154 protein-coding genes and 1 tRNA gene (1 of these 155 cut by a window edge) are annotated in these 169,782 nt (G+C 39.8%); 88 read left to right on the top strand and 67 right to left on the bottom strand.

Going from position 1 to position 169,782, the window contains the following annotated elements; genetic code table 11:
* Nucleotides 1-52: 52 nt before the first annotated feature.
* Entirely contained in the window at nt 53-1,543 is a 1,491-nt protein-coding gene (gene hutH / locus KTV93_RS03795; RefSeq protein ID WP_218249997.1) for a histidine ammonia-lyase, read from the bottom strand.
* Nucleotides 1,544-1,729: 186 nt separating this feature from the next.
* On the opposite strand from hutH, the gene KTV93_RS03790 reads away from it, so the two are divergent.
* Nucleotides 1,730-3,544, top strand: coding sequence for a hypothetical protein (locus KTV93_RS03790; protein ID WP_218249996.1), 1,815 nt, complete (start codon nt 1,730-1,732; stop codon nt 3,542-3,544).
* Nucleotides 3,545-3,598: 54 nt separating this feature from the next.
* On the opposite strand, the gene KTV93_RS03785 is transcribed toward KTV93_RS03790, so the two are convergent.
* On the bottom strand, nt 3,599-4,150 hold the full coding sequence (locus KTV93_RS03785; protein WP_218249995.1) for a hypothetical protein: 552 nt from the start codon (nt 4,148-4,150) through the stop codon (nt 3,599-3,601).
* A gap of 198 nt (nt 4,151-4,348) precedes the next feature.
* On the opposite strand from KTV93_RS03785, the gene uvrC reads away from it, so the two are divergent.
* Entirely contained in the window at nt 4,349-6,142 is a 1,794-nt protein-coding gene (gene uvrC, locus KTV93_RS03780) for an excinuclease ABC subunit UvrC (protein WP_218249994.1), read from the top strand.
* Here the strand turns inward: uvrC and KTV93_RS03775 are convergent.
* The 4 genes from KTV93_RS03775 to KTV93_RS03760 are packed head-to-tail and all read right to left on the bottom strand — an operon-like array spanning nt 6,129 to nt 11,773.
* Nucleotides 6,129-6,917, bottom strand: coding sequence for a hypothetical protein (locus tag KTV93_RS03775; protein WP_218249993.1), 789 nt, complete (start codon nt 6,915-6,917; stop codon nt 6,129-6,131). The two genes, uvrC and KTV93_RS03775, sit on opposite strands and share 14 nt — an antisense overlap.
* A 33-nt stretch (nt 6,918-6,950) precedes the next feature.
* Nucleotides 6,951-9,788: a T9SS type A sorting domain-containing protein gene (locus KTV93_RS03770; protein ID WP_218249992.1), complete on the bottom strand. Its 2,838-nt coding sequence runs from the start codon at nt 9,786-9,788 to the stop codon at nt 6,951-6,953.
* Nucleotides 9,789-9,800: 12 nt separating this feature from the next.
* Nucleotides 9,801-10,880 (bottom strand): putative type IX sorting system protein PorV2, encoded by a 1,080-nt coding sequence (locus KTV93_RS03765; RefSeq protein WP_218249991.1) that lies wholly within the window; start codon nt 10,878-10,880, stop codon nt 9,801-9,803.
* Nucleotides 10,880-11,773 (bottom strand): DMT family transporter, encoded by an 894-nt coding sequence (locus KTV93_RS03760; RefSeq protein ID WP_218249990.1) that lies wholly within the window; start codon nt 11,771-11,773, stop codon nt 10,880-10,882. Before KTV93_RS03760 ends, KTV93_RS03765 begins: the two co-directional genes overlap by 1 nt.
* A gap of 361 nt (nt 11,774-12,134) precedes the next feature.
* Here KTV93_RS03760 and KTV93_RS03755 point away from each other — a divergent pair, with 361 nt between their 5' ends.
* Both KTV93_RS03755 and KTV93_RS03750 read left to right on the top strand, forming a co-directional pair.
* Nucleotides 12,135-13,763 carry an acyl-CoA carboxylase subunit beta gene (locus tag KTV93_RS03755; RefSeq protein WP_218249989.1) on the top strand — a complete coding sequence of 543 codons (1,629 nt, stop codon included), beginning with the start codon at nt 12,135-12,137 and terminating at the stop codon, nt 13,761-13,763.
* 21 nt (nt 13,764-13,784) lie between these two features.
* Nucleotides 13,785-14,393 carry a hypothetical protein gene (locus KTV93_RS03750; protein WP_218249988.1) on the top strand — a complete coding sequence of 203 codons (609 nt, stop codon included), beginning with the start codon at nt 13,785-13,787 and terminating at the stop codon, nt 14,391-14,393.
* Between the two features lie 58 nt (nt 14,394-14,451).
* Here the strand turns inward: KTV93_RS03750 and ygiD are convergent, their stop codons facing one another.
* Both ygiD and KTV93_RS03740 read right to left on the bottom strand, forming a co-directional pair.
* On the bottom strand, nt 14,452-15,279 hold the full coding sequence (ygiD, locus tag KTV93_RS03745; protein ID WP_218249987.1) for a 4,5-DOPA-extradiol-dioxygenase: 828 nt from the start codon (nt 15,277-15,279) through the stop codon (nt 14,452-14,454).
* An 81-nt stretch (nt 15,280-15,360) separates the two neighbouring features.
* Nucleotides 15,361-15,870 carry a YceI family protein gene (locus KTV93_RS03740; RefSeq protein ID WP_218249986.1) on the bottom strand — a complete coding sequence of 170 codons (510 nt, stop codon included), beginning with the start codon at nt 15,868-15,870 and terminating at the stop codon, nt 15,361-15,363.
* A 212-nt stretch (nt 15,871-16,082) separates the two neighbouring features.
* On the opposite strand from KTV93_RS03740, the gene KTV93_RS03735 reads away from it, so the two are divergent.
* Together KTV93_RS03735 and KTV93_RS03730 are read left to right on the top strand one after the other, a co-directional pair.
* On the top strand, nt 16,083-16,790 hold the full coding sequence (locus tag KTV93_RS03735; RefSeq protein WP_230259198.1) for a phosphatase PAP2 family protein: 708 nt from the start codon (nt 16,083-16,085) through the stop codon (nt 16,788-16,790).
* Between the two features lie 56 nt (nt 16,791-16,846).
* Nucleotides 16,847-18,988: a S9 family peptidase gene (locus tag KTV93_RS03730; RefSeq protein ID WP_218249985.1), complete on the top strand. Its 2,142-nt coding sequence runs from the start codon at nt 16,847-16,849 to the stop codon at nt 18,986-18,988.
* A 56-nt stretch (nt 18,989-19,044) separates the two neighbouring features.
* Here KTV93_RS03730 and KTV93_RS03725 read toward each other — a convergent pair whose 3' ends face one another.
* Together KTV93_RS03725 and KTV93_RS03720 are read right to left on the bottom strand one after the other, a co-directional pair.
* Nucleotides 19,045-20,595: an alpha/beta hydrolase family protein gene (locus tag KTV93_RS03725; RefSeq protein WP_218249984.1), complete on the bottom strand. Its 1,551-nt coding sequence runs from the start codon at nt 20,593-20,595 to the stop codon at nt 19,045-19,047.
* A gap of 24 nt (nt 20,596-20,619) precedes the next feature.
* The gene (locus tag KTV93_RS03720) at nt 20,620-21,081 is read right to left on the bottom strand and encodes a TolB family protein (protein ID WP_218249983.1); all 462 of its coding nucleotides are present in this window, start codon (nt 21,079-21,081) and stop codon (nt 20,620-20,622) included.
* A gap of 273 nt (nt 21,082-21,354) precedes the next feature.
* On the opposite strand from KTV93_RS03720, the gene KTV93_RS03715 reads away from it, so the two are divergent.
* A complete protein-coding gene (locus tag KTV93_RS03715; protein ID WP_218249982.1) occupies nt 21,355-21,816 on the top strand; it encodes a DUF1801 domain-containing protein in 462 nt (153 codons plus the stop codon).
* On the opposite strand, the gene KTV93_RS03710 is transcribed toward KTV93_RS03715, so the two are convergent.
* The 4 genes from KTV93_RS03710 to KTV93_RS03695 form a co-directional block, all read right to left on the bottom strand.
* The gene (locus KTV93_RS03710; protein ID WP_218249981.1) at nt 21,817-22,365 is read right to left on the bottom strand and encodes an L-threonylcarbamoyladenylate synthase; all 549 of its coding nucleotides are present in this window, start codon (nt 22,363-22,365) and stop codon (nt 21,817-21,819) included. It lies immediately after the preceding gene.
* A gap of 206 nt (nt 22,366-22,571) precedes the next feature.
* Nucleotides 22,572-23,009 (bottom strand): IS200/IS605 family transposase, encoded by a 438-nt coding sequence (tnpA, locus tag KTV93_RS03705; RefSeq protein ID WP_218249980.1) that lies wholly within the window; start codon nt 23,007-23,009, stop codon nt 22,572-22,574.
* A gap of 115 nt (nt 23,010-23,124) precedes the next feature.
* Nucleotides 23,125-26,163, bottom strand: a complete 3,039-nt coding sequence (locus KTV93_RS03700; RefSeq protein ID WP_218249979.1) for a sbcc family protein — start codon at nt 26,161-26,163, stop codon at nt 23,125-23,127.
* Nucleotides 26,164-26,166: 3 nt separating this feature from the next.
* Nucleotides 26,167-27,372 carry a metallophosphoesterase family protein gene (locus tag KTV93_RS03695; RefSeq protein WP_218249978.1) on the bottom strand — a complete coding sequence of 402 codons (1,206 nt, stop codon included), beginning with the start codon at nt 27,370-27,372 and terminating at the stop codon, nt 26,167-26,169.
* 125 nt (nt 27,373-27,497) lie between these two features.
* Between KTV93_RS03695 and KTV93_RS03690 the strand changes: the two genes are divergently transcribed.
* Nucleotides 27,498-27,746 carry a VF530 family protein gene (locus tag KTV93_RS03690; RefSeq protein WP_218249977.1) on the top strand — a complete coding sequence of 83 codons (249 nt, stop codon included), beginning with the start codon at nt 27,498-27,500 and terminating at the stop codon, nt 27,744-27,746.
* A gap of 1 nt (nt 27,747) precedes the next feature.
* Here KTV93_RS03690 and KTV93_RS03685 read toward each other — a convergent pair whose 3' ends face one another.
* The 5 genes from KTV93_RS03685 to gldB form a co-directional block, all read right to left on the bottom strand.
* Complete coding sequence (locus tag KTV93_RS03685; protein ID WP_218249976.1) at nt 27,748-28,125, bottom strand: YchJ family protein; 378 nt, start codon at nt 28,123-28,125, stop codon at nt 27,748-27,750.
* Nucleotides 28,126-28,227: 102 nt separating this feature from the next.
* Nucleotides 28,228-28,779, bottom strand: a complete 552-nt coding sequence (locus tag KTV93_RS03680; RefSeq protein ID WP_230259196.1) for a DinB family protein — start codon at nt 28,777-28,779, stop codon at nt 28,228-28,230.
* Between the two features lie 56 nt (nt 28,780-28,835).
* Nucleotides 28,836-29,981 (bottom strand): cystathionine gamma-synthase, encoded by a 1,146-nt coding sequence (locus KTV93_RS03675; RefSeq protein WP_256119086.1) that lies wholly within the window; start codon nt 29,979-29,981, stop codon nt 28,836-28,838.
* 43 nt (nt 29,982-30,024) lie between these two features.
* A complete protein-coding gene (gene gldC, locus KTV93_RS03670; RefSeq protein WP_218249974.1) occupies nt 30,025-30,351 on the bottom strand; it encodes a gliding motility protein GldC in 327 nt (108 codons plus the stop codon).
* Between the two features lie 42 nt (nt 30,352-30,393).
* Nucleotides 30,394-31,374, bottom strand: coding sequence for a gliding motility lipoprotein GldB (gene gldB / locus KTV93_RS03665; protein ID WP_218249973.1), 981 nt, complete (start codon nt 31,372-31,374; stop codon nt 30,394-30,396).
* An 86-nt stretch (nt 31,375-31,460) separates the two neighbouring features.
* Between gldB and nadE the strand changes: the two genes are divergently transcribed.
* Genes nadE through KTV93_RS03650 form a run of 3 tightly spaced genes read left to right on the top strand, consistent with a single transcriptional unit; the run spans nt 31,461 to nt 33,209 of the window.
* On the top strand, nt 31,461-32,249 hold the full coding sequence (nadE, locus tag KTV93_RS03660) for an NAD(+) synthase (RefSeq protein WP_218249972.1): 789 nt from the start codon (nt 31,461-31,463) through the stop codon (nt 32,247-32,249).
* 50 nt (nt 32,250-32,299) lie between these two features.
* Complete coding sequence (locus KTV93_RS03655; protein WP_218249971.1) at nt 32,300-32,860, top strand: ribonuclease domain-containing protein; 561 nt, start codon at nt 32,300-32,302, stop codon at nt 32,858-32,860.
* A gap of 31 nt (nt 32,861-32,891) precedes the next feature.
* Nucleotides 32,892-33,209, top strand: a complete 318-nt coding sequence (locus tag KTV93_RS03650) for a barstar family protein (RefSeq protein ID WP_218249970.1) — start codon at nt 32,892-32,894, stop codon at nt 33,207-33,209.
* Nucleotides 33,210-33,271: 62 nt separating this feature from the next.
* Here the strand turns inward: KTV93_RS03650 and KTV93_RS03645 are convergent, their stop codons facing one another.
* Together KTV93_RS03645 and KTV93_RS03640 are read right to left on the bottom strand one after the other, a co-directional pair.
* Nucleotides 33,272-34,492, bottom strand: coding sequence for a hypothetical protein (locus KTV93_RS03645; protein WP_218249969.1), 1,221 nt, complete (start codon nt 34,490-34,492; stop codon nt 33,272-33,274).
* A gap of 29 nt (nt 34,493-34,521) precedes the next feature.
* Nucleotides 34,522-37,128: a TonB-dependent receptor plug domain-containing protein gene (locus tag KTV93_RS03640; protein ID WP_218249968.1), complete on the bottom strand. Its 2,607-nt coding sequence runs from the start codon at nt 37,126-37,128 to the stop codon at nt 34,522-34,524.
* Between the two features lie 185 nt (nt 37,129-37,313).
* Between KTV93_RS03640 and KTV93_RS03635 the strand changes: the two genes are divergently transcribed.
* From KTV93_RS03635 to KTV93_RS03595, 9 genes are all read left to right on the top strand, one after another.
* A complete protein-coding gene (locus KTV93_RS03635; RefSeq protein ID WP_218249967.1) occupies nt 37,314-37,991 on the top strand; it encodes a response regulator transcription factor in 678 nt (225 codons plus the stop codon).
* A 9-nt stretch (nt 37,992-38,000) separates the two neighbouring features.
* Entirely contained in the window at nt 38,001-39,035 is a 1,035-nt protein-coding gene (locus tag KTV93_RS03630; protein WP_218249966.1) for a sensor histidine kinase, read from the top strand.
* Between the two features lie 125 nt (nt 39,036-39,160).
* Nucleotides 39,161-39,742, top strand: coding sequence for an IS1096 element passenger TnpR family protein (locus KTV93_RS03625; RefSeq protein WP_218249965.1), 582 nt, complete (start codon nt 39,161-39,163; stop codon nt 39,740-39,742).
* Between the two features lie 124 nt (nt 39,743-39,866).
* The gene (locus KTV93_RS03620) at nt 39,867-41,219 is read left to right on the top strand and encodes an alpha-amylase family glycosyl hydrolase (RefSeq protein WP_218249964.1); all 1,353 of its coding nucleotides are present in this window, start codon (nt 39,867-39,869) and stop codon (nt 41,217-41,219) included.
* Nucleotides 41,220-41,226: 7 nt separating this feature from the next.
* Complete coding sequence (locus KTV93_RS03615; protein ID WP_218249963.1) at nt 41,227-41,667, top strand: hypothetical protein; 441 nt, start codon at nt 41,227-41,229, stop codon at nt 41,665-41,667.
* 11 nt (nt 41,668-41,678) lie between these two features.
* Nucleotides 41,679-42,374, top strand: coding sequence for a hypothetical protein (locus tag KTV93_RS03610; protein ID WP_218249962.1), 696 nt, complete (start codon nt 41,679-41,681; stop codon nt 42,372-42,374).
* A gap of 57 nt (nt 42,375-42,431) precedes the next feature.
* The gene (locus tag KTV93_RS03605; RefSeq protein ID WP_218249961.1) at nt 42,432-43,226 is read left to right on the top strand and encodes a thymidylate synthase; all 795 of its coding nucleotides are present in this window, start codon (nt 42,432-42,434) and stop codon (nt 43,224-43,226) included.
* Between the two features lie 78 nt (nt 43,227-43,304).
* On the top strand, nt 43,305-44,624 hold the full coding sequence (locus tag KTV93_RS03600; RefSeq protein ID WP_218249960.1) for a serine hydrolase domain-containing protein: 1,320 nt from the start codon (nt 43,305-43,307) through the stop codon (nt 44,622-44,624).
* A 68-nt stretch (nt 44,625-44,692) separates the two neighbouring features.
* A complete protein-coding gene (locus KTV93_RS03595) occupies nt 44,693-47,200 on the top strand; it encodes a M1 family metallopeptidase (protein WP_218249959.1) in 2,508 nt (835 codons plus the stop codon).
* Nucleotides 47,201-47,288: 88 nt separating this feature from the next.
* Here KTV93_RS03595 and KTV93_RS03590 read toward each other — a convergent pair whose 3' ends face one another.
* From KTV93_RS03590 to KTV93_RS03580, 3 genes are read right to left on the bottom strand one after another with little or no spacing between them, the layout of a single operon-like run.
* Nucleotides 47,289-48,518, bottom strand: a complete 1,230-nt coding sequence (locus tag KTV93_RS03590) for a dicarboxylate/amino acid:cation symporter (RefSeq protein ID WP_218249958.1) — start codon at nt 48,516-48,518, stop codon at nt 47,289-47,291.
* 45 nt (nt 48,519-48,563) lie between these two features.
* Entirely contained in the window at nt 48,564-49,208 is a 645-nt protein-coding gene (locus KTV93_RS03585) for a hypothetical protein (protein WP_218249957.1), read from the bottom strand.
* A gap of 2 nt (nt 49,209-49,210) precedes the next feature.
* Nucleotides 49,211-51,250 carry a TonB-dependent receptor gene (locus KTV93_RS03580; protein ID WP_230259195.1) on the bottom strand — a complete coding sequence of 680 codons (2,040 nt, stop codon included), beginning with the start codon at nt 51,248-51,250 and terminating at the stop codon, nt 49,211-49,213.
* Nucleotides 51,251-51,355: 105 nt separating this feature from the next.
* On the opposite strand from KTV93_RS03580, the gene KTV93_RS03575 reads away from it, so the two are divergent.
* The 11 genes from KTV93_RS03575 (at nt 51,356) to KTV93_RS03525 (ending at nt 62,337) form a co-directional block, all read left to right on the top strand.
* The gene (locus tag KTV93_RS03575) at nt 51,356-52,276 is read left to right on the top strand and encodes a DnaJ C-terminal domain-containing protein (RefSeq protein ID WP_218249955.1); all 921 of its coding nucleotides are present in this window, start codon (nt 51,356-51,358) and stop codon (nt 52,274-52,276) included.
* Nucleotides 52,273-52,551, top strand: coding sequence for a chaperone modulator CbpM (locus KTV93_RS03570; protein ID WP_218249954.1), 279 nt, complete (start codon nt 52,273-52,275; stop codon nt 52,549-52,551). Before KTV93_RS03575 ends, KTV93_RS03570 begins: the two co-directional genes overlap by 4 nt.
* A gap of 177 nt (nt 52,552-52,728) precedes the next feature.
* The gene (locus KTV93_RS03565; RefSeq protein ID WP_218249953.1) at nt 52,729-54,162 is read left to right on the top strand and encodes a T9SS-dependent choice-of-anchor J family protein; all 1,434 of its coding nucleotides are present in this window, start codon (nt 52,729-52,731) and stop codon (nt 54,160-54,162) included.
* Between the two features lie 186 nt (nt 54,163-54,348).
* Nucleotides 54,349-56,706: a GEVED domain-containing protein gene (locus KTV93_RS03560; RefSeq protein ID WP_218249952.1), complete on the top strand. Its 2,358-nt coding sequence runs from the start codon at nt 54,349-54,351 to the stop codon at nt 56,704-56,706.
* 285 nt (nt 56,707-56,991) lie between these two features.
* Nucleotides 56,992-57,363: a PadR family transcriptional regulator gene (locus tag KTV93_RS03555; RefSeq protein ID WP_218249951.1), complete on the top strand. Its 372-nt coding sequence runs from the start codon at nt 56,992-56,994 to the stop codon at nt 57,361-57,363.
* Nucleotides 57,364-57,367: 4 nt separating this feature from the next.
* Nucleotides 57,368-59,074: a PspC domain-containing protein gene (locus KTV93_RS03550; protein WP_218249950.1), complete on the top strand. Its 1,707-nt coding sequence runs from the start codon at nt 57,368-57,370 to the stop codon at nt 59,072-59,074.
* 343 nt (nt 59,075-59,417) lie between these two features.
* Entirely contained in the window at nt 59,418-59,984 is a 567-nt protein-coding gene (locus tag KTV93_RS03545) for a 1-acyl-sn-glycerol-3-phosphate acyltransferase (RefSeq protein WP_218249949.1), read from the top strand.
* 10 nt (nt 59,985-59,994) lie between these two features.
* Nucleotides 59,995-60,423: a PaaI family thioesterase gene (locus tag KTV93_RS03540; RefSeq protein ID WP_218249948.1), complete on the top strand. Its 429-nt coding sequence runs from the start codon at nt 59,995-59,997 to the stop codon at nt 60,421-60,423.
* A gap of 3 nt (nt 60,424-60,426) precedes the next feature.
* A complete protein-coding gene (locus tag KTV93_RS03535) occupies nt 60,427-61,398 on the top strand; it encodes a chorismate-binding protein (protein WP_218249947.1) in 972 nt (323 codons plus the stop codon).
* A gap of 9 nt (nt 61,399-61,407) precedes the next feature.
* Nucleotides 61,408-61,785, top strand: a complete 378-nt coding sequence (gloA2, locus tag KTV93_RS03530; protein ID WP_218249946.1) for an SMU1112c/YaeR family gloxylase I-like metalloprotein — start codon at nt 61,408-61,410, stop codon at nt 61,783-61,785.
* Between the two features lie 3 nt (nt 61,786-61,788).
* Nucleotides 61,789-62,337, top strand: a complete 549-nt coding sequence (locus KTV93_RS03525) for a DUF1543 domain-containing protein (protein ID WP_218249945.1) — start codon at nt 61,789-61,791, stop codon at nt 62,335-62,337.
* A gap of 7 nt (nt 62,338-62,344) precedes the next feature.
* On the opposite strand, the gene KTV93_RS03520 is transcribed toward KTV93_RS03525, so the two are convergent.
* The gene (locus KTV93_RS03520; protein WP_218249944.1) at nt 62,345-63,430 is read right to left on the bottom strand and encodes an endonuclease/exonuclease/phosphatase family protein; all 1,086 of its coding nucleotides are present in this window, start codon (nt 63,428-63,430) and stop codon (nt 62,345-62,347) included.
* A gap of 167 nt (nt 63,431-63,597) precedes the next feature.
* Between KTV93_RS03520 and KTV93_RS03515 the strand changes: the two genes are divergently transcribed.
* Nucleotides 63,598-64,710, top strand: coding sequence for a 5-(carboxyamino)imidazole ribonucleotide synthase (locus KTV93_RS03515; protein WP_218249943.1), 1,113 nt, complete (start codon nt 63,598-63,600; stop codon nt 64,708-64,710).
* A gap of 64 nt (nt 64,711-64,774) precedes the next feature.
* Entirely contained in the window at nt 64,775-65,206 is a 432-nt protein-coding gene (locus KTV93_RS03510) for a CBS domain-containing protein (protein ID WP_218249942.1), read from the top strand.
* A gap of 8 nt (nt 65,207-65,214) precedes the next feature.
* Here KTV93_RS03510 and KTV93_RS03505 read toward each other — a convergent pair whose 3' ends face one another.
* Together KTV93_RS03505 and KTV93_RS03500 are read right to left on the bottom strand one after the other, a co-directional pair.
* The gene (locus KTV93_RS03505) at nt 65,215-66,111 is read right to left on the bottom strand and encodes a DMT family transporter (RefSeq protein WP_218250486.1); all 897 of its coding nucleotides are present in this window, start codon (nt 66,109-66,111) and stop codon (nt 65,215-65,217) included.
* 4 nt (nt 66,112-66,115) lie between these two features.
* Nucleotides 66,116-67,327 carry an MFS transporter gene (locus KTV93_RS03500; protein ID WP_218249941.1) on the bottom strand — a complete coding sequence of 404 codons (1,212 nt, stop codon included), beginning with the start codon at nt 67,325-67,327 and terminating at the stop codon, nt 66,116-66,118.
* 154 nt (nt 67,328-67,481) lie between these two features.
* On the opposite strand from KTV93_RS03500, the gene purE reads away from it, so the two are divergent.
* The gene (gene purE / locus KTV93_RS03495) at nt 67,482-67,982 is read left to right on the top strand and encodes a 5-(carboxyamino)imidazole ribonucleotide mutase (protein ID WP_218249940.1); all 501 of its coding nucleotides are present in this window, start codon (nt 67,482-67,484) and stop codon (nt 67,980-67,982) included.
* Nucleotides 67,983-67,991: 9 nt separating this feature from the next.
* Here the strand turns inward: purE and KTV93_RS03490 are convergent, their stop codons facing one another.
* The 5 genes from KTV93_RS03490 to KTV93_RS03470 form a co-directional block, all read right to left on the bottom strand.
* Entirely contained in the window at nt 67,992-69,119 is a 1,128-nt protein-coding gene (locus KTV93_RS03490; protein WP_218249939.1) for an alpha/beta hydrolase-fold protein, read from the bottom strand.
* A 55-nt stretch (nt 69,120-69,174) separates the two neighbouring features.
* Nucleotides 69,175-69,813 (bottom strand): alpha/beta hydrolase, encoded by a 639-nt coding sequence (locus tag KTV93_RS03485; RefSeq protein ID WP_218249938.1) that lies wholly within the window; start codon nt 69,811-69,813, stop codon nt 69,175-69,177.
* 556 nt (nt 69,814-70,369) lie between these two features.
* A complete protein-coding gene (locus KTV93_RS03480) occupies nt 70,370-71,122 on the bottom strand; it encodes an acyl-CoA desaturase (protein WP_218249937.1) in 753 nt (250 codons plus the stop codon).
* Nucleotides 71,123-71,245: 123 nt separating this feature from the next.
* The gene (gene tyrS / locus KTV93_RS03475) at nt 71,246-72,541 is read right to left on the bottom strand and encodes a tyrosine--tRNA ligase (protein WP_218249936.1); all 1,296 of its coding nucleotides are present in this window, start codon (nt 72,539-72,541) and stop codon (nt 71,246-71,248) included.
* A 102-nt stretch (nt 72,542-72,643) separates the two neighbouring features.
* Nucleotides 72,644-74,095 carry an FAD-dependent oxidoreductase gene (locus tag KTV93_RS03470; RefSeq protein WP_230259194.1) on the bottom strand — a complete coding sequence of 484 codons (1,452 nt, stop codon included), beginning with the start codon at nt 74,093-74,095 and terminating at the stop codon, nt 72,644-72,646.
* A gap of 242 nt (nt 74,096-74,337) precedes the next feature.
* Between KTV93_RS03470 and KTV93_RS03465 the strand changes: the two genes are divergently transcribed.
* Nucleotides 74,338-74,784 carry a KTSC domain-containing protein gene (locus KTV93_RS03465; RefSeq protein ID WP_218249935.1) on the top strand — a complete coding sequence of 149 codons (447 nt, stop codon included), beginning with the start codon at nt 74,338-74,340 and terminating at the stop codon, nt 74,782-74,784.
* Between the two features lie 52 nt (nt 74,785-74,836).
* Here the strand turns inward: KTV93_RS03465 and rlmF are convergent, their stop codons facing one another.
* Nucleotides 74,837-75,817: a 23S rRNA (adenine(1618)-N(6))-methyltransferase RlmF gene (gene rlmF / locus KTV93_RS03460; RefSeq protein ID WP_218249934.1), complete on the bottom strand. Its 981-nt coding sequence runs from the start codon at nt 75,815-75,817 to the stop codon at nt 74,837-74,839.
* An 88-nt stretch (nt 75,818-75,905) separates the two neighbouring features.
* Nucleotides 75,906-77,282, bottom strand: a complete 1,377-nt coding sequence (locus KTV93_RS03455; RefSeq protein ID WP_218249933.1) for an alpha-amylase family glycosyl hydrolase — start codon at nt 77,280-77,282, stop codon at nt 75,906-75,908.
* 132 nt (nt 77,283-77,414) lie between these two features.
* On the opposite strand from KTV93_RS03455, the gene KTV93_RS03450 reads away from it, so the two are divergent.
* Nucleotides 77,415-78,191, top strand: a complete 777-nt coding sequence (locus tag KTV93_RS03450; protein WP_218249932.1) for a glycosyltransferase family 32 protein — start codon at nt 77,415-77,417, stop codon at nt 78,189-78,191.
* A gap of 12 nt (nt 78,192-78,203) precedes the next feature.
* Here the strand turns inward: KTV93_RS03450 and KTV93_RS03445 are convergent, their stop codons facing one another.
* From KTV93_RS03445 to KTV93_RS03405, 9 genes are all read right to left on the bottom strand, one after another.
* Complete coding sequence (locus KTV93_RS03445; protein ID WP_218249931.1) at nt 78,204-79,658, bottom strand: sigma 54-interacting transcriptional regulator; 1,455 nt, start codon at nt 79,656-79,658, stop codon at nt 78,204-78,206.
* A 55-nt stretch (nt 79,659-79,713) separates the two neighbouring features.
* Nucleotides 79,714-80,853 (bottom strand): vWA domain-containing protein, encoded by a 1,140-nt coding sequence (locus KTV93_RS03440; RefSeq protein WP_425256098.1) that lies wholly within the window; start codon nt 80,851-80,853, stop codon nt 79,714-79,716.
* A gap of 120 nt (nt 80,854-80,973) precedes the next feature.
* Nucleotides 80,974-81,336: a response regulator gene (locus KTV93_RS03435; RefSeq protein ID WP_218249929.1), complete on the bottom strand. Its 363-nt coding sequence runs from the start codon at nt 81,334-81,336 to the stop codon at nt 80,974-80,976.
* Nucleotides 81,337-81,349: 13 nt separating this feature from the next.
* Entirely contained in the window at nt 81,350-81,913 is a 564-nt protein-coding gene (locus tag KTV93_RS03430; RefSeq protein WP_218249928.1) for a chemotaxis protein CheB, read from the bottom strand.
* Nucleotide 81,914: 1 nt separating this feature from the next.
* Entirely contained in the window at nt 81,915-82,736 is an 822-nt protein-coding gene (locus KTV93_RS03425; RefSeq protein ID WP_317206443.1) for a CheR family methyltransferase, read from the bottom strand.
* A 2-nt stretch (nt 82,737-82,738) separates the two neighbouring features.
* Nucleotides 82,739-83,113, bottom strand: coding sequence for a response regulator (locus tag KTV93_RS03420; protein ID WP_218249927.1), 375 nt, complete (start codon nt 83,111-83,113; stop codon nt 82,739-82,741).
* 11 nt (nt 83,114-83,124) lie between these two features.
* Nucleotides 83,125-86,706: a response regulator gene (locus tag KTV93_RS03415; RefSeq protein ID WP_218249926.1), complete on the bottom strand. Its 3,582-nt coding sequence runs from the start codon at nt 86,704-86,706 to the stop codon at nt 83,125-83,127.
* 5 nt (nt 86,707-86,711) lie between these two features.
* Nucleotides 86,712-87,842 (bottom strand): ATP-binding response regulator, encoded by a 1,131-nt coding sequence (locus KTV93_RS03410; RefSeq protein WP_218249925.1) that lies wholly within the window; start codon nt 87,840-87,842, stop codon nt 86,712-86,714.
* 96 nt (nt 87,843-87,938) lie between these two features.
* Entirely contained in the window at nt 87,939-88,400 is a 462-nt protein-coding gene (locus KTV93_RS03405) for a hypothetical protein (RefSeq protein WP_218249924.1), read from the bottom strand.
* A 264-nt stretch (nt 88,401-88,664) separates the two neighbouring features.
* On the opposite strand from KTV93_RS03405, the gene KTV93_RS03400 reads away from it, so the two are divergent.
* The 10 genes from KTV93_RS03400 to KTV93_RS12570 all read left to right on the top strand — a co-directional run bounded on the left by KTV93_RS03400 (nt 88,665) and on the right by KTV93_RS12570 (nt 96,988).
* Nucleotides 88,665-88,994 (top strand): single-stranded DNA-binding protein, encoded by a 330-nt coding sequence (locus tag KTV93_RS03400; protein WP_218249923.1) that lies wholly within the window; start codon nt 88,665-88,667, stop codon nt 88,992-88,994.
* Between the two features lie 78 nt (nt 88,995-89,072).
* Entirely contained in the window at nt 89,073-89,522 is a 450-nt protein-coding gene (locus KTV93_RS03395) for an HRDC domain-containing protein (protein WP_218249922.1), read from the top strand.
* Nucleotides 89,523-89,654: 132 nt separating this feature from the next.
* Nucleotides 89,655-91,010 (top strand): histidine--tRNA ligase, encoded by a 1,356-nt coding sequence (gene hisS / locus KTV93_RS03390; protein ID WP_218249921.1) that lies wholly within the window; start codon nt 89,655-89,657, stop codon nt 91,008-91,010.
* A gap of 127 nt (nt 91,011-91,137) precedes the next feature.
* On the top strand, nt 91,138-91,302 hold the full coding sequence (locus KTV93_RS03385) for a hypothetical protein (RefSeq protein WP_218249920.1): 165 nt from the start codon (nt 91,138-91,140) through the stop codon (nt 91,300-91,302).
* A gap of 26 nt (nt 91,303-91,328) precedes the next feature.
* The gene (locus tag KTV93_RS03380) at nt 91,329-91,745 is read left to right on the top strand and encodes an EamA family transporter (protein WP_218249919.1); all 417 of its coding nucleotides are present in this window, start codon (nt 91,329-91,331) and stop codon (nt 91,743-91,745) included.
* A gap of 49 nt (nt 91,746-91,794) precedes the next feature.
* Nucleotides 91,795-92,592, top strand: coding sequence for a class I SAM-dependent methyltransferase (locus tag KTV93_RS03375; RefSeq protein ID WP_218249918.1), 798 nt, complete (start codon nt 91,795-91,797; stop codon nt 92,590-92,592).
* 108 nt (nt 92,593-92,700) lie between these two features.
* Nucleotides 92,701-92,777, top strand: a tRNA-Ala gene (locus KTV93_RS03370).
* A gap of 196 nt (nt 92,778-92,973) precedes the next feature.
* On the top strand, nt 92,974-95,805 hold the full coding sequence (uvrA, locus tag KTV93_RS03365; protein WP_218249917.1) for an excinuclease ABC subunit UvrA: 2,832 nt from the start codon (nt 92,974-92,976) through the stop codon (nt 95,803-95,805).
* Between the two features lie 92 nt (nt 95,806-95,897).
* Nucleotides 95,898-96,395, top strand: coding sequence for a GNAT family N-acetyltransferase (locus KTV93_RS03360; protein WP_218249916.1), 498 nt, complete (start codon nt 95,898-95,900; stop codon nt 96,393-96,395).
* 83 nt (nt 96,396-96,478) lie between these two features.
* Complete coding sequence (locus KTV93_RS12570) at nt 96,479-96,988, top strand: LptM family lipoprotein (RefSeq protein WP_230259193.1); 510 nt, start codon at nt 96,479-96,481, stop codon at nt 96,986-96,988.
* Between the two features lie 59 nt (nt 96,989-97,047).
* Here KTV93_RS12570 and KTV93_RS03350 read toward each other — a convergent pair whose 3' ends face one another.
* The 3 genes from KTV93_RS03350 to KTV93_RS03340 are packed head-to-tail and all read right to left on the bottom strand — an operon-like array spanning nt 97,048 to nt 98,258.
* The gene (locus tag KTV93_RS03350) at nt 97,048-97,296 is read right to left on the bottom strand and encodes a DUF6952 family protein (protein WP_218249915.1); all 249 of its coding nucleotides are present in this window, start codon (nt 97,294-97,296) and stop codon (nt 97,048-97,050) included.
* On the bottom strand, nt 97,296-97,604 hold the full coding sequence (locus KTV93_RS03345) for a thioredoxin family protein (RefSeq protein WP_218249914.1): 309 nt from the start codon (nt 97,602-97,604) through the stop codon (nt 97,296-97,298). The genes KTV93_RS03350 and KTV93_RS03345 overlap by 1 nt, the downstream gene beginning before the upstream one ends.
* A gap of 15 nt (nt 97,605-97,619) precedes the next feature.
* Nucleotides 97,620-98,258, bottom strand: a complete 639-nt coding sequence (locus KTV93_RS03340) for a peroxiredoxin (RefSeq protein ID WP_218249913.1) — start codon at nt 98,256-98,258, stop codon at nt 97,620-97,622.
* Between the two features lie 190 nt (nt 98,259-98,448).
* Here KTV93_RS03340 and KTV93_RS03335 point away from each other — a divergent pair, with 190 nt between their 5' ends.
* On the top strand, nt 98,449-98,931 hold the full coding sequence (locus KTV93_RS03335) for a heme-binding domain-containing protein (RefSeq protein ID WP_218249912.1): 483 nt from the start codon (nt 98,449-98,451) through the stop codon (nt 98,929-98,931).
* Nucleotides 98,928-99,332, top strand: coding sequence for a thiol-disulfide oxidoreductase DCC family protein (locus tag KTV93_RS03330; protein ID WP_218249911.1), 405 nt, complete (start codon nt 98,928-98,930; stop codon nt 99,330-99,332). The genes KTV93_RS03335 and KTV93_RS03330 overlap by 4 nt, the downstream gene beginning before the upstream one ends.
* A gap of 66 nt (nt 99,333-99,398) precedes the next feature.
* On the opposite strand, the gene KTV93_RS03325 is transcribed toward KTV93_RS03330, so the two are convergent.
* The gene (locus KTV93_RS03325) at nt 99,399-101,081 is read right to left on the bottom strand and encodes a CotH family protein (protein ID WP_218249910.1); all 1,683 of its coding nucleotides are present in this window, start codon (nt 101,079-101,081) and stop codon (nt 99,399-99,401) included.
* Nucleotides 101,082-101,283: 202 nt separating this feature from the next.
* Here KTV93_RS03325 and KTV93_RS03320 point away from each other — a divergent pair, with 202 nt between their 5' ends.
* The 4 genes from KTV93_RS03320 (at nt 101,284) to upp (ending at nt 105,582) form a co-directional block, all read left to right on the top strand.
* A complete protein-coding gene (locus tag KTV93_RS03320) occupies nt 101,284-101,937 on the top strand; it encodes a DUF4290 domain-containing protein (protein ID WP_218249909.1) in 654 nt (217 codons plus the stop codon).
* 3 nt (nt 101,938-101,940) lie between these two features.
* Nucleotides 101,941-103,248 (top strand): UDP-N-acetylglucosamine 1-carboxyvinyltransferase, encoded by a 1,308-nt coding sequence (murA, locus tag KTV93_RS03315; protein ID WP_218249908.1) that lies wholly within the window; start codon nt 101,941-101,943, stop codon nt 103,246-103,248.
* 291 nt (nt 103,249-103,539) lie between these two features.
* Nucleotides 103,540-104,850 carry a ribosome biogenesis GTPase Der gene (gene der / locus KTV93_RS03310; RefSeq protein WP_218249907.1) on the top strand — a complete coding sequence of 437 codons (1,311 nt, stop codon included), beginning with the start codon at nt 103,540-103,542 and terminating at the stop codon, nt 104,848-104,850.
* An 81-nt stretch (nt 104,851-104,931) separates the two neighbouring features.
* On the top strand, nt 104,932-105,582 hold the full coding sequence (upp, locus tag KTV93_RS03305; RefSeq protein ID WP_218249906.1) for a uracil phosphoribosyltransferase: 651 nt from the start codon (nt 104,932-104,934) through the stop codon (nt 105,580-105,582).
* 20 nt (nt 105,583-105,602) lie between these two features.
* Here upp and KTV93_RS03300 read toward each other — a convergent pair whose 3' ends face one another.
* Nucleotides 105,603-106,253, bottom strand: a complete 651-nt coding sequence (locus tag KTV93_RS03300) for a ComF family protein (protein WP_218249905.1) — start codon at nt 106,251-106,253, stop codon at nt 105,603-105,605.
* 49 nt (nt 106,254-106,302) lie between these two features.
* Nucleotides 106,303-107,772, bottom strand: a complete 1,470-nt coding sequence (locus tag KTV93_RS03295; protein ID WP_218249904.1) for a helix-turn-helix domain-containing protein — start codon at nt 107,770-107,772, stop codon at nt 106,303-106,305.
* 178 nt (nt 107,773-107,950) lie between these two features.
* Between KTV93_RS03295 and aceB the strand changes: the two genes are divergently transcribed.
* The 8 genes from aceB (at nt 107,951) to KTV93_RS03255 (ending at nt 117,605) form a co-directional block, all read left to right on the top strand.
* Nucleotides 107,951-109,528: a malate synthase A gene (aceB, locus tag KTV93_RS03290; RefSeq protein WP_218249903.1), complete on the top strand. Its 1,578-nt coding sequence runs from the start codon at nt 107,951-107,953 to the stop codon at nt 109,526-109,528.
* A 32-nt stretch (nt 109,529-109,560) separates the two neighbouring features.
* Entirely contained in the window at nt 109,561-110,847 is a 1,287-nt protein-coding gene (aceA, locus tag KTV93_RS03285) for an isocitrate lyase (RefSeq protein ID WP_425256091.1), read from the top strand.
* 150 nt (nt 110,848-110,997) lie between these two features.
* Nucleotides 110,998-111,441: a 6-pyruvoyl trahydropterin synthase family protein gene (locus KTV93_RS03280; protein WP_218249902.1), complete on the top strand. Its 444-nt coding sequence runs from the start codon at nt 110,998-111,000 to the stop codon at nt 111,439-111,441.
* A gap of 28 nt (nt 111,442-111,469) precedes the next feature.
* Nucleotides 111,470-112,252 (top strand): UDP-2,3-diacylglucosamine diphosphatase, encoded by a 783-nt coding sequence (locus KTV93_RS03275; protein ID WP_218249901.1) that lies wholly within the window; start codon nt 111,470-111,472, stop codon nt 112,250-112,252.
* Between the two features lie 4 nt (nt 112,253-112,256).
* On the top strand, nt 112,257-113,243 hold the full coding sequence (locus tag KTV93_RS03270) for a LuxE/PaaK family acyltransferase (RefSeq protein ID WP_218249900.1): 987 nt from the start codon (nt 112,257-112,259) through the stop codon (nt 113,241-113,243).
* 14 nt (nt 113,244-113,257) lie between these two features.
* Nucleotides 113,258-113,797 (top strand): hypothetical protein, encoded by a 540-nt coding sequence (locus tag KTV93_RS03265; RefSeq protein WP_218249899.1) that lies wholly within the window; start codon nt 113,258-113,260, stop codon nt 113,795-113,797.
* An 81-nt stretch (nt 113,798-113,878) separates the two neighbouring features.
* A complete protein-coding gene (locus tag KTV93_RS03260) occupies nt 113,879-114,607 on the top strand; it encodes a DUF4230 domain-containing protein (RefSeq protein WP_218249898.1) in 729 nt (242 codons plus the stop codon).
* A 127-nt stretch (nt 114,608-114,734) separates the two neighbouring features.
* The gene (locus KTV93_RS03255) at nt 114,735-117,605 is read left to right on the top strand and encodes an alpha-amylase family glycosyl hydrolase (protein ID WP_218249897.1); all 2,871 of its coding nucleotides are present in this window, start codon (nt 114,735-114,737) and stop codon (nt 117,603-117,605) included.
* A gap of 54 nt (nt 117,606-117,659) precedes the next feature.
* Here KTV93_RS03255 and KTV93_RS03250 read toward each other — a convergent pair whose 3' ends face one another.
* The gene (locus KTV93_RS03250; RefSeq protein ID WP_218249896.1) at nt 117,660-118,865 is read right to left on the bottom strand and encodes an oxygenase MpaB family protein; all 1,206 of its coding nucleotides are present in this window, start codon (nt 118,863-118,865) and stop codon (nt 117,660-117,662) included.
* A gap of 115 nt (nt 118,866-118,980) precedes the next feature.
* Between KTV93_RS03250 and KTV93_RS03245 the strand changes: the two genes are divergently transcribed.
* The gene (locus KTV93_RS03245) at nt 118,981-120,168 is read left to right on the top strand and encodes a DEAD/DEAH box helicase (protein WP_317206442.1); all 1,188 of its coding nucleotides are present in this window, start codon (nt 118,981-118,983) and stop codon (nt 120,166-120,168) included.
* Nucleotides 120,169-120,235: 67 nt separating this feature from the next.
* Here KTV93_RS03245 and gap read toward each other — a convergent pair whose 3' ends face one another.
* Nucleotides 120,236-121,240 (bottom strand): type I glyceraldehyde-3-phosphate dehydrogenase, encoded by a 1,005-nt coding sequence (gene gap / locus KTV93_RS03240; RefSeq protein WP_088469970.1) that lies wholly within the window; start codon nt 121,238-121,240, stop codon nt 120,236-120,238.
* 56 nt (nt 121,241-121,296) lie between these two features.
* Nucleotides 121,297-122,283 carry a 6-phosphofructokinase gene (pfkA, locus tag KTV93_RS03235; RefSeq protein ID WP_218249895.1) on the bottom strand — a complete coding sequence of 329 codons (987 nt, stop codon included), beginning with the start codon at nt 122,281-122,283 and terminating at the stop codon, nt 121,297-121,299.
* 158 nt (nt 122,284-122,441) lie between these two features.
* Here pfkA and KTV93_RS03230 point away from each other — a divergent pair, with 158 nt between their 5' ends.
* The 5 genes from KTV93_RS03230 (at nt 122,442) to KTV93_RS03210 (ending at nt 128,792) form a co-directional block, all read left to right on the top strand.
* Entirely contained in the window at nt 122,442-122,798 is a 357-nt protein-coding gene (locus KTV93_RS03230; RefSeq protein ID WP_218249894.1) for a hypothetical protein, read from the top strand.
* Between the two features lie 91 nt (nt 122,799-122,889).
* Entirely contained in the window at nt 122,890-125,271 is a 2,382-nt protein-coding gene (locus KTV93_RS03225) for a TonB-dependent receptor (protein ID WP_218249893.1), read from the top strand.
* Between the two features lie 56 nt (nt 125,272-125,327).
* Entirely contained in the window at nt 125,328-125,888 is a 561-nt protein-coding gene (locus tag KTV93_RS03220) for a hypothetical protein (RefSeq protein ID WP_218249892.1), read from the top strand.
* 180 nt (nt 125,889-126,068) lie between these two features.
* Nucleotides 126,069-127,403 carry a trigger factor gene (locus tag KTV93_RS03215; protein WP_218249891.1) on the top strand — a complete coding sequence of 445 codons (1,335 nt, stop codon included), beginning with the start codon at nt 126,069-126,071 and terminating at the stop codon, nt 127,401-127,403.
* A 189-nt stretch (nt 127,404-127,592) separates the two neighbouring features.
* Entirely contained in the window at nt 127,593-128,792 is a 1,200-nt protein-coding gene (locus KTV93_RS03210) for a fibronectin type III domain-containing protein (RefSeq protein ID WP_218249890.1), read from the top strand.
* A gap of 89 nt (nt 128,793-128,881) precedes the next feature.
* Here the strand turns inward: KTV93_RS03210 and KTV93_RS03205 are convergent, their stop codons facing one another.
* The 3 genes from KTV93_RS03205 to KTV93_RS03195 are packed head-to-tail and all read right to left on the bottom strand — an operon-like array spanning nt 128,882 to nt 131,053.
* On the bottom strand, nt 128,882-129,529 hold the full coding sequence (locus KTV93_RS03205) for an MgtC/SapB family protein (RefSeq protein ID WP_218249889.1): 648 nt from the start codon (nt 129,527-129,529) through the stop codon (nt 128,882-128,884).
* Nucleotides 129,530-129,553: 24 nt separating this feature from the next.
* Nucleotides 129,554-130,138 (bottom strand): DUF3109 family protein, encoded by a 585-nt coding sequence (locus KTV93_RS03200; protein ID WP_218249888.1) that lies wholly within the window; start codon nt 130,136-130,138, stop codon nt 129,554-129,556.
* Between the two features lie 6 nt (nt 130,139-130,144).
* The gene (locus KTV93_RS03195; RefSeq protein WP_218249887.1) at nt 130,145-131,053 is read right to left on the bottom strand and encodes a DUF6427 family protein; all 909 of its coding nucleotides are present in this window, start codon (nt 131,051-131,053) and stop codon (nt 130,145-130,147) included.
* Nucleotides 131,054-131,095: 42 nt separating this feature from the next.
* Between KTV93_RS03195 and KTV93_RS03190 the strand changes: the two genes are divergently transcribed.
* Nucleotides 131,096-131,326, top strand: coding sequence for a hypothetical protein (locus tag KTV93_RS03190; protein ID WP_218249886.1), 231 nt, complete (start codon nt 131,096-131,098; stop codon nt 131,324-131,326).
* A gap of 78 nt (nt 131,327-131,404) precedes the next feature.
* Here KTV93_RS03190 and KTV93_RS03185 read toward each other — a convergent pair whose 3' ends face one another.
* From KTV93_RS03185 to KTV93_RS03165, 5 genes are all read right to left on the bottom strand, one after another.
* Complete coding sequence (locus tag KTV93_RS03185; RefSeq protein WP_218249885.1) at nt 131,405-131,839, bottom strand: universal stress protein; 435 nt, start codon at nt 131,837-131,839, stop codon at nt 131,405-131,407.
* Nucleotides 131,840-131,894: 55 nt separating this feature from the next.
* A complete protein-coding gene (locus tag KTV93_RS03180; protein WP_218249884.1) occupies nt 131,895-132,503 on the bottom strand; it encodes a fumarylacetoacetate hydrolase family protein in 609 nt (202 codons plus the stop codon).
* A gap of 491 nt (nt 132,504-132,994) precedes the next feature.
* Entirely contained in the window at nt 132,995-133,198 is a 204-nt protein-coding gene (locus tag KTV93_RS03175; RefSeq protein WP_218249883.1) for a hypothetical protein, read from the bottom strand.
* A gap of 121 nt (nt 133,199-133,319) precedes the next feature.
* On the bottom strand, nt 133,320-134,084 hold the full coding sequence (locus tag KTV93_RS03170) for a 3'-5' exonuclease (RefSeq protein ID WP_218249882.1): 765 nt from the start codon (nt 134,082-134,084) through the stop codon (nt 133,320-133,322).
* Between the two features lie 43 nt (nt 134,085-134,127).
* Nucleotides 134,128-134,841: a CDP-alcohol phosphatidyltransferase family protein gene (locus KTV93_RS03165; RefSeq protein WP_218249881.1), complete on the bottom strand. Its 714-nt coding sequence runs from the start codon at nt 134,839-134,841 to the stop codon at nt 134,128-134,130.
* A gap of 115 nt (nt 134,842-134,956) precedes the next feature.
* On the opposite strand from KTV93_RS03165, the gene KTV93_RS03160 reads away from it, so the two are divergent.
* The 9 genes from KTV93_RS03160 (at nt 134,957) to KTV93_RS03120 (ending at nt 145,742) form a co-directional block, all read left to right on the top strand.
* Nucleotides 134,957-136,879 (top strand): LTA synthase family protein, encoded by a 1,923-nt coding sequence (locus KTV93_RS03160; RefSeq protein WP_218249880.1) that lies wholly within the window; start codon nt 134,957-134,959, stop codon nt 136,877-136,879.
* Between the two features lie 129 nt (nt 136,880-137,008).
* Nucleotides 137,009-137,428: a DUF2147 domain-containing protein gene (locus KTV93_RS03155; protein WP_218249879.1), complete on the top strand. Its 420-nt coding sequence runs from the start codon at nt 137,009-137,011 to the stop codon at nt 137,426-137,428.
* A 116-nt stretch (nt 137,429-137,544) separates the two neighbouring features.
* Nucleotides 137,545-138,528, top strand: a complete 984-nt coding sequence (locus KTV93_RS03150; RefSeq protein WP_218249878.1) for a pyruvate dehydrogenase complex E1 component subunit beta — start codon at nt 137,545-137,547, stop codon at nt 138,526-138,528.
* Nucleotides 138,529-138,638: 110 nt separating this feature from the next.
* Complete coding sequence (locus KTV93_RS03145) at nt 138,639-140,630, top strand: KUP/HAK/KT family potassium transporter (RefSeq protein WP_218249877.1); 1,992 nt, start codon at nt 138,639-138,641, stop codon at nt 140,628-140,630.
* Between the two features lie 90 nt (nt 140,631-140,720).
* The gene (locus KTV93_RS03140) at nt 140,721-141,194 is read left to right on the top strand and encodes a Fur family transcriptional regulator (protein WP_218249876.1); all 474 of its coding nucleotides are present in this window, start codon (nt 140,721-140,723) and stop codon (nt 141,192-141,194) included.
* Complete coding sequence (locus tag KTV93_RS03135) at nt 141,194-142,930, top strand: OstA-like protein (RefSeq protein WP_218249875.1); 1,737 nt, start codon at nt 141,194-141,196, stop codon at nt 142,928-142,930. Before KTV93_RS03140 ends, KTV93_RS03135 begins: the two co-directional genes overlap by 1 nt.
* A gap of 121 nt (nt 142,931-143,051) precedes the next feature.
* On the top strand, nt 143,052-144,227 hold the full coding sequence (locus tag KTV93_RS03130; protein WP_218249874.1) for an aspartate aminotransferase family protein: 1,176 nt from the start codon (nt 143,052-143,054) through the stop codon (nt 144,225-144,227).
* A 249-nt stretch (nt 144,228-144,476) separates the two neighbouring features.
* On the top strand, nt 144,477-144,863 hold the full coding sequence (locus tag KTV93_RS03125) for an START-like domain-containing protein (RefSeq protein ID WP_218249873.1): 387 nt from the start codon (nt 144,477-144,479) through the stop codon (nt 144,861-144,863).
* A gap of 72 nt (nt 144,864-144,935) precedes the next feature.
* Entirely contained in the window at nt 144,936-145,742 is an 807-nt protein-coding gene (locus KTV93_RS03120; RefSeq protein ID WP_230259191.1) for an aminotransferase class IV, read from the top strand.
* Between the two features lie 148 nt (nt 145,743-145,890).
* Here the strand turns inward: KTV93_RS03120 and KTV93_RS03115 are convergent, their stop codons facing one another.
* Nucleotides 145,891-146,439, bottom strand: coding sequence for a YqgE/AlgH family protein (locus tag KTV93_RS03115; protein WP_218249872.1), 549 nt, complete (start codon nt 146,437-146,439; stop codon nt 145,891-145,893).
* A gap of 53 nt (nt 146,440-146,492) precedes the next feature.
* Here KTV93_RS03115 and pdxH point away from each other — a divergent pair, with 53 nt between their 5' ends.
* Nucleotides 146,493-147,137 (top strand): pyridoxamine 5'-phosphate oxidase, encoded by a 645-nt coding sequence (pdxH, locus tag KTV93_RS03110; protein WP_218249871.1) that lies wholly within the window; start codon nt 146,493-146,495, stop codon nt 147,135-147,137.
* An 83-nt stretch (nt 147,138-147,220) separates the two neighbouring features.
* On the opposite strand, the gene KTV93_RS03105 is transcribed toward pdxH, so the two are convergent.
* A complete protein-coding gene (locus tag KTV93_RS03105) occupies nt 147,221-147,511 on the bottom strand; it encodes an HU family DNA-binding protein (protein ID WP_218249870.1) in 291 nt (96 codons plus the stop codon).
* 399 nt (nt 147,512-147,910) lie between these two features.
* Between KTV93_RS03105 and panD the strand changes: the two genes are divergently transcribed.
* The 3 genes from panD to KTV93_RS03090 all read left to right on the top strand — a co-directional run bounded on the left by panD (nt 147,911) and on the right by KTV93_RS03090 (nt 150,219).
* Entirely contained in the window at nt 147,911-148,261 is a 351-nt protein-coding gene (panD, locus tag KTV93_RS03100; RefSeq protein WP_218249869.1) for an aspartate 1-decarboxylase, read from the top strand.
* An 89-nt stretch (nt 148,262-148,350) separates the two neighbouring features.
* Nucleotides 148,351-149,334, top strand: a complete 984-nt coding sequence (locus KTV93_RS03095) for a lysylphosphatidylglycerol synthase transmembrane domain-containing protein (RefSeq protein ID WP_218250480.1) — start codon at nt 148,351-148,353, stop codon at nt 149,332-149,334.
* Nucleotides 149,335-149,499: 165 nt separating this feature from the next.
* Complete coding sequence (locus KTV93_RS03090; RefSeq protein WP_218249868.1) at nt 149,500-150,219, top strand: hypothetical protein; 720 nt, start codon at nt 149,500-149,502, stop codon at nt 150,217-150,219.
* A gap of 80 nt (nt 150,220-150,299) precedes the next feature.
* On the opposite strand, the gene KTV93_RS03085 is transcribed toward KTV93_RS03090, so the two are convergent.
* The gene (locus KTV93_RS03085; RefSeq protein WP_218249867.1) at nt 150,300-152,315 is read right to left on the bottom strand and encodes a M3 family metallopeptidase; all 2,016 of its coding nucleotides are present in this window, start codon (nt 152,313-152,315) and stop codon (nt 150,300-150,302) included.
* A 119-nt stretch (nt 152,316-152,434) separates the two neighbouring features.
* Here KTV93_RS03085 and KTV93_RS03080 point away from each other — a divergent pair, with 119 nt between their 5' ends.
* The 5 genes from KTV93_RS03080 (at nt 152,435) to KTV93_RS03060 (ending at nt 158,357) form a co-directional block, all read left to right on the top strand.
* Complete coding sequence (locus KTV93_RS03080) at nt 152,435-152,953, top strand: SRPBCC family protein (protein WP_230259190.1); 519 nt, start codon at nt 152,435-152,437, stop codon at nt 152,951-152,953.
* Nucleotides 152,954-153,108: 155 nt separating this feature from the next.
* Nucleotides 153,109-154,164: a DUF6263 family protein gene (locus tag KTV93_RS03075; RefSeq protein WP_218249866.1), complete on the top strand. Its 1,056-nt coding sequence runs from the start codon at nt 153,109-153,111 to the stop codon at nt 154,162-154,164.
* A 38-nt stretch (nt 154,165-154,202) separates the two neighbouring features.
* Entirely contained in the window at nt 154,203-154,427 is a 225-nt protein-coding gene (locus KTV93_RS03070; RefSeq protein WP_218249865.1) for a hypothetical protein, read from the top strand.
* A 54-nt stretch (nt 154,428-154,481) separates the two neighbouring features.
* Entirely contained in the window at nt 154,482-157,046 is a 2,565-nt protein-coding gene (locus KTV93_RS03065; protein ID WP_425256097.1) for a YfhO family protein, read from the top strand.
* 6 nt (nt 157,047-157,052) lie between these two features.
* Nucleotides 157,053-158,357, top strand: coding sequence for a glycosyltransferase (locus KTV93_RS03060; protein ID WP_218249863.1), 1,305 nt, complete (start codon nt 157,053-157,055; stop codon nt 158,355-158,357).
* 138 nt (nt 158,358-158,495) lie between these two features.
* Here the strand turns inward: KTV93_RS03060 and KTV93_RS03055 are convergent, their stop codons facing one another.
* Both KTV93_RS03055 and KTV93_RS03050 read right to left on the bottom strand, forming a co-directional pair.
* The gene (locus KTV93_RS03055; protein ID WP_218249862.1) at nt 158,496-159,476 is read right to left on the bottom strand and encodes a PLP-dependent cysteine synthase family protein; all 981 of its coding nucleotides are present in this window, start codon (nt 159,474-159,476) and stop codon (nt 158,496-158,498) included.
* Nucleotides 159,477-159,493: 17 nt separating this feature from the next.
* A complete protein-coding gene (locus KTV93_RS03050) occupies nt 159,494-160,723 on the bottom strand; it encodes an ABC transporter permease (protein ID WP_230259189.1) in 1,230 nt (409 codons plus the stop codon).
* Between the two features lie 4 nt (nt 160,724-160,727).
* On the opposite strand from KTV93_RS03050, the gene KTV93_RS03045 reads away from it, so the two are divergent.
* The gene (locus KTV93_RS03045; protein ID WP_230259222.1) at nt 160,728-161,924 is read left to right on the top strand and encodes an exo-beta-N-acetylmuramidase NamZ family protein; all 1,197 of its coding nucleotides are present in this window, start codon (nt 160,728-160,730) and stop codon (nt 161,922-161,924) included.
* An 87-nt stretch (nt 161,925-162,011) separates the two neighbouring features.
* Here the strand turns inward: KTV93_RS03045 and KTV93_RS03040 are convergent, their stop codons facing one another.
* Nucleotides 162,012-165,245, bottom strand: a complete 3,234-nt coding sequence (locus tag KTV93_RS03040) for a hypothetical protein (RefSeq protein WP_230259188.1) — start codon at nt 165,243-165,245, stop codon at nt 162,012-162,014.
* A 152-nt stretch (nt 165,246-165,397) separates the two neighbouring features.
* On the opposite strand from KTV93_RS03040, the gene KTV93_RS03035 reads away from it, so the two are divergent.
* Entirely contained in the window at nt 165,398-166,147 is a 750-nt protein-coding gene (locus tag KTV93_RS03035; RefSeq protein WP_230259187.1) for a T9SS type A sorting domain-containing protein, read from the top strand.
* 102 nt (nt 166,148-166,249) lie between these two features.
* A complete protein-coding gene (locus KTV93_RS03030; protein WP_218249859.1) occupies nt 166,250-167,041 on the top strand; it encodes a T9SS type A sorting domain-containing protein in 792 nt (263 codons plus the stop codon).
* 134 nt (nt 167,042-167,175) lie between these two features.
* Here KTV93_RS03030 and KTV93_RS03025 read toward each other — a convergent pair whose 3' ends face one another.
* Nucleotides 167,176-169,782, bottom strand: the 3' portion of a protein-coding gene (locus KTV93_RS03025) for a gluzincin family metallopeptidase (RefSeq protein ID WP_218249858.1). The gene runs 210 nt beyond the window's last position; only the last 2,607 of its 2,817 coding nucleotides appear in the window; its start codon lies off the right edge, out of view; its stop codon occupies nt 167,176-167,178.

The raw sequence follows: 169,782 nt of genomic DNA, 5'->3' as shown, positions 1-169,782 counted from the left end.
ATAAAAAAAGCCCAGCTGAAAGCAGGGCTGATAATTATTTAAAAATGAATATCTAATTCACCTCAAATTTTCTTTCTCTGATTAGGTCCGAAATTGATAGAATATCTTCACCTATTAACCTGTCATCTTCTAATTTCGCTACTTTTGTGCGGATGAGAGCATAAGCCTTTTCTACATATTTGGAACATTTTGCAGGTCTTCGAAATTCTAATCCCTGAGCGCCGAACATGAGTTCAACCGCTAAGATATTTTCTAAATTTCCTAAAACCTGGTTAAATTTGCGGCCTGATATACTTCCCATTGAGACATGATCTTCCTGCCCTAAACTCGTAGGAATTGAATCCGCTGAAGCTGGGAAACATAAAGTTTTGTTTTCGGTAACTAATGCTGCAGAAGTATATTGCGGAATCATAAAGCCGGAGTTTAAACCTGAACTCTCCGTCAAAAACCTTGGTAAGCCAAATTTCCCTTCCAGTAAAAGATAACTTCTCCGGTCCGAAATATTCCCCAGTTCAGCCGCCGCCAAGGTACAGTAATCTAATGGTAAGGCTAGTAGCTGGCCGTGGAAATTACCGCCTGATATAGACTCTTCTGAACTTAAAACAATCGGATTGTCTGTAACCGAATTCAATTCTGTTTCTGCAAGGATCTTTAAATGTTCAAAGGCATTTCTGCTTGCACCATGTACCTGAGGAACGCAACGCATCGAATACGGATCCTGAACACGGTCACAGAATTCGTGTTCCTTAAGATTTTCCGAATTCTCCAGAAACTTCAGCATTCTTGCTGCTACTTTTTTACTTCCTTCGAACGGTCGGATTTCATGTAATTCTTTCTTAAACGGGCTTGAGGAGCCGCGGTACGCCTCCAGAGATAGTGCAGCAGTTAAATCGGCAAGATTTAAAATATAGTCAAATTTATAAAGTCCCAGAATTGCGTGAGCCAGAATGAACTGCGTTCCGTTAATTAATCCTAAGCCTTCTTTCGGTCCCAAGATTAGCGGTTCTAAGCTATGTTTCTCCAGCACCTCAGAAGTTGCTACCGGAGTATCGTTTTCCCATACTTTTCCGAGACCTAAAAGCGGCAGAACCAAATGGGCCAAAGGGGCGAGATCGCCTGAAGCGCCAACGGAACCCTGTTCCGGAACGACAGGAATAATATCTTTTTCCAACATGAGGATAAGCCTTTCAATAACTTCTAGAGATACGCCCGAAAACCCTTTTGACAAAGCATGAATTTTAGCAATCATCATTACTTTCGATAAATCTTTGGCAATGGGTTTTCCTACACCCACAGCGTGCGAAATAATGAGGTTGTGCTGGAGCTGTGCTGTTTCCTCCTCAGAAATTTTAACATCGCATAGCGGGCCGAAACCAGTATTAATTCCGTAAACGGTGCGGTCGGATTCTACAATCTGCTGTACATTTTGCTGGGATTTAAGAATCTTCTGTTTCGCTTCCTTATTAAGTTTTGCTTTTGATGGGTTATTCAGGACTGTTATTACATCGGTAATGGTAAGGTGGTCTATGCCGTAAATTTTCATTGATAAGAATTTGCTTAAAATTACACTTTTTTAGCAGTTTAGGAAAACGAGCCCTATTTATATAATTACTGACAAAAGTCATGCTTTTGGAAATCATTTTTAATATCGTATTCTATGCATAGTCAATAATAATAATCTATTTTTGATAGTTTTCTAAATTATAATATCACCAATAACCCCAAATGCATGAAAGAAAAGACACCTGTCCACAATTTTCACATCCCGGTAATGGGACTTGCCTATACCATCGATAGTCCTATAAAAGTAGCACAGTACGGTATTTCATCAGTAATTTCAATCATTGACGATGAAATTATTGAGAGAATGAACCGCCTCTATCACCAGAAAAATAATTTCAGTTATACCGAAATCACGAATAAAATTGAAGATTACCGCGCAAAAAGAATCACAGCGTACCTGGATATGGTGGATGATGTGGTAAATTTGAAATTCGAAAATTTAAAGCAGGAACTCAGCAAAAGTAAAGATTCGCTTAATCACTACATCTCGATGCTACCCAACAAATCAGATGTAAAAAATGGCCTGAAAAATCTTGCCGAGCAGAAGGATAATTTCACAGAAAACGTCAGAAAATTCTTAGACGCGCATCTTTCTCCGGGAAGTATTGATGTGAATATCATGACCAAAGTTGACAAGGATAATTTTGATAAAAACATTCAATTACCTGTAATTTATAATGATGCGCACGTATCGCTGCGCGGTTTTGCGAACAGTAAACTTTCTTCATCTGTGGTACTTTCTGCAGGAATGAATCCCAGACTTTACAGTTATTTTGAGTCATTTCCGGATTTTTTTCCAAATAACGATGGAGAACTGAAAAAGAAAATTATTCTTAAAGTAAGCGACTTCCGTTCTGCGATGATTCAGGGGAATTTTCTGGCGAAAAAAGGACTTTGGGTTTCGGAATACCGTGTTGAATCTGGATTAAATTGCGGCGGACATGCTTTTGCAACCGACGGATTGCTTTTGGGACCTATCATGGAAGAATTTAAGCAAAAAAAAGACGAGTTAATCGCTTCCGCACACGATTTGATGGTAAAAGCTTTAACGCAGAAAGAGTTGCCTTGTCCGCCGCAACCGCTGGAAATGAAGATTACGGTGCAGGGCGGCGTAGGAACCGCAGAAGAGCATGAATTTTTACTCGAAAATTATCAGCTTGACAGTGTCGGCTGGGGTTCACCTTTCCTGCTCGTTCCGGAAGCAACTTCTGTAGACAAAGAAACGCGTCAGTTATTATCAAAATCTAAAGAAGACGATTTTTATCTCAGCAATATTTCGCCGCTTGGAATTCCTTTCAATACCGTTAAAGGAACAACTAATGAATTCCTGAAACAACAGAAAGTTCTTCAGAATAAAGCCGGAAGTTCATGCCCTAAAAAGTTTTTGGCGCTGAGTAAAGAATTTTCGCCCGAGGGAATCTGTACTGCATCCCGAAAATATCAAACGATTAAACTGAATGACCTCGAACTCCAGAAAAATGAGATCAGCGATCGCGAATACGATAGAGCAAAGGCAAAAATTACTGAAAAATCATGTCTTTGCGTCGGTTTGGTAAACTCATCTTATCTCGAAAATGAACTTCCAATCAAAGGAGAAAAACAAGGTGTGGTGGTTTGTCCGGGACCAAATCTCGCTTATTTTGACAAAGAAGTTTCTTTGGCAGACATGGTGCAGCATATTTACGGAGAGAAAAATGTAATGCCTCAGAATGACCGCCCGAATCTTTTCGTGAACGAATTGAAGATGTATGTTGATTACCTAAAAAATGAAATTGAAGATTTCTCAGAAAATTTCACCAATGCACAGGTTAAGAAGTGGAAAACCTTTAGGACCAATCTCACCGAGGGTGTAGAATATTATGAAAGATTGTTTTCAGAAACTACGTTTTTCATTGATAATATGAAAACAATTCAGACCCAATTGGCAGATTATAAAAGTAAAATCACAGGTCTTGTAATTCCTGAAAATAGGGCGTTATAGAAATTGCCTGCTATTATAAACGTCAGCCTGTCAAAAGACAGGGTGACGTTTTTTTTATTCCCAGATCACAGGAATATTTTCAAATACCACGGGTTTTGGGCTCGTAAGATTATCTAGAGGATAAGCGTAGACCAACAGCGCCTTGATTACCGGAAAATAAGCTGTGCTTTTTTTGAAAACCATTGCACCCTGATATGGAATTTTGGCAAGCACATCGTTCGCCAGGATTCTCCCCCCATTTGGCGATAGATATACTTGGTTAGTTTGATGCTGATTCCCCTGTGTATCTACGATGACCGCTTTTTCACACTGCAGGATTTTCCGAGGGTGATCATTAAGATTCCGGTAGGTGAAGCGCACAAGAATAGTTCCGTCTTTTTTAGAACCGGTTACCTGATTGATGGTATACTGTACATCCTCAAAAGCGGATGAGCGGACTGCTTTTGATAAGTTCAGCAGGTTTTTGTAATAATTTACCTGCCTGCTGAGTTCCTTAATTTCAAGTTGATGATTGTCAATTTTTGCGATAGCTTCCCCACAGTCGGAAAGTTGAGCACAGTAGTATTGAGCCAATGCAAGCATCAGAAGCGTGATTTTGATTTTCATGTCTAAAGTTTTTATTGATTATCAACCGATGAGACATCGGCGGTAAAAAATTGTTCCAAATGTATTGCTATTAAATGGTTGGCTGTCAGTATTTTCACGCTAAAATAATAGCAGAAAACAATGATTTGTATTTTCATGGTTTTTTGTTAAACGTATCATAAAAACCTTTAGCTATTACTTTTTACCTATTTTTGTTACATGAATTCCGACCTCGAACTTCAGCTTAAAACATTGCCATCCGAACCCGGCGTTTACCGTTATTATGATAAAAACGGGCAGCTGCTCTATGTTGGTAAAGCGAAGCATCTGAAAAAAAGAGTACTTTCTTATTTCAATAAGAATCTTTCCGGATACCGAACCAGAATTATGGTCGGTAAGATTTACCGACTCGAAACGACCATTGTTCCAAGCGAGTACGACGCACTTTTGCTCGAGAATAACCTGATCAAAGAGCACCAACCGTTCTATAATGTAATGTTGAAGGATGACAAATCGTATCCGTGGATCTGCATCAAAAACGAAAATTTCCCGCGCATTTTTTTAACCCGAACCATGATCAAAGACGGTTCCGAGTATTACGGACCTTACGCGAAAGTGCGTCCCGCAAAAGTATTGCTCGACACTATTAAACATATTTACAAAATCAGGACCTGTAATCTGAATCTTGCGCCCGCAAAAATTGCCGAGGGAAAATATAAAGTTTGCCTGGAGTATCATATTAAAAATTGCGAAGGTCCGTGCGAAATGCTGGAAAGCAAAGATGATTATGATCAGAAAATTGATGCAATACGGGGTATAATTAAAGGCGATTTCCGGCATGCAAAAGATTATCTGGTGAAGCAGATGATGAAATTTGCCGAGAATCTGGAATTTGAGAATGCCCATATCATCAAGGAGAGAATTGATCTGTTGGAGAATTACCAGCACAAACACACCGTCGTGAACCCGAACATTGATGATGTGGATGTTTTCGGGATGACGAGCGACGAAACTGCGGCTTATATCAATTATTTTAAAATACAAAATGGAAATATCATACAGAGTTTTACGACAGAAATAAAAAAAATTCTCGAAGAAAGCGACGAAGATATGCTTGAGGAAGCGATGATTGAAATCCGGCAGAAATTCAATTCAAACTCAAAGGAAATTCTGTTGCCATTCCATCTTACCGTCGAAATTCCAAACGTAAAATTGATTGTGCCCAAAGTTGGCGACAAAAAGAGAATTGTAGAACTTTCGGAGAAAAACGCCAAAGAATACCGCATCGAAAAATTAAAACAGGTACAGATTGTAGATCCCGAAAGACATACAAACCGAATCATGGCAGAAATGCAGAAACTGCTGCGGATGCCTACTGAACCACGACATATTGAAGGATTTGATAACTCGAATATCCAGGGAAGCAATCCGGTTTCGGCGTGCGTTGTATTTAAAAACGGAAAACCGAGTAAAGCAGATTACCGGATTTTTCACCCGAAAACAGTAGTGGGTCCTGATGATTTTAAAACCATGGAAGAAGTGATTTACCGCCGGTATAAAAGACTTTTGGATGAAAATGAACCGTTGCCTCAGTTGATTTTGATCGATGGAGGAAAAGGCCAGCTTTCGTCTGCCGTGAAAAGCCTGAAGCTTCTTGGCCTTTATGGAAAAATTACCATCATCGGCATTGCGAAACGGCTGGAAGAAATTTATTTTCCTGAAGATTCCATCCCTTTATATCTCGATAAAAAATCTGAAACGCTGAAAATTTTGCAGCGTGTTCGGGACGAATCTCACCGTTTTGGGGTAAAACATCACCGGACAAGGCGAAAAAATTCTACCATTAAATCAGAACTTGAAGAAATCCCGGGAATTGGGGAAAAAGCCATCGAACTTCTGCTTTCAAAACTGAAATCGGTAAAAAGAGTAAAAGAATCTTCCAGGGAAACTTTGGAGGAAATCCTTGGTAAAAGCCGTGGCGGATTGGTTTGGGAGTATTTCAATACGCCATAATAACAGTCTCTTCAAAAATTTCTTTCCTGTAACTTCCGTCAGCATTGGGCAATTCAATCACGATATTTCCGTGTTCGATATATCCTAAAGTTTGCGATCCATCCTGAAGCTGAACTCTGTACACCTCTTTTTTAGTAGTCGCTTTAAAGATGGCGTAAGGTGTAGAATTATTCGGGCTGGCGAGGATAAACTGGCTGTCGGAAATAAAAATCCGGTTTAAATTTAAGGTTCCGTTACTGAAAGTTTCTGCTTTATTTTCAGTTTTTGCACCGCTGTTCGGAGTTTGGTTTGATGTTGATTTTACAGGTTCGGTTGCAATTGCCACGGGCTGTTTTGGAGTTTCAGTAATTACGGCCAATTTCTCAGGATTTGAAGCAGGCAGATTTCTTAATGCCACATTTAAAGCATCTTTAAATCCGGGCTCATATTCTTTGATGTTTGATTTTCCTTCAAACGAAGCCACAGTTTTTCCGCTGCAGTCTTTGAAGTTTACCTGTATTTTGTTTTTTAGGAAGGTGCTGGTATCCTCAATTTCTGCTTTCAGAACACCGCAAGGATTATTTTTTGCAGCTTCAGGCCAGGAATCATTGCTCTCACTCACAACTTCGTATTTCCCCGCCTTAAGTTTTGAGCTTAAAATCCCACTCAAACCGTATTTGGCGGATTCGAACTTCCCCGTTTTCGCTGCTATAGAAACATATTCGTAATTGGAAATATTCTGACTGTAAGCCGCGGCAAATAGAATGAAAAATGATAAGTGCAGAATTTTTTTCATGATAATTTATGTTTGACTTAAACTGACGAATGTTTATTTTTTAATAAATTTTTGAGAAAATCGGCTTCCGTTTTTAGTTGTGATTTCGATGATGTAATTTCCTGTGAGCAATCGCGAAATATCGATGGATTGATGCTGACCGGCGTATTTTCCACTCAGGATTTGTTTTCCCGTTGTGTCAAATATTTTGTATGTCTCGATTTGCGGGGTTTGGTTTTCTTTGATATTAATAAATGATGTTGCTGGATTTGGGTATAAGATTAATTTGATCTTTTCGCCTCCCGTCGCTGCATTTCCCGTACTGAGATAAACTGGTAATTCGGTTTTCACAATATAAAGTTCTGTGCCTGAACTTTTGGTTTTTGCCACAAAATAAATATAGTCATCATAAGAATGTAATTTTAAAATTTGATCATCAGAAGCGATCTGTTCGTCGTTTAAAACGTTGATCGGCAGAGAAATTATGCTTTCAGCGGTTCCGTTTGTCCGCCAAACCTGTGTGTTGTTTTCCCGGAGAAAATATAGATAATTTTTCGCACATGTTAAATTCGAAATCGAAGCGTCAGCATTATAGTTGATGATTTCTTTAGCCGAAGAGGTCGCGGTATTAATGCTCCAAAGCACGCGCAGCTTATCGTCATATGTTCCGTTTCCGACATAAATCTGATTTCCACATTTTTTAAAGGAAGTCTGGGTCCCAAAAAAGTTAGCACTGAGCAGATTGGTGGGCTCCGACTGCAGATCATTAAATCTGAAAACACTTCCATAACCGAGCTGAGACAAAATATATAATTTCCCCTCATCGATTAACGTATTGTCGGCAACATTCCAGTCGCCGTATCCCCAGTCATTTGTGGGGAAAGGAATTTCTTTTATCTGCTCGGTATCTCCATTAAAGGCCCAGAGTTTCGTGTTTTTAGCCACTAATAGATGATTGTCAAAGACTTGTAAAAGTCGTGGAACATTGCTGTAGTAATCATTATCCGGAATGTCGAAAGCGATTTTTGTTCCGGTCGCGGTGCCGTCGGTTTTCCAGATCTGTGTTTGGTAATCTGCCGTATACACCGTGAAATATACATTGCCTTTGTACGAAATACTTTTGGCGTTTTGAACTGTGGAACCAGTCGGGATTTCTTTGATGAGTTCTACGGTATTACTCTCTACATTGTTTTTCCAGACGCGAATGTTTCTTTCCGGATTGGAGCTGTAGGTCGTCACGATGAGCGCTTCATCATTGAGATTTCCAAAAGAAGCAGAACTGTCAAAAGTTTGAGGAAGCGATAAAAACTGCGTCTGCGTTTCCTCACCGTTTGTTTTTGCCAAAGCGCTCGTATATTCCGAAGGTTTTACGTAATAATATGTGCCTACTTTAAAAAGATCGCCCGTTGGCACGCTGTTCCAGCTCGGACTTTGCTTAATGACTTTTGGGATGTCACCTTTAGTGGTAATGCTGTAAAACTGGTTTCCAAACTCACCATCATTAGCGGTGAAAATGAGAGAGTTTTGTGCCGTGGTCTGCAGGTTCGACGGGAAACTTCCTATTTCATGTTGACTGTCTTTAAAAAGTAAAATTTCTGCAGTAGCCGGATCGAACTGAGATAACTCCAGACCAAATTTTTTGGTGTACAGATTAAAGATCAGTTTGTTGTCCTTTTCAACCGCATCGTGCAGTCGTGTTTCGTTGAGGGCGGTTACATTTAGATTTTCATCAAGCAGATAAAATAAGTTATGGGAGGCATTTTCAAGGAGCAGAAGTTTATTTTCCGGAAAATATTTCAGAAAATTCGGGCGAGCATAATCCGGGATTATGATATTTGTCGAAACCGTTCCCGCCATGGTACCGTCTGTTTTCCACAGCCTGTTCCGTTCGTTTATATTCGCGAAAAAGTAAACCGAATCTCCCAAAATCTGCAAACCTGTCCCTTCATTAACCGAGCTTGCAAAATGCATGGTAGCGTTTAAAGCCTTCGTGTTTTCGGCAGTTCCATCGGTGGCAAAAAGATTATTACCGTCAGTTGAGGTGTTACCAAAGAAAATAAGCTTATTGTTCAGAACCTTGCCGGAATTCACTCCATTGGTCTTAAAAATAAACTTTGCTTTTTTTGTGGCATTATCCAGGGCCCACAAACCATTTCTAGTTCCACTTGAGTCCTGGCCGTAGAAAAACAGTTGACCATTTAAAATATAACAGTCCAGATCTACATGTACGGTCAGCTGGTCATTTGTATCTAAAGATTTTATTTTAAAGGTGCCCGAAGTACCGCCGTCGGTCATCCAAAGTTCATTTTTATACGATGCATCTTTTGCGGCAAACACAAAATAAGACTGGTAAGGAAACGGTTTTTTCTCTAGTTCACCTGCCGTGTGCATAAGTAGTTGAGTTCCTGCCGTTGAACCATCAGAAATATAAACTGTTTTATTTCCGGTAATGATGATTTTTTCCGTATTTGAAGTCATTTGCATGACATAATTATCGGGAAATCCGAAAACCTTCCGGGTACCGTCCGTAGTTCCATTAGTTTCCCAAAGTTCATATTTGGAGTTTATTTCTGCGAGGAAGTAGGTTTTTCCTTTAAATAAAAGAAATTGGGGATCGTGCCCGAAAGGTGAGCTCGCATACGGCACAAGCTCTTTCAGAAGCGTTGTTTTTTTTGTGGTGAAATTGTAAGACCAAAGTTCGTAATTCATATTCCAATACCCTGGCGACATATCGTTTTTGGCACCGGCGAAAAGAATTTGATCGTTATATTTAAATAAATTCCGGGCATCTAAGCCACTTTGGTAATTGATTTCGTACAATTCAGCATCGAGCTGTTGAGAAAAACCGAGTGTATAAAATACAGAAAGGACGAGGATGTAGATTTTTTTCATAGGAAAGTGGAATTAGTTCCGGAAATCTCCCATATCGAGTTTTAAGGAGAAAAAGTTGGAGTAAAAATTAGAGCCGCCAATCCCGGAATTGGTAATGGCGTAATCAAGTGTGAGGCCCTGATATTTAATGCCGATTCCCGCACTGGGCTGAAAAGAAACTTTGCGTTTTAAACTTTCGATATCGGTAATATTCTGAAATCTGTTCACGCCTACACGCACGAAAATCATGTCCTGAAATTTCAGTTCCGCGCCTGCGTAAGGGGTGATACTGGCAAAATCTGTTGAAATCACGGCGGCTGTTTTTGCAAAATCAACATTCAAACCGGCTTCCGGGAGTAGTTCCAGATCACGGTTGATCTCAAAATTCTTGCTGATTCCCAAATTCAGTTTCGGCATCGTGATTTCCATTTTATCTTTTGGCGCAGGATTGAATTCCTCGCCATTAACTACTGCCGAAAGTTCATCCTGGTTCACGGTCCAGAAGTTCACTGTCGTAGTAGCATCCCGCAGGATGGCACCGTAATTTAGTCCATTGTCAGCATTATAAAGCACGCCCAGATCAAAACCGAAGCCATAACCGCTGGCGAATTTTCCCACATTTCTGTAAACCATTTTTGCATTTACCCCGACGGAAATCCTGTGACTTCCAGGTCGAAATGCATAGGAAAGCAAAGCTGCATAGTCGGATTGAGAAAAACTGGTGATTTTGTCGTAATCGATATTTCCTTCAGTATCAATTAACTGTGTGGTGTTAAGAATATTATCAACACCAAGGCGAACAATTGAAATGGCGAAAACACCGCCGTTATTGTCTAAAGGTTTTGCAAAAGCGAGATAATCATATTTAGCAATAGATTCGAAATATTCAGCGTGCATTGCAGCACCTTGCCAGTCGCGGTCGATGCCGATTAAGCCGGCCGGATTCCACATCGGTGAGTATACATCGTTCTGATTCGAAATTACCGCACCGCCCATCGCAAGCCCGCGGGCTCCGGCACCAATATTTAGAAATTCGTTAGAGTATTTCCTGATGATTTGCGCATCAGAAAAAAATCCTGAAAAAATAAGGAGTCCAAAGAATATTTTTTTCATCAAATTTCTACTTTTTTTGTGTTTGCCGTTTTCCGGGATTTTATTATTCCATTGGCAACAATGGCTAAAATCATGATTAATGAGGCAATGTAAAATACAGGGCTCATCTGTTCCGATTCACCAAAGATAAAAAAAGCGAGGATAATCCCGTAAACCGGCTCTAAATTAATCGTTAAAATTAAAGTAAAGGGCGAGATATACTTCATCAGTTTTATGGATTCCAGCATCGGGAACGCTGTAAAAACACTTGCCAATAATAAGATTAACGATAAATCACGGTAACTTATTTCGTTGAGTTGAGTAATTTGTCCCGTCAGCAGATAAAATACAGTTAAGATCAGAAATCCCGCAAAAATTTCGTAGAAGATGATATTTCCTGAGCTTGTTTTTCCGTAGATTTTTCCGTTAAATACGGAGAATATTGTTCCGAACAGTGCGGTAAGGATACCGTAAAAAATTCCTTCTTTGTAGTGAAACTCTGTTTTGAAAATCAGACCCATACAGATTACGATGACGATTCCCATGATCACCTCCGAAATATCAATTTTCCTCTTAAAGATTATGGGTTCTAAAATTGCGGCGAAAAGCGTTGACAGCGAAAGGCAGCTCAGCGCGATAGATACATTGGAAACTTTGATCGAATAGAAGAAAAACAACCAGTGAAAAGCCATAAAACCACCGATCACCGACAGCTGTACCAAGAGTTTTCGCGACACCTTTAAACTTTCACGTCTTATGACGCGAATGAAAAGGAACAGGAAAAACGCTGCAAAAAACATCCGGTAAAAGACCAGAATCTGTGCGTTCGCGTGAATGAGTTTTCCTAAAATTGCAGTAAATCCCCATAGAAAAACAATGAGATGCAACCTGAAAAGAGCGGATTTTTGTAACACTGGGGTTTATTTTTTCAATTCATGCAAAGCTACAAATCTGTTTGAGATTGACCCGTAAAATATTGATAATGATTACTCAGAAATTTAAACAAAAACCCCAAAAGCTTCATCAACTTTTGGGGCCTTCAAATAATAAACTATTAAAAAAATAAACTAGGAACTGAATTCTGAGAATTCATGAAACTATTTTAGGTTTTGTATATCATTAACGCTAAAACTAGCCTAAATATTTTATGAGAGAACGTTATATAATGTTAATTTTTGATAATTAAATTTCTGTGGCTCAAATAATTACTTCAAAGCATTATCAATAAAGGAATTATAATTAAAAATCTTACCTTTAGACAAATTTTTTTTACGGATGGATATAGAATTTAATAAGAGAGAAGATCAAAATAAATTAAAACTTGCGGAAATAAACAGGTTATTTGCAGAGATAAAAAAAGGCGGCGGCGAAAAACGCCTGCAAAAGCAGCGCGATGAAGGAAAATTAACCGCCCGCGAAAGAATTGAGTATCTTCTCGATAAAAATTCAGAATCTATCGAAATTGGCGGATTTGCCGGCTACGAAATGTACGTAGAGCAGGGCGGCTGTCCCAGTGCGGGAGTGGTTGTGGTGATGGGCTATGTTTCCGGAAAACAATGTCTTGTTGTTGCTAATGATGCTTCAGTAAAAGCTGGTGCCTGGTTCCCGATTACTGCCAAAAAGAATCTCCGGGCCCAGGAAATTTCCATTGAGAACAGATTACCTATCATTTACCTCGTAGATTCTGCCGGAGTTTATCTGCCTATGCAGGACGAAATTTTCCCCGATAAAGAACATTTCGGAAGAATTTTCCGCAATAATGCGAAGATGAGTTCGATGGGAATTGTGCAGATTTCTGCGGTGATGGGAAGCTGTGTCGCTGGCGGTGCTTATCTCCCGATTATGAGCGATGAAGCGATGATTGTAGATAAAACAGGTTCCATATTTTTGGCCGGAAGCTATCTCGTAAAAGCCGCGATAGGCGAAAACATCGACAATGAAACTTTAGGAGGAGCAACCACACACTGCGAGATTTCCGGAGTGACGGATTACAAAGCGAAGGATGATAAAGATGCTTTGGACCGGATTAAAAATATTATGAAAACCATCGGAAGCTACGAGAAAGCAGGCTTTGATAGGACTGAAAGTTTTCCACCCAAAGAAGATATAGCAAATATTTTCGGTCATATGCCGGCTTCCAGAGCAGATCAGTACGATACTTTTAATATCATTAAATGTTTGGTAGATAATTCCGAATACGAAGAATACAAACCGGATTACGGTAAAACAATCATCTGTGCAACCGCAAGAATCGATGGCTGGAGTGTGGGTATTGTTGCCAACCAAAGAAAACTTGTTAAAAGCGGAAAAGGAGAAATGCAGTTCGGCGGCGTAATCTATTCTGATTCTGCCGACAAAGCAACCCGTTTTATCGCCAACTGCAACCAAAGAAAAATCCCGTTGATATTCCTTCAAGATGTAACAGGATTCATGGTCGGTTCAAAATCCGAACACGGAGGAATCATTAAAGACGGAGCGAAAATGGTGAATGCAGTAGCGAATTCTGTAGTTCCAAAATTCACGGTGATCACAGGGAATTCTTACGGTGCTGGAAATTACGCCATGTGCGGAAAAGCCTACGATCCCAGATTAATTGTCGCTTGGCCATGGAGCGAACTCGCTGTAATGGGAGGAAGCCAGGCCGCAAAAGTTCTTGCTCAGATCCAGGAATCGACTTTAAAAAAACAGGGAAAGGAAATCAGCGAAGAAGAACACCAGGAAATTCTCGATACAATTTCGAAAAGATATCAGAAACAAACCGAGCCGACATATGCAGCAGCAAGATTGTGGACCGACGCCATTATTAATCCTGTAGATACCAGAACCTGGATATCGATGGGGATTGAAGCTGCCAACCATGCGCCGATTACGGAGAAATTTAATTTAGGCGTTATTCAGGTTTAAAAATAAAATATCCAAAACATCATGAAAAAAATTCTATTCTTGCTCACATTATTGAGTTTCACATTTGTTTATTCGCAATGTTTTATTGAGGGAAATTCTCAGATCAAAGCCGGCGAATCCGAAATTTATACCATTAAAAACAATACTGCGCAGTGTGCTGACTGTCATCAGTGGAGTTCTTTCGGAGGAAATGTTTCTCTGGAAGGCGATGTAAAACAACATACAATAAAGGTAAAAGGTAATGCTGGGGGAAAAACAATTCTTTCTTTGGAAATGCTTTCAGATAAAGGAATTTTACGCTGCAGCAAAAACATCGATGTCGTCAATCCTGTGTCACAGGAAAATCACAGTTTGACCTCGGCGTGCGATGTTAGTTTAGACAGTTTTAGAGAGGTGAAAGTCAGCGATGGCGTAGTTTCTTTTGTTCCTGCAAAATCAGAATCCGGTGTAAAATACGAATGGACTGCAGAATACGAAAACGGTGACAAAAAAGCTTCCTCCGAACCAACTGCACAATTCGGATATTCAAGCGGTAACGGAATTAAAATACTGATGCTTAGGGTAACATCATCCAAATGTATGCGGAATTTCACCAAAACTTACGATGCCAACTACTGGAGATTTTATTAAAATTTCAGTATTCAAAAAAAAGATTCAGGAATATTTCTGAATCTTTTTTTATCTAAAGTTACCCTATTCTAACACTGGTCATACTCAGACTTCCACCGATGAGTTCATCATTGAAAAGCGACAGTTGGTCGGAGTTTTCCTTCAAGCCTAAAGAATATATCAGGGGAAGGTAATGGTCCGGACTTGGTACGGCAGTCTGCAAAGCGATTCCCTGATTCTGATAATCGATCAGATTCCGGAAATTTCCGTCCAACAACCAGTTATTGGTTTTTTCTCTGGCTTCAACAGCCCAATCCCAGCCTGCGCCAACGGTGTTGATGTTTTTCCAGTCGACCATGCGGAGGTTGTGTACAATATTTCCGCTTCCGATGATCAGAATCCCTTTTTCTCTTAACTTCTGGAGTCTTTTAGCCAAATCAAAATGATATTCCGGCGGTTTTGTATAGTCGATACTTAGCTGTATCACAGGAATTTCTGCGTTTGGGTAAAGGTGTTTAATGACGCTCCAAGCTCCATGATCGAGTCCCCAGCTGTGATCTTCTTCCACGATTTCGGGCAACAGCAGTTCTGCAGTTTCTTTGGCCAGTTGCGGGCTACCCGGGGCAGGATAATCTACCGCGAAAAGTTCTTTCGGGAAACCGTAAAAATCATGAATCGTTTTGGGATTCTGCATTGCTGTAACAAAAGTGCCGTTCGTAAACCAATGCGCCGAAATACAAAGAATGGCGTTCGGTTTCGGGATTTCGCGGGAAATATTCCGGAAACCCCGCACGAACTGGTTTTCTTCAATCGCATTCATCGGCGAACCGTGCCCCAGAAAGAGAACCGGCATTTTTTCGGTGGTGTTGAACTGTTGGGAAATATTGTCTAAATCGGTAAGATTCATATTCTGAATTATTAAAATTAAAAAGAGTTCACTAAAGTCATGCGACCCCGGTGAACTCTAAAAAATAAACTATGAATTATTTTATGCTTTTACGAACTGCAGTTCACCTGCGATTTTCACTTCGTCAGAAACCATTACGCCACCGGCTTCCAGGGCTGCGTTCCAGTTTAAACCGAAGTCGCTTCTCTTGATTTTTCCTTCGAAAGAGAAACCTGCCTTCGTCTGTCCCCAAGGGTCAACGTTGATTCCGCCAAAGTCTACATCAAGTTTTACGGGTTTTGTAACCCCGTTAATGGTAAGATTTCCGGTAACGTCATCATTTAAAGAATCAGTTTCGAAGGTAATCTGTGGATGAGCCTCAGCGTTGAAAAATTCCGCAGATTTCAAGTGGTTGTCTCTGTCTGTATTATTGGTGCTGATAGATGACGTATCAATCGTCGCGTTAGCTTTTACATTTTTGAAATTTTCGTCTTCACTTTCCAGATCTACGTTGAAGTTTTTGAATTCACCTTTTACGTTAGAAATCATCATGTGTCTTACTTTGAAGGTAATTTCACTGTGCGTTGGGTCTAAGTTCCATTTTGTTGACATAATATTTTATTTTTTGGTTTAATAACTGATTTTGATATTGCAAAGGTAGCTTCACAACATTTCCTGCACATTGATGTAGGTTAAGAAAATATTTCCATGTCTTCGGACTAATTCTATTATAAAATTATCCAATATAAATGATTGTTGATAGAAATTTAATACTCTTTAACGCATCACCGTTTCTTTTAAGTAATTTTGAACAAACTTAGATCATGAAAAAAGTCCTTTCAATACTGTTGTTTTTCAGTTTTTTTTTCCTGAATTATGCTCAGAAGAAAGACAGTTCGAATGTTGAAAACAGACCTTTAAGTTTTAAATATAACAAGGTATATATTCCTGTGGGGTTAATGACATCGGGAATAATTTTTGACGGGAACGGCCGCGAATCCCTGAAAAATGAGGTTGTAGAAGAACGGAATGAGCATCTTTTCGGATTTACCAATCATTTTGATGATTATGCACAGTTTGCGCCGATGTTAGCGGTTTATGGATTTGAGTGGGCTGGCATGAAACCCAGAACCGACTGGCAGAACCGGACAGCCATTCTCATCAAAGGGCAGGTTCTGAATCTTGGAATGGTGTATATCCTGAAAACCACCCTGAAAAAAACACGTCCGGACGGTACCGCTTTTTCGTTTCCTTCCGGACATACCGCTAATGCGTTTGCCGGTGCCACCATGCTTGCGATAGAATACGGAGAAAGCTACAAATGGGTGCCGTATGTATCCTATGGTGCCGCAAGCGGAATCGGGCTAATGCGTATGGCAAATAACAAGCATTATATTTCAGACGTTCTTTTCGGTGCAGGCTTGGGAATCCTTTCCATGAAAGCTGCGTACTGGACTCATCAATATAAATGGAACAAACCCAAAACAGAAAAAGATCCTTTCGCGGGAATTATTTACCAACCTTTGAATTAACATTTCTTTAACGATTTCAGAATTATTTCTTATTTTTAACATCTTAAATCTAAGAAATGAAATTTTCAAAATTACCTTTATTATTGCTTGGTTTCGGGAATTTAGTATTTGCCCAGAATCAGAAATATACGATGGCTGAGGCGGTAAACGGTCTGCGCAGCAACTTGGCTATTAAAAGTATTCCGCAGTTCTCCTGGTCCGATGATGCTAAATCTTATATTCAGGGCACCAAAAACGGCTATCTTGTGACTGAACTCCAGAGCATGAAGGCGGATACGTTGGTTTCTTTATATCTAATCAATAAAAACCTTTCTGCAGATCAGAAACTTAAATCTTTTCCGCAGATTAAATTTACTGCGAAGGACAAGGGTTATTTCACCCGGGAGGGAAAATATTTCCGTCTCGAAAAATCAGGTGCCGACTGGAAGATTACAGAATGGGCTACCCTGAACGAAGGCGCAGAAAATGTAAAAATTCTTCCGGACAACAAAACCATTGTTTATACCGTTAAAAATAACCTTTTCGTCAACAGAAACGGAAAATCGGTAGCCATTACCAATGATGAAAATGAAGGCATCGTAAACGGGCAGGCAGTTCACAGAAGCGAATTTGGTATCGATGGCGGAATTTTCGCTGCTCCGAGTAACTCCAAAATTGCTTTTTACAGAATGGATGAAAGTATGGTCACTGATTACCCGATCATCGACTGGGCTTCTACTCCTGCAAAAAATGTAAACATTAAATATCCAATGGCAGGTGCTGTTTCGCATCAGGTGACTTTAGGTGTTTATGATGTAAACTCACAGAAAAAGACGTTTCTGAATATTGATGGTGATAAGGAGCAGTATTTAACTGCGATTACCTGGAGTCCTGATTCCAAATATATTTTCGTTGGCGTACTGAACCGTGACCAGAATCATTTAAAAATGAATCAATACGACGCGGTAACAGGAAATTTGGTAAAAACTTTATTTGAAGAAACTTCAGATAAATATGTCGAGCCTCAGCATCCTTTGTTGTTTTTCCCCAACTCCAATACCGATTTCATTTGGCAAAGTCAGCGCACGGGTTACAACCATCTGTTTCATTACAACCTCGAAAAAGGTTTGGTAGCGCAGATTACTAAAGGCGACTGGCTGGTTACTGATATTTTGGGTTTCAATGAAAAAAAGAAGGAAATCTATTACACTTCTACGCAGGAATCGCCGATGGAAAGACATCTTTACAGAGTAAACTGGAATAATTTCAAAACTCAAAAATTATCTACCGCTCCAGGAATGCACACCGGAGTTTTAAGCAAGGACGGAACACAGCTTTATGATATCTACAGTAATGCGACGACGCCGCGTTCAGTTAATCTTCTTAACACCTCGACTTTAAAGTCTAAAAATATTTTGACTTCAGAGAATCCTCTGAAAAATTACAAAAGACCGGAAATTAAAAATGTAACGCTGAAAGCTGATGACGGAACACTTCTGTACGGGAAAATTATTCTTCCAACGGATTTTGATGCCGCTAAAAAATATCCAACCATCGTTTACCTGTACAACGGGCCGCATCTTCAGTTGGTGACAGACATTTTCCCGGCTTCCGGAAATCTCTGGTACGAATATATGGCGCAGAACGGCTATATCGTTTTCACCATGGATGGAAGGGGATCCTCTAACCGAGGAATGAAATTTGAACAGGCAGTTTTCAGAAATCTGGGTGAAACCGAAATGAAAGATCAGCTGAAAGGCGTTGATTACCTGAAATCTCTTCCGTATGTTGATGGTGAGAAATTAGGTATTCATGGCTGGAGTTTCGGTGGATTTATGACGACGAGTTTTATGCTGAAATATCCGGAAGTTTTCAAAGCGGGTGTTGCAGGTGGACCGGTGATCGACTGGAGCATGTACGAAATTATGTATACCGAAAGATATATGGACACGCCACAAACCAATCCCGAAGGCTACAAAAACTCTAATCTTTTAGATAAAGTGCAGAATCTTAAAGGAAACCTTTTGATGATTCACGGAGCGCAGGACAATGTGGTGGTTTGGCAACATTCAGTAAAGTTTCTGAAAGCTGCTGTTGATAATGGTGTTCAGCTCGATTATTTTGTTTATCCGGGCCACGAACATAATGTTATGGGCAAAGACAGAGTTCACCTGATGCAGAAAGTGACCGACTATTTTGACCAACATCTGAAAAATTAAATAAAAAAATCCGGAAAATTATTTCCGGATTTTTTATTACTAGATTTATGATTCAGCTACTTTACAGCTTTTACGGTTTTTATATCTACCGTCATTTCTTTCAGCCGGTTTGCCACATCAGCCGGCATGTCTTCCTGATAACGGGTGCCCGCATACTGAGCCAAGAATTTTTCTGAAGCCGCAATCATCGCCATATTATTCACGGGTTTATCAAAGCCATGCCCTTCATCATCCGCCAGAATATACTGCACTGTTCTGTTTAAATCCCGCAGTGCAGAAACAATTTGATCACTTTCATCTTTTTTAACCCGCGGATCGTTGGCACCCTGAATGATCAGCAGCGGCGCTTTAATCTTTGCAGCAGAAAAAAGCGGGCTGGCTTCTTTTAGTAACTTTTTACCTTCTTCGGTTTTTTCGCTTCCCATTCTCAGCTCAAACACTTTACGGGCGGCCTCCCAATATGGAGGGATGGTATTTAGCAGCGTGAAAAGGTTGCTGGGGCCTACAATATCAACGCCTGCCGCGTAGACATCCGGGGTAAATGCCAGGCCTGCTAAAGTCGCATATCCCCCGTAGCTGCCACCCATAATAGTCACGCGTTTTGGATCCACGATTCCCTGTTCAACCAAATGTTTTACGCCCCATGTTATGTCATCCTGCATCAGTTTGCCCCATTCAAGATTTCCCCCATCCAGAAATTTCTTGCCATAGCCTGTGCTTCCTCTGAAGTTAGGGTCCAGTACTGCAAAACCCCGGTTGGCAAACAGCTGCGCATAAGAATTGAAACCCCAGTAGCTTCTGCCCCAGGGTCCGCCATGTGGAAATACAAGAAGGGGAAGTTTTTTCGGTTCTACATTTTTAGGTAAGGTGAGATATGCAGGAATTTCCATCCCATCGCTGCTTTTATATTTGATAGGCTCCATCGGGCTCAGGTACGCCTCATAAGTTTTAAGCTTTGGTCTTGGAGTGTACTGTTCGATTATTTTTTTTGAATCTCTGTCAAAGAAGTAAACGGTTGTAACTTTAGTGTCGCCTGATACGCTGAACAGCCATTTTCTTTCATCTTTAGTTAAACTGTTCACTCTGATTTCAGTCCCCGTAAATTTGGACTTCAATAAGTTATAATCCGCTTCGAAAGCTTTGTCCCTAAAATACAGCCTTTCTTTTTCATCAGTATAGGAAGTGTAGATTAATTCCCGGCTGAGATCGCTGAATACTGCATATCTGAAATCAACACGGTTCATAGGATCTTTTTCCACATCGGTTGTTTTGCCGTTTGCTGGATCCAGCAATACCAGCTTAATAAAGTTATTTTCAACACCTTTATTCGTTTCGATATAAAGTTGATCATTGTTTTTGGTAAATGCGTAGGGATATACCGATTCTAATGCGCTCACCGCATAAATTTTATTAAATTTTCCATTTTCGGATGCGGCCAGAAATTCTGTAGATCCGTCTTCTGGAGTACGCATAGCAATTCGGGGCTGTTCATCCCAGTCAAAGATCCAGTTTGTAATCCGGTCCTTATTTTCCCGTATTTGAGTCAGTTTCCCTGAACTGATTTCAAGCTTGTACAGATCGTGCCATTTCGGATCACGGTTATTCATGCCAATCATCAGCACATTGGGATCCTATTTGCTCACTAGAAAGATTTCGATTCTGGCATCATCAAAGGGCGTCAGGTTTCTGTTTTCCGGGATATCCTGACCCGCGAGGTTCCCGGCAGAGGGAGAAACTGAATAAATGTTATAATTTTCATTTCCTCCTTTGTCTTTAGCATAAATGATGTGTTTGCCGTCGTCGGTCCAGAAATAGCCAGCTAAAGGCCGCTCCAGATTGGTGAGTCTTCGTGCTTTTTCAAAAGGTTCGTCAAACTTTTTGATCCAGATATTCAGGATACCGTTATAACTTTTCATAAAAGAAATGTACTTTCCATCCGGACTCAATTTTCCGTCGGAAATCTCGGGATTATCAAAGAAAATACTGCGGTCAATTAACGGTACCGATGTCGCAGTTTGGTTTAATTTTGTCTGTGAATTTAGATTCACAGTAAACAGGCAGCTGAAGGCTAAAAGATAGATCAGACTTTTCATGGTAATAGTTTTTTAGTCGTTAGTGTTTTTTAGGAAATCTCTTAAATATAATTAAATATGACTAAAAAATATCAGTGTGTTCAAAATAACTGTATTGCAATGTTCTGAATACCAGTTTGTAGGATAAGTTTCTCGGCTTCTCAACCGGGCTTAGAGTGAAAATCGTCAGAATATTAAATCAATGTTTAACGTGATTTCGTAGCAGTATCTACTTATTATTAATCATAAGTAAAATTTTACAGCGAAAAATGTATTTTAGTAAAAAATAAAACCATGCAGATTCCCGCCAATTCTATTGAAGAATATCTTTCAAATGTTCCTGATGAAAGAAAAGATGCATTCAAAAAACTTTACAAAACGGTTTCAGAAAATCTTCCGGAAGGTTTTCAGGAAGGCTTAAATTACGGAATGATCGGGTGGAGCGTTCCATTGGAAACCTATCCGGACGGTTACCACTGTACGTCAAATACACCGCTGCCTTTCATCAATCTGGCATCGCAGAAAAATTTCATCGCGTTATATCACATGGGGATTTATGCAAAACCTGAACTTTTGAACTGGTTTGTAACTGATTTCCCAAAGCATTCAAAAAAGAAACTCGATATGGGAAAATCTTGTATCCGTTTCAAAAAACCTGAAGATATTCCTTTTGAACTCATCGCAGAACTGGCAAAAAAGATGTCACCCGAAGACTGGATTTCGCTTTATGAAAAACTCTACAAAAAGAAGAAATAATTATTCCCGGAGGACTTTTACCCGTCCGTCTTTCCACATTCTGATCACCGAAGATCCGGAATATTCGGAGATTTTATCGTGGTTTTCCTCAGCTACAGCATCTACAGAAGCGGTGATTTCTTTAGAAATATCCGAAAACTGCATCGGTGATTTATCGCCGCTGAAATTGGCTGAGGTCGAAACCAAAGGCTTGTTCAATTTACCAATGAGTTTTTTCAGATAGTCATCTTTCACCAAACGGATTCCGATGCTGCCGTCTTCCGCGAGGATTTCCTTTGGCAAACCTTTAGGATTGTCATAAATTAAAGTCACCGGCTTTTCCGATAAATCCATGATTTCCCACGCCATTTCCGGAACTTCCACCAAATCCTGCAATCTCTTTTCCGATTCAACCAGAATAATCATCGATTTGGATTTTTCCCGCTTCTTGATTTCAAATATTTTATTGATGGCTTCGACATTGGTCGCGTCGCAGCCAATTCCCCAAATGGTATCGGTTGGATAAAGGATGGTTCCGCCGGATTTAAGTGTATCGATGAGGTTTTGCATAGTGTAGATTTGAATTTAATTCCTTGTATTATATTCTTTTGCTGGTTTTAATTTTCAATTGGAACGGGCTTTAATCCGTCGACCCGTTTTGCGATTTTTGATAGGCATAAAAACGGGATTTCGTCATAATTCTCGTACAGGGATATCAATAGGAACGGGCTTTAGCCCGTTTTCTAGTTTCAGGTTAAAATGGCTTTAGCCAAAACCTACAGTGCGGCATTTTTAAAATTATATTTCTCCATAAATTCTATATATTCATCCGAAAAAGATTTCTGTGCGTGATGCTTCTCCTGATTTTTAATATAATTTCTCACATGATCAATCATTGATTCGGAAATTGAAACTGCAAAATATTCATCTTGCCACTGAAATTTTTCTGATGTTAAATTATTTTTGTTAATCCAGAATGAGGACTCTCCTTTGATCAACTGTACCACTTTTTCTATAGTCTGATTGGAACTTAAAGAAATGAGACAGTGACAATGATCAGCAAATCCGTTAACCATTTCCAAAAAAATCCCTTTTTCGGCTGCATTTTCCTTTATATGTTTCCATACTTTATTCCTCAACGCCGGAGAATGGAGGAATGGTTTACGGTGTAATGTTGAAAACACCAAATGGATATATATTTTGATATAAGGCATAACGAAAACAAAAATATAACATTTTAAGTTTTGGCTAAAGCCAATGGTTGGCTTAATCTTCATAAACGGGCTAAAGCCCGTTCCTATTCATAAATTTCGAAAAATCCTGAGATTTCTACACCACCTCAATCAAACTTCCTCTTTCCTCATCTTTTACGATATTTAGGGATACCGGGATCTTTTCTTTGAGTTCTTCAACATGAGAAATAATTCCGACGATTCGGTTTTCTTTCTGCAGGCTGGTAAGTGTTTCAAAAACCACATTTACCGATTCCAGATCCTGGGTTCCGAAACCTTCGTCGATGAAGAAGAAATTCTTATCAGCTTTTGCATTGGTCTGCACACTTTCGGCCAGAGCCAGCGCCAAACTAAGCGAAACCTGAAAAGCCTGACCGCCGGAAAGCGTTTTTACACTTCGGCAACGGCCTTCATTCAGATAATCGATGATCTCAAAATCGTTGTTTTCGTTGAGTTGCAGACTCAGCTGATTTCTCGTCATGCGGTGGAATCGGATATTTGCATGATCACACAGCTGACGCAGATAGATTGAGGAAACATACTGCACAAAACCCGCACCTTTAAAGAGATTAGTCATTATTTTCAGGTTTTCCGAGCGTTTCTGAAGTTTGGATAAATCTTTCAGCAAACCTTCCTTTTTCCTGAATTCATTCTGAAGTCTTTCGATTTCTGTGGTGAGTTTTACGACGGCATTGTTGGCGTTGTTTTTTTCTGTTTCCAGGGTTCTAAACTGGGCTTCGACTTCTGAAAATTGAGTTTCATCAAAATGAAAACCTTTCAGTTTGGTTTCCAGTTCTGCAATTCCGTTTTTAGTGGTTTCAAATTCGATCCGGAATTTCTGGATGAGATTTCTGTTTTCCAGAATATTGATTTCCTGAGCAAGAACAGATTCAACTTCATTCAGACCTCCGAATTTATTAAGAATTAAAGCCTCTTTAATCTGAATTTCATTTCCAGAAATTTCTTTCTTAAGTTCTAAAAGCTGCTTTTCCAGTTGAGAAACAGTTGATTTTTGTGCCGCGAGACTTACCGCTATTTCTTTCTCTTCCTCGCTTAATTTCTGATACTGTTTCTCCGTCTCCAGATTTTGTTTTGATAAATCGGAATGCAGTTTTTCAACTTCAGAAACGGTGTGTTCGTGATAATTTTCCCACCTGAAGATTTTGAGATTCGCTTCGCTGGCGTCATTTTTCGTTCTTACTTCATGCTCTTTGCGTTTAAAGTCTTCCAGCGCTTTATTGAATTTATTCAGATCCTGCTGCGTTTGTTCAAGATTTTTGTGCTCGCCTGAGATCACTTTTTGCAGTTCTTCAATCTGTTTTTCAATTTCAAAAGATTCCGCTCTTTTGGTGTTGAAATCCGCTTCGTTTTCAGGATTAAATTCCTCCCATATAAAAGTTTTCAGATGCGTTTCCTGCTGGATCATTATCGATTGTAATTGGTCGTTTTCTGTTTCCAGCTGCGATTGAAGAAGTTTTTTTCTCTCTAGAATTTTTTCTACGGCAGAAGTTCTGGTCTGAATTTCCTTTTGCTGAAAGTCAAGTTCGTCCAGCTGTTTCTGGATTTTACCCAATTCGCTGGAAACGTCATTAAATTCAACAATATGTGGATGCTCGAGCGAGCCACAAAGCGGACAGGATTTTCCATCATGCAGCTCATCGGCAAAATGAGCGAGTTTCTGCTGAACTTCCAGCTGACTTTTTCTGGCTGAAATTTCTTTTTTCTGTTTCTCGAGCGCCGTAATTTTTAAATTGAAATCCTGCTGAAAAGTATCAGTTTCAATGTTGAAAGGTTTTAATTCTTCTTCGATTTTCTGAAGTTCGGCCTTGAAATTTTCTGTTTTTTCAGTTTGTTTTTGCAGCGATTCGAGCATGTTTTTTCTGGTGGAGAACCAGTTTCCGGCATTTAGAAGTAATTGATTATCGAGCTTTTTGGGCTTTAATTCTCCAAGTCTATTTTCTAATTCCTGAATCTTTTCTTTGGTTAAAGTCTGCTTTGATTCTACTTCTTTTACTTTAGCTGAACCATTTTCCGTGCGTTCTTTCAATAATTTGATTTCTGCGGAATAACCCAACATTTGCAGAATAATCTTTAAATCATTTTCCTGAATTTTTGACTGGTCTAAAGCTTCAAATTCAGGCCGGATTTTTTCAAGCTGTTCTTTATTCTGATTAAATTTTTTAGTGGTTTCCTGTAAAGCAGTAGAATGCGATTTCTGCTCTTCCATCCTGTTCTTCAGCTCAGAATAAAGTTTGTTTTTCTCCGAAATCAGGGGCGTGAAAATTCTGAAAATCCTGTCATAGAGTTCTGTTTCGGTTTCTAAAGCATCAAAAGTTTTCTTCTCGTCAAGCAGTTTTTTGTAGTTTTCTTTTTTTGAATTCAGTAACTCGAAATCGCTTTTCAGATTTTTTAAATTCCGGTAAGTTTCTTCGGCTTTTTTAAATTCAGTGTTGATGTTTTCGAATTTCTGCTTTTCAGTTTTCAGCAGTTCATTTTGGGCTGAAATATGTTCTTCATTAATGTCTTCAAAACCTTTCAGATGACCTTCAAGCTGATCGAGTTCTGATCTGTTTTTACTGGTCAGAACAGCGGTATTATTCTGCAGATCGTACTGCTGAAGGTTGAAGATTTCCTTCATCATATTAGTCCGTTCTGCAGCACCCAATTCCAGAAACTCCTTGAACTGTCCCTGTGGAATGATGATCGTACGCTTGAAATTCGCATAACTGAGACCGATAATTTTCTCGCAGTCGGAATGATCTAACGGAACCCATTTTTCATTTTGCTTCTCGTAATAGGTTACAGAACTGGGTTTTACATCTTCAAATTTCTTTGAATTACGCTTGAATTCCCTTTCCACGCGGAAGATTTTATTGTCGTGATTGATGAAATCGAAGCGCATGAAAGAGCTGTTCGCTTTCAGATTCATCATGTTGTAAGCCCTTTTATCGCGGGCATTCAACCTTTCCGTCTCTCCGTACAAAGCAAAAGAAATCGCTTCCAGAATGGACGATTTTCCGGAACCAACCGCTCCGAAAATTCCAAAAAGTCCAGCCTCAGTAAGTCCTGTAAAATCGATGGTTTGCCTTTCCTGATAAGAATATAAACCTTCGAGCGTAAGTTGAATCGGAATCATGGATTACAGATTTTTAATTTCGTTGAACAGATTGATGAGGTCGTCATTGGCTTCCTGGCCGTTGTTTTTGGATTTAAAATAATCTTTGAAAAGCGACTGAATATCCTGATTCAGATTAACGGTGCGCAATTCATTTTCATTAAATTCCTGATTTCTGACTTTCGGAATCAGATGTACAATCCCGTGATGAGTCTGGTAAATGCGTTTTCTTTCTTCTGCGGTAAGAAATGTTTCGCTTTCTAATGTCAGTTCTACGAAAGAATTCTGATTTTCAGTAAGCCATTCAACAGCAGTTTCAACATTGTTAAAGGTTTTTCTGGCCAAACTTTTTCCATTTTGCAATGGAATTTTTTGAAAAGAAACATTTTGATTCGGCTGCGCATCAATAATTGAAATATATTTGGTCTGTCCGGCCTCGCTAAAACTGTAGCAGAGTGGGGAAGAAGCGTACACAACAGGTTTATCTTCGGTTCCGATATTTCGACAACCATGGAGATGTCCCAAAGCCGTGTATTGTATCTGAGCCGGAATGATATCTGAGTAAATTAAATCCGCATTCCCAATTTTGATGGGCTTTTCTCCTTCAGGTTCCTCCAGAAGCGGAGCGCCTTTTTTATTTATGTACAGGTGAGCCATGAGAAGATTTACCCCGTTTTCATCACAATATTTATCAGCCAGATTTTTCCAGTTTTCGGCTAAAACATTATTAAGTTCTTCTTCTTTATTCTCCCCGAAATATTCCTTCAGACGGATTTCGTTCGCGTAAGGTGTATGAAGAATTCTAACAGGAAAATCCTGATTTTTCATCTGAATTTCAATATATCCCGGAGCGGATTTTATGATGGTGAAACCTTCCACTTCAAACGGACTGACCTCCGCTTTTGGATGACCAATGAGGATAATTCCACATTCGCGGGCCAAGGGATCGGGTGCGTCGATGAGATTTGGGGAGTCATGATTTCCGGAAATGGCAACAACGGGGCGTTTTCCGTTTAATGAAAGCCTTTTTAATGTTTTATAGAAAAGTTCCGTCGCCTCAACACTGGGATTAAAATTATCGAATAAGTCACCGGCAATCAGAACAAGATTAACATTCTGTTCGTTGGCGATTTCTACGATTTCGTTCATGACCAAAACCTGTTCTTCAAGTCTTGAAAATCGGTCAAGTCGTTTACCCAAATGCCAGTCGGCGGTATGCAGAATTTTCATGTTCAGAAGTATTTAGGATATAATGGAGTCATTTAAACGTCCACTTTCCAAATGTAAGGACAAAATATAATGAATTTCCACTGCATTCCGTATAAATAAATTCTAATGAGTAATTTTACGGCATTATGGAACAGAAACAGAAAGATCCTCTTCATGGAAAGCGGCTGGATGCAATTTTAGAGGAATTGGTGGAATATTATGGCGGGTTTGAAGATTTGGGAAAGCAGATCGATATTAAATGTTTTACCGATAATCCGAGTATAAATTCTTCTCTGAAGTTTTTAAGGAAAACCGATTGGGCAAGAACGAAGGTTGAGAGCTTATATCTGTATGTTTTAAGGCAGAAAAAGAAAAACGCGAAACCGGATCAGTAGTTTAATCTAAAAACTTCCCGGAAACATAATACCATCTTCCATTGACGTTTTTAAAAAGCGAATGTTCGTGGTGAAGCTGCTTTTTGCCGTTTTCATCGGTGTAATACGCTTTAAATTCCACCTGATCAGAAGTTGGCGTTTTGATGATTTCGAGTTTGGTCCACTCATTTATTTCTCCCCATTCCTGTAAATCTTTTTTATTGTGAAATTTACGCTTGGAAGGCAAAGTAGTTTCCATTAAATAGGCTCCGTTGGGAACCGCAAAAGCGCAAAACCGTGATCGCATCAACGCTTCCGCAGTTGGAGCGTGTTTTTCTCCGTTGTGAAAAGGTTTGCAGCAATCTTCGTATGTTTTTCCGGAACAGCAGGGACAGTTCATGTTTTGTAATTCTTTAAATAAGTTTCGGCTAAAGCCAATGCTCATTTTAATAAATAAACGGGCTAAAGCCCGTTCCTATTGATGTTTATGATCAAATTTACCTTACGACTGTAAATATCTTTCGCGGATAATATTCAGATGGTGAATATTATGACCGACTACTAATTTTCCTAAGGTTTCCACGGAAATTTCATTCCCGTTTGCGACACCCGATTCAGCCAACTGTTCTGCATTTAAGTTTTCAAAAAATATCAGAGACGATCTTCTAACACTTTCAAACTCATCCATCAGACTTTTTAAACTTCTTTCTTTGGGATAATGTTTTGCATAAAGTTCTTCATCCCAGCCGGCAAGTTCGGTTTTGTCTTTTCTTGAGAATCGTAATGCACGGTAAGCAAAAATTCTTTCCGCATCAATGAGGTGCTGCAGCAGTTCTTTCAAAGTCCATTTTCCTTCGGCGTAAGCATATTCTGCCTGTTCCGGAGTTAAACTGTCGTAAATTTCCAGGGTTTTCGTCCCGGAAATCTTCATTTCTTCAATCCAGTTTTGCGACGGGATATAATCAAGATAACGCTGGATGTATTTTTGAAAATCAGTCATATCGATAGGTTTTAAAAGTACTCGCAGATTTCGCGGATTGAGCTGATTTTTCATCTGCGTAATTTGCCAAATCTGCGAGCAATAATTAGTAAAGCCAGAAGTCTAACTCATTAAGAAAACGCTCTTTCCAGATCGGCAATCAGATCATCTTTGTCTTCAATACCAACACTTAATCTTACCAAATCGTCGGTAATTCCCAGTTCAGCGCGTTTGTCTTCAGGAATGGAAGCATGCGTCATCAAAGCCGGATGATTAGCCAAAGATTCAACACCGCCTAAAGATTCAGCCAAGGTGAAAACTTTTACTTTTTCTAAAAACTTAATGGCGTCTTCTTTTTTACCTGATTTAAACGTAAAGGAAACCATTCCGCCGAAATCTTTCATCTGTTTTTTCGCCAGATCGTGTTGTGGATGAGATTCTAAACCTGGATAAATTACTTTATCAACCGCAGGATGACTTTCTAAATATTTAGCGACTTCCATACCGTTGTCCGAATGACGCTGCATTCTTAAAGCCAGAGTTTTAATTCCTCTCAAAACCAGATAAGAATCATGAGGACCGAGAATTCCGCCGCTCGCAAACTGGATGAAGTGAAGTTTTTCGCCCAGTTCAGCAGTTTTAGCAATCAGTGCTCCGGCAATAACATCGGAATGTCCACCGAGATATTTTGTCGCGGAATGCATTACAATATCAGCACCCAGATCTAAAGGAAGCTGCAGATAAGGTGAGGCAAAAGTATTGTCAACCGCAACCAGAATTTCTTTTCCTTTTACCAGATCGGTTACCGCTTCGATATCCACCAGTTTCATGAGCGGATTGGTTGGCGTTTCGAGCCAGATGAGTTTGGTTTTATCGGTAATTAAATCTGAGATTTTAGAAACATCGTCGAAATTCACGAAAGTAAACTTTAACTGATATTTTTCGAACAAACGGGTAAACATTCTGTAAGTTCCGCCATAAAGGTCATCAACCGCAATTACTTCATCACCCGGATTCAGTAATTTTAAAACACAGTCGATCGCTGCCAAACCGGAACCGAAAGCCAAACCTCTCGCACCGTTTTCAATGCTTGCCAAACTGTCTTCCAGAGCCTGTCGTGTAGGATTCGCGGCGCGGGAATATTCGTAACCGGAATGGATTCCCGGAGATTTCTGCGCAAAAGTTGAAGTTAAAAATACAGGCACATTTACCGATCCTGTCGCTGATTCGTGGTGTTGCCCACCGTGGATTACTTTTGTATTGAAGTTCATAGTGATTTGATTTGATTTGATTTGAAATTTGAAGTTCGGGATTTGAAAATTACATTTTTATCGCAGATTTCGCCGCGAACTGCTCCGCCATTTCTTCCATCCATTTTGCAACATCTTCTTCTCCGGTAGCACGTTCGTAAGTGTTTGCCAAAGAAACAAGGATTTGGTGAAGAAACATTTTCATCTGGTCTACGGGCATGTCTTTGGTCCAGAGATCGATTCTTAAAGCTTCCATCGTCTTATCGTCCCAAACAGAAATCATGGTTGCTTTGGTTTCCTGGGCTTCGATTCCGCCATCTTCGGCGTTCCAGGTCATGGTTTCCGGAACGTGGTTTTCATCAAGTTCAATGTCTATGGTAATTTGGGTCTTTCTCATGATTTTATTTGAATTGGGAGTCGGCGGTAAGCGCAACTCTTTTTAATATTTAGGTTTATAGTTGCTTTGGTTGAAAATGTCCTGAGCGTTCATTTTCAGGAAATCGCCGAGTTTTGTTTCAGGTTTTTCCTGATAGAATTTCCTGCTGATTTGCCATCCTGTGAAAATTCCGACTCTTGGAGAAGATTCGTTATCGATTTCGGTATAGAATTTTGAAAACGGACCGGGATTGATAAACCGTTCCTTTAATCGGATGTCGTCACTGAAAATAAGATTGCTTTCTACGAAATAATTCCAGATGTTTACTTCATTTTCTTTTGCCCATTCATATTGTTTCTGGGAATAATGCATCTTCAGATAATCCGGAAAATCCGGTAGAAAAGCATCCTGAAGGGTCATAATTTTCCCCTGATAAATAATCTCGTCGATAAATTTCTGGTGATTGGGATTTGGCTGAACAAAATATTCGGCAAAGGTTTGCGATACTTTAGGAACGATATTCTGAGGATTCATTGAGAGTTGGAAATACTGCTCCAAGCCTTTGTAATTTGGGTTGTTGTCGCCCATAAAACCGGTAACATCAATAAAAAGCATATTGACATCATCTCTGTAAAAGACAGGTTCCATAATTCCGCTCAACACCGATGAAAAGAGAAAAACCTGCGGTTCTTTAAATTCAGGGAAATGGTATTTGATGTGCGAAAAAAGGCCTGTTAAATCTTTGTTGAGTTTGGCAATATCAATTTTAGAAATGGCTTCCTTATAAATTTTCACTTCAGCCGTATCGGCTCTTCTGATGCTGTAATCCTCATCAGGAACACTTCCCTGAAACCACGGATATTTCTGTTTGAATTCCTCGAGAGGTACATTCGTGTCGTAAAATTTCTTTGAAATATCGGTCACTTCCACATTTTTCGCAGGGTCTTTTATTTCGACATTCCAAATATTTTCCGTCTCTTTTTTGCAGGAAACTGCACCGAAAACTAAAACGGCTGAAAAAAGCAAATATCTAAAAAACTTCATTATTTTTACATCAGATTTAAGACGCAAAAATAAGCAAAATTTAAGGATTCTGCGATCTCCGTCACTTACTTGAAAACAGACAAAAAATGCAAACAGAAAAAATAACAGAAAAGATCGTTTCCTGGCTGAAAGAATATGCCGAAAATGCTAAAGTTAAAGGATATGTGATCGGAGTTTCCGGCGGTGTGGATTCTGCAGTAGTTTCCACCCTGTGTGCAATGACGGGACTGAAGACGCTTTTAATCGAAATGCCGATTCATCAGAAAGAAGATCAGGTAAACCGCGCCTGGGAACATATTGAAGATCTGAAATCGAAATTTTGTAATGTCGAAGCCATTTCGCTGAACCTTACACCTTCTTTCGAAGAACTTTATAGGGCTTTTAATGTAGATGATGAAATATATCCGGAAGAAAAACTGGCATTTGCCAATACAAGAGCGCGTCTGAGAATGCTTACGCTGTATTATTTCGGGCAGCTGAACGGACTTTTAGTTTGCGGAACCGGGAATAAAGTTGAGGATTTCGGGATTGGTTTTTACACCAAATACGGCGATGGTGGAGTAGATGTTTCGCCGATTGCCGATCTTTATAAAACCGAGGTTTACGCACTGGCGAAATCGCTGAATCTGGTAGAATCAATCCAGAATGCAATTCCGACCGACGGACTTTGGGATGTGGAAAGAACTGATGAACAGCAGATTGGCGCCTCTTATCCGGAACTCGAAAAAATCCAGAAAGAATGGGGAACCAAAACCGAAGCAGATTACAGCGGAAGAGACCTGGAAGTGTATAAAATTTTTGCCCGAATGAACAAAGCCGCGCAACACAAAATGCAGCCCATTCCGGTTTGTGATATCCCTGAAGAATGGAGGTGAAAAAGAACCATGAAAAAGATTCGGTTTAAAAATATTATCTAAAATTAAAAATGAACAGACAAAGTCTCAAACTCGTTTTCTTTTTTATCATCGGGATGCTTACTGCGTTTTTGGTGATGTACCTCGTCAATAATTACAAAATTGAGAAGAAGAGTGAAGCCGGAACTCAGCAAACAACTACGGTAACGCAGGAAAGTGGATACGCAGATCGTCAAGAAAATCAGCAAAACATTCAGCAGGATTCCCAAGCAAATAAGGAAAGGAATTCTTCAACTAACTCAGGCAATATTGATGACCTTACCGAAGAAAACCTGGTCATTGATTATGTGAAAGCGAACAGAAAACTTCCGCATTATTATATCACCAAAGGCGAAGCCAGAAGTAAAGGCTGGGTCGCGTCTGAAGGAAATTTATGTGATGTTTTGCCAGGTCGAGCGATTGGCGGGGATAAATTCAGCAACAGAGAAAAAACTTTGCCAATAGGGGCGCAATATTTTGAAGCCGACGTGAATTACAACTGCGGACGGCGAAATGCCGACCGAATTGTCTTTACCAAAAACGGTGAAGTTTGGCTGACTAAAAATCATTACAAATCATTTGAAAAGCAATAGAAAAAATTTAAATCACTTCTAAAAAATAAAAATGAAAACAGTTTATATCGATTTTACAGACATCGGCGATTACGATGATTTTTATGCCCAATTAAAGGAAAAACTTACGCTTCCGAAATATTTCGGCGATAATTTAGATGCGCTTTATGATTCGCTGACGGGTTTTGTTCAACTTCCGCTTCATCTTGAATTTGTGAACTTAAGTGTTGATCAGCTCGAAACTTTCGAAGATTTGCTCGTAACGCTGGAAGATGCAGAAGATGAAATGGATGATTTTACGTTCGCTTATTTTCTAGAGCAATACGAAGATGAAGAAGGTTCTGAAGAAGAAACTCCAACTCAACAATAAATAATAAAACCACCGAAATCCGGTGGTTTTAATTTGATATTAAATACTGACTGAAGAACTCCTTATTTTAAAGCTGATAAAAGATCAACTCCATTTACTGTTGCCCAGTTTCCGGAAGTTAGGGTAACTTTTTTTACAGTTGCATCACTCGTAAAAGTTTTTCCTCCGTTTGGCGTGTAGGCGTAACCCCAAATGTTCAGATTATCCGAACCGGTGTGATTGATCGGGGAAATACTTATTTTATTTTTGTTAACCTGCTCGCTTTCGGTTGCGGCATCCTGAATCAGAACAGCGTAGGCCTTTTTGCCGTCGGTGTCTTTGTAACCGTCTATAAATACATTGCTGAAGATTCCGTTCCCGTGTTTCTTGAACTGAATCGCCGAAACCTCGATGGATCCAGCGGTTTCTGGTTTTGTTCCTGCCGCTCTTATCAAAGTGATTCCGTTTACTTTCGGTGCGGTATTGTCTGCGTTTCCGGACGCCTCAATTTCCATCCCGAAATTTCCGATACTTGTTTGGTAAGCAAACCAGTTGCTGTTATTCTGTCCGCTCCACGCGTCCTGCCAGTCGAAGGAATCATCGTAATTTCCGTAAGCCACAAGGTTTTTTCCGCTTACTGTTCCGCCGAAAAATTCGTAACCGTCATCTGTTCCCATGTAAGCGACTAAATTTTCAAGAACTGTTCCTGCACCTACGGAATAGAAAGTCATTGAATTCGTTTCAGAAGTTCCGTCTCCGATTTTTTTACCGCCATATTCTACTCTTACATATTTTAAACTTCCGGAGTTATCGTTCGGATTGTCGCCGCCATAATAAACGTTGTTCCCGTCTTCAGAAAGTGCCTTTGATGCACCGTTAATGGCTTTAATAGGCGCATTTCCGTAAACGGTTACTCCGCCCCAGTCGCCGGGTTTTTTGTTGTCGGTGGTAAAAACAATTGGTTCTGCAGCGGTACCTTCTGCATAAATTTTTCCGCCCTGTAACACGACCAGGCTGCTTCCTACGGAAGTTTTTGCGGTAAATGTCGCGCCGGGTTCTATAGTAAGTGAAATTCCTTCAGGAACTTTTACGATTCCTTCCAGTGTGTAGGTTCCTTTTTTTACAACGGTGTTCTGTTTCAGCGTTCCTGTCAACGTTCCTGTTCCGCTTAAAACAGCTCCTGTTGTTCCGCCGGTTCCCGTTCCACCACTGTTGATATCGGCATCTTCTCTGATTTCTACCGTACAAGATGTCACTGCAAATACTGCTGCAAGTGCCCATAAATTAAAAATGTTCTTTTTCATATTACTTTTAAGTTTTTTATTAATGATTTTTAGAAGGTATACCCAGCGGTGAAGTTGAAAGTTGTTCCGCGTTTGTAGTCGGTATGAGTTGTTGTTCTCACATTCAAAGGCATGTAGCCTTCGTCGCCGAGCTCAAGTTTATAGGTGCTGTTCAGAATATTCTGAATTCCGAGTTTCAGGTTCCAGTTTTTAGTAAGCTGTGCGTTGTACACAAAATCAAGCTGGTGGAAAGGTCTTTCGTAAATATGGTCTAATCCTGAAGTTCCCACAGTGAAAATCTTCGGACCGGAGACGTTATAGATAAATGAAAGAGTATGAGGAAGATTATTCGCATTTCTAAATTCATATTTCAGATCAGCATTGGCGGTCCATGGTGCAGCGCCCTGCAGGTTTCTCTCTTTTAATGTTCCTGTGAAATTCGCAGGCATTTCCTGTTCCAATTCTTCGGCACTTCTTTCAACTTTGGAATACATAAAAGTGGCATTGGCTCCTAAAGTCCAGTTTGATAGCGATTCACTAATCCTTGATAAGTTCAAAATTCCTTCAAGTTCAGCTCCGGCTAAAACTGCATTCTTTGCATTGAAATAGGTAATTGCTACACCGTTGGAATTTCCCGATGCTGTGTAACTTCTTTCGATGGCATTATCGATTTTTTTAGCAAAAATATTCACTGCAAAAAGTTCTTTATTGGTCGGAAAAATCTCATACTTCAGATCGAGATTGTAGTTTTCGCTGTTCTTCAGGTCTTTGTTTCCAATGATGTTCTCGTTATCCGGATTGATGTAAGTAATCGGCATATACTCAATCAAAATCGGCCTTGTAATGGTTTTACTTGCCGCAAAACGGATGTTGGATTTCGTGTTGAGTGATTTTTTAACCGAGAACGAGGGTAAAATAAAATACTGGTTTCTGCTCAGATTATTAAATCCTGAATCTCCCTGTTCCTTATATCGGGTAATGTTGATGTTGTTTTCAACACGGCCTCCCACTAAAATATCCCAGTTGTCATTTGGCTTATAATTTAAGTTCAGATATCCCGCATTTACAAACTGGTAAAGATTGGAGCGGTAATCATTTTCATTGGTTTCTTCCTTGAAATGGAAAGCGCCGTTCATGATATAATCGTTATAAATCTGCTGAGGATGATCAATGTCAACTACTACAGTTCTTAAGTCTACATTATCAATATTCGATGCAATAAACCGGTAGGAATTGCTTCTGTGATCGAAGAATCCGTTATATCCCACTGCAAGTTGCCAGGGATAATTTTTCTTTTCCCCTTTCTCACCAAGAAAAACTGAATATTCTGCAAAACCTGATAAGTAGCTGTTCCCGTTTACATCCAGATACTGACGGATGAGGTTGTTTCCGCCAAAAGTCATTTCCACTTCGTTAGGTTTTCCGGTAAGGAATCCTTCGGAAATCTTGCGGTCGGGTTGCTGAAAATTGTTTTTTACCCAGCTTCCTCCAACTTTGAAGAGATGACGGTCGCCAATTTTCTGGCTTCCAAGCAGCTGTACATCCAAAAATTTAGATAAATCCATCTGATCCACACGGAAAAAACGCCTTCCCGCATCCTGTTCTTTCTGATCCTTGTAACCCAGAAAATCGCTGATGACATTGGCAGAATTCTGTAGAAATATCGTGTTCAGGGCGACATTTAAACCGCGGTTTTTGTAGCTGAGGCCAACAAGTGCTGATGATTCCAGCTCATAGGTGTATTCTTTACGGTTTAGGTCGTTATTCATTTTACCTTCGGTCTGCAGAGAAATAAACTGGTTCTTATCTCCGTCGGTATATTCATATTTGCTGCCCTGGTTCAGAGAGAGCAGAAGTCCCATCTCAGCATTTTCGCCGGATTTAAATTTCTGCGCAGTGGTAAATCCAATGCTTGTATTCGGTAAAGCTTTGATGTTTTCAACATTCCAGCCGTCTTTGAAAGAATTTACTGATTCCTGTTGAGTGAAATTATAATTGGTCGGTACGAAACCTCTAACTTCACCTGGAAGTTGACGATCCCGTGAATTTAATCCCAGATAACCATTAACCGAGTAGGCGTTTGGATTTACTTTAAAATTTTTGAGAGTGGTTTGCGTATTGTAGCCGAAACCGAATTCGATTTTTGAAAAAGCTTTATCGATTGTTAGGGTTTCAATATCGAAAGTTGCCCCCGCAAAGTCTGCATAAAGATTAGAATTAAATGTTTTATAAATATTCAGTTTTCCCACCACATCGGTCGGAAACTGTTTCAGTGCAATGATTTTCTGAAACGGATTATTTGATGGGGAGCCCAAACCGTTAATCAGCAGGGTGTTGTACCGTTCTTCCAGACCTCTTACAAACAGTCCGCGGCCTTCCACGGTAGTAATTCCGGTTACTTTTACCAAACCCTGTTCTACATTAGAAATTCCTTTTCGCGAAATTTCCTCGGCACCCATCGACTGTTTCTGAATAACCGCTTTTTTTTGGTCTCCCAAAATTGCAGTTTCAGAGATTTTACTGCTGTTGCCGCGTATGATGACGCCCTCGATGTTTTTCTCTTTTTTTATAGTATCCGTCGGTGTTATCTGCCCATAAAACAAGGCGGATGAAGAGGTTAAGAACAAAACCGCAATACTCAGTTTTTTAATTTTCATTCCTTTATTAGATTTCTTTCGTTGCAAAGGAATAAAGAACACACTGTTTTGGTGTTTCTATAATCTTAAGTTTGCTTTAAGAAATTCTGAACGGAATTGGGGTAATATTAATTAATTATGAATATTGTAAAGTGGCGGCTTTGCGATATCAAATTTGACTAACTTTGAAAGGTTAAATAGTAAAGATGAATCAGAAAAAAATTCTTTTAATTGATGACGAACAGGATATTCTGGAAATATTATCCTATAATCTCGAAAAAGAAGGTTACCAGGTTTCCACCGCCAGCAACGGAAACGAAGGAATTGAAAAGGCAAAACAGATCATCCCCGATCTTATTCTACTGGATGTGATGATGCCGGAAAAAGACGGCATCGAAACCTGCCAGGATTTAAGAAAAATCAAAGAACTGCAGAAAACGCTCATCGTATTTCTTTCCGCAAGAAGCGAAGAGTTTTCTCAGCTTGCCGGTTTTCAGGCTGGAGCCAATGATTATATCGTGAAAATCATTAAACCGAAAATTCTTATTTCTAAAGTCAACGCCCTTTTACAGCTTACTTCGCAGGTTTCTGAGACTTCAAAAAATATTAATGTTGGCGATTTGATAATTGATAAAGACAATTTCAGGGTTTCCAAGGCCGGGCAACAGTTCCTGCTTCCTAAAAAAGAATTTGATCTGCTTTATCTCCTTGCTTCCAATACCAATAAAGTTTTCAAACGCGAAGAAATCCTGGAAAAAGTCTGGGGCAACGATGTAATTGTTGGCGAAAGAACCATCGATGTACACATCCGCCGCCTCCGCGAAAAACTGGGAATCAGTACCATTCAGACCTTAAAGGGAATCGGTTACAAATTAGTTGTGTAAATTTGTAAGATGAGGTTTCACCGGCTTACTTTACTTGCTTCAGTTTTCCTGACCGTAGCCATGTCTCTGGTGGCGTTGGGTTTCGATTATACCAACGATGCGGTTTTTCACAGCAAAAGCAATTTTTATCTTACTCTTTTCGTTTGCGTCGTCCTGATATTTGCGCTTAATTATGTGATTCTTGATTACCTTTTTAATTTCTATGGTAAGAAGCAGATAAGAAAAATCTCTACCATTCTTCCGGAAGACATCAGTCCCGATGATGATAATGAAATGGATTTTAAGCAGCTGGGGGAAAGATTTTCTGCCTTTAGCCAAAAGAGCGCGACCGAAATGGTAACCATGAAAGAAATGGAAACTTATCGGAAAGAATACATCGGAAATGTTTCTCATGAACTGAAAACCCCTTTATTTTCTATCCAGGGATATGTTGAAACCCTTATGGATGGCGGTGTGGAAAATCTGGCAATCCGCGATAAATACCTGGAAAGAATTGATAAATCGGTAGAAAGGTTACTTAATATCGTGAAGGATCTTGATATGATCAACCAATACGAATCCGGCGAAATAACGTTGAATGTCACCAGTTTCGATCTTAACAGTGTCGTGCGCGAGATTATTGACCTTCTGGATCTGGAAGCACTTCGGAAAGAAGCAAGAGTACAGCTGCAGACCGCAGCACCGCAGATTTTCGTAAATGCCGATAAGCAGAAAATCTCTCAGGTCCTGATCAATTTAATTTCAAATGCCATTCATTATGCGAACAGAGACAGGGCGCAGATTATCATCAAAACTACCATCCTGAAAAATAAGGTTTTGGTCACCGTGGAAGACAACGGAATGGGAATTAAACCTGAAGTTTTACCCCGTATCTTTGAAAGGTTTTACCGCGTGGAAACCAGCAGAAACCGTAACGACGGGGGGTCCGGACTGGGTCTCGCTATTGTGAAACATATTCTGGAAGCGCATGGGGAGAATATCTCCGTGGAAAGCGTATATTTGGAAGGTACACAGTTCAGTTTTTTACTCGAGAAAAGCAATTAACCAGCGCAAAATGTAAGCAAAACTTTTTTAAAAAAAGGGCTGCGAATTCTTTTTTGTCAAAATTCTATTGTTTTATATTTGTACCGGAAATCAATTCTAAAAAACTATCAAAATTTAAACACAAAATGGTTTATAAAATCCGCATTATTTTAGATGCTAAAGATGATATCTTCCGCGATGTTGAGATCAAGGAAAAGCAGAATCTCTGGAATCTGCATTTGGGAATCAAGAGCGCATTTACGCTCATGGGCGAGGATCTTTCGCTTTTTAACATTCTGGATGAGGAGGGAATGGTTGTAAAAACAGTTCCGTTGGAAGATATGAGTGATGATGGGGAAGGAGAAATAATGTCGGATGTATATATTACCGAAGCTTTCGAAAAAGTAGGTGACAAAGTTCATTTCCAGTATGGTTTTATGGATCTTTGGGAGTTCTTCTGCGAGCTGGTAGAAATTATCGACGAAAAACCTGCTGTAAATTATCCTATTACCGTTTTCCGTTTCGGAAATATGCCGCTGAAAGCACCGAGTAAAGGAGGAAAGAAAGCAAAGAAAAGTTCGCCGATTCCTTTGGCTGATGATGATTTCGGGAATTTTGACGAAGATTTCAGTTCCGGTGATTTTTCAGATGAAGACGAAGGTTTTGATGATGAGGAAGATGATTTCGATGATGATTTCTTTGAAGAGGATGATACTGACGAAGTTTAAAAATACAGCCCCGGATTTTCCGGGGTTTTTTATTGAACTTTTTATAGTAATTGAAGGGAGAACGATGCGTCCGCGACTGGGAATTTTAATAAAAAACCCATACATTTGCTAGCAAATCATCAGAATGAAAAAACTCATCCTTTTAGCAATCATCGGTCTGGGAATCGCATCCTGTACCACTCAAAAATCTACAAAAATGAACGAGTTGCCCAGCGAATGGAAGCACACCACCAATATTTACGAAGTTAATATAAGACAGTACACTCCGGAAGGAACTTTCCGGGCATTCGAAAAAGAGATGCCGCGTCTGAAAGAAATGGGAGTAAAGACCCTTTGGTTTATGCCGATCACACCCATCGCACAGAAAAATAAAAAAGGGCCTTTGGGCAGCCAGTATGCAGCACAGGACTACACCGCCATCAATCCGGAATTCGGTACGATGGAAGATTTTAAACATATGGTGGATGAAGCTCATAAAATGGGTTTCAAAGTAATCATCGACTGGGTTGCAAATCACACCGGTTGGGACCATGTATGGACGAAAACCCATCCTGAGTTTTATCTTAAAGATCCTAAAACAAACGATTTCCAGATCGCTTCCGGAATGGATGATATTATCGAACTGGACTACAGCAATCCTGAAATGCGATTAGCGATGATCGAAGCTATGAAATTCTGGGTGCGCGAAACCAATATCGACGGATTCCGCTGCGACCTCGCTGCTTGGGTTGAAGTTGATTTCTGGCAGCAGGCAAGACCGGAAGTTGAAAAAGTAAAACCGCTCTTCTGGCTCGGCGAATTCGACGAACTCGACAATCCTGATTACGGGAAAGTTTTCGATGCAAGTTACATCTGGAACTGGATGCACAAAACAAAAGATTATAACGACGGGAAAGCTTCTTTTGATGATTTAAAAAATCTTCTTTCAAGATATTCAGCGATCGGAGACGGTTCGATGAGAGCCTGGTTTACTTCCAATCATGACGAAAATACCTGGAACGGAACCGAGTATGAAAAATATGGTGTTCTGGCAAAACCTTTAGCCGTGTTTTCCGTAACGTGGAATGGCGTTCCGCTACTTTATAACGGTCAGGAACTTCCATTGAAAACAAAAAGACTGGAGTTTTTCGAGAAAGATCCAATCCCGTGGACAGGAACTAATGAACTTCACGGTTTCTACAAAACTTTACTAAACCTTAAATCAGATAATCCGGCATTAAGAGGAGGTGATCCTGCCGCAAAAACTCAGATTCTTAAAACTTCGGCAGACGATAAGGTCTTAGCTTATGTCAGAAAGAACGGTAAAGATGAGGTGTTGGTTGTTCTCAATTTCTCTAAAGAGAATGTCTCTTTTACCATCGGTGACGAAAATGTTTCCGGAGTATTTAAAAATGTTTTCAGTGGTCCCGTAAAAGATTTTTCACAGGATAAAAGTTTTTACTTACCGGTCGGCGGATATGCCGTAATGGAAAAATAAACGCTGAATGAACAAATCCGAAATCCTGCAGATCATTCATGACAAATTATCAGAAAAAATTGGTCATTTAGAACATCTGATTGCCGAAACCCGCGCCGCCAACAACGAAACGAAAAGTTCCATGGGCGATAAATACGAAACTTCGCGGGAAATGGTACAGCAGGAGATCAATAATCTGCAGATTCAACTGAATGAAAATCTGCGGGCGAAAAATTCTTTGAAATTAATCAATACCAATCTTCATCAGACCGTCGGTTTGGGAAGTCTGGTAGAAACGGATAAAGGCATGTTTTATATTGCAGTTTCCTTAGGCTCTCTTGAAACTGATCATCATAAAATATTTTTAATTTCCCCTGAAAGTCCTTTAGCACAAGCGATGACAGGAAAAGTTAATAAGGATGTTTTTGTTATTAATGCGGTAAAACAGACCATTAAAAATATCTGGTAAAAATTAGAAATATGAAATTAAAATTTGTTTTATGTTGGTCTTTGCTTCTGACTTTTATAAACATTCAGGCACAACAGATGCAGAAAGTGGTAGCGTCATTTGGTGGAGGTAGTTTAGGTTCTATAGAAATTTATACTGAAGAATTTGTGTTTTTTCTTACTGAAAATGGCAGTATTTCAGGTTTTACAACAAATAATTTTAACGGCAGTTTTGATTATTATGACAATGAACATTTTGAAAAAGAAAAATACGGAAAACTCAAAAGTTATGGGAATACAAAGATTGAGTATTGGCTGACTTCCAACGTGAATGATGCAAGATACGGGAAGGTGAAGAGTATTGGTAAAGTTACAATCGACTATTGGGACAGCCACAATTACGAAAAAGAAAAATTTGGAAGAGTAAAAAATATTGGAACGATCCCGGTAGATTACTGGGATAAAGACGGTTTCGACACGGCAAGATATGGGAAGATAAAAAACATAGGAAGTATATTTGTTGATTACTGGGAAAATGAACCACTAAATAAAGCAAAATACGGAAAAATCAAAAGCTTCGGACCTGTCAAATTTGACTATTGGGATAATTATTATAGCGATGAAGAGAAATTTGGTAAATTAAAATCAGTCACCGGAAATTCAGATAAAATACAGGTGAAATTCAATCACTTGCTATTTTATCAAAAATCTAATTATCAACCTTATTAATCAACCAATTAAAAAGGTTTGCTATTTTTGTAGAAAAAAACACTCCACATTCTTATCATGCAAAATTACCTCGACTTACTTCAGAATATCATCGACAACGGAACCGATAAAACCGACAGAACCGGCACCGGCACCCGAAGTATTTTTGGTTACCAGCTGCGATACGATTTGTCTGAAGGTTTCCCTTTGGTGACCACTAAAAAAGTTCATTTAAAATCAATTATTTATGAATTGCTTTGGTTTTTAAAAGGCGATACCAATGTAAAATATTTAAATGATAACGGAGTTTCTATCTGGGACGAATGGGCTGATGAAAACGGTGATTTAGGTCCGGTTTACGGCGCGCAGTGGAGAAGCTGGCAAGGAGCCGACGGCAAAGTCATCGATCAGATTTCGGAAGTGATTGATCAGATTAAAAAAAATCCGGATTCCCGGAGACTCATCGTTTCCGCATGGAATGTTGCTGAAATTCCTAATATGGCTTTAGCGCCTTGCCACGCAATGTTTCAGTTTTACGTTGCCGACGGAAAATTATCGCTGCAGCTGTATCAGCGAAGTGCCGATGTTTTTCTTGGCGTTCCCTTTAATATTGCAAGTTATGCGTTGTTACTGATGATGGTTGCACAGGTTTGCGATCTGGAAGTAGGTGATTATGTTCACACTTTTGGTGATGTTCATATTTATAACAATCATTTCGAGCAGGTCAAAAAACAACTTTCCAGAACTCCGAAAGCTTTACCAACGATGAAACTCAATCCTCAGATTAAAGATATTTTCAGTTTCACTTTTGAAGATTTCACGCTCGAAAATTATGATCCACATCCGGGAATTAAAGCGCCTGTAGCGGTTTAAATAAGTTTATTTGTTAAAGATCAGGTATTTCCGTAACTAATTTATCGTTTTTGCTACCCATTAAGAAAACTAATTCTTATGTGGAAAAAATTATTTACAGCCGCCCTGTCAGGAGCATTCATTCTGAATTTTGCCCAGCAGGGTAACCGCGAGAAACTATCAGCTTATCTGGATTCCCTCGCAGTACGTCATAAGGCAGTTGGCAGCTACGCGCTTGCGACTGGCAATGAACCTGACTTTGTAAAAGTAACCGGTTTTGCCGATGCTGAAAAACAGCAGAAGGCCAATATGAATACCCAATACCGGATTGGTTCGGTCTCCAAAATCTTTACTGCTGTTTTGGTGATGAAAGCGGTAGAAGAGAAAAAACTTTCGCTGGATACCAAACTTTCGGATTTTTACCCTGCGATCGAAAACTCACCGAAAATTACCGTAGCTCAACTCATGCAGCACCGTACCGGAATTCATAATCTTACCGACGAGAAGGAATATTGGGAATACCATCAGAATCCTAAGACTGAAAATGAGCTGGTTTCCATCATTCAGAAATATAAAAGTGACTTTTCTCCGGGAGAAAAACATGCTTACAGTAACTCCAATTACATCTTGTTGGGATATATACTGGAGAAAGTTTATAAAAAGTCGTATGCTGAACTGCTACAGGACAAAATTGCAAAACCCTTGAAACTTTCTATGACTAAAGTCGGCGGAAAAATTGATCCTGCAAAAAACCAGGCTCACGCCTATTACTACAAAAACGGAGTCTATGAAAAAAATCCGGAGACCGACATGAGTATCCCGATCGGCGCCGGAAATATTATTTCAACACCAACCGAGCTGCTTAAATTCGTCATTGCACTGGAAAACGGCAAGATCATTTCTCAAAAAAGCCTTGCGGCGATGAAGGATTTTAAAGATAATTACGGGTTTGGATTAGCTAAGGTGCCGTTTATTGACAGATACGGATATGGTCACAGCGGAAGGATCGAGGAATTCCGTTCGGTACTTTTTTACTTTCCGGAATCAAAAGCCGGGGTGAGTTTCATTACCAATCAATCGGATTATGATGTGAACCAGATTTCCATCAACATGTTGAAAACGGCAATGAATATGGATTTTAAAATGCCCGATTTTAAAGAGAAAACTGTTGATCTCGCACTCCTTAAAAAATATGAAGGCACGTACAAAGCACCAGGATTTCCGCTTGATATTAAAATTTTCGAAGAGAACGGAAAACTGATGGCTCAGGCTACCGGACAAACTGCATTTCCACTCGAGGTTGTTTCCGATTCCGAATTTAAATTTGATCCTGCGGGTATAAAAATGAAATTTAATCCCGATAAAAACACAATAGATTTCAATCAGGGATCTATGGTATTGACTTTCACAAGGCAGTAGTGTAAAAACAATTTTACTTTAAGTCAGTTAATACATCAAACAACGAATAAAAATATAAACAGCGATACATGAAGAAACTCATCATTTCCTTAGGACTACTCGGCATTCTATTTACCGGTACTGCCTACGCCCAAACCGAAACTTCCGGCAGAACCGAATACCGCCAAACCCACACTAAGTCTACGGAACTTAAGCATACTAAACTCAAAGTAAATTTCGATTATGCCAAAGAACAGATGAACGGCGAGGAATGGTTAACGGCCAGTCCGCATTTCTATCCTTCGGATTCCCTGATTCTGGATGCTAAAGCGATGCTCATTCACGAAGTGGCTTTGGACAAAAATGGTGGTAAAACGCCGCTGAAATACGCGTACAAAGATGATATGCTGAAAATCACTTTAGATAAGACCTATACGCGGAATCAGGAGTATACGGTTTACATTAAATACACCGCGCGTCCTAATGAAGTAACCGAAAAGGGCAGCGCTGCAATTACCGATGCAAAGGGACTTTATTTCGTAAACGCACAGGGAAAAGATGCTGATAAGCCTACCCAGATCTGGACACAGGGTGAAACCGAAGCCAGTTCTGCATGGTTCCCAACCATCGACAAGCCCAATCAGAAAACCACTCAGGAAATTTACATGACCGTGCCCGACAAATATGTCACTTTATCTAACGGTTTGATGAAATCTTCGGTGAAAGAAGGCAACGGGCTCCGTACCGATCACTGGGTGATGGATAAAAAGCATGCACCTTACCTGTTTTTTATGGGAGTGGGAGATTATGCTGTGGTGAAAGATAAGTGGAGAAATATTGCAGTAGATTATTATGTTGAAAAAGAATATGAAGCGTACGCGAAGCAGATTTTCGGCAACACTCCGGAAATGTTGGAGTTCTTTTCTAAAAAACTGAATTACGATTATCCCTGGTCCAAATATGCGCAGATTACCGCAAGAGATTACGTTTCCGGGGCGATGGAAAATACCACAGCGGTACTTCATCAGGAATCCGCGCAGCAAAAACCGGGCGACCTGATCGATGAAAACCGCTGGGAAGATGTGATTTCTCATGAGCTTTTCCATCATTGGTTTGGCGATCTGGTTACTACCGAAAGCTGGAGTAACCTAACGGTAAACGAATCTTTCGCCAACTATTCCGAATACCTTTGGAATGAACATAAATATGGTAAAGACTTCGCCGATTATACTTTAATGAAAGCTGCTGAAGGTTATTTCCGGGATCCTTCCAATGTCACCAAAGATTTGGTGCGTTTTAATTACCATCACAAAGAAGATATGTTTGATGGGGTTTCATATAATAAAGGAGGCTCAATTCTTCACATGTTGAGAAATTATGTGGGAGACGATGCTTTCTGGGCCGGAATGACAGATTACCTCAAAACCAATGAATACGGTACGGGCGAAGCACATCAGTTCCGTCTATCGCTGGAAAAAGTTTCAGGCAAAGATTTAAACTGGTTCTTCAATCAGTGGTATTTCAACAGCGGTCACCCGAAAGTTTCATACACTACAACCTTCGAACCTGTGAAAAAGCAGGTGAAAGTTACGGTAAGTCAGGATCAGGTGGGCGGTAATTTCCAGTTTCCGCTGGCGCTCGACATCTATGAAAACGGAAAACCTACAAGGAAAAATGTTTGGGTAAGTGCGAAAGATAAAAACGATTTTAGCTTCCCGGTTTCCAAAAATCCAGATTTTATTAATTTGAATGCTGACGGAGTCATTTTAGGTGAGTTTACGGAAAATAAAACTCCGGATCAATATTTCGTGCAATACTCAAATTCAAAAGAATTTTTAAGCAGATATAAAGCAGTAGATAAAGCAGCGGAGAATAAAGCAGCAAATCCTGCGTCACTGAAAACTTTGGTCGCAGCATTGAAAGACCCGAACTTCAGAATCAGAATGAAAGCGCTGAGCGGTCTCGATTTAACAAAATCTGATCAGGCGAAAGCAGCGTTGGCAGAAGTCGAAAAAATGGCTTCCAATGATACTAAAACTTTGGTTCAGGCTGCAGCGATCTCAGCTTTGAGTAAAACAAAAGACAAGAAATACTTCCCTGTTTTTGAGAAAGGAATGAATGCGGTGTCTAATTCTGTAAAAGGAAGTTCTCTTTCCGGGATTGCGGTAGTGGATCCTTCAAAAGTTGCGACTTTAGCTGGCAGCATTGATCTTGACGGTGCAAGCGACGATTTAATTGCGGAACTTTTACCGATTATCGTAAAAAACAAAATCGAAAAACAAATGCCGGCAATTGCCTCAACAGCGGCGTTTTACCCTTTCGTGAAATTCCAGAATCCTGAATTGGGCGCAGCTGCCGAAGACGGTTATAACTGGATCATGAGTTCTGATAATCTGAAAGCAACGGAAAATGTAACGAAGATTTTAATCCAGGTTAAAAAGCAGATCGGCGATAATCCGCAGGCAAAAATGATGATTGTACAGATCCTGAGAGACGGTCTTGCTAAAAAAATGGCGGTGTTGAAAGGTAATCCTTCAAGTCCGACCATCAATCAGCAGGTTGACGCCATTAACAAAGCGATTGAAGCTTATAAATAATCTTGTATTACTAAAACTGAAAATGCCGGGCGTATGTTCGGCATTTTTGGTTTATAAAGAACTTCGATTCTTAGTTTGTTTTAATACTTTACACCGCAAAATCCTTCGGCTCCTCAAATTTTTCACCAGAAATTTTCGTTACAAACATCGCAGCGACGGTATCTCCGGTAGAATTTAAAACGGTTGCCAATGGATCTACCAGTGTTCCGATAATCATTACCGCGGGAATCGCCTCAACCGGAAGCTGGTATACCGAAATCATCAGCATTTCGCCAATATAACCTCCGTTCGGGATTCCGCCGGCGACAATACTTACAAAAATAGTAATTCCGATAGCGAGAAGCAGATTCATAGGATCGAAGAAATTTTCTCCGATAATTAAAAACGCTACATAAATTTTAATGATGGACGACATTGATGAACCGTTTTTATGCAGCGTACTTCCGATCGGAATTACAATGTTCGCAATCGCATCCGGGACTCCGATTTTTGCAGCAGCCTGCAAATTAGCCGGCATTGTTGCAAAACTGCTGCAGGTTGAAATTGCCGTTAAACTCGGATAGATATTGTTTTTCCAGAACTTCTGAACACCATCTTTTCCTTTCGCCATGAAGGCGTAGATCGTAAAAAACAGAAGAAAGTAAACGGTTCCGGCAACGTAATAAAGTCCGAGCGGCTTCGCATAAAATCCGAAAAGCTGAGGTCCTACAGTCGCCACCTGATACGCAAAATAAGCGCCTAAACCGATAGGAGCGGCTTTCATCACGATCAGCAGAAGTTCTTTCATCACTTCATAACCTGATGCGAGAAATTGCCGGAAAGCTGCTCCCGAATCACCGGTTTTCCTCACCGCCGTTCCTGTGAGAAATGCAAAAATCAACAGCGCCAACATACTTTTTCTGGAAAAAAGTTCGGTAAATTCACCAACGGTAAAGAAACTTACAATACGGTCGCCCCAGGTTGCGTCGGTGCCGGTGTCAATGGTTTCCGGTGAAGTTGAAGGCAAAGCTTCGGTGGGAAAAAGCCAAACAGCGGCAATCGTAAACAATGCAGCAATGATGATGAACAGTAGAAAAGTGAAGATCAGGGAGAAAATAATTTTTCCGAATTTCGACTGCTGTTCCAGTGAAGCAATGGAATTTGATACCGCGAAAAAAACCAGCGGAACTACGCTTACGAAAAGTAAATTCAGGAAGATATCGCCCAAAGGCTTTAAATAGGTCACCGCTGCCGGAAAAAATATACCGATAAAACTTCCGGCAATAATTCCGCTCAACAGAAGGATAATTCCGGAATAGTTTTTTAAAACTTCACGCATGTTTTCAAATTTAAGTAAAGATAAAGGTAAAATTTTTCAAACGGATTATGCCGTCCATTCGTCGTTGATCACCGCCACGATATAATATTCACCCTGAAATTCCTCAAATACAAAGCGCAGAGAGTTCCAGTCCATGCCGCCGTATTTTTCCGATCCGGGAATATAATTTTCGGTAAAGTCAAGGCTGGGGTACATCTCTTTCAGGTTGTTTAGCGAATTTCCTGTGCCTTTGAATTCATTCAGATAAAATTCAGACTTGGTGAAATCCCCCTTAAAAACCCACTTCTCCAGATAGTCTTTAAGCGAAATTATGAGCAGATCGCCGGTACCGTCTTTCTCTCCCCATGTAAATCTGGTTCGCATTGAAATATATTTGATGAACTCTTCCCGGGTAAAATGTTTGTTCTTTTCCGGCTGTACATAAGCATACATGGAAAATCGAATTCCTTTTTCCGGATGAATAAACTCTGAAAAACGGTCATAATCTTTCGATTTTAAAGAAGCGACAATTTCGGTATTGAGGTTTTTCAGGAGCTCATTTTTGCTCAGCTTTACCGGTTCCGGAATTTTTGGGATGGAATCTTTTTTAGAGGTTTCCGTGTTGTTTTTCTGAACGGAAACCGAAGCTTTATTTTCTTTACTGCAGCCGGTTACAAGTATGATTAAAGAGAGGAAGATAAGGTTTTTCATGGCTATTTTTTTAAATTGAAATTCAGACTCAGCATATAGTTTCTGCCTGCTGCAGGGTTGTAATACCGGTTTCCGAATGCGTTAATATCGTAACCCAAACTGTACGCCGTATCGTAAATATTCTGTACACTCAGTTTTAAATCAGTTTTAAAAGTATTTAATCTTAAAAGATAAGTCAAAGAAATATTACCAACAAGAGACGGTTTTGCCACAACAGAATTGGCATCGTTCAGCGGGATTTCCGACGTGTAAAAATGGCTCAGATCAATTTTTAAATCACGGAATAATTCAAAATTAATGAGACTTTGCAATGAGGTTGACGGAACACCCGTAAGTTCGTTTCCTGAGAAATCATCATTGTTTTTGAGATAATTCCTGAAGGTGAAATCGTAAAAATTTCCTGCGAAGTAAAACTTTATATTCTTAAGCACTGGTGAATTGATGAGCAGTTTTCTGCTTTCAACAACAAATTCGATTCCTTTCTGTGAGGATCCGCCGGCATTTACAAAATATTCCTGGCCGTTTTCGTTTTCTTTTCTTACAATGGCGTCTTTCAGGCGGAAATCAAAAATACTCAGTTCCGTAAAAAGTAAATCTCCCCACTGGTTCCTTATACCGATTTCTTTGTTCCATCCCGATTCCGGACTCAGATCAATATTGATCTCCTGCGCAGAGGAGCGGATTTCCTCAGTAGTTGGCGCCGAGTTCCCTTTTGCAAATTTTGCGCGAACCGAAAAACCTTTTCCTAAGAGATACGAAACTCCCAAATTCGGTAAAAATGCATTCTCAAATTTTTTATGTCCCGATTCTGCGTTTGGATAAAGGCTTTTCCAGCGGTAATTCATGTAATTAAGGCTTGCCGCAAGGTCAATCGTCAGCTTTTTTTTGAATTCCGCTTTCTGGGAAAGAAAAATGAATCCGCTTTCTGTGGAGATGTCATCAAAATTCTGAACATCTGCGGGCGTTCCCAAATTATTACCGAAGTTTCTGATGATTCCTTTTGCAGCCGCGCCTTCTAAACCCAAGCGTGTTTCATAAGCGGAATTCTCGAGGTTTTTGACAAAATTTAAATGGGTGCGGACGGTAAAATTATTTTCGAATCTTTTCTCGTAATTTGTGATGAAAGGATTCCGAAAGTCGTTGTAGTTACCCTGTGCTGCAATAAAATGGCTGAAATCTTTTTTAAAGCTGTAAATATTAGATAATCCGGCAAAAATCATTTTGTTATAAATACCTGCCTGCTGTTCTGCAGCTCCGGGAAGAGCAGTTGTGTTCGGCCTTGCCTGTCTGGGATTTTCCTGCATCTGCGCAAGCGTCAGTCCGCCCGGAGTTTCATAATGTAAATCCGACAGAAGAAGAAGCGCCTGAAACTGGTTATTTTCACCGTAATGATAGCTGTCTTTTATGAATGCGAACTTCCTTTGAACTGCAGCTTGTTTGCGATACGACTCGGTGGTTTCATAGCTTGTATAGATCTGAAAGAAATGATTTTGCACATTTTCTGCTGTATGGATTTTGCCTTTGAAGTGATTAAAACTTCCTCCAGAAATTCCGAAACTTTTTTCGGCCTTATTTTTTGTATTCAGTAAGGCTGTGCCACCAGTTTGGGCTCCGAAATCTCCGCTTTCCGGACCTTTGAAAATTTCAATAGAACCCAGGATTTCGGGATCCAGAATATTTAAATAAGTATTGCCGGATGCGTCAGTAAGTGCAAAATCATCAAGATAAACTTTTACGTTTCTAACCCCAAAAGGAGACCTCAAAGTGCTTCCGCGAACCGACAATCTGTAGGATCCGGGTGAACGTTCTTCCATCTTGCTTCCGGGAAGTAGGTTGAGTGATTCCAGTAAACGGTCCGGTGCGTTCTGGGCCAGGAAATTACTTCCGGAAAAGGATACCGATTTTGTTGAAGTAATGAGTTTTCCCGGCTTTTTGAATGCGTCAATCTGAACCTCTGTGATTAAGGATGCAGAATCCTGTTGCTGACAAAAAGCCAACACCGAAACAAGCAGGAAAACAAAATGAAAAGCTTTGATATGCAAGCACATAAATTTTTGCTAAAATAGAGAATTAGCCTTAAAGTTTAACAGTTCTTTAAAACGACACAATATGGATTTTCCTTAAATTTGAATAAATCATGAAAGAAAATGGCTTATATAGATTATTATAAGATTTTGGGGATTGATAAGAAAGCGTCTGCCGATGACGTGAAAAAAGCATACCGAAAACTCGCCAGAAAGTATCATCCGGATGTTAATCCCGGCGATAAGGAAGCTGAACGGAAATTTAAGGAAATCAATGAAGCCAATGAAGTGCTCAGTCATCCGCAAAACCGTGAAAAGTACGACAAGTATGGTGAACACTGGAAACAGGGTGAAGAATACGATAAAGCACAGCAACACCAAAGGGCACAGCAAAGTCAGAATTTCGGAGAGGGATTTACAGGCACAGATTTCGGTGACGGCGAAGATTTTTCAGACTTTTTCCAGAGTATGTTTGGCGGCGGCGCAGGAGGCGGTTTCGGCAGAACCTCCCGTGGCAGTGCATCGGGAAAATTTAAAGGTCAGGATATTTCAGCGGAATTGAATCTTCATCTGAGGGATGCGGCTAAAACCCATCAGCAGACTTTCGATATCAATGGAAAAAAGGTGAGATTAACCATTCCTGCGGGTGTTGCCGATGGTCAGAAGATCAAACTCAAAGGTCATGGAAATCCCGGGTTTAATGGCGGACCCAACGGTGATCTTTATATCACTTTCAATATCGCGGAAGATCCTCATTTTAAAAGAAACGGTGATCATTTAAGCGGCGATATCACTATCGATCTATACACCGCAATTTTGGGCGGAGAGGTTAATGTAAAAACCCTGGACGGAAGTGTAAAACTGAAGGTTAAACCAGAAACGCAAGGCGGAATGAAGGTACGTTTGAAAGGAAAGGGATTTCCGGTTTACAAAAAGGAAGGCGAATTCGGTGATTTTGTGGTGACCTACCATGTCAAACTCCCGACAAACCTCTCATACAAAGAAAAAGAATTGTTTCAACAGCTTAAAGATTTACAGCCATGACGGAAAGAATATCACGCGAGGAACTCGTAAGAATTTACAATGTGGAAATTACATTTTTCGATGCACTGCAGGAATCCGGTTTACTTAAAACGCAGACCGAAAACGATATTATGTACGTAAGTTATGATGAACTTCATGTTTTTGAAAGGTTATCCAATTTATATTACGATCTCGAAGTTAATTTACCTGGCTTAGAAATCATTCATTACCTTCAAGCAAAGATGGAAGTGCTTAAGAATGAGAATTCTAAATTGCGTCGGCAGAAACCCTGGTGATGAGCAAAAAAGTGATTGTATGTTTTTGGAGAGATTGTCTATGTTTTAAGGGAAGAAAAGCACTGAAATTATCCAATTCGTAAGACATTTAAAATTTTATTAAATATTTGTGAAAGAATTTAGGCTTTATTAAAATTAATTGTTTAGTTTTGGCTCGATTAACAAATTTAAATATTTATGAAGAAAATTTTACTATCGTGCTTTTTAGCATTGGGAATCGGCGCAAGTGCGCAATTTGTAGAAAACTTTGACGCTGGAACAACTGCACCAGCTGGGTGGACTGTTATTAATGGAGGAGGACCTAACACATTTATTTTTACCCCTGGAGCTCCCGGATCTGTGCTTACTTCCCCTAATGCAGCCCAAATCAATTATGATGCGGTAGCGCATGATGATTATTTAGTAACTCCCGCAATTACTGTTACAGCAGGCCTTAATGACAGGTTAACGTATTTCGTTAAAAATCAGGATCCGGCATATGTGGAGGATTATGATGTTAAGATTTCTACAACTACGGCAACTGCAGCAGCTTTTACAACTTTTATTAAAACTAATGCACCCGCACCAAGTGTTTGGACTCAGGTTGTACTGGATTTAACCCCTTATGTAGGTCAAACCATTTATGTTGGTTTCCATGCAACGTCTGCGGATAAATTCAGGTTATTGTTTGATAACATCGTGAGTGATACTGCGCCAACTGCGGTTCCAAATTGCCCAACCTTAGCTACCCCTGCGAACAACACAGTTGATGTAGATGCTACAAATACTACATTGACCTGGACTGCTCCAACCGGTGGTGGTGCAGTAGCTTATTACGAGCTATATATGGATACAAACCCCAACCCAACTACGAAAATTGGTAACTATGTAAATCCAACTGCAATATTCAGTACGGCAACAAGCAATGCCCTGCTTTCCAACACCAAGTATTACTGGAGAGTTGTAGCTGTAAACTCTGCAGGAAGTGCAGTAGATTGTAATACCATATATAATTTTACTACCAAGGAGATTATTGCAACTGGATGTACTACTGCGCCAAACGGTCTTTACGGTACACTTACACCATCAGTTTGTAACGGAACAACCCCGGTAACAAGAACTCTTGCCTATGCAGGTGAATATTCTGTAGTGAATGTCGTAGCTGGAAATACTTACAGATTCGAGACTTTGCTTAAACCGGGTTATTATATCACCATTGCAACTAATGTTGCTGCTCCAGTTGTCCTAAAACATGGTGTAGGTCCGCTATTGTACACTCCAACAACAACCGGGGCAGTGAGATTTTATTCACATACAGATTCATCATGTACTGGACTTACAAATTCTACAACATCGCACACCAGAAGCGTAACTTGTTTAGGTGTGCTGGCTGTATCAGATAATACTAAAGCTAGCCTTTCTGTATATCCTAACCCATTCAGCGATGTATTGAAAATTTCTGATGTAAAAGGAGTGAAATCTGTTTCAATCACTGATGTTGCAGGTAGATTGGTTAAAACCATGAAACCGGCTGCTGAACTTAATGTTTCAGAATTGAAATCAGGTCTTTATATGGTTACATTAAACATGGAAGACGGAAGTTCTAAAACAATTAAAGCAATCAAAAAATAATATTCTAACAGAATAATTTTGATAAAAATGAATCCGCTTCAGCAATGAAGCGGATTTTTTAGTTCTAAATTTCTTACACTAACTGAAGCTCAATTTTCAATATCTTAACAAATCCTATTTTTTATTTCTATTTTAAAATATTTTTCAATATAAATTTATAATTTTGATGAAGATTAACATATTAAAATGATGAAAAAATTTTTACTCTCGTGCTTAATCGCACTCGGAATCGGTTCGAACGCGCAGTATGTATATACCGGCGATTTCGAAGACCCAGGTTATAATATAAACACGTACAAGCAGTTCGGAAACGGAACCCGTACCACCGCAGCTGCATGTAACGGGACGAACGGTGGCCAACTTGCAATAAACGCAACAGTGACTCAATCAGGGTATATGATTGATTTAAGTACAATTGGTCAAACCGGGAACGGACAGAAAATTGACGTAAGTGTTGGATACAAGAAAGCGGCAAATATTACCGGTACCATTAGCCTGGCTTATTTTGTTTACAATGCAGCTTCTAATCAGTGGTCAGTAAATACTTTCGGTCCATCAGTTGTCCTGCCATCCACTGCGGCTAACACCTGCACTACTTTAAGTGCTACAATTCCTTCGGGAATTATTCAGCCGGGACAGATTTACGGAATTGGGGCTTGGTTCGTTCGGAGCGGAGCGACGACCGGTAATATATATGTTGATGATATTTCCATCAATCAGGAGATTGTTACAACAGCACCTGGTTGCGCAACCATTGTAAATCCTGCAGACGGGTCTGCAATTTCTGCAGGAAACCTCAATTTAGCATGGAATACGGTTCCTACCGCTGTAAATTATAAAGTAGCCATCGGAACATCACCGGGAAGTTCAAATATTTATAATGCTACGGTTACGGGAACAAATGCCAATATTACGTTGGCACCCAATACCACGTATTATGCTAGCGTAGTTCCTGCGAACCTGAACGGCGACGCTACCGGTTGTTCAGAAATTTCTTTCACAACAAACAGTTTAATCGCTTACTGTGGTTCTATCACTTCGAATGCTGTGACTTATCCTATATCATCTGTATCACTTAATGGCGTAACAAATACTTCTGCCGCAACCACTGGTGCACCAGCGTATGAAGATTTTACAGCTACGGTGATGAATGTGTATCAGGGGCTTACCCACCAGCTCGCGGTTACTGGAACAGGTTTAGGTACCAATAGATTTGGAATGACCGCTTTTGTGGACTGGAATAATGACGGTGATTTTAATGACGCAAATGAACAGTACTTTACTTCAGCACCATTAATAGGAGGTGCAGGTGCGGCGGTTAATTTAGCCGGAAACATAACTGTACCCGCAGGAGCAACTCTGGGTAATAAGAGAATGAGGATTAAATATAATTTTAACAGCTCTACAACTGCGCTTGGTGATCCTCTGGCTAATCCTTGTGCGAATGTGACCAACGGACAGGTTGAAGATTATACCTTATCTGTCCTTACTCCTCCGTCCGCACCAGTTTGCACAACGGTAACATTGCCTGTGGCGGGCGCGGCAGATTTCCCGGCAAACGGAATAATTACCTGGGCTGCTGCAGAATTTGCAGCAGGATATAAAGTGTATATCGGTACAACACCTGGAGGAACCGAATTTGCGAATGGGACTGTTGTTAACGGTACCTCTTACCAACCCGGGTTAGTTCCGAATACAACCTACTATCTGAAAGTAGTGCCATATAATAATTTAGGTGATGCCCCTGGATGTACCGAAATATCATTTACAACTGTAGGAGTGGTGTATTGTGGGCCTTTGACTTACTCCACTGTAGAGCCAACAACTAATGTAACTTTTGCAGGCATTAATAATACGACCTCAGCTACATTAAACGGAACACCAGCTCACGAGTTCTTCCTCGATAAAGTGGGTACTGTTCTTACGAACACGACTTACCCGATTTCCTTAAATGCCAATACTGATGGAGCATCTTTCAGACATTATTTTGCAGTATTCATCGACTGGAATCAGGATGGAGACTTTGATGATGCCGGTGAGAAGTATTTTACAACACCTGCAAGCTTTATATTTGTATTAGGTTCGGATGGAGTTACCGGAACTCCGGCCACCGGCTCTATTATTGTGCCTCAGGATGCGAAACTTGGGCAGACACGAATGAGAATTAAATCTGCATTTTACGCCTCAGGTGGTCCCGCTACAGATCCAAACCTCAGTAATTTTGCCAACGCATGTGTTACAACAGGCTCTACATTTGGCCAGATCGAGGATTATACGATTCAGGTGAATACGGCTACAACGGGAACTTCAAATGTTGATAAGGCTAAAGTTGTAGTTTATCCAAATCCGTTTACAGATGTATTAAATATTTCCGATGTAAAAGGAGTGAAATCTGTTTCAATAAGTGATGTTGCAGGACGACAGGTGAAAAACATGAAAGCTGCAGCTCAGCTAAATCTTTCAGACCTTAAAACCGGTCTTTATATCGTGACATTGCATATGGAAGATGGTTCAGTAAACTCAATTAAAGTTATTAAGAAGTAGTATTTCCATGAAAATTTGACTTAAAATCAATCCGTCTCATTAATGAGACGGATTTTTTTTGCCTTCATATTGACTGTTCAAATTATTGTAAAACCTGCTGTAGTAATGGTTATAAGAATATTTATCAATATTTAATGCCGCGAAAAATAAAATTTATTAATATTTTCACTACTTTGTATTGCATAATACTAAATTAATTATATATCTTTGCATTGTAAGATTGATAGGATGATTTCTTTTCAGTTTTAGAAAGCACAGAGAAACCAATTAATAACCTCAAATAATATGAACACAGAAAACACCAAAGCGCAAATGCGGAAAGGAATTCTGGAATTCTGCATTTTGAGTTTGATCGACCGAAGAGAAATGTATGTTTCCGATTTGATTGATGAGCTTAAAAAAGGAAAACTGGATGTGGTGGAAGGTACACTTTACCCGCTCCTCACTAGACTGAAAAACGGCGAATTCCTCTCTTACCGATGGGAAGAATCTACCGGAGGACCTCCAAGAAAATACTACCAGATTACAGAAAAAGGAAAACTGTTTCTTGCAGAACTACTCAATACCTGGAAAGAACTTACCGAATCTGTAAACCAAATTACTAAAAACAATAACCCCACGGACGCACCTGAAAGCTCGTTCCACCCAAATTCTTAAAACTATGAACAAGACACTCTCAATAGGACTTGCAGGTTTCTCCTTCACCATCGAGGAACACGCATATATTAAACTTAGTGATTATCTTGCGGCGCTCAGAAGCTCTTTGGATGCAAATGAAGCTGATGAGGTAATGCACGACATCGAAATCCGGATGGTTGAAATCTTCAAAGACACTTTAGGAAAACGAGAAGTCATCAACGATACCGATGTAGAAAGAGTAATTTCGCAAATCGGAAAACCGGAACAGATCGAAGAGCAGGAAGAAGCATATTTTTCTGAAAAATCTTCCAGAAGACAGCAAAAAACTACAGGTACGTTCACCGGTCAGAAGCAGCTTTTCCGCGATCCGGAAAAACAGAAAATCGCAGGCGTGTGCGCAGGTTTGGCGCATTATGTTGGCATGGATATAAGTGCAATGCGAGCCATCTGGCTCGGAATAGCAATCCTGGGAATTTTCACCGCAGCTATTTCAACTTCACTTATTATCTTGATTTACGTTATTCTGTGGATTGTTTTACCTAAAGCAGAAACCGCGACCGATTTCCTGAAAATGAAGGGAAAGCCTATGAACTTCGACAATTTGAAAAACGAATCCAACAAACTGGTACAGTTTGCCAATGAATCTACACAAAGGGTCGGAGAAATTTACACCGAAAACAAGCCTTATATCAACAATGCAGGAAGCGGGATCTGGAATGTAATCCGTTACATCTTAGGCGGAATCTTCGGAATGATGGCTTTGGGTTGTATCATAGGAGCCTTCTTTATCTTCGGATTATTTGGCGGAAATACTGAATTTTCCCCGATGCGCGAATTCAACTTTATGTTTGAAGATGATGGGATGAGCAATGTACTTTATGCCATGATGCTGATCGGAACTCTAATACCGGCAATTCTCTTCAGTTTACTATCCATTAAACTTATTTCACCGAAAACACAGTTGAGAAACGTAGGATATGTTTTAGGAGCACTGTTGCTTATTCTGATTGGTTTTGCTACTTATTTCGGAGTTAATATGGCTAAAAAAGACATGATTTACAAAGGTCATAAAGAAGATACTGAGAATGTAGCCATCAATACAACATCAGACAGTCTTTATGTCGACGTGAAGCAGATTACCATTCCGCAGAACTTTACAGCGTATGACGATGATATCTTTTCTGACAAAAAAATGGTTTACGAAGAAGATTATCCATACGTTGATGTAACCCGCAGTGCGACTGCTACAGCGCCATTTTTAATCGTTAAAAAAGAAGGTAAAGGGTATAATATTCCGGTGCAGCTTAATGTACCTGTAGAAATCCAGGATAATAAAATACTGCTTCCAAACTTCGTAAAATACCCTTATCAGGATCGGTTCCGTAATTACAATGTGACCTATGAACTTGTAGTTCCCATGAGCACCAGAGTTTTCAAGGTGAAAGAAAATGGACTGAATATCGACGGTGATCTGGACGGCGACGGAATGGAAGATGATAATGATGACGATAACGCTGTGGTAATCGAAAAAAATAAGATTAAAATCAACGGTTCTACCATACAGTACAATTCTTCGGATAAAGACAGCGTGATTATCAACGGGACCAAAATGCCCAAAGCAGCCGCTGATAAAATAATCGATTCCATGAAAACAAATATTGGCAAAATGGAAAATGTAGACATTTCCATTAAAGACGGAAAGAAAGAAATATCCATTAAAACCAAATAATGAGAGTGGATGAGCAAAGGCGGAGGCTCTGCGTCACAGAAAATCCGCTTTTCGCTTGTTCATCTGGGTTTAACCAAAATTTAACATACGGAAAAGTATTTTGATAGAAAAAAACACTAATTTCGTAACGCGAATTTAATAAGTCATTAATTAACACTTAAATCAACAGTCATGGTACAGTTCGTTCTAGAAATCGCAATGAAAATCATGGATTTCGTAAGCAGTTTATTTTAGTTAGAATTTTAATTCAATATATTTGTAAAGTATAACCAATACCTTTGGTTATACTTTTTTGTTTAATAAGAAACTGTAAAATTAATTCCTTTTCCCGGAATCTTTTGATATGAAAAAACTCATCGGAAAACTCATCCTGAAATTAATCGGCTGGAAAATTGTTCTTGAAGGCGATGTGAATAACCTGAACCGCTGCATTCTTGTCGTTGCGCCGCACACTTCCAACCAGGAATATCTTCTCGGCAATCTCGCCTATTGGGCGCTGGATAAACCGCTGAAAATCATCATCAAAGACCAGCACACCAAAGCGTGGTACGGCGGAATCGTAAAAGCTTTGGGAGGCGTGGGAATCGATCGCTCTCAGAAAAACGACCTCGTGAAATTTGTAGTTGATCAATTCAAAAAAGAAGATTTCAGTCTGGTAATTACTCCCGAAGGTACCCGCAGTTGGGTTCCGAAATGGAGAAAAGGCTTTTATCACATGGCAATGGCGGCAAAAGTTCCGATCATTGTGGCAGCGGGCGACTTCAGAACGAAGCAGATTCATCTTGGCTATGAAATTTCAGTTAAAGATCTGGAAACGCGCTCATTTGATGACATCATGGAGGAAATGGAAGAGTATTACAAAAAAATCACCCCGAAATATCCTGAAAAATGGAATCCTAAAATCTATTAATCTAAACGTTATGACCGAAGATAGAAAGAACGAAATTCTCCACCAGCTCAACAATTGGGGCGGGGAAAACCTGGGAAAGACTTTGGGAATTATTTTCACGGATGTTACCGATGACACGCTGACCGCAACAATGCCTGTAACCCCGAAAGTGCATCAGCCTTACGGGATTCTTCACGGTGGCGCTAACTGTGTTCTGGCAGAAACTCTGGGATCGTGCCTTTCTGTTTTGCATGTGGATACAGAGAAAGTAGTGCCTGTGGGAACCAATATCAACTCGAATCATTTACGAAGTAAAAAGGAAGGAACCGTTACCGGGACCGCAAAATTTATCAGAAAAGGCAACACAATGCACGTTTCCGAAATTGATATCCGCGACGAACATGATCACCTGATCAATCACACCACCATGACCAATAATATTATTCCACGTCCCAGATAAAAAATGATTTTCTTTAGATTTCCTTTTTCCGAAACCATTTATACTGTTGAGGAAACTTCGGTTTCTGAGGCGGTGTCTTTTCTCTCATTTGATCAGTCAGAAAAAATTGATTTCAAGGGAACGCTTAAAGCAATATCAGGAGCTGAGTTTTTAAATCAGGAGGTTTTTCATGATAATTTGAATACGGAACTGCTTGATTTTAAAGAGGAAACAGCCAGAGAATATCAGGAAAAATTACTGAACGTGATTGATTTTATTAAGGAAAATCAACTTTCCAAACTCGTGATTTCCAGAAGGAAACTGGTGCAGTTTAACGATTCAAAGCTCAGTCTTTCACAAACTTTTTTGAATCTCTGCGAATCTTACAAAAATGCTTTCGTCTATTTTTTTATTAAAGACGGCAAATGTTGGCTCGGTGCTTTTTCTGAACTTTTAGGAAAGTTTGATAAAAAGACGTCTGAATTTCAAACCATGAGTCTTGCCGGAACAATTCCTGTGGACGAAAACTGGACAGATAAAGAAATTGAAGAACAAAAACCGGTAACAGATTTTATCTCCAATACGCTGAAAAATTATGCTTCTGAAGTTTATAAAAGCGACACTTACGACCATATTTCAGGAAACATCAAGCATTTGAGAAACGATTTCAGTGCGAAAATCAGCGAAAATGATCTGGAGAAGATCATTTCCGAACTTCATCCTACGCCCGCGGTTTGTGGAATTCCGAAAGAAATTTGCAGCAATGCGATAGAGCATTTTGAAACTCATCCAAGAAATTTCTACGCTGGTTATATTAAAGTCGAAACCGAAGAAAATGTTCAGTATTTTGTAAATCTTCGCTGCGCTGAATTCTTTGAGAACGCTGCTTTAATCTACGTCGGTGGCGGAATTACCGCAGAAAGTTCGCCTGAAAAAGAATGGCGCGAAACCGAACTGAAATCCGAAGCAGTCTTGAAAAATCTCAGTTTCACATAAATCTTCAGCATGAAAATTCATCATATTGCCATCATCTGTTCAGATTATCCGGTGTCCAAAAAATTTTATACCGAAATTTTAGGGCTCAAGATTTTGCGCGAAGTTAACCGTGCGGAAAGGGATTCCTATAAACTTGATCTCGGAATCGGCGACCATTATGTGATCGAGCTTTTTTCTTTTCCCAATCCTCCTGCAAGGCCATCGCGGCCTGAGAGCTGCGGTTTGAGGCACCTGGCTTTTTCTGTTGAAAATGTAGAAGAAAAGAGGGATGAACTTACTAGAAAGGGTTTGATTTGCGAGGACATCCGGATTGACGAATTTACCAACCGGAAGTTTTTCTTCACCCAGGATCCCGATGCGTTGCCGCTCGAATTTTACGAAGCATAAAAGATGAAATTATTTTATATAATTCTCGGTGCTTCAGTGAAAGGCAGAACAATCGAACAGCATGATGTGTTTTTCGGCATCGCTGAAAAGCTGAAAGATTTAGTGCCAGCTATTAAAGAGTTCTGGCCGGAAGCAGGTAGCGATCTTCATCTTGACGCTTATCAGGAAGTGAAATTTGTCGATGGCTACGAAATCCGAATTGTGGAAAAAGGAAGTCAGCAATCAGAAAATCAGTTATTTTTCATCAACCTTGGAGGATATAAAAAGGGATTTTTCGAGGAATTTCATGAGCAGCATTTGATGGTAGGTGGTAAAATGTCCGAGGTTATCAAGAAAGCCAAGCAGACCGAATTTTATAAAACGATGGGATTTGGCGGTGCAGTAAGTCATGTTGATGACAAACACGGCGTTGATATTGACGATGTTTTTAAAGTAAATGATCTTCTCTCTCAGGAAATGAAGGATAAATATTCGCTAATATTGGAAAAATCCTCACAAATTGATCAGAAGAACTTCATCAAACTAAAATATCTTAAAATCGATAAAATTTAGTTTTAAATTATTCCTTTGCGATTTCTTCGCGGTTGTCTGATTCTTCTTTTATACCTTCCTCAATCAGTTCTTCCACGACTTCTTCCTCTTCAGGTTTCAGGGTTTTTACCTCGTCTTCCTGTTTGGTGTCGTAAAGATTAATGTGAAATTCGCAGAGAATAGGGAAGTGATCGGAACCGATATGTTCTAATGTTTTCAGTTTTTCAACAAAAATCTCTGGCGAGTGGAAAAGCAAATCCAGCGGAACGCGGAAAAACCAATATTTAGCGTGGAAAGTCGCCAGAATTCCGCGCCCCACTCGGGCATCAATCAGCTCACTGGTTTTCCGGAAAAGAATGGAGGTAACAGACCAGGCTACCGTGTTGAAATCCCCGATTACCAAAGACGGAACCTGATGTTCTTTAATCTTTTTCGCGACACAGAGTAAATCACCGTCGCGCTCTTTGGAAGTCGTTTCTTCTGTAGGACTTGGCGGCGGCGGATGCACCGCGAAAACTACAAAATTATGTCCATCAGCGGTTTTAAACTGTGCTTCGATACTCGGAACATCATCAGCAATAAAAAAATGAACAGTGGATTTCACAAAAGGAATTTTAGAATAAAGATGCATTCCGTAGGTATTCTCGAGCGTGATTTTCTCGGTAAAAGGATATTCTTCTTCGAGTTTTCGGTTCGCCAGTTCCCAATCGGAATTACTTTCCATCGTGATGAAAATATCTGGCGTGTATTTCTGAATCAGTTGGTGGAATTTCTGAAAATCTTTATTGAACTGATAAACGTTTACAGAAATGACTTTCACTGTAGCGGAAGCAGAAGATATCTTTTTTACGGTTTTCTTTTTGTAAAATTTGGTGTAGCGGATTAAAATATAAAGATGATACAGAATCAGTGCGAACTGCGCTGCGTTGATAAGCCAAAGCAAAAAGTTTTTTTCAGCAAAAAATATCATCGCCCAGAAAACGATTGTCTGGAGCACCAGAATCTGTATTTTCATAAATTCCGGAACGCGGAATACCCAATGCTGGTTCCTGAAAAACGGAAGCACGCTCAGCACTATAAGCAGCACCGAAAAAATTGTGAGAAATAATTCCATAGTTTATTTGATACAAAGTAAAAGTAAAAACCTTTATTATAAATGCATTCTAATTAAATATCTTAAATAGACAAGCGATTTTTATGCCTTAAGAATTGCTTTTTGTAATTTTGTGAAATTCAAAACGCAGTGGAATCAGAAAGTAAAATCAGGAAAAAAGTGAAAATATGAAAATTGGAATTCTCGGCGGCGGACAGTTAGGACGAATGCTTATCCAGGAGGCTTTAAAATATGATGACGAATGGTTTACGCTCGATCCCGCCAAAGATGCGCCCTGTCACTCTATTTCTCATTTTACACAGGGAAATTTTGATGATTTCGATACAGTTTTCAACTTTGGGAAAGGCAAAGATGTAGTCTCTATCGAGATCGAACATGTAAATGTAGATGCGCTTTACGAACTCCGCGAATGTGGGATTAAAGTAATTCCAAGTCCTGAAATCATCCAGATTATCCAGCAGAAAATTCTTCAGAAAGAATTCTATCTGAAACACGATATTCCAAGTCCCGAGTTTCAAATCATTCAAAATAAATCAGAAGCAAATTTCGGTTTGCCCTTTGTTCAGAAAATGAATGCCGGTGGTTACGACGGTAAAGGGGTACAGGTCATCAGAACCGAAGAAGACCTTCAGCATTTATGGAACGTACCTTCTGTGTTAGAAAGCCTTGTTGATATCGAAAAAGAACTTTCTGTAATCATCGCCATCAACGAAAACGGTGAAACCAAAACCTTTCCGGTAACTGAAATGGTGGCAGATCCTAAACTTAATCTTCTGGATTTTAATATCTGCCCGGCCCATATTTCTGATAGAGTGGAGCGGCAGATTGAGGTGATTGTAGATAAATTTATCAAAGCCGCCAACTCTCCCGGACTTTTTGCGATTGAACTGTTTCTTGATAAAAATGAAGAAGTCTGGGTTAATGAAACCGCGCCGAGACTGCACAATTCCGGACATCAAACCCAGGAAGGAAACGCAAATTCACAGTTTGAACAGCTTTACCGCGTTTTAAAAAATCTTCCGCTCGGGGATACTGACGCATTTGGGTTTTCCGGAATGCTGAATCTTGTGGGAGAAGAAAATTTTTCGGGTAAAGCCCATTATAAAGGTTTGGATGAAGTGATGAAATTGCCAAAAACCTACGTTCATCTTTATGGAAAAACAGCAACCAAGCCGGGCCGAAAAATGGGGCACATCAATATTCTGGCAGATTCACGAAAAGAACTTTTAGAAAAGCTGATCTACGTGAAATCATTAGTGAAAGTCGTTGCCAAAGATTAGATGGTCTTCTGAAATGTATTGTTTTTAATAAAATATTTTGAATAACTTTAATACAAAATATTTGATGATGAGTAATATAGCTACAATTCTTGCCCGAAAGGGAAGTTCGTATGTTACTGTAAATCCGGGACAGACGGTTCTGGAAGCATTACAGCTGATGGCAGACAAAAATGTGGGCGCAGTAGTCGTAAAAGATGCTGAAAATTATCACGGGATCTTTACAGAGCGCGATTATTCCCGAAACGTCATTCTTAAAAACAGGCATTCCTCGGAAACAAAAGTGAAGGAGGTAATGTCCGTAAATCTTCCCGAAATAAAACCGCTCGACACCCTGAATCACTGCATGCAGTTAATGGCCGATCACAATGTACGCTATCTTCCGGTTATTAAAGAAGGTAAAATGAACGGTATTATTTCGATTACTGATGTCATCAGAGAAAAAGTAATCGATCAGAAAGAAGTCATTAAACAGTTGAAAGAGTATATTCAGGGTTAAAAATTTCTTTATTTCCGCTGAAACATTCCTTTCTGGTAATTGGTGATAAACACCCCGCAAATAATCAGTACAGTTGCGGTAATAAATGCTGCCGTAATTTTTTCGTCCAATACAAGCCAGCCCAGAAATATTGCAATAATTGTATTTACATAAGAAAGCAGCGAAATCTGCGTTGGCGAAATCTTCTTCAGTGCAAAATGAAAGGCAAAATACGCTGCAACAGATCCGAATACCGCGAGATAAACGGTGGCCGCGATACTTTTGAAACTCCAGGTTGCGACATCAATTTCATTGGATACAACAAAGGCTAATGCAATCTGCGCCACTCCAGCGAAAGCGAACTGGTAAAAAAGATTCAGTGAAATACTCTGATGCTGCAGCTTCATTTTTTTAGTGAGAATTGATCCTAATGCCCAGCCGCAAATTGCGATGAAAATAAAGATAACACCCATGCGGTAATCGGGATTCAGTAAATCCTGAAGGCCGTCTTTGAATATGAGCAGAATTCCGCTGAACCCCATTAAGATTCCCAATAAGGAACGGTATGTAAATTTCTGAAGACCAAAAAAAATGCTCCCCAGAAATACAAGTAGTGGGGAAGTGGCGCTGATCAAAGACGCCAGACTGCTCGACAGGTGTTCTTCGGCAACCGTGGTCATTCCGTTGGCTACGATAAGCATCAGTATTGAAAAAATAATTTGAATTCTTAAGTTTTTCCACCCTATCCATTTTAGTTGTTTTGAAAACAGCAGAATCATCAATAACAATACGGCGGCGATCAATTGCCGGATTCCTGCAACAAACCACGGCGGAATAGTTTCTACTGCCACACGGATTCCGAGAAAAGTGGTTCCCCACACGATAGCGACGGTAAGAACCGCGATAATAAGTTTTGGATCTTTCAACATTTTAAAAAGCGGATTTTTCCCTTTGGGACAGCATTTTTATTCCCAAAGCAGAAATCAGACATAATACAATAAGCACCACCCACAAAGTGGTATAACTGAAATGATCGGCAATAAAAGCGCCGCCTGCAGGAGCGATGATTCCGGATAATGACCATACAAAAGTGTACGCTGACGCATAGCTGGCCCGGGAGGCCGCGCCGGCCCGGTTCACTACAAACGTATTGATAAATGGCAAAGCCAGCATCTCGCTAAACGTAAGAAAAATAATGGCAATTACCGCGGAAACAATCACGGAAAATATCGGAAACAGAATCAGCGAAAAAGCGATGGCTGCAATAAAAATTCCTGCATAAATATACACGACGTCTTTGTTCCGGGTCTGGAGATGCTGTACCAAGACCATTTCGAAAACTGCGATAATCATTCCGTTCAGGCCTAAAATACTTCCGATTAAAGATTCGTCAAGATGTTGAATATCTTTCCAGAAAACCGGCACGAGTTTGAAAACGACCAGAAAGCATGAAATGTAAATGAGGATGAGTAGGAGAAACTTTAAATACAAGACATCTTTCCAGGGAGATTTAGATGCCGAAATCTGAAGGTTTTCTCTATTCTTTTTAAAGTTACTTATTTTAGGCAAAAGAAGCATAATTAAAATCCCTACAAGGATATAGGTGCCGCCTTCCACAAAAAACAGGAGATGATAATCAATCGAGGCTAAAATGCCGCCCACTGCCGTTCCCAATCCCATTCCAAGATTTACCGCAAAACGGTTTAAGGAATACGATTTCGTCATCATTTCCGGTTTCGAATAGTAGGCAATTGCCGTGAAATTTGCCGGCCTGAATGCTTCGCTGAAAAATCCGATCAGCACGGCAACTAGACATAGCATTTCGAAGTCCGTAATTTTGGCAAAGAATATAAACAGCAAGCCGCTGAGGATGCTTGTAACAATCTGTACGGAACGGAAACCTGCTTTTTTAATAAAATAGCCGCTTGATAAGGCACCGAAAACCGCGCCCACGCCGAATAAAGTAATTACCAGACCTGCGTCAGCTAGACTTCTGCCGAAAATCCTGGTAACGTACACGCTCATAAAAACAGCAGCCATGGTTCCCATTCTGTTGATGAGCATCACAAGGGAGAGCATCCAGCTTTCTTTGCTTAACCCGCTGAAAGCCGCTTTATAAGTGCTGATGATTTTATTGAACATGGGGAAAAAGGAGTTGGAAAAGAACTGCAAAAGTAGCTAATTTCGCCTTAGTAATGTATAGTTTAACCTTTAATTCACGCAAATCTAATCACGCAGATTATCCCATTTTTTATGATTAAATTTTTATCTTTGATTATCTAATAAAAGCTAAAAAATGGTCGGAATTATAATGGGCAGCCAAAGCGATTTGCCAATCATGCAGCAGGCAGCAGATTTTCTGAAATCAATGGAAATCCCTTATGAATTAACAGTGGTTTCAGCCCACAGAACTCCGGAAAGAATGTTTGATTATGCAAAAACAGCAAAATCCCGCGGCCTGAAAGTAATTGTCGCCGGCGCGGGCGGCGCAGCACATTTACCCGGAATGGTAGCGAGCTGTACCACTTTGCCTGTGATTGGTGTCCCGATTTTATCTTCAAACTCGATTGACGGATGGGATTCTGTACTTTCTATTTTACAGATGCCGTCGGGAATTCCTGTTGCGACAGTAGCTTTGAACGGCGCCGCGAATGCCGGAATTTTAGCCGCTAAAATCATCGGTGCCTCAGATGCAAAAATTTCGGAAAAATTAGAGAACTATCAGAATTCACTTAAAGAAAAAGTGTTGGGAACGGTAGAAGAGATCAAAAAGAGTCATCCGAATCATTTTGATTAATACAGAACATTAATTAAAGAGCCACAGATAAGCCGCCGGAAATTCCTTAGCCCAGTAACTTTCGGAATGCGTTCCGTAATCATCAAATTTCGTTACAATATTTTTCCTGCAGATTCCTTTGCTAATCAGGATGGGAGTTACCTTTTCTATATCGGTAACCATTTCCTCTGACTCTTTTCTCCCTGCGAGAAGATAGATTTTTGTCTTTTTCAAAGATTTTGAATGCTCTTGGATATATGCGTTTAAATCTTCCTTCGCAAACCATAGACTGGGACTGAAAACGCCAAGTTTTCCGAATTTCTCAGGATATTTTAATCCGGTATAAAACGAAATCAATCCACCCATTGAAGAACCGACTAATCCGGTACTTTTTGCCGAAGAAAGCGTTCTGTAGTTTTTATCAATATATGGTTTTAGGGTCTGAGCAAGAAAATCTGCGTAAAGATCACCTTTTCCGCCTCCGTATTTTGTGTTTTTCCAGGGGGAGTATTCGTTCAGCCTTTCGCTGCCACCGTTGTCGATTCCTACTATAATTGCTTGTTTTTTGCCATCCCTGAAGAGCTTATCCATCGTTTCATCAACCTGCCATTCCCCGGAAAAAGAGGTAAGGTTGTCGAATAAATTCTGTCCGTCATGCATATAAATCACGTGATATTTCTTCTTCGAACTATGGTAATCTTCCGGAAGATAAATCCAGATCCGTCGTGTGGTTCCGAGTTGAGGCACCGCAAAATTTTCACTCAGAATTCTTACATTTTTTGATGCGGTGTACTTCTTAGGTTCAGGTTTAGGCCAAAAAAGAATTGTGTTTTCTATGATTTGAGGAGTTCCGGTGAATGTAAATGTCCGGTTTTCAATTCCCTTCCCTGATGCATTTCCTTCTGCTGTTTCCCAACTTCCCTGCGTAAACTTATATTCAACTTTACCACTGTTCTCAGGGATTTCCAGTTCGTATTTTCCGGCAGCATTTTTCTTCAGTTCAAAACCTGAATCTGTAGGATTCCAGCTGTTCAGTGAAGATGCCATGAAAATTTTGGTGTTTTCCGGCGTTGTTGACGGGACCGTTACTATAAGTTTTACCTGGGCGGTGAAGCTTCCCGCTAAAACGGTTAATAAAAAAATGGAAAATGATTTCATGCCGGATTTTAAAGAAAAAATGTTCGAAAGATTGTCAGATGTTTTTAAAACTAATTTATTTCCTGAAAAATTCCATCAGGTCCATATAATTTTTTTGGTTCACACCGTGCCCGTTCATGTACTCTCTGAATGTAAAATAACAGCTTAAATCATAGAGCAAGTCTGCCGCTTTTCGTCCCCATTCCAAAGGAATCACAGCATCATCAGTTCCATGAGAAACAAAAAATCTCATGTGCTCCAGTTTCTTTTTGTCTTTTACGATATTCTCCATCAGTTTTTCTTCCGGATATGCGCTTAAGCAAGCCACTTTCGAAAAAAGCTGCGGGTGTTGCAAGGCTAACGCATAGGCAAGAATCCCACCTTGCGAGAATCCGCATAGGTGCGTTTCATTCTCGGTAAGTCCGTAATGATTCGTTACCTTCATGATGTTCTGCAGCAGCCCTTCCAGTGATTCTTTGGCTTGGGGAACGTCAATTCGGTTTTCCACATTCATGAGGTCGATATCGTACCACGAAAAACCTTCGTACTGAGAATTGAGCGGCGCACGGAAACTCACCACAAGCCAATCTTCCGGCAGGGTCGGGACGAAGGCAAAAAGATCTTCTTCGTTACTTCCGTAGCCGTGAAGCAGAATTAAAAGTGGAGTTTCGGGGGTGATGTTTTGGGGTTCGCGAACGAGGTAAGATAAATCCATGGAACAAAGATATTCTATTTTTTCAGGAGCAACAATATTTGTGTTTTCTTCCGAAAATACGTCCGGCTGTCAGCTCTCGCTTTTGACTCAAAGAGCTCAGGCAATTGCTACTAATTTAAGTTTCAATTCTTCGAAATAAAAAATTCTGTCTTTATAATCAGATAAAATCAATCAGTAAACTTTTACTTTAAATAAGTTTTGATTTAACAGCTGACAAACAATTAATTATATTTAAATTCTAAAAATTACTTTAAGTTAATTTATAAAAGATTTTGCCGTTTTTACATTTGTGTCATGCGTTTTGCTGAATTGCTCCTTACCTCATTTGCTATATATTATGCAGAAATCTTCCAATTTAAGTTTGCAATTTGGTTAGTAATTTAACGTCAGATTTTCATCCGTTAACTTCGCGGCATTCATAAGTTTGAAGCATCATTAATTTTAGATTGTTGCAACAAACGTCAAATGATGAACTTCAAAAACAAGTAGAAAATTTTCAGGCAGGACATAAAAAAAACCGGATTTAAAATCCGGTTTACATTTTAGAAAGCTGTATTTAAATTTCTCTTTTTACAACAGCTACTGGTTTCAGTTTGATCAGTTTCATCTTATCAAGCAATAGCATAATCACGTAGGTTACGTCGATTTCGTGCCATCTAACGCCGCCGAAATTTGCTCTTCCGCCATGTTTGTGGTGATTGTTATGATAACCTTCGCCCATCATTAACCAGTCGAAACGGAAGAGGTTTTTTGAGGTGTCTGAAACCTTAAAGTTCACATAACCGTAAATATGTCCGAACCAGTTGATGATTACGCCGTGAATCGGTGCCATCATGTAAGCGACAGGAAGCAGAATCCACTGCCACCACGCCGTCGCAAAGAAATAGAAAAATGCGGTGTAGGCAATCGCCCAACCAATTCTGGAACCCCATGAACTCGCGAACTTATCGAAACCTTCCCATTGGGGAACGTTCTTGGTGAATTTATCCTCTATTTTTACCTTCTGCTGGTTGATCTGCTGGTAGATTGATTTGGTACGCCACATCATCGTGAAAAGATTGTGGTCGTATTTTGGAGAATGCGGATCCTTTTCGGTGTCGGCATAAGCGTGGTGCATGCGGTGCATAACGCCGTAACCGTAAGCGGAAAGATAATTTGATCCCTGAGTAATCCATGTCAGCACATAGCAAAGTTTTTCGCCGAAACGTGACATTTTAAAAGATTGGTGCGCCGCGTAACGGTGCAGGAAAAAAGTCTGAAAAAAAAGTCCTGAATACCAAAGGACAGCAATAAAGATGATAATAACCATTAAAAAAAATTTAGCGGTAAAAGTACAAATTTTAAAAAGAACAAATCACTCCTAAATTCTGAGTCCCTAGATAAATGCTATGCAAAAAATAAAAAATCCGGAAAATTTATCCGGATTTCTGTTTTATACCGCTTTCACGATAAAGTAATTTTTCTTGCCTTTCTGCAGAAGCAGGAATTTTCCGTCGATCAGATCTTTTTCTGAGATTTCGAAAGTTTCATTTGCTTTTTCTTTATTGACCGAGATGGCGTTGCTGCTCAGTTCGCGCCTCGCTTCGCCTTTCGACTTCAGGAAACCTGATTTTTCAGAAATCAAATCGATGATATTGCTACCCACTACTTCATTTCTTGTAATTTCTTTCTGTGGAACACCTTCAAAAACTTCCAGAAAGGTTGCTTCATCAAGATTCACCAGATCTTCGGCAGTTGATCTTCCGAAAAGGATTTCTGAAGCTTTAACTGCTTTCTCATATTCTTCGCGGTTATGCACCCAAACCGTCACTTCTTCTGCCAGTTTTTTCTGAAGCTTTCTTTCGTGAGGCGCGGTTTGATGTTCTGCGATTAACGTTTCAATTTCTTCTTTGCTTAAAAAAGTATAGAATTTAATGAATCTTTCAGCATCTGCATCGGTAGAATTCACCCAAAACTGGTAGAATTTATAAGGCGACGTTCTTTTCGCGTCGAGCCAATAGTTTTCTCCGGCTTCTGATTTTCCGAACTTAGAACCGTCGGCTTTTGTAATTAAAGGAACGGTAAGCGCAAATGCTTCACCTTTTGCTTTTCTGCGGATAAGTTCTGTTCCTGTGGTGATATTTCCCCACTGGTCTGAACCGCCCATCTGAAGTTTTACATTTTTTTCTCTGTATAAATGCAGGAAATCATAACCTTGAAGAAGTTGGTATGTAAATTCTGTAAAACTCATTCCTTCCGCGCCGCCTTCGCCTGTGATTCTCTTTTTCACAGATTCCTTCGCCATCATGTAATTTACGGTAATGTTTTTTCCGATATCACGAATGAACTCCAGGAAAGAAAATTCTTTCATCCAGTCGTAATTATTCACGAGTTCTGCGCTGTTACTTTCGGTACCGTCGAATTTTAGAAATTTTGAAAGCTGGCCTTTCAGACAGGAAACGTAGTGGTTCAGGGTTTCTTCATCAAGCGCATTTCGCTCTGTAGATTTGCCTGACGGATCACCAATCATTCCTGTGGCGCCGCCAACCAAAGCAATCGGTTTGTGACCGTGCTGTTGAAAATGAGCTAAAACTTTAATAGGAATTAAGCTCCCGATATGCAAAGAATCTGCCGTAGGATCGAAGCCGATATAAGCAGTCGTCATTTCTTTATTCAGTTGCTCATCGGTTCCGGGCATCATGTCGGCATACAGGCCGCGCCATTTCAGTTCTTCAATAAAGGGATTCATTTTCTTAAAAATTTTAAGAGGCAAAGATAGGATTTTTGAGGGAAATTTTTGTTGCGTATTTTAAAACGCTAAGTTTCGAAACAGGAGATTTTACAGCAAAAATTAACTTTCTCTTCGCTTCAGAACTTTGCCACGGGGTTCGTCGCCTTCATATAAGGCAATTTCGGAATGAAGAAATTCGGCAGCGGCAGCGGAATCTTTTACTTTAATGGCGCTGCGCTCCAGCATTTCAGTTTCAAAGGGTTTTAATAGATGTTCCCGGATTCCGTTTTCCCTCCAGTTGAAACCGGTACTGCATTTTTTATAAATTTCGCGGGCAAGTGATAAAGCATCAAGAAGTGCCTGGTTTGCGCCCTGACCTTTAAACGGACTCATCGGGTGCGCGGCGTCACCCATTAAAGTTATTGCTCCCGCCTGCGCTAATGAATCTGCGCTGAGTAAATCGCGGTCGTAAACGGGGTATCCGGAAATTAAACTATCATCGGTCGCGATTAAAATTTCCGGGATGGGAGCGTGCCACGGTGTTCGTAGAATGGCTTCTTCTTTAAGGGCTTTTGAGCCCTTTTCACTTAACGCTTTCGCATCTTCTTCAGACATCGGGAAACTGAGCTGCCACATCACTGAGTCAGCGTCATAAGGCATAACGTATATTCTTTCATTCCCGTTTGCGGTCTGAAAAACGGTCGCCGAATCCAGAAGGTGATGACTGGAATTTTCGAGTGCGCTTAACGGGCAGATGCCTAAAATCACAATGCAGCCAAGATATCGCAGGGGAGAACTGTCTTCGCCAATCAGAAGATTTCTTACCACGCTTCGGATTCCGTCAGCGCCTACAAGTAAATCACTCTGTTCGTCAATTGTTTTTCCGTCAACCTGAAAAGTTAGTTCAATACCATTCTTATTTTCATTAAAACTGATAAATTGGTGTCCCCATTTGATGTAATCCGTTCCGGCGAGTTGATTTAAAAGTGCTGAACGCAGAGACTGTCTTGCGATGTGAACATTGCTCCGTTTTGAGTCATTTCTCGTATTATTTTCCATCCATTTTCGCATTCCCCATTCCCCAACCACTTTACCGCCGGGTGTGTGAGCCAGATGTCTTGTAGAAACCACTCCTTTATCTAAACTGAAAATCCCAAAGCCATCAATCGCTTTACTCGCCTGCTGAAGCGTAAGTCCATATCCCTGTGAACGCGCAGCGAAGCTTTCATCCCGCTCGTAAAGGGTAAAAGGAATGCCGCGGTGTAGACAGGCAACTGCCAGCGCAACTCCACCAATTCCGCCGCCGATAATGGCAACTCGTGGAAATTTTTCATGATCGGGCGCTCGAAAATCTTTCGATGCAATTAACCCTGAGCCGGAACAGATTGGACACGGTAAGAGATGCGAATGCGGACGTACCGGTAAAGGTCCTTTTTGATCTGAATTTTTAAATTCCTCCAACGCTCTTTCGTAGCGAATCTTTACACTTTTACGGATTCTCTGCTTTTTTTTGCCGCGCCCTGCGCATTCTTTACAGACCGTCCAGCGGTTCATTTCATTCTGCGTTTTCATGATTTGGTCCTGTTTAAGTAAAGAAATTTTCACTCTGAAAAATAATTGAGGCAAAGATAATATTTCTCATACCAATGTATTGTGGCAATCAAAATCCTAAAACTTTCATCTTGAAAATCCATTAAATTTTAAAAGACTAATTTTGCACCCCGAAATTCAGATAAGAGGAAGTCGTTCATATTTAATGAAAACAAAACGTTGACAGCCATTCTTATTTATTAATGAATCTATAAAATCCAAATATGAAAAGAATTGGCGAACACAGAAAATTGCTAGGAGTTGACAAAACCGCAACTTTAAAAGACCTGAAAACCATTTACAGAAATACAATGAAGGACGCTCATCCCGATAAATTTGTAAATGATGAAGAAGGAAAACTGGATGCAGAGGAAAAAAGCAAATCAGTAATTGAGGCGTATCACTTTCTGGTAAGCATCAACCCGGAGACTCAGGAAAAATACAAAGAAGAATACACAGAAACCACTTCCAAATCAAACATCCAGGATTTTGAATACGAAAAACAGATTCTGAAAATTCAGCATCTCAACGGTAAAATGTTTGAATACATCGGTGTGCCGAGAAATACCTACATCAAAATGGTAAACGCGGATTCCCCAAGCCGATTCGCACGAAGACATATCTACGGAAATTTTGTTTACAGAAAAGCCGGCGAAGCGATGGTGGATTAATCCTCACAAAAAAACCTCTTTTAAAATCATTTAAAAGAGGTTTTTTTAAGTTTTATCTATCGTTTTCTGCCGAATTTCTCCAAGATTTTTCCCGCCATTCTTTCTGTTCTTCTTTATTGAGGAAAGTCCAGGCGATGATTCTGCTGGATTTGTTACCGGTTCCCATCGGAATTGTTTTTAGGTGGAAAATCTCCGCTTCCTCCAGAAGTTTATATACTTTTTTCAGGTTGGATTCCTTTGAAATCAACGTGGAAAACCAATAACAGTTTTTCCCAAAGTCTTTACTTTCAGCAATCATTTTCCGGATGAAAGCAATTTCGCCTCCGGGATAAATCAACTCATTGCTGATTCCCGCAAAATTGAGTTCAGGAGCTGGCGTATTTTTACCCGTAAGATTGCGCACTTTTCTCTGGGAACCTTTTTCCGCGTCCTCGGCAGTAGCATGAAACGGAGGATTACAGAGCGTAAAATCTATTTTCTCGTCTTCTTTAATGATGCCGTGAAAAATTGTGTCAGAATCCTTCTGCAAGCGGATTTCAACTTTATCTTTTAACTGTTCATTAGCCGCTACAATATTCTGTGCTGATTCCACTGATTTTACATCTGTATCTGAACCGATGAAATTCCAGCCATATTCTGTAACGCCAATGATCGGATAAATGGAGTTAGCGCCCACACCCACATCCAGCGCGGTAATTTTATCACCTTGTGGAATTCCGCCAAAATTACTCTGACCAAGCAAATCGGCCATATAATGCAGATAATCTGCTCTTCCGGGAATCGGCGGACAAAGATTCTCAGCAGGGAAGTCCCAGTTATTAATACCGTAGTAGTGGCTGAGGAGCGCTTTGTTGAGTAATTTTACCGCTTCCGGATTTGCGAAATCCACAGAATCATCGCCGTATTTATTGGTTTTAATGTGATTTTCCAGTTCCGGAACGGCTGTTTTCAAGGCATCCAGATCATATCTCTCGCGGTTTCTATTGCGGAGATGAAGTCTGGTTTTCTCCCTACTGTTTTTTTCTGTGGACATAAATAAAGTTTGAAGCGGCTAAATTACGAAAAGGAGACGAGCATTGAGGAGCTACGACAATTCGTTTTTAAACAAACCTTTAAACCAACTAATTTTCAGACTGATGAAGCACGAGATATTCCCACGGTTCCATAGTGAGTATCATCTTTTTTGAAACCTGTTGAGGCTTTCCGGTAAATAGATTGATGTAAGTTCCGGCATCATACGAAGTATCAAAATTTACCTGAACTTTTTCCCTGCTCAAGTTGATAAGTGTGATGACCTTGTCCCCGTTTTTCTCCCGGACAAAGGAAATTATCTGATCCATTTTATTGTTCATGATTCTAACCATTTCACCACCGTATTTACCGTTCCAAAGTGCCTGGTTTTTATGCTTGAGCGCGAAAATGGTACTGTAGAGTGCTTCATTTTCGTGTTTCTTCCATTCGATAGGATCTCTTTCGAAAAATAATAAAGAGCGGTCCAGACCAGCTTCCTGACCATTGTAAACCATCGGCATACCATCCATCATTGCAGTAAAAACCGTAGCGGCTTTCAGTGCAGGTCCAAAGTTGCTGTACTGGTTTCCTTCCCAGGAATTTTTGTCGTGATTGTCTATGAAGTTCATGCGGATTCCATCTTTCGGAAAAATAGAAACATGTTCTGCGATGTAGGCTTCTCCCAGTGTCTTAACACTTTTATTGTTGATGGAAATTTGATGGAGGATGTTCCAGAGTGTCCAGTTGTAGGTTGCGTCAAAAGCTTTTCTGTGGAGTTCTTTATCTTCAGCTTCGGCCAGCATAAAGACCGGTTTTATCGCATCAAGTTCTCTTCTGGCGTTTTCCCAGAAATCTATAGGTACAAAACTCGCCACATCGCAGCGGTAACCATCAATATCATATTCCTTTACCCAAAACTTCAGGGCTTCGGTCATATATTTTCTGAGTCCGGGCTGGCTGTAATCGAAGTCAATAATATCATCGTAATCGCGCCACGGCGTCGACTGGAAACTGCCTTCTCTGGATTTCGTGTACCATTCTGGATGTTGGGTTGCCAGCGTGTTGTCCCAGCTGCTGTGATTCGCAACCCAATCGAGGATGACATACATTCCCTGTGCGTGGATGGCTTTAACAAGACTCCGGAAATCCGCGTCAGTACCAAATTCGGGGTTTACCTTCAAATAATCTTTTACCGAATAATAACTGCCCAAACTTCCCTTTCGGTTTACTACTCCGATGGGCTGCACCGGCATTAGCCAGATGATGTTAATTCCCATTTTCTTAAGGCGCGGCAACTGTTTTTCTATGGCTTTGAATGTCCCTTCTGCCGAAAACTGCCGGATATTGAGTTCATAAACAGTTGCATTTTTAGCCCAGTCGGGATTTGTGAGTTCGACATATTTTTGCGGCTTATAGCTAGAATCGGGTTGTTGCGACATGGTTGTAATATAAAAGAAGAGGAACAAGGTGATGATCAAACGTGGCATTTCAGATTGTTTTGGTGGACTTAAAATTACCACAATATTTGCATACCTGCCATTTCCATGCTAAATAATAGAAACATTTTTAGGTGTAAAGTTTGCAGTAGTCACAAAAGTTTAGACTAAAAAATATCACCTATGATTCCAAAAAAAATTCATTACTGCTGGTTTGGAGGTCAACCCAAAAGCCAACTTGCAGAACACTGTATCGCCTCCTGGAAACGTATTCATCCCGATTTTGAAATTATCGAATGGAACGAAAGCAATTCTCCGCTAGAGGACAATGAATATGTAAAAGAAGCTTTCGAGCAGGGGAAATGGGCTTTTGTCTCAGATTATGTCCGGTCAAAAATCATGTACGAACATGGCGGAATCTATATGGACACCGATATGGAACTGAAACTTCCGCTTGATGAATTTCTCAGTGAACGTGCCGTATGTGGTTTTGAAGTAAAAGGTGTTCCGTATTCAGCTTTCTGGATGGCCGAACCTAAGCATCAACTTTCGAAAGATTTTATGGATTGGTACAACAGTCAGGACGGTTTTTTTGAGAGAATAAATACAGATATTTTTTCTGAAATGCTCGAAAACGAATACGGTGCTGACCGGTACAGCGATACGGTTCAAAAACTTAAAAGCGGTGTTACCCTCTATCCATCGGTGTATTTTTCGCAGGATTTACCGAAGAATTATGTAAGCCATCATTTCAACGGGTCGTGGTTCGGGGGCGATTCTGAAAATACCCATAAAAAAATGGTGAATGTTTATGGCTTGCTGGAGCGGCTTATTAATTATCCGGATGCGGGAAAGGCAGCGAAAAGCATTATCAATGAACATAAAATCATTGACGTAAATGCGCTGCTTGATTTATTTCCAGAGGAAAAGATCAGAGAGTATCTGCAATCAAAAACTTAAAGCTAAGCCAACCTATTTATTGTAATACTTACCGATACCCGCCGAATCAAAGGTGAAGTGATGGTGATTTTCAAGCCGGTCAAGTTTTTTACTGATAGTAAGCGCCCACAGCACAACTTCTTTTGCAAAATTCTGGTCTTCAGTTGTAAGTTGATCACCGTATTCCTGCACAAATTCATTCAACGGTGTAATTCTCTCAAGCTCAGTGTAGAACTCACCATCACTGTCGGCGTAGCTCAGTTCTGCTGTATTTTCGTTAAACCACTTAATGATATCGGTGTAGGGTGTTTTAATTCCATCTTTTTCCAGTTTAGGGATTCGCGGGAAAAGCTGCTCGAACTGAGTAATAACCGCCTGGTCAATCAGCAGTTTTGCAACATGATCTGCGCCTTCCTGCTCACCTTCGTACACTAATTCAATTTTTCCGGTAATCGATGGAACGATCGACATAAAATCCAGAAGGCGGACTGTAGTTTTTTCAGCCCCGGATTCAATCAGCCGAAGTTTTGCGGCAGCCATCAGATTTTCCATTGCCGAAATGGTGAGTCTTGCGCTTACCCCGCTTTTCGCGTCTACGAATTCACTTTCGCGGGCTGCAAAGGCGACTTCTTCCAACATATTTTTTGCTAAATCTGGAACCGTAATCTGTGTTTTATCTTCTTCAGAAATCGAGGCTTCCTGTTCTGTAATCTGCCTTGCCAACGCAATTGATTTGGGATAGTGCGTGAAAATCTGGGAACCAATACGGTCTTTCAGCGGAGTTACTATGCTGCCGCGGTTCGTATAATCTTCCGGATTGGCAGTAAACAGAAATTGAATGTCAAGCGGCATTCTCAACTGGAAGCCGCGAATCTGTACATCACCTTCCTGTAAAATATTAAACAGTGAAACCTGAATTCTTGCCTGCAAATCGGGAAGTTCATTCAGTACAAAGATGCATCGGTTGGCTCGCGGAATCATGCCGTAATGAAGCACCCGTTCGTCCGAATAAGGCAGCTTTAATGTTGCAGCCTTAATGGGGTCGATATCTCCAATTAAATCTGCCACGTTTACATCCGGCGTAGCGAGTTTCTCGAAAAAACGCTCGCTGCGGTGAACCCAGGAAATCGGAGTTTCATCGCCCAGTTCTGCAATAAGGTCGCGGGCAAATTTAGAAATCGGCTGGAAAGGACTGTCATTAATCTCAGAACCTTTTACAACCGGCATGTATTCGTCCAGAAGGGTAATCATACTTCTCGCGATTCGGGTTTTTGCCTGTCCGCGCAATCCAAGAAGATTGATATGATGGCCGGCAAGTAACGCTTTCTTGAGTTGCGGAACTACGGTGTCTTCATAACCCAAAAGCCCTTCAAAAACATTTTCTTTGGCTTTTATCTTGGTAATAAGGTTGGTCTGAATTTCCTGACTGATGGTTTTATGAGTATATCCTGATTTTTTTAATTCTTTGAAGGTGATATCTTTTTTCATAGGTTTTTTTATAATGTAAAGGAGTGATTTATAATGTAGGTCTTGTGATCTGGAATTAAATCCGTCTGATCCTGTTTCTTTCATAATCTTCAAAAATCATTTCCCCAAGATTTGAAAGTCCGGTAAGGAAGGCCTTGCCTTTGTTTTGAGCAGTAAATGCTTCAACAAACTTACGGAGGTAAGGATCCTGCGCGATCATAAAGGTAGTGATGGGGATTTTAAGCCGTCTCGCCTGTGCTGCTTTTGTAAGACATTGCGTAACGATCATCTCATCCAGCCCGAAACTGTTGGTGTAAAGTTCTCCCGTTGGCAGTTTTATGCAACTGGGTTTCCCGTCGGTGATCATGAAGATTTGTTTGTTGGTATTTCTTTTACGGCGCAGAATGTCCATCGCCAGTTCGAGACCTGCGACGGTGTTGGTGTGGTACGGTCCAACCTGAAGATAGGGAAGGTCTTTAATTTTAATAGGCCAGGCTTCATTTCCGAAAACGATGATATCTATTGAATCCTTCGGATATTTACGTTTGATAAGCTCTACCAGGGCCATCGCTACTTTTTTTGCGGGCGTGATACGGTCTTCTCCGTAAAGGATCATGGAGTGGCTGATGTCGATCATAAGTACCGTGCTCATTTGGGCTTTATGACGGGTTTCCTCAACTACCAAATCGTCTTCAGTAAGCCGGAGGTCTGCTATTCCATTGTTGATCTGGGCATTTTTGAGGCTTTCGGTCATATTTACGGTGTTCAGATCGTCGCCGTACTGGAAGGTTCGGGTTTCTCCATCGCGCTCGTCGCCAACACCAACTTTTGATGTGCGATGGTTTCCTACACCTGTTTTCTTTAACTTCCCGAAAATCTGGTCAAGGGCGAATTCCCGTAAAGCCTTTTCAAGTTTTGGTGTTAAGATGTTTTTTCCAGTTCCCGAGCCGGAGTTTCCGTCTTTACTATCTTTTTCCTCCTTAATATAGCCACGCTTTTTAAGGTCTTCTTCAAAATCTGCGAGCGTATATTCGTCGGTAAAGATGTCGTATTCCTTATCGAGCATTTCGAGCCATTCGAAAGCCTCTTCAATGTCGCCGGAAGTGTGGGTAAGAAGATCTTTAAAAACTTCGAACACACGGTCGAAATGGGAAATATCTTCGGGCGTATGTTTCTTAAATGTAAAACCACTTTTATGGTTTGCGTCTCTTTTCATCATAATCATCTAGCAGTTGGTCCGGACAAGTTATGGAAATATTGTTCCAATGATTCTCCCCATGCATAGATATTCGAAATAACGATGATTTAAAAATGAAAACGCCGTTTCTGGCTTTGCTTATTCTGCGGTGTATTTCTTCACCGTTTTTTCAAAGAGGTCGATGTCGAAGGGTTTTGCCAGAAAATCATCAGCACCGGCTTGGTTAGCCAGTTCACTGATATTGCTGTTGGCTGAAAAATAAATCACAGGAATACCTTTTAATTGTGGGTTTGCTTTAAGCAGTTTAGTGGCCTCAATCCCGCTCATGTCGGGCAGCCAGTTATCCATTAAAATAAGGTCGGGCATATAATCTGTCACCTGTTGCTCAACACTGTTTGTGGTGGGCGATGTTTGTACTTCGCAGCCAATGTCCTGCAGAATCTCGGTACAGAGTTCTAAAATTTCGAGGTTGTCATCAAAAATAAATACTTTCTTTTTCATATCATTTTCGGCATTACGCCATTTTATTAATATAGTCGGCCATTTGTGAGGGATCCAACACAGCATCTGCAGATACATGATCCAGCGCATACTGCGGCATGAAGTTTACGACCGCTGAAGATGGATTCTGAACCAAGGCGATTCCGCCATTTTCTTTAACAGCCTTTAATCCCAGCGTTCCGTCGCTGTTGGCACCCGAAAGCAGCAGACAGGCAAGGTTTTCACCAAAAACTTCGGCAGCACTTTCAAATGTTACATCGATAGAGGGACGGGAAAAATTGACTTTCTCTGACGCATCCAGCGAAAAACTTCTGTCATTCTCAATGAGTAAATGGTAGTTGGGCGGAGCGATGTAAAGTGTGGCGGGCATCAAAGTTTCCTTTTCTTCAATTTCCTTTACATTTAAACTGGTTTTAGCGGTCAAAAGATTGGTTAAGATATTATCTTTCCCCGGTTTCCGGTGCAACACCAGAATAGTAGGAAACGGAAGCGCAGCGCTGAGACCCGGAAGCATCTTTAAAAGAGCGTCGAGACTGCCGGCAGATCCGCCAATAACCAATGCTTCACAATGTTTCATCTTAATGAATTTTTCGCCAGATTTTTTCTCCTTTTAGTCTTTCGAAATTCTTTGCCACTGAAGAAAAATCCAGGGTTTCTTTTGTTCCCAGTGCCAGATAACCGAATTTCTCCAGGCTGCTGTTGAATAGTTCAAAAACTTTATTCTGAAGCGCCCGGTCGAAATAAATGAGCACGTTTCGGCATAGAATGAGCTGAAACTCGTTGAAGGAATTATCTGTAACCAGGTTATGGGTAGAAAAGATAATTTTCGACTTCAGTTCATCTCTCAGTTTTCCCAGAGAATAATTTGCGGTGTAATAGTTCACAAACTGATCGCTCCCACCGGCTGCGATATAATTTTCTGTATAGAGTTTTATTTTGTTCAGCGGAATCATTGCCTGGCTTGCAGTGGCCACCACTTCGCTGTTAATATCTGTAGCATAAATCAATGATTTGTGAAGAAGATTGAGTTCCTTCAGAAATATGGCGACAGAATACGCTTCTTCGCCTGTGCTGCAGCCTGCCACCCAAATACGTATGAAAGGATAGGTGCCGAGCCGCGGCAGGATTTCGGTCCGTAAGGTTTTGTAAAAGGCCGGATCCCGGAACATTTCTGTGACATTAATCGTGATCTCCTCCAGAAAACGTTTGAAATACCCGGGCTCGGTTCTTATTTTATAGCGGTATTCAGCAAAACTTACAAATTTATCCATCTCATAAAGCCTCAGAATCCTTCGTTTCAGTGAGGCGCGGGAATATCCTGTAAAATCGTAGCCGTACACCTCCAGCACATCCGAGAGCAGGATTTCGATCAGTTCGTCGTTATGTTCGGATGATTTCAAAATTAATTGATTAATTGATTGAGTAAAGTCAGCAGTTCGTCCACATTCACGGGTTTACTGATATATCCGTCAGCACCTGCCTCCAGACATTTCTCTCGATCACCAGTCATTGCCTGGGCTGTAATTGCGATCACCGGAATGTTTTTCAGGATGTCGTCATTTTTTATTTTTCCAATGGCTTCGTATCCATCCATTTCCGGCATCATCATGTCCATCAGCACTGCGCCGATGTTGGTGTTTCCACTCAGCAATTCAAGTCCGTCAGCGGCACTTAAGGCTGAGATACACTGGTATTTTTTTGCTTTCAATACTGCCGAAAGCGCAAATATGTTTCTGCTGTCATCATCGATGATAAGGATTTCCTTTGTCTTATTCATAATCCGGAATTTTACATTTTATCGTAAAGCCAAACTCTCAATAAAGAAATCAGCTGATCGATGTCTACAGGTTTGGAAATATAATCTGAAGCGCCCACAGCGATGCATTTTTCACGGTCACCCATCATGGCTTTCGAGGTAACAGCGAGCACCGGCAGGTTTTTGAATTCCGGAAGGGTACGGATTTCCCGGATGCTTTCGTAGCCGTCCATTTCGGGCATCATCATATCCATCAGTACCACATCGATTGATGGGTCTTTTTTGAGGGCATTTAATGCCTCTTTACCATCCATCGCCGGAATCACTTTCATGCCGTGAAGTTCGAGCGCTTTTGTGAGTGAAAAAATATTACGTACATCATCGTCAGCGATAAGTACTGTTTTATCTTTCAAAATATTGCGCAGTTCGCTCAGATTTTCGAAACTTCCGTTCTGCTGTTTACTCTTTTTCGTTTTTTCTTCTACTAAATGCAGGAACAAACCAGCCTCATCAAGAATACGCTGATAAGAATATGCAGTTTTCACCACAATAGAATCCGCGTATTTCTTAATTCGGTTTTCTTCGCCCTGCGAAAGATTTTTACCGGTGAAGACAATGATAGGTAGGTCTTCCAGACCTTTATTCTGCTTTATGGTTTCCAGTGTGTCGTAGGCATTTCTGTCGGGCACGCCCATGTCAAGAATTACGCAGTCGATTTCGCGTTTATGAAGAGAATCTATACTGTCGGACACATTGTTTGCGATATCTGTCGTGATGTTATTAGCACTCAAAAAGTAGCTCAGGGCTTTGGCATGCTGCTCATTTTCTTCTACGATGAGAACTTTTTTAGGGCCTTTTGCAAGAACATTTTCAAGTTTGCTGAAGATTTCCTGCATCTGCTCTAAAGCGAACGGCTTGTTGATGAAATCTACGGCACCGCGCAGCAGACTTTCCTGACGGAATTTCATTGATGACATAATATGCACCGGAATCGGCTTTGTTGCAGGATCAGACTTTAAAGCTTCCATCACCTGCCATCCGTCCATAATCGGTAGCTGAATGTCGAGCAATATTGCAAGCGGTTTAAAATGTTGTGCCATTTCAATTCCTTCGTCGCCGCGCACTGCGACGATGACTTTGTAGTTTTTGGTACGTGAAAAGTCGACGAGAATTTTTGCAAAAGCGGTGTCGTCTTCAATGATGAGGATGACCTTGTCGCCAGACTGAATATTTTCCCTGTCATCATCAATTGATTCTGGAATTCTGTCGGAGATGTAACGCTCCGGCTGTTTTGGTTTCTCCGGAACTGGATAAACTGTAACTTCTTTTACAGGCTCGGGAGCTGAAAGTTGGGCTTTTTCTGAATCCACAGGAACTACGAGAGCAAATTCACTTCCTTTGCCTTCGGTGCTTGTGAGGGTTATTTCCCCGCCCAGAAGTCTTGCGAGTTCTCGGCTGATAGAAAGACCGAGTCCTGTACCGCCATATTTGCGCTGGGTAGATCCATCTGCCTGCTGGAAAGCTTCAAAAACGAGTCTCACTTTATCTTTGGCTATTCCGATACCGGTATCAATGACTTTAAAAATAACTTTCTCCTTTGTGTCATCTGCGTCGACGTGAAGCGTAATGCTTCCCTGAGAAGTGAATTTTATCGCGTTTGAAAGAAGGTTTTTAAGAATCTGTTCCAAACGGAGTTTATCGGTGCGGAGAATTTTTGCTGCTTCCGGCTGGGTTTCTATATTAAGTGCGAGGTTTTTATCTTTGGCCATCGGACTGAAAAGCATCCTCATGTCTGCCGTAATTTCATCTAATGGAACCTGATGGAATTCCAGAGTCATTTTTCCTGATTCAATTTTCGACAGATCCAGAATTTCATCTATGAGCGTTAATAATCCCTGCCCTGAACTCTGCATTACTTCAGCATATTCCACGTACTGTTCATCCAAATCTTCGCTTTCGGTCATCAGTTTTGAAAGCAGGAGAATTGAGTTCAGCGGAGTGCGCAATTCGTGAGACATGTTCGCAAGAAACTCAGATTTATATTTCGTGCTCTGCTCAAGTTCTATGGATTTCTGCTGAATATCAATATTTCTTTCTTCGATTAATGCATTTTTCTCTTCGAGCAGACTTGTCCTTTCCTCCAATTCCTGATTGCTCTGCAAGAGTTCTTCCTGCTGTACGCGAAGTTCTTCTTCAGAGGCTAAAAGTTTCTGAGACTGCGCTTCAAGTTCGGTATTAATATTTTCGAGTTCAGCATGCTGAGACTGCAGTTCTTCGGACTGGGCCTGTGTTTCCTCCAAAAGTTCCTGAAGTTTTATACGGCTTTGTGCACTGTAAAATGCCAGCCCGATATTGCCTGAAATCGCATTCAGAAACTCAAGCTGCAGCGGAGTGTAGGTGGCAGTAGTGCCCAGTTCTAACACACCGAGAGGAATATTGTATCTGGTAATCGGCACCGCCACAATGTTGCGGGGTTTAGTATTTCCTGTGGCAAAGCTGATGGTGGTTCCGTCATCCGGAATATCCTGAACAACAATTTGTTTTTTCGACTGAAATGCCTGTCCGGCGATCCCTTCTCCGATTTGCAATGCTCTTTTTGTATCCCGGTCGCTGAGTGCATAACTTCCTTCCAGATGAAGCAGGTTATCTTCCTGCTGTACATAGAGTGCAGCCACCTGGCTGCCGGTTTTGGAGGTAATAAGATCTAATATTTCTGCAGATAGTACACTGATATTTTTGTCGCCCATCATTCGGTCATTCAGTTGTGTGATGGAGGTGCTGAGCCATTCTTTTTCCTCCAGAGTATTGAATGAGGTTTTAAGGGAATCGGCCATGCGGTTGAGTGGGTCTGCAACATTGCCTAAACTTTCCTGTGCATTTTGGTCCAAGAGAATATCGTAATCACCATTAGAGATTTGCGCAGTTACTTTCTCAATAGCTAAAAGACGGTTAACGGTCTCGTCATTTTTCTTTTCGAGTTCAGTGGTAAGTTTATTTTTTTCGTTGAAATCCTGAAGAACTTTACGGAAAAACACCAAAGTAATTGTTAAGGACAACAAAGCGGAAATAATGATGAGCAGCGGCGTATACGATGCAAAAGTGTTCATGCTTTCAGTACGAGACTGCAGAATGGCTTCTTCTTCGGTCTGCATTGCTGCGACGGTAGCCCGAATATCATCCATGTGTTTCTTTCCGGCTAACAACTGCTCGGAAGTAACATCTGTATTGTTTATTTTATAGTTTAAGTTGCGGTCCAGAATCATGAGGCGGGCCTCAACACTTACCTTTAATTTCTCCAGATTCTGTGCCTGTTGGGGCGAATAGGTAATTTCGCTGTTAAGTTCCGTTACTGCCTGAGCAATTTTAGCTTTCGCATTATTATAAGGAGTGAGGAATGCCTGATCACCGGAAAGCAAATAACCGCGCTGCCCGGTCTCGGCGTCTTTAACAAGGGAAAAAACGTTGTTGATGTTTTTAATAGTATCGTTACTTTCGCGCACCATTCCAGAGCTGTCGATAAGATTTTTAATACTGATATAGGATGCTACAGAACTCATCAGTAAGAGGAGCAGCGATAGCCCAAGGCCGTAAAGAAGATTATTTCTAAAATTCATAAAAACTAATTATTGTTAATATCCTTTTCGGGATGTACCGGTATGTTAAAATAAAATTCAGATCCTTCGCCCGGCTCACTTTTTACGCCGATGCTGCCCTGATGTCTTTCGATAATTTCCTGACAAATATAAAGGCCGATTCCCAATCCCTGAAAACGTTCTGAGGTTTCCTCGACCCGGTAAAATTTATCGAAAATCTGAAGTTGATGTTCCTTAGCCATTCCGATGCCAAAATCCCTTACCGAAAAATAAATTTGCGACCCGCGCAGTTCGGAGGTAATATGTACCTCGTCGCTGTCCGGCGCATATTTAATTGCGTTGGTGATAAAATTTATGATGACCTGCTCGATCCGCATTTCGTCGCCAAAGATTTCGGTACTGATATGGCCGGTTCTGATGAGTCTGATGGCAGGGTTAGCCTGCTGCATCACCTCTATAATATGATCAAGAATATCATCGAATGAGAAATATCTTTTATTGAACTTAAGTTTGCCGCTTTCGATTTTGGAGATATCGAGGAGGTCAGCCACCAGAAGATTAAGTTTTTCAATCTGGTTCTGTACTTTGTGGAGTCTTATTTTTACGGTTTCCACATCATTTTTGTCAATACTTCTTTCGAGCAACTGTATATAACCTTTAATACTCGTCATTGGAGTTTTCAGTTCGTGACTGGCGATGCTTATAAACTCGTCTTTTTTTCTTTCGGCTTCTTTGCGGAATTCAATTTCCTCCAGGAGCTTGGTCTGCATTTCATTCAGTGCACGGCTCTGTTCGTAAATCCGGTAAAACGTTTTCACCTTCAGTAAGAGAACATTCATGTCCACAGGTTTACTGATATAATCCAAACCACCAGAGGAATACCCCCTTGTAATTAAATTTACATTGGCGCTCGCCGCAGAGAGAAAGATGATAGCGGTTTCTTTGGCTTTGCTGTACCCGGATATGGCTTCTGCTACTTCAAATCCGTCCATTCCCGGCATCTGTACATCCAGAATAATCAAAACGTAGGATTTTTTGAGGATTTTTTTTAGCGCTTCATCGCCAGATGAGGCGGTATCAACTTCGAAGCCGTTCTTTTCAAGAACTTTTTTCAGAGAAATAATGTTTTCCGGAGCATCATCAACAATCAGGATCATTTTATATTCAGTTTAATTACAGAAGTTGACAAATATACATTTTTTGAATTTTACATTTTTAAGGAAGGAGGTTAGTTTTTTGGGAGGTTGATGCCCTTAAACATTAAACTGGCGCAAGTGATGATCCGTATGTTTGTATACTAAAATCCCAATCTGTTCCTGCGTCACTTTACCAAAAAAATCGTGTACAAAATTAGGGTTATGAAAATGATCGTACTCAGAGAGCAACAAAATCCAGTCTGTTTTTCCTGCTACTACATCTCCATCTGTTACCGGGAATTTAAATTGTGCGGAGGTGGGAATGTTTCTGTCGAAAGGAGCACTGTCTTTAATCATTTTATTCAGCACTATTTTGCCGAATAACTTTCCCATGAAAACCTGTTTATAAATATCGGAGCCTTTACCAAGAATCCACTGGTTCCAGTAAATATTGTGTTTAAGCATTTGGTGAATATTCATTTTTCCCCATGCCGGTGTATGAAGTTCGGTAAGATTATCAATTCTCGTTATGAGTTGAGAACGGTAGCTGCTGTTAAAAATAGTTTCGTGAGTTTTCATACCGTATTAGTCTTTTATTATAATCAAAAATACATAAAATATTAAGCAAGTTATAACTGTGGTACTCTAAATTTACAGCATAATTTGTCTTTGATGGAATTTTTATTCCCTGACTGTTAATTGGTTATCCGTTGTAAACGACTGTAAACGGTAATAAGTGATTCATTACCGACTAAAATTTTGTAACCGTTGAATCTTTGCATCAGAGATTCGGGAAAAAATCAGTGAGACCCGTTTCTAATGTTTAATTAAAAATTTAAAGTCATGTCACTAAGAAACAAAGTTACCCTTATCGGTAGAACAGGAAAAGAAGTAGAAACCGTAAAATTCGAAAACGGAAAACTCGCAAAAGTAAGCCTCGCCACCAGCGACCACTACACGAATGCTCTGGGCGAAAAAGTTGAAGAAACCCAATGGCACAATCTGGTTGCCAATGGTAAACTTGCCGACATTATGGAGAAATATGTTGAGAAAGGAAAGGAGATCGCAGTAGAAGGTAAAATCGTTTACCGAAATTGGGATGATAAAGACGGAGTGAAACATTATATCACCGAAATCCGTGTAGAAGAGCTCGTGCTTCTTGGCGGTAAATAAAAATTGGTTCTTCCTCAAATTCTCTGCTTTGCTGCATTGACTTTGAGGAAGTTTTTTTAAACCTAAAAACACATAATCATGAAAGTAAAAGTTTTAAAAGTACGGTTGTCTGATAAATTTATTTACAGTGACCAGAAGATGCTGGATGTTTTCCTGGCAGAAAATAATGTGCTGAAATTTGAGTCTGCTTTCGTAAAAGAAGAAGAAGGCTACTGGTCTGTGATTCTCTATTACGAAGAACTGAAATCTGCTGTCAGCGATCATAAAACCCCGAAATATTCAGCGGAAAATGATTCAGAACTCAATCCTGACGAAATAAAAATCCTCGATTCGCTGAAACTCTGGCGCAGCGAAAAAGCCAAAGACCAGAATCTTCCGGTTTATTTTATTGCGAGCAATAAAGAACTGCTTTCCATCGCAAAATACAGGCCCGCAAAGAAGGAAGAACTCAGGGAGATTAAAGGTTTCGGAAAACATAAGATTGAAAATTATGGCGAAGAAATCATTGAAATTCTCGAAAGCGTATAAGTAGCGGCTTTGAAGACGAGACTCCGTCAAATCTCAAACTTTAGCGAAGTTTCGTAATATTCTGTCGATTTCCGTATTTTTGCAGCTCAAAGCAAATCAAAACTGCTTATCATAACCACGCATTATTACCCTATGAAGCCAAGCTTAGCAAAAGGAACCCGCGATTTTACCGCAAAGGAAGTCATCAACAGAAGAGCTATTATCAATACCTTGCAGAAGAATTTTGAACTTTTCGGTTTTCAGCCACTGGAGACACCAAGTTTCGAAAATCTCTCTACCCTTACCGGGAAGTATGGCGAAGAGGGCGACCGCTTGATTTTCAAGATCCTTAATTCAGGAGATTATGCTTCAAAAACAAATGATGAAGACTGGGATGCTAAAAATTCACAGAAACTAATTTCCCAGATTTCGGAAAAAGCGCTCCGTTATGATCTTACTGTGCCTTTCGCAAGATTTGTAGCAATGAATCACGGGCAATTGGTTTTTCCTTTCAAAAGATATCAGATTCAGCCTGTTTGGCGGGCAGACCGTCCACAAAAAGGAAGATTCAGAGAGTTTTATCAATGCGATGCGGATGTGGTAGGCAGCGAAAGTCTTTGGCAGGAAGTGGAATTAGTGCAGCTGTATCTCAAGTCTTTTAAGGAATTAAATATTCCGGTGACCATTCACCTGAACAACCGCAAGATCCTTTCCGGTTTAGCAGAATATGCGGGGATTTCTGAACAGCTTATCGACTTTACTGTGGCACTCGACAAGCTCGATAAAATAGGTAAAGATGGCGTAGTAAAGGAACTTCTGGAGAAAAATATCTCTCAGAACTCTATCAGCAAACTAGATTTTCTCTTTAGCCAGAGCGAAAACGCCCTGGAAAATGTTCTTCAGCTGAAAGAGAAATTTGAAGGCAACGAGGTGGGAACCCAAGGTGTTGAAGAACTCGAATTCGTACTGACTAAATGCATTGAATTAGGCATTTCTTCAGATAATATAAAATTTGATATAACTCTCGCAAGAGGACTAGATTACTATACCGGAGCTATATTTGAAGTAAAAGCCAATAATGTTGCGATGGGTTCGATTGGCGGCGGAGGACGTTACGATAATTTAACTGAAGTTTTCGGGGTGAAAAATATTCCGGGAATAGGTATTTCTTTCGGTCTCGACCGGATTTATCTGGTGATGGAAGAATTGGGTCTTTTTGCTGAAAATGAAGCAAGTTCAGTGAGGTTCCTCTTCGCAAATTATGGCGAAACAGAAGCTGTTGAGGCACTTAAAATTATCTCAAAACTCCGTGAGAACGGTATTTCTGCTGAGCTTTATCCCGAAGCAGCCAAACTGAAAAAACAGTTTGCTTATGCAGAAAAGAAGAGAATTCCGAACCTGATATTTTTTGGCGCAGAGGAAATCGTAGCCGGAAATATTACGGTAAAAAACCTCCTTAACGGAGAACAGGAAACTACTGTTCTTTCTGCTTTTCTGAAGGCAGATTAAAATTTATTAGGCGGATTAAATTTAAGACAAGTCAGAAATAATTGTCATTTCGCTAACTTTTTGGAATAATGATAGAGTATTTTGGCAAAAAAAGCTATATTTATATCGTTATCCTAAATAGAACACGATGGCATATATGATTCTTCCTGCTTTACTTACTGTAGCTTATATCGGTTATCTGGTTTATCTGTTTTTCTGGAAAAGAGATGTTATGAAGTTTCGCGCCGTGCTTTATCCGGGGCTTGTTTTCATTTCGATGTGGGCCCTGCTGTATTATTATTTCCTGAGATAATTTATCACCATTTCAATCTGAAAAAAATGTGGTGGATTTACGCTTTGCTCTCCGCGCTTTTTGCTGCACTTACTGCAATTTTTGCTAAAATTGGAGTTGAAAATGTAAACTCTAATTTGGCCACCGCAATCCGAACGGTCGTGGTATTAATCATGATTTGGCTGATTGTTATGTTTCGCAATGAGTATAAAGGAATTTCTGAATTATCGCAGAGAAACTGGTTTTTCCTGAGTATTTCAGGATTGGCTACGGGGCTTTCCTGGATTTTTTACTTTAAAGCGCTGCAGATGGGTGAAGTTTCGAAAGTCGCCGGGATCGATAAACTCAGTCTTGCACTAACTGTGATTTTCGCCATTATCTTTCTGGGCGAAACTTTAACCTGGAAAACCGCAGCAGGCGCAGGTTTAATTGTTATCGGAACTTTATTTTTAATATGGAAATAAAATCTGGATTCTATTTCTCTATCATTCACCATAAACTTATGATCATTAAATGGACAACTATCTAGACATCAACCGTAAATCCTGGAACGCCAAGGTAGAACCTCACCTGAAATCCGACTTTTATTTTGTAGATGAATTTATAAAAGGGAGAACTTCTCTCAATTCAATAGAACTTAATCTGTTAGGCGATGTTAGGGGCAAAGAAATCTTGCATCTTCAGTGTCATTTTGGGCAGGATTCTATTTCTCTTTCCCGAATGGGAGCAAAAGTTACCGGTATCGATCTGTCCGAAAAAGCCGTTGAAGCAGCTATAGAACTTTCCCAGCAATGTGGGACCGATACGCAATTTTTGGTCTCCGATGTCTATGAACTGCGTAAAATTCTTGAGAGGGAATTCGATATTGTTTACACAAGTTACGGAACTATCGGCTGGCTTCCGGATCTTGATAAGTGGGCCGAAGTAGTTTCTCACTTTCTGAAACCCGGCGGTAAATTTATTTTTGTTGAATTTCATCCATTTATATGGATGTATGATGACGATTTCACCCATCTTAAATACAGTTATTTCAACGAAATGCCCATTGTAGAAACTGCGGAAGGAACGTACGCGAATCAGTCCGCCGATCTGGTCCAGGATTATGTGATGTGGAATCATCCAACGTCTGAAGTGCTTAACAGTCTGCTTAATCAAAATTTAGCACTAAAGTCTTTTGATGAATACAACTGGTCGCCTTATGCATGTTTCCTCCATAATGACGAATTTGAAAAAGGAAAATACCATATTCCTCAACTCGGCAGCAAATGTCCGCATGTATTTTCTTTAGTTGCGGAAAAAAACGCGGATTAATACTGATAAAATTTTAAATAAGTCTGAAAATTTATGAGAAAAATTTGTATTATTGCAATCTCAATTTATGGTGGTAAAAGTACAGTCTTTAGAAATCTAAATTGAAAAGGGGGATTAGCTCATCTGGCTAGAGCGTTAGACTGGCAGTCTAAAGGTGGTCGGTTCGATCCCGATATCCTCCACCAAATGGGTTACAGTTTTCTGTAATCCATTTTTTGTGCTTAGTTCTTATTTCTGAAAAATTACTTCACGTTCTGTGGCCCAGGATGAAACCAAAATCGGGAAATTCATTTTCACTACAATTATAACTCTCAGTTTCTTATGCCCTAAAAATTACGTATTTTTGCAAATCCCAAAAATTGAAGTTTTGGGAGTATAAAAATGAAAGATTCTAAAGAATATATAGAAATTTACGGTGCCCGTGAGCACAACCTGAAAAATATTTCGGTTAAAATCCCGCGTAATGAACTCGTAGTAATTACCGGATTATCAGGCAGCGGAAAATCTTCCCTGGCTTTCGATACTATATTTGCAGAAGGGCAGCGCAGGTATATCGAAACCTTCTCCGCCTACGCAAGACAGTTTCTGGGTGGCCTTGAAAGACCAGATGTCGATAAAATCGATGGGCTTTCTCCCGTAATCGCTATTGAACAGAAAACCACGAATAAAAACCCGCGTTCTACCGTAGGAACCGTTACCGAACTTTACGATTATCTCAGGTTGCTTTTTGCCAGAGTCTCGGATGCGTACTCCCTGAATTCCGGCAAGAAACTCGTGAGTTATACGGAAGAGCAAATTATCTACGTCATTAAAGAAAATTATAAAGGGGAAAAAGTGATGTTACTGGCGCCAGTCGTGAGATCGCGGAAAGGACATTATCACGAACTTTTTATACAGATGTCGAAGAAAGGCTATGGCCAGGCGAGAATCGACGGTGAACTGCAGGATATTGAGGCTGATTTAAAACTCGACCGTTATAAAACCCATGATATCGATATTGTTATCGACCGCTGGATTATCGGGGAAAACGCCTCCGAAAGTCGCATGGAAAAATCCCTGCGAACCGCCATGCAGATGGGTGAAGGAATAATAGGAATTCAGAAACTCGGAGGAGAGGACATCGAATATTTTTCAAAAAACCTGATGGATTCAGAAAGTGGTCATTCTCTGGCTTTGCCGGAACCCAATACCTTTTCCTTCAATTCACCGAAAGGGAGCTGTCCGTACTGCAAAGGACTAGGCACCGTAAAAAAGGTAAATACCGATTATTTTGTAGAAAACCCAAAGCTTTCCATCAACCAGGGAGGTTTGCTGCCATTGGAAGACATCAAGTCCAACAAATGGATTCTCGGTCAGATTAAAAATATCCTCGAAATTTTCGGTCTCGGACTGGCGACGCCTTTTAAAGATATTCCTGCCGAAGCGCTTGATTATATTTACAACGGCTGTCACAAGGAATTCAGCAAAGACCTCAAATACGCGGGAATTACGAAGAAAATTAAGGTTAATTTCGACGGATTGGTTTCCCTGATCAACGAGATGATAGAGGACAAGGAAAGTTATGACGCGATTCTCCTCGAAAGACATTTTACGACTGAAGAAACCTGTCCTGAATGTAAAGGGACGCGGTTGCAGCCTTCAAGTTTAAGTTTTAAAATCGACGGTAAGAATATCGCTGAAATCAACGGTCTCTCTTTGCTTGATTTAATGGATTGGCTGAATGATGTTGAAGACAAGTTCAGCGAGAAAAATAAAGTCATCGCACATGAAATTCTCAAAGAAATTAAAACCCGCCTTCAGTTTCTGCTGGATGTTGGCTTGGATTATCTGAGTCTCAGCCGAAGTTCTCGAACCCTGTCGGGGGGAGAATCCCAACGGATCCGGTTGGCAACACAGATTGGTTCTCAGTTGGTGAATGTACTTTATATTCTTGATGAACCTTCAATCGGGCTTCATCAACGTGATAACGAAAGACTCATTAATTCCCTTAAAAACCTGAGGGATATCGGAAATTCTGTGATTGTTGTGGAACATGACAAAGACATGATTCTGGAAGCGGATGAGGTTTTGGATATTGGGCCACGTGCCGGTAAATTCGGTGGTGAAATCCTCTGGCAGGGCAAACCAAAAGATTTACTGAATGCTGATACGGTAACTGCAGATTATATGACGGGAAAACGCAAAATAGAAATTCCAGAAAAGAGACGTGAAGGCAACGGTAAATCAATTTTGCTTAAAGGCGCTACAGGCAACAACCTTAAAAATGTAAACCTGGAAATTCCTTTGGGAAAACTTGTAGTTGTTACGGGGATTTCAGGAAGCGGAAAGTCTTCGCTTATCAACGGAACGTTATATCCGATCCTTAACCGCCATTTTTACAGAGCCGTGCAGGAGCCGTTGCCTTATAAGAAAGTTGAAGGAATTGATCATATCGATAAAATTGTTGATGTAGATCAGGCGCCGATTGGCAGAACTCCGCGTTCTAATCCGGCCACTTATACCGGTATGTTTACTGACATACGGAATCTTTTTGCGGAACTTCCGGAGTCTAAAATCCGCGGTTACAAAGCCGGCAGATTTTCTTTCAATGTTAAAGGCGGAAGATGCGAAACCTGTCAGGGGGGCGGTTTGAAGGTGATTGAAATGAACTTCCTTCCCGATGTATATGTACATTGTGAAACCTGTAATGGCAAACGTTTCAACAGAGAAACCTTGGAAGTCCGCTATAAAGGAAAATCGATTTCCGATGTGCTGGAAATGACTATTGATGAAGCGACCGAATTCTTCCAGCCGATCCCTAAAATCTACGCAAAAGTGAAAACGCTGCAGGATGTTGGGCTAGGGTATATCACGCTGGGGCAACAGTCTACAACGCTTTCCGGCGGTGAAGCACAGCGGATTAAACTGGCAACCGAGCTGGCAAAAAGACAGACCGGCAACACGCTCTATATTCTGGATGAACCTACCACAGGACTGCATTTTGAAGATGTAAAAGTGCTGATGGAAGCCATTAATAAACTCGTGGATTTGGGGAACTCTTTCATTATTATCGAGCATAATTTGGATGTTATTAAACTTGCCGACCATATTATCGATATCGGTATGGAAGGCGGTAATAAAGGCGGAGAAATTATTGCCAAAGGAACTCCGGAGGAAGTCGCCCGATCGAAAAAAAGCCTTACTGCGAAATTTCTTAAGCGGGAACTTGAGTAAATATATATATAAATAATATTAAAAGACCGGAACTCAGTTTCCGGTTTTTGTTTTAATTTTATCGGTGATAATCAGCAGTAAAATATTTAAGGATGAGTTACGAGATTCGGAATATGCAGGCCGGCGACAGCGCCAGAGTAATTGAAATTTTCGAGGAGGGAATTGCAGGCGGCAATGCAACATTTGATTTGGATGCCCCTTCCTGGGAAGCCTGGGATGCCAAATTTGTCAACCACTGCCGGCTTGTGCTGGAAAATGAAAATGAGGAAATCCTTGGGTGGGCAGCACTGCAGCCTATCAGCAGCCGGGACTGTTTTAAAGGTGTTGCAGAAGTAAGTATTTACCTCGGGAATCCAGCGCAGGGCAAAGGTCTTGGATCGATGCTGCTGAAGAAGCTGATTCTGGCAAGCGAAGAACATGGATTCTGGATGCTTCAGGCAGCAATTTTTCCGGAAAACCGCCCGAGCATCATCATTCATGAAAAATTCGGTTTCAGGAGGGTGGGGAATCGTGAGAAATTTGGGCAGATGAACGGGGTTTGGCGAGACGTGGTATTGCTGGAGCGCCGTAGCAAAACTGTAGGAATTTAAATAAATTTCATTCTGGGGCACAATAAAACTTAAAGTTTGGCATTAGTATTGAGATGTTATGTTAAATTATTAAATTTTTAAAAATGAAAAATCTATTTAAAATAATAGCAGCCGCAGGGCTTGCTTTTACTTTAGCCTCCTGTGGTGCTGCTAATGATGTTTACGGAAACAATTATCCAAACAATTATCCCAACGGTGGTGTTTACAGAACTCCGGACGGAACGGTTTACAGACAGGGTGATGTGTACCGTGACCGAAACGGAAACGTTTACCAGAACGGCAGGGTTGTAAGAACAGGTGATGTTTACGGCAGACCGGGAATCATTACCAGAAGCGGAGACAACAGAGGTAACTATCCGCGTAACAATCAAAACCTGCCACCGGGACAGGCCAAGAAGGTCTATGGCGGAAGCGCTAAAGATTACGCGCCGGGCCAGGTAAAAAAAAGAAATGCTAACTGGAGTAACAACCGTAATGTGGACTGGCGATATGATGATGACAAGAAAAACACCAAAGATTACCGAAAGTTCAGTGAAAAGTCTGACAAAAACAATAAAAAATTCAAGAAAGGGAAAGGCAAACGTAATGATTAACAGCTGTTAAAAGAAAAATGGCGGGAAAATTTCCCGCCATTTTATGTATAAGATTTTTCTTATTTATCGATGGAACCCAGTACTTTCTGGGCAAAACCGTTCAGTGCATCCCTTTCCGTCATTCCGTTATTTACGTTGCTGTGAACTTCCAGCGCTCCGCAAATATTGGTAATTAATTCACCCGCAACATTTAAGTCTTCTTCAGTAGTTCCTCGGAATTCTGTAAACGCCTCTAATACTTCTAAAGTTTTTTCAAGGTTTTCAGCACTTTGGGTCTGATAAAACTGTCGGATTATTGGTAGTTTCATTAATTTAATTCTTTAAAAAGATTAATAAGACTTTCTGCCTGGTTGGTCTGAACCTGATTAACCAATTCGCCGTTTTTAAAAATGGCAAACGTTGGCAGATTGTCGACTTTCGCCAGCTTTCTGCTTTCCGGAAGTTTTTCTGCATCTACATAATAGAACGGAATGTCTTCGTTTTCGGCAGCAAGTTTCTTGAACTTCGGCTTCATAATTCTGCAGTTGCCACACCATGTTGCACCGTACTGTACAACCACTTTTTCATTATCTGCAACAATCTGCTGCAAGGCATCTTCTGTTAATTCTGTGTACATTTCAGTTGTTTTTAATTAGTTTTGGTGATTTGCAAGGTATTCAGCAGTTGAAGCTCTGTTAGCCTGCATTGCTTCTTTACCTTCTTCCCAGTTTGCAGGGCAAACTTCACCATGTTTCTGAACGTGCGTGTAAGCATCAATCAGTCGTAAGAATTCTTTTACATTTCTTCCTAAAGGCATATCGTTAACCGCTTCGTGGAAGATTTTTCCTGTTTCATCAATCAGATAAGTTGCTCTGTAAGTAACGTTCGAACCTGTAAAGATTTCGTTTCCTTCTGCATCATATTCGAAATCCTGATCTACGATTCCCAGGATATTTGCCAGTTGTCTGTGCGTATCTGCAAGTATTGGATAGGTAACTCCTTCGATTCCGCCGTTTTCTTTTGCGGTGTTCAACCACGCGAAGTGCACTTCGTTGGTGTCGCAAGATGCGCCGATCACTTTGGTATTTCTTTTTTCGAATTCTCCTAAAGCATCCTGAAACGCGTGAAGTTCAGTTGGGCAAACGAAAGTAAAATCTTTCGGGTACCAGAATAAAAGAACTTTCTGTTGGTTTTTGGTAGCTTCTTCAAAGATATTGATGATTAAATCATCACCCATTTCGCTCATTGCATCAATCCCAATATTTGGGAATTTTTTTCCTACTAAAGACATATTATTTGGTTTTAAATTTCAACACTGCAAAAGTACTGTATTTTTATCAATTAAAAAATGATTTTTGATTTATAAAATCTATCACGTGTAATATTTCAATAAAAAGAATCTTTAATGTTGCTTTGAAGTTGGTTACAATTTCAAAAACTTTGAAAATAAATGAGTAAATTCACAATATAAAAGCTTTAAAATGAAAAAAGTACTTGTAATACTTCTGGTAGCTATTGTCTTCGTTCAGTTCTTTCCAATTGATAAAAATAATCCCGCTCCAACACCGGGAATGGATTTTCTGACCATTAAGAATACATCGGAATCTACCGCAAAGTTAATTAGAAACGGTTGCTACGACTGTCACAGTAATGAGTCAAAATATCCATGGTATTCAAATGTGCAGCCTATTGCTTGGTTCCTTAAAGACCATATTGATGAAGGAAGAAAGGAACTGAATTTTTCTACTTTTGCGACGTACGAACCGAAGCGTCAAGCGCATAAACTTTTCGAAGCCGTAGAAATGATTGAAAAAGGTGAAATGCCTCTGGATTCTTATATTATAGCCCATCCGGAAGCCAAATTTACTGAAGCTCAAAAACAGGAGATTGTCCAGTATTTAAAATCCGTAGAGAAAGAAATCCGGATGATGAACGATCTGCCGGCTGAAACTTCGAAAAAATGACAGATTCCTCCAAATACTACGTTTTTTACGACGGCGATTGCGGAATGTGCAATTTCTGGGTACAGTGGATTCTTAAAAATGACCGCCGGAAACAGTTTCTTTTTTCGGCGTTACAGTCTGATTTTGGCCAAAAATTTTTGAAAGAAAGAAATCTGGAAAACCGGAATTTAAACACCCTTTATATTTGGAAGCCGAATTTATATTACAAAACTAAATCTCACGCTGCTTTTGAAATTGCTAAGATCTTAGGAGGAAAATACAAACTGTTCAGCAACTTAAGTATGCTTCCGTCATCACTTACGGATTTTTTCTATGATATTGTGGCAAAACACCGCCAGAATATTGCTAAACAAAAATGTTTTCTGCCCAGTCTGGAGGAACGCAAACAATTTGTATATTAGAAATGCATATAAACTAATAATGTCCGGAAAAAATTCCGGACATTAACCTTTGCATATTTACCCACCTTATTTTTTAACAATGAGCCTCGCGGTTTTGACCTCCGCATCTCCTTTTAAAATTACGAAATATATTCCTTCTGGAATTTTATTAAGGGGGATTTGTACTTGCGTTGTAATGTTTCCAAATTTTTTACTGAAAATTTGCATTCCGGAAAAATCGATAATTTGAAGGTCTGCGTTTCTAATGTTTCCCGGATTGATGTAGAAGAATTCTGACGCAGGATTAGGGTAGATTGATAAGGAGCTGTTCTTTAACTTAGCATCCGTAGTGCTTAGGCTCTTCATAATTGAATCCAGAAAATCTATTCTTCTTCCGAGCCAGTTAGTTTGGTAATTTATCATGTCAGGGGCGAATTCATATGCTTCCCAAACGCGTGCTTCTCTTTCGTATACGCCACTATTACGAAGTTTCTCTATGTTATTGTTCAGCATCTCTGCAAGGTTTTCTTTGGTTATTATATTCGTGCGTAAGTGCGCCCATCTTTCGGCAAGTTTGCTGCGAAAACCTGGTTCCTGCCATAATCTTGTGTAAAGCCCGTTAAAAAGCAGATCGTCAACGACATTCTCTTCTGTACCGTCCCATATTGATCCGAAGGTACCATCCAGATCCCAAGGTACATAAAAGTATGGGCCATCTTTCTTGTATTTTGCCAGATAAATATTCTTACCTGTATTGTCGGTCGCACGTATTAGGTTCAGGAAGATAAAATAATCAACCATATTGTCTACATCCAATTTTGATGAATATATTGCGTTGAATGTTTCATCATCTTCATTGAGTACGAAGTCGATTAGATTATAGAGGTTTTCCCACCTAATAATGTCTTTTGGGTGTTTATACTCATAACCATCCCACAAGTCGGAGTTGTTATCGAAAGGAATTAACCCAGTAAAAGTTGTAGCACCGCCCCACTGATCACCCTTGTAAAGTTCGCCTTTTATTTCGGTGTTATCATTTTTTTTCAGTTTTAAGAGTTTCCGGTTCACTTTTTCACCTATTGCGTAGACTCCGCGGTATTCACCATTTAAAAATAAATCGGCGTACTTCATCTGGACCCCGCTTTTAGCGTCGTTCTCATCGTTTTTATAATGAACATTTGGGTATATTTTCTGCCAGAGTTCGTTACTTGTTTTGCTGTTGATTCGAAGTTTTTCATTATACATGGCTTGCAAGTTGTAGCTGTCACCTTTATGAAGGTTCAGTAACGAAAATTCTTGCGTTTCATTGCCATTGTCATCCAACCAAAATTCAATTTCCATGGATTTTTTGGGATACGACTGAGAGGTGGCTCCTCGATATTCTACTCCGATCGCTGAGGAAATCAACGGTGTTTCAGGAACTTTAATTTCAAAATGGCCTAAAATTTTAGGAGAGTCCGAAATTTCTCGTGTGGTTGTCATTCTTATCATAGGAAGATTAGAGAAATAGAGCGTAAAAGATTTACCATTTAGATTAATCTCATAGCCTTTACCACTTTCAAAGTGCGTCACGGGATCGGCCAGCGCATAAAGGTTGTCACCTATTGCGATAGTAGCTTTTTCACCGGGATATGATGTGTTAAGATCAGTAATTTTTTGATTGACAACAATCATGGATCGGGTCGAATCAATTGCATAAGAATTTTCGTGGATAGTGGTCTGCCCAAATAACAGAAAGGGCGAAAATAGGAAGTAAAATTTACGATACATTAATTATGATTTGGGTCAAAGATAATAATACTATCCATGATGAACTTAATACTAACCACTATTCAAATATGTTATTTATCATGCTGGCAGAACTTTTTACCTGCTTTAAATATGCCGAATCTATTATTTCTGATAGTATATCTATTCATCTATTCTGCAACAGAAAAACCATTCTATTCAATATTTCAATATATTTGCACCCATGGAATACAATACCACAAGACCGCAACTGCATATGCCCGAATACGGCAGAATTATACAGCAGCTTGTTGAGCGCTGCAAAGAACTGGCTACAAAAGAAGAACGGAATGAAATGGCAGTGGCGATCGTAGATTTTATGGGGCAGAGAAATCCCCAGTTGCGCGACGAAGAAAACTATAAACATAAGCTTTGGGACCATCTTTTTATCCTTTCAAATTATGATCTGGATGTAGATTCGCCTTACCCCTTTCCCACGATTGAAGAACTTAGTGAAAAACCTAAAAAAATGGAATATCCAAAGCTTCAGGGGGATTTCAAATTTTACGGGAAAAGTATCCTTCAGCTCATCGAAAAAGCTATTGAGCTTGAGCCCGGTGACGAAAAAGACGCCTTAATTCAGGTCATCGCAAACAACATGAAAAAATCCTACAATGTTTACAACAAAGAACATGTACAGGACGAGGTAATTTTCAGACATCTGAAAGATCTTTCGGAAAACCGGCTAGATCTTACCGGTTTAGACTCGCTCGAGAAAAGTAAAATTTATTACGCAAGCGGCAGAACCAACAAAAACACAGGCAGAACCAACCAGAATCAGGCACAGAACAGCCAAAACAAAAGAAGAAATTTTCACAACAACAAAAATCGGAAGTAAAAGATGAGCGGATCATTTAAAATAAAAGGCGGGAAAAAGCTGCAGGGTGAAATCACTCCACAGGGAGCGAAAAATGAAGCGCTTCAAATTTTATGTGCGGTTTTGCTGACCGACGATGAAGTAAGGGTTAAAAATATCCCCGACATCCACGATGTCAACAGACTGATTGAAATCCTTGGGGATTTTGGGGTGAAAATTACTAAAAATGCTCATGGAGATTACACTTTCAAATCAGATGCTGTAAACTTTGATTATATCAAGTCCAACGATTTTAAGAAAGACGGTTCTAAACTCCGCGGCTCTATTATGCTTCTGGGACCAATGCTTGCAAGATTTGGCGAAGCATATATGCCGACTCCCGGTGGTGATAAAATCGGAAGAAGACGTCTGGACACGCATTTCCAGGGTTTTGTGGAACTCGGTGCCGAATTTCACTATGACGAAAACGAATATCTTTATTCATTAAAGGCCAAGGAACTCCACGGGAAATTTATCCTGTTGGAAGAAGCTTCTGTAACAGGAACCGCCAATATTGTAATGGCGGCCGTTTTAGCCAAAGGAAAAACCAGTATTTACAATGCGGCCTGCGAACCTTACCTGCAGCAACTTTGTAAAATGCTCAACAGAATGGGTGCCAATATCTCCGGAATCGGCTCTAATCTGTTGATTATTGAAGGAGTTGATCAGCTGCACGGGACAGAACACACCATGTTGCCGGATATGGTTGAAATCGGTTCCTGGATTGGCCTCGCAGCCATGACGAAATCGGAAATCACCATTAAAAACGTGAACTGGAACGAGTTGGGCGTTATTCCCAATACCTTCAGAAAATTAGGAATCAGCCTTGAGCAGCGTGGCGACGATATTTATATTCCGGCACAGGACCATTATAAAATCCAGAAATTTATCGACGGTTCCATCCTTACGGTTTCAGATGCGCCTTGGCCTGGATTTACACCCGATTTGCTTTCTATTATTCTGGTGGTGGCAACTCAGGCTAAAGGAACTGTTCTTGTGCATCAGAAAATGTTTGAATCCCGTTTGTTCTTCGTCGATAAACTCATCGATATGGGCGCGCAGATTATTCTGTGTGATCCGCACAGAGCAACGGTAGTGGGCTTAAATCATGAGTCGCCATTACGCGGTACAACAATGATTTCCCCGGATATCAGAGCCGGAAACGCATTGCTGATCGCGGCACTTTCTGCGGAAGGAAATTCAACAATCCACAATATAGAGCAAATCGACCGTGGCTATGAAAACATCGACGGCAGGCTGAAAGCACTCGGCGCGGACATCGAAAGAATTTAATTCAGAAAAAGTAAAATATACAAAGCCATTTTCTCGGGGAAATGGCTTTTTTATGGGGAGCAACCAAGGTTTAGTTTTCTTTTCAAGTCTTCACCCGCTGTCCACTTTATCTTTTTTGGTGATTTCGCTTCCGCTCAGTCACCAAAAAAGGATGCCGTTTCCATCGGGGCTACGAATGTTTTATCGGAGTTCTCCCGTATTCCTAAATTTAAATAGACTATCTTTGCAAAAATTTTTGGGCTCGAAAAGTTCGAGTAACCCATTAATAATTACATTATTAAACAAAATTTAATGAGCAATATCGTTGCGATCGTTGGGCGCCCCAACGTAGGAAAATCAACCCTTTTTAACCGGTTTTTAGAGAGAAGAGAAGCTATCGTAGATTCAACTTCCGGAGTTACCAGAGACCGCCATTACGGCAAATCTGACTGGAATGGAATCGAATTCACTGTAATTGATACTGGTGGTTATGAGGTTAATACTGATGATATCTTTCAGGAAGAAATTTCGAAACAGGTACAGTTGGCAATTGACGAAGCTACTTCAATCATCTTCATGCTGAATGTAGACGAAGGATTAACGGATACCGATCAGGAAATCCATGAAATGCTCCGCCGTTCGAATAAGCCGGTTTATGTTACGGTAAACAAGGTTGATTCAGCTACCGAAGAACTCGCTGCTACCGAATTTTATCAGTTAGGTATCGAAAAATACTACACTTTATCTTCTGCAACAGGATCCGGAACGGGAGAACTGCTGGATGATATCGTGAATGAATTCCCAACCACAGAATATAAAGATCCGTTTGAAGGATTACCTAAAATCACCATTGCAGGGAGACCAAATGTCGGAAAATCAACTTTAACCAACGCATTGCTTGATGTAGAACGAAATATCGTAACTGATATCGCGGGAACTACACGGGATTCCATTGAAACGCTGTATAACAAATTCGGACACGAGTTTGTTTTGGTAGATACAGCCGGAATGCGCCGTAAAGCCAAAGTGAAGGAGGATCTGGAATTTTATTCGGTGATGCGTTCCATACGTTCTATTGAGTATTCTGATGTTGTGATCATCATGGTTGATGCTACTTTAGGATGGGAATCCCAGGATATGAATATTTTCGGACTCGCTCAGAAAAACAGAAAGGGAATTGTAATCGTGGTGAACAAGTGGGATTTGGTTGAAGATAAAAAAACCAATACCGCGCTGGATTTCGAGAACCAGATTAAGGAAAGAATTGGTCAGTTTACAGATATTCCAATCCTCTTCGTTTCAGCTTTAACCAAACAGAGAATTCTGAGAACAGTCGAAGTAGCGATGGAGGTGTATGAAAACCGCGCGAAGAAAATCAAGACCTCAAAACTCAATGAAGTCATGCTGCCGATTTTTGAACACACTCCGCCGCCTGCAATCAAAGGAAAGTATGTGAAAATTAAATACTGTGTACAGCTTCCCACGCCGAGTCCGCAATTTGTATTCTTCTGCAATCTTCCTCAATACGTAAAAGAAAGTTACAAGAGGTTTACCGAAAATCAGCTGCGGAAACAGTTTGGTTTTACTGGTGTTCCTATTGAAATATATTTCCGTCAGAAGTAAAAACCTAAGCCTTTCAGAATTTTTCTGAAAGGCTTTTTAATACATTATATTTTCCCGAACTTTACCGCACAAATAACTACTATGATTACCGTTTTATCCGATCAATTCTCCCTTGTCAATACCTGGATCAATGAACTCCGAAACGTAGAACTGCAAAATGACCGCATGAAATTCCGCAGAAATATGGAACGCATTGGTGAAATTGCAGCATTCGAAATCAGCAAAGGTCTGGAAGTTAAGGAGATGGAGATTGCAACTCCTTTGGATAAAATTCAGGTTAAGGAAATCGCTGTTCAGCCTGTTATTACAACGATTTTAAGAGCCGGCGTTCCTCTTTTTCAGGGAATTCTGAATTATCTTGATAAAGCAGACTGCGGTTTTGTTGCCGCTTACAGAAAACATGATGCGAACGATTATTTCTCGATTAAACAGGATTATCTTACCTGCCCCAATATCGATGGAAGACCTTTGATTGTAGCCGATCCCATGTTGGCTACCGGTGCAAGTTTAATTGAAGCGATTAAAGATTTGCTGAACCACGGTAAACCCACCCAACTACACATTGTTGCAGCAATTGCATCAAAACAGGGCGTTGAAACCATTCAGAACGAATATCCGGATGCGCAAATTTGGGTTGGAGTTATTGATGAAAATTTAACATCGAAAGGATATATCACTCCCGGTCTTGGAGACGCGGGTGATTTATCGTACGGCGAAAAACTTCAGCGATAATCTCAGCCTCAACCTCAACCTTAATCAACCGCCATTACGAGAACGGAAACTTTATTGTTACCGGCTTTCAGGATTTCCCACGCAACGGAACTCATGGTATTTCCGGTAGTGAAAACATCATCAATCAGCAAGACATGCTTATCTGAAATTTCCTTCGTCACTGAAAAAAGATTCTCAGTTTCAGTTCGGTGCGATTTGTCTTTCTTTGCCTGGGCTTTTTGGTAAAAATTTCTTTTGATCAAATGATGATCGAAGGGGATTTGGAGTGTTTCCGATAAAGTTTTGGTAAAAAGATGAAGCTGGTTATAGCCTCTTTCCTTTAGTTTTTTCGGATGTAGCGGAACAGAAACCATGAGATCGGGTTTGTTGTCATCAAAATGAATTCTTTCACCTGTCCATTCTGCCAGTATTTTTCCTGTTTTTTCCCGGCTTCCGTATTTAAGTTGATGAACGATTTTGCGGCTTAAACTTTCTTCTTCAAACTGCATCAGGGCAAATGCATTTTCAACGGGAAATAAAAGTGAACAACGTTCTTTCAGCAGGTTGCTTTCAGAAAAATCGTGATGGGTAAACAGAATCTGGTCCATGCAGATTCCGCATACGAGTTCATCAGCACTGATAATTTGGTTGCACTCGAGGCAGCGGTTCGGAAACAGTAAATTTAGAATCACAATCTGATGTTTGGTGAATTTAAAGTTACAAATTTCAGCGCTCCAAAATCTACATCATATCTTTTTTAATCATCAGGATTGATTTTTTCATGTTTTCATTAAAGATTTCCTTTTCCAGGCGCACGGGTGGCGCCTGTCGGACTTCGCAGTTCGGGATGCTGCAGACTTCGCAGGTTACGCCAACGTTTACAGTTTTGATTCGGTCGCTTTTAGCGAAATTTATTTTTTTCAAAGAATTTGAATTCAGCAGAATTCCTAAGCAATAACTTCTGTTTGTTCCATCGGAAAAAGGATTTTTCTGCGAAGTTGAAAGTACAAGATAAGTAAGTCCGCTGTCTTTATAATGAGAAATCTGCGCGTCGGTTACCGTTTCATTTTCCTTTAGAATCATCAGGTTTTTAACAGCAATCCACCGTCTGCAGTAGTGTTCGTTCGTCGCGTTGGCGTGCGGCGCCTGCTGCTGGTTCAGATGAAGTTCCTTCAGGATTTCGAGCTTTTCTGAATTTTTCTTTTTCGTGAAACACAGATAGAACAAATCCTTGATTCCGTGCTCCTGTGGCAGAATATTGGTAAGCCGGTAATAGAACGTTTCGGGAGAATTGGTGAATTCTGCAATCAAGTTCTCAAAATTCTCAGGTTCCCATTCTTCCAATCTGAAAAACTGTGAGAGTTTTTCTGTCAGAATTCCTTTGTGTATCAAAAGACAGCCTGCAAAATACGATGCGTAATAATTGCTGAGCAATTCTTCGAAACTCGTGAAATCCAGCCATGAATACGTATTGGGTCTTGGGTTAAGATTCAAGACATTATAACCGATTTCTTTGGCAAAAATGAAGGTTTTCTGATCCTCATCCAGCAGTTCATTCAACAGCAGAAGCCTTTTTTCAGGGATATAAAGTGAACGCAGTTTTCCTGTTGCGCCATATTTTTCAAAACCGACATTTCTGATTTCATAATGAAACTTTTCGGTCAGAATTTTTTCAAGATCTGCAGAATTAGGTTTGTATGGAATCTGGTTTTCTATTGAATACGCAGAAGCTTTTTCCTCTATTTCCGGGAAATAATTATCATAAAGTTCCTGGAAACTCCTCACTACCGCGAAATAGAAACGCTCTTTGCTGAGATTATAGTTTTTTGAAATTTCAATCAATGTGTTGACGAAAGCGGTGACTTTTTTCGGGGCATCGCTGATGATGCTGATGAGGTTATTTTTGTTGATCCCGAAAAGATCAAGTGGTATTTCCTTAAAAAAATCCGACTGAATTATTTCTACAATCGGCGAAAGGCTTTTGTCGAGTTTTGTTGAAACTAAATCGTTGTAAGTGCAATTTAAGGCCGTTGCAAGTTGCGCGATTTTATCATGTTTTGGATATTTTTTGCCGTTTTCAATCTCGTTAAGGTACGATTTTGATAATCCGGTTTGGTTAGAAAGCTCCTGCAGGGAAATATTTCTTTTCTGCCGGAACTGTTTCATTTTCAGTCCGAAAACGGTTTTAATGAATTCGCCGTCGTGCCTCATAGTCTCAGTTTAAATTTATAATCTTTCTAAATAGTTTTAGAAATGCGATGGTTACAAAGTTAATTAAAAAAGAACTGGTGTTCGCATAATTATTTATTTTAAAATTTAGCGAACGTTCGCTGTAAGTGAAAAATTTTATTTAGATTTGCCATATGTTAATCACAAAATATTAATTAATATGGAGACGGCAACACAATTTAAAATTCTGGCAGACAGACCTCATAGAGATATTTTTACTTCCGATTTGATCGATTTTCTTATCGAGCTTCACGTAAGATTTAATGCGGAAAGAAATAAACTGCTTGTTGCCAGAAAGATGAAACAGGTTGAATTTGATCATCACCATCTTCCCGTTTTTTTACCCGAAACCAAAGAAATCAGAGAAACTGATTGGATCTGCAGCGCGCTTCCTGAAGATTTACTCGACAGAAGAGTAGAAATTACCGGGCCGGTGGAACGTAAAATGATCATCAATGCCCTAAATTCAGGTGCTTCAACATTTATGGCCGATTTTGAGGACAGTAATTCTCCCACATTTGAAAACTGCATGGAGGGGCAAAAAAACCTTTCCGATGCCGTAAACCGTACCATCAGTTTCCAAAATGAAAACGGTAAAAGTTACGAGCTGAATGATAAAACAGCTGTTTTATTGGTTCGTCCGAGAGGATTGCATCTTGAAGAGAAAAATATTGAAATTGATGGGGAAAGAGTCTCAGCTTCCTTAACTGATTTCGGAATCTATTTTTTCAGAAATGCCAAGAAACTCATCGAAAACGGCAGCGGACCTTACTTCTATCTTCCAAAACTCGAGCATTATCTTGAAGCGAGATGGTGGAATGAAGTTTTTAAATTTTCTCAGGATTACCTTAAAATCCCACAGGGAACCATCAAAGCTACTGTTCTTATCGAAACCATTACCGCGGCTTTTCAGCTCGACGAAATTTTATTTGAACTTCAAGAACACAGTGCGGGACTCAATTGCGGAAGATGGGATTATATTTTTTCCTACATCAAAAAATTCAGAAATCTGCCGGAATTTCTCGTGCCGGACAGAGATCAGGTGACCATGACTTCTCCTTTTATGAGTGCCTATTCAAAACGGGTGATTCAGGTTTGCCACAAAAGAAATGTACACGCAATGGGCGGTATGGCAGCGCAGATTCCGGTGAAAAACAACGAAGAGGAAAACGAGATTGCATACGCGAAAGTACGTGCCGATAAGGAAAGAGAAGTGAAAAACGGACACGACGGAACCTGGGTCGCGCATCCCGGACTCGTCCCTGTGGCAAAAAAAATCTTTGATGATTTGATGCCTGAGAAAAACCAGATTCAAAAAAAGTTTGAAGAATATCACATTTCAGAAGCTGATCTGCTCGAAATTCCAAAAGGCACTATCACAGAAAATGGGGTCAGGAAAAACATCAACGTCGGAATTCTCTACATCGAATCCTGGCTGATGGGAATCGGAGCCGCCGCGCTTTATAATTTAATGGAAGACGCTGCAACCGCTGAAATTTCCAGAACGCAGGTTTGGCAGTGGCTTAAAAATGAAGCAAAACTGGATGACGGGAGAACCTTATTGCCCGCGATGGTTTTGCAGTGGCAGGAAGAAGAACTTCAGAAGATTAAAAACTACGTAGGCGAAGAGCGCTATCATAACGGAAAATTCGGGTTAGCGACAGAAATTTTTGATGACTTAGTTCTGAATGACCATTTCGAAGAATTCCTGACCCTGAAAGCCTATCAATTCATTTAAGTATTTCACTAAAAAATCAAATCCAAAATATTATGAAAAATCAGGAACAAATCCGCCGGCTTGAACAGGACTGGCTGGAAAACCCAAGATGGATCGGTGTTGAAAGACCGTATTCCGCAGAAGAAGTATTAAAATTGAGAGGTTCTTACCAGCTCGATTACACCATCGCCAAACTCATGTCAGAGAAACTGTGGGAGAAACTCAATAATCAGGATTTTGTCGCAGGATTAGGCGCGCTTACCGGAAACCAGGCAGTGCAGGAAGTAGATGCAGGTTTGGAGGCAATTTATCTTTCCGGCTGGCAGGTTGCTGCAGATGCCAATTTAAGCGGCGAAATGTATCCGGATCAGAGTCTTTATCCCGCGAATTCTGTCCCAAGTGTGGTGAAAAGAATTAATAATGCTTTGTTAAGAGCTGATCAGATTCAGTCGGTCAACGAAGTGGATGAAGTCAACAGAAAAGAATATCTTGTTCCGATTGTGGCTGATGCTGAAGCCGGTTTCGGAGGGAATTTGAATGCATACGAACTGATGAAGCAAATGATTGAATCCGGTGCAGCAGGAGTTCATTTCGAAGACCAGTTATCTTCCGCTAAAAAATGCGGACATTTGGGCGGAAAAGTTCTTGTTCCAACTCAGGAAGCGGTTAACAAACTTATTGCAGCACGACTTGCAGCCGATGTTTGCGGAGTTCCCACCATTGTGGTAGCCAGAACGGATGCTGACGCGGCTGATTTGCTGACTTCTGATATTGATGAACGCGATCAGAAATTTGTGACCGGAAAAAGAACGACAGAAGGTTTTTTTGAAGTAAATAACGGAGTCGAGCAGGGCATCGACAGAGGACTTTCCTATGCACCTTACGCAGATCTGATCTGGATGGAAACCTCAAACCCGGATTTGGATTATGCAAGAAAATTTGCTGAAGGCATCCACGCGAAATTTCCGGGAAAAATGCTGGCCTACAACTGTTCGCCCTCTTTCAATTGGGCTGCCAAACTTTCCGTTCCGGAAATGGAAACTTTCCGTGAAGAATTAGCGAAAATGGGTTATAAATTCCAGTTTATAACGCTTGCCGGTTTCCATGCCCTAAATACATCAATGTTTGAATTGGCTTTGGCGTACAAAAAACGCGGAATGGCCGGTTACAGCGAACTTCAGGAAAGAGAATTTGCTTTGCAGAAAGAAGGTTTCCGCGCGGTGAAACACCAGAGTTTTGTAGGAACCGGTTATTTCGATGCACTTCAAACCGTTATTACAGCAGGAAACTCGTCCGTTGTGGCGATGAAAGATTCTACTGAATCTGCACAGTTTCACTAAATATAGTAGTTTTTTATTTATATAATTGTTAATCAATCCTCTTGCATTTTTGCAGGAGGATTTTCTTGTATAAAGATTCTGTATTTCATCATCGCATCATCACAATTTCCAAATCATCACATTATCCTCTCAAAATCTTATCTTTGCAGAATGATTAGAATTACCAAGATTTTCACCTTCGAGACCGCGCATGTTCTTTACAATTACGACGGGAAATGCAAAAATATGCACGGGCATTCCTATAAACTTTTTGTCACCGTAAAAGGAAATCCAATCAATGATCTGGATCATCCCAAAAACGGAATGGTCGTGGATTTTGGCGACATCAAGAAAATCGTAAAATCTGAAATCATCGATCTCTGGGACCATGCGGTTTTGGTTAACGGCGCTTCTCCGCATAAAGAACTGGGCGAAGATCTGGAGCACAAAGGTCATAAGGTGATTTTCTGCAGTTACCAGCCGACCTGCGAAAATATGCTTTATGATATCGCTGAAAAGATTAAATCCAAACTTTCTGGAGACGTCACTTTGGCTTATTTGAAACTTCACGAAACCGAGAATTCTTACGGAGAATGGTTTGCAGAAGATAATTAGAAGTTTAAAATAAAGTGTACCGAAAGACATGAAGATCAATCTAGAACCTAATAAAAAAGTTTATTTCGCATCCGACCAGCATTTTGGCGCTCCAAATCCAAAGGAAAGCAAGGTTCGGGAAGAAAAATTTATCCGTTGGCTCGATGAGATTAAAAAGGATGCTCAGGTTCTTTTTCTCATGGGCGATCTTTTCGATTTCTGGCACGAATGGAATCACGTAATTCCGAAAGGCTATGTGCGGGTTTTAGGAAAACTGGCCGAACTGAAAGATTCAGGAATTGAACTTTTCATGTTTGTGGGAAACCACGATCTCTGGATGAAAAATTATTTTGAGGACGAAATCGGCTGCAAGGTTTTTTTTGATAAACAGTATTTCGAAATCAACGAGAAGAATTTCCTGTTGGCACATGGCGACGGACTGGGACCTGGTGATAAAGGTTATAAAAGGATGAAGAAACTTTTCACGAATCCTGTGGCGCAGTGGGCATTTCGTTGGCTGCATCCGGATATCGCGATGAAAGTGGCGATTTATTTTTCTACCCAGAATAAAATGATTTCCGGTGAGGAAGACAAAGCTTTTTTGGGGGAAGACAAAGAATTTTTGATCATTTATTCCAAAGAAAAACTGAAAACGGAACCCATTGATTATTTCATTTACGGGCACCGGCATTTACCGATGGTTTTGGATCTAAACTCTAATCAAAATACGGCAAAATACATCAACCTTGGTGACTGGATTTCCTATTTCACTTACGGTGAATTTCAGGAGGATTTTAAATTGAAAACCTTCGGGCATGCAAGCAAAGTTTAAGATAATGTCATCTATTTTTAACATACAAAACGAAGCCGATTTCCGGAAAAAATGTCTGGAAACGTTCCGTTATCAATATGAGAACTTGGAGGTTTACCGGAAGTTTGTGGATTATCTGAACATTAATCCCGATGAAATTCAATCAGTAGAAAAAATTCCTTTTCTGCCTATTGAAATGTTCAAAAATCATTTGGTTTTAGATAAAAATTCAACTGCAGAAAATTATTTTCAAAGTTCCGGAACCACTCAAATGACGCGTTCCAAACATTATATCGCAGATTTTGGATTGTACGAACAAAGCATTTACGAGAGTTTCGCGCAGTTTATCGGGAAACCGGAAGAGTATATTTTCCTTGGTCTGCTGCCCAATTATTCTGAAAATCCGAACTCGTCATTAATTTATATGGTCGATTTCCTGATGAAAAAATCCGGGAAACCTGAAAACGGCTACTTTCTGTATAATCATGGTGAATTATTTCAACTTATAGAAAAACTTTCAGCCGAAAACAAAAAAGTCATCCTGTTCGGAGTTTCTTTCGCGTTGCTTGATTACCTTGATTTCTGTTACGATCAGTCCATTCATCATTTAAATACTCAGAAACTTACAGTGATAGAAACGGGCGGAATGAAGGGCCGAAAGGAGGAAATGACGAAAGACGAACTGCTCCGGATTTTGCAGAAAGGTTTCGGAACGGAAAAAATTTATTCAGAATATTCCATGACAGAGCTTTTGTCGCAGGCTTATTCTTTAGGAGAAAATATTTACGAAAGTCCAAAATGGATGCGGATTCTCATCAGGAATACCGAAGATCCATTTTCTTACGTTGAAGAAGGACGAACGGGCGCAGTTAATATCATTGACCTGGCAAATATCCATTCCTGCAGCTTTATTGCGACCCAGGATTTGGGTAAGGTTGAAAACGGAAAATTTCAGGTTTTGGGTCGGATTGACCATTCCGATATCCGTGGCTGCAGTCTTTTGGTTTCTTAATTTTTTTTATTTAAATGCTTAAAGTAGAAGAGCTTACCTATAATTTTATCTCGAAGTTTTACGACTTTGAGAGAGATTTGGTGCTGACCAATCATTTCCATTCCGATTGGGAAGCCGACATTTTAATTGTGAATGAAGAAGGTTTCAGTCATGAGTTTGAAATTAAGTTTTCGAAAGCCGATTTCAAAAATGATTTCAAAAAAAATTACCAGAATTCAAAAACGCAAGAAAAATTCCTGAAACACGACAAAATTTCCTGCGGCGATTATATCTGCAACCAGTTCAGCTTTCTCTTGCCCATGGGAATGATCGACGCGGAAAAAATCCCTGAACATTGCGGTATTATTGAATTTGATCATAATCCTGATACTTGGGAAACCGTTTTCTATGAAATACGGAAACCTAAAAAAGTTCATGAGCTGACCTTCTGGAATTTAGTGGATAAAGATTTAATGCTGAAAATAATGGCGAGAAATTTCTATCTGAAAAAGCTTGAAGCCAAAGGTAAATTCGAGGAACTCATACTTCCGCCGAAAATTTTCCAGAAAAAATAAACTTCCCGCGCTGAATTGTAGCATTTTTTTTGATGTTTAAGAAAGGTTTCTAAATCGTTACCTTTATTTTAAACTCACCAAATGGCTTCAAACAAATTCAAAATCATACTTTGGTCCGTAGGAATTCTAATGCTGATTTTATTAGGATTCTTTCTCTATCAGCTGACCCAGTCGGAATCGGTAAACTCAATCATGATTCTTCTGATGCTTCTGTTTGGATTGATTTTAGGCGGAGTCATCGCTTTTTTAGCATCGAAAAAGTTGGTTTCAGAACCTTCTGTAATCAACGAAAGTTCCCATACGATCGCCGAAAGTATGCGCAAAGTTTTCAAAGTGGTTTCCGCGGAGGGGCATTTCAATGAAATTTACAATTATGAGGAAACCACGAAGCTTTTCAATTTTATTCCTTCCAAAAAGAAAGCGTTGGTGATCGTTCAGGCGAAAGTTTTGGTGGGTTACGATTTTGAAAAATTTCAATGGGAAGTGGATGAGCAGAATAGGAAAGTGAAACTTCTTAATTTTCCAGCTCCCGAAATTATCTCAACAGAAACCGATTACAAATACTACAATATCGAGGAACAGTTCTTTAATCTTTTCAGCAAAGATGACCTGGCGAAAGTACAACAGAACGGCAAGAAACAGGTGATCGAAGCAGCAAAGAAATCGCATCTTCCGGAAGTGGCAGCAGAACAGATGCGGACCTTGCTCACAGAACTTTTGGCAGGAAAGAATTTTTTGCTTGAAAATCCCACTAAAATCTCGGAAAGCAAAAACCTGATCGACTACAGAAAAATGAATGTTAACAGCTAAACACTTTCGGGTAAAGTTGAAGTTTATCATTACTCAGTGCCAATTAAAGTATCATTAGAATATTAAACACTAATTACTGTTTTAGTCAGAACTTTTACTACTTTTACATCCTAAAATTTTATCAACAATGAAATATTTTTACACGCTGATTTTAGCCATATTAATGCCGTACTTTTCTGTTGCACAGCAGGTTGTATCTTATTCGGTCAATCCTACGACATTTGATGAAACCGAAGCGATTACTGTAACCTTTACAGTAAATGAAAGCGCTTTCACCGTTGGAAGTTCGCATGCACTTTACCTTTGGGCCTGGTCATACGATTCGAATAATGTGCAGGCAGATGCGCCAACAAACGGAAGCTGGACAGCTTCTAATCCGGCCAACAAACTGACTTACGTTTCCAGTTCAGGAACAACAGGAACATACACCTTCACGATGAATACCGTGAAATCTTTTTACGGTAACCGTGCAAATCCACTTTCAAAAATTGGGTTTCTGGTAAAAACGGTTGATGGTTCGCAAAAGTCTCAGGATATTGTTCTTAATGTCGGTAAGTTTCAGTTTAATCTTACCAATCCGCTTCCCGGAAGTACCAATGTAGTAAATTCCGGAACGGTAATTAACATTACCGGTAATTCCTCGCTAGCGGCGAACTATCAGGTAAAAGCCAACGGAAATGTGGTTTACACCAGTTCTGCGGCTTCTACCACCCTGAATTTTCCTTACACCGTTACCCAGGATGCAACAATAGAAGTGAGCGCGAGTGATCCTACAGGGGGCGCGCCGGTAGTAAAAACTTTTACCGTTTCTTTAGCTTTACCGGTTACAAGTGCACCAATTCCTGCGTATATGAAACAGGGAATCAGCTATGATCCTGCAGATGCTACCAAAGTGGGACTGGCATTGTATGCGCCTGGTAAAGCTTATGTACACGTAATCGGCAATTTTAATAACTGGACTGTAAGTGCAAATTATCTCATGAAAAGAGATACTACGAACCCCAATCTTTACTGGACAGAAATCACCGGACTTACCCCGCAGCAAATCTATACCTTCCAGTACAGAACTGCCGACGGAATTAAGGTTGCAGATCCATATTCACCTTTAGTTCTTTCGCCTTACGATGATCCGTATATCAATCAGAACGCGATGGTTTATCCGAACCTTCCAGCTTATCCGGCAGGACAGAGTTTTGAGGTGTCAGTAATACAGACTGCAAAACCTGCTTATCCGTGGGTGGTAACCAATTTCAATAAACCTGCTAAGGAGAATCTAATCGTATATGAACTTCTTGTAAGAGATTTCACCACTCAGAAAACCTGGCAATCTTTGATTGATAAAATTCCATATTTAAAGTCATTGAAAATCAATGCAATTGAATTAATGCCAGTAATGGAATTCGACGGAAATAATTCCTGGGGTTATAATACAGGTTTCCATTATGCTTTGGATAAAGCTTATGGCACGCCTGAAAAATTTAAGGAATTTATCGATTTATGCCACCAAAACGGTATCGCAATTATTCTTGATATCGCGCTGAATCATGCCACCGGAAGAAGTCCAATCGAAAGAATGTGGATGGTTGATCCTGATGGCGACGGCTTTGGTGATCCGGCAGCAGACAATCCTTATTTCAATCAGGTTGCAAGACATTCCTACAGCGTATTCAATGACTTTAACCATTCAAAAGCTGAAACAAAATATTATGTAGACCGTGTCATCGAACATTGGATTAAAGAGTATAAAGTTGATGGTTTCCGTTGGGATTTAACCAAAGGATTTACACAGAACTGTACCGCGGGCAACGATGCATGTACCAACGGGTACCAGCAGGACAGGGTGAATACCTTAAGAGGTTACGCAGATAAGCAGTGGAGCTACGATCCGACTTCCTATATTATTTTCGAACATTTAGGAACTGATTCCGAAGAAGGGCAGTGGGCAAATTACCGTGTTGGCGAAGGAAAGGGTGTGATGATGTGGGACAAACAGACCAATCCTTACAACGAAAATACCATGGGATTTGTACCTAACAGTAACTTTAACAGAGTTGATTTTGAAGCTCACGGATTCTCAGAAAGAAGAGCCATGAGTTATGGTGAAAGTCATGATGAAGAAAGAATCATGTATAAAAACATCAATTTTGGAGCTTCAACCGCCGGCTACAGTACAAGAGATCTGAACAATGCACTGCAGAGACAGAAAGCTTACGGCGCAGTATTTTTAACAGTTCCGGGGCCGAAAATGATCTGGCAGTTTGCTGAACTTGGTTTCGATAAAAGTATCTATACCTGTGAAGACGGCATTACGGTAAACACAGAATCCGATGCAATTCCGGGCGACTGTAAACTGAGTCCGAAACCAACTGCATTCGGATTGGGTTATGATACTGACGCCGCAAGAAAATCAGTTTACGATACATGGGCCAAAATTCTGGAACTGAGACTTTCAAATGAAGTTTTCAATACCAAAACTTTTACAGTAGAATCCGGCAATCTGATGCCGAGAATCTTTATCTGGAATAACAATGCTACAAGTGCACTGAAGAACGTGGTGATTTTGGCTAACTTTACTTTGACCACTCAGAATATCGTTCCTGATTTCCCTTATACCGGAAGTTGGGTGAACTTAATGGATAATACTTCGGTGCCTGTTTCCAGCACCACCGCGCCAATTACCATTGAACCGGGAGGCTTCCGAATCTTCGGAAATGCGTCTGCTTTGGCAACGGATGAAACAGGTGCCGTTAAAAATGCAGTTTCTTTAACTTTAACCCAGAATCCGGTAACCAACGGAACCGCAAACCTGCGATATACCAACGCCAAAAACGGAACAGTTGCGATTTACGACTTAACCGGAGCTTTGGTTAAAACAGTAAAAGTTTCGAAGGATAACGGTGACGAAGCCATTTCTATCAATGGATTGAAAACAGGAATGTATTTAATTCAACTGAAATCTGACAAAGGAGTTGCTGTTACTAAGATGATGGTGAAATAGCAATCTTAACATACAAACTGAAACGGTTCGCAGATCTGCGGACCGTTTTTTTATTTAATACTGAAAATCTTTCGGTGTGTGTTTGATATAGTCTTCCAAAACCTTCATCTGGTCACGGTTTCCAATTTCAACCAGTTTTCGGTATTTCTTCTCATCATCCAGTTTAAAAATCTGCTGAGCGATTTGATTGGCCTTAGTGATGAATCTTGGAAAAACCGATGTGATGCCAACTTTTGGAATCTGCAGCCTTTCATTAATTTCCTTATCGAGCAAAAACCAGTTCATGCTCTGATGAAGATTGAGGAGTAGTTTTCGCTGGAAAGGATATCTGTAAATTGTATTTTCCAGATTCTCATCCAGCAAAGCTTTGGCTAAATGTACAGAATCTGAGTCTCCTTTATCCTGCAAAGAACTCCACAGATAAAGCTGTTCCACTGCCTGCTGCTTATTTTCCGGGAGAAATTCGGCCGGAATCCCAAGCAGATAACCGATATATTTCCAGAGATGGAACACGCCGTTTTCCTCTTCTTCAGAAATTTTAACGCTGAGTTTTTTCAGTCCCTGCATCAGCACAAGACTAAAACCGGTGTAAGTTGCAATCATATCCCATGAATTAATCGGCTGTCCCCATTTTTCGTAATTCCAGTTTTGTCCTTTTTCCTTGATTTTCAGTCTGGCATAGGAATGCATAAGTCTTGTTCTCACAATCAGCTGGTAGGCTTCAGAATTCACTTTCAGCGCATCTTCACGGGTAACATGAACCCAGAATTCGAGCGTGTCTTTCAGACGTTTTACTGCACCTTTTTTAAGCGCACCAGTAAAAATTAAGGGTTTGTTGAGGTAAGCGTAGTCGTAACCGCCCATCAGCACGAAATCCCGAAGGATAATCAATGCATTCGTTCCGCTTCTCATGCATAATCTCGCGCCGATATTTGCCAGGTTTTCATCGAACCAAGCGGGAACTTCCTGCATCTGCAGAAATAATTTTTTTACAATTTCTGGTGCGTCGTCGCTTTCAGTAATTTTTGTAGCAGAATATTTCTTGATCAATGCGCTCGCATCAGGATAAGGAAGTTTCAGATAGGATGCGCGCACCGCCTCGTCACCGAGCTCATCAATCTGATGATAAAGGGATGAAAATCTCCCAAAGTCTCTGATGTCAGGTTTAAAATCTGCCCAGTCGAGAAGTGCTTTTCCGTTGCCTTTTTCCCAAAAGTTTTTAAAATGCGGAGCGTTGTGAAATCTGGGTTCGGTCTTCATTAATTCGTATTTTAAGAAATTTGTCTTTAAAAAATAACTTTCAGAATTGCAATCTTTAAGCCATTAAAGGTAAGAAATATTGAGGCGAAAGTCCAGTAAAAACGATAAATGCCGAATGCTGTTCCGAATAGATTATCTTTGCGGAACTAAAACAGCATCTATGTCTTTCGAATCTTTAGGCTTATCACACAATATTATTAAATCTGTCAAAAAATTAGGGTTTCTGAAACCGTTTCCGATACAGGAACAAACGATCCCGGTGATTTTAGCGGGAAAAGATTTAATGGGAATCGCGCAGACCGGTTCCGGTAAAACCGCGTGTTTCGTAATGCCGATTCTCGAAAAACTCCAGAATGAAGAGGTGAAAAAAGACAGAAATATCCAGATTTTGGTTTTGGCTCCGACGCGGGAACTTGTCATTCAGATTGATGAGGTTTTCCGTGCTTTTACAGAAAATTTAAAGAGAGAAATCCGAACGATGGCGGTTTATGGCGGAGTTTCGATTAATCCGCAGATGAAAGGAATGTTCGGTGTTGAGATTCTGGTGGCAACGCCCGGAAGACTGCTGGATTTAATTGAGCATAAAGCTTTGAGTATTTCCCAAATAACACATCTGGTCATTGATGAAGCAGATAAAATGTTCCAGTTAGGATTTGAAGAGGAAATGAACAAACTCTTCGCGATGATGCCTTCAAAGAAACAGACGGTTTTGTTTTCCGCAACTTTAAATGATAAAGTCGAAGAGATTAAAAAACGGCTGACCATCAATCCTGTTCTTGTAGAAATTAAAGCGGAAGAAGTCGATCTCGATAAAATTACGCAGCTTGCCTATCACGTTACTGAAGAAAGAAAAGGTCCGTTTTTGCGGTATTTAATTAAAGAAAAAAACATCCAGCAGGCTTTGGTTTTTACTTCGTCTACGAGAAGTGCCGACAATCTGGCAGAAAAACTCAAGAAAAATAAAATTCCGGTAACCGCTGTTCACGGTAAAAAATCCCAGGGTTCGAGATCCGGAAATTTAAGAGATTTTAAAGAAGGAGAAACTCAAATCCTTGTCGCTACAGATCTTATCGGGCGTGGAATTCATATTGAGTCTTTAGAATATGTCATCAATTACGAGCTTCCACGTTCACCGCTGGATTATGTGCACCGTATCGGCAGAACCGGCCGTGCGTTGGAGTCCGGAACCGCGATTACTTTGCTGACGGATGACGAACTGCAGCATTTCCGGGTGATCCAGAAAAAGATGGGCAAACGGGTAGAACTTATAAGAACAGAAGACATTAATCTTCAAGGATATTAACTGAAAAGCATAAAAAAACCTCTCAAAGCTGAGAGGTTTTTATTGTTTTGGATTGTTTGTTCAGTTCTTACAAAGAAGCGGAATGAACCAGCATATCTACCAATTTGTTAGAATATCCCATTTCGTTATCGTACCATGAAACTAATTTCACGAAAGTTGGTGAAAGCATGATTCCGGCATCTTTATCGAATACTGAAGTTCTTTTTTCGCCCACAAAGTCCTGAGAAACCACTGCGTCTTCAGTGTAACCTAAAATTCCTTTCAGTTCGCCTTCAGAAGCGGCTTTCATTGCTGCACAGATTTCTTCGTAAGAAGTTGGTTTTTCTAATCTTACTGTTAAATCCACAACCGAAACGTCGGCGGTAGGAACTCTGAAAGACATTCCTGTAAGTTTACCATTAAGTGAAGGAATTACTTTTCCTACTGCTTTTGCAGCACCTGTAGAAGAAGGGATGATGTTGTTGAGTGCAGAACGGCCTCCTCTCCAGTCTTTCATTGATGGTCCGTCAACGGTTTTCTGAGTAGCTGTAGTTGCGTGAACGGTTGTCATTAAACCTTCTACAATTCCGAAATTATCGTGAATTACTTTTGCCAATGGAGCCAGGCAGTTGGTGGTACATGAAGCGTTAGAGAAAATTTTGATATCGTCTGTCAATTCTTTGTGGTTAACTCCCATTACAAACATCGGCGTATCATCTTTTGAAGGAGCAGAAAGGATTACTTTTTTTGCACCTGCATTGATGTGAGCCTGCGCAGATTCTTTAGAAAGGAACAATCCTGTAGATTCTACGATATATTCTGCACCTACTTCGTTCCATTTCAGGTTGTTAGGGTCTTTCTCGGCGGTAACTCTAATTTTTTTACCGTTTACGATAAGGTCGTTTCCTTCTACAGAAACAGTCCCTTTAAACTCGCCGTGTACAGAATCATACTTCAGCATATAAGCCATGTATTCCGCATTGATAAGGTCGTTGATTCCTACAACTTCGATGTTTTCTCTTTCGGTCATTGCTCGGAACACAAGACGCCCAATTCTGCCGAATCCGTTGATTCCTACTTTGATTGTTGACATAATACTTTGTTTATAAATTTATTTAACGTTTATTATTTTAGAGACAGGTTTTCCTGCTAAATCGCCAGTATTTCTGAAAGCCTTAGCAAATCCTGATCAATCTCGTTATGTTTTTTAATGGCTTCTTCAAAAGGGGTGTACACCAGGGTATTCGACTGCATTCCTGCCATCTTGTTGGTTTTTCCTGCCATTAAACCTATTACCGCTCCGTAACCTAGGCGGCTTGCTAAAACCCGGTCGGCACAGCTTGGTGAGCCACCTCTCTGGATATGCCCCAGAATTGCTACACGGATATCATAATCCGGGAATCCTGCTTTTGTAGCTTTTGCCAGATCGTAGATGCTGCCCAGTTTTTCACCTTCGGCAACGACTACAATACTTGAAGTTTTTCCGGCTTTTTCTGCTTTTTCAAATGTTTCGAAAAGATCATCAATGCTGTCTTTTCTTTCTGGAATCAGAATATCTACCGCACCCGTTGCGAGACCGCTGTTTAAAGCAATAAAACCGGCATCGCGACCCATTACTTCAACAAAAAATACTCTGTTGTGGGATGTTGCTGTATCACGGATTTTGTCAATCGCATCCATGGCAGTATTCAGCGCAGTATCGTAACCAATGGTATTATCTGTTCCGAAAATATCGTTGTCGATGGTCCCAGGAATACCGATTACTTTGATTCCGAATTCTTCGTTAAATACTTTAGCACCGGTGAAAGTTCCGTCGCCACCGATGCAAACCAATCCGTCGATTCCGCGTTTTACTAAATTGTCGTACGCTTTTTGGCGGCCTTCCTTTGTCTTGAATTCCAAAGATCTGGCTGATCTCAGGATGGTGCCTCCTGCTCCGATGATATTCTTCACCGATCGTGGCCCCATTTTCGTAAAATCATCATTAATAAGACCGTTGTAGCCTTCTCTTACACCATAACATTCTATTTTAAAATGACTTGCAGTTCTTACTACCGCTCTCAATGCGGCGTTCATCCCCGGGGCATCACCACCTGAGGTGAAAACCGCTATCTTTTTTACTGCACTTTCTTCCATATATAAAATTTTCAGCACAAATTTACAAAATCTCCGTCAAATATTGGCCTAACATTTAACAGCTTTGGTAAATGAGAGAAAATTAATTTCATCACCGAAAATGGCCTTAGACTGCCCCTTTTGTTTTCCGGTCTAAAAATATTTATTACTTTTGCGAAATGTGGAAATTAAGAACATACCGACATACAGCAGCTGTAATTTTTGCAGCATTGTATCTGTTTGTGGCTTTGTTCTCGCAGAATTTTCACAATCACGGAAGTGGTGAAGTGTTTAAAGATTTCAATTTCAAGAAGTCTGAAAAAACATATTCAAAAGGTTATTTTGCTCAGGAATTCAGCGACTGTCTTTCCTGTCATCTTCTTCATGATGGGTACACCCTGATTCCTGAGGGTTTCGCATTGTCAACAAAGAAATTTGTTGAATTTCGTCAACAGATTTTCGCCTACAAACAGAGGTTCTCTTCTCTGGTATTCCTTAATGTTCAGCTTCGGGGTCCGCCGGCAACTTTCATTTAATTAAAATCATTTTCTTGAAAATGAAACGCTAAAGATTTGATTTTCAAATCTTAACGGCTTTATGTATTTATTTAATACTTAAATTAATTTAATGAAATTATTATTCAATTTCTTGTTGGTCTTTTTTGGACTAACAATCGTCAGTGCGCAAAAAACGTTCGTAGTTCGGGGCAAAATCATCGATTTTCATGATAAAATCCCTTTGAAAAACGCAGCAATCAAAATCGGAAATGAAACCGAAACTTCCGACGAAAACGGCAATTTTGTTTTTAAATCCATTAAAAAAGGAACGTACACCTTGTTGGCTTCACATCCGGATTGCCAAAACCTTTCTGAGGAAATTGTTGTGGATAAACATCTGGAAATTACCCTGAATCTGGAACATCATATTTCCGAAATTGAAACCGTGAAAATTCACGCCATCCATAAAAAAGAGGGTTCGGTTCTTATTAAAACTTTAAGCAAAGAAGAAATCGAACGCAATTCCACGGAAAATCTCGGAAATCTACTCACCGGAATCTCGGGAGTAACGGCTTTAAAGACGGGAAACAATATTTCGAAACCCGTTATTCATGGGCTGTACGGAACGCGGGTTGCTATCATGAACAATGGTGTAAAAATGGCGGAACAGGAATGGGGCGTGGAGCATGCACCGAATGTTGATGTGAATATGGTGGAACATATTGATGTTGTAAAAGGTGCTTCGGCATTGAAATATGGTAACGAAAGTGTGGGCGGCGTTGTGGTTTTGGAACCGGCAATTACACTCAGGAAAGACACGATTTTCGGGCGTCTGAGATTCTCCGGAATATCGAACGGTAAAGGAGGCGAGGTTGCTGCAGATGTAACTAAAGTCTGGGAGAACAAGTGGTTTGTAAAGTCTGGCGGATCCTATAAAAAGTTGGGCGATCAGTACATTCCGCACCATACGCTGCAAAACACGGGAGCGGAAATTGGTTCTTTTGATTTTTCTTTCGGAAATCATGCTTTCAAGCAGGGTTTTGATGTTTTGTACAGCGGAATTCAGCAGGAATTCGGGATTTTCAAGGGAGCGCATCTTGGTGGTCCGGAAGATTTTTATAAAGCCATCAATTTTGGGCAGCCTTATTTTTTGGATGAATTCAGCTATGATATCGAAAATCCTAAGCAGGAGGTGAGTCATCATTTGGCAAAAATTTCTGCATATAAAAGGTTTTTGAATATCGGGAAAATCTCTCTTCAGTATAGTTTTCAGTTGAACAGCAGAAAAGAATACGACATCCGAAAAGGTGATTTGAGCGAAACGCCTTCGATGGATTTACGCCTGGTTACTCATAATGCAAGTTTGACGCATCTTTTGGAAAGAGGAACATGGAACATCGAAAGCGGAATTTCTGGTGGAATACAGGATAATTTCCCTAATCCGGCGACCCAAGCAAGACGTTTGATTCCTGATTATTACCGATATGATGCCGGAATTTTTTCGGTTTTCAAATTCCAAATCAATGATCAGCTGAATGCGGAGACCGGTGCGAGATACGATTTCAACCGATATGATGCCTATAAATATTATGACGCATCCGTTTGGGAAAAATATGCGAATCTTTTTCCGGATTTCTTCGTGAAAGAAAGCGATAGCCGGGTTTTGACGCGTCCTGTTTTAGATTATCATAATTTTTCGGGAAATGTGGGTTTCAATTATCATTTAAGTAAGAATTGGAATTTCAAACTCAATTTTTCCCGGGCAGAACGCGCTCCGAATGCTGCGGAACTGTTTGCTGACGGGCTACACCATTCTGCTGCGATTATGGAAGAAGGTGCGTTGGACATGAAAAAAGAAAGCATCAGCCATCTTAATTTTTCTACCATCGCAAAAGTGGATTTTTTGAAAGGATTGTCTTTCGAAATTAATCCTTATCTCATGTTTTCGGATTCGTTTATAAACCAGATCCCAACCGGTGTGAAGTCTACGAACAGAGGTGTTTTTGTGGTGTGGAGTTATCAGCAAATCAAAGCGAGAATTTTCGGAGTTGATGCTGATGCAGAATTGCGGTTTACCGATCTGTTGAAGTTGAATTCCTCCTTCAGTGCATTGCGCGGTGACGACTTGGGAAATCAGGAACCTTTAATCTTAATGATGCCTACAAGTTGGAGAAATACAATAGAATGGAAATCTGAAAAATGGGGAAACCTTTTTGTAAAGCTGGAAAATGAAACGGTATTTCAGCAGAAAAGATATCCGATTCGAAACCAAAATGTAGATTTCATCGAGAACGGTACTTTGGTTACCCGAGAAATTGATTACAGCGCTACGCCGGAGTCTTATTCAATTTTCAATGCGGCTTTTGGATTTAATGTTTTAAAAAATATGAACATCAATTTCAGAGTCAACAATATTTTTAATACCCATTACAAAGAGTATCTCAACAGATTGAGGTATTTCATGCCGGAACCGGGACGAAATTTCGTGGCAACGGTTCAATTCAAAATTTAATAAAAATCTTATTTAATCAATAATAAGAACAATTAACCTTTAAAAAATTTAAAAAAATGAAAAATTTATTCAATATCAGTTTAGTTTTATTTGCAGCGTTTATCTTGTTTTCTTGTAGAAATAACGATGAAATTCCTGAAGACATTCATGAACACGAAGACATAGAAAAATTGGTGGTTACCGCAACCAATAAAAATAATGCTTCGGATGTTCAGACAGTAAATTATATCGGAGGCGTTGCAGATAAGCATTTACATCTGGAAGTAGGCGCAACGTATGCTGTAAAACTGGATTTCCAGGTGAAACACGATGATCATTATCACAGTGCAAACAACGATATTATTAAAGAAAAAGACGAGCATTTCATTACGTTCCAGTTCTCTGATTCTGATGTTACCGTGCAACGGACTTCGGATGATGTGGTAAGAACTGATGGAAACAAAGTAGGATTAAGCACTGAATGGAAAATCAATTCGGTTTCAGCAACAGGAAAAGCCAACATCAAATTGGTGCATACTCCTACTTCTGTAAACCAAAATTATCCTTCAGCAGAGAACCAGCAAGGGCAAACATCCGGTGGCGAAACCGATGTGAATGCTCTTGTAGATCTTCATTAAAATTTTTTCAGCCCCAAATAAACGATTAATTTTCAGTAATTGTGTATTTGTGGTGTTTTCAAAGAATAAATCATTTGCTTAATTGCAGATGATTTTTTTTAGTATTTTTTATAATTTTTTACCGAGAATCTTTTAATAAATTTTTACTATTTTTGCAACCTAAATTTTCAAAACATAACAATGAACGTTACAGCGACAAACCACGATGAAGTAAGCGCGTTACTTACAGTTACGATAGATAAAGCAGATTACAAAGGTAAAGTTGAAAAACAACTTATCAATTATGCAAAAAACGCACAGGTTCCGGGATTCAGAAAAGGAAAAGTGCCGTTGAGCATGGTAAGAAAGCAGTATGAAGCAGGGATCGCTTTTGAAGAAATCAACAAACAGGTTTCTGATGCGTTAAATAACTATGTAAACGAAAACAAACTTAGATTGGTTGGTCAGCCTGTACCGCAGCCGGTAGACGATCTTAACCTGAACGCAGAGCAGCTTTCTGTTGCTTTTGAAGTTGGTTACGAGCCGGATTTCACGATTGATTTGGCTAAGTATGAAGCGCCACATTATCAGGTTGAAGCTTCTGACAAAGAAATCGGACAAAGCATCGAAAATATGCAGAAGCGTTTCGCAACTCAGGTTCCACAAGAAGTAATCGGAGATGATTCTCACGTAGCCCTTGAAATCAGCCAGGTTGTAGAAGAAAATGCAGAAGGTGAGCACAATCACGCTCCAAAATCTGTAGTAATCAATGCAGAGAGAAAAGAAGCATTTAACCTCGTTAAAGCTTTGAAAATGGATGAATCTGTAAAGGTTTCTAAAGAAGATTTAGAGAAAAACGAAACTTTGGCAACTGAGTTAGGTTTCAGTAAAGCTGAAGTAGAGCACCTTCACCACGACCAGATCGAAGTGAAAGTGAAAGATTTCTACGGATTGGATTTGGCAGAACTTAACCAGGATTTATTCGATAAAGTTTATGGCGAAGGAACCATTAAGTCTGAAGACGAACTGAAAGCAAAAGTAAAAACTGAATTGGATGAATATTTCCAGCAGAATGCAGATGTTCATTTCGTGAACAAAGTTCTTGAGCAGATCAACGAAAAAGAAGAAGTGAAGCTTCCTGAAAATTTCCTCGTTAAATTCTTAATGTTCAGCAACGAAAACATCAAGTCTGAAGATCATGCAAAAGAAGTTCTGGAAGCTGAAAGAAATCAGTTGAAATACCAGATTCTAGAAGGAAAACTGATGAATGATAACGAGATTAAATTAGAGTATGCTGATATCCTTTCTCAGGCTGAGCAGTTGGTGAAAAACCAGTTGGCAATCTACGGAATCCACCATTTATCTGATGAAGAAATTCAGAAATATGCTGTTGAAATGTTGAAAGATCAGGAACAGGTTCGTCAGATTTCCGCAGAAGTTGGAATGGCTAAACTGAAAGATGTAATCCTTGAGAAAGCAACTAAAAAAGCGACTAAAATCTCTCACGATGAGTTTTTGGAAGAATTGAAAAAGTAATTGTTTAATCTTAAATATAAAATCCGTCTCAGCAATGAGACGGATTTTTTTTGTTAAGATTAATAAATATATATTTACACTACAAATATTCTTAATTATATGCTAAAAATTTACTTTAAAAGTTTTGTTACAGTTTTTATCATTCTATTTTTATTGGTTTCTTGTAGAGGAGAAACTGAAACATCAACATTGGATACACAAAAACCTACGCCACCCCAAAACATTTCGGTTAGTAAAATTACCAAAAATTCTTTCAGTTTAAATTGGTCTGCTTCCACTGATAATGTCGGAGTGTCAGAATATCTTATTTCTGTGAACGATCAATTATATACTTCTAAAGAAACCAATATTGATATTCGGGAATTAAATTCTGCTAGTTTACATAGCGTCTCTGTATCCTCTAGAGACGCTACGGGAAATGTTTCAGGCACATCAGAAATTATTAATGTTAAGACACTTTCGGGTGTTACAGATTTATATATTTCTGCAAAATCAAAATTTTGGAAGAATGGTAATTCTACCAGTTTGGAAGTTTTATCGGGTTTTCAAAATTTTGGAGGTAATATTTTCGTAGCAGAGAACAATGTTTATTCATCTGGATTCATCACAAATGGAGATGTGCCTGATCATCGCAGAATTGCATCGTACTGGAAAAACGGTATATTAAAAACTTTAGAACCACTTAATTCTACTGAACTTAGTAGCGCAGAAGATATAGCTGTAAACGGAAATGATGTTTACGTGGTAGGATCGGTTACGAGATATATTCCGTACTCCTACTATAAATGTTACTGGAAAAATGGAAATAAAGTAATATTGCCCGGTTCTACGTGGAATGGAAGGTATTCTGATCCCCGTATTTCTAAAATGAAAATTGATAATGATGATGTTTATATTGCCAGTTCTATTTACGAAAACGATTATAAACCTGTTTACTGGAAGAATGGAACATTATATCAACTTCCCGAACCCACAACATTTAATTTTTCTTATATAACAAGCATTGATGTCGAAAATGGCAATGTATATATTGGCGGTGGGGGTCTGAAATTTTTTACTGATAAAAGAATGGGATTTTATTGGAAAAATAATGAAATTCACGAATTTGCGGACTGTGAAGGGATCATGTGTATGGATGTTGTAAATGATGATGTTTATGTAGCCGGTTACAATAATGCCGGAAAGCTTGCGTACTGGAAAAATAATGTCATGACAGAAATTCCTTTTGGCAGACAGGTTGAGAGTATCAAAGTTATGGATAATGATGTTTACCTGCTGGTTTCATATAATTCGGAATACGAACAGATTCAGAAAGTTTTTAAAAACGGTCAGGAAATTTCAAGTTTTAATCAGGAAAATTTAGGAAATTTATTCTTAACGACATATTAGAATTAAATTAAATAAATATTTTAAGTTGAAAAATCATGTAGCAAAAAAAAATCTGTTCTGTTTTTGCAGAACGGATTTTTTTTAATTTTTTAGTAACTGAAATATTCCAGATCCTTATTGGAAGTGAGGAAGTTCTCCATTTGATCCAGCTGTTTTTCAGAAATATGAATCTCCAGCGTCAGTAAGATATGATCGAAATCTTTCTCGATTGCAATTTCGTTCAGTTCGCTGGTCATTGCTTTCAGATCGCTTAAAATTGCTTTTTTGTGAGTGAGAAAATTATGCGTGTTCATTCGCATCTTAAGAATTTTGTGGTGATGAAGCGGCAGAAAATGTTTTGTAAGATATTTCGCTGTATAAATAATTAGGATTGCCGAAATAAGAAAGGTAAAGGCGATATATATTTCTCCGAAACCAATAGCCATTCCAACTGCTGCAGCCATCCAGATAATGCCCGCTGTGGTAAGTCCATACACGGTGAAGCCTTCTTTAAAAATTACGCCCGCACCCAGAAAACCGATTCCGCTCACAATATAGGAAGCGATTCTGGTGGGGTCACCGTCACCGGCGAGTTTATAGGAAATAATCGAAAAAAGGGTAGACCCCAGACAAATGATGGTGATGGTTTTCAACCCCGCGGATTTGTCCTTCATTTCCCTTTCAAAACCTAAAATAAGTCCTGCTATAATGGAAATAATTGCTTTGTAAATATCTAAAAATTCAAAATGTTCCGACATTTTTTATTTAAAGATAGAAATTTTTTACGAACCATATTCGGTTTTCCACTCGTCTGCCGCGTCGCACAGCGTGTCATAAAATTCTTCACCGTATTTTCTGATAAGCGGGGTTTTAAGGAATTTATAAACGGGCACTTTCAGTTCTTTTCCTAATTCACATGCCGGATTACAGATTTCCCATTCATGATAATTAAGGGCGGTAAAAGTCGAATATTCGGTGACGCGGATTGGGTATAAATGGCACGAAATCGGCTTATGCCAATCTACTGCGCCATCTTCGTAGGCTTTTTCAATTCCGCATTTGGTGATGCCTTTCTCATCAAAAATTACATAGGCGCATTCTTCGCCGTTCACCATTGGAGTTACAAAATCACCATCGTTTGGATCAAGAGTCCATGTTCCCTGTTCTTCCAGAGCTTTAATTCCTTCAGGCCTCAAATAAGGTTTTACCTGTGGGAAAATTCTGTCGAGGATCTCTGTTTCGTATTTTTCCAAAGGAGCTCCTACATCGCCTGCAACACAGCATGCGCCTTTGCATCGGCTCAGATTACACACAAATTCTTCAGAAAAAATGTCTTCAGAAATTAATTTATTTTCAATTTGAATCATCGTCGTTTAAATATTAAAATTATAATAGCCATGAAGTTTAAAGATGATCAGGCTTATGATAATCAGCCATAATCCGCATTCCCGCATCCAGTACTTGGGGAGAAATTTCAGCATTCTGCTCAAGATAACCGAAACAGGAAAGGCCATTAAAAGCAGATACTCGAAATTATTGCCCATGTAAAGCACTACCGTAATGAGCTGTGCCAGTGAAAATATGAGCAGAAATGTATATTTAAATTTGCTTACAGGACTTTTTTTATTAAAGTGCCGGAAATGGTCCATAACCGCGTGAAGCAGCAGGACAGCAACCGGAATCAACCAGATTAAAGGTTCCAGATTTTCCGAAGGTGTAAAATCGCCGAAAGGAAAGTATGTGGGATTCCATGAATTCAGATCCAGCATATAAGCAAGCCCAAAATAGGAGAGTGCGATGAGGAACATTCCGTAAAAGAGCCGGAATAAGTGCAATCCGATCCTGTCTGAAGTTCCGAAAATATGAAAAATCACGAAAATCGACATGGGCCAGGTGGTCGGCAAAAAGATGAAATTCAACGCTAAAATTGCTCCTACCAAAGGGTATGAATTTTTCCTTACACTAATATCAACATTGGTCAACAGAATAAGAATAATAGAATTAGTGAACAGCGAGACCGCAATACCAATGTCCAGATCACCCGGATAAAGAGCGAAAATGAAAGCTGTGTAAAGAAACAAAGGCAAATGTGTCTGGTAATTAAGTGCAATGGTATTGAAACAGAAATAGCCCATTGCTACGCCTGCAAAGGTGATAACGGCAGAAAAAAAGTCTAAAGTGCTAAGGTCGAGAAAGTTGAATCCGATTACGATCAAAAGAAGAACACCGATGTAGACTGGGATGGAAAAAATATTGCTTTCTTTAGAAAGTAATCGAAACATTTTTACTAATTTTGTGCAAAGTTAATTTAAAAAAGGAAAATAATGACGTCTTTCTTTCTCTTCTTAAGCGATGTATTCAAATGGTCTTTCGGTATGTTTGATGCAGCAGGTAATGTTATTAATTGGATACTGTTTCTGGTTGCAACAGCTCTATTCACCTATTGGTGCTATGTTTTGCTCGTAACCCTGGGCGGCGACAAAGACAAAGAATATTTCTCACCTACAGAAGGTCATCATCCTTACTACGATCCAAAGATCAATAAAAAAGACTAAGAATAATTGATACTTATCTTCATATAAAATCCCGAAATTTATGCAATTTCGGGATTTTGTTATCTACTGTCATTAAGTTTAATGAATCGGGATCACCAATACAGGAATCGTTGACCGCCGTGTAAGTTCTTTGGTCAAACTGCCGACAAAGACATCATAAATCCCGCTTCGCCCGTGTGAACCCATTACAATGTAACCGGCGTTTTTCTGTTTAGCATATTCCAGAATAATGTCACCGGCCACACCCTGTTTCAGTAAGTGTTCGCAATCGATATCCTGAGCAATAATCCTCTGTTCAATGGCGTTCAGCCGCAACAGTTCATCTTTAATTTCATTCTGTTCCACCTCCGGGAAATACTGAAATCCCATGTCGCCGATCGCAAAGCCAATATCAGCGGGAGCTACATGAATAAGACATATTTTTCCTTTTGTTTCTTTTGCAAATTTTACTGCGCCCTCAATAAGTCGGTCGGTTGCGTCGGAAAAATCTACAGGTAATACGATGTTGATCATGATTCTAATTTTTGTTCCTTAAAGTTACGAAACTTTCGGCAAACGGTCAAGCGGTTTATTGAATTCTAAGATTCAGCACTTTTTCATTTTCCAGAAAAGCCTGCAGAATATCGTTTTCAGCAACGTTACCCACGCCTTTCGGTGTTCCGGTAAAGATAAGATCTCCGGTTTTTAAGGTGAAGTACTGCGATACGAATGCGATAATTTTTTCCGGCGAGAAAATCATCATGGAAGTATTACCGTCCTGAACTTTTTCTTTGTTCTTCATTAAAGAAAAATTCAGGTTCTGCATATCGAAATCGCTTTTTTTATAAAATTCTGAAACTACAGCGCTTCCGTCGAAACCTTTTGCCAATTCCCAAGGAAGGCCTTTGGCTTTCAGTTGGCTTTGTAAATCTCTCGCAGTGAAATCAATTCCCAAACCGATTTCATCGAAGTAATTTGAGGCTTTATCTTCCTGAATGTATTTTCCTCCTTTGGAGATTTTCAGCACTACTTCGAGTTCATAATGCACATCATCAGAAAATTCGGGAATATAAAAATCCGAACCCTTTTTTAGAATTGCCGTGTCGGGCTTCATGAAGATTACAGGATTTTCAGGGATTTCATTTCCTAGTTCTTTGGCGTGTTCAGCATAATTGCGGCCGATGCAGATGATTTTCATTTTTGATAGTATGTAATTTGTCTTTTTGTCGAATTTATATGTTTGCCTTCAGAATATGTTTTTCTTTCTATCCAATTTTTCTTTTTGTCATAAATATAGGTATAGTCGTATTCTCTGATTATTATACCATCTTTGTTTATGGTCTGGTGACGAATAATGTCGCATCTTCTATTTAAAATATCTTTGGAAAATGGCTTTTCAAAAGCCTGTGATACTGGGTTTAAACATTTTTTATGATAGCTTGCTGATATTTTAATTGTATCAACTTTGTCTGGATAATAATACAATCCATAAGATTTAATAATTCTATCTTTGGAGTCGTATGTGTAAGTCTCTTTAAATTCTGTAAAATCTAATTTTTTATAAATCTCTATCTCTTTATTTTTTTTTAATACGCTTTTTGTAACTGAATTAAATTCACCGCTTTTATACGATCTAATTACTACAGAATCGTTTGGATACGTATAATTCTTCTCCGCTTTATCATTTGTTCAATTAGTTCTTTCAGAGGTTACTCTTCCTTTTTTGTCATAAGCGAAATAGGTGACGGTTTCAATTAAAAAGTTTTCTTTTCTCTTTAATCTTCCCCCTGGTAAAAATTCATAAAATTGCTTTTTTTTAGACTCGGCAGTCAGATTATTTTCTATTTTAAAATCAGTCTCCATTACTTCTTTTACATTCCCTTTGAGGTTCATCCTTTGCAGATCATTATAAACTATTTTCGGTTTGATCTGGGAAAACGAAAGGAGGGGAATCAAAAAGAAGAAAAAACAAATTTTATTTAGCATGTTGGTTTGAAATAATATAGAATTAAATTTAAAACTTACTTCTCAACTGTATTCCCGTCAAAACTTTCTTAGTGTACAGCGGAAAATCTGCATTCTGGATCCAGCCGTAATATCCCAGATCTTTCTGGAATACGTCCTTCACCCTTTGTCCCTTATATTTTCCGAAACTGAAAACTTCTTTTTCGTCTTCATCAAAGGCGATAAAACCAGCCAGATCCGCAAATTTGTGATGTGATGAAAATTCACTTAAAGCCGCGATTTCATTTGGTAAATCTTCATAGTGACCAACCTGTGCGTCGAGAACTTCAAAGGTTGCCAACACATCAGCCTCCGCAGAATGCGCATTTTCCAGCTCTTTTTTGCAGTAAAATTTGTAGGCCGCGGTTAAATTTCTGGGTTCCATTTTATGGAAAATTGTTTGCGCGTCAACAAGTTTGAATTTATTCAAATCGAAATCGATTCCTGCTCTTAAAAGTTCTTCTGCCAGAAGCGGGACATCAAAACGGTTCGAGTTGAAGCCGCCTAAATCGGTTCCGGAAATCATTTCCATTACTTTTGGAGCAATTTCACTGAATTTCGGTGAGTTTTTCACATCATCGTCACTAATTCCGTGAATGGCTGTGGATTCTTTCGGGATATACATTTCCGGATTTACAAGCCATGTTCTGCTTTCGCGCGAAGCGTCGGGATTGACTTTCAGAATGCTGATTTCTACGATTCTGTCTTTTGCGACATTGGTTCCGGTAGTTTCTAAATCGAAGATACAGAGCGGTTTATAAAGTTTTAAATTCATTTTTAAAGTTGAAAAAGTGTCATCTGAGGTTTAATGTCCGTCTTTATTTCAGCTGTTTCTGAAAAATAAGCGAAATAAGCATATAATAAAGAATCACCAATGGTATTCCTACCGTTTTAAAAATAATCAGGATCAGGATGGCGCCGATAAGCAATGCGATTTTTGGATAATTATCCTGCATTTTCATGGATTTAAATTTCATCGCGATCATTTTAATCGGGGAAACTAAAAGCCACGAAGAGATCACCGTGAAAAGAATCAGAAGGAGTGAATTTTCAAACAGAAATGAAAAACTTCCAGATTCTAAAGAGGCATAGTAAAGACCGAAAATCAGTATGGTGTTAGAAGGTGTATTTAAACCTTTAAAATAATATGTCTGCTCCTCGTCAAGATTAAAAATCGCCAGCCGTAAACATGAAAATAAAGTGATGAATAAGGCGAGATATTTAATTTCGAAAGGTAGATCAGTTCCCAAAAACTGGGCTCCGAATGGTTCCAAGGCTTTGTAAATAACAAGTCCTGGCAAAAGGCCAAAACTCACCATATCGGCAAGCGAATCCAGTTGTGCCCCGAGATTGGAGTTAGATTTCATCGCTCTTGCAATAAATCCGTCGAAGAAATCCAGAACCAGAGATAGGATGATACAAATGGCAGTAATATGGTAATTGCCCGCCAGTAAGTGGATGACGCCAATACTACCTGAAAATAAATTCGCCAGCGTAAACGCGTTGGCCAAATTGTTTTTAATAAAGTTCATAGGAGCAAAAGTAAGGCTTTTATTAAAAATCTGCCTGCCGGATTTCAACAAAAAACTAAAGCTTAACGAAATATGAATTTAATGTAAATTTGCGCGATTATTTTTATCATACAGAATGAAGGAAATTAGATTACAGGAAATTACAGCACTTTTTTACAGGATTTTTCTGGCATTTGTATTTTATCAGATTGCGAGGCTGCTGTTTTGGTTTTTCAACAGAGGTTTAATCAGGATCGATTCGGCTTCAGATTATTTCAACATCGCATATCACGGAACCGCTTTTGATACTACGGCAATTCTTTATGTGAATTCGCTTTTCATTTTGCTGAGTTTGCTGCCATTGGTCATCAATACAAAGAAATATTATCAGAAGTTCCTTTTCTATCTTTATTTCATCACCAATGGAATTGCGTACGGAATGAATTTCGGTGATTTTGTGTACTACAAATTCTCGCAGGCAAGACTTACAATGGCCGCTATGCACGTGGCTCAGCATGAAAAAAATATTGGCAAGGTGTTTTTTGTTTCAGTTGTGGAGCATCCTTTTGTGATTGTATGGTTTATTATTCTGATCTTACTCTGGATTTTTCTTTATAAAAAGGTGAAAGTAACAGAACGGAAACCGGAGAAAAAATGGGTTTATTTTGTTTCTTCCGTTGTAAGTTTGTGCGTAGTTGCAGCGCTGGTTATTGGCGGAATCCGTGGTGATTTTAAGCATTCCACGCGCCCGATCAATCTGGTCGATGCGAACCGGCATGTGAAGAATCCGCTTCAGGCAAATGTAGTTTTGAACAGTGTTTTCTCGTTCTTCCGAACAATGAACACCAACAACTTTCAGGAAGTTAAGTTTGTGGATGAGAAGTTTATTGAGCAGAACATAAAGCCTTATAAAATCTATGAAAGGGAAGGACCGGAGCCAAAACCAAACGTGGTGATTTTTATTCTCGAAAGTTTCAGTAAAGAATATTCCGGCGCGTTTAATAAGAACATGAAGATTAAAGATTTTGTTTCCTATACGCCGTTTTTCGACAGTTTAGCAACGCAGAGTTTAATCGCAACCAACGCATTTGCCAACGGGCGGCAGTCGATTCACGGAATGAGTTCTATTCTGGCGGGGATCCCCACATTGAAAGACGCTTTTACAAGTTCACCATATTCGAACCAAAAAATACAGTCAGTGGTTTCTGTCGCGAACGATATGGGGTATGATACATCCTTTTTTCACGGCGCACCAAACGGATCGATGGGTTTTATGGGATTTGGAAATATCTTGGGTTTTAAACACTATTACGGAAAAACCGAGTATAATAACGACGCAGATTTCGACGGGATATGGGGAATCTGGGACGAGCCGTTCTTTCAGTATTTTGCAAAAACGCTGAATACAAAGAAATCACCGTTCATGGCAACGATGTTTTCAGTTTCGTCTCATCATCCCTTCAAAGTTCCAGAAAAATACGCCGGAAAATTCAAAAAAGGTCCGCTTGAAATTCACGAACCTATACGTTATACCGATTACGCTCTGAAACAGTTTTTCGAAACCGCCAAAAAGATGCCGTGGTATCAGAACACGATTTTTGTAATGGTGGCCGATCATACCAATCAGGTTGCTTATCCCGAATATGAAAAAGCGATGAACCGTTTTGCTGTTCCGATTCTTTTTTATTCCCCGAATCCAAAATATAATTTAAAAGGGGAAATCACTACTCCAACCCAGCAAATGGATATTTACCCCACGTTAGCTGATCTGATGGGTTACAACAGGAAGATCCGAAGTTGGGGAAGAAGCTTGGTTTCCGATAAGAAAGAAGATTATCTGATCGTAAACTCCAGCGGAGTGGAGCAGTTCATGATTGGCAATTATATCTATCTGTTCGACGGTAAAAACTTTACCGGTATTTATGCATTGCAGGATTTGGGATATGAGAATAATCTTTTGGGTAAAATAAATACTCCGGAAATCACACTGGGCGAGCTGAAAGCCAAAGCGTGGTATCAGGATTATATGGATCGGGTAATCAACCGCAAACTTCAGTAAATTAAACGAATGTTTAAATTTAAAGGTTTTGGAATTAGGCTGTAAAAGTATGTGATGAATAATTAAAGATTTGGTGTTTAACTTTTTTTAATTACATTTATCCAAATAAAAATTTAAATATTTTATAAAATGAAAAAAATAATTTTCGCTTTTGTTGCGCTGTTTTTTGCAACTCTTTCTTATGCTCAAATCGAAGGAAAATGGAAGACCATCGATGATGAAACAGGTCAGGAAAAGTCTATCGTAGAAATTTTTAAGAAATCAGATGGTAAATATTACGGTAAAGTAACCCAGCTTTTAATAAAACCTGCAAACCCAAATTGTGTTGACTGTAAAGATGACAGAAAGAACAAGCCAATTCTCGGTATGGAAGTGGTGAGAGGCCTGTCTAAAGATGGAAGTGAATTTACCGGAGGGACAATTACTGATCCCAAAACAGGAAAAACGTATAAATGTACCATTACCAGAAGTGGTGACAAACTAAATGTAAGAGGTTATATTGGATTTTCACTTATCGGAAGAAGCCAAACCTGGCATAAAGTTAAGTAACATTTCCGTATAAAATTATAATTAAGCAATTCGAAAGGATTGCTTTTTTTATGTCGTTTATCATCTGAAGGTTTGGGAAAAAATCTTTACTTTTGTAGTCTAATTTTTCAATGAATATGAAGGAATATACTTTTCGTGAAGTGATTGCCCAGGCAATGAGCGAAGAAATGCGTAAAGACGAATCAATCTACCTGATGGGTGAAGAAGTTGCAGAATACAATGGTGCTTACAAAGCATCAAAAGGTATGCTCGATGAATTCGGACCTAAAAGAGTTATTGATACGCCAATCGCGGAACTTGGTTTTACAGGAATTGCAGTAGGTTCAGCAATGAACGGAAACAGACCGATTGTAGAATACATGACGTTCAACTTTTCTCTCGTTGGGATCGATCAGATCATTAATAACGCAGCAAAAATCCGCCAGATGAGCGGAGGCCAGTGGAATTGCCCAATCGTGTTCCGTGGTCCTACAGCTTCTGCAGGTCAATTGGGTGCAACGCACTCGCAGGCTCTGGAAAGCTGGTTTGCCAATACACCTGGTCTTAAAGTAATCGTTCCTTCTAACCCTTATGATGCAAAAGGATTGTTGAAAAGTGCAATTCAGGATAATGATCCTGTAATTTTCATGGAGTCGGAGCAGATGTATGGCGACAAAATGGAAATTCCTGAAGAAGAATATTACATCCCAATCGGAAAAGCCGACATCAAAAAAGAAGGTAAAGATGTTACTTTGGTTTCTTTCGGTAAGATTATGAAACTTGCGATGCAGGCAGCAGAAGATATGGAGAAAGAAGGGATTTCTGTTGAAGTAATCGACCTTAGAACGGTTCGTCCGCTCGATTTTGATACCATTATCGCTTCAGTGAAGAAAACAAACCGATTGGTTATTTTAGAAGAAGCATGGCCGTTTGGTTCTGTATCTTCAGAAATTACTTATATGATTCAGCAGAAAGCATTTGATTACCTGGATGCGCCTATCAAGAGAATCACTACTCCGGATGCACCAGCGCCTTATTCTGCCGCACTGTTTGCAGAATGGTTCCCGAAACTTGAGAAAGTGAAGGAAGAAATAAAAAAAGCAATGTACATTAAAGCATAAATCAAAACTCCCGAATGGGAGTTTTTTTTGGTCCATACTTCACATATCCGGGAAAAAAAGATGTGCGAATTGGTTTTTAATCTAAATTTGCGCATTAAATATTACTAAAAATGTCAGATGTAGTTATCGGTGGGCATCATTTCGATACCAAGAAACTTACCGCCATGGGAGTTTTGGTTTCACTGGGAATTGTTTTCGGAGATATCGGAACATCACCCCTCTACGTAATGAAGGCAATTGTGAACGCACGAAAGGACGGCGGAAATATGCCATTCGACGAATATATAGAAGGTGCACTCTCATGTATCATCTGGACACTGACGCTACAAACAACTTTAAAATATGTAATTATCGCCCTGCGCGCCGATAACAAAGGGGAAGGCGGAATTCTTTCTCTTTATTCACTCGTGAAAAGGCTCAAAAAGAAATGGCTCTACATAGTTGCCATCATTGGTGCCTCAACACTAGTTGCCGACAGTGTTATTACACCCTCACTTACCGTAATGTCTGCTGTAGAAGGTTTGAAAATTTACAACCCCGAAACGCCAGTAGTCGCGATCACGTTGATTATTTTAGCGATCGTTTTTTTTATTCAGCAGTTCGGAACGGCCTCTATCGGTAAATTTTTCGGTCCGGTGATGGTGGTTTGGTTCCTCGTCCTGGGAATATTTGGGTCCATGCATATTTTTGATCATCTGGATATTCTTAAATCTTTCAATCCTTATTATGCGTACAATTTAATTACCCATTCGCCGAGTGCGATTGTGATTATGGGTGCGGTTTTTCTGTGTACAACCGGAGCTGAGGCTTTATATTCTGATCTGGGACATTGCGGAAAACAGAATATACGGGTAAGTTGGATTTTCGTCAAAATAATGCTTATTTTAAATTATCTGGGTCAGGGTGCCTGGCTTCTGGATAATCATCATTTAGTCGCTCAGGGAATCAATCCAATGTTCGGAATCATGCCGGTATGGGCAATTTTGCCTGGTGTAATTCTGGCGACCGCTGCTGCAATTATTGCGAGCCAATCAGTTATTACTGGATCATTTACCATGTTTTCGGAGGCAATGTCAGTTTCGTTCTGGCCAAACCAGCAAATCGATTATCCCTCCGGAATTAAAGGTCAAATGTATATACCGCGCATTAACTGGGGTTTAATGGTGCTTTGTTTTATTGTGGTCATCTACTTTCAGCACTCTGAACTGATGGAGGCTGCTTACGGATTAACCATCACGATTACGATGCTGATGACCACCACGCTGTTGTTTTACTGGCTCAACAGAAGCAGGGTTAATAAAATTTTTGCTTTCGGATTTCTGGGACTTTACTTACTAATTGAATTAGGGTTTTTCTATGCAAATGTGATTAAATTCTTTGATGGGGGTTGGCTTACCATAGTTCTGGGAGGTTTTATTGCCGTGTGTATGTATGCGTGGTACAATGGGCGCCTGATCAAATCCAAATTTATCAAATTCGTTAAGCTCGATAAATATGTTTCGATCATTAAAGATTTAAAACTGGATGAAACGATACCTAAGTACGCGACCAACTTAGCATTTCTTAGCCGTGCGAAAAAGGATGATGAAATTGAATCAAAAATTATCTATTCAATTCTCCGTAAACAGCCAAAAAGAGCAGATCATTACTTTATCCTTAACATTGTGAATCAGGAAGATCCGTTTACGTATAAATACACAGTTGACGAAATAATGCCGGGAACCATTTACCGGATCAATTTCCTTTTGGGTTTCAAAATTGACAGAAGGATTAATGATTATTTTGATCAGGTTTTAGCCGATATGATGGAGGAAGGAAGCATCCCATCCCGAAGCAGCCATCCTTCGCTCCGGGCACATAATATTCCGCCTGACCTTAAATATATCATCATTGATAATACGTATATCAACGATACGCTGCTGACGGTGAAAGAAAAAATCACGCTTAATATTTATAATTTCGTTAAATATATTGGAAGCGATGATTTCAAGGCATGGGGCGTCTCTGCGCATAACGTGGTGGTAGAATCAGCGCCGCTTCTGGACCAGAAAGTAGTCACCAAAAAGATTCAACAGGTAGATTTTAAACATTATAATTCTTAAGAATTTTTAGGGTTTTGGTTGTGAATCTTCCTACATCACGCACGATTTCATTTAGAATGAAATCCCTAAATTTGCATATAATTTTATTTGATGGACACGAAACAGAAAGACCTTAATATAACTACAATTAAAGAAGTTTTAAGACAGTATCTTCTAGAAAAAGGGTTTAGAAATACACCGGAACGCTACACCATTCTGGAGGAAATCTATTCTATGGAGCATCATTTTAATGTAGATGATCTCTATCTGCTTATGATGCAGAAAAAGTATCATGTCTCCAAAGCGACTATTTACAATACCATCGAAATTTTTCTAGATGCGGGACTCATCCGAAAGCATCAGTTTGGTGAGAAAACACTTACTTCATCATCTTACGAAAAATCCTATTTTGATAAGCAACACGATCATTTGGTGATTTATAAGAAAGACTCCGACAAGGAAATCGAAGAAATTATCGAATTCTGCGACCCTAGAATACAGGGGATTAAAGAAGCAATTGAAAGCGCATTTGGTGTAAATATTGATTCTCATTCGCTCTATTTTTACGGCACCAAAAAAAATTAATGAAAAAACTTTTCGTTGTATTTCTTTTCATCAGTGCACAGTTTTTTGCGCAGATTATTACCAAGCCGCAGGGTCCGTTGGTGAAAGATCCGTATTTCAATTCGTCACAAAACTCAACGCCAGGCGATAAAGTCCGTCTGATTCACTCTGATTTTTTCCAGAAAATTCCAGGTAGATATAACGGAAATCCTTTCTTTTCCGGGAATGTACAGTTCGAGCATCAGGGTTCACTTCTCAGTGCAGATGAGGTCATTTTCTATGAAGAGCAGAACTTTGTAAAAGCGGTCGGCAATGTGAAACTTCAAAATGCTGACGGCTCTGTGATTACTGCCGGAGAAATGGAGTACGACGGTAACTCTCAGAAAGGAATCGCCCGCAAGAACGTGGTGCTTACAGATCCGCAGCAGACGATAAAAACCGAAACACTTTATTACGACAGGGTTTCGAATAAGGCATATTTTAATACAGGCGGCACCATTTCAGATGCAACCAACGTCATGTACACCAAATCGGCAACCTACGATCTCAATTCCCGAATGATCGATTTTACAGGTAATGTGAAGATCAATAATCCCGATTACACAGTGGAGGGCACCAATATAAAGCAGAATCAAAATACCAACACTGCAGAGTTTTTCGGGCCTACAACCATCACTAATAAGCAGAATCCATCCAATCTTATCTATACCGAAAAGGGTACCTACAACATGAATTCCAAAGAAGTTTATCTGAAGAAGAATTCAAGAATTCATTATAACGATAAGATTCTAACCGGCGATGATATGTACTTTAACCAGATTACCGGTTTTGGTACGGCAAAAGGTAATGTTACGCTGCGGGATCCTAAAGAAAAGCGTTATATGAAAGGGGGTTATGGCGAAATCTACGAGAAGAAAGATTCTGCAATGATGACAGACAGGCCGTATGCGGTGAAGATACTGGAGAAAGATTCCATGTATTTTTCGGCACAGAGGATTTTAGCTTATCAGAAAATTGATGAAACCAACCCATCTAAGAAAAAGAGCTTCCTTCGGGCCTACCGCAAGGCCAGAATGTTCAAATCGAATATACAGCTCAGAGCAGATTCCTTAAGTTTTAATGAAACCGACGGAGTGATGCATCTTTTTGGCAAGCCTATTGCCTGGAGCGGCGAGAAACAGGTAACCGGAGATAAGATTGAAGCATATTTCGATACAGAAAGTGAATATATCGATTCCTTAAAAGTAATCGGTAACGCTTTCGCCATCAGTAAGGCAGATTCACTTAATTTAAAAGACGAATTCAATCAGGTGAAAGGTAAACTGATGACCGTTTATTACAAAGAGAACCAAATCAGCCTCGCAAAAGTAATCGGTAATGCGCAGGCAATTACGTATGCCGACGATCAGAATGAAAAAACAAAAGAGGTGGAAAGAATCGGTGTGTCCCTTTCAACCTGCGGAACTATTGAAGCAGAGTTTGAAGAAAATAAAGTGCAGATTATTTCATGTAACGTTGGCGCTAATACTGATGTTTATCCAATGAGCAAGATTTCCCGCGAAAAAAGATTTTTCCCCGATTTTAACTGGAATACCAAAGACCGGCTCCGTAAATGGGAAGACATTTTCCTGGATACCCCTGACTATGAGGAAGTGAAATATGAGTCAGATGACCGTTTATATAATGCTGCGCAGAAAGCCATCGACGATGCGAAAGCCAAAGAGGAAGCAAAGAAACCGAAAAGGGTAAGGAAATAATTATTTGGCGCCTTTTTCCGTCCTCCGTTCCCGCTTTTCTGTTAGTCGTTCCTCCTCACAGAAAGAGCTCCACTCAGGCCGGGGCGCAAAACACAGTGCAAAATAAATATTACGTTAAAAAATGAAATCAGATTTCTTTAAATATCAGGCGCAAACCACTCAATTCGCCGCCGGCTTTGAAGTAGAAAAAGCCGAAGGAAGTTATATTTACGGTAAAGACGGCAGAAAATACCTCGATTTTGTAGCCGGTGTTTCCGCCAATACGTTAGGACACTCGCACCCGAAAATTGTTGAAGCCATTAAAACACAGGCAGAAAAATATCTCCATGTAATGGTTTACGGCGAATACGCCCAGGAAATGCCTGTGAAACTTTGCCACCTGCTTGCAGAAGCTACTCCCGATCCTTTGGAAGTTACTTATCTCGTTAATTCCGGCGCTGAAGCCATCGACGGCAGTTTAAAACTTGCCAAAAGATACACCGGAAGAGAAGAAATCATTTCCTTCAAAAATTCTTACCACGGAAATACGCATGGCGCCTTGTCGGTTTCCGGGAACGAATATCATAAGCGCGAGTTCCGTCCACTTTTGCCGATGGTAAGTTTCATCGAATTTAATAATGAAGAAGAGTTAGAGAGAATCACAGAGAAAACCGCGTGTGTAATTCTGGAAACGATTCAGGGTGCGGCAGGATTTCTTGTTCCCGAAAATGATTATCTGAAGAAACTGAAAGCACGTTGTGAGGAAGTTGGTGCATTATTAATTCTGGACGAAATTCAGCCGGGATTTGGAAGAACGGGAAAACTTTTCGCTTTCGAGCATTACGGGATTGTTCCCGATATTCTGGTGATGGGAAAAGGAATGGGAGGTGGTGTTCCGGTTGGCGCTTTTATGAGTTCGCGCCAAATCATGGAAACGCTTTCGCATTCTCCAAAACTAGGGCATATAACGACTTTTGGCGGAAATCCACTGATTGCGGCTTCAAGTTACGCGACTTTGAAGGAAGTTCTCGAAAGCGGACTGATGAAGGACGTAGATGAAAAGGAAACACTCTTCCGTGAATTATTGGTTCACCCTAAAATTAAAAATATCAACGGCCGGGGTTTAATGCTCGCCGTGAATCTGGGCGCTCCTGAGTATACGCTGGATGTCGCTAAACGGTGCATGGAAAAAGGCCTTGTGGTTTTCTGGCAGCTTTACCGCAATGAATATCTGAGGATTTCTCCACCATTAACCTTATCTTTTGACGAAATCAGGGAAGGATGCGGAATCATTCTGGATGTTCTGAACGAAAATTAAACTTGCCCTGAAGAGAAACCGTCTGAACTTTTCGCCCCCGATTGAACGGTTTGTCTGAGCTCTTTTTGAATAGTTTGCGGCGGCGCAGCCGCCGCAAACTATTCAAAAAAGCGAGCCGTGAAAGCGGGACTTGCCGTGGCAGAAAATCGCCTTTTTGTGGCGCATGATATTTCGCATTTTCAGCCAAATATTTTGCATTCTTAGGAAATTAATTTATATATTGCGGCACAATAAAAAATAGGGAGCGATATGGCGAAAACGAAAGTGCAATACGAATTTCCAATGCACTGTCAGTCGGAGATTTTATATGAATATTTGGCAAGTGCAGAAGGACTCTCCGAGTGGTTTGCTGATGAGGTGGTAGAAAAAGGCGATGATTTTTTCTTTAGTTGGAACAGTGGACCTGCAGAAAAAGCTACGCTCATCCGCTATAAGCCTGAAAGTTTTGTGCGTTTCCGTTGGGAAGAAGATGAAGGAACCAAGAATTTCTTCGAAATGAGTATTGTTATCGATGATATAACCGAAGATCTTTCGCTTAATATTACTGATTTCTGCGATGCCGGAGACGAGGACGAAAACCAGCTCTACTGGGAAAATCTCCTCGAAAACCTGAAGATAAAATTGGGCGCTTCTTAATTTCTTAAATACCGATAAACTTGATGGACGATTTTTCGTTCATTATTTTTTTAATTAAAATTCAGCAATATTTTGTCAGATATTTTTTTCAGTTCAGCACATTTTCAGCCTCAAAACCGTGCGTTTCTTTACGGCGATGCGGTGAGAGTTTCTTTCTTTGTGCGAAGTTCTCAGCTGATTATGGCCGAGGAATCGTATTTCTTTCTCATGGCTTCGATGCGAAAAATGCGGATGAATATTCCGCTGACTTATACTTTAGAATTTTTTCAGCAGCTTTTTACCGAAAGTGTCTTAAATAAAGGCGTAAGCGACGGAATCATTGTTCTGCTGATGTACCGTAACAAGACAGAAAGTTCTCTGGAAAAAGCTGAAGTTGCATTTTATTTTGAGATGAATAGTATTGATGATGTTCTTTCGATTCAGCGCGGAATAGAAATGGACCTGATTAAGGAAATTAATGTGAATACTAATCTTCTCAGCAATATTCGTGTGCATTGCGCGGAAAATATTTATGCAGAAATCTATGCGAAAGAAAATGATCTGGATGATGTAATTCTGCTGAATCCCAATAAAAGAATTGCGAGAAGTATTTTCGGAAATCTGCTTTTTCTGGAAGGGAATAGTATTAAAATTCCTAAGCAGTTGGAAGGTGCCTATATTTCACCTTTAATGGAGAATTTTGTCACGTTCGTTCATAAGCATCAGCTTGCGGAAATTGCAGAATCAGAAATGATCGCTTTTGAATCCCAGAAAGCAGAAGAAATACTGATGATTTCTGACGAGAAAGGAATTTTCAGCGTCACAAAAATCAGGAACAAGACCTTCGATAACAAACGGTTTACAGAAATAGTAAGTAATTGGAAGAACAATTTCGCCTGAAATTGACAAACCCGATGAACAACCTTTAAAGAAAGTCATTGACCGGGTTTTAGTGTTAAATGTTATAGCAATAACGGTTTAAAAATACGTAAATTATTTGGCTCTGTATTAAAGTTTTGTTAAAGTTATTTGCAAAGATTCGATAGGGTTAATTCATAGACACATCCTCCGGTGCATTTGCCCAAAGAAGAAATTCGCCGCCCAGATTCTGCATAATGCTTTTCCAGAGTTTTTCGTCGTTTGGTAGAGTGTAATCGAGGTTATAAACTTCCACTACCGTCCACATTTTACGCCTCACCTCACTTTCAAGCTGTTGTGATGCCCATCCCGAATATCCTGAAAAAACTTTTACTTCCTCTACCGAAATTTCCTCTTCGATCATTCCTGTTACTACGCTTTCAATATCTTCGGTAAGATAAAATTCGTCGCTGATGTCTGAATAATTTTCAGTTACTTTTTTCCCTTTGCTGATAAAAAAAATCTTGTCGTTTTCAACAGGTCCGCCTTCGTAAACATCTACTGCAAAACCGAAAACTTTGAGTAACCGGGCGCTCATGTTTTTGTTCTTTTTGTTGAGAATTAGTCCGAAAGCACCTTCGTCGTTATGATCTACAATCAGCACTACGGAACGGGAAAAGATGTCGCCCGAGATATCGGGAGTGGAAATTAAAATTTTACCTTTGTAAGAATAATTCATCTGTGTTCGGATGTATTTACAATAACCTTTGTTCAAATGTAATAAAAAATTTAATGGAAAATCTTCACGACAAAAGAAAAGTTTACGAAAAATCTGAACTTCTTGAGAATCAAATTAAAGAGAATCCTATGGAGCAGTTCCGGAATTGGTTTCTTGAAGCTCAGGAGCATCCTGATGTTTCAGAGGCCAATGCCATGTCGGTTTCTACTGTTGAGAATGACGGTTGCCCGAGAACCCGCATGGTTTTGCTGAAATCTTATACCTGGGAGGGTTTTATATTTTACACCAATTACGAAAGTAGAAAAGGTAAGGCTATCGAAGAGCGTCCTCAGGCCTGTCTGCATTTTTTCTGGCCGTATCTTGAGAGACAGGTTATCATTAAAGCTAATCTTGAAAAGATTGCAGAAAACCTAAGTGATGGTTATTTTCAGTCACGCCCGAAGGGGAGCCAGCTGGGCGCTGTAGTTTCACCTCAGAGTCAGATTATTCCGGACCGCAGTTTTCTTGAGATTAAACTGCTGGAACTTGAAAAGGAATTCCGGGAGAAAGATGTTCCCAGACCTGAAAATTGGGGTGGATACATCGCAAAGCCTTATGAGATAGAGTTCTGGCAGGGTAGGCCAAACCGTTTGCACGACAGGATTCTGTATGTACTTCAGCCGGATTTCGAGTGGAAAATCAGCAGGCTTGCACCCTGAATCTGTTACAGAATTAATTCACCATTTTTCCCAATAAAAAACCCGTCCGAAGACGGGGTTCAATGTTTAATATCACAGCGTGATTATTTTTTCTTAGCACCCATTACAGAACCAGCTAAGTCAGCACCAGCTTTGAACTTGGCAACTTTTTTAGCAGCAATTTTAATTGGTTTTTTAGTTGCAGGGTTAATACCTTGTCTAGCAGCTCTTTCAGCTACGGAGAAAGTACCGAATCCTACTAGAGAAACTTTACCGTCTTTTTTCTTCAAAGTTTCGGTTACGTTAGAAATGAAAGATTCTAAAGCAGCTTTAGCAGCAACTTTTGTAATGTTCGCATCTTTTGCGATTGCGTCGATTAATTCAGACTTGTTCATAATAATAATATTAAGGTTAGTTTTATTGTTAAAGCAAATATAAAACAATTTTCAAATTGTGCAAATTTTTTATATATAATTAATCAAAAACCGACAAATATGAATAATTTAACATAAAATTATAAATTTATTTTTCCACAAAAAATAAGCGTTTGCGGGGTATAAAATCATGCCAAAACCTTTATAATGCTGTAAATATTGATATTTCATATTTATTATTCATAATTGCGAATTATTGAATTTGAACTTCGGTTTTTGCTTAAACTTTTTGCATTTTCAGGTCAATTCACTGGTTGTATTGTTTTTAATGGCTTTTTTAAGATGTATCTGTTAATTGGTAGGGTAATTAAAAACTGTAAATTTCCTATTCGTTTTGATTAAAATAATTAAATTTGCGCCATGCTAATTGAAGTTTTTAAATCTAAGATCCACAGAGTTCGCGTCACTGAATCTGACCTTGATTATATCGGCAGTATCACCATTGACGAAGATCTGCTGGAAGCGTCTGGAATTGTGGTTGGCGAAAGGGTTTTTATCGTTAATGTTAACAACGGTGAGCGTTTTGATACTTACGCAATTAAAGGCAAAAGAAAGTCGGGCGAAATCTGCCTGAACGGTCCTGCTGCCAGACGTGTTCAGAAAAATGATATCATTATCATTATTGCTTATGCGCAAATGACGCCGGAAGAGGCAAAAACTTTCCAGCCTAAGATTATTTTCCCGGACGAGAAAACGAATCTGCTTACTTAATTCTCAATTTTTCATTTAAATATCCACTTTTGGAAGAACATAAAAAAACCGGTCCGCTCAAAACAATTATTACTGTTACTGTTTCTCTCATGATTGCAATACTCTTCATGTGGTTTGCGTTAAGGGGAATGGAATTTAAGAAGATTGCCGGTTATTTTGCGAAAGCCAATTATTTCTGGGTTTTTGTGGCTGCGATGTTTGGGATTCTGGCTTACTGGTTTCGTGCTGTCCGCTGGAATTTGCTCCTGGAACCTATGGGTTACAAAATCTCTAATTCAAATGCGTTCTGGACGATTTCTTTCGGGTATCTTATGAATTTAACCATCCCAAGAAGTGGCGAACTAGCACGTTCTACCGCTCTTTTTGGTGTTGAAAAAGTTCCTGTTGACAAATCTTTCGGGACCATTATACTGGAGCGCGTCGTTGATTTGGTCTGTATGGGCGGATTTCTGTTGCTGACTTTAATTTTTAAATATGATGCAATTCTTGCATTCTATCAGTATGTTACTGATGCAAAAAGCAAAGCCGCAGAACCGGAATCCGGGAGTGGTCTTTATTTTTTTCTGGCGATTGTGCTTGTTGCCGCCATTCTGTTTTTCACCCTAAGGAAAACACTGCAGCAGTTTGTAATCTATCAGAAAGTCTTAAAGTTTGCGAGCGGGATTTTCCATGGTTTAATGTCAATTTTCAGGATGAAACAGAAGGTAAAGTTCATCCTTTTGTCTGTAGGGATATGGTTTTCTTATTATCTGGCAGCTTACCTGGTATGTTTTGCGCTTCCCGAAACCTCAGATTTTACTTTTGCTGATGGGTTTTTCATCATTGTGGTAGGAACGTTGGGAATGATGGTTCCTGCATCCGGAGGGATCGGTGCTTTTCATTTTGCACTGAAGCTGGGCATCATGGCATTGTTTCTTTCGATGGGAAAAAATCCTGAGGAAGGAGGCGAAGTAGGCTTGTCCTATGCTTTTATTTCGCACACCATGCAGCTTGTAATTATGGTTTTAATGGGTGCAATTTCTGTTCCCGTTCTTGCAAAAGAGCGTGCGAAGTTACTTTCAAAATCATTCTAAATTGTCTAGTTTTTACGTTGGGCTAAAATATTTCTGCTTAATAAAATTTTTGCGCTATATCAGTCATAACAGTGTTTTGGTAGTGATTTGATAATTAAATACTATTTTTAATGTGATAAGGAATGATATTTGCTGGTATTGATGTTAATACACAAATACACACATATGAAAAACTTATTACTTTCTTTCGCTATGCTGTATGCTTCAACATTTATCAACGCTCAGTCAGGTAATGTCGGAATCAATACAACAACCCCTCAGGCAACATTAGATGTAAACGGAAATCTCAAGGTACGGACAGTACAGACCATTACTTCTGCCACCACCGATCAGACGGTTTTATTACGAGACAAATCGGTTCCTGGTGACTTTGTTCTTAAAGAAATCACTGTAGGTAATTTACTTAATTCCGGAAGTTCAGGTGCTGCTTACTCGGCACGTAAAACCGGTAGTTGGTCATTGCTTACGCTCAGCCTTGGTAGCAGTACTTATCCTATAAACCTGTCGGGAGGCGATACACGGGTTGGCAATTCAGCTTTATTTACCAATGGAGTGTATACAGCACCTGTCTCAGGGATCTATGATGTAAATTTCGGGATTCAGTTAAGCGGAGTAGACCTTACTGTTCTTTCTGGTAAAAGTTTAGTTCTTTTGAAAAATGCAGCCGTTTGGGAAACAAAACCTTTCAATGGAGTCAGAGTACAGATAGGCCCTTTTCCCGCTGTTACCATACCTATAACGTCTACCGATTTGCATACCTTGGTGCAGTTAAATGCAGGTGATACGCTTACTTTCGGAATTAATACCGGTGGCGTTTTGCCGGTAAATCTCGGTGTTTTGCCAATTTCAAGCACTTCTCTAAAAGTTTTCAAAGTGTCTGATTGACTGCCGGCTCTTTAAAGAATAAAAAATCACATGAACATTATTCATGTGATTTTTTGTTTGTGATCTGCCGAATTCTCGATTTATCCAAAAGCTCTTTTCAGTAAACTTTTGACTTTTGGTTCGCTGCCTCTGAAGTTTTTATAAAGTTCCATGGGGTCCTTGGTTCCTCCCGATGAAAGTAAAACCTTGTACTTCGCTGCGATTTCCGGATTGAAGATTCCGTTTTCTTTGAAATACTGAAACGCATCAGCATCCAGAACTTCTGCCCATTTATAAGAATAATAACCTGCTGAATAACCGCCCTGAAAAATATGCGAGAAGCTTGTGCTCATTGCAGTTTCCGGATTTGATGGATAAAGATTGGTTGCTTTTGTTTCTTCGGTTTCAAAGGTTTTAATGTCGCCCACTTTATCTACATTGCTGTGATAGGCCATATCCAAAAGTCCGAAACCCAGCTGTCTTAAGGTCTGGTAACCTTCCATGAAATTTTTAGAATCAGAAATTTTCTGGATCTTTTCATCAGGTAAAACCTCTCCGGTTGTATAATGTTTTGCAAAAGTTTTCAGAAACTCCGGCTCGTAGCAGAAATTCTCTAAAAATTGCGACGGAAGTTCCACAAAATCCCATTTCACCGAAGTTCCCGAAAGGTTTGGATAAGTTGTATCCGCCAAAACGCCGTGAAGCGCGTGACCAAACTCATGGAAAAGCGTGGTAACTTCCTGGAAAGTCAGCAGACTTGGCATATCTGAAGTGGGTTTCGAAAAGTTGCAGACTACTGAAATATGCGGCCGCGAATTTTCGCCGTTTTTCCTGAACTGATTTTTAAAGCTCGTCATCCACGCACCGGCTCGTTTTCCTTTTCTCGGAAAATAATCTGCGTAAAGAAGGGCTTTGAACTCACCGTTTTCGAAAATTTCGTAAGTTTTTACATCTTCATGGTATTTCTGGATCTCGGTGGATTCCACAAAATCAAGTCCGAAGAGTTTTTTCGCCAAACCAAAAACCGCATCCTGCACTTTTTCCAGCTGGAAGTAGGGTTTCAGTTCTTCATCATCAATATCAAATTTCTGTTTGCGAAGTTTTTCTGCATAGAAGGCATGATCATAACTCTGCATTTCATCAATTCCGTCTGCTTTTGCCAGTGTTTTCAGTTCTTCAATTTCTTTTTCGGCGTAAGGTTTTGCCTTTTCCAGAAGTTCATTCAGGAATGAAGTTACCTGATCCGGAGATTTTGCCATTCTTTCTTCAAGAACGTATTCAGCATAGTTTTTATAGCCCAGTAAATGCGCTTTTTCCTGCTTTAACTTAATGATTTCTTTGATCAGATTCTGGTTGTCGAATTCATTATTATTGAAGGATTTTTTTCCGTTGGCAAGGGCAAGTTCTTTTCTTACTTCACGGTTTTCTGCGTAGGTCATGAAGGGAATATAGCTCGGATACTGCAGGGTCACTACGAAACCTTCAAGATTTCTTTCTTTTGCCTCTTCGCGGTATTGGTTTAAAATAGCTTCCGGGATTCCTGCAAGATCTTTTTCTTCGGTAATATGTTTAAAATAGTTATTGGTTTCCGCAAGCACATTCTGCCCGAACTGCAGCGATTTCTTCGACAGTTCAATACTGATTGCCTTGAATTTTTCTTTATCGGATTCATTTAAAAGAGCTCCGCTTCTTACAAAACCTTTGTAGGTTTCGTTCAGAAGCATTTGCTGTTCTTCGTTCAGATCATATTTTTCCCTCGCGTCGTAAACTTTTTTTATTTTCCCGAAGAGTTTTTCATTCTGTGAAATCTTAGCCGAAAATTCAGTTAAAATCGGCGAAACTTCCTGCGCGATTTTTTGTATTTTATCATTCGTTTCAGCAGAATTCAGGTTAAAGAAAATGCCGGAAACTACGTCAAGCTTCTCTCCGGAAAATGCGAGGGCTTCAATAACATTTTCAAAAGTTGGTTCCGCCGGATCTTCTACAATAGCGTCAATTTCTTTTTCGGAAATCTTTATCAGCTCCTGAAATGCCGGGAGAAAATGTTCTTCTTTGAAATCGTGGAAAGGCGCTGAATTATATTTTGTTGAAAAATTCTGTAACAGTGGATTTTGCATATTTTAAATTTTAATTCCGTGAACAAAATAGTCCGAGGAAAATTTGATTTTTACGGTGTAAATTTACTGAAATTTATACTTTATATTTGTTATGCACTAAAAACTAAAACAAAACTGTTATGAAAACATTTTTTAAAATTTTGCTCGGTATTGCAGCGCTTCTCATAATCACGATGTTGGTTATGGGAAAAAAATACCATTTCGAGACTTCTGCAGTAATCAATGCGCCCGCCGACAAAGTTTGGGAACACATGAGTTCGATGAAGGCCTTCAATCAATGGAATCCGTTCATGGATTTTGATCCCAATGTAAAAGTGAATTATTCAGGAAATCCAGGTCAGGTAGGCGACCAGTATTGCTGGGAAGGAAATGATGACGCCGGCAAGGGATGCCATATTGTAACCGCTCTGATTCCCAACCAAAAGCAGTCCACCAAAATGCTTTTTGAAAAACCTTTTGAAAGCGATGCAACATCAGACCTTATTCTTACGCCCCAGGGAAATTCAACAAAAGTGACCTGGACTATGGATTGTGAGCTCGATTACCCGATGAACCTGATGAAATTCTTTATGGATAGCCAGATGGAAAAATCCTACGGTTCCGGGCTGCAGAAGCTGAAAGTTCTAGCTGAAAAGTAACAGCCGAAAAGTCAAAATGCCGGATTTTTATCCGGTTTTTTTATGGGTACACTTCAGAGTGGTATTTTCGGAATTTATTTCGCAAAATTACCTTAAATTTGTCCCTGAGTTCGGGGTTAAAAATTTCCTCAGAATACATAATTAATATAAATTTAATGAAGAAAATTACAGCGCTGGCGCTCATTTCTATAGCTCTTGTTTCTTGTAAAAAAGAAACGCAAACTATTACAAAAGTTGATCCCGCAACCGGAAAAACTGTTACTGTCGAAGTTCCTGTGGAAGACTCCGCAAAAATTGAAAAAACAAATGTAGCTGCTGCAGCCATTAAGGATTCTTTGGGGCTCTATACTCAGTCTTTTAAGCTGGAAGTTGGCAAAACTTATCCGCTGAAAACGTATCAGAAAGACGTACAGACGATGACCGCGCCAGATGGTAAATCCCAGAGCGGAACAAGCGAAAGTACCGATGAAATGTCCTTTACTGTAAATAAATCCGAAAACGGTATTTATGACATTACCATTAATTTGGTAAGCAAAAGAAACGCACAGTCAGCTAACGGAAAAACGGTGGCCGTAGATACCAAACTTGCGGAACCTGCAGACGAACAGTTGAAAATGATGTGGAAAGTAAACAAAGCACTTGTAGGGAACAAACTCAATATGAAAATGGGTGAGGACGGAAAGGTAATTTCAATTACAGGGTTCGATGCAGTTTACAGTAAAATAGCTGCTTCTGTGGGAAGTGTGATTAAAGATGCCAAGCAGAAAACCGCGTTTGTAAACAGTTTTAAAGAAAGCTTTAACGAAAAAATTCTGAAAGATCAGTTTACTAAAAATCTGCTTTTACTGCCAGCAAAAGGCGTGAAAATTGGCGATAAATGGTCTCAAAGTGAAAATGCGACCCCGGATGGTAAAATTAAACTTACCACAACCTATATGTTGAAAAGTGTAGGTGACGGTGCAGCAGTAATTGCAGTTACAGGGGGAATTCCAAAAAAATCTGATAAGAAAACCCAGGAAGGAGTTACCCGAAGCATGAGTTCTGAACTTTCCCAAAATGGAATAATCACGTTGGACCAAAATACCGGCTGGATCAAAAACCAAACGATTTCCGTAAAAACCACCCAATCCGAAACGCTTTCAGACGGGAAGCAGTCGCAAACGATGAAAAGTGTTTCAAATTCAACGGTAGAAGTAAATCCACTCAAATAGTAGACGGTGAATTGCTCATATCTTATTCGCGATAAACAATGAAGTATATTTTAGAATTAATTCTCACAACCATCATCATTTTTTTTCTCTGGAATATTTTAAAGAGAATGTTTTTCTCCGCCTTTTACAAATTTCCAAGGCCCGAGAATAAAAGTAAAACTCAATCCCAGAAAACGAATAAAAATCTGGATTCCAAGATAAAGTGGGACGCTGAAACGGTTGATTACGAAGAAGTAAAAGAAAATAAAGACAAAGAAAAATAAAACACAGCCCTTTTGAAATTTATATTTTTGAAAGGGTTTTTATTGATGACATTTATTATGGCAAAAAACAGAAAACTCATATTTATCGCTGGAAGTATTATTGTTTTTATCATTCTGGCTTTGGTTTATGCAAACCCAGTTCTTACGGGCAAGCAGCTCTTTCAGCATGATATTGTGCAGTACAAAGGCGGGGCCAAGGAATTGCTGGATTACCGTGCGCAAAATGGCAGAGAAACTTATTGGAGCGACTCCATGTTCGGCGGAATGCCGACTTATCAGATGGGTGCGCAGTTCCGGGGCGATATCATTAAAAAAGTTGACGATTTACTGAATTTTTTACCTAAACCTGCCAATTATATTTTCCTGCTTTTCTCAGGGTTCTTTCTTCTTGGGATGGTCGCGGTGCGCAATTGGAAGTACGCCCTTTTGGGAGCAACTTTTTTCGGTCTTTCTACTTATTTTTATATTGCACTTGCTGCAGGTCATAACGGAAAAATTCATACCGTCGCTTATTTTGCGCCGCTCCTTGCCGGAATTCTACTCGTTTACATCCGAAAGAAATACATCATCGGTTTCATTGTAACCGCTTTGTTTATGGGGCTTCAGATCGCTGCTAACCACCCACAAATGACTTACTATCTCTTTATCGCGCTTGGATTTTTATTTATTTCCGAATTGGTGCGTGCGGTTCAGGGAAAAACCGACTGGAAACATTTCGGAATCGCTTCCGCGATTTTAGCATTCGCATTCCTGCTTGGTGTTGGAATGAACTCTCAGCGGTTAATGGCCAATTCAGAATATGTCACCGAAACCGTTCGTGGTAAACAAATATTGGATAATGACAGTCATACCTCCGGAAAATCAGGCATGGACAAAGAAAGCATGCTGATGTGGAGCTATGGGAAACTGGAAACGCTAAACCTTTTTATCCCAAGATTAATGGGCGGTTCCAGCACCGAAGAAGGTTCCGAAAGGATGATGAACCGGGTGCAGGAACTGGTTCAGGAAAACGTTTCTTCGCAGGAGGAAATGGACCGTATTTCCAGAGGTTTCGGTTCGCTGACCTACTGGGGCGAACAGCCGGGAACTTCGGGACCGGCTTATCAGGGAGCTGTGGTTGTTTTCCTTGCGGTTCTTGGTTTTTTCTTTGCGTGGAAAAAATACCGTTACTGGATTCTGGGAGCTTCAGTTCTAACTGTTTTCCTGGCGTGGGGAAGTAATTTTATGATCGTGTCGGATCTGTTTATCGATTTCGTTCCTTTCTATAATAAATTCAGGGCGCCAAGTTCTATTTTGGTTGTGGTAGAACTGCTGTTTCCTTTGATTGCAATGGTCGGATTATACCGGTTTTTCAATTCTGATGTTGATTCGGAAACCAGTTCAGAGAATATTTTAACTGAGGATTACAAGAAGAAAATTTTAACTTACGTAGGCGGAGCGGTTTTGGGAATCACGCTTTTACTGTTGATTTTCGGTAAATCTGTTTTAGGTTTTCATACAGATAATGAAAAAGCGTATCTGCCGCCATTTTTGCTTGATTTCTTAGTTGAAGAACGCCTTAAAATGTTCAGGATTGATGCAATTAAAGCGATTATTTATGTAGCTGTAACTGCAGCGGTTTTATATATGGGACTGAAGAAAAAACTTAATCAGAATATCGCTATTGTGATTATTGGTTTGATAAGTCTTTTTGATTTGTGGAGCGTAAATAAAAGATATCTGAACAACGAAAACTTCATCGATAAAACCTTTACCGAAAACCCTTTCCAGACAGAAAATTCAGAACTTCTCATGCAGAAGGTTGGCGAAAACCGAAATCTGCAGACCCTTTTGGCCAACGCCAACGTAAATAAAACTTTAGAACTGATCGCTGAAAAAGACAAAACGCATTACAGGATTTACAACCAGGTTTTGGGAACGTTTAGTGAGACGAATACTTCTTACTTTAAATCTTCTATTGGTGGTTATCACGCCGTGAAATTGCGGCGTTATGATGATCTGATCAACGAATATTTCAGCCGTACAGATACCGTTAGGGTGCCTAGAATTCTCAATATGCTGAATACAAAATACATGATTTTCGGAGGTCCGGAAAATCCTGAAGCTGTGGTAAATCCACAGTCAAATGGGAATGCATGGTTTGTATCTGAACTCAAATTTGTTAATTCTCCTAACGAGGAAATTAAACAAATCGGTGAAGTTGATACCAAGAAGATCGCGGTGATTTCTAAAGATGACAAAAAATATTTTGAAGGAAAAGCAATGCAGCCTGATCCTGCCGCGGTTATGAATCTCACAAAATACCAACCTAACGAACTTGAGTTTAAAACACAGTCGAAGACTCCACAGTTAGCGGTTTTTTCGGAAATCTACTATCCAAAAGGCTGGAAAATGTTCATTGATGATCAGGAAGTTCATTATATTAAAGCGAATTACTTGCTGAGAGCGGTTCACATTCCGGCGGGTAATCATACGGTGAAAATGATTTTTGAACCTGCCGTTATTCAAACCGGAAAAGTGATTTCGATGATTGCGTTTGCAATTTTCTTAGTTCTGAGTTTAGCTGGAATTTTTGTGCTGTACCGCAAAAGAGAAGACAAAAATTTGGAGAACATTTAAGTTCAAATGAAAGATAAAAAAATCTTAATCATCACCTATTACTGGCCGCCTGCGGGTGGACCGGGAGTACAGCGGTGGTTAAAATTTGTAAAATATTTACCTGATTTCGGCTGGAAACCCACTGTATTTATTCCTGAAAATCCAAGTTACCCAATTGTTGATGAATCTTTACAAAGTGACGTTTCAAAAAACCTGGAAATCATCAGAACCAAAATCTGGGAACCTTATCAGATTGCCGAACTGTTTGGGAAAGACAACAAAAAATTCAAGGCCGGACAATTCGATGTCGGTAAAAACCAAAGTTGGAAATCAAAACTTTCAATCTGGGTGCGGGGGAATTTCTTTATTCCTGATGCACGCGTTTTTTGGGTAAAACCATCATCAGAATATTTGAAAAAATATTTGAAAGAAAATAATTTCGACGCTGTAGTAACCACCGGTCCGCCGCATTCTGTACATTTAATTGGGCTAGAACTGAAAAAGGAATTCCCGAATTTGAAGTGGATTGCAGATTTCCGAGATCCCTGGACAGAAATTTCCTATTACAAACATTTAAAACTCACGAAAGCATCTGATAAAAAGCATCGTAGTCTGGAACAGAAAGTTTTTAAAACCGCCGATATTATTTTGGCTACGAGTTATACTGACGCTGAAAATTTCCGGAAAAAAGGCGCTAATGCGTTCTGTATTACTAACGGATTTGATGGTTCTGATAAAACGGGAAACACGCACAAAAATCCAAAATTCACCTTGAGTTATATTGGTGTTCTGGAACAGCTTCGAAATCCTGAAATTTTGTGGAGTACTTTAAACCAAATCATGCAGGAAAATGAAGAGTTTAAAAATGATTTCGAACTGAAATTTGTCGGTAGGGTAGATGATAAAATTTTAAATGAGATCGAAAATTCAAAACTGAAAAATTCCCTTAATAACGTAGGTTATCTTTCTCATTTGGAAGCTAATGCTGAAATGCAGAGTTCCGATGTGCTTTTGATGACTAATTTTCCTGATGAAAGTTCAAAGGGAATTATTCCCGGAAAGATCTTTGAGTATTTAGCCACCGGAAAACCGATCCTTTCGTTCGGTCCTCGGGAAAGTGATGTAAAGAAAATTTTGCATGAAACGAATGCAGGGAAACATTTTTCTTATCAGGATTCAGCGGAATTGAAAGCTTTTCTCATCAGTCAATACCAAAACTGGAAATCTGGCATAACTTCTTCAAAAACAAAAAATATCGAGCAGTTTTCGAGACGGAATCTTACTGGAAAACTGAGTGAGATTTTAGAAGCCGAAACCCGCGTGAGGGCGTAGGCGGAAATCCTTTTTTCCAGACGCGGCGGCGAAGCCGCCGCGTCTGGAAAAAGATTGGGAGCCGAAGACCGGCATGAACAAAAAAAAGAGCAAAACACCGTTTTGCTCTTTTTTTGTGAGGGACACGCCCTAAAAATCTTATAACCAACCCATTTCCTGCATCCACTCATCGTTGTAGATTTTCCCTACATATCGTGAGCCGTGATCGTGTAAAAGCACAACAATTACATCATCTTTCGTGAACTGGTCTTTCATCTGAACCAAAGCTGCAATCGCACTTCCCGCAGAATATCCGCAGAAAATACCTTCTTCTTTTGCCAGTTTTCGGGCGTAGATTGCACCGTCTTTATCAGTCACCTTTTCGAAGTGGTCAATAACCGTCATATCGTAGTTTTCAGGGATGATATCTTCGCCAATACCTTCTGTAATGTAAGTGTATGCGTGATCGTAGTGAAGCTCACCTGTTTCGTGAAACTCTTTCAAGATAGAACCGTAAGTATCTATTCCGATTACTTTGATGTCCGCATTTCTCTCTTTAAAAAATGTTCCGCATCCGGTTACCGTTCCGCCTGTTCCGGCACCTGCTACAAAATGCGTAAGTTTTCCTTCGGTCTGATCCCAGATTTCGGGGGCAGTCTGCTCATAATGCGCCTGGCGGTTCGACAAATTATCGTATTGGTTTACGTACCAGCCATTTTCAGTTTCTGCAGCAAGTCTTTTTGAGACTGAATAATAAGAGCGCGGATCAGTGGGTTTTACGTCGGTTGGGCAAACAATTACTTCTGCACCTACGGCGCGCAGGATATCACATTTTTCTTTAGACTGTTTCGAATTGGTAACGAAAATGCATTTATAACCTTTTACGATGGCTGCAAGGGCAAGTCCCATTCCAGTGTTCCCTGAAGTTCCTTCGATAATGGTTCCGCCGGGTTTCAGTCTGCCGTCTTTTTCTGCATCTTCAATCATTTTCACCGCCATTCTGTCTTTTACAGAGTTGCCGGGGTTAAATGTTTCAACCTTCGCCAAAACCAATGCCGGGAAATCTTCGCCCAAAACTTTGTTGAGTTTTACAAGTGGCGTATTTCCGATGGTTTCGAGAATGTTTTGTGAATATTTCATATATATTTAAATTATAATTAACTGTATTTTAAAGATTTTACCGGAGAAATTTTACTGATGAGATAACTCGGTAAAATAAGCGCAATTGCCGATACGAAAAGGATTCCTAATGATATCGCCAGAATATTAAAAACGTTTAAATCAACCGGAACCACACTCAGGTAATAATTCTCCGGATTAAGTTTGATGATTCCGAAATATTTCTGAATCAAGAGAAAGCCGATTCCGATGATATTTCCGATCACGAGTCCGGGAACCATAATCATGAGCGTGTAATTGATGAAAATTGTCTGGATTTGAGCGTTGGTCGCGCCCAGAGTTTTCAGCATTCCGATGGAGTTTGTTCTTTCGATAATCAGAATCAGCAATACCATCACGATATTAATGATAACCACTACAAGCATGATAATGATGATAAGTGCAATATTGGTGTCGAAAATTGCGATGAAATCCATGATCTGCGGATATTCATCAGTAGCTTTTACAGTGTAGTTTTTATAGCCCGCTAGCTTGTCGACTGCGGGAGCATCCCGATCAATGTAATTGATGTTTTTGAGAAATACGTCGATCCCGCCAACTTCATTGTCTTTCATTCCCTGTATTTTCCGGGCATGATTGATTCCTCCGATAATAAAAAGGTCATCAATCATCTTGATATCGGTCTTGTAAATGCCAACTACCTCAAATTTCCTGTAAAGCGGACTTTGGTTTTCTTTGGAGAAAATGGCTACGATACTGTCTTTTACATTAAGATGAAGGTCATTTGCAATTTTCTGCGAAATACATACCCCGTTATTGAAGCTTTTTTCTGTAATCTCCGGAACTTTTCCAGCCACAAGAAATTTCCTGAACCGGGCAGTGTCAAAATCTTTACCAACACCTTTATAAATGATGCCTGCAAAATTATGTTCGTTACGTAAAATTCCGCTTACCGAAACATACTTCTGGGTACTTGCTACATCCTGAAGCTCCTTAATTTTTTTAATCTGCAGACCTTCAGTACTTAGAATCGATGAATTATAGGAATTATTCGACTGTTTGGATTTGATGGAAATATGCCCTGAAAAATCTGCCATTCTTTCTTTGATGGCTGTTTTAGAACCGATCCCGGTAGAAACGGTAATCAGCGAAACGATAACTCCCAATGCCACGGAAAGCCGGCCGATAAACACGATAATCCGTGAAAGATTATTTTTGTTATCTTTGGAAAAAGCAATTTTTTTGGAAAAATATAGTGGAAATTTCAAGCCGGTGAATTTAATCGCCAAAATTAAAGATTTACTTCTGATTGTGCTAATTTATTTTGGTTTCAGCCAGATGAATTTTGCCCAGAATACTGATGAAACCTGTTTTAAAACAGGAGCGGACCGGCCGGAACTTTATCTGCCGCTGCTTAAAAATAAATCGGTGGCAGTAGTAACCAACCAGACGGGGCTTATGAAAGACCGCACATTTCTGGTAGATTTCCTTGTGAAAAATAACATTAAAATTAAATCGATATTTGCTCCCGAACACGGTTTTCGGGGGGATGCAGATGCCGGCGAACATGTGAAAAATGGAGTAGATACCAAAACCGGAATCCCGATTATTTCTCTGTACGGAGACAACAAAAAACCAAAACCAGATCAGTTGAAAGGGATTGATATTGTTCTTTTTGATATTCAGGATGTGGGAGTGCGCTTTTACACCTATATTTCAACTTTAACGTATGTAATGGAAGCCGGGGCGGAAAACGGAGTAGAAGTTATGGTTCTCGACCGCCCGAATCCCCACGACGGTTATATCGACGGACCTGTTCTGAAAGACCAGTGGAAAAGTTTTGTCGGAATGCACAACATTCCGGTGGTTTATGGACTCACGATCGGCGAATACGGAAATATGGTAAATGGTGAAAGGTGGCTGAAGAATGGTGTTCAGGCGAAATATACCCTGATTCCGATGCTGGGCTACCACAAACAAAAGCGCTATGGCGTTCTGGATAAACCTTCGCCAAACCTTCCCAATGAAAAGTCAATCAACCTGTACCCGAGTTTATGTTTCTTTGAAGGGACGCAGGTTTCAGTAGGTCGCGGGACCGATTTTCCTTTCCAGATTTTTGGTAGTCCGTGGACCAAAAACTTACCTTATAAATTCACGCCGAAACCCAATTTCGGTGCGAAAGACCCTTTCCTGAACGGTAAGCTGTGTTATGGCGAAAACCTTTCCGGTTACCCCGAAGATTTACGCGAACTGAATATCGACTGGCTTTTAAAGGCTTACAGCAACTATAAAAATCCCACGCAGGATTTCTTTCTAAAAAACCTTTTCTTTGATAAACTTGCCGGAACCGACGAACTGCGTAAACAGATTATCGCTGGAAAATCAGCTCAGGAAATTAAAGAGTCATGGAAAAAAGGTCTGGAAAATTTTCAGAAGATCAGAACTAAATATGTTTTGTACGAGGATTAAGTTTTAGGAAGACCGCAAATCATTTTTTAATCATTCAGAGCAGTATTTTTTAAAATCCATCATCCATTACCCCGCAACCATCAATTTTTAAAAACTCGCTTTCACCTGCATCGATCCGATGTGAATCGTCCTTTCTCCCGAATTTCTGCCTTCATAATTCACATTCAACTGAATAAAAGAATTGATGGACTGTTGTAAGAAAACCGACCAAACCTGGTTTTTTCCCGGCTTCAAACCGTCCAGCATCTGATTCCCGACAATTGAAAAGTTGTTTCCTGTAAATACATTATTGATGAATGAAAAATTCCCACGGACAGAAGTTTTTCTTCTTTCCCACTGCAGACTTCCGGTAAGGTCGAAGGTTTTCAGGAATTCTTCGCCATCCGCTCTTTTTTTCTGTCTTAAAGCTGAAGAAAGTTCCGCCTGAATCGCTTCCGTGAATTTATAAGTCGCAATCGGTTTCGTTTCGAAATTATTCAGAACATAATCCCGCGAACTGAAAAGCTGCGATGCATTTTCAATATGGTGAAGCGAATTTTCCCAGTCGACACGGAAATCTTTGCTGAACCAATATCCTAAATTCAGGAAATTGGATGTCTGCGAACGCTCTTCATTACTAAAATTGGCATTGATTAAATTGTCATTCGCAATAAAACGGTAATTCCCGTTCCAACCCGATTTTTCTGTCGGATTAAACTGTGCGGAAGCTAGAAAGTTCTGATTTTTCAGAATTTGGTCTTCATTTTTTTCAAACGGATTCAATACTAAAACTCTTTCTCTTTTATAAAAGGAATTCTGGGAATTCAATGAAATATTAAAATTCCAGCGCTTCAGAAACTGATTTTCAGAGTTGAAAACAACTGATGGATTTACAAATAACGCCAGCTGCATTTTGTTTTTATTCGACGGAATATAATTTACCGTATTCGTATAAACCCTGATGTATTGCGCCAAATCTGCATATTCAGCGATTTCAAATTCATCAAGCTGCTGTATTCCGTCACCGTTATAATCGGTCCATTTGTAAACGCCCTGCCCGTCGGTCACTTTAATGTATTGAAATTCCCTTTGCGCTTCCTGACCGTTGCCAAGCTCATAAAAAGCCTGTAAACGCATTCCGTTTCTGAAAAGCTGCTGGTTGTAAAGAATATTTCCGACCACGAAATCCTGATTCAGATTGGCAGACACTTCCTGATTCTGATAATAAAATTTCCGGTAATGAATCAGCGCGTTTAAAGTGGTTTTCTCGGTTTTAATGATTTGGCTTTCTGCCATAATTCCCAAAATATGGTTCATGTTTTCCAAAGAATTATTACGAACGGAATCGTTATCACGGAAATACATTCTTGTGAGCAGTTTTGTGCGTGCAGAATCACTGATTTTTTTCTGAATGAAAACTTCTTTCCAGCTGAAACTTGTCACATCAAGCTGATTGGTTTCATTGAAGTTTTTCACGTTATGCTCCATACTTCCGCCAATCGCCCAGCTTCCTTTTTCGGTAGAATATTCAGAAATCACTCCGCTTCTTACAAACTTCGTATCCTGAAAAACCGCTTTCGTATCGAGATAAGAAAAATTTCCTTTGGTGTTAAACTTTCCTTTAATCCAGCCGAAATCCAGATCATTTTTAATTCCGCTATAAGAATCTTTTTCGTCCAGATAATTGATTTTATAATTTAAAAATGTAGAATTGTTCCATTGATTCAAAAAGCTGAAAATAAAACGGTTTTGCGTAATCTGATTGAATTCCTGCGCCAAATTGAAATCGCGGGAAAATTCGACATCATTAATTCTGTCCAGAATATGAAACTGCGAATTGATATGCTGGAATTCAAAACTCGGAGTACCTTTCCAGTTGTTTTTAGTAAACATTTTATTCCCAAACACACGTCCTGCATACCCAATATTTTGATTGGAATCTTTCGATGAAAACAGATTCACATCAAAATTACTCAGCGAAACATCAGCACCGATCTTTCCGTCCTTCAGCAAAAATTCAGAATTGGCAGAAAAAACCTGGGTTTTCTGTGGCGAAGGCAGTTTCCGCACAGCTTTGTATTCGCCCATATTGGTTCCCACATATTCGAAAACGCGTCCGTTGTTGGTAGTCTGTTTAATTCGGTAATCGCCCAGATTCTGACCAAAATACGTAAAGGCAACCTGATAAAGAGTTTCTGTCTGATCGGTTGAAAATTCATAATAATTCCCGCTCGGATCTTGAATTAACTTGTACAGAATTTTATTCACGTCATATTCAGTAACCGTTCCGGATGGCGCATACATCAAATCTGGATTGTTGCCGGCATCTGCTAGAATCTGCTGATCCTCCTTGCTTAAATTCAGGGAAAGTGGTGCGTTTTTGTTGTCGTTTTCCATAAACCAGTTGAAACCGTACCGCGCTTTTTCCCTTTCATGCCGGATTCCGCCCGTTACCAAAAACCGCGTGTAATTTCTGTTCGTGTAATTGTAGGAAATGGTAATAAAATTCTGTTTAAAAATCGGTCTGAAACTGGTGAAAGTAATTTCGCCCGTGTTATAATTAATGACATAATCCTGATTTTCGCCGCGCTTCATTAAAATCCCGTCGATAAACACCTGTTCAGAACCTGAAATGATGGTAATAAACTGCTCGCCGTTTTTGCCGGTAAGTCGGTAAGGTCCCTGGTTTCCCTCCACACCCTGAAAACGGATGCGGTGAAATTCACTTCTTGCAACACCGGCCGAAACATCCACAAATGTTTTGTTTTCGTTTCCGAAACTGGTTTCAAACTGCATTCCCATGCTTCTCCGCTGAAATCTGCCGAAATAGGTGTTCGCATCGAGCAAATCTAAATGACCAGCGCGCAAAACCGACTTATCTTTAATATTGAGCTGCATGTAAATTTTGTCAAATTCTTCCAGAGTTTGCGTGTAACCGTCGGCCTGAATAGGAAGATTGTGATCGGAAATCGAAGCGAGAACCGATACGTCTTTAGACAGTTTTCCGGAAATCTGAAGATCCATGGAGCTTTGAACACTTTGTCCCTGGTTGTTCCCAAAGGTAATTCCGCGGATGATGGACCCTTTGGAATTAAGGTCGCCGAGGATTTGTGAACGCGTATTTTTCACAAGAACACCTTCGTCGACGATAATTTTATTCTGGGTTCTTATGAAATCAAGAGTGTCTCTGGAGAAAACATCTTTATCGATTTTAGCGGCAAGAATTGAATCTTTCTTGGTAGAATCCTCTTTGAGATTAGGATTTTTCCACGTGAAAATCTGGGCATCAAAGAATGGTAATGCATAGAAAATCAGGATGAAAAAGAATATTTTTTTAGCCAAAACGAAGCGAGAAAATGTGTGTAAAAATAACGAAAAAGAACTAGGGATATTACGTTGTATATTTAACAATTAATTTATATGAAAATTATGATATTAGCAAAAAACATCGTATTTTTGCACTATAAATTATTAATTATTAAATTTTTTAAAAAATGAAGAAATTTTATTCTTTAGTTGCAGCAGTTGTTTTAGCTGTAACGGTAAATGCACAAGCCACTACAGTTACAGAAGTTGCAGCTGAGCAGTTTGGAACAAGTACAGTGAGTGATATTACAGAAACTGTATATCCGATAGATGCCAATTTGGACTATTCATTTGCAGCAAATGGAGCTAATAATACCGCTTTTTATCCTGCAGATGGTATCAGAATGTATTCTGTTAGAGCAACAGGAGAAGGTAATATCATGACTATTACACCAAAAAATGGTGCGAAAATCACCGAGCTTGTTGTGAATGCTTTTTCAGCAGCTTACGCACCAGCTGTTACTTATAGTGTTGACGGTGGCGCATTTGTTCCCGCTACATGGAGCGGAACTACTTTAACGATTACTGGAATCGAAGCGGCAACTTCTTTAGCGATTAAAAATGCTCATACAGGAGGATCTTCTAATACACAGTTAAGAATTCCAACATTCACCGTAAAATATGACCTTGTTACTATGGCTGTTGGTGATGTAAACGCAACCAAAGCTAACCTGGTTAAAAACACTGTTGTTTCTAACAATATTCTATTTGCAGCAAAGGCCGATGTACAGATTGTGTCTATGAACGGACAGGTGGTAAAATCTGCTTCTGTAAACGAAAACACTGCACTGGATGTTGCTTCTTTAGCTAAAGGAACATATATCGTTACAGGTACTGTAAACGGTAAAGCAGTTTCACAGAAAATTATCAAAAAATAATTATTATTAAAATAATTGTTAAACATTGAATACTTCTCTTCTGAGAAGTATTTTTTTTGTAATTTTACACTCCTTAAAAAGACATAATTAAAATCAATTACAATGAAAAAAATCTTTACAATTTTAGGTGTCGTATCGTTTGCAGCTTTTGCAACAGCGCAGGTTAATTTAGTTCCTAATCCAGGTTTCGAATCATGGGCAGATGGTAAACCTACAGATTGGTTTATTCCTACAGGTGTTACCATGGTGCAGTCTACTACTGCTCATTCTGGCACCTATTCCGCCGGGCTCCCTTCACCAGCAACTAGTAACAGAACAATGAGTCCTACAACTGATATTCCTGTGACTGCAGGTAAGACTTACGTGTTTACAGGTTGGTATCTTGATAATACACCAACGGCAAGATTCAGATATTGGGGACAGTTCAGAACTGCACCTGGAACTGCTGGAACTGATACGGGAGCAAACAACCTTCAGGGCGCAGATTATTCTGTAGATTCACCAGAATGGAAATTCTTCACTGCCGAAGCACAACCTAATGCAACTGCAACAGTATTAAGAGCCGGCTTAAGAGTTTATCCAGAGAACAATTCAGGAGACGGAGTTATTCTATTTGATGATATCATGGTATATGATAAAGCCAGTATGGCAGTTACAGATGTTTCTGCATTCGACAAGTCAGTTAAAATGAATACGGTAGTAGGAAACGAACTTCGTTTAATCCTTCCAGGAAAAGCTACTGTAAACATTTATACAGCAGACGGACGTTTGGTAAGCTCGAACAGAGTTGATAACGGACAGGTAATTAATACCTCTTCAATGACAAAAGGAAATTATATTGTAACTGTTGATAACGGATCTGCAAAAGTGAGCAGAAAAGTAATCAAGAACTAAAATTTCTTATTTAAATATTGAAAGCCGCTTTTTAGCGGCTTTTTTTAGTTTTATTGTCGTTGCCAAACACCCATCACCCATCATCCAACACCCGGCATTTTTCATCCAACATCCAACATCCAACATCAAGCTTATTAAAACCATCCTCTCCGGAAATAATTCGTAACAGCATTGAAATTAAGTACCAGCGTAAAACGGATTCTGCTTCCGTAATCTTTAAACGAAGGTTCGAAACCGAGTGAGCTCTGGATTGGGAAATAAACCTCCAGAAAATCAGGGATTACTTTTACTTTTACGCCAGAATCCCAAATGAATTTCGGGTCCAGGGATCTGTTTTTGTATACCCCTGCATCGGCGTAAATATTAAACCAACGCCATACATGGGAATCAACATTCACAGAAGTTATCCATTGATTGGCAGATTTTCCGACGTAGGATTTAAATCCACCCTCGGCAAGAATAAGCTGTTGAGACAAAAGTCCCGTGGTCGCACTCTGCCCCAAAAGACCGTACGAAAAAGCATAATTTGAAACCCTTGAAATTCCGTAGTCGAAAAGGTCGTTTTTCGTCTTATTCGTGATAAAATATCCGCCAAAGAACCTGAAACTTACCTTTTTATCCTGCGCATATTCCCAGCGGTAAAACGCTTCTGCCGAAATCTTCTGGAAATCCTCCATCCACTGAAGGTTGGTGCTGAAAGATTTTTCGTGAATAATCCGCCGGTCTGCGTAGCCATAACCAAGGTTCCAGAGGTTATATTTGGCGTACTCAGTCTGCGACATTTTTGGATTCACATCTTTATCAAAAAAATTGTAAGACAAAGCTAAACTTCTGCCGACATCGCTTCTGGGATTTTTTGTGAAATTAAAACTTGCAAAGGCAGAAAACTTACGGTACGTAAGATCATAATCATAATGGAAATAAGATCCTGAAACCCCCACATCAAGACTTCTGTAAAAACTGTCCGCAGGCTGAAAAGAGTAGGCGAGACCGCCTGAGCCCGTCAGTTTTCCTGTTCCCGAACTGAAATAAGGCGTGAAAGAATAATTAAATTTACGCTCAAAGAACGACGTATTTCTGAAATTTAAACCTACCAAAACCTTATCATAGGCATTGAAGTTGAGTCTGGGATTCAGGTAAATTTCATTGAACTCTGGGTTTGGAATGTCTTTAAACAGTTTTAACTTGATCTTTTTGGTATTTGCAAACAGACCTTTGGTGTACCGGTAATTGTCTCGGAAATTGTTTTCAGGAAATATATAATTGCTGTTGACCACAATTTTTTCGGCGTTGGATTGCGGAATATTATAAATTTTGGCGTCTTTCGAATCATCCGTATCAAACCAAAATTCCTTTATTTCACCGGTTTCTGTTTCGGTTTCGATCTTGAAAGGAATATTCAGATCGGTGTTTTTAGAAATTTTAACCTGAAACTCATCATCAGTCTTCGCGTATCTTTTCAGTTTAAAATTTACACGGTTTTTCTTCTGGATAAAGGGATCAAAGAAATCCGAAGAATAACCTGATTCCAGGCTCAAATGATCAAGGAAATCCTTTTGATCGATCTGGTTCCCGGAATTTTTATGCAGATAGTCGGTAAGAAAATCATCAAATTTTTCCTTGCCCATTTTTTCTGCGATAAAAGAAAACAGGCTTCCCGTCTCAAAATGACTTATTGCATTAGCGTTAAAATTACTCAGCTTTTCATAAGGCTCTGCAATCCGCTGATCCAGATTTTGGTTCATGATATACTGGTAAGTAAGGCCGTAGCGCTCCGCAAGTTTTAAGTCTGACGCATAAAAAAGTTTGAGCGGTTTAAATCCAAAAATATTGATGTTTTCCGGAAGATCGCCCAGGAGTTTCTTTTCCTTATAATAGCGGTTGACGTATTCGATTTCGAGATAGGTTTTCAGGCCGTTCGTAAGCCAGTGATCCTTGCTTTTTTCGAAGATGGTTGCCTGTTCTACACTTTTTTTTGAGAGGATGCTGAAATAATTCAGATCACTTTTCTCGGCGTCACTGAAGAGTTGATATTTGAATTTCCAGAATTTAAGGTCGCTGATACCGCTAAAATTTTCGTTGTCTCTGAATTTTTCGGTGACGAAAATCTTCTGCGGCAGAAATCCGGTTTTGCTTTTAATAAAGTTTAAATGTAGCGGAAGGTAGAACTCAAGAATCTGTTTCTCGGTTTCCGACAGATTATACCCGAAATCGATTGCTGTGGTTTCACCGTCGACCTGGGCTGTAATTTTGGGGAAATGATTCTCGGAGATTAAGAATTCGGGATCGTTTTTAAGTATGCCCTCAAAGTAATTGGGCTGAATTTCTTTCAGATTGCTTTGCGACGAATAGTTAGGCGGAATATTAAGGTTTACTTTCCAGTAAAGCCCAGGACTTTGGTTTTCTTCGATGTCCAGATAAAACCTTTCTTTTTTTGACGGTTCTTCAAAGCCGTCGGGAACAATGAAAAAGTATTTCAGCATCCATTTTTTTCCGTCACTTCCGTAACCTGTGAATTTTGGCGAAGGCAGATTGATAAGGTATTGGAGCGATATTTTTATCTTTTCACCGGACTTTAAACTTTTAGAAAGTGGGAGGAAAATATTTTCAGAAAAAGCGTGAGGTTCTACGGCGTCCAGATTCCCAATTTTAATCTTTAGATTTTCAATGTTTCCCAGGTCTTTCGCTTTAGCAAAATGAAGATCATTTTTCCGGTCTTCCAGTTTTCTTTTGGCGAGCGG

The sequence above is a fragment of the Kaistella faecalis genome (assembly GCF_019195395.1).
GTDB lineage: Bacteria > Bacteroidota > Bacteroidia > Flavobacteriales > Weeksellaceae > Kaistella > Kaistella faecalis.
This window is presented reverse-complemented; position numbering and strand designations above follow the sequence as displayed.

Excerpts from the sequence above, each read along its gene's own strand:
- hutH (WP_218249997.1), bottom strand. The coding sequence starts at position 1,543 with ATGAAAATTTACGGCATAGACCACCTTACCATTACCGATGTAATAACA.
- KTV93_RS03790 (WP_218249996.1), top strand. The coding sequence starts at position 1,730 with ATGAAAGAAAAGACACCTGTCCACAATTTTCACATCCCGGTAATGGGA.
- KTV93_RS03785 (WP_218249995.1), bottom strand. The coding sequence starts at position 4,150 with ATGAAAATCAAAATCACGCTTCTGATGCTTGCATTGGCTCAATACTAC.
- uvrC (WP_218249994.1), top strand. The coding sequence starts at position 4,349 with ATGAATTCCGACCTCGAACTTCAGCTTAAAACATTGCCATCCGAACCC.
- KTV93_RS03775 (WP_218249993.1), bottom strand. The coding sequence starts at position 6,917 with ATGAAAAAAATTCTGCACTTATCATTTTTCATTCTATTTGCCGCGGCT.
- KTV93_RS03770 (WP_218249992.1), bottom strand. The coding sequence starts at position 9,788 with ATGAAAAAAATCTACATCCTCGTCCTTTCTGTATTTTATACACTCGGT.
- KTV93_RS03765 (WP_218249991.1), bottom strand. The coding sequence starts at position 10,880 with ATGAAAAAAATATTCTTTGGACTCCTTATTTTTTCAGGATTTTTTTCT.
- KTV93_RS03755 (WP_218249989.1), top strand. The coding sequence starts at position 12,135 with ATGGATATAGAATTTAATAAGAGAGAAGATCAAAATAAATTAAAACTT.
- KTV93_RS03750 (WP_218249988.1), top strand. The coding sequence starts at position 13,785 with ATGAAAAAAATTCTATTCTTGCTCACATTATTGAGTTTCACATTTGTT.
- ygiD (WP_218249987.1), bottom strand. The coding sequence starts at position 15,279 with ATGAATCTTACCGATTTAGACAATATTTCCCAACAGTTCAACACCACC.
- KTV93_RS03740 (WP_218249986.1), bottom strand. The coding sequence starts at position 15,870 with ATGTCAACAAAATGGAACTTAGACCCAACGCACAGTGAAATTACCTTC.
- KTV93_RS03735 (WP_230259198.1), top strand. The coding sequence starts at position 16,083 with ATGAAAAAAGTCCTTTCAATACTGTTGTTTTTCAGTTTTTTTTTCCTG.
- KTV93_RS03730 (WP_218249985.1), top strand. The coding sequence starts at position 16,847 with ATGAAATTTTCAAAATTACCTTTATTATTGCTTGGTTTCGGGAATTTA.
- KTV93_RS03725 (WP_218249984.1), bottom strand. The coding sequence starts at position 20,595 with ATGAATAACCGTGATCCGAAATGGCACGATCTGTACAAGCTTGAAATC.
- KTV93_RS03720 (WP_218249983.1), bottom strand. The coding sequence starts at position 21,081 with ATGAAAAGTCTGATCTATCTTTTAGCCTTCAGCTGCCTGTTTACTGTG.
- KTV93_RS03715 (WP_218249982.1), top strand. The coding sequence starts at position 21,355 with ATGCAGATTCCCGCCAATTCTATTGAAGAATATCTTTCAAATGTTCCT.
- KTV93_RS03710 (WP_218249981.1), bottom strand. The coding sequence starts at position 22,365 with ATGCAAAACCTCATCGATACACTTAAATCCGGCGGAACCATCCTTTAT.
- tnpA (WP_218249980.1), bottom strand. The coding sequence starts at position 23,009 with ATGCCTTATATCAAAATATATATCCATTTGGTGTTTTCAACATTACAC.
- KTV93_RS03700 (WP_218249979.1), bottom strand. The coding sequence starts at position 26,163 with ATGATTCCGATTCAACTTACGCTCGAAGGTTTATATTCTTATCAGGAA.
- KTV93_RS03695 (WP_218249978.1), bottom strand. The coding sequence starts at position 27,372 with ATGAAAATTCTGCATACCGCCGACTGGCATTTGGGTAAACGACTTGAC.
- KTV93_RS03690 (WP_218249977.1), top strand. The coding sequence starts at position 27,498 with ATGGAACAGAAACAGAAAGATCCTCTTCATGGAAAGCGGCTGGATGCA.
- KTV93_RS03685 (WP_218249976.1), bottom strand. The coding sequence starts at position 28,125 with ATGAACTGTCCCTGCTGTTCCGGAAAAACATACGAAGATTGCTGCAAA.
- KTV93_RS03680 (WP_230259196.1), bottom strand. The coding sequence starts at position 28,779 with ATGAAAAATCAGCTCAATCCGCGAAATCTGCGAGTACTTTTAAAACCT.
- gldC (WP_218249974.1), bottom strand. The coding sequence starts at position 30,351 with ATGAGAAAGACCCAAATTACCATAGACATTGAACTTGATGAAAACCAC.
- gldB (WP_218249973.1), bottom strand. The coding sequence starts at position 31,374 with ATGAAGTTTTTTAGATATTTGCTTTTTTCAGCCGTTTTAGTTTTCGGT.
- nadE (WP_218249972.1), top strand. The coding sequence starts at position 31,461 with ATGCAAACAGAAAAAATAACAGAAAAGATCGTTTCCTGGCTGAAAGAA.
- KTV93_RS03655 (WP_218249971.1), top strand. The coding sequence starts at position 32,300 with ATGAACAGACAAAGTCTCAAACTCGTTTTCTTTTTTATCATCGGGATG.
- KTV93_RS03650 (WP_218249970.1), top strand. The coding sequence starts at position 32,892 with ATGAAAACAGTTTATATCGATTTTACAGACATCGGCGATTACGATGAT.
- KTV93_RS03645 (WP_218249969.1), bottom strand. The coding sequence starts at position 34,492 with ATGAAAAAGAACATTTTTAATTTATGGGCACTTGCAGCAGTATTTGCA.
- KTV93_RS03640 (WP_218249968.1), bottom strand. The coding sequence starts at position 37,128 with ATGAAAATTAAAAAACTGAGTATTGCGGTTTTGTTCTTAACCTCTTCA.
- KTV93_RS03635 (WP_218249967.1), top strand. The coding sequence starts at position 37,314 with ATGAATCAGAAAAAAATTCTTTTAATTGATGACGAACAGGATATTCTG.
- KTV93_RS03630 (WP_218249966.1), top strand. The coding sequence starts at position 38,001 with ATGAGGTTTCACCGGCTTACTTTACTTGCTTCAGTTTTCCTGACCGTA.
- KTV93_RS03625 (WP_218249965.1), top strand. The coding sequence starts at position 39,161 with ATGGTTTATAAAATCCGCATTATTTTAGATGCTAAAGATGATATCTTC.
- KTV93_RS03620 (WP_218249964.1), top strand. The coding sequence starts at position 39,867 with ATGAAAAAACTCATCCTTTTAGCAATCATCGGTCTGGGAATCGCATCC.
- KTV93_RS03615 (WP_218249963.1), top strand. The coding sequence starts at position 41,227 with ATGAACAAATCCGAAATCCTGCAGATCATTCATGACAAATTATCAGAA.
- KTV93_RS03610 (WP_218249962.1), top strand. The coding sequence starts at position 41,679 with ATGAAATTAAAATTTGTTTTATGTTGGTCTTTGCTTCTGACTTTTATA.
- KTV93_RS03605 (WP_218249961.1), top strand. The coding sequence starts at position 42,432 with ATGCAAAATTACCTCGACTTACTTCAGAATATCATCGACAACGGAACC.
- KTV93_RS03600 (WP_218249960.1), top strand. The coding sequence starts at position 43,305 with ATGTGGAAAAAATTATTTACAGCCGCCCTGTCAGGAGCATTCATTCTG.
- KTV93_RS03595 (WP_218249959.1), top strand. The coding sequence starts at position 44,693 with ATGAAGAAACTCATCATTTCCTTAGGACTACTCGGCATTCTATTTACC.
- KTV93_RS03590 (WP_218249958.1), bottom strand. The coding sequence starts at position 48,518 with ATGCGTGAAGTTTTAAAAAACTATTCCGGAATTATCCTTCTGTTGAGC.
- KTV93_RS03585 (WP_218249957.1), bottom strand. The coding sequence starts at position 49,208 with ATGAAAAACCTTATCTTCCTCTCTTTAATCATACTTGTAACCGGCTGC.
- KTV93_RS03575 (WP_218249955.1), top strand. The coding sequence starts at position 51,356 with ATGGCTTATATAGATTATTATAAGATTTTGGGGATTGATAAGAAAGCG.
- KTV93_RS03570 (WP_218249954.1), top strand. The coding sequence starts at position 52,273 with ATGACGGAAAGAATATCACGCGAGGAACTCGTAAGAATTTACAATGTG.
- KTV93_RS03565 (WP_218249953.1), top strand. The coding sequence starts at position 52,729 with ATGAAGAAAATTTTACTATCGTGCTTTTTAGCATTGGGAATCGGCGCA.
- KTV93_RS03560 (WP_218249952.1), top strand. The coding sequence starts at position 54,349 with ATGATGAAAAAATTTTTACTCTCGTGCTTAATCGCACTCGGAATCGGT.
- KTV93_RS03555 (WP_218249951.1), top strand. The coding sequence starts at position 56,992 with ATGAACACAGAAAACACCAAAGCGCAAATGCGGAAAGGAATTCTGGAA.
- KTV93_RS03550 (WP_218249950.1), top strand. The coding sequence starts at position 57,368 with ATGAACAAGACACTCTCAATAGGACTTGCAGGTTTCTCCTTCACCATC.
- KTV93_RS03545 (WP_218249949.1), top strand. The coding sequence starts at position 59,418 with ATGAAAAAACTCATCGGAAAACTCATCCTGAAATTAATCGGCTGGAAA.
- KTV93_RS03540 (WP_218249948.1), top strand. The coding sequence starts at position 59,995 with ATGACCGAAGATAGAAAGAACGAAATTCTCCACCAGCTCAACAATTGG.
- KTV93_RS03535 (WP_218249947.1), top strand. The coding sequence starts at position 60,427 with ATGATTTTCTTTAGATTTCCTTTTTCCGAAACCATTTATACTGTTGAG.
- gloA2 (WP_218249946.1), top strand. The coding sequence starts at position 61,408 with ATGAAAATTCATCATATTGCCATCATCTGTTCAGATTATCCGGTGTCC.
- KTV93_RS03525 (WP_218249945.1), top strand. The coding sequence starts at position 61,789 with ATGAAATTATTTTATATAATTCTCGGTGCTTCAGTGAAAGGCAGAACA.
- KTV93_RS03520 (WP_218249944.1), bottom strand. The coding sequence starts at position 63,430 with ATGGAATTATTTCTCACAATTTTTTCGGTGCTGCTTATAGTGCTGAGC.
- KTV93_RS03515 (WP_218249943.1), top strand. The coding sequence starts at position 63,598 with ATGAAAATTGGAATTCTCGGCGGCGGACAGTTAGGACGAATGCTTATC.
- KTV93_RS03510 (WP_218249942.1), top strand. The coding sequence starts at position 64,775 with ATGATGAGTAATATAGCTACAATTCTTGCCCGAAAGGGAAGTTCGTAT.
- KTV93_RS03500 (WP_218249941.1), bottom strand. The coding sequence starts at position 67,327 with ATGTTCAATAAAATCATCAGCACTTATAAAGCGGCTTTCAGCGGGTTA.
- purE (WP_218249940.1), top strand. The coding sequence starts at position 67,482 with ATGGTCGGAATTATAATGGGCAGCCAAAGCGATTTGCCAATCATGCAG.
- KTV93_RS03490 (WP_218249939.1), bottom strand. The coding sequence starts at position 69,119 with ATGAAATCATTTTCCATTTTTTTATTAACCGTTTTAGCGGGAAGCTTC.
- KTV93_RS03485 (WP_218249938.1), bottom strand. The coding sequence starts at position 69,813 with ATGGATTTATCTTACCTCGTTCGCGAACCCCAAAACATCACCCCCGAA.
- KTV93_RS03480 (WP_218249937.1), bottom strand. The coding sequence starts at position 71,122 with ATGGTTATTATCATCTTTATTGCTGTCCTTTGGTATTCAGGACTTTTT.
- tyrS (WP_218249936.1), bottom strand. The coding sequence starts at position 72,541 with ATGAATCCCTTTATTGAAGAACTGAAATGGCGCGGCCTGTATGCCGAC.
- KTV93_RS03470 (WP_230259194.1), bottom strand. The coding sequence starts at position 74,095 with ATGAAAACGCAGAATGAAATGAACCGCTGGACGGTCTGTAAAGAATGC.
- KTV93_RS03465 (WP_218249935.1), top strand. The coding sequence starts at position 74,338 with ATGAAAAGAATTGGCGAACACAGAAAATTGCTAGGAGTTGACAAAACC.
- rlmF (WP_218249934.1), bottom strand. The coding sequence starts at position 75,817 with ATGTCCACAGAAAAAAACAGTAGGGAGAAAACCAGACTTCATCTCCGC.
- KTV93_RS03455 (WP_218249933.1), bottom strand. The coding sequence starts at position 77,282 with ATGCCACGTTTGATCATCACCTTGTTCCTCTTCTTTTATATTACAACC.
- KTV93_RS03450 (WP_218249932.1), top strand. The coding sequence starts at position 77,415 with ATGATTCCAAAAAAAATTCATTACTGCTGGTTTGGAGGTCAACCCAAA.
- KTV93_RS03445 (WP_218249931.1), bottom strand. The coding sequence starts at position 79,658 with ATGAAAAAAGATATCACCTTCAAAGAATTAAAAAAATCAGGATATACT.
- KTV93_RS03440 (WP_425256098.1), bottom strand. The coding sequence starts at position 80,853 with ATGAAAAGAGACGCAAACCATAAAAGTGGTTTTACATTTAAGAAACAT.
- KTV93_RS03435 (WP_218249929.1), bottom strand. The coding sequence starts at position 81,336 with ATGAAAAAGAAAGTATTTATTTTTGATGACAACCTCGAAATTTTAGAA.
- KTV93_RS03430 (WP_218249928.1), bottom strand. The coding sequence starts at position 81,913 with ATGAAACATTGTGAAGCATTGGTTATTGGCGGATCTGCCGGCAGTCTC.
- KTV93_RS03420 (WP_218249927.1), bottom strand. The coding sequence starts at position 83,113 with ATGAATAAGACAAAGGAAATCCTTATCATCGATGATGACAGCAGAAAC.
- KTV93_RS03415 (WP_218249926.1), bottom strand. The coding sequence starts at position 86,706 with ATGAATTTTAGAAATAATCTTCTTTACGGCCTTGGGCTATCGCTGCTC.
- KTV93_RS03410 (WP_218249925.1), bottom strand. The coding sequence starts at position 87,842 with ATGATCCTGATTGTTGATGATGCTCCGGAAAACATTATTTCTCTGAAA.
- KTV93_RS03405 (WP_218249924.1), bottom strand. The coding sequence starts at position 88,400 with ATGAAAACTCACGAAACTATTTTTAACAGCAGCTACCGTTCTCAACTC.
- KTV93_RS03400 (WP_218249923.1), top strand. The coding sequence starts at position 88,665 with ATGTCACTAAGAAACAAAGTTACCCTTATCGGTAGAACAGGAAAAGAA.
- KTV93_RS03395 (WP_218249922.1), top strand. The coding sequence starts at position 89,073 with ATGAAAGTAAAAGTTTTAAAAGTACGGTTGTCTGATAAATTTATTTAC.
- hisS (WP_218249921.1), top strand. The coding sequence starts at position 89,655 with ATGAAGCCAAGCTTAGCAAAAGGAACCCGCGATTTTACCGCAAAGGAA.
- KTV93_RS03385 (WP_218249920.1), top strand. The coding sequence starts at position 91,138 with ATGGCATATATGATTCTTCCTGCTTTACTTACTGTAGCTTATATCGGT.
- KTV93_RS03380 (WP_218249919.1), top strand. The coding sequence starts at position 91,329 with ATGTGGTGGATTTACGCTTTGCTCTCCGCGCTTTTTGCTGCACTTACT.
- KTV93_RS03375 (WP_218249918.1), top strand. The coding sequence starts at position 91,795 with ATGGACAACTATCTAGACATCAACCGTAAATCCTGGAACGCCAAGGTA.
- uvrA (WP_218249917.1), top strand. The coding sequence starts at position 92,974 with ATGAAAGATTCTAAAGAATATATAGAAATTTACGGTGCCCGTGAGCAC.
- KTV93_RS03360 (WP_218249916.1), top strand. The coding sequence starts at position 95,898 with ATGAGTTACGAGATTCGGAATATGCAGGCCGGCGACAGCGCCAGAGTA.
- KTV93_RS12570 (WP_230259193.1), top strand. The coding sequence starts at position 96,479 with ATGAAAAATCTATTTAAAATAATAGCAGCCGCAGGGCTTGCTTTTACT.
- KTV93_RS03350 (WP_218249915.1), bottom strand. The coding sequence starts at position 97,296 with ATGAAACTACCAATAATCCGACAGTTTTATCAGACCCAAAGTGCTGAA.
- KTV93_RS03345 (WP_218249914.1), bottom strand. The coding sequence starts at position 97,604 with ATGTACACAGAATTAACAGAAGATGCCTTGCAGCAGATTGTTGCAGAT.
- KTV93_RS03340 (WP_218249913.1), bottom strand. The coding sequence starts at position 98,258 with ATGTCTTTAGTAGGAAAAAAATTCCCAAATATTGGGATTGATGCAATG.
- KTV93_RS03335 (WP_218249912.1), top strand. The coding sequence starts at position 98,449 with ATGAAAAAAGTACTTGTAATACTTCTGGTAGCTATTGTCTTCGTTCAG.
- KTV93_RS03330 (WP_218249911.1), top strand. The coding sequence starts at position 98,928 with ATGACAGATTCCTCCAAATACTACGTTTTTTACGACGGCGATTGCGGA.
- KTV93_RS03325 (WP_218249910.1), bottom strand. The coding sequence starts at position 101,081 with ATGTATCGTAAATTTTACTTCCTATTTTCGCCCTTTCTGTTATTTGGG.
- KTV93_RS03320 (WP_218249909.1), top strand. The coding sequence starts at position 101,284 with ATGGAATACAATACCACAAGACCGCAACTGCATATGCCCGAATACGGC.
- murA (WP_218249908.1), top strand. The coding sequence starts at position 101,941 with ATGAGCGGATCATTTAAAATAAAAGGCGGGAAAAAGCTGCAGGGTGAA.
- der (WP_218249907.1), top strand. The coding sequence starts at position 103,540 with ATGAGCAATATCGTTGCGATCGTTGGGCGCCCCAACGTAGGAAAATCA.
- upp (WP_218249906.1), top strand. The coding sequence starts at position 104,932 with ATGATTACCGTTTTATCCGATCAATTCTCCCTTGTCAATACCTGGATC.
- KTV93_RS03295 (WP_218249904.1), bottom strand. The coding sequence starts at position 107,772 with ATGAGGCACGACGGCGAATTCATTAAAACCGTTTTCGGACTGAAAATG.
- aceB (WP_218249903.1), top strand. The coding sequence starts at position 107,951 with ATGGAGACGGCAACACAATTTAAAATTCTGGCAGACAGACCTCATAGA.
- aceA (WP_425256091.1), top strand. The coding sequence starts at position 109,561 with ATGAAAAATCAGGAACAAATCCGCCGGCTTGAACAGGACTGGCTGGAA.
- KTV93_RS03280 (WP_218249902.1), top strand. The coding sequence starts at position 110,998 with ATGATTAGAATTACCAAGATTTTCACCTTCGAGACCGCGCATGTTCTT.
- KTV93_RS03275 (WP_218249901.1), top strand. The coding sequence starts at position 111,470 with ATGAAGATCAATCTAGAACCTAATAAAAAAGTTTATTTCGCATCCGAC.
- KTV93_RS03270 (WP_218249900.1), top strand. The coding sequence starts at position 112,257 with ATGTCATCTATTTTTAACATACAAAACGAAGCCGATTTCCGGAAAAAA.
- KTV93_RS03265 (WP_218249899.1), top strand. The coding sequence starts at position 113,258 with ATGCTTAAAGTAGAAGAGCTTACCTATAATTTTATCTCGAAGTTTTAC.
- KTV93_RS03260 (WP_218249898.1), top strand. The coding sequence starts at position 113,879 with ATGGCTTCAAACAAATTCAAAATCATACTTTGGTCCGTAGGAATTCTA.
- KTV93_RS03255 (WP_218249897.1), top strand. The coding sequence starts at position 114,735 with ATGAAATATTTTTACACGCTGATTTTAGCCATATTAATGCCGTACTTT.
- KTV93_RS03250 (WP_218249896.1), bottom strand. The coding sequence starts at position 118,865 with ATGAAGACCGAACCCAGATTTCACAACGCTCCGCATTTTAAAAACTTT.
- KTV93_RS03245 (WP_317206442.1), top strand. The coding sequence starts at position 118,981 with ATGCTGTTCCGAATAGATTATCTTTGCGGAACTAAAACAGCATCTATG.
- gap (WP_088469970.1), bottom strand. The coding sequence starts at position 121,240 with ATGTCAACAATCAAAGTAGGAATCAACGGATTCGGCAGAATTGGGCGT.
- pfkA (WP_218249895.1), bottom strand. The coding sequence starts at position 122,283 with ATGGAAGAAAGTGCAGTAAAAAAGATAGCGGTTTTCACCTCAGGTGGT.
- KTV93_RS03230 (WP_218249894.1), top strand. The coding sequence starts at position 122,442 with ATGTGGAAATTAAGAACATACCGACATACAGCAGCTGTAATTTTTGCA.
- KTV93_RS03225 (WP_218249893.1), top strand. The coding sequence starts at position 122,890 with ATGAAATTATTATTCAATTTCTTGTTGGTCTTTTTTGGACTAACAATC.
- KTV93_RS03220 (WP_218249892.1), top strand. The coding sequence starts at position 125,328 with ATGAAAAATTTATTCAATATCAGTTTAGTTTTATTTGCAGCGTTTATC.
- KTV93_RS03215 (WP_218249891.1), top strand. The coding sequence starts at position 126,069 with ATGAACGTTACAGCGACAAACCACGATGAAGTAAGCGCGTTACTTACA.
- KTV93_RS03205 (WP_218249889.1), bottom strand. The coding sequence starts at position 129,529 with ATGTCGGAACATTTTGAATTTTTAGATATTTACAAAGCAATTATTTCC.
- KTV93_RS03200 (WP_218249888.1), bottom strand. The coding sequence starts at position 130,138 with ATGATTCAAATTGAAAATAAATTAATTTCTGAAGACATTTTTTCTGAA.
- KTV93_RS03195 (WP_218249887.1), bottom strand. The coding sequence starts at position 131,053 with ATGTTTCGATTACTTTCTAAAGAAAGCAATATTTTTTCCATCCCAGTC.
- KTV93_RS03190 (WP_218249886.1), top strand. The coding sequence starts at position 131,096 with ATGACGTCTTTCTTTCTCTTCTTAAGCGATGTATTCAAATGGTCTTTC.
- KTV93_RS03185 (WP_218249885.1), bottom strand. The coding sequence starts at position 131,839 with ATGATCAACATCGTATTACCTGTAGATTTTTCCGACGCAACCGACCGA.
- KTV93_RS03180 (WP_218249884.1), bottom strand. The coding sequence starts at position 132,503 with ATGAAAATCATCTGCATCGGCCGCAATTATGCTGAACACGCCAAAGAA.
- KTV93_RS03175 (WP_218249883.1), bottom strand. The coding sequence starts at position 133,198 with ATGAACCTCAAAGGGAATGTAAAAGAAGTAATGGAGACTGATTTTAAA.
- KTV93_RS03170 (WP_218249882.1), bottom strand. The coding sequence starts at position 134,084 with ATGAATTTAAAACTTTATAAACCGCTCTGTATCTTCGATTTAGAAACT.
- KTV93_RS03165 (WP_218249881.1), bottom strand. The coding sequence starts at position 134,841 with ATGAACTTTATTAAAAACAATTTGGCCAACGCGTTTACGCTGGCGAAT.
- KTV93_RS03160 (WP_218249880.1), top strand. The coding sequence starts at position 134,957 with ATGAAGGAAATTAGATTACAGGAAATTACAGCACTTTTTTACAGGATT.
- KTV93_RS03155 (WP_218249879.1), top strand. The coding sequence starts at position 137,009 with ATGAAAAAAATAATTTTCGCTTTTGTTGCGCTGTTTTTTGCAACTCTT.
- KTV93_RS03150 (WP_218249878.1), top strand. The coding sequence starts at position 137,545 with ATGAAGGAATATACTTTTCGTGAAGTGATTGCCCAGGCAATGAGCGAA.
- KTV93_RS03145 (WP_218249877.1), top strand. The coding sequence starts at position 138,639 with ATGTCAGATGTAGTTATCGGTGGGCATCATTTCGATACCAAGAAACTT.
- KTV93_RS03140 (WP_218249876.1), top strand. The coding sequence starts at position 140,721 with ATGGACACGAAACAGAAAGACCTTAATATAACTACAATTAAAGAAGTT.
- KTV93_RS03135 (WP_218249875.1), top strand. The coding sequence starts at position 141,194 with ATGAAAAAACTTTTCGTTGTATTTCTTTTCATCAGTGCACAGTTTTTT.
- KTV93_RS03130 (WP_218249874.1), top strand. The coding sequence starts at position 143,052 with ATGAAATCAGATTTCTTTAAATATCAGGCGCAAACCACTCAATTCGCC.
- KTV93_RS03125 (WP_218249873.1), top strand. The coding sequence starts at position 144,477 with ATGGCGAAAACGAAAGTGCAATACGAATTTCCAATGCACTGTCAGTCG.
- KTV93_RS03115 (WP_218249872.1), bottom strand. The coding sequence starts at position 146,439 with ATGAATTATTCTTACAAAGGTAAAATTTTAATTTCCACTCCCGATATC.
- pdxH (WP_218249871.1), top strand. The coding sequence starts at position 146,493 with ATGGAAAATCTTCACGACAAAAGAAAAGTTTACGAAAAATCTGAACTT.
- KTV93_RS03105 (WP_218249870.1), bottom strand. The coding sequence starts at position 147,511 with ATGAACAAGTCTGAATTAATCGACGCAATCGCAAAAGATGCGAACATT.
- panD (WP_218249869.1), top strand. The coding sequence starts at position 147,911 with ATGCTAATTGAAGTTTTTAAATCTAAGATCCACAGAGTTCGCGTCACT.
- KTV93_RS03095 (WP_218250480.1), top strand. The coding sequence starts at position 148,351 with ATGATTGCAATACTCTTCATGTGGTTTGCGTTAAGGGGAATGGAATTT.
- KTV93_RS03090 (WP_218249868.1), top strand. The coding sequence starts at position 149,500 with ATGAAAAACTTATTACTTTCTTTCGCTATGCTGTATGCTTCAACATTT.
- KTV93_RS03085 (WP_218249867.1), bottom strand. The coding sequence starts at position 152,315 with ATGCAAAATCCACTGTTACAGAATTTTTCAACAAAATATAATTCAGCG.
- KTV93_RS03080 (WP_230259190.1), top strand. The coding sequence starts at position 152,435 with ATGAAAACATTTTTTAAAATTTTGCTCGGTATTGCAGCGCTTCTCATA.
- KTV93_RS03075 (WP_218249866.1), top strand. The coding sequence starts at position 153,109 with ATGAAGAAAATTACAGCGCTGGCGCTCATTTCTATAGCTCTTGTTTCT.
- KTV93_RS03070 (WP_218249865.1), top strand. The coding sequence starts at position 154,203 with ATGAAGTATATTTTAGAATTAATTCTCACAACCATCATCATTTTTTTT.
- KTV93_RS03060 (WP_218249863.1), top strand. The coding sequence starts at position 157,053 with ATGAAAGATAAAAAAATCTTAATCATCACCTATTACTGGCCGCCTGCG.
- KTV93_RS03055 (WP_218249862.1), bottom strand. The coding sequence starts at position 159,476 with ATGAAATATTCACAAAACATTCTCGAAACCATCGGAAATACGCCACTT.
- KTV93_RS03035 (WP_230259187.1), top strand. The coding sequence starts at position 165,398 with ATGAAGAAATTTTATTCTTTAGTTGCAGCAGTTGTTTTAGCTGTAACG.
- KTV93_RS03030 (WP_218249859.1), top strand. The coding sequence starts at position 166,250 with ATGAAAAAAATCTTTACAATTTTAGGTGTCGTATCGTTTGCAGCTTTT.